The 230,686-nt window shown below is 61.7% G+C and carries 216 protein-coding genes, 1 tRNA gene and 2 riboswitches (2 of these 219 only partly in view); of the genes, 90 read left to right on the top strand and 127 right to left on the bottom strand.

Annotated elements, in window-relative coordinates; all coding sequences use genetic code 11:
- Nucleotides 1-496 carry the beginning of an arginine decarboxylase gene (gene speA, locus KEM63_RS04715; RefSeq protein WP_223655046.1) on the bottom strand. The gene continues 1,433 nt to the left of window position 1, outside the view, so the window shows 496 of its 1,929 coding nt (coding positions 1-496); it begins with the start codon at nt 494-496; its stop codon lies beyond the left edge, outside the window.
- A 360-nt stretch (nt 497-856) separates the two neighbouring features.
- Here speA and ectA point away from each other — a divergent pair, with 360 nt between their 5' ends.
- The 6 genes from ectA to KEM63_RS04685 all read left to right on the top strand — a co-directional run bounded on the left by ectA (nt 857) and on the right by KEM63_RS04685 (nt 7,217).
- On the top strand, nt 857-1,381 hold the full coding sequence (gene ectA, locus KEM63_RS04710; protein ID WP_223655045.1) for a diaminobutyrate acetyltransferase: 525 nt from the start codon (nt 857-859) through the stop codon (nt 1,379-1,381).
- Complete coding sequence (gene ectB, locus KEM63_RS04705; RefSeq protein WP_223655044.1) at nt 1,378-2,664, top strand: diaminobutyrate--2-oxoglutarate transaminase; 1,287 nt, start codon at nt 1,378-1,380, stop codon at nt 2,662-2,664. Before ectA ends, ectB begins: the two co-directional genes overlap by 4 nt.
- A 10-nt stretch (nt 2,665-2,674) precedes the next feature.
- Entirely contained in the window at nt 2,675-3,070 is a 396-nt protein-coding gene (locus tag KEM63_RS04700; RefSeq protein WP_223655043.1) for an ectoine synthase, read from the top strand.
- A 22-nt stretch (nt 3,071-3,092) separates the two neighbouring features.
- Nucleotides 3,093-4,004 carry an ectoine hydroxylase gene (thpD, locus tag KEM63_RS04695; RefSeq protein WP_223655042.1) on the top strand — a complete coding sequence of 304 codons (912 nt, stop codon included), beginning with the start codon at nt 3,093-3,095 and terminating at the stop codon, nt 4,002-4,004.
- Between the two features lie 50 nt (nt 4,005-4,054).
- Complete coding sequence (locus KEM63_RS04690) at nt 4,055-5,485, top strand: aspartate kinase (protein WP_223655041.1); 1,431 nt, start codon at nt 4,055-4,057, stop codon at nt 5,483-5,485.
- Nucleotides 5,486-5,639: 154 nt separating this feature from the next.
- Nucleotides 5,640-7,217, top strand: coding sequence for a cation:proton antiporter domain-containing protein (locus tag KEM63_RS04685; protein ID WP_223655040.1), 1,578 nt, complete (start codon nt 5,640-5,642; stop codon nt 7,215-7,217).
- Here the strand turns inward: KEM63_RS04685 and KEM63_RS04680 are convergent.
- Nucleotides 7,174-8,049, bottom strand: a complete 876-nt coding sequence (locus KEM63_RS04680; protein WP_223655039.1) for an alpha/beta fold hydrolase — start codon at nt 8,047-8,049, stop codon at nt 7,174-7,176. The genes KEM63_RS04685 and KEM63_RS04680 overlap by 44 nt on opposite strands.
- A 96-nt stretch (nt 8,050-8,145) precedes the next feature.
- Here KEM63_RS04680 and KEM63_RS04675 point away from each other — a divergent pair, with 96 nt between their 5' ends.
- From KEM63_RS04675 to KEM63_RS04660, 4 genes are all read left to right on the top strand, one after another.
- Entirely contained in the window at nt 8,146-8,922 is a 777-nt protein-coding gene (locus tag KEM63_RS04675) for an alpha/beta fold hydrolase (protein WP_223655038.1), read from the top strand.
- 176 nt (nt 8,923-9,098) lie between these two features.
- Nucleotides 9,099-9,869: a flagellar motor protein PomA gene (gene pomA, locus KEM63_RS04670; RefSeq protein WP_223655037.1), complete on the top strand. Its 771-nt coding sequence runs from the start codon at nt 9,099-9,101 to the stop codon at nt 9,867-9,869.
- On the top strand, nt 9,869-10,813 hold the full coding sequence (locus KEM63_RS04665; protein ID WP_223655036.1) for a MotB family protein: 945 nt from the start codon (nt 9,869-9,871) through the stop codon (nt 10,811-10,813). The genes pomA and KEM63_RS04665 overlap by 1 nt, the downstream gene beginning before the upstream one ends.
- An 89-nt stretch (nt 10,814-10,902) precedes the next feature.
- Nucleotides 10,903-11,868 carry an NAD(P)H-dependent flavin oxidoreductase gene (locus tag KEM63_RS04660; protein WP_223655035.1) on the top strand — a complete coding sequence of 322 codons (966 nt, stop codon included), beginning with the start codon at nt 10,903-10,905 and terminating at the stop codon, nt 11,866-11,868.
- A gap of 41 nt (nt 11,869-11,909) precedes the next feature.
- On the opposite strand, the gene flhB is transcribed toward KEM63_RS04660, so the two are convergent.
- The 18 genes from flhB to fliE form a co-directional block, all read right to left on the bottom strand.
- Nucleotides 11,910-13,049 (bottom strand): flagellar biosynthesis protein FlhB, encoded by a 1,140-nt coding sequence (gene flhB / locus KEM63_RS04655; protein ID WP_223655034.1) that lies wholly within the window; start codon nt 13,047-13,049, stop codon nt 11,910-11,912.
- Complete coding sequence (gene fliR, locus KEM63_RS04650) at nt 13,049-13,825, bottom strand: flagellar biosynthetic protein FliR (RefSeq protein WP_223655033.1); 777 nt, start codon at nt 13,823-13,825, stop codon at nt 13,049-13,051. Before fliR ends, flhB begins: the two co-directional genes overlap by 1 nt.
- Complete coding sequence (gene fliQ / locus KEM63_RS04645; RefSeq protein WP_223655032.1) at nt 13,825-14,094, bottom strand: flagellar biosynthesis protein FliQ; 270 nt, start codon at nt 14,092-14,094, stop codon at nt 13,825-13,827. The genes fliR and fliQ overlap by 1 nt, the downstream gene beginning before the upstream one ends.
- Before the next feature lie 10 nt (nt 14,095-14,104).
- A complete protein-coding gene (gene fliP, locus KEM63_RS04640) occupies nt 14,105-14,854 on the bottom strand; it encodes a flagellar type III secretion system pore protein FliP (RefSeq protein ID WP_223655817.1) in 750 nt (249 codons plus the stop codon).
- Entirely contained in the window at nt 14,854-15,282 is a 429-nt protein-coding gene (fliO, locus tag KEM63_RS04635; RefSeq protein ID WP_223655031.1) for a flagellar biosynthetic protein FliO, read from the bottom strand. Before fliO ends, fliP begins: the two co-directional genes overlap by 1 nt.
- Nucleotides 15,283-15,750 (bottom strand): flagellar motor switch protein FliN, encoded by a 468-nt coding sequence (fliN, locus tag KEM63_RS04630; RefSeq protein WP_223655030.1) that lies wholly within the window; start codon nt 15,748-15,750, stop codon nt 15,283-15,285.
- Between the two features lie 56 nt (nt 15,751-15,806).
- The gene (gene fliM / locus KEM63_RS04625; protein ID WP_223655029.1) at nt 15,807-16,778 is read right to left on the bottom strand and encodes a flagellar motor switch protein FliM; all 972 of its coding nucleotides are present in this window, start codon (nt 16,776-16,778) and stop codon (nt 15,807-15,809) included.
- A 9-nt stretch (nt 16,779-16,787) separates the two neighbouring features.
- Nucleotides 16,788-17,303, bottom strand: coding sequence for a flagellar basal body-associated FliL family protein (locus KEM63_RS04620; protein WP_223655028.1), 516 nt, complete (start codon nt 17,301-17,303; stop codon nt 16,788-16,790).
- 187 nt (nt 17,304-17,490) lie between these two features.
- On the bottom strand, nt 17,491-18,834 hold the full coding sequence (locus KEM63_RS04615; RefSeq protein ID WP_223655027.1) for a flagellar hook-length control protein FliK: 1,344 nt from the start codon (nt 18,832-18,834) through the stop codon (nt 17,491-17,493).
- Between the two features lie 81 nt (nt 18,835-18,915).
- Nucleotides 18,916-19,266, bottom strand: coding sequence for an Hpt domain-containing protein (locus tag KEM63_RS04610; RefSeq protein ID WP_223655026.1), 351 nt, complete (start codon nt 19,264-19,266; stop codon nt 18,916-18,918).
- Between the two features lie 47 nt (nt 19,267-19,313).
- The gene (locus KEM63_RS04605) at nt 19,314-21,035 is read right to left on the bottom strand and encodes an ATP-binding SpoIIE family protein phosphatase (RefSeq protein ID WP_223655025.1); all 1,722 of its coding nucleotides are present in this window, start codon (nt 21,033-21,035) and stop codon (nt 19,314-19,316) included.
- 2 nt (nt 21,036-21,037) lie between these two features.
- Nucleotides 21,038-21,343: an STAS domain-containing protein gene (locus KEM63_RS04600; protein ID WP_223655024.1), complete on the bottom strand. Its 306-nt coding sequence runs from the start codon at nt 21,341-21,343 to the stop codon at nt 21,038-21,040.
- A 72-nt stretch (nt 21,344-21,415) separates the two neighbouring features.
- The gene (gene fliJ, locus KEM63_RS04595; protein ID WP_223655023.1) at nt 21,416-21,871 is read right to left on the bottom strand and encodes a flagellar export protein FliJ; all 456 of its coding nucleotides are present in this window, start codon (nt 21,869-21,871) and stop codon (nt 21,416-21,418) included.
- Nucleotides 21,864-23,216, bottom strand: coding sequence for a flagellar protein export ATPase FliI (fliI, locus tag KEM63_RS04590; protein ID WP_223655022.1), 1,353 nt, complete (start codon nt 23,214-23,216; stop codon nt 21,864-21,866). Before fliI ends, fliJ begins: the two co-directional genes overlap by 8 nt.
- Nucleotides 23,213-23,989, bottom strand: a complete 777-nt coding sequence (gene fliH / locus KEM63_RS04585; protein WP_223655021.1) for a flagellar assembly protein FliH — start codon at nt 23,987-23,989, stop codon at nt 23,213-23,215. The genes fliI and fliH overlap by 4 nt, the downstream gene beginning before the upstream one ends.
- Nucleotides 23,990-24,053: 64 nt before the next feature.
- A complete protein-coding gene (gene fliG / locus KEM63_RS04580; RefSeq protein ID WP_223655020.1) occupies nt 24,054-25,073 on the bottom strand; it encodes a flagellar motor switch protein FliG in 1,020 nt (339 codons plus the stop codon).
- Nucleotides 25,066-26,787 (bottom strand): flagellar basal-body MS-ring/collar protein FliF, encoded by a 1,722-nt coding sequence (fliF, locus tag KEM63_RS04575; RefSeq protein ID WP_223655019.1) that lies wholly within the window; start codon nt 26,785-26,787, stop codon nt 25,066-25,068. The genes fliG and fliF overlap by 8 nt, the downstream gene beginning before the upstream one ends.
- A gap of 53 nt (nt 26,788-26,840) precedes the next feature.
- Nucleotides 26,841-27,173 carry a flagellar hook-basal body complex protein FliE gene (gene fliE / locus KEM63_RS04570; RefSeq protein ID WP_223655018.1) on the bottom strand — a complete coding sequence of 111 codons (333 nt, stop codon included), beginning with the start codon at nt 27,171-27,173 and terminating at the stop codon, nt 26,841-26,843.
- Nucleotides 27,174-27,435: 262 nt separating this feature from the next.
- Between fliE and KEM63_RS04565 the strand changes: the two genes are divergently transcribed.
- Nucleotides 27,436-27,876, top strand: a complete 441-nt coding sequence (locus tag KEM63_RS04565) for an REP-associated tyrosine transposase (RefSeq protein WP_223655017.1) — start codon at nt 27,436-27,438, stop codon at nt 27,874-27,876.
- Between the two features lie 113 nt (nt 27,877-27,989).
- Here KEM63_RS04565 and KEM63_RS04560 read toward each other — a convergent pair whose 3' ends face one another.
- The 10 genes from KEM63_RS04560 to KEM63_RS04515 form a co-directional block, all read right to left on the bottom strand.
- Nucleotides 27,990-29,381: a sigma-54-dependent transcriptional regulator gene (locus KEM63_RS04560; protein WP_223655016.1), complete on the bottom strand. Its 1,392-nt coding sequence runs from the start codon at nt 29,379-29,381 to the stop codon at nt 27,990-27,992.
- The gene (locus KEM63_RS04555) at nt 29,378-30,595 is read right to left on the bottom strand and encodes a sensor histidine kinase (RefSeq protein ID WP_223655015.1); all 1,218 of its coding nucleotides are present in this window, start codon (nt 30,593-30,595) and stop codon (nt 29,378-29,380) included. Before KEM63_RS04555 ends, KEM63_RS04560 begins: the two co-directional genes overlap by 4 nt.
- A 118-nt stretch (nt 30,596-30,713) precedes the next feature.
- Nucleotides 30,714-32,183: a sigma-54 dependent transcriptional regulator gene (locus KEM63_RS04550; RefSeq protein ID WP_223655014.1), complete on the bottom strand. Its 1,470-nt coding sequence runs from the start codon at nt 32,181-32,183 to the stop codon at nt 30,714-30,716.
- A 150-nt stretch (nt 32,184-32,333) separates the two neighbouring features.
- Nucleotides 32,334-32,630: a flagellar protein FliT gene (locus KEM63_RS04545; protein WP_223655013.1), complete on the bottom strand. Its 297-nt coding sequence runs from the start codon at nt 32,628-32,630 to the stop codon at nt 32,334-32,336.
- A 10-nt stretch (nt 32,631-32,640) separates the two neighbouring features.
- Nucleotides 32,641-33,018: a flagellar export chaperone FliS gene (fliS, locus tag KEM63_RS04540; RefSeq protein ID WP_223655012.1), complete on the bottom strand. Its 378-nt coding sequence runs from the start codon at nt 33,016-33,018 to the stop codon at nt 32,641-32,643.
- Between the two features lie 242 nt (nt 33,019-33,260).
- Complete coding sequence (gene fliS / locus KEM63_RS04535; RefSeq protein ID WP_223655011.1) at nt 33,261-33,629, bottom strand: flagellar export chaperone FliS; 369 nt, start codon at nt 33,627-33,629, stop codon at nt 33,261-33,263.
- Complete coding sequence (fliD, locus tag KEM63_RS04530) at nt 33,630-35,093, bottom strand: flagellar filament capping protein FliD (protein WP_223655010.1); 1,464 nt, start codon at nt 35,091-35,093, stop codon at nt 33,630-33,632.
- A gap of 98 nt (nt 35,094-35,191) precedes the next feature.
- Nucleotides 35,192-35,596 (bottom strand): flagellar protein FlaG, encoded by a 405-nt coding sequence (locus KEM63_RS04525; protein WP_223655009.1) that lies wholly within the window; start codon nt 35,594-35,596, stop codon nt 35,192-35,194.
- A gap of 72 nt (nt 35,597-35,668) precedes the next feature.
- Nucleotides 35,669-37,147 carry a flagellin gene (locus KEM63_RS04520; protein ID WP_223655008.1) on the bottom strand — a complete coding sequence of 493 codons (1,479 nt, stop codon included), beginning with the start codon at nt 37,145-37,147 and terminating at the stop codon, nt 35,669-35,671.
- A gap of 513 nt (nt 37,148-37,660) precedes the next feature.
- Nucleotides 37,661-38,515 carry an SDR family NAD(P)-dependent oxidoreductase gene (locus KEM63_RS04515; RefSeq protein ID WP_223655007.1) on the bottom strand — a complete coding sequence of 285 codons (855 nt, stop codon included), beginning with the start codon at nt 38,513-38,515 and terminating at the stop codon, nt 37,661-37,663.
- 195 nt (nt 38,516-38,710) lie between these two features.
- On the opposite strand from KEM63_RS04515, the gene KEM63_RS04510 reads away from it, so the two are divergent.
- Nucleotides 38,711-39,139, top strand: coding sequence for a PA0061/PA0062 family lipoprotein (locus tag KEM63_RS04510; protein WP_223655006.1), 429 nt, complete (start codon nt 38,711-38,713; stop codon nt 39,137-39,139).
- Here KEM63_RS04510 and KEM63_RS04505 read toward each other — a convergent pair.
- Nucleotides 39,114-39,929, bottom strand: a complete 816-nt coding sequence (locus KEM63_RS04505) for a hydroxypyruvate isomerase family protein (protein ID WP_223655005.1) — start codon at nt 39,927-39,929, stop codon at nt 39,114-39,116. The genes KEM63_RS04510 and KEM63_RS04505 overlap by 26 nt on opposite strands.
- 311 nt (nt 39,930-40,240) lie before the next feature.
- Here KEM63_RS04505 and KEM63_RS04500 point away from each other — a divergent pair, with 311 nt between their 5' ends.
- Genes KEM63_RS04500 through phnE form a run of 4 tightly spaced genes read left to right on the top strand, consistent with a single transcriptional unit; the run spans nt 40,241 to nt 43,531 of the window.
- The gene (locus KEM63_RS04500) at nt 40,241-41,110 is read left to right on the top strand and encodes a putative selenate ABC transporter substrate-binding protein (protein WP_223655004.1); all 870 of its coding nucleotides are present in this window, start codon (nt 40,241-40,243) and stop codon (nt 41,108-41,110) included.
- Nucleotides 41,107-41,940: a phosphonate ABC transporter ATP-binding protein gene (locus KEM63_RS04495; protein ID WP_223655003.1), complete on the top strand. Its 834-nt coding sequence runs from the start codon at nt 41,107-41,109 to the stop codon at nt 41,938-41,940. The genes KEM63_RS04500 and KEM63_RS04495 overlap by 4 nt, the downstream gene beginning before the upstream one ends.
- Entirely contained in the window at nt 41,931-42,770 is an 840-nt protein-coding gene (locus KEM63_RS04490) for a PhnE/PtxC family ABC transporter permease (RefSeq protein WP_223655002.1), read from the top strand. The genes KEM63_RS04495 and KEM63_RS04490 overlap by 10 nt, the downstream gene beginning before the upstream one ends.
- Nucleotides 42,767-43,531, top strand: a complete 765-nt coding sequence (gene phnE / locus KEM63_RS04485) for a phosphonate ABC transporter, permease protein PhnE (protein WP_423747834.1) — start codon at nt 42,767-42,769, stop codon at nt 43,529-43,531. Before KEM63_RS04490 ends, phnE begins: the two co-directional genes overlap by 4 nt.
- Nucleotides 43,532-43,539: 8 nt before the next feature.
- Here the strand turns inward: phnE and KEM63_RS04480 are convergent, their stop codons facing one another.
- Entirely contained in the window at nt 43,540-43,845 is a 306-nt protein-coding gene (locus tag KEM63_RS04480; protein WP_223655001.1) for a DUF2288 domain-containing protein, read from the bottom strand.
- A 267-nt stretch (nt 43,846-44,112) separates the two neighbouring features.
- Between KEM63_RS04480 and KEM63_RS04475 the strand changes: the two genes are divergently transcribed.
- From KEM63_RS04475 to KEM63_RS04455, 5 genes are all read left to right on the top strand, one after another.
- Nucleotides 44,113-45,240, top strand: a complete 1,128-nt coding sequence (locus tag KEM63_RS04475; RefSeq protein ID WP_223655000.1) for a branched-chain amino acid ABC transporter substrate-binding protein — start codon at nt 44,113-44,115, stop codon at nt 45,238-45,240.
- 105 nt (nt 45,241-45,345) lie between these two features.
- Nucleotides 45,346-46,272: a high-affinity branched-chain amino acid ABC transporter permease LivH gene (livH, locus tag KEM63_RS04470; RefSeq protein WP_223654999.1), complete on the top strand. Its 927-nt coding sequence runs from the start codon at nt 45,346-45,348 to the stop codon at nt 46,270-46,272.
- Nucleotides 46,272-47,528, top strand: coding sequence for a high-affinity branched-chain amino acid ABC transporter permease LivM (locus KEM63_RS04465; protein ID WP_279346943.1), 1,257 nt, complete (start codon nt 46,272-46,274; stop codon nt 47,526-47,528). Before livH ends, KEM63_RS04465 begins: the two co-directional genes overlap by 1 nt.
- A complete protein-coding gene (gene livG / locus KEM63_RS04460) occupies nt 47,525-48,292 on the top strand; it encodes a high-affinity branched-chain amino acid ABC transporter ATP-binding protein LivG (RefSeq protein WP_223654997.1) in 768 nt (255 codons plus the stop codon). Before KEM63_RS04465 ends, livG begins: the two co-directional genes overlap by 4 nt.
- A 9-nt stretch (nt 48,293-48,301) precedes the next feature.
- Nucleotides 48,302-49,003, top strand: a complete 702-nt coding sequence (locus KEM63_RS04455) for an ABC transporter ATP-binding protein (RefSeq protein ID WP_223654996.1) — start codon at nt 48,302-48,304, stop codon at nt 49,001-49,003.
- A 28-nt stretch (nt 49,004-49,031) separates the two neighbouring features.
- On the opposite strand, the gene KEM63_RS04450 is transcribed toward KEM63_RS04455, so the two are convergent.
- A complete protein-coding gene (locus tag KEM63_RS04450) occupies nt 49,032-49,679 on the bottom strand; it encodes a hypothetical protein (protein ID WP_223654995.1) in 648 nt (215 codons plus the stop codon).
- A gap of 129 nt (nt 49,680-49,808) precedes the next feature.
- Here KEM63_RS04450 and KEM63_RS04445 point away from each other — a divergent pair, with 129 nt between their 5' ends.
- Nucleotides 49,809-50,360 (top strand): OmpA family protein, encoded by a 552-nt coding sequence (locus tag KEM63_RS04445; RefSeq protein WP_223654994.1) that lies wholly within the window; start codon nt 49,809-49,811, stop codon nt 50,358-50,360.
- A gap of 125 nt (nt 50,361-50,485) precedes the next feature.
- On the top strand, nt 50,486-51,823 hold the full coding sequence (locus KEM63_RS04440; RefSeq protein WP_223654993.1) for a Na+/H+ antiporter NhaC family protein: 1,338 nt from the start codon (nt 50,486-50,488) through the stop codon (nt 51,821-51,823).
- Nucleotides 51,824-51,862: 39 nt separating this feature from the next.
- On the opposite strand, the gene KEM63_RS04435 is transcribed toward KEM63_RS04440, so the two are convergent.
- The 7 genes from KEM63_RS04435 to KEM63_RS04405 form a co-directional block, all read right to left on the bottom strand.
- Complete coding sequence (locus KEM63_RS04435) at nt 51,863-52,195, bottom strand: Na+/H+ antiporter subunit G (protein WP_223655815.1); 333 nt, start codon at nt 52,193-52,195, stop codon at nt 51,863-51,865.
- Nucleotides 52,196-52,210: 15 nt separating this feature from the next.
- On the bottom strand, nt 52,211-52,480 hold the full coding sequence (locus KEM63_RS04430) for a K+/H+ antiporter subunit F (protein WP_223654992.1): 270 nt from the start codon (nt 52,478-52,480) through the stop codon (nt 52,211-52,213).
- Complete coding sequence (locus KEM63_RS04425) at nt 52,465-52,971, bottom strand: Na+/H+ antiporter subunit E (protein WP_223654991.1); 507 nt, start codon at nt 52,969-52,971, stop codon at nt 52,465-52,467. Before KEM63_RS04425 ends, KEM63_RS04430 begins: the two co-directional genes overlap by 16 nt.
- Nucleotides 52,968-54,491, bottom strand: a complete 1,524-nt coding sequence (locus KEM63_RS04420) for a monovalent cation/H+ antiporter subunit D (RefSeq protein ID WP_223654990.1) — start codon at nt 54,489-54,491, stop codon at nt 52,968-52,970. The genes KEM63_RS04425 and KEM63_RS04420 overlap by 4 nt, the downstream gene beginning before the upstream one ends.
- A complete protein-coding gene (locus KEM63_RS04415) occupies nt 54,488-54,817 on the bottom strand; it encodes a Na+/H+ antiporter subunit C (RefSeq protein ID WP_223654989.1) in 330 nt (109 codons plus the stop codon). The genes KEM63_RS04420 and KEM63_RS04415 overlap by 4 nt, the downstream gene beginning before the upstream one ends.
- A complete protein-coding gene (locus tag KEM63_RS04410; RefSeq protein ID WP_223654988.1) occupies nt 54,817-57,609 on the bottom strand; it encodes a monovalent cation/H+ antiporter subunit A in 2,793 nt (930 codons plus the stop codon). The genes KEM63_RS04415 and KEM63_RS04410 overlap by 1 nt, the downstream gene beginning before the upstream one ends.
- Nucleotides 57,610-57,800: 191 nt before the next feature.
- A complete protein-coding gene (locus tag KEM63_RS04405) occupies nt 57,801-58,262 on the bottom strand; it encodes an outer membrane lipoprotein (protein WP_223654987.1) in 462 nt (153 codons plus the stop codon).
- Between the two features lie 252 nt (nt 58,263-58,514).
- Here KEM63_RS04405 and KEM63_RS04400 point away from each other — a divergent pair, with 252 nt between their 5' ends.
- Nucleotides 58,515-58,793: a hypothetical protein gene (locus KEM63_RS04400; protein ID WP_223654986.1), complete on the top strand. Its 279-nt coding sequence runs from the start codon at nt 58,515-58,517 to the stop codon at nt 58,791-58,793.
- Here KEM63_RS04400 and KEM63_RS04395 read toward each other — a convergent pair.
- On the bottom strand, nt 58,767-59,939 hold the full coding sequence (locus tag KEM63_RS04395) for a 1-acyl-sn-glycerol-3-phosphate acyltransferase (RefSeq protein WP_223654985.1): 1,173 nt from the start codon (nt 59,937-59,939) through the stop codon (nt 58,767-58,769). The two genes, KEM63_RS04400 and KEM63_RS04395, sit on opposite strands and share 27 nt — an antisense overlap.
- A 142-nt stretch (nt 59,940-60,081) precedes the next feature.
- Between KEM63_RS04395 and KEM63_RS04390 the strand changes: the two genes are divergently transcribed.
- Together KEM63_RS04390 and KEM63_RS04385 are read left to right on the top strand one after the other, a co-directional pair.
- Nucleotides 60,082-60,276 (top strand): CPXCG motif-containing cysteine-rich protein, encoded by a 195-nt coding sequence (locus KEM63_RS04390; protein ID WP_223654984.1) that lies wholly within the window; start codon nt 60,082-60,084, stop codon nt 60,274-60,276.
- A 27-nt stretch (nt 60,277-60,303) separates the two neighbouring features.
- Nucleotides 60,304-60,963 carry an SOS response-associated peptidase gene (locus KEM63_RS04385; RefSeq protein WP_223654983.1) on the top strand — a complete coding sequence of 220 codons (660 nt, stop codon included), beginning with the start codon at nt 60,304-60,306 and terminating at the stop codon, nt 60,961-60,963.
- 5 nt (nt 60,964-60,968) lie between these two features.
- Here the strand turns inward: KEM63_RS04385 and KEM63_RS04380 are convergent, their stop codons facing one another.
- Nucleotides 60,969-63,104 carry a methyl-accepting chemotaxis protein gene (locus KEM63_RS04380; RefSeq protein ID WP_223654982.1) on the bottom strand — a complete coding sequence of 712 codons (2,136 nt, stop codon included), beginning with the start codon at nt 63,102-63,104 and terminating at the stop codon, nt 60,969-60,971.
- Nucleotides 63,105-63,258: 154 nt separating this feature from the next.
- On the opposite strand from KEM63_RS04380, the gene KEM63_RS04375 reads away from it, so the two are divergent.
- The gene (locus tag KEM63_RS04375; RefSeq protein ID WP_223654981.1) at nt 63,259-64,065 is read left to right on the top strand and encodes a M48 family metallopeptidase; all 807 of its coding nucleotides are present in this window, start codon (nt 63,259-63,261) and stop codon (nt 64,063-64,065) included.
- The gene (locus KEM63_RS04370; protein ID WP_223654980.1) at nt 64,049-65,365 is read left to right on the top strand and encodes an OprD family outer membrane porin; all 1,317 of its coding nucleotides are present in this window, start codon (nt 64,049-64,051) and stop codon (nt 65,363-65,365) included. The genes KEM63_RS04375 and KEM63_RS04370 overlap by 17 nt, the downstream gene beginning before the upstream one ends.
- Nucleotides 65,366-65,425: 60 nt before the next feature.
- Here KEM63_RS04370 and KEM63_RS04365 read toward each other — a convergent pair whose 3' ends face one another.
- The 3 genes from KEM63_RS04365 to hrpB all read right to left on the bottom strand — a co-directional run bounded on the left by KEM63_RS04365 (nt 65,426) and on the right by hrpB (nt 69,870).
- Nucleotides 65,426-65,998, bottom strand: coding sequence for a TMEM165/GDT1 family protein (locus KEM63_RS04365; protein WP_223654979.1), 573 nt, complete (start codon nt 65,996-65,998; stop codon nt 65,426-65,428).
- A gap of 15 nt (nt 65,999-66,013) precedes the next feature.
- A riboswitch (yybP-ykoY riboswitch) is annotated at nt 66,014-66,202 on the bottom strand.
- A 26-nt stretch (nt 66,203-66,228) separates the two neighbouring features.
- Nucleotides 66,229-67,248, bottom strand: coding sequence for a methyltransferase (locus tag KEM63_RS04360; RefSeq protein ID WP_223654978.1), 1,020 nt, complete (start codon nt 67,246-67,248; stop codon nt 66,229-66,231).
- An 81-nt stretch (nt 67,249-67,329) separates the two neighbouring features.
- Entirely contained in the window at nt 67,330-69,870 is a 2,541-nt protein-coding gene (gene hrpB / locus KEM63_RS04355; RefSeq protein WP_223654977.1) for an ATP-dependent helicase HrpB, read from the bottom strand.
- A 93-nt stretch (nt 69,871-69,963) separates the two neighbouring features.
- Between hrpB and KEM63_RS04350 the strand changes: the two genes are divergently transcribed.
- From KEM63_RS04350 to KEM63_RS04315, 8 genes are all read left to right on the top strand, one after another.
- On the top strand, nt 69,964-70,374 hold the full coding sequence (locus tag KEM63_RS04350) for a polyribonucleotide nucleotidyltransferase (protein ID WP_223654976.1): 411 nt from the start codon (nt 69,964-69,966) through the stop codon (nt 70,372-70,374).
- Entirely contained in the window at nt 70,374-71,258 is an 885-nt protein-coding gene (locus tag KEM63_RS04345; protein WP_223654975.1) for a cation diffusion facilitator family transporter, read from the top strand. Before KEM63_RS04350 ends, KEM63_RS04345 begins: the two co-directional genes overlap by 1 nt.
- Before the next feature lie 313 nt (nt 71,259-71,571).
- Nucleotides 71,572-72,060 carry an Lrp/AsnC family transcriptional regulator gene (locus KEM63_RS04340; protein WP_223654974.1) on the top strand — a complete coding sequence of 163 codons (489 nt, stop codon included), beginning with the start codon at nt 71,572-71,574 and terminating at the stop codon, nt 72,058-72,060.
- A 63-nt stretch (nt 72,061-72,123) separates the two neighbouring features.
- Nucleotides 72,124-72,321 carry a DUF2788 domain-containing protein gene (locus KEM63_RS04335; RefSeq protein WP_423747833.1) on the top strand — a complete coding sequence of 66 codons (198 nt, stop codon included), beginning with the start codon at nt 72,124-72,126 and terminating at the stop codon, nt 72,319-72,321.
- Nucleotides 72,322-72,439: 118 nt separating this feature from the next.
- On the top strand, nt 72,440-73,081 hold the full coding sequence (locus KEM63_RS04330; RefSeq protein WP_223654973.1) for a TetR/AcrR family transcriptional regulator: 642 nt from the start codon (nt 72,440-72,442) through the stop codon (nt 73,079-73,081).
- The gene (locus KEM63_RS04325) at nt 73,078-74,727 is read left to right on the top strand and encodes an acyl-CoA dehydrogenase family protein (RefSeq protein WP_223654972.1); all 1,650 of its coding nucleotides are present in this window, start codon (nt 73,078-73,080) and stop codon (nt 74,725-74,727) included. Before KEM63_RS04330 ends, KEM63_RS04325 begins: the two co-directional genes overlap by 4 nt.
- A 151-nt stretch (nt 74,728-74,878) precedes the next feature.
- Complete coding sequence (locus KEM63_RS04320; protein WP_223654971.1) at nt 74,879-75,322, top strand: PaaI family thioesterase; 444 nt, start codon at nt 74,879-74,881, stop codon at nt 75,320-75,322.
- A gap of 70 nt (nt 75,323-75,392) precedes the next feature.
- Nucleotides 75,393-76,019: a pseudouridine synthase gene (locus tag KEM63_RS04315; protein ID WP_223654970.1), complete on the top strand. Its 627-nt coding sequence runs from the start codon at nt 75,393-75,395 to the stop codon at nt 76,017-76,019.
- On the opposite strand, the gene KEM63_RS04310 is transcribed toward KEM63_RS04315, so the two are convergent.
- Entirely contained in the window at nt 76,020-76,442 is a 423-nt protein-coding gene (locus KEM63_RS04310; protein WP_223654969.1) for an Mpo1 family 2-hydroxy fatty acid dioxygenase, read from the bottom strand.
- Between the two features lie 127 nt (nt 76,443-76,569).
- Between KEM63_RS04310 and KEM63_RS04305 the strand changes: the two genes are divergently transcribed.
- The 5 genes from KEM63_RS04305 to KEM63_RS04285 are packed head-to-tail and all read left to right on the top strand — an operon-like array spanning nt 76,570 to nt 80,552.
- Entirely contained in the window at nt 76,570-77,370 is an 801-nt protein-coding gene (locus KEM63_RS04305) for a hydroxymethylpyrimidine/phosphomethylpyrimidine kinase (RefSeq protein ID WP_223654968.1), read from the top strand.
- Entirely contained in the window at nt 77,367-78,002 is a 636-nt protein-coding gene (gene thiE / locus KEM63_RS04300; RefSeq protein ID WP_423747832.1) for a thiamine phosphate synthase, read from the top strand. The genes KEM63_RS04305 and thiE overlap by 4 nt, the downstream gene beginning before the upstream one ends.
- Nucleotides 78,003-78,022: 20 nt before the next feature.
- On the top strand, nt 78,023-79,303 hold the full coding sequence (gene hemL / locus KEM63_RS04295; protein WP_223654967.1) for a glutamate-1-semialdehyde 2,1-aminomutase: 1,281 nt from the start codon (nt 78,023-78,025) through the stop codon (nt 79,301-79,303).
- Entirely contained in the window at nt 79,300-79,959 is a 660-nt protein-coding gene (locus tag KEM63_RS04290; RefSeq protein ID WP_223654966.1) for a hypothetical protein, read from the top strand. Before hemL ends, KEM63_RS04290 begins: the two co-directional genes overlap by 4 nt.
- Entirely contained in the window at nt 79,956-80,552 is a 597-nt protein-coding gene (locus KEM63_RS04285) for a tetratricopeptide repeat protein (protein WP_223654965.1), read from the top strand. The genes KEM63_RS04290 and KEM63_RS04285 overlap by 4 nt, the downstream gene beginning before the upstream one ends.
- Here the strand turns inward: KEM63_RS04285 and KEM63_RS04280 are convergent.
- On the bottom strand, nt 80,549-80,881 hold the full coding sequence (locus KEM63_RS04280; RefSeq protein ID WP_223654964.1) for a DUF1820 family protein: 333 nt from the start codon (nt 80,879-80,881) through the stop codon (nt 80,549-80,551). The genes KEM63_RS04285 and KEM63_RS04280 overlap by 4 nt on opposite strands.
- A gap of 152 nt (nt 80,882-81,033) precedes the next feature.
- Here KEM63_RS04280 and miaB point away from each other — a divergent pair, with 152 nt between their 5' ends.
- From miaB to lnt, 5 genes are all read left to right on the top strand, one after another.
- The gene (gene miaB, locus KEM63_RS04275; protein ID WP_223654963.1) at nt 81,034-82,377 is read left to right on the top strand and encodes a tRNA (N6-isopentenyl adenosine(37)-C2)-methylthiotransferase MiaB; all 1,344 of its coding nucleotides are present in this window, start codon (nt 81,034-81,036) and stop codon (nt 82,375-82,377) included.
- Nucleotides 82,378-82,477: 100 nt separating this feature from the next.
- Complete coding sequence (locus tag KEM63_RS04270) at nt 82,478-83,512, top strand: PhoH family protein (RefSeq protein WP_223654962.1); 1,035 nt, start codon at nt 82,478-82,480, stop codon at nt 83,510-83,512.
- On the top strand, nt 83,502-83,960 hold the full coding sequence (gene ybeY, locus KEM63_RS04265; RefSeq protein WP_223654961.1) for an rRNA maturation RNase YbeY: 459 nt from the start codon (nt 83,502-83,504) through the stop codon (nt 83,958-83,960). The genes KEM63_RS04270 and ybeY overlap by 11 nt, the downstream gene beginning before the upstream one ends.
- Before the next feature lie 6 nt (nt 83,961-83,966).
- Nucleotides 83,967-84,806, top strand: coding sequence for an HlyC/CorC family transporter (locus KEM63_RS04260; protein ID WP_223654960.1), 840 nt, complete (start codon nt 83,967-83,969; stop codon nt 84,804-84,806).
- 11 nt (nt 84,807-84,817) lie between these two features.
- Nucleotides 84,818-86,344 (top strand): apolipoprotein N-acyltransferase, encoded by a 1,527-nt coding sequence (lnt, locus tag KEM63_RS04255; protein WP_223654959.1) that lies wholly within the window; start codon nt 84,818-84,820, stop codon nt 86,342-86,344.
- Here lnt and KEM63_RS04250 read toward each other — a convergent pair.
- Complete coding sequence (locus KEM63_RS04250; RefSeq protein ID WP_223654958.1) at nt 86,306-86,563, bottom strand: hypothetical protein; 258 nt, start codon at nt 86,561-86,563, stop codon at nt 86,306-86,308. The genes lnt and KEM63_RS04250 overlap by 39 nt on opposite strands.
- A 182-nt stretch (nt 86,564-86,745) precedes the next feature.
- Between KEM63_RS04250 and leuS the strand changes: the two genes are divergently transcribed.
- The 5 genes from leuS (at nt 86,746) to KEM63_RS04225 (ending at nt 92,978) form a co-directional block, all read left to right on the top strand.
- Entirely contained in the window at nt 86,746-89,352 is a 2,607-nt protein-coding gene (leuS, locus tag KEM63_RS04245) for a leucine--tRNA ligase (protein WP_223654957.1), read from the top strand.
- A gap of 20 nt (nt 89,353-89,372) precedes the next feature.
- Nucleotides 89,373-89,915: an LPS-assembly lipoprotein LptE gene (locus KEM63_RS04240; RefSeq protein ID WP_223654956.1), complete on the top strand. Its 543-nt coding sequence runs from the start codon at nt 89,373-89,375 to the stop codon at nt 89,913-89,915.
- Nucleotides 89,916-89,921: 6 nt separating this feature from the next.
- Nucleotides 89,922-90,950, top strand: a complete 1,029-nt coding sequence (gene holA / locus KEM63_RS04235) for a DNA polymerase III subunit delta (protein ID WP_223654955.1) — start codon at nt 89,922-89,924, stop codon at nt 90,948-90,950.
- Nucleotides 90,951-91,106: 156 nt separating this feature from the next.
- Nucleotides 91,107-92,558, top strand: coding sequence for a GMC oxidoreductase (locus KEM63_RS04230; protein WP_223654954.1), 1,452 nt, complete (start codon nt 91,107-91,109; stop codon nt 92,556-92,558).
- Nucleotides 92,559-92,567: 9 nt separating this feature from the next.
- The gene (locus tag KEM63_RS04225) at nt 92,568-92,978 is read left to right on the top strand and encodes a twin-arginine translocation signal domain-containing protein (RefSeq protein WP_223654953.1); all 411 of its coding nucleotides are present in this window, start codon (nt 92,568-92,570) and stop codon (nt 92,976-92,978) included.
- Here the strand turns inward: KEM63_RS04225 and cfa are convergent.
- Entirely contained in the window at nt 92,971-94,053 is a 1,083-nt protein-coding gene (cfa, locus tag KEM63_RS04220) for a cyclopropane fatty acyl phospholipid synthase (RefSeq protein ID WP_423747851.1), read from the bottom strand. The two genes, KEM63_RS04225 and cfa, sit on opposite strands and share 8 nt — an antisense overlap.
- A gap of 362 nt (nt 94,054-94,415) precedes the next feature.
- Between cfa and KEM63_RS04215 the strand changes: the two genes are divergently transcribed.
- A complete protein-coding gene (locus tag KEM63_RS04215) occupies nt 94,416-95,621 on the top strand; it encodes an MFS transporter (protein WP_223654951.1) in 1,206 nt (401 codons plus the stop codon).
- Nucleotides 95,622-95,639: 18 nt separating this feature from the next.
- Here the strand turns inward: KEM63_RS04215 and KEM63_RS04210 are convergent, their stop codons facing one another.
- The 4 genes from KEM63_RS04210 to KEM63_RS04195 all read right to left on the bottom strand — a co-directional run bounded on the left by KEM63_RS04210 (nt 95,640) and on the right by KEM63_RS04195 (nt 100,214).
- Entirely contained in the window at nt 95,640-96,497 is an 858-nt protein-coding gene (locus KEM63_RS04210; protein ID WP_223654950.1) for a universal stress protein, read from the bottom strand.
- A gap of 11 nt (nt 96,498-96,508) precedes the next feature.
- Nucleotides 96,509-97,999 (bottom strand): SulP family inorganic anion transporter, encoded by a 1,491-nt coding sequence (locus KEM63_RS04205; protein WP_223654949.1) that lies wholly within the window; start codon nt 97,997-97,999, stop codon nt 96,509-96,511.
- Nucleotides 98,000-98,304: 305 nt separating this feature from the next.
- Nucleotides 98,305-98,898, bottom strand: a complete 594-nt coding sequence (locus KEM63_RS04200; protein ID WP_223654948.1) for a hypothetical protein — start codon at nt 98,896-98,898, stop codon at nt 98,305-98,307.
- Nucleotides 98,895-100,214 (bottom strand): sialidase family protein, encoded by a 1,320-nt coding sequence (locus KEM63_RS04195; RefSeq protein ID WP_223654947.1) that lies wholly within the window; start codon nt 100,212-100,214, stop codon nt 98,895-98,897. The genes KEM63_RS04200 and KEM63_RS04195 overlap by 4 nt, the downstream gene beginning before the upstream one ends.
- Before the next feature lie 307 nt (nt 100,215-100,521).
- Here KEM63_RS04195 and KEM63_RS04190 point away from each other — a divergent pair, with 307 nt between their 5' ends.
- Entirely contained in the window at nt 100,522-101,859 is a 1,338-nt protein-coding gene (locus tag KEM63_RS04190) for a lytic murein transglycosylase (protein WP_223654946.1), read from the top strand.
- 15 nt (nt 101,860-101,874) lie between these two features.
- Here the strand turns inward: KEM63_RS04190 and lipA are convergent, their stop codons facing one another.
- The 12 genes from lipA to KEM63_RS04130 all read right to left on the bottom strand — a co-directional run bounded on the left by lipA (nt 101,875) and on the right by KEM63_RS04130 (nt 112,784).
- Entirely contained in the window at nt 101,875-102,870 is a 996-nt protein-coding gene (gene lipA / locus KEM63_RS04185; RefSeq protein ID WP_223654945.1) for a lipoyl synthase, read from the bottom strand.
- Nucleotides 102,871-102,918: 48 nt separating this feature from the next.
- Nucleotides 102,919-103,548, bottom strand: a complete 630-nt coding sequence (gene lipB / locus KEM63_RS04180) for a lipoyl(octanoyl) transferase LipB (protein WP_223654944.1) — start codon at nt 103,546-103,548, stop codon at nt 102,919-102,921.
- The gene (locus KEM63_RS04175) at nt 103,548-103,820 is read right to left on the bottom strand and encodes an HP0495 family protein (protein ID WP_223654943.1); all 273 of its coding nucleotides are present in this window, start codon (nt 103,818-103,820) and stop codon (nt 103,548-103,550) included. Before KEM63_RS04175 ends, lipB begins: the two co-directional genes overlap by 1 nt.
- 11 nt (nt 103,821-103,831) lie before the next feature.
- Nucleotides 103,832-104,983 carry a D-alanyl-D-alanine carboxypeptidase family protein gene (locus tag KEM63_RS04170; protein WP_423747850.1) on the bottom strand — a complete coding sequence of 384 codons (1,152 nt, stop codon included), beginning with the start codon at nt 104,981-104,983 and terminating at the stop codon, nt 103,832-103,834.
- A gap of 77 nt (nt 104,984-105,060) precedes the next feature.
- Nucleotides 105,061-105,960 (bottom strand): septal ring lytic transglycosylase RlpA family protein, encoded by a 900-nt coding sequence (locus KEM63_RS04165; protein WP_223654942.1) that lies wholly within the window; start codon nt 105,958-105,960, stop codon nt 105,061-105,063.
- Nucleotides 105,957-106,988 (bottom strand): lytic murein transglycosylase B, encoded by a 1,032-nt coding sequence (mltB, locus tag KEM63_RS04160; protein ID WP_423747831.1) that lies wholly within the window; start codon nt 106,986-106,988, stop codon nt 105,957-105,959. Before mltB ends, KEM63_RS04165 begins: the two co-directional genes overlap by 4 nt.
- A gap of 5 nt (nt 106,989-106,993) precedes the next feature.
- Nucleotides 106,994-108,145, bottom strand: a complete 1,152-nt coding sequence (gene rodA, locus KEM63_RS04155) for a rod shape-determining protein RodA (protein ID WP_223654940.1) — start codon at nt 108,143-108,145, stop codon at nt 106,994-106,996.
- Nucleotides 108,142-110,010, bottom strand: a complete 1,869-nt coding sequence (gene mrdA / locus KEM63_RS04150) for a penicillin-binding protein 2 (protein WP_223654939.1) — start codon at nt 110,008-110,010, stop codon at nt 108,142-108,144. Before mrdA ends, rodA begins: the two co-directional genes overlap by 4 nt.
- A 3-nt stretch (nt 110,011-110,013) precedes the next feature.
- A complete protein-coding gene (rlmH, locus tag KEM63_RS04145) occupies nt 110,014-110,481 on the bottom strand; it encodes a 23S rRNA (pseudouridine(1915)-N(3))-methyltransferase RlmH (RefSeq protein ID WP_223654938.1) in 468 nt (155 codons plus the stop codon).
- A gap of 6 nt (nt 110,482-110,487) precedes the next feature.
- The gene (gene rsfS / locus KEM63_RS04140; protein WP_223654937.1) at nt 110,488-110,853 is read right to left on the bottom strand and encodes a ribosome silencing factor; all 366 of its coding nucleotides are present in this window, start codon (nt 110,851-110,853) and stop codon (nt 110,488-110,490) included.
- 19 nt (nt 110,854-110,872) lie between these two features.
- The gene (nadD, locus tag KEM63_RS04135) at nt 110,873-111,511 is read right to left on the bottom strand and encodes a nicotinate-nucleotide adenylyltransferase (protein WP_223654936.1); all 639 of its coding nucleotides are present in this window, start codon (nt 111,509-111,511) and stop codon (nt 110,873-110,875) included.
- 7 nt (nt 111,512-111,518) lie between these two features.
- Nucleotides 111,519-112,784 carry a glutamate-5-semialdehyde dehydrogenase gene (locus KEM63_RS04130; protein ID WP_223654935.1) on the bottom strand — a complete coding sequence of 422 codons (1,266 nt, stop codon included), beginning with the start codon at nt 112,782-112,784 and terminating at the stop codon, nt 111,519-111,521.
- Nucleotides 112,785-112,870: 86 nt separating this feature from the next.
- Here KEM63_RS04130 and KEM63_RS04125 point away from each other — a divergent pair, with 86 nt between their 5' ends.
- Nucleotides 112,871-113,584, top strand: coding sequence for a DNA-3-methyladenine glycosylase (locus tag KEM63_RS04125; RefSeq protein ID WP_223654934.1), 714 nt, complete (start codon nt 112,871-112,873; stop codon nt 113,582-113,584).
- Nucleotides 113,569-114,819, top strand: coding sequence for a DedA family protein (locus tag KEM63_RS04120; protein WP_223654933.1), 1,251 nt, complete (start codon nt 113,569-113,571; stop codon nt 114,817-114,819). Before KEM63_RS04125 ends, KEM63_RS04120 begins: the two co-directional genes overlap by 16 nt.
- Here the strand turns inward: KEM63_RS04120 and KEM63_RS04115 are convergent.
- Nucleotides 114,814-115,398, bottom strand: coding sequence for an LON peptidase substrate-binding domain-containing protein (locus tag KEM63_RS04115; protein WP_223654932.1), 585 nt, complete (start codon nt 115,396-115,398; stop codon nt 114,814-114,816). The genes KEM63_RS04120 and KEM63_RS04115 overlap by 6 nt on opposite strands.
- Nucleotides 115,399-115,598: 200 nt before the next feature.
- Between KEM63_RS04115 and KEM63_RS04110 the strand changes: the two genes are divergently transcribed.
- Complete coding sequence (locus KEM63_RS04110) at nt 115,599-116,054, top strand: MaoC family dehydratase (RefSeq protein ID WP_223654931.1); 456 nt, start codon at nt 115,599-115,601, stop codon at nt 116,052-116,054.
- A gap of 15 nt (nt 116,055-116,069) precedes the next feature.
- On the opposite strand, the gene KEM63_RS04105 is transcribed toward KEM63_RS04110, so the two are convergent.
- Together KEM63_RS04105 and mpl are read right to left on the bottom strand one after the other, a co-directional pair.
- On the bottom strand, nt 116,070-116,687 hold the full coding sequence (locus KEM63_RS04105; RefSeq protein ID WP_223654930.1) for a flavin prenyltransferase UbiX: 618 nt from the start codon (nt 116,685-116,687) through the stop codon (nt 116,070-116,072).
- Nucleotides 116,680-118,041 carry a UDP-N-acetylmuramate:L-alanyl-gamma-D-glutamyl-meso-diaminopimelate ligase gene (gene mpl / locus KEM63_RS04100; protein ID WP_223654929.1) on the bottom strand — a complete coding sequence of 454 codons (1,362 nt, stop codon included), beginning with the start codon at nt 118,039-118,041 and terminating at the stop codon, nt 116,680-116,682. Before mpl ends, KEM63_RS04105 begins: the two co-directional genes overlap by 8 nt.
- Nucleotides 118,042-118,270: 229 nt before the next feature.
- Here mpl and KEM63_RS04095 point away from each other — a divergent pair, with 229 nt between their 5' ends.
- The 3 genes from KEM63_RS04095 to KEM63_RS04085 all read left to right on the top strand — a co-directional run bounded on the left by KEM63_RS04095 (nt 118,271) and on the right by KEM63_RS04085 (nt 121,176).
- Nucleotides 118,271-119,530: a 6-phosphofructokinase gene (locus KEM63_RS04095; RefSeq protein WP_223654928.1), complete on the top strand. Its 1,260-nt coding sequence runs from the start codon at nt 118,271-118,273 to the stop codon at nt 119,528-119,530.
- Between the two features lie 235 nt (nt 119,531-119,765).
- The gene (ppa, locus tag KEM63_RS04090) at nt 119,766-120,293 is read left to right on the top strand and encodes an inorganic diphosphatase (RefSeq protein ID WP_223654927.1); all 528 of its coding nucleotides are present in this window, start codon (nt 119,766-119,768) and stop codon (nt 120,291-120,293) included.
- Between the two features lie 106 nt (nt 120,294-120,399).
- Nucleotides 120,400-121,176: a methyltransferase gene (locus KEM63_RS04085; RefSeq protein WP_223654926.1), complete on the top strand. Its 777-nt coding sequence runs from the start codon at nt 120,400-120,402 to the stop codon at nt 121,174-121,176.
- Here the strand turns inward: KEM63_RS04085 and KEM63_RS04080 are convergent.
- From KEM63_RS04080 to KEM63_RS04065, 4 genes are read right to left on the bottom strand one after another with little or no spacing between them, the layout of a single operon-like run.
- The gene (locus KEM63_RS04080; protein WP_223654925.1) at nt 121,140-122,525 is read right to left on the bottom strand and encodes an MATE family efflux transporter; all 1,386 of its coding nucleotides are present in this window, start codon (nt 122,523-122,525) and stop codon (nt 121,140-121,142) included. The two genes, KEM63_RS04085 and KEM63_RS04080, sit on opposite strands and share 37 nt — an antisense overlap.
- Before the next feature lie 5 nt (nt 122,526-122,530).
- Nucleotides 122,531-122,902, bottom strand: coding sequence for a translation initiation factor Sui1 (locus KEM63_RS04075; RefSeq protein ID WP_223654924.1), 372 nt, complete (start codon nt 122,900-122,902; stop codon nt 122,531-122,533).
- Nucleotides 122,895-123,443 carry an NUDIX hydrolase gene (locus tag KEM63_RS04070; protein WP_223654923.1) on the bottom strand — a complete coding sequence of 183 codons (549 nt, stop codon included), beginning with the start codon at nt 123,441-123,443 and terminating at the stop codon, nt 122,895-122,897. The genes KEM63_RS04075 and KEM63_RS04070 overlap by 8 nt, the downstream gene beginning before the upstream one ends.
- A gap of 2 nt (nt 123,444-123,445) precedes the next feature.
- On the bottom strand, nt 123,446-124,426 hold the full coding sequence (locus KEM63_RS04065; protein WP_423747830.1) for a DUF2333 family protein: 981 nt from the start codon (nt 124,424-124,426) through the stop codon (nt 123,446-123,448).
- A gap of 187 nt (nt 124,427-124,613) precedes the next feature.
- Between KEM63_RS04065 and dsbD the strand changes: the two genes are divergently transcribed.
- The 11 genes from dsbD (at nt 124,614) to KEM63_RS04010 (ending at nt 139,082) form a co-directional block, all read left to right on the top strand.
- The gene (dsbD, locus tag KEM63_RS04060; protein WP_223654921.1) at nt 124,614-126,401 is read left to right on the top strand and encodes a protein-disulfide reductase DsbD; all 1,788 of its coding nucleotides are present in this window, start codon (nt 124,614-124,616) and stop codon (nt 126,399-126,401) included.
- Nucleotides 126,402-126,529: 128 nt separating this feature from the next.
- Nucleotides 126,530-126,982 (top strand): type II 3-dehydroquinate dehydratase, encoded by a 453-nt coding sequence (aroQ, locus tag KEM63_RS04055; RefSeq protein ID WP_223654920.1) that lies wholly within the window; start codon nt 126,530-126,532, stop codon nt 126,980-126,982.
- 23 nt (nt 126,983-127,005) lie between these two features.
- On the top strand, nt 127,006-127,458 hold the full coding sequence (gene accB, locus KEM63_RS04050) for an acetyl-CoA carboxylase biotin carboxyl carrier protein (RefSeq protein WP_223654919.1): 453 nt from the start codon (nt 127,006-127,008) through the stop codon (nt 127,456-127,458).
- Nucleotides 127,459-127,477: 19 nt separating this feature from the next.
- Nucleotides 127,478-128,818, top strand: coding sequence for an acetyl-CoA carboxylase biotin carboxylase subunit (gene accC, locus KEM63_RS04045; protein ID WP_223654918.1), 1,341 nt, complete (start codon nt 127,478-127,480; stop codon nt 128,816-128,818).
- Nucleotides 128,819-128,926: 108 nt separating this feature from the next.
- Nucleotides 128,927-129,808, top strand: coding sequence for a 50S ribosomal protein L11 methyltransferase (prmA, locus tag KEM63_RS04040; protein WP_223654917.1), 882 nt, complete (start codon nt 128,927-128,929; stop codon nt 129,806-129,808).
- A gap of 79 nt (nt 129,809-129,887) precedes the next feature.
- Nucleotides 129,888-131,483, top strand: a complete 1,596-nt coding sequence (locus KEM63_RS04035; protein ID WP_223654916.1) for a DUF3426 domain-containing protein — start codon at nt 129,888-129,890, stop codon at nt 131,481-131,483.
- Nucleotides 131,484-131,637: 154 nt separating this feature from the next.
- A complete protein-coding gene (gene dusB, locus KEM63_RS04030; protein WP_267461153.1) occupies nt 131,638-132,636 on the top strand; it encodes a tRNA dihydrouridine synthase DusB in 999 nt (332 codons plus the stop codon).
- Between the two features lie 38 nt (nt 132,637-132,674).
- Nucleotides 132,675-132,959: a DNA-binding transcriptional regulator Fis gene (gene fis / locus KEM63_RS04025; RefSeq protein ID WP_223654915.1), complete on the top strand. Its 285-nt coding sequence runs from the start codon at nt 132,675-132,677 to the stop codon at nt 132,957-132,959.
- 179 nt (nt 132,960-133,138) lie between these two features.
- On the top strand, nt 133,139-134,746 hold the full coding sequence (gene purH / locus KEM63_RS04020) for a bifunctional phosphoribosylaminoimidazolecarboxamide formyltransferase/IMP cyclohydrolase (RefSeq protein WP_223654914.1): 1,608 nt from the start codon (nt 133,139-133,141) through the stop codon (nt 134,744-134,746).
- A gap of 164 nt (nt 134,747-134,910) precedes the next feature.
- Complete coding sequence (gene purD, locus KEM63_RS04015; protein WP_223654913.1) at nt 134,911-136,194, top strand: phosphoribosylamine--glycine ligase; 1,284 nt, start codon at nt 134,911-134,913, stop codon at nt 136,192-136,194.
- 146 nt (nt 136,195-136,340) lie between these two features.
- Nucleotides 136,341-139,082, top strand: coding sequence for a response regulator (locus KEM63_RS04010; protein ID WP_223654912.1), 2,742 nt, complete (start codon nt 136,341-136,343; stop codon nt 139,080-139,082).
- 182 nt (nt 139,083-139,264) lie between these two features.
- Here the strand turns inward: KEM63_RS04010 and KEM63_RS04005 are convergent, their stop codons facing one another.
- From KEM63_RS04005 to rnr, 8 genes are all read right to left on the bottom strand, one after another.
- Nucleotides 139,265-141,466, bottom strand: coding sequence for a YgiQ family radical SAM protein (locus tag KEM63_RS04005; protein ID WP_223655812.1), 2,202 nt, complete (start codon nt 141,464-141,466; stop codon nt 139,265-139,267).
- Nucleotides 141,467-141,480: 14 nt separating this feature from the next.
- Nucleotides 141,481-142,887, bottom strand: a complete 1,407-nt coding sequence (dnaB, locus tag KEM63_RS04000) for a replicative DNA helicase (protein WP_223654911.1) — start codon at nt 142,885-142,887, stop codon at nt 141,481-141,483.
- Between the two features lie 162 nt (nt 142,888-143,049).
- Nucleotides 143,050-143,496 (bottom strand): 50S ribosomal protein L9, encoded by a 447-nt coding sequence (gene rplI, locus KEM63_RS03995; RefSeq protein ID WP_223654910.1) that lies wholly within the window; start codon nt 143,494-143,496, stop codon nt 143,050-143,052.
- 20 nt (nt 143,497-143,516) lie between these two features.
- On the bottom strand, nt 143,517-144,389 hold the full coding sequence (locus KEM63_RS03990; RefSeq protein WP_223654909.1) for a YybS family protein: 873 nt from the start codon (nt 144,387-144,389) through the stop codon (nt 143,517-143,519).
- A gap of 59 nt (nt 144,390-144,448) precedes the next feature.
- Nucleotides 144,449-144,679 (bottom strand): 30S ribosomal protein S18, encoded by a 231-nt coding sequence (gene rpsR / locus KEM63_RS03985; RefSeq protein WP_093391571.1) that lies wholly within the window; start codon nt 144,677-144,679, stop codon nt 144,449-144,451.
- A 40-nt stretch (nt 144,680-144,719) separates the two neighbouring features.
- A complete protein-coding gene (rpsF, locus tag KEM63_RS03980) occupies nt 144,720-145,142 on the bottom strand; it encodes a 30S ribosomal protein S6 (protein WP_223654908.1) in 423 nt (140 codons plus the stop codon).
- A gap of 196 nt (nt 145,143-145,338) precedes the next feature.
- Complete coding sequence (rlmB, locus tag KEM63_RS03975) at nt 145,339-146,082, bottom strand: 23S rRNA (guanosine(2251)-2'-O)-methyltransferase RlmB (protein WP_223654907.1); 744 nt, start codon at nt 146,080-146,082, stop codon at nt 145,339-145,341.
- A 10-nt stretch (nt 146,083-146,092) separates the two neighbouring features.
- A complete protein-coding gene (gene rnr, locus KEM63_RS03970; RefSeq protein WP_223654906.1) occupies nt 146,093-148,681 on the bottom strand; it encodes a ribonuclease R in 2,589 nt (862 codons plus the stop codon).
- Nucleotides 148,682-148,858: 177 nt separating this feature from the next.
- Here rnr and KEM63_RS03965 point away from each other — a divergent pair.
- Nucleotides 148,859-148,945 (top strand) — tRNA-Leu (locus KEM63_RS03965).
- Nucleotides 148,946-149,096: 151 nt separating this feature from the next.
- Here the strand turns inward: KEM63_RS03965 and KEM63_RS03960 are convergent.
- The 12 genes from KEM63_RS03960 to KEM63_RS03905 all read right to left on the bottom strand — a co-directional run bounded on the left by KEM63_RS03960 (nt 149,097) and on the right by KEM63_RS03905 (nt 162,112).
- Nucleotides 149,097-150,386, bottom strand: coding sequence for an adenylosuccinate synthase (locus KEM63_RS03960; RefSeq protein ID WP_223654905.1), 1,290 nt, complete (start codon nt 150,384-150,386; stop codon nt 149,097-149,099).
- A gap of 45 nt (nt 150,387-150,431) precedes the next feature.
- Nucleotides 150,432-151,619: an ATP phosphoribosyltransferase regulatory subunit gene (locus KEM63_RS03955; RefSeq protein WP_223654904.1), complete on the bottom strand. Its 1,188-nt coding sequence runs from the start codon at nt 151,617-151,619 to the stop codon at nt 150,432-150,434.
- 32 nt (nt 151,620-151,651) lie between these two features.
- Nucleotides 151,652-151,837: a DUF2065 domain-containing protein gene (locus KEM63_RS03950; RefSeq protein ID WP_223654903.1), complete on the bottom strand. Its 186-nt coding sequence runs from the start codon at nt 151,835-151,837 to the stop codon at nt 151,652-151,654.
- 141 nt (nt 151,838-151,978) lie between these two features.
- The gene (hflC, locus tag KEM63_RS03945) at nt 151,979-152,854 is read right to left on the bottom strand and encodes a protease modulator HflC (protein ID WP_223654902.1); all 876 of its coding nucleotides are present in this window, start codon (nt 152,852-152,854) and stop codon (nt 151,979-151,981) included.
- Nucleotides 152,854-154,083 carry an FtsH protease activity modulator HflK gene (gene hflK, locus KEM63_RS03940; RefSeq protein WP_223654901.1) on the bottom strand — a complete coding sequence of 410 codons (1,230 nt, stop codon included), beginning with the start codon at nt 154,081-154,083 and terminating at the stop codon, nt 152,854-152,856. The genes hflC and hflK overlap by 1 nt, the downstream gene beginning before the upstream one ends.
- 114 nt (nt 154,084-154,197) lie before the next feature.
- Nucleotides 154,198-155,499: a ribosome rescue GTPase HflX gene (hflX, locus tag KEM63_RS03935; protein ID WP_223654900.1), complete on the bottom strand. Its 1,302-nt coding sequence runs from the start codon at nt 155,497-155,499 to the stop codon at nt 154,198-154,200.
- 22 nt (nt 155,500-155,521) lie between these two features.
- On the bottom strand, nt 155,522-155,776 hold the full coding sequence (hfq, locus tag KEM63_RS03930) for an RNA chaperone Hfq (RefSeq protein WP_223654899.1): 255 nt from the start codon (nt 155,774-155,776) through the stop codon (nt 155,522-155,524).
- A 122-nt stretch (nt 155,777-155,898) separates the two neighbouring features.
- A complete protein-coding gene (gene miaA, locus KEM63_RS03925; RefSeq protein ID WP_223654898.1) occupies nt 155,899-156,870 on the bottom strand; it encodes a tRNA (adenosine(37)-N6)-dimethylallyltransferase MiaA in 972 nt (323 codons plus the stop codon).
- Nucleotides 156,870-158,705 carry a DNA mismatch repair endonuclease MutL gene (gene mutL, locus KEM63_RS03920; RefSeq protein WP_223654897.1) on the bottom strand — a complete coding sequence of 612 codons (1,836 nt, stop codon included), beginning with the start codon at nt 158,703-158,705 and terminating at the stop codon, nt 156,870-156,872. The genes miaA and mutL overlap by 1 nt, the downstream gene beginning before the upstream one ends.
- 1 nt (nt 158,706) lies before the next feature.
- Nucleotides 158,707-160,125, bottom strand: coding sequence for an N-acetylmuramoyl-L-alanine amidase (locus KEM63_RS03915; protein WP_223654896.1), 1,419 nt, complete (start codon nt 160,123-160,125; stop codon nt 158,707-158,709).
- A 14-nt stretch (nt 160,126-160,139) separates the two neighbouring features.
- Nucleotides 160,140-160,613 carry a tRNA (adenosine(37)-N6)-threonylcarbamoyltransferase complex ATPase subunit type 1 TsaE gene (gene tsaE, locus KEM63_RS03910; protein ID WP_223654895.1) on the bottom strand — a complete coding sequence of 158 codons (474 nt, stop codon included), beginning with the start codon at nt 160,611-160,613 and terminating at the stop codon, nt 160,140-160,142.
- Nucleotides 160,610-162,112, bottom strand: coding sequence for an NAD(P)H-hydrate dehydratase (locus KEM63_RS03905; protein ID WP_223654894.1), 1,503 nt, complete (start codon nt 162,110-162,112; stop codon nt 160,610-160,612). Before KEM63_RS03905 ends, tsaE begins: the two co-directional genes overlap by 4 nt.
- Before the next feature lie 66 nt (nt 162,113-162,178).
- On the opposite strand from KEM63_RS03905, the gene queG reads away from it, so the two are divergent.
- Nucleotides 162,179-163,243 carry a tRNA epoxyqueuosine(34) reductase QueG gene (queG, locus tag KEM63_RS03900; protein ID WP_223654893.1) on the top strand — a complete coding sequence of 355 codons (1,065 nt, stop codon included), beginning with the start codon at nt 162,179-162,181 and terminating at the stop codon, nt 163,241-163,243.
- 45 nt (nt 163,244-163,288) lie between these two features.
- Here queG and orn read toward each other — a convergent pair whose 3' ends face one another.
- Nucleotides 163,289-163,831 carry an oligoribonuclease gene (orn, locus tag KEM63_RS03895; protein WP_223654892.1) on the bottom strand — a complete coding sequence of 181 codons (543 nt, stop codon included), beginning with the start codon at nt 163,829-163,831 and terminating at the stop codon, nt 163,289-163,291.
- A gap of 81 nt (nt 163,832-163,912) precedes the next feature.
- Between orn and rsgA the strand changes: the two genes are divergently transcribed.
- Complete coding sequence (gene rsgA, locus KEM63_RS03890; protein ID WP_223654891.1) at nt 163,913-164,938, top strand: small ribosomal subunit biogenesis GTPase RsgA; 1,026 nt, start codon at nt 163,913-163,915, stop codon at nt 164,936-164,938.
- Here the strand turns inward: rsgA and motB are convergent, their stop codons facing one another.
- Nucleotides 164,939-165,973, bottom strand: a complete 1,035-nt coding sequence (gene motB, locus KEM63_RS03885) for a flagellar motor protein MotB (RefSeq protein WP_223654890.1) — start codon at nt 165,971-165,973, stop codon at nt 164,939-164,941. It abuts the gene before it with no gap.
- Nucleotides 165,974-165,976: 3 nt separating this feature from the next.
- A complete protein-coding gene (gene motA / locus KEM63_RS03880) occupies nt 165,977-166,831 on the bottom strand; it encodes a flagellar motor stator protein MotA (RefSeq protein ID WP_223654889.1) in 855 nt (284 codons plus the stop codon).
- Nucleotides 166,832-166,947: 116 nt separating this feature from the next.
- Between motA and KEM63_RS03875 the strand changes: the two genes are divergently transcribed.
- The 3 genes from KEM63_RS03875 to asd are packed head-to-tail and all read left to right on the top strand — an operon-like array spanning nt 166,948 to nt 170,209.
- Nucleotides 166,948-168,516 carry a hypothetical protein gene (locus KEM63_RS03875; protein ID WP_223654888.1) on the top strand — a complete coding sequence of 523 codons (1,569 nt, stop codon included), beginning with the start codon at nt 166,948-166,950 and terminating at the stop codon, nt 168,514-168,516.
- Between the two features lie 22 nt (nt 168,517-168,538).
- Nucleotides 168,539-169,342, top strand: coding sequence for a rhodanese-like domain-containing protein (locus tag KEM63_RS03870; protein WP_223654887.1), 804 nt, complete (start codon nt 168,539-168,541; stop codon nt 169,340-169,342).
- 9 nt (nt 169,343-169,351) lie between these two features.
- Entirely contained in the window at nt 169,352-170,209 is an 858-nt protein-coding gene (asd, locus tag KEM63_RS03865) for an archaetidylserine decarboxylase (protein WP_223654886.1), read from the top strand.
- 13 nt (nt 170,210-170,222) lie between these two features.
- On the opposite strand, the gene epmA is transcribed toward asd, so the two are convergent.
- Nucleotides 170,223-171,182 (bottom strand): elongation factor P--(R)-beta-lysine ligase, encoded by a 960-nt coding sequence (epmA, locus tag KEM63_RS03860; protein ID WP_223654885.1) that lies wholly within the window; start codon nt 171,180-171,182, stop codon nt 170,223-170,225.
- 66 nt (nt 171,183-171,248) lie between these two features.
- Complete coding sequence (gene efp, locus KEM63_RS03855; RefSeq protein WP_223654884.1) at nt 171,249-171,815, bottom strand: elongation factor P; 567 nt, start codon at nt 171,813-171,815, stop codon at nt 171,249-171,251.
- A gap of 120 nt (nt 171,816-171,935) precedes the next feature.
- Between efp and epmB the strand changes: the two genes are divergently transcribed.
- From epmB to KEM63_RS03840, 3 genes are all read left to right on the top strand, one after another.
- Nucleotides 171,936-172,979 carry an EF-P beta-lysylation protein EpmB gene (epmB, locus tag KEM63_RS03850; protein ID WP_223654883.1) on the top strand — a complete coding sequence of 348 codons (1,044 nt, stop codon included), beginning with the start codon at nt 171,936-171,938 and terminating at the stop codon, nt 172,977-172,979.
- Between the two features lie 144 nt (nt 172,980-173,123).
- Nucleotides 173,124-174,914, top strand: coding sequence for a molecular chaperone (locus KEM63_RS03845; RefSeq protein ID WP_223654882.1), 1,791 nt, complete (start codon nt 173,124-173,126; stop codon nt 174,912-174,914).
- Between the two features lie 53 nt (nt 174,915-174,967).
- A complete protein-coding gene (locus KEM63_RS03840) occupies nt 174,968-177,034 on the top strand; it encodes an EAL domain-containing response regulator (protein WP_223654881.1) in 2,067 nt (688 codons plus the stop codon).
- Between the two features lie 16 nt (nt 177,035-177,050).
- On the opposite strand, the gene serB is transcribed toward KEM63_RS03840, so the two are convergent.
- On the bottom strand, nt 177,051-178,262 hold the full coding sequence (gene serB, locus KEM63_RS03835) for a phosphoserine phosphatase SerB (RefSeq protein ID WP_223654880.1): 1,212 nt from the start codon (nt 178,260-178,262) through the stop codon (nt 177,051-177,053).
- 164 nt (nt 178,263-178,426) lie between these two features.
- On the opposite strand from serB, the gene KEM63_RS03830 reads away from it, so the two are divergent.
- Nucleotides 178,427-179,980 carry an AhpA/YtjB family protein gene (locus tag KEM63_RS03830; RefSeq protein ID WP_223654879.1) on the top strand — a complete coding sequence of 518 codons (1,554 nt, stop codon included), beginning with the start codon at nt 178,427-178,429 and terminating at the stop codon, nt 179,978-179,980.
- A gap of 17 nt (nt 179,981-179,997) precedes the next feature.
- On the opposite strand, the gene parC is transcribed toward KEM63_RS03830, so the two are convergent.
- The 8 genes from parC to thiC form a co-directional block, all read right to left on the bottom strand.
- Complete coding sequence (parC, locus tag KEM63_RS03825; protein WP_223654878.1) at nt 179,998-182,250, bottom strand: DNA topoisomerase IV subunit A; 2,253 nt, start codon at nt 182,248-182,250, stop codon at nt 179,998-180,000.
- Complete coding sequence (locus tag KEM63_RS03820; protein WP_223654877.1) at nt 182,247-182,786, bottom strand: retropepsin-like aspartic protease family protein; 540 nt, start codon at nt 182,784-182,786, stop codon at nt 182,247-182,249. Before KEM63_RS03820 ends, parC begins: the two co-directional genes overlap by 4 nt.
- A complete protein-coding gene (locus tag KEM63_RS03815; RefSeq protein WP_223654876.1) occupies nt 182,779-183,816 on the bottom strand; it encodes an esterase-like activity of phytase family protein in 1,038 nt (345 codons plus the stop codon). The genes KEM63_RS03820 and KEM63_RS03815 overlap by 8 nt, the downstream gene beginning before the upstream one ends.
- The gene (parE, locus tag KEM63_RS03810) at nt 183,813-185,708 is read right to left on the bottom strand and encodes a DNA topoisomerase IV subunit B (RefSeq protein WP_223654875.1); all 1,896 of its coding nucleotides are present in this window, start codon (nt 185,706-185,708) and stop codon (nt 183,813-183,815) included. Before parE ends, KEM63_RS03815 begins: the two co-directional genes overlap by 4 nt.
- Before the next feature lie 75 nt (nt 185,709-185,783).
- Nucleotides 185,784-186,596, bottom strand: coding sequence for a 3',5'-cyclic-AMP phosphodiesterase (cpdA, locus tag KEM63_RS03805; protein ID WP_223654874.1), 813 nt, complete (start codon nt 186,594-186,596; stop codon nt 185,784-185,786).
- A 98-nt stretch (nt 186,597-186,694) separates the two neighbouring features.
- Entirely contained in the window at nt 186,695-187,150 is a 456-nt protein-coding gene (locus KEM63_RS03800) for a DUF1249 domain-containing protein (RefSeq protein WP_423747829.1), read from the bottom strand.
- On the bottom strand, nt 187,147-187,764 hold the full coding sequence (locus tag KEM63_RS03795; protein WP_423747828.1) for an NUDIX domain-containing protein: 618 nt from the start codon (nt 187,762-187,764) through the stop codon (nt 187,147-187,149). Before KEM63_RS03795 ends, KEM63_RS03800 begins: the two co-directional genes overlap by 4 nt.
- A gap of 126 nt (nt 187,765-187,890) precedes the next feature.
- Entirely contained in the window at nt 187,891-189,774 is a 1,884-nt protein-coding gene (gene thiC, locus KEM63_RS03790; protein ID WP_223654873.1) for a phosphomethylpyrimidine synthase ThiC, read from the bottom strand.
- A gap of 65 nt (nt 189,775-189,839) precedes the next feature.
- A riboswitch (TPP riboswitch) is annotated at nt 189,840-189,936 on the bottom strand.
- Between the two features lie 139 nt (nt 189,937-190,075).
- Here thiC and KEM63_RS03785 point away from each other — a divergent pair.
- On the top strand, nt 190,076-191,545 hold the full coding sequence (locus KEM63_RS03785) for a TolC family outer membrane protein (RefSeq protein ID WP_223654872.1): 1,470 nt from the start codon (nt 190,076-190,078) through the stop codon (nt 191,543-191,545).
- Nucleotides 191,546-191,593: 48 nt separating this feature from the next.
- Here the strand turns inward: KEM63_RS03785 and waaA are convergent, their stop codons facing one another.
- Nucleotides 191,594-192,853, bottom strand: a complete 1,260-nt coding sequence (waaA, locus tag KEM63_RS03780; RefSeq protein WP_223654871.1) for a lipid IV(A) 3-deoxy-D-manno-octulosonic acid transferase — start codon at nt 192,851-192,853, stop codon at nt 191,594-191,596.
- A gap of 122 nt (nt 192,854-192,975) precedes the next feature.
- Here waaA and KEM63_RS03775 point away from each other — a divergent pair, with 122 nt between their 5' ends.
- From KEM63_RS03775 to KEM63_RS03765, 3 genes are read left to right on the top strand one after another with little or no spacing between them, the layout of a single operon-like run.
- Nucleotides 192,976-194,148: an FAD-dependent oxidoreductase gene (locus KEM63_RS03775; protein ID WP_223654870.1), complete on the top strand. Its 1,173-nt coding sequence runs from the start codon at nt 192,976-192,978 to the stop codon at nt 194,146-194,148.
- Nucleotides 194,148-194,945: an aldo/keto reductase gene (locus KEM63_RS03770; protein WP_423747849.1), complete on the top strand. Its 798-nt coding sequence runs from the start codon at nt 194,148-194,150 to the stop codon at nt 194,943-194,945. The genes KEM63_RS03775 and KEM63_RS03770 overlap by 1 nt, the downstream gene beginning before the upstream one ends.
- 14 nt (nt 194,946-194,959) lie before the next feature.
- A complete protein-coding gene (locus KEM63_RS03765) occupies nt 194,960-195,832 on the top strand; it encodes a metal ABC transporter ATPase (protein WP_223654868.1) in 873 nt (290 codons plus the stop codon).
- A gap of 23 nt (nt 195,833-195,855) precedes the next feature.
- On the opposite strand, the gene hldE is transcribed toward KEM63_RS03765, so the two are convergent.
- Together hldE and msbA are read right to left on the bottom strand one after the other, a co-directional pair.
- On the bottom strand, nt 195,856-197,286 hold the full coding sequence (gene hldE / locus KEM63_RS03760) for a bifunctional D-glycero-beta-D-manno-heptose-7-phosphate kinase/D-glycero-beta-D-manno-heptose 1-phosphate adenylyltransferase HldE (protein ID WP_223654867.1): 1,431 nt from the start codon (nt 197,284-197,286) through the stop codon (nt 195,856-195,858).
- 40 nt (nt 197,287-197,326) lie between these two features.
- Complete coding sequence (gene msbA / locus KEM63_RS03755; RefSeq protein WP_223654866.1) at nt 197,327-199,129, bottom strand: lipid A export permease/ATP-binding protein MsbA; 1,803 nt, start codon at nt 199,127-199,129, stop codon at nt 197,327-197,329.
- A gap of 131 nt (nt 199,130-199,260) precedes the next feature.
- Here msbA and KEM63_RS03750 point away from each other — a divergent pair, with 131 nt between their 5' ends.
- Complete coding sequence (locus KEM63_RS03750) at nt 199,261-199,863, top strand: phosphotransferase (RefSeq protein ID WP_223654865.1); 603 nt, start codon at nt 199,261-199,263, stop codon at nt 199,861-199,863.
- On the opposite strand, the gene KEM63_RS03745 is transcribed toward KEM63_RS03750, so the two are convergent.
- The 15 genes from KEM63_RS03745 to glnE all read right to left on the bottom strand — a co-directional run bounded on the left by KEM63_RS03745 (nt 199,864) and on the right by glnE (nt 218,668).
- Entirely contained in the window at nt 199,864-200,985 is a 1,122-nt protein-coding gene (locus tag KEM63_RS03745; protein ID WP_223654864.1) for a glycosyltransferase, read from the bottom strand. It lies immediately after the preceding gene.
- A gap of 290 nt (nt 200,986-201,275) precedes the next feature.
- Complete coding sequence (locus tag KEM63_RS03740; RefSeq protein WP_223654863.1) at nt 201,276-202,463, bottom strand: O-antigen ligase family protein; 1,188 nt, start codon at nt 202,461-202,463, stop codon at nt 201,276-201,278.
- Complete coding sequence (locus tag KEM63_RS03735) at nt 202,456-203,631, bottom strand: glycosyltransferase (RefSeq protein WP_223654862.1); 1,176 nt, start codon at nt 203,629-203,631, stop codon at nt 202,456-202,458. Before KEM63_RS03735 ends, KEM63_RS03740 begins: the two co-directional genes overlap by 8 nt.
- Nucleotides 203,628-204,638, bottom strand: a complete 1,011-nt coding sequence (locus KEM63_RS03730) for a glycosyltransferase family 9 protein (protein ID WP_223654861.1) — start codon at nt 204,636-204,638, stop codon at nt 203,628-203,630. Before KEM63_RS03730 ends, KEM63_RS03735 begins: the two co-directional genes overlap by 4 nt.
- Nucleotides 204,639-204,653: 15 nt before the next feature.
- On the bottom strand, nt 204,654-205,796 hold the full coding sequence (locus tag KEM63_RS03725; protein WP_223654860.1) for a glycosyltransferase: 1,143 nt from the start codon (nt 205,794-205,796) through the stop codon (nt 204,654-204,656).
- Complete coding sequence (locus KEM63_RS03720) at nt 205,793-207,532, bottom strand: carbamoyltransferase family protein (protein ID WP_223654859.1); 1,740 nt, start codon at nt 207,530-207,532, stop codon at nt 205,793-205,795. The genes KEM63_RS03725 and KEM63_RS03720 overlap by 4 nt, the downstream gene beginning before the upstream one ends.
- A 115-nt stretch (nt 207,533-207,647) precedes the next feature.
- Entirely contained in the window at nt 207,648-209,069 is a 1,422-nt protein-coding gene (locus KEM63_RS03715; protein WP_223654858.1) for a lipopolysaccharide kinase InaA family protein, read from the bottom strand.
- Entirely contained in the window at nt 209,066-209,833 is a 768-nt protein-coding gene (locus KEM63_RS03710; protein ID WP_223654857.1) for a lipopolysaccharide kinase InaA family protein, read from the bottom strand. Before KEM63_RS03710 ends, KEM63_RS03715 begins: the two co-directional genes overlap by 4 nt.
- Complete coding sequence (locus KEM63_RS03705) at nt 209,830-210,576, bottom strand: lipopolysaccharide kinase InaA family protein (protein WP_223654856.1); 747 nt, start codon at nt 210,574-210,576, stop codon at nt 209,830-209,832. Before KEM63_RS03705 ends, KEM63_RS03710 begins: the two co-directional genes overlap by 4 nt.
- On the bottom strand, nt 210,573-211,388 hold the full coding sequence (gene rfaP / locus KEM63_RS03700) for a lipopolysaccharide core heptose(I) kinase RfaP (protein WP_223654855.1): 816 nt from the start codon (nt 211,386-211,388) through the stop codon (nt 210,573-210,575). The genes KEM63_RS03705 and rfaP overlap by 4 nt, the downstream gene beginning before the upstream one ends.
- Complete coding sequence (locus KEM63_RS03695) at nt 211,385-212,503, bottom strand: glycosyltransferase family 4 protein (RefSeq protein WP_223654854.1); 1,119 nt, start codon at nt 212,501-212,503, stop codon at nt 211,385-211,387. Before KEM63_RS03695 ends, rfaP begins: the two co-directional genes overlap by 4 nt.
- Nucleotides 212,503-213,567, bottom strand: a complete 1,065-nt coding sequence (waaC, locus tag KEM63_RS03690) for a lipopolysaccharide heptosyltransferase I (RefSeq protein WP_223654853.1) — start codon at nt 213,565-213,567, stop codon at nt 212,503-212,505. The genes KEM63_RS03695 and waaC overlap by 1 nt, the downstream gene beginning before the upstream one ends.
- A 2-nt stretch (nt 213,568-213,569) precedes the next feature.
- Complete coding sequence (waaF, locus tag KEM63_RS03685) at nt 213,570-214,613, bottom strand: lipopolysaccharide heptosyltransferase II (RefSeq protein WP_223654852.1); 1,044 nt, start codon at nt 214,611-214,613, stop codon at nt 213,570-213,572.
- A 103-nt stretch (nt 214,614-214,716) separates the two neighbouring features.
- Complete coding sequence (locus tag KEM63_RS03680) at nt 214,717-215,640, bottom strand: branched-chain amino acid transaminase (RefSeq protein WP_223654851.1); 924 nt, start codon at nt 215,638-215,640, stop codon at nt 214,717-214,719.
- Nucleotides 215,641-215,740: 100 nt separating this feature from the next.
- Nucleotides 215,741-218,668, bottom strand: a complete 2,928-nt coding sequence (glnE, locus tag KEM63_RS03675; RefSeq protein ID WP_223654850.1) for a bifunctional [glutamate--ammonia ligase]-adenylyl-L-tyrosine phosphorylase/[glutamate--ammonia-ligase] adenylyltransferase — start codon at nt 218,666-218,668, stop codon at nt 215,741-215,743.
- A gap of 236 nt (nt 218,669-218,904) precedes the next feature.
- On the opposite strand from glnE, the gene aceE reads away from it, so the two are divergent.
- Both aceE and aceF read left to right on the top strand, forming a co-directional pair.
- Nucleotides 218,905-221,562, top strand: coding sequence for a pyruvate dehydrogenase (acetyl-transferring), homodimeric type (gene aceE, locus KEM63_RS03670; RefSeq protein ID WP_223654849.1), 2,658 nt, complete (start codon nt 218,905-218,907; stop codon nt 221,560-221,562).
- A gap of 10 nt (nt 221,563-221,572) precedes the next feature.
- Nucleotides 221,573-223,279 carry a dihydrolipoyllysine-residue acetyltransferase gene (gene aceF, locus KEM63_RS03665; protein ID WP_223654848.1) on the top strand — a complete coding sequence of 569 codons (1,707 nt, stop codon included), beginning with the start codon at nt 221,573-221,575 and terminating at the stop codon, nt 223,277-223,279.
- 324 nt (nt 223,280-223,603) lie between these two features.
- On the opposite strand, the gene clpB is transcribed toward aceF, so the two are convergent.
- The 3 genes from clpB to rluD all read right to left on the bottom strand — a co-directional run bounded on the left by clpB (nt 223,604) and on the right by rluD (nt 227,991).
- Nucleotides 223,604-226,171 (bottom strand): ATP-dependent chaperone ClpB, encoded by a 2,568-nt coding sequence (gene clpB, locus KEM63_RS03660; protein ID WP_223654847.1) that lies wholly within the window; start codon nt 226,169-226,171, stop codon nt 223,604-223,606.
- Between the two features lie 132 nt (nt 226,172-226,303).
- Nucleotides 226,304-227,035, bottom strand: a complete 732-nt coding sequence (pgeF, locus tag KEM63_RS03655) for a peptidoglycan editing factor PgeF (RefSeq protein WP_223654846.1) — start codon at nt 227,033-227,035, stop codon at nt 226,304-226,306.
- A complete protein-coding gene (gene rluD, locus KEM63_RS03650) occupies nt 227,032-227,991 on the bottom strand; it encodes a 23S rRNA pseudouridine(1911/1915/1917) synthase RluD (RefSeq protein ID WP_223654845.1) in 960 nt (319 codons plus the stop codon). The genes pgeF and rluD overlap by 4 nt, the downstream gene beginning before the upstream one ends.
- 195 nt (nt 227,992-228,186) lie before the next feature.
- Here rluD and KEM63_RS03645 point away from each other — a divergent pair, with 195 nt between their 5' ends.
- The 3 genes from KEM63_RS03645 to KEM63_RS03635 form a co-directional block, all read left to right on the top strand.
- Nucleotides 228,187-229,182, top strand: coding sequence for an outer membrane protein assembly factor BamD (locus tag KEM63_RS03645; RefSeq protein ID WP_223654844.1), 996 nt, complete (start codon nt 228,187-228,189; stop codon nt 229,180-229,182).
- Between the two features lie 272 nt (nt 229,183-229,454).
- Complete coding sequence (locus KEM63_RS03640) at nt 229,455-229,691, top strand: PP0621 family protein (RefSeq protein ID WP_223654843.1); 237 nt, start codon at nt 229,455-229,457, stop codon at nt 229,689-229,691.
- A protein-coding gene (locus KEM63_RS03635; protein ID WP_223654842.1) for a sensor histidine kinase crosses the window boundary here: on the top strand, nt 229,684-230,686 show its 5' portion. The gene runs 587 nt beyond the window's last position; 1,003 of the gene's 1,590 nt are visible here — the first part of the coding sequence; it begins with the start codon at nt 229,684-229,686; the stop codon falls past the right edge of the window. Before KEM63_RS03640 ends, KEM63_RS03635 begins: the two co-directional genes overlap by 8 nt.

Below are 230,686 nucleotides of genomic sequence, written 5' to 3'. Positions count from 1 at the left end.
CGAGGTGAATGAATTCGCGATCCTTGTAACCGTTGCAGACGATGGTGCCGCCCTTGGGTGCCAGAGCGAGCACCGCCATAAGCTCCGGCTTGGAGCCTGCTTCCAGACCGATCGAGACGTTCTCGGTGGCGATGATGTTCTGCACCACCGCCTCCTGCTGATTGACCTTGATCGGGTAGAGCGCCGTGTAGCCACTCCGATAACCCATGTTGGCAATGTTTCGATCGAACGCCCCGGTCAGCTGCCGAACCCGGCTCTGGAGAATATCGGGAAAGCGCACCAGCAGCGGCAGATCCAGTCCGCTGTCGCGCAATTGCTGCACCAGATTCTGAAGGTCGATGCTGCCGCCGCTCGGCCCGTGAGGCATGACTTCGACGTGACCCTTGTCGTTCGCATTGAAATATCCGGCGCCCCAATGCCGGATGCCATAGACGCTGCGGCTGTCGGCCACGGTCCAGGCGGAAGCATCCTCTTTGCGCGAACGTCGCTGTGACACCATCGAACACCTCTTCTGCTGATCTGAGTTGGCTAAAGGATAAAGCAAAACCCTGTCGCCTGCCGGTCGCCGTAGCGGACCAGGAGGTCTGTGACCAATATCTTCAGCCGAGGCCCGTTACCGTTCGTCGGGGTATCGGATCGTCACATCGCAACCGCCCGGCCTCGCTGCGGTCTATCCCTACGGTGCCGCGGGCTGCAGCCAAGCGAAGCGGCCTCATGACAGTATTATTTAACAGGTATAAATATTACATGAGCAACGATACAACCCTGTAAGCGGCTACAAGCGCGGGTTGAGATAAGTTTTTGAATATGTTTTAGTAGTAAAAGAATTTATGAGTAAATATAAAGGTTCCACGTTTTGACACCCATTACGCTCCGCCGCCCTACCGATATGGACGGTTCTGCCCTGAACGAGCTGGTCGCACGTTGCCAACCGCTCGATACCAATTCGGTGTACTGCAACCTGCTGCAGTGCACGGACTTTGCGGATACGTCCATCGCCGCCGAACATGACGGCAAGCTGGTCGGCTTCATCTCCGGCTACCGTCCACCGGCACGCCCCGACACACTCTTCGTCTGGCAGGTGGCTGTCGACAGCAGCATGCGCGGCCAGGGGCTCGCGCTGAAAATGCTCATGGGCCTGATCCAGCGCACCGCCAGTGATGGCGTACGGTTTCTCGAAACCACCATTTCCCCCGGCAATGGCGCTTCCGAAGCGCTGTTCGCCAAGGCGTTCCGCCAGCTCGGCGTTGAACCCCAGACGCGGGTGATTTTCAGCCGCGCCCAACATTTCAATGGTCTGCATGATGACGAGGTGCTGTATCGCGCCGGCCCTTTTACACCTGCCACTGCCCAGAAAAATTTGAACCAGGAGACAGCATGAACACCTTCGAACAGTTCGAAAAACACGAGTCCGGTATTCGCAGCTATTGCCGTTCCTTCCCTGTGATCTTCAAGCAGGCGCGCGGTGCGGAACTGATCACTCGCGAAGGCAAGCATTACATCGACTTCCTCGCCGGTGCGGGCACTCTGAACTACGGGCACAACAACCCCGTGCTGAAGAAGGCGCTCATCGAGTATCTGGAGAACGACGGCCTGACCCACGGCCTGGACATGTACTCGGAAGCCAAGGAGCGCTTCCTGGAGACTTTCCATCGCGTCATCCTCGAGCCGCGCGCACTGGGTGACTACGTCGTCCAGTTCACCGGACCGACTGGCGCAAACTCCGTCGAGGCGGCGCTCAAGCTCGCTCGCAAGGTCACTGGTCGCAGCAACGTCATCAGCTTTACCAACGGTTTTCATGGTGTGACTGTCGGTGCGCTCGCCACTACCGGTAACGGCCACCACCGCGGCGCTGCCGGGGTACCGCTCACCGACGTCAGCCGGATGCCGTATGCCAACTACTTCGGCGACAAGGTCAACACCATTGCAATGATGGACAAGCTGTTGAGCGATCCGAGCAGCGGCATCGACAAGCCCGCAGCCGTGATCGTCGAAGTCGTTCAGGGCGAAGGTGGCCTGAATGCCGCGTCGGCCGACTGGATGCGCAAGCTCGAGAAGCTTTGCCGCAAGCATGAGATGTTGCTGATTGCCGACGATATTCAGGCTGGCTGCGGCCGTACAGGCACGTTTTTCAGCTTCGAGGAAATGGGCATCAAGCCGGACATCATCACGTTGTCCAAGTCGCTCAGCGGCTTCGGTCTGCCCTTCGCCATCGTGGTCATGCGCCGCGAACTGGACCAGTGGGAGCCGGGCGAGCACAACGGCACCTTCCGCGGAAACAACCACGCGTTCGTCACCGCCGCCGCCGCCATCGAGCACTTCTGGACGAATGACGAATTCGCCAAAAGCGTTCAGGCCAAGGGCAAGATCATCCGTGATCGCATGCAGAAGATCGTCCGCAAATATGGTCCTGATTCTCTGTTCGTAAAGGGCCGCGGCATGATGCTCGGCATCAGCTGCCCGGATGGTGATACCGCTGCGGCTATCTGCCGTGAAGCCTTCGAGATGGGCCTGGTCATCGAGACCAGCGGAAACCATAGCCAGGTCGTGAAGTGCCTCTGCCCGCTGATCATCAGCGAAGAGCAGATTGACCAGGCGATGTCCATCCTGGACAAGGCGTTCGGCAAGGTTATGGGCGACAGCGTCGCCAATCAGGCTTCTTGAGGACAGGTAGATGATCGTACGGACATTGAAGGACTGCGAGAACTCCGAACGCCGCGTCGTGTCGGAAACTGGGACATGGGAAAGCACCCGCATGCTGTTGAAAGACGACAAGATGGGGTTCTCTTTCCATATCACCACCATCTATGCGAACACCGAAACGCATATCTGGTACCAGAACCACCTCGAGTCCGTGTACTGCATGAGCGGCGAAGGTGAAATCGAAACACTGTCGGATGGCAAGGTCTACCCGATCGAACCGGGCACCCTGTACATCCTCGACAAGAATGACGAACACCTGCTGCGAGGGAAGACGGAGATGAAGATGGCCTGTGTCTTCAATCCGCCCCTCAGCGGCAAGGAAGTTCACGATGAGAACGGTGTCTATCCATTGGACGACACCGCCTGAGACTTAATTACCAGGAGGAATGATGATTGCCGATGTTTACCCATCACGAGAGGACGAGTTTCCTAACTGGCTTGATCGCCTTGACCCGGTAGTTTACCGGGACGATCCGCAGAACGCTCCGATCAGCGCCGAGCAGGTGGCTAGCTTCGAACGTGACGGTTACCTTGTACTGCCCGAAGTATTCAACAAGGAAGAAGTGTCGGTTTTCAAAAAAGAACTCCAGCGCATCAGCCAGTTGCCGGAGGTGCTCGAAGCACCCTCGGCAATCAGGGAACCCGACAGCGGCGCTTTGCGTTCGCTGTTCGCCATCCACCGAGACAACGAGCTGTTTTCACGCGTCGCTCGCGACGAGCGCATTGCCGGCATCGCCCGCTTCATTCTGGGCGGTGACGTCTATGTGCACCAGTCGCGACTCAACCTCAAGCCCGGCTTCAAAGGCAAGGAGTTCTACTGGCACTCCGACTTCGAGACCTGGCATATAGAGGATGGCGTTCCGCGCATGCGGATGGTCAGCTTCTCGATCCTGCTGACGGACAACTTTCCGCATAACGGGCCTCTGATGCTCATACCCGGCTCGCACAAGCAGTACATCAGCTGTGTGGGCAAGACGCCCGACAATCACTACCAGAACTCGCTGCGCAAGCAGGACTTCGGGGTGCCGGACGACGGCAGCCTGACCGAGATGGTCGAGCGTAACGGCATCGACCTGGCGACCGGTCCGGCGGGCTCGGTAGTGATCTTCGACTGCAACACGCTGCACGGCTCGAACAGCAACATCACCCCGAGCCCGCGCAGCAACCTGTTCTACGTCTACAACAGCGTGGAAAACAGGCCGGTCGAGCCGTTCGGGAAGATTGCACCCCGGCCGGAATTTGTAGCAGAACGCGGGCCGGTCGAGCCGTTGAAGATCGAGCCCCAGCGCTACACGGGGTAACGATCCCTGCACACCCCAGGGACGACATTCACCAAAAAAGAACCAGGATTATGCATACAGTAGAGAAAATCGGCGGCACTTCAATGAGCCGTTTTGATGAAGTACTGAAGACCATTTTCATTGGCCAGCGCGATAAAGCCGAGCTTTATCAGCGGGTATTTGTCGTCTCTGCCTATGGCGGCATGACCAACATGTTGTTGGAGCACAAGAAAACCGGCGAGCCGGGCGTCTATGAGCGTTTTGCCGACGCGCAGAACGAAGACGCGTGGCTTGACGCGCTCGACGCGGTGCTGGATCGGATGAAGGAAAAGAATGCCGAGCTCTTCTCTGCAGAGTATGAGCGTCAGGCCGCCGACCGCTTCATCGAAGGCCGCATCAGCGACGTGCGCGATTGCATGCTCAGCCTGCAGCAGCTATGTACCTACGGCCATTTCCAGCTGACCGAACACCTGATGAAGGTGCGCGAGATGCTGGCTTCACTGGGTGAGGCTCATAGCGCCTTCAATACCGTCCTGGCGCTGAAGAAGCACGGCGTCAATGCACGTCTGGTCGATCTGACCGGCTGGAACCAGAGCGAGCCGAAGAAGTTTCACGACATGATTCGTGACAGCTTTCAGGGCATTGACCTGGGACGCGAGCTGGTCGTGGCGACAGGCTACACGCATTGCAGCGAAGGCCTGATGAACACCTTTGACCGCGGCTACAGCGAAATCACCTTCGCCGAAATCGCCGCGAGCACCGGTGCACGCGAGGCCGTGATCCACAAGGAATACCATCTTTCCAGCGCGGACCCTGCGTTGGTGGGCGTTGACAACGTGGTAACCATCGGCCGTACCAATTATGACGTCGCCGATCAGTTGTCGAACCTCGGGATGGAGGCAATCCACCCCAAGGCCGCACGCACGCTGCGCCGTGCAGGCATCGAGCTGCGCATCAAGAATGCCTTCGAGCCCGAGCACAACGGTACTCTGATCAGTCAGGACTACTGCAGCGAGAAGCCCTGCGTCGAAATCATTGCCGGTCGCAAGGATGTCTTCGGACTCGAGGTATTCGACCAGGAGATGCTCGGTGACGTCGGCTACGACATCGAAATCACCAAGCTGCTCAAGCAGCTGCGCCTGTACGTGGTGAACAAGGACTCCGATGCCAACAGCATCACCTACTATGCGTCAGGCTCGCGCAAGATGATCAACCGGGCCTCCCGGCTGATCGAGGAGCGCTACCCGATGGCTGAGGTCCGGGTACACAACATCGCCATCGTCTCGGCGATTGGATCGGACCTCAAGGTCAAGGGCATTCTTGCCAAGACCGTCGCAGCGTTGGCGACTGCCGGCATCAGCATCCAGGCGATCCACCAGTCGATTCGCCAGGTCGAGATGCAGTGCGTAATCAATGAGGAAGATTACGACGCAGCCGTTGCCGCGCTGCACAAGGCGCTCATCGAACCGGAAAATCACGGCGACGTGATCGCCGCAGCCTGAAGCTGGTGTATAGAGGAGCTCCCTGATCGGTGCTCCTCTTTATACACGGCCCCGCCTTTTTCGTCCGACGTGCCCGCTCTCTGGCACAGTCCCTTGCTCCGCTCTCCCCCAGACTGCACAATTCCACGTCGCTTAGCCTCGCTGGAAACACGCCGTGATCGAAGCCGTCTGGATTGCTTTTGCCTTTGTGATGGGCCTGGTCATGCGCCAGGTCGGGTTGCCGCCACTGATAGGTTACCTCGGCGCAGGGTTTGCCCTGGCGGGGTTTGGCGATCTGTTCGGAGCCCAGCCTCAGGACAGCAAGGTGCTTTCGCATATCGCGCATCTCGGCGTATTGCTGCTGCTGTTTACCGTAGGGCTCAAGCTCAAGCTGAAGAACCTGATCCGGCCGGAAGTGATTGGCGGCAGCCTGATCCACTTCGGCCTGTCGGTCGCTGTTTACTTCCCGGGTTTGCTGTTGTTCCTCGACATCGGGTCGCGGGAAGCGCTGCTACTGGCGATAGCGCTGTCCTTTTCCAGTACCGTCCTGGCCGCCAAGGTGCTGGAGGGCAAGCGCGAGTTGAGGGCCTTCCACGGCCGCGTCGCGATTGGCGTGCTGATCATGCAGGACCTGATTGCGCTGGTGGTCATCAGCATCGCCAGCGGCAACTCGCCGTCGGCCTGGGCCCTGCTGGTATTCGCGGTGCCGTTGCTGCGTCCGCTGCTATACAAGCTGCTCGACATGAGCGGGCACGAGGAGCTGCTGGTGCTGTTGGGCCTGTTTCTGGCGCTGGTCATCGGCGGACTGGGGTTCGAGTCGGTCGGCCTGAGCTCCGAACTCGGCGCGCTGGCGTTCGGCGCCATGCTTGCCAACCACAAGCGCGCAGGAGAACTGTCGCAATCGTTGTGGAGCCTGAAGGAAGTGTTCCTGGTGGGGTTCTTCCTGCAGATCGGCATTGGCGGACTGCCGGACATGAACGCGCTGCTGTTTGCAGCCGTCATGGGCGTAGTGCTGCCGATCAAGGCCATTCTGTTTTTCTTCCTGTTTCTGCTGTTCAAGCTACGTGCGCGCAGCGCCTTCCTCAGCGGCATCAGCCTGACCAACTACAGTGAATTCGGCCTGATCGTCGCCAGCGTGGTCTTGCCCGAGTGGCTGATTCCGCTGGCGGTAACCGTGTCGGTGTCGTTCCTGGTTTCCGCCCCGCTCAACCGTATCGCTCACCCTTTGTACGAGCGACTCTCGAAGAAGCTGATCCCGCTGGAGCGCGACACCCGCCACCCCGACGAGCAACCTGTGACGCTCGGGGATGCCGAGATTCTGATCATGGGGCTGGGCCGCACCGGGCGGGCAGCCTATGACCGGCTGCATGAAAAGGGCTATCGGATAGTGGCGATGGACTCCGATCCGGTGGCCATCGAAACCAGTATCGCCGCAGGACGCAACGCCCGCTTTGCCGATGCCGAGGATCAGGTGCTATGGCAGAGCCTGGAGATGCCTCAAGTCCACTCCGTCATTCTCGCCATGAACGACGCTGAAGCGAAAACCATCGCGGTACGCAAGCTGCGCGAACGCGGTTTCAGGGGTCTCATCGTGGCGCACGCGATGTTCGATGACATCGCGCAGCGCATCATGGACGCCGGTGCCGACCAGACCTACCTGACCATGAGCGAGGCTGGAGCCGGCCTGGCCGAGCAGGTCGACCGTGAGCTCATTCGCCGAGCAGAAATGCTCGTGTCTGCTCAGCGGCCATAGCCGAATCCTCGAGCATGAAACAATGGCCACCCGGCACTACCCGCTCACTGAACGACGGGTTCCGGCGTGACAGCTTGCCCGCCGATTCGGCGACAAAGGGATAGCTTGCATCGCCGTGCAGGATCAACGTCGGCGCCTGCACCTGTCCCAGCCAATGCCAGGTGCGATTCGGGAATGACTCGAAGACTTCGGCCTCACGGCTGGGTCGGCACTTGAGCACTACGCCCTTCCCGTGCTGTTCATCCAGGGCATGGTCGATATGAGCCTGAAAAGCCAGCTCTTCCCAGCCACGAAACATGCCTCGACCGTGCAGAGCCTTGTACGCCGCCTCGCGGTCCGGCCAGGTATCACGCCGGCCACGGGCCTTGTTCGATACGGGATTGGCCCGCTTGCCAATCAGAGCCAACAGTGAGCGCATGGCCAGCAGCCGCGGCGGGAAGACGACCGGGTCGAGCAGGACGGCACGCTGGAATACATCCGGCCGCGTGCCCAATATCAGGCCGCTGAGCACACCACCGAAACTGTGGCCGCAGGCGTAGCGCGGGACGTCACCGTAGCGTCCGCGGCCGGCTTCGAACGCCTCGAGGGCGAGCTCCGCATTGCGGTTCCAGCCTAAAAACGTCCCGCCATGCTCACTGTCACCGTGACCCTGTAAATCGCACAGCCAGAGATCGAAGTGTTCAGCGAGCCGCTCGATGAATGGTTCATAGGTACGACCACAAAATCCGTTGCCATGCAGGAAATGCAGCAGCGGTTTGCCGGTTGGCGGGGAATACCAGCCGCTTAGGGCAAAGCCGGCAGAAGTCTTGTGCGACCAGGGGAGCAACATCATCGTCTCGATTCCACTACAGCGGTGCGTCGTGCGCGACCTGTCAGATTGTCCACGTTCGTTTTATGCTGTGCCGCCGCGCTTTACAAGGACATCAGCATGCTGAATACGACAATACACGGCAGTGGCCACCCGCTGATCTGGGGGCACGGCCTGCTCGGGAGCACAGCGCTGGAAACCGCCACCGGCTGGTTTCACCCCGACCAGAGCCAGGCGGTGCGCCGGATTCGCTACGATGCCCGCGGTCATGGCCAGTCGAGTCCCGGTCGGTCGGCAGCGGATCACCAGTGGGCCCGCCTCGGACAGGACATGCTGGACATCGCTCACCAGCATGCGGGCCAGCCTCGCTTCGCCCTCGGCGGCCAGTCGATGGGTTGCGCCAGCGCGCTGTATGCCGCCCTGCTGGAACCGGGCGCAGTCAGTCATCTGGTTCTGGCCCTCCCGCCCACTGCCTGGACCAGCCGTCCGGCCCAGGTCGAGCGGTACGGCAAGATGCTGGGGCTGATCCGCGCCAGGGGCGTGGCGTCGCTTGTCGCCCTCGCCAGGCAATTCCCGACGTTACCGCCTTGGCTGCACGAGGCGCATCCGGGCGACAATGCCAAGGCACTGCACACTATGGAGCAATTCGATCCGACTGTGTTGCAGCCAATTCTCGAAGGTGCCATGCAGTCCGATCTGCCGCCGCGGGAGGCGCTCACGCAGCTGACCATGCCCGCACTGATATTGGCTTGGGAAGGAGACGGTATCCACCCGGTAGCCACCGCAGAGATGCTTGCGCAGACGCTGCCGGCCGCTAACCTGCAGATCATCGATACCGCCGCGCAGTTGTCGTGCTGGCCGCGCCTGATCGACGATTTCCTGTCCAGCCAAACCTAGGACCAAGGTCGTCTTCGCCTTTCGTCGGCCGGCGGAATGAATGCTCATGAATTGCTTTCGCCGGCCGATTCCAAAGCACAACCGCTATGGATAGAATGCCGGCGCTTCCACAGTGCCTGCATGGCAGCCTGCCGCAATAGCCGTTTCCTCCGTACCTCGCTCATTCTGGAGTCAGCTTGGATATCGCAACCCTCGTCGGGCTCGTTGGCGCCCTGGCCATCATTCTTTCCTCGATCCTGCTGGGCGCCTCGCCGCTGACCTTTGTCAACGTGCCGTCGCTGCTCATCGTGATTGGCGGCAGTATTTTCGTGGTGCTGGCCAAGTTCAGCATCGGCCAGTTTCTGGGGGCGATGAAGGTGGCGGGCCGAGCCTTCTTCTTCAAGCTGCCTGATGTCGAGTCGACCATCGCTGAGCTGGTAGAGCTGGCCGCCATATCCCGCAAGCAGGGTCTGCTCGCGCTGGAAGACAAGGAGATATCCGCCCCCTTTCTCAAGACCGGCATCCAGCTGCTGATCGACGGCCACCCGCCGGAAACGGTGCGCGCCATTCTCGACAAGGAGCGGGTCCTGACGCTCGATCGCAACCGGTGGGGCGCGAAGATTTTCTCGGCGATGGGCGACGTCGGCCCGGCGATGGGCATGATCGGAACGCTGGTCGGCCTGGTGCAGATGCTCTCGAACATGGAGGACCCGAAGTCGATCGGCCCGGCCATGGCGGTCGCGCTGCTGACCACGCTCTACGGTGCGATGCTGGCGACGATGATCTGCCTGCCGATCGCCGACAAACTGACCCTGCGCATGACCGAAGAGGCGCGCATGCAGGCGTTGTGGATCGATGCCGTGCTGGCGATCCAGGAAGGCACCAACCCGCGCACCATCGAACAGCTGCTGGCGAGCTATCTCCCGCCGGACAAGCGCACCAAGGCGGCTGATGCGGAGGCGGCCTGATGGAGCTGCCCGAAGAAGAAGAGAAGGCCGGCATCCCTGCCTGGGTGGTCACCTTTGCCGACCTGATGTCGCTGCTGATGTGCTTCTTCGTACTGTTGCTGTCGTTCTCGGAAATCGATGCGGCGAAGTTCAAGCAGATTGCCGGAGAACTGTCCAAGGCGTTTGGCGTGCAACGCGACGTGCCGGCGACCGATACCCCCATGGGCACCAGCCCGATTTTCGACAAGTTCTCACCGGGCATCCCTGAGCCTACACCGGTAGACAACGTACGGCAGGACACCAGCCCGCAGGACCCACAGCTCGAAACGCTTCGGGCCGACCGCGAGAGCGCGATTACCCGGCAGGTCGAGCAGACCACTCGCGAGCAGATCGAGATCAGTCTCGACGCGTTGACCGAGGTGCTGCAGCAGGAGCTGACCGAGGGACGGCTGCAACTTGAGCATGACCGCAAGCGCGTGATCATTCGCGTCGAGGAAAAGGGCTCGTTTCCGTCCGGTTCAGCGGACATGACGCTGGGCTTCGAAGACGTACTGCTGCGCATCGCCGATGTGCTGGCCGAGCTGCCCGGCGAGATCACCATTGAAGGGCATACTGACAACGTACCGATCAGCACGCCGCGCTTTCGGTCGAACTGGGACCTGTCCGCCGCCCGCGCCTCGTCAGTCGCCAATGCCCTCCTCGCCAGCGAGGCCGTCGGACCGGAGCGGGTCCGCGTGCAGGGCTATGCCGATACGCGGCCCCGAGCCAGCAACGACTGGCCGGACACCCGCACACTCAACCGCCGCGTGGAGATCATTCTCGATCTGGCAGGCCCTATCAGCGCGTACGAAGAACGCCTGCGAATGCTCATGGATGTGCAGAGCGAAGGCATATCGGCCGGGCTGGCTACCGGCGATGAGGCTGCCGCCGAACCTGATTCAACCGGGGTTATGCCGCAACAATAGGACGGCTGATAGCAGCCCCGCCCGCTGGATGGGCCTGTCGTAAAGCGTTTACACTCAGGCCTCGCTCATCAATGAGGAAGGCACGTACGATGTCATTCGCCCAGGAACTCAAGGCTCAGCTCGATATACCGGTGATCGGATCGCCGCTGTTCATCATCTCCAATCCCCGGCTGGTTGCCGAGCAGTGCAAGAGCGGCATCGTCGGCTCGTTCCCCGCGCTCAACGCGCGCCCGGCAGAAGTTCTCGAGCAGTGGCTGGAGCAGCTCACCACCGAACTGGCCGAGTACAAGGCGGCCCATCCCGAGAAGAAGGTCGCCCCCTTTGCCGTCAACCAGATTGTGCATCAGTCGAACGATCGGCTGCAGCACGACCTCGAGATGTGTGCCAAGTACCGCGTACCCATCATGATCACCAGCCTGCGCGCTCCGCACGAGGCGGTCGAGGTTGCGCATGGTTACGGCGGCAAGGTGTTTCATGACGTCATCAGCGTTCGTCATGCCGAGAAGGCCATCGAGGCAGGGGTGGACGGTCTGATCCTGGTCTGCGCCGGTGCCGGCGGACATGCCGGTACGTTGAGCCCGTTCGCGCTGGTGTCGGAAGTACGCAAGTTCTATGACGGTCCGATCGCACTTTCCGGGTCGATCAGCCGCGGCGAACATATCCTGGCGGCCGAAGCCATGGGGGCAGATTTCGCCTACATGGGCACGCGTTTCATCGCCACTCCCGAGGCGAACGCTGACCAGGCGTACAAGGACATGATTGTCAGCAGCGCAGCCCAGGATGTGGTCTATTCGAACCTGTTCACCGGCGTGCACGGCAACTACCTGCGCGGCAGCATCGAAAACGCCGGCCTGGACCCGGCGAATCTGCCCGTCGCGGACAAGAGCGCGATGTCCTTTGGTTCGGGCGGAAGCAGCAAATCCAAAGCCTGGCGCGATATCTGGGGCGCGGGTCAGGGTGTCGGCAATATCGATGCGGTCAAGCCGACCGCCGAGGTCATCGCGCAGCTCAAGCAGGAATATCTGGCCGCACGCCAGCGACTGCTCGGCGCATGACCTGACTGACGACGAACAAAACCCGGAGCAATCCGGGTTTTTTATTCGTCGCGGCGCAGCTCGCTGGGGATCGGCACGTCCGGCATCTTGCCGGGACGCTTGCCCTGCCCTGCGCGGTACTGTCGAAGCTGGAACACGTAGGCCAGCACCTGCGCAACGGCCATGTACAGGCCAGCGGGAATCTGCTGATCGAGCTCGGTGCTGTAATACACCGCACGTGCCAGCGGGGGCGATTCGAGCACCACTACGTCATGCTCGGCGGCGACCTCACGAATCTTCTGCGCGATGAAATCCGCGCCCTTGGCCACCACCACCGGCGCTCCGGACTTCAACGGATCGTATTTCAGCGCCACCGAGTAATGGGTCGGGTTGGTAATCACCACGTCGGCCTGCGGAATATTGTTCATCATCCGGCGCTCGGCCATCTCCCGCTGCAACTGGCGGATACGCGACTTGACCTCCGGCTTGCCCTCGGAGTCCTTGTACTCGTCACGAATTTCCTGCTTGGTCATCTTCAGCTTGTTCTTGTTGCTCCACAGCTGGAATGGAACGTCGACTGCGGCGATGGCGATCAGGGAACAGGCCAGTAACACCAGCGACATGCCCAGAATCCAGGCGCTGTGCTCCAGCGCATCTGGAAGCGGTTCGCTGGCCAGCGCCAGCAGGTCATTCTTGCGCAGGCTCAGAACCACAAGGGCCATCGCCAGAACCACGAGAAACTTGGCGAAGGCCTTGAGCAGCTCAACCAGCGCCTGAACCGAGAACATGCGCTTGATGCCGGCCAACGGATTCATCCGTTCGAACTTCGGCGCCAGCAGTTTGCCGCTGAACAACCAGCCGCCGAGCAGCACCGGTGCCACGAGGGCAGCGATGAAGATCATCATGAACAGTGGACCGATGATATCCAGCCCGACCCCGACCGAGGACAGCAGGTGCAGCCCCATACTGTCGGTCGCGTAGAGGCTTTCACGATCGATACGGAAGTTGAAGACCATCAGGTCCATCATCTGGCGAACCATGGCTGGCCCGAGCATCAGCAATCCCACTGCGGTCACCATGACCACCGCAAGCGTACTCAACTCCTTGGAGCGCGGTATCTGACCCTTGTCACGCGACTCCTTGAGTCGCTTGGCCGTGGGCTCTTCTGTTTTTTCCTGTCCGCTGTCCGGTGATTCGGCCATCAGTTCGCTCTGACCATTTCACGCAGCCAAACAAGAGACTCGGCAGCCAATGCCTGGTATTCGGCACCCACGTTACCGAGCGTCACCCAGAGAATGAACAGACCGAACACCAGGGTGAGCGGAAAGCCGATGGAGAAGATGTTCAGCTGGGGCGCCGCGCGCATCATCACGCCGAAGGCCAGATTGACGATCAGCAGCGCAATGATCGCCGGCAGGCCAATCAGCAGGGCAGCAGCCAGCACCCAGGAGAATCTCAGGACCAGCGTGTAGAAATCCGCAGAGCCCAGCGTCTCGCCGATCGGTAGCGTGGTAAAGCTCTCCACCAGCACCTCGATAACCACCAGATGGCCGTTGAGCGTGAGAAACAGCAGCGTGACCAGCATGGTGAAGACCTGGCCCACGACAGCCACGGAGATGCCCATGCTCGGGTCGTTCATCGAGGCAAAACCCAGACCCATCTGCATGGCGATGATCTGGCCGGCCAGGACGTGAATCTGAAACAGCAGCTGCAGCATGAAGCCCATAGCAGCGCCGATCAGAATCTGCTCGGCGATGACCACCCAGGTGCCTAGAGAAAGCGGATCGAGCTCAGGCATCAGCGGGATCTGCGGAGCGACCAGCAGCGTGATCATCATTGCCAGAAACAGACGAACACGCGCCGGTAGCAGCTGCGTGCCGAATACCGGCATGGTCATGAAGACACTGGCCACGCGAAAGAGCACCCAGGTGTAGCCGCTGATGGTACGCGCGAGCTCGTCCAGCGAGTATTCGAACATCAGCCAATCAGGCCCGGGATTTCCCGGTAGAGCCGGTCGGTGAACTCGATGAACTGGTTGACCAGCCAGGGGCCCAGAACGATCAGGGTGACGAAGGTGCACAGCAGACGCGGCAGGAAGCTCAGCGTCTGCTCGTTGATCTGCGTTGCCGCCTGGAACACGGCGACCAGCAGGCCGACCAGCAGGCTCGGCATGACGATGATCGCCACCATCACCGTGGTGAGCCAGACCGCCTGGCGGAAGAGGTCAACGACAACTTCGGGGGTCATGAGCGCGCTCCTAACTGGTGGCGAAGCTGGCGGCCAGCGTGCCGATGATCAGCGCCCAGCCATCTACCAGCACGAAGAGCATGATCTTGAATGGCAGCGAGATGATCAACGGCGAGAGCATCATCATACCCATGGCCATCAGCACGCTGGCAACGACCAGATCGATGATCAGAAACGGGATGAAGATCATGAAGCCAATCTGGAAAGCCGTCTTCAGCTCGGAGGTGACGAACGCCGGTACAAGGATGTGGAACGGCACCGAGTCCACGCTGGTGATGTCGTCACGGCGCGCCAGGCGAACGAACAGCTCGAGATCGGTCTCGCGGGTCTGCGCCAGCATGAATTCGCGCAGCGGTATGCTCGCTGCATCGATGGCCTCTTGCGGCGCCAGCTCTTCGGCGAGATAAGGTTGCAGCGCCGTCTCGTTTATCCGCTCGAACACTGGTGCCATGATGAACAGCGTCAGGAACAGCGCCAGCCCGATGAGAATCTGGCTCGACGGCGTCTGCTGCAGACCCAGCGCCTGACGCAGGATCGAGAAGACAATGATGATCCGGGTGAAGCTGGTCATCATCATGACGAACGCAGGAATAAACGTCAGTGCGCTCATCAGCAGAAGGATCTGCAGACTTACCGAGTAGGTCTGTTCCCCGTCCCCATCGGCGCTGAGCGTCACTGCCGGGATACTCAGCGGATCAGCCGCAGTCTGCGCGAAGGCGGCCGGGGCGAGCAATACGGCCAGCAGCAGGATCCAGCGCATCACGGACGATTCTCCCGCTTGAGCAGGGCCTGCAGTTTCTGCGCGAAGTCACCTGTAGCGGCGCCCGGCGCAGGCACATCGGCAATTGGCTCGTCGAATACGTGCAGCGTACTGATACGACCCGGCGACGCGCCAAGCAATATCTGCTTGCCGGCAACGTCTACCAGCATCAGCCGGTCCCGCGGGCCAAGTGGCAGACTGCTGAGCACGCGGATATGCTGCCCGCCCTGCGCTGCCAGCGGACCGAGTCGACGCATCAGGTAGCCGAGCAGAAAGATCAGCCCGATGATGAACAGCAGTCCCAAAACCAACTGCGCGACCTGCCCGGCAACCGACTCCTGCGCATTGCTGGTTGCGGCCGGGGCAGCCATGGCGATGCTCGATAGCAACCAGCCAGCCGGAATGAAAGCGAAGGCAGTTCGTTTCATTCAGCGCAGCTTCTTGATGCGTTCGCTGGGACTGATGACGTCGGTCAGGCGAATGCCGAATTTCTCATTGACCACGACCACTTCGCCATGGGCGATCAGGGTGCCGTTGACCTTCACATCAAGCGGCTCGCCGGCAAGGCGGTCAAGCTCGACCACCGAGCCCTGGTTCAGCTGCAGCAGGTTGCGGATGGTGATCTCGGTGTTGCCCACCTCCATGGAAATGGTCACCGGGATATCCAGAATCACGTCCAGATTGGGGCTGTCGCCGTGCTCCGAATAATCCTCACCGGAGGTACGAGCGGGCGCGTTGAATTCTTCCATCTTCACCCGATTGGAACCGCCAGTACCTGCCAGCAGCGCGTCGATATCGTCCTGGTCGGCATTGCCGGCCTCGTCCAGGGCAGCTGCCCACTCGTCGGCCAACGCCTGTTCCTCGGGACTCATCTGTTCGGTCTTGTCATCTGCCATGCTGGCGTTCCTCCCCGGAAAAACGGTTGAAGCAAAAAGTTGGATTCATGACAGCGCTATCTCGGACGCGCAACCGGGCCGATGATCTGAAGCGCCAGGTTGCCCTTAACCGAGCCGAGCTTGGCCTTGAAGGTGGGCACGCCGTTGGCGCAGAGCACCATGTGATCGGGGAGCTCGACCGGAATGACATCGCCCGGCTGCATGCTCAGCAGATCCTTGAGTTTCAGCTCACGACGCACGACGGTAGCGCTCAGCGGTACCTTGGCCCCGGTGATCTCCTCACGCAACGCGCGCACCCAACGCTCATCCTGATCATCCACATCGGACTGGACGCCTGAATCGAGAATTTCGCGCAAGGGTTCGATCATCGAGTACGGCAGGGTCACATGCAGATCACCACCCCCGCCATCTAGTTCGATGTGAAAGGTCGAGACCACGACCACTTCGCTCGGGCTCACGATGTTGGCCAGCGCCGGATTGACCTCGGAATTGACATACTCGAACTGGACCGGGTGAATCGCCTGCCAGGCCTCCTTCATGTCGAGGAAGGCCTGATCGAGCACCATGCGCACCACGCGCAACTCGGTCGGCGTGAACTCGCGCCCCTCGATCTTGGCATGACGCCCGTCGCCGCCGAAGAAGTTGTCGACCAGCTTGAATACCAGCTTGGCGTCCAGAATGAACAGCGCAGTGCCGCGCAGCGGCTTCATCTTGACCAGGTTGAGGCTGGTAGGAACGTACAGCGAATGTACGTATTCGCCGAACTTCATCACCTGCACGCCGCCGACCGCCACGTCCGCGGAGCGGCGCAACAGGTTGAACATGCTGATGCGCGTATACCGCGCAAACCGCTCGTTGATCATCTCGAGCGTCGGCATGCGACCGCGGACGATTCGATCCTGGCTGGTCAGGTCATAGCTCTTGACCGAGCCGGGCTCGACATCGACGTCGGTATCGATTGCACCGTCGTCCACGCCGTGGAGCAGCGCGTCGATTTCGTCCTGTGACAGCAGGTCCTGAACGGCCATGGATGAGTCCTATTGCAAAACGATGTTGGTGAACAGTACCGACTCGATTACCGGATTGCCGATTTCCTTCTCGAGTAACGACTGGACCGCCAGAGTGGCGCGCTGACGCAAGGTTTCCTTGCCGTCCGGGGTAAACAGCGTATCGAATTCTTCACTGGTGAACAGCATTACCAGCTGGTTGCGTACCAGCGGCAGATGTTTGGTCAACGTCGCCATACCTGCGGCGTCGCGGCCCATCAATACCACATTGACCTGCATGTAGCGCTGTCGGCCGCCGTGGGTGTAGTTCACCACGAACGCCGGCTCCAGCGGCTGATAGAGCGCGGTAGGCTTGCCTGCGGGAACAGCCGCGGCCTCCTCGACCGGCTCTTCGCTATCACCGGAAAGCACGAAAAACAGAACCCCACCGATGGAAACCAGCAAGGCGAGCACGCCTGCACCGATGAGGATGAACAACTTCTTGCGACTCGCTGCCGGCTTGGCATCAGTCTCGGCTGCGGCCGCTTCGGCCTGTTTACGCGCCATGACAAATTTCCGTCACTATAGGAGGTGGAATCGTGATCTTGATAGGATCTTGCATCGAGCGTGCCAACACCGCAGCCGCCTGCTTGCGGCCACTAGGATAAAGGCACGAGGGAGAAAAGTCTTTGATCGGGACACGACCGGGCCGCATTGCGCCGCCCGATCACATGGCCGCCGGGTGTTCCGGGCGTCAGGCGTAGTAGTCGACCAACCGCTCCGACGACACCCGCGCCGCCGCTGCACTGGTCAGGATGGTGTCGCCGGCCTCGACGCTGCTGCCACCCCGTTCGTCGGCTCGTCCTGAACCGCCACGATTGCCGGCGGACTGTTCACGTGCCGACTGTTGACCGGCAGAGGAGTCACCCACCGACACATTCACCTGGTTCATGCCCTGTTGCGTGAACATTTCGCGAAGGCGATACATCTGGGATTCAAGTGCTTCGCGAACCGATGCGTTCTGGCTGACAAACTGGATCTGCTGTTCCTGGCCCCGTTGCTGGATGTGGATCTCCAGCGGGCCCAGCTCGGCGGGGTCCAGATGAATTTCGACGCTGCGCAGGTTTTGACTCGATGCCCACATCACCTTCTCGACCATGGCTTCGCCCCAGCCTTGCTGGCCGAACGGAACCCCCAGGGCCTGCGGCGGCGCGGCCACCGGTCTGGCGGTCAGGGCCGCTACGCTGGCAGCCTGGGCTCCAAGGCCCGTGCGAGACGAACCGTCCGTCGATTCGTTCTCCGAGGCGGACGCTTTCAAACCGGCATCGAGCTGCTCCGCCAATTTACCGGCGAAGGCGACTGACTCCACAGGCGCCGAAGCCACTGCGTTGTTGCGCTGATTCAGTTGCACAACGTCTGCCGCAAGTTTGGGACTGGATTTGCGCTGATCATCCACAGCAGATAACTGTTCAGCTGACTCGGCGGAGTCCGCCTGACCATCCGAGCCAACGGCAGTCACGGTACCAATGGTGCTTTGCAGGCCCGGGATGTCTGAATCGACGGAGGTAGGAGCGAGACCGTCAGCTTCGGTAGAAGGCTCGACCGAGCCGAGCGACACGGGCTCGAGGCCCAAGGCAGGATCTGTTTCCTCCTCGGTGACAGGCTCGCCAGGCGCGCGGTCCAGCTCGGCTTCTTCGACGGGAGCATCGACCAGGCTCAGCCGGGATTCACTGAGCCAGCGAAACCACTGCTCCGATTCGCCCTGCAGCGACTCTTCGACGGCCACAGTATCCACAAGCTGCTCTGTTGTCTGCTCGGACTCCAGCGAGGCAAGTTGCCCGAACCAGTCCTGGATCGATTCCGGCAATTGCTTGCCATCGGCGGCAAGTTCCAACCCGCCTTTGCCAGACTTGCCGGCGATCCCCAACTGATCGAGAACGGCCTGGATTCTGGCAGGATCCTGCCCGGCGAGCAGCGCGGCAAACTCGGCGGCAGGATCGGTAGCAGCCGCGTCCGCCGCGCCGGCAGGCAGGCCAGAGGTGGTTACGGCTGCATTAGGTGGAGTAAAAAGCGCCATCATGGGTTGGCTGACCGACATCGCATGCATCTCCGATAACGCGACGGTTGTACGTCTATAACCGGTGACGAAGCAAGGTCCGGGCCAAGTTAGCGCAGATACCTAGACATCCAGCCTTGCCTGCATCAACGGGACGACGCGGGCATGCAGCAACTCGAGCTCGGAGAGGGCGCGCTCGGCGGCAGGCGCGTTGCGCTCGAGCCCGGCGCGTTCCGCCACGCTGCACGCCTGTTCCAATGCCAGCGCGCCCATGTTGCCGCAGCTGCCGCGAAAACTGTGTGCGCTCTGTCGAAAGAGATCCCAGCTCTGGGTTGTCAGCGCCGCCCGCAGATCATCAAGCCGCCGCTGCGCATCGCCGAGAAAGGTTTCGACCAGCAGCCGATAGTCGTCGCGCATCAATTCCTTCAGCGCGTCCTGAACACTCGGGTCGAAATCCGGAAGATCTGTAGTCATCGCATCCCTGTCTGGCATGGAAATTTGGCTGCGTTGTCGCTCGCCGGTCAGTGAGTATGCCCAAGCTGCCAGGTGAACTCTACCGTGACGCGATTGCCCTGCTCGTTGAACTGAACCTTGTCCGCCAGCGCCGAGATGAGCGCCAGACCGCGCCCCGCATAGCCCTCCCCGATCGCGGCTGGTTGCACGCTAAAGCCACCACCGCTGTCTTCCATCTCGATGACCAGCCGCCCGCCGGTGGGGCCGGGGCAGTGGTCGATACTCACGTCGATCCAGCCATTGTCGAGTGCAGCGAGGCGCTGATTGCGTTCGGAGTAGTAATAGGTGAACCCCTCCGAATCACGCTTCCAGCCCGAGTCCAGCTTCAGCAGGCCATGCTCCAGCGCATTGCTGTACAACTCGCTGAGAACGGTGAACAACGTGCCGGCATGCGGGCGCAGCCCGGGCACCTCCATAAGCATCTCGAGCAGAAAGGGCAGCGGATTGTGCTGCCGTATCGACCCCGCCCGAAAGGTATAGGCCAGCCGCCAATCCTGAGCCGCCTGGTAATGACCGCGAGGCGCAGCAGGTACCGGTCGCTGCTGGCCCGGCTCGAGCATGACCATTTCCAGCAGGCTCAAGTCGTCCTCAGGACTGCCGTGGAAGTCCTCGACGGCTGCCAGCAGACCGTCGAAAGCCTGTTCCGGCGAGCCGACGAAGGACTGCAGCACCTCCAGTACCCGCTGCTCGCCGAATAGCTCACCGGCCTGGCTGCGGCTCTCGATGACGCCATCGGTCCAGCACATCAGCCGCTCGCCGGGCGCCATCGGCAACACCACAGGGCTTGCATCAAATCGATCGGCCCTGGCCACGCCAAGGGGCAGATGACTGGACTCCACCCGGTGCAGCAATTGCCCTTCACGCCCGAGGATCAGCACTTCCGGCAGCCCACCGTTCCAGATTTCCACCAGACCCTTGCCGGGATTGACCTCCACCAGCACGGCGCAGCAGAAGATGCCCACTGGCAGGATCTGCCCGAGCTTGTGGTTGAGTTCGGTGACGATGTCGCGTAGCACGAACCCCCGTGCGCTCATGGCGTAGAAGGCTTCGGCAAGCGGCATCGCACCGATGGCCGCGGACAGGCCATGCCCGGTGAAGTCGCCAAGGAGCAGGTGCATCCCACCAGACGGTTTGTACGCCGCCAGAAGAATGTCACCGTTGAACATGGCGTAGGCCGACTGCAGGTACCGCAGATTACCTGCCGACAGGCAGCCGGCGTGCGCGACCCGGTCGAAGATGATCTTGGCCATCTCCTGATCGCGAATCAGCCGCTGGTGTTGACTGGCGATCAGATCGCGCTGCGTCTGCAGCGTCTGATGCATCTCCTGCATCCGCTGAAACGCCTGAATCTTCGCCTGGAGGATGATCGGGTTATACGGCTTGGTGAGAAAGTCGTCGCCACCGGCGGCAAGGCAGCTGACCAGTGCGTCGGTTTCGGTCAGGCTGGTGAGGAAGATGATCGGAATCAGGTCTTCGCCGGCCGACCGCTTGATCTGCCGGGCCGCTTCAAAGCCGTCCATCACCGGCATCAGCGCATCCAGCAGGACCAGATCAGGGCGCTCCGCGATGAAACGGTCCACGGCCTGTTGCCCGTTCTCCGCCCGCAGCACGCGATGGCCCAGGCTCTCGACCAGACGGCCGAGGATCATTCGATCGGTCGGGTTATCATCGGCAACCAGAACCGTGAGGCCCGTTGTCGACTCGACAGGCCGCAGCGCCTGTTCGGACATGATTATTCGATTGCGAACAGTTGTTCGAAATTGGAGATCGCGAACACCTTGCGCACGTCCGGATTGCAATGAACGATCTGGATCATCGCCGAATCGCCCCCGGCATGATCGCGCAACAACAACAGCATGCCGAGCGCCGAGCTGTCGATGTAATCGGTATCCTGCAGGTCCACGACATAGCGCTGCGGAGTCAGGCCGCTGCGCTCGTACGCCTCACGAAAGTCCTGGTGGGCGCCGAAGTCGAAACGCCCGCTCACGCGGATGGTCAGCACCTGACCATCGTTTGACAGGTTGGCCTGAATCGGCATTTATGACTCCTGAACTGGCATCGGAAAAAGCGCGGGTTGTTCAATTGTTTGTAGCACAGGCTGGGCAGGCTGTCAGGGGTTGCTACGACGAGAGTCGAATGCGCGCTGCGAGAGTTCGTCGAGCAATTTCTGCTCCTGGCGGTCAGCTCTGGCCCGTGCTTCCTGCTGGTAACGCTCGATCAGCTTGCGCAGTGCTTCGACACGCTGATAGCGCTGACGCCACTGCTCGCGTACCTTGTCCAGGCTGGTTTCGTACCATTTCACGGTTTGCGTCTGCTGCTCGATGGCGGTCTGCATCTGCGCCATGAACCGCTGATAGTTGAGCAGCCAGTCACGACCGACGCCCTGACTGCCACGCTGGGTCCAGCCTTTTTCGTACTCGCTGCAGTAGAACTCCAGATCACGCAGTCGCACCCTGGCGTCGTCAACCTGCTTCTGGCTTTCACCCAGGCGGGCGGCAGCCTTGCGCTCTTCGTCGACGGCCATCTCCACGACCGGCGCGAGGCGGCGGATGCGGCTTTCACTCATTGCTCACCAGCTTTTCCAGCGCCGCCTGGCTTTCCGGCAAACGTACACTGGTGTTCAGACTCTGCCGCAGGAAGCCCTGCATCGCGGGCATCTTGTGAATGGCCCTGTCGGTCAGCGGATCTGAGCCGGCCGAATAGGCGCCAACGCTGATCAGGTCGCGACTCTGCTGGTAGCGTGCGTACATCTGCTTGAACAACTGGGCCTTCTGCAGATAGTCGTGACTGACGATCTGCGGCATGGCTCGGCTGATCGACGCTTCGATGTCGATCGCGGGGTAGTGCCCCTCCTCGGCCAGGCGGCGCGAGAGTACAACGTGACCGTCAAGAATCGCCCGGGAGGCATCGGCGATCGGGTCCTGCTGGTCATCGCCCTCGGAAAGCACGGTATAGAACGCGGTAATCGAGCCGCCGCCCTCCTCGGCATTGCCCGCCCGCTCGACCAGCGCCGGCAATTTGGCGAACACCGATGGCGGGTATCCCTTGGTCGCCGGCGGCTCACCAATCGCCAGGGCGATCTCGCGCTGGGCCTGCGCGAAGCGGGTCAGCGAGTCCATCAGCAGCAACACGTTCTTCCCTTGATCGCGGAAGTACTCCGCTATACGCGTGCAGTACATCGCCGCGCGCAGGCGCATCAACGGTGCATCATCGGCTGGCGACGCCACAACCACCGATCGGGCCATACCCTTCTCGCCGAGAATCTGCTCGATGAACTCCTTTACCTCGCGGCCACGCTCTCCGACCAGCCCGACGATGGTGATGTCGGCGTCGGTGAAACGGGTCATCATGCCAAGCAACATCGACTTGCCGACCCCGCTACCGGCAAACAGGCCCAGGCGCTGTCCGCGCCCGACGGTGAGCAGACTGTTGATGGCGCAGATACCGACGTCCAGGGTGTCCTCGATGGGATGGCGCTTGAGCGGGTTGATCACCGGGCCATTGAGGTCGACCCAATCGTCGGCCTTGAACATGCCTTTGCCATCCAGAGGCCGGCCGATTCCGTCCACCACCCGTCCAAGCATGCCGAAGCCCATCGGCAACTTGCCGCCGCCTGCGGATGGCACGACCCGCGCTCCGGGCTGCACGCCCTGCAGGCTGTCGACCGGCATGAGATAGATCTTGCTACCGGCAAAGCCCATCACCTCGGCTTCGATCTGGCTGTGGCCGGCCGCTGTTTCACTGATCACCAGACAGCGGCTGCCGACCGGCGCCTTGCAGCCTTCGGCTTCCAGGGTCAGCCCCACCATGCGGATCAGGCGGCCTTCCACCACCGGCTCATCAGCCAGCCTGAGCGCGGCGGGATAGCGGGCAAGCCGCCTGGCGAAGCTGATGCGCTCGGGGGTGCTCATGGCGCGTCCGGCGCAGGGGAAGCCGACAGCGTCATGTCCGGCTCAGGCGGGTGAGCGCGCTGTTCGCGGCGCTCCTCGAACAGTTGTTCGACGATCTGCGCCAGCCGCGTTTCCAGCGTGGCGTCGACCTGGCTGTGCTCGGTCTCGACACGGCAGCCGCCGGGCAGCAGCGCGTCGTCCTCGAGCAGGCGCCAACTCTCCTCGTGCCGCTCGCGCAACGCCTTGACTGCTTCGAAATCGGCCGGATTGAGATAGATACGGATATTTCCGGCCCCCATTGGCAAGGCTTTCAGCGCGCCACGCAGAACCTTGAGAATCTGGCTGGAGTCGGTCAGCAGTTCGCGGTGGATGACCTGCCGGACCATGGTCTCGACAAGCTTGAGCATCATGTCCTCGATCTGCTCGTCCTGATCATGCATCGGCTCCATCAGCTGCGCCATCAGCGCTTCGACCTCACCCATGCGCGCATCCAGGCGCACCTTGGCTTCCTGCTGACCCTTCAGCTGACCGGAATGAAAACCGTCACGCTCGCCGGCAGCGAAGCCCTCGTTGTAGGCCTCCTCACGGATCTGTTCAAGCTCTTCGACGGTGAAGGGCTTGGGCGCTTCCTCCACCTCTTCGGGTAGTTCGATAACGGTCTCGTCCTCGGCCTCCGGCTCCGACGATTCCAGAGGAACCTGAAGCGGTTCCGAATCGAAGCTCGGCAGATCCCACAGGGCGAACGCGGTCGGCTTGGCCCCGCGTATCAGGTCGCTGTCGGATTTTTCGGCCATCTGAAACCACCTCGAGAATCGGGACACGGTGGCTCCGTCCAGACGGAGCCGCATGATGAAAAGGTTAAATCATTTCCTCGCCGCCCTTGCCACCCAGCACGATTTCGCCAGCGTCGGCCATGCGGCGTGCGATGGTGAGAATTTCCTTCTGCGCCGCTTCCACTTCGCTGATGCGCACCGGCCCCTTGGCTTCGAGGTCGTCCTGCAGCAGCTCGGATGCGCGCTTGGACATGTTGCGGAAGATCTTGTCCTTGATCGCCTCGTCGGCGCCCTTGAGCGCGACGATCAGCACCTCCGAGGATACTTCGCGCAGCAGCGCCTGAATACCGCGGTCGTCGACGTCGGCCAGGTTGTCGAAGACGAACATCAGGTCTTCGATCTTGGTCGAAAGATCCTCGTCGATCTCGCGGATCGCCTCGATGATCTGCGACTCGGTAGTGGTTTCGAGGAAGTTCATGATGTCCGCCGTGCGCTTGACTCCGCCCATGTTGGCGCGAATGGTGTTCGAATTGCCGGCGAACTGTTTCTCGAGGATTTCGTTGAGTTCCTTCAGCGCCGACGGCTGCACGGTATTGAGCGACGCTACGCGGAGCAGCACGTCGAGGCGCACCTTGTGATCGAAATAGCCGATGACTTCGGCGGCCATGTCCGGATCAAGGTAGGCGACCACGATGGCCTGGATCTGCGGATGCTCGTAACGAATGACGTCGGCCACGGCGCGCGGCTCCATCCATTTAAGGCTGTCCAGGCCCGATGTGCTGCCGCCGAGCAGAATCCGATCGACCAGGCTGTTGGCCTTGTCCTCGCCCAGCGCCTGGGTAAGCATCTTGCGGATGTAGTTGTCGGCGCCAACGCCCAGACCGGTCTGCTCGCCAACCACCTCGATGAAATCGCCCATCACCTGCTGCACCTGCTCACGCTGGACGGTGCGCAACCCGGCCATGGCGCTGCCTACCCGCTGAACTTCCTTCGGGCCCATGTGCTTGAGGATCGCCGCGGCATCCGATTCACCCAGGCTCAGCAGGAAGATCGCCGCCTTGTCGAGCTTGGAGAGCTTCTGCGGGCGTTTGACTTCTTCATTCATCTTCGTTGATCCACTCTTTGACTACCTGGGCGACACGGCCGGGGTCTTCTGCAAGCAGGCCCTTGATCGCGTTCAACTGCTGTTCATAGCCTGCGCCAGGTGCTGGCAACATGACCGGACCACCTGAAGGGCCGGAGAGGCTGACACGGTCTTCTCGCAGGTCGTCACCAAGCCCCCCCATATCGTCCAGCTCCGCCGGATATCCGGCGCCCGCGGCAAGCGGCTTGCTGCTGGTGGTCAGGTTCTTGAGCACCGGGCGCAACACGCCGAACACCAGAATCAGGACGAAGAGTATACCGAGGAACTGCTTGGCCACATCCCAGAACCAGGGCTGCGACCAGAACGGAATTTCGGGCAGCTCTTCCGGGACACTCTGCGGCACGAAGGCGCTGTTGATGACGCTGACGCTGTCGCCGCGGCTGGCGTCATAACCTACAGCGTCCTGCACAAGCCGGGTCAGACGAGCGATCTCGGCCTCACTGAGGGGGACGCGTGTGGTTTCGCCGGTTTCCGCATTCACCTGGACCGGGTCGTCCACCACTACCGCGACGGAAAGCCGACGCAACCGCCCCTGCTGCTGGCGGGTATAGCTGATCTGGCGGTCGAGCTCGTAGTTGCGGGTGCTTTGCTCGCGGACGTCGCGCGGCGGGGCGGCAACAACAGGCTCGCCGGTTTCCGGATCGACCACCTGCTCCGGCACCTGCACGGCGCCGGGCGGCTGATTGGTCAATGCGCCCGGTACGCCCTGCGGCCCTTGGCCGGAAGCGCGCTGCTCGCTGAGGACCTGCTCGCTGCGCACGGCCGATTCCGGGCTGAAGGTCTCCGCGGTCGATTCGATGGCGCTGAAGTCGACGTCTGCAGACACTTCAGCCTTGTAACGGCCGGTGCCCAGGACTGGCTGAAGGATGTTGTGCACCCGGCGGGTATAGGTGTCTTCCAGACGGCGCGCGTGATCGAACTGGCGGCCGGCTATGGTCAGTTCACTGAGTTCGCTCTGGTCGGACAGCAGATTGCCGCTCTGATCGACAACCGTGACCTGATCCTTCGACAGCTCCGGAACACTGGTCGCTACGAGATTGACGATGGCCATGACCTGGGAAGGCTCGATGCTGCGACCGGCGTACATCTCCAATAGCACCGATGCGCTGGGCTTGCGGTCATCGCGCACGAAGACCGTGGTGCGCGGCATGGCGATATGTACCCGGGCGCCCTTGATGCCGTTCAGGCTGGAAATGGTCCGCGCCAGCTCGCCTTCCAGACCGCGACGGTAGCGGGTGGTTTCCATGAACTGGCTGGAGCCGAGGCCCTGCTCACGATCGAGAATCTCATAGCCCAGATTGGCGTCTCGCTGAGTCACGCCAGCACTCGCCAGGCGCAGCCGGGCGTCGGCCAGATGCTCGGTGCGAACCAGCAGCGCGCCGCTGTTCGGCTCGACCTTGTACTCGATCCGCGCCTGTTGAAGGATGTCGACTACCTGGGCGGCGTCGTAATTTTCCATGCTGCCGTAGAGCGGGCGGTAATCCGGCTGCTGTGACCACAACACCACGGCAAAACCGATTGCCACGCTGGCGGCCAGTCCGATCAGCAGACCGAATTGCCGCAGCAGTGGCAACTGCGACAGATTGTCGAGAAAGCTCAGGCCCAGCAGGGGCTTGCGCTCGGATTCGATATCCGGCGCGCCGCGGGTGGCTGGAGTGTTGGGAGTGGCTTCCATGATTATCCTCGATCAAACAGGGCGAGCAGCAAGGGTGCAGAGCGATTCAGCGTTCAGATCGGCATCTTCATGATGTCTTCATAGGCGGTGATGAGCTTGTTGCGCACCTGGGTGGCCGCCTGGAATGCCACGCTGGACTTCTGCGACGCGATCATCACTTCCGTGAGATCGATGCCCGGCTCGCCACGCTCGTAGCCGGCCTGCAGTCCACTGGTGGTTTTCTGCAGCTGATTGACGCGGTCGACTGCCTGCGAAAGCATATCGCCGAAAGCGGACTCGTTGACGTTCCTGTCGATCTGGGCAGGCGCCTGCGGCTTGCCCATGGCTTCCACTTGCATGGAACGCATTTGCAGCATCAGTCGATTGAATTCAACACCCTGAGTCATCGCTATCTCCGAGCCGTAGGAAAATTGACGGCAAATTCAGCTTTGCAATTACTAGAGCAAGATTGGTGCCACTTTTATACCTTCTGCGTCGCCGCGAGCCGCACTCCTGCATGCGCGCGGCAGTTAAGGTTGTGGGAGGCGCGACCCGCGGCGACAGCAAGCCTGAGCACCGCAAACACAGTCCCGGTCACACTTTCGCTATCGCGCTTCGCTCGGCCCGAGTTTGTCTGATTAGATATTCGCTTTAACCCGTCCAGATTCGATGAAACCAACACCTCATTCACGCGACCTACGCAACGGTCGACAATCCCAACCCGGCCACTTCTACCTGATAACCGCTACCACACGGAACCGTTTTCCACACTTTGCTGACATGCAAGCGGCAAGAGCACTGGTTGGCATCCTACGTGAAACATCCATCCGGAATCAGGCGCAGACGTGGGCGTACGTCGTTATGCCAGACCACTTCCATTGGCTTATGAAACTCGGTAACGAAAGCTTGTCCGTAACGGTCGGCCGAGTGAAGCGGTTGGCATCAGCGAAAGCTGGTAAGCCCCTCTGGCAAGACGGATTTCATGACCGCGCAGTGCGGGCCGAAGAAGACTTGAAGGCTATGGCGCGGTACGTCATCGCCAACCCGGTACGCGCTGGTCTGGTCGAGTCTGTCGGGGATTACCCCCACTGGGATGCTGCTTGGCTTTGAGCATTGCCGCTGATCGCCGCGAGTCGCGCCTCCCACAAAACCCGGGCCACACTCCGCACCAATCTGTCGTGGGAGGCGCGACCCGCGGCGAAGCACTGTGGGCGATGTGCCGTTCAGGCTCCTCCAGCCACGTCGAAGCCCGCATCGCGCATCTGCGCCAGCTTGTACCGCAGTGTGCGGGGGCTGATGCCCAACCGTTCCGCGGCTTCCTTGCGGCGGCCACCTTCAGCGCGCAGCACATCCATGATCAGCTGGAATTCGCGCTCCTTGACGCCTTCGCCCAGACTCGGCGATGGCGCATTCACGGGCCCATCGAACGCCGGAGCCGTCTGCGACTGAAACTCTGTCGGAAAAATGGCAGCGCCCGGCGCGGTATCCAGGCAGAGATCCTGAGGTCTGATCACCCCTCCCTGCTGCAGGATCAGCGCACGCTGTACGGCATTGTCCAGCTCGCGAACGTTTCCAGGCCAAGTGTGAGTCGTCATGGCCTGCGCTGCTTCGGATGAAAATCGCGGCCTGGGCTGGTTCATCTTGCGGCTGTGCTTGTCGAGCAGGCGTTCGGCGATCGGCAAGATATCGCCGGGGCGCGTGCGCAGCGCTTGCCATTGCAGCGGAAAGACGCCCAGGCGGTAGTAAAGATCTTCGCGAAATCGACCGGCAGCGACCTCGGCCAACAAATCGCGGTTGGTGGTGGCGACGACGCGTATATCCAGCTGTATGAGCTTGCGCCCACCTACCCGCTCGACTTCGCGCTCCTGCAGGACACGCAATAGCTTGGCCTGCAGCCCTAGGGGCATTTCGGATATCTCGTCGAGCAGGATAGTGCCGCCGTTGGCCTGTTCGAACTTGCCAGGCTGCGCAGCGACGGCACCAGTGAAGGCGCCCTTTTCGTGTCCAAACAACGTGGCCTCGAGCATGTTGTCCGGAATGGCCGCGCAGTTGATCGCGATGAACGGTTGCGCCGCACGCGGCGATTGCTGGTGGATATACCGCGCCAGCACCTCCTTGCCGGTACCCGACTCGCCCGAAATCAGCACCGTCGAATCGCTGGCGGCAACGCGTGCGGCAAGCTGCAGCAGCTGCTGACTGGCAGGCTCTACAGCCACCGGCCCTTCTGCTGCTGCCGAGACGGGCAAACGGCCCTGGCTGTGCTGCGCAACAAGATCCAACAGGGCCCGGGGTTCGAACGGCTTGACCAGGTAATCCACCGCCCCGTCGCGCATCGCCACCACCGCCTGCTGCACGGTTCCGTACGCTGTCATCAGGAGCACCGGCACCTGCGGATGGTGTTCGCGCACCTGACGCAGCAGCATATGCCCGTCCATGCCCGGCATGTTGACGTCACTCACCACAAGCGAAACCGCTTCGCGCTTGAGCAACCGCAACGCGGTTTCCGCATCAGGCGCTTCGATGTGCTCATAACCGCCCAGGGTCAGAGTATCGGACAGCGCTTCGCGCAGGTTGCGGTCATCTTCTACGAGGAGAATGCGGGGTCTGGCAGTCATGCGTGCTGTTCCTGCACCGGTAGCAGCAGTTCTGCACACGTGCCCCACCCGGCCTTGCTGCGAATATGGAACGCCCCACCGTGGGCGCGGGCCACGGCCTTGACCACCGACACGCCAAGACCGGTACCCTGTGCGCGGGTGGTATGGAACGGCTCGCCAATGCGGTTGAGTTCGGCCGGCGACATTCCGCGCCCACCGTCGACCACACTGATGGCGAGCTGCCCTGCAATCAACCGCAGGCAGACCTTCAGGCGCGCCGCATCGCTGCCAGCCTGGATGGCGTTGTCGATCAGGTTGGTCACTGCGCCGGTAAGCGTTTCCGTGTTGCAGCGCAGGATCAGACCGGGCGGGCAGCGGTTCTGCCACAAGCAGACCGCGCCGGCCTGCTCGATTGCAGGCTCGGCATATTGCCTGAGCAGCGCGAACCAGTCCTGCACACTAATGCGGTCATTGAGCGGCAGGTCGCCCTTGGCAAACAGCAGCATGTCGCGGACCTGATGCTCGATACTCTCCAGCCGGCCCTTGAGCCGCGCACTGAAGCGTGTCCGGTGCTCCTCTGCCAGCGCCGGATCGTTCAGGTGGCTGGCGTAGAGCATCGCAGTAGAAAGCGGCGTGCGGATCTGATGTGCAAGGGATGCGACCATCCGACCAAGCGCGGAAAGACGTTCATGCCGCGCCAGCTGCGTCTGTAGCGCCCGAGTTTCGGTCAGATCAGTCAGGAGAATCAGTTGACCGGGCTCGCCCACCAGCGAGCGCGTCGCCATCGACACCCGGCGGCCGCTGCGAAGTGAAATCTCGTGGTAATCATCCTCGCGCGGGGCAAAGCGATCACGGATCAGGTCACGCCAGAGCATGCCTTCCAGCGGTTCGCCCAGCAGATCACGCGCAGCGGGGTTGGCCTCGCGTACCACGCCTCGCCCATCGAGCACCACTACGCCACCCGGTAGCAAATCGAGCAGGTTCTGCAATCGACCAGCCAGGCGGGCCTTCTCGGCCAGCTCACGCGTGCGCTGCTCACTCACAGCAGCCAGCTGGGACTTAAGTGTGGAGACCTGCTGTTCAAGCAGCGCATATGAAGCAGACAGCTGCCCAGAGACCTTGCTGAACTGGGCATAGGCCTGCTCCAGGCGCGCACGCTCCTGTTCATCGACGGCTTCTCTGGCCTGCGCGAGTTCACTGGTTGCCTGCGGCAGGATATGAGCGGTGCCCGACATGAAAAATCCCCTGAAAAAACCTCTTCAGGGGATTCTTAGCAAGCGCTATGCCACGACAGGAGGATCTATATATTTCAATTACTTAGACAGATCCTGGCTTCCCAAAAGCGCATCTGCGTCATTCTTCTGACATTTCCACGCCGCGATTGATACCGTACTTGCGCATCTTCTCCACCAGAGTGGTCCGGCGAATGCGCAATCGTTCCGCGGCACGCGCCACCACGCCGGCCGACTCGTCCAGCGCCTGCTGGATCAGCGTCTGCTCCAGGCCTCCGAGGTATTCCTTCAAATCCAGCCCCTCGGGCGGCAGGAACGCAGGGCTGTTCAGCCCGACCAGACCGTTAAAGGCCTCACCACGCTCGTCATCGTCCTCGCGTTGAGAGCGCAGGTCCTCGTGGTCATCCTCGACATAGCGAAACTTGCGCGGCAGCTCGTTTACGCCGATCACGCCATGCGGATGCATGATCGCCATGCGCTCCACCAGGTTGGCCAGCTCACGTACGTTCCCCGGCCAGTCATGCTGACACAGCGACATGATTGCTGACGTACTGAAGCGAATGGAACCGCGCTTCTCCATCTCCAGCCGGGTAATCAGCTCGTTGAGCAGGATCGGAAGGTCTTCGATTCGCTCACGCAAGGCCGGCATTTCGATGGGGAACACATTGAGCCGATAGAACAGATCCTCGCGGAAGCCGCCGTTCTCGATCATGTCTTCAAGGTTCTTGTGCGTCGCAGCGATCACGCGTACATCCGCCGTCTGCACCTTGTTGCTGCCGACGCGCTCGAACGTACGCTCCTGAAGAACGCGCAGCAGCTTGACCTGCATCGGCAGCGGCATATCGCCGATCTCGTCGAGGAACAGCGTGCCACCCTGGGCGAGTTCGAAGCGACCCGCACGGGTAGTAATGGCTCCCGTGAAGGCACCCTTCTCGTGGCCGAACAGCTCACTTTCAAGCAGCTCGGCAGGAATCGCGCCGCAATTGACCGGAACGAAAGGGGCGTCCTTGCGGCGCGAATGGTAGTGCAGATTGCGGGCGACCACTTCCTTGCCCGTGCCCGACTCGCCAAGGATCAACACGGTGGCTTCGGTATCGGCTACCTGTTGCATCATCATGCGAACCGACTGCACGCTGCGACTGGTACCCACAAGGCTGCGAAAGAGGTTCGGCTCGCGCTGACTGCCGCGACGGGTGCGCTCGCTGTAGATCTCGCGGTATACCTGCGCCCGATGCAGCGCATCAATCAACTGGTTGTAGCTCAGCGGCGGCGGAAGGATGGCAAGCAGGCGCTGGCGAACATGATCCGGCCAGCCCGATGGGTCACCCGCATCGCAGGAAATCGCCGGCAGTGCGTCGTCCCACTTGTCGAGCTGGGTAAGCAATCCCGGCAGTCCATTGGTGTGATCACAGCGACCCAGTAGCACACATTTGATGGCTTCCGAACCCTCGACTTGCGCTTCGACAGCAGCAGTCCAGGAATCGGAGGTAGTGATGATGGTTTCTTCGCCGAGGAAATCCAGAATGACCTGGATGTTGCGCCGATTTTCCGGGCAATCTTCGATTAACAAGATGTGAGAGTTTGGCAGCATAAGCAGTGCGGCGTCCTGTTGACAGACGGGCAGGTCGAACGCGTGATAGCGCAACGCCATTGCCTTTTAATATTTTGTCAAAGGTAGCCAGATTCAGAGCGGGAGTCAAATAGTTGGCGCATGATTTACTGCCATCCATCCGAAACCGGATCAACTGAACATCTGGTAGACCTTGGCGCTTTCCTTGCTGCGCTGGATTCCGTGCAGTTCTTCAGCGAGCTTCCCCTGCACTGCCTGGCACAAGCCGATGACTTCGCGGTACGTTTCCGACAGCGATGTCAGCGCATTGGCCAGCGCCTGCTCGTCTCGCTCGGGCTGTTGCATCGCCCGCCCGACCAGCTCGCGGCACAACACATCGAGCTCGCTCACCTGCTCCCAGTCGCCAGCCTGAACAGCGGCGATCAGTGCGTGATGGGTCTGCTCCAATTGCTCGACAGCGTGTGCCATGTCGTTCTCCTCAGGCCGGGATGCTATCCCAGCCCTCCTTGATTTCACGCAACAGCCCGGCCACTTCGTCAATGATCGCCGGATCATTCTTCAGATTCGCCTGGCTCAGCCGTTGAATCATGTAAGCGTAGAGATTATCCAGGTTGGCCGACAGTTCGCCACCTTTCTGAAGATCGAGCCCATCGCGAAGGCCGCCGATGATGCCAATCGCCTTGCCCATCAGCTCACCCTTCAACGCCAGATTACCGTGATGCATCGCACCCTTGGCCTGCGCCAGGCGCTGCAAACCACCTTCGAACAGCATCTGGATAAGACGATGCGGGTTGGCTTCGCTGACCTGAGCATGAACGTTGACAGTCTGGTATTGCTTCATCGCGTAGGCATTCATGGCGCTGTGTCCCTGGGTGTGTTGCACATACCCCTTATATCGGCCGGCGCAGTAAAACTTGAGGGAAATTAAACGTTAATCGGAATGAACGGGGCCATCACTCGCCGAGCCCCACGTCCCTGTGGGAGCGCCGTCCCCGGCGCGATAGCGGGCTCTAGGTTCGTTGAATGTTCGAAGGGTACGAAAAAACCATCGCGGCGGGGATGCCGCTCCCACACCTACCTGCGCTTGCGTGATCTCGCTTACTTCGGCTCGATCGCGTCCCACGCTTCCTTGATCTCTTCCAACAGACCCTGCACTTCCTCCAGCGAACGCGGCGTATCGTCCAGCGCCACGCCAGCGAGCTTGCGCAGCATGTAGTCGTACAGCGCATCCAGGTTCTGAGAAATCTCGCCACCGAGCTCCATATCCAGCGAGCCCTGCAGCGCGCCGATGATGCTGATGGTGCTACCTACCGCTGCACCACGGCGCTCGGGGTTGCCCGTAGCCTGCGCGTGGCGAGCAAGCTTCAAGCGTTCGATCGCGCCGTTAAGCAGCAGCTGCACGGCGCGGTACTGGGAGACTTCCTGACTGATATTGACTTGCTTGTAGGTATCGATGGGGCTGGTCACTTATTTGTCCTTTTTGACGACGCCGGGAAGACTGTTAAGCACGCCGGCGAGGTAATCACTGGTGCCAGACATCTGGCCGATCAGCGTATCCATCTTGTTGAACTGCGCAAGCAGTCGGGTTTCGAGCTTGCCGATGCGACGATTCAGGACTTCGCGCTGATCGTCGACGCTATCGAGGGTGCTTTGCAGCCCCTTGGTCCGGCTTTCTATAATGCCGTCGGACTGAGTATACGGTTTGATGGTGTTTTCCAGCTTCGCCATCAAGCCAGCGTCGCCGGTAAGAAAGCTGCTCACCTGGTCAAAGTTGTCAGCAAGCACCTTGTCCAGCTTGGCATCATCGACCTTGAGTGTTCCGTCGCGTTGCGTGCTGATGCCGAGGTCTGACAGGATTTTTAGCTCACCTCCACCAGCGGGGTTGCCCATATCGCTACGCATGCCCGACATGAACGTACGCACCGATGCATCGCCGACCAGCCCCCCGGCCAGGGGCTGGCTGCTATCGCCGCCGACCGGCGTCACCTTTGTGAGTGAACCTATGGTGCTCATCAACTTGTTGTAGCCATCGACGAACTTCTTCAACGACGACTTCACACCAGCGCGGTCTTCACCAACCGTCAGGCTAATGGTACTGACGTTGGTGACGTCTTCCTTCGACTGCGCTGCCTTGAGGGTGATGGTGACACCATCAATGGCTTCGGACACCGAATTGGTCTTGCTGGCGAGGTTGATCCCATCGATAGCCAGGTTCGCGTCGCGGGCGAAACTGATCACCTTGGGCGCGCGCGGGTCGGTTACCGTAGGCGGAACGAAGTCGTCTCCCGGAGCAGGCGGGGTGAAGCTCAAATCGGCAAGCGTTGGGGTGCCCGTTGTGGTAGCTGTTGACGTTCCGGTGACGGAAATGTCGTTACCGGTTCCCGATTTGGTCGAACTGAGCACGAGCCGCGCCCCGCCGACACCGCTCGGATCGCTCACGATCGTTGCGCTCAGGCCCTTTTCCTTGCCTGCTGCGTTGATCGCATCACGAATGCCGGTCAGGTTGCTGGCTTCTTCGGTGATATCCAGCGCTATCGTTTCATCGCCGACCTTGATTTCAAGCTGCCCGGCACCCAGCTTGGCAGCAGGGTCATCCAGGCCCTTCAGGGCGATTTTGCTGGTCTGGGCCAGGTTGAATACCTGGACGTTGTAGCTACCCGCCACCGCCTTGGTATCGGCACTGACGGTAAAGATGTCGGCTTTGCCAGAGCTAGCCGTGCGCTTCTCGAACAACGAGGCGCTGTTCAGATCCTTGACGGTGGTCTGAAATTCGGAGAGGGCGCTGCGGAATTGCCCGAGCGCAGAGAATTTGGCCGTGGTCGCCTTTTCCAGGCGATTGAGCTGAGCAGTTTTCGGTGCTGCTTCGGCGTTGACCAGGGCGGCCACCATGCCCTTGATGTCGAGTCCCGAACCGATACCTGTAATAGCCATGTGTGTATCCTTCCGACCAAAAGTTGACGGATTACAAATCCGCGCAGCGCTTCCCGGTCATCAGGCAAGTTACGTGCCAGCTAAACCGGCGAAGAAGCTCAGGCTTCAGCTTTGAATAAAACGCTTCGAATCAATGACAAATTTTCGGCAAGGCGCAGTGCCTCCTCCGAGGGTATCTGCCTGATCACATCGCCACTGGACCGCTCGGTGACGTTGATCACCACGCGACCGCTGGAATCGTCGATATTGAAGTCGATGTTGCGACTGGCTGACTGCACAAAGTCCTGGATATCGGTAATCGCGCTATCCAGTGCGTTGCGATCCACCTCCGGGGATTGCCCGACCGCGTTTTGCGAGTCGGTAGATACCGGCGCAATCGCCGACTTGAGCTGTGCAACATCTGCCTGTCTGGCTGCCGGGCGATTGCTGAGGCCCGCCTCGACCGGCTCAGCGCTAAGGCTGCTACGGTTGAGTTGCAACGGTTTGAGTGTGCCCATATCCATGGTACTAACCTCGCATAGGAAAAAGCGGAGAGAAGGTCACCCTTCTCCCCGCATCATTACCGCCCCGCTACCTTAGCCCAGGAGGCTGAGGACAGCCTGCGGCAGCTGGTTCGCCTGGGACAGCATCGCAGTACCCGCCTGCTGCATGATCTGGTTTTTGGTCAGATTGGCAGATTCGGCAGCGTAGTCAGTGTCCTTGATTCGGCTGTTCGCCGCAGACACGTTTTCCGAAATGCTCTGCAAGTTGCTGATGGTAGACTCGAAGCGGTTCTGCACGGCACCAAGGCTTGCACGCTGGGAGTCGATGTTTGCGATAGCCTTGTCAATTACTGAAATTGCATTGTTGGAGCCGTCAACCGTCGAGATATCGACCTTAGCAACCGATGCCAAGCTGGAAACGTTTGAAGCTGCTGCGAAGATGCTTGCTGTGCCAGCTTCCGCCACGGTGAAACTCTTGTCCGATTCGAGCTTCAGCTTGCCGCCGACCACGATACTGTCAGTTGCAGTTGCGCCGTCAGTCTTCGTGACGTTCGCCCCACCGACTACCATGGCGGTTCCAGCAGCAGCTGCTCCGCTATTGTCAGCGTTCGAAATCTGAATATCGTAACCTTCTGAGTTTTTAAGCGTGATAGAGGCTTTATCGTCGCTCAACTTGGCAGAAACCCCAGTTTCGGCTGCGCGCTGGTTGATCGCCTCGGCCAAGTTAGAAAGGTCAGATGCAGTTACGCCTGCCGATATCGTAGCCGCGGTGGCGCCGCTATCACCCGACTTTAGGCTGAAAGAAATCGTGCCTGCTGTGCCGGTAGTCAGAGTCGTTTCGGTTGTGGCGGAGGCGGTGACGCCCGTCGTACCTGACTTGTCGTTGATAGCCTTAGCGATTGAGTTCGCTTGCTGGTTGGCTGCCACATCAATCGAAGCCGTGCCAGTCGGACCATTGATCGTCAGATCGTTTGTGGCTGCAACACCGTTACCGCCAGTAGTGTCTGCTGCTGCAGCCAAAGTGGCAGTGCCGATACGGGCGTTAGAGTTGGATTGGTACGCACCCAAGGAGCGAGCCGAGGTATTACCCAGCCCGACCGAAATAGTTTCGTTGGCATTGGAGCCTACTTGAAACTGACTTGTGCCGAAGGACCCATCCAACAACTTCCGGCCACCGAAAGTGGTGGTTTCAGAAATGCGATTTAGTTCCGATTGAAGTGCAGTGACTTCCTTCTGCAACGCTTTGCGGTCATCCGCTCCGTTTGAGCCGTTAGCAGATTGAAGAGCCAAGTCGCGCATGCGCTGAAGGATATTGGTCGATTCCTGCATCGCGCCTTCAGCGGTCTGAGCGATAGAGATACCGTCGTTGGCGTTCTTGACCGCAACACCAAGGCCACTAACCTGACTGGTCAAACGGTTGGAGATCTGCAGGCCAGCTGCGTCGTCTTTGGCGCTATTGATCTTGGAGCCGGAAGATAAACGCTGAAGCGAAGTTTCCAGGTTGCTGGAAGAAGCTCCCAGGTTACGCTGGGCGTTGATTGACGCTACGTTGGTGTTAACTGTAAGGGCCATGGTATTGCCTCCGAAGGACCTGAAATAATGTTTGCCTGAGCTTGCGACTCGCGGGCCGGCTTTGCCCAGGCACCCATTGAGTTCGCATTCGATTACTGTATCGGCGTGCCTTTCAGGACCTTTAGGAACTTTCGTAAAAAAGTTTCCCTGCTTCGCTTGACAACCCAATCAGGTGTCAAACAGGCCCTAGCCCACACGGTTGGCAACGGGTTGCGTTGCCCTTCCCTACCGATGTTTGGGTTATCGGCGCTAGGGCTGGGAACTTTAGGACGAGCACGTTCTATGCACGTCAAGCGTTGAAAAGCTTGGAGCGACGAGCGGTAGAACGGAGAGTCGCGGCCAGCTTGTGGGGGCGTCGCCCTCGGCGCGATGGGGTTGGCTGGTCAAGCCAGACCCGTCCGAGACGGACGGGTGCCCCGAGGTGAGCATCGCAGGAGCGCCGGCTGCCGCAGCACATTTGCCAGGCCGCTATCGCGCCGGGGACGGCGCTCCCACAAAGGATATGAGGCGGGATCAGGCTTCGGGATTTAGGGAATCAAACGCTTTCTTCTCATCCGCCGCAGCCTGCGCACGCATGGCGATCAACTGTTTGATCTTGCGATGCGGGAACACGTAGAACTGGTCCTCTTCCACGGCCTTGAGCGTCATCTCGGCGATGTCGGTTGCCTGGATCTTGCCTTTCTGTACCGCCTGCTTGGTCAGTTCGGCGCGCTTGAGGGCGGTTTCGCTGGGGGTGATGGTTTCGCCCTTGTCGGCGGGGCGGTTGCGGGCGGACTCGTGGATGGCGGTGGGGAAGAAGGCCGGGCACAGGCAGGTGACGCCAACGTTGGCATTGATGTCGCGCAGATCCAGCGCCAGAGTTTCCGACAGTGCTACCACCGAGTGCTTGGTGACGTTGTAAATTGCCATGTTCGGTCCGTTCAGCCAGCCCGCGGCCGAGGCCGTATTGACGATGTGGCCTTCGTTCTGCTCGATCAACATCGGGGTGAACACCTTGACGCCCCATACCACGCCGTACAGGTTAACGCCCATGACCCATTCCCAGTCGTGCGGGGTGTTTTCCCAGGCCGGGCCACCGACGCTCACGCCGGCGTTGTTGAAGATCACGTGGGCAGCGCCGAAGCGGCTCTTGGCGAGGTCGGCGAACGCCTGCATTTGCTCGAGCTTGGACACATCCAGGCGCATGGTGGCGGACTCGGTACCGGGGGACGCTTCTTCGACCAGGCGCAGGGTTTCCTGCATGCCCTTCTCGTCCACGTCGCCGAGTACCAGCTTCATGCCCCGCGCGGCGCAGCACAGCGCCAGCTCGCGCCCCAGCCCGCTACCGCCACCGGTGATTACCGCAACCTTGCCGTTCAATGCTTGCATCGATCTCTCCTCTGCGCTCCGGTGATTCGGAGCTCCCATGATCATAATTATGGTGAATAGAATGCCGAGGAACCGCCCGAGGTGCCAGCCCAATGCGTGGAGCTGATTGGCATGCAGTAACCCGACTTATGGTTCGCAGCAGATCTCGATGCTTTTCGCTACAGTGTGGCAAGGAACACAGGCGCTGGAGAGATCATGCGAAAGATTACGTTTGCAGTGTGTGCGTTGCTGATGGCCGGCTGCGCCCAGCAGCCCAGTGAGCCCGTGGCAGAAGGCAACGCGAGAATCGAATTCGATACCGCGCCCATGGACCAGCTGTCGGCGTATCGACTGGATGGGGAGCTGGTCGACGGCATCCGCTTCCCTGATCTCACCCCCGGTTCTCATGAATTGCAGGTGCGCTTTCGCTACGAGATGCCCGGCGGTGCCGGCGGCGGTGGGACCATGGGTGAGCCGCAGTACCGCACCTGCATCCTTGGCGTGGCCTATGACAACTTTGCAGCCGGCGAGACCTATGTATTCAGCGCTCAGCGGCTTGGCTGGCAGAGCGTCGGCTCACTGCGCGGCAGCTCCAGCGAGAAGCTGGCCAGCGCGCAGACTATTCGCTGTTCGCCGGGCTTCTGATCCAGCCTTTGTCGCGCCAGTCGCCGATCCAGGCGAGATCCGAAGCAGTTGACCCTGCCGGACGGTATTCTGCTGCCAGCCAGCCGTTGTAGTTCACCGCCGCCAACGCGCTAAACGCTTCGGCAAAATCCAAACCGCCGCTGCCCGGCGCGCCGCGCGCGGGTACATCAGCGAACTGAATGTGGCCGATCGACCCCGACAGCTCAGCGATGGCTTCTCTTATGGGAACACCCATTTTTGCCATGTGATAGAGATCAAGCTGCGCAGAGAGATTGGGGTGGCCAACCCGACTGATCACCTTCATCTGCTCCGCTGGCGTGGCAATCAGAAAGCCCGGCATGTCGAGCCGGTTGATCGCCTCGAAGGTAACGTCGATGCCCAGGGACTCGAAGGCCGGGCAGGCATGCTGGAGATTGGCGACCAGCGCATCAAGCGCAGCCTCAGGCTCGACACCTTCGATCAGCCGGCCCGGCAATATATTGACGCGCTGAGGCCGGGCACGCTCGGCGTAGCGCAAAGCTTGATCCAATGCCTGGCGAAACGCTTCGACTCGATCCGGAACGCCGGCGAGACCGGGCCCACCAGACATCAAGTCGCCTGCCGGCAGATTGATCAGTGCGAGGGGCATGGCGCTGCTGGCCAACTGCTTCGCCAGATCCGCGGCAGCCAGTTCGTAGGGAAACTGGATTTCGACTCCGTCGAATCCCGCCGATGCCGCCGCAGCAATGCGGTCGGGCAGAGAGTGTTCGGTGAACAGCAGGGACACATTGGCAGCCAGTGGCCAGGACATCTTCACCTCCTCAAATGAGCTGGAGGCAGATTAGCAAAAGCTCACCCATCTATCTGGGCTTTAAGGATGCTATCGCGGCGAGTCGCCGCTCCCACAATGACTAGGGCGATATCCGATAGGACCCATGGGAGGCGCGACCCGCGGCGACCGGCGCTCCGCCGGCTTTGCGGCGGGGGCACCGCTCCTACTCGCTACAGTTCCCATCTTCGGTGCGCCTTGCCTGACGCGCGGTTTTCAGTACACTTGCGCCACGCCCCGGCCGGCTTCGACACCCGGTTGGGAGTCTTCCGCTATTGAACCGGAGAAATGACATGTCGAAGCTGAAACGTCCGCTGGCCGTGCTGGCCGGCTTGTGCCTGTCTGTTGCCGCTGTTTTCCCTGCTGCTCACGCTGCCGACGAGTCGGTGTTGCGGGTGTCGGCGATTCCCGATGAAGCCCCTACCGAACTGCAGCGCAAGTTCGAGCCCCTGGGCAAATATCTTGAGAAAGAACTGGATATGGAAGTGCGCTTCCAGCCGGTATCGGATTACGCCGGGGTGGTCGAGGCACTCGACGCGGGTCGGCTGGATCTGGCCTGGCTCGGCGGTTTCACCTTCGTTCAGGCACGGTTGCGCACCGGTGATGCGGTTCCCCTGGTGCAGCGCGAGCAGGACGCAGCCTTCACCAGCACCTTCATCGCCTCTGACGCGTCGGTGGACGAGCACTCGGATCTGAAAGGCAAGAGCTTCGCCTTCGGCTCGGTATCGTCCACCTCCGGGCACCTGATGCCGCGCTACTTTCTGCAACAGGCCGACATTGATGTCGACGCGTTCTTCGGCCGCGTCGCGTTCTCCAATGCGCATGACGCGACAGTCGCCTGGGTTGCGTCCGGCCGCGTGGACGGCGGCGTGCTGAACTCCTCGGTGTGGAACAAACTGGTCGAGGAAGGCAAGGTCGACACCAGCAAGGTGCACGCCTACGCAACCACCCCCACCTATTACGACTACAACTGGACCGTACGCGGCGACCTGCAACCGGAACTGGCCGAGCGCATCAAGGCAGCCTTCCTCAAACTTGACCCGGCCAACCCGGAGCATAAGGAAATCCTCGATCTGCAGCGGGCCAGCCGGTTCATCGAGACCAGCCCGGAGAACTACGAGGGCATCGAGCAGGCCGCCAGGGCTGCTGGTCTGCTGCAGTGAGCATTCGCCTCGCCGGGGTGGGCGCTGCCCACCCCGGCGCCGGCCAGGTCCTGAAAGGTCTCGAACTGGGTATCGAGACCGGCGAGCGTGTGGCCGTGATCGGGCCGTCCGGCGCGGGCAAGACCAGCCTGCTCCGGCTGCTGGGTATGAGCCTGGTGCCTGCTTCCGGGAGCCTGCAAATATTGGGAAGCAATCCGGCAGAACTGTCCGCACGCGCTACCCGGCGCCTGCGCTCACGTATCGGCCTGATTCACCAGAGCCCTCCTCTGCCTGCGCGCCAGCGGGTGATCACGGCCGTATCCGCCGGCAGGCTCGGGCAGTGGTCTACGTTGCGCGCGCTGGCCTCGCTGTGCTATCCGCTGGATATCTCCGGCGTCCGCTCGATATTGAGCAGGCTTGACCTGGAGGACAAGTTGTTCGAACGTTGCGATCAGCTCTCTGGCGGCCAGCTTCAGCGCGTCGGCATTGCCCGCGTGCTGTATCAACAGGCGGAGCTGATTCTGGCCGACGAGCCCGTGTCGGCGATGGATCCACTGCTTGCCGACCATACGCTCGCCTTGCTCAATCGGCTGGCAGAGGAAGACGGGACCACGCTTGTGGCCAGCCTGCACGCCGTGGATCTGGCGCTGCGGCATTTCCCCCGGGTCATCGGGCTGCGCGATGGCGAGGTCCTGTTCGACCGCCCGGCATCCCAGGTCTCTGATGCAGACCTGCAGGCGCTGTATGCCAACGCCAGCCTTACCGCAGAGCCGCTGCCAAAAGCCGGGGTCGCGCCAGCCGTTCAGCCACCCAAGTTACCTATCAGGCCAATTGCGCCGCGATGTCTGTAACCAGTGTGCCATTTGCGGCCCGGCGCGACCCCGCAGCCCTGCCCCGACTGCTGCTGACCGCCCTGGCCGTCCTGCTGCTCTGGCCAGGACTGGTGATTACCGAGTTCGATCCCGCGACGCTCGTGGATGAGCGCAACCTGGCCACCCTCGGCGGCTTCCTTTCAGGCTTCTGGCCGCCAGAGCTCTCGAGCGAATTCATGCACCTGCTGTGGGTGGCGACGTTACAGACGCTGGCCATGGCTACCGCCGGATTGGCGCTGGCACTCGTTGCCGCTGTGCCGTTGAGCCTCGTCGCGACGCGGACGCTGTCCGTGTCGCGCATCACCTTCGGACGCCCCGCCTGGCTGGGCAGGGGTTTGCGCTACCCCGCCCGACTGTTGATGATTATTCTACGCAGCGTACCGGAGCTGGTGTGGGCGCTGCTGTTCGTTCGAGCGGTTGGGCTGGGGCCGACAGCCGGCGTGCTGGCCATTGCGATCACCTATAGCGGCATGCTCGGCAAGGTCTACGCGGAGATCTACGAATCGATCGACCAGCGTCCGGCCCAGGCGCTGCTGCAAGCCGGCAGCTCCAGGCTCGCGGCGTTCTTCTACGGCGTCCTGCCCGGCGCTGCGCAGGAGCTGACGTCCTATACGCTATATCGCTGGGAATGCGCGATCCGTGCATCCGTGGTCATGGGCTTCGTTGGCGCCGGCGGGCTGGGGCAGATGATTGATCTGTCGATCCGCATGTTTGCCGGTGGCGAGGTGGCAACCATATTGGCGACCTTCCTGATCCTTGTGCTGTTTGCGGACCAGCTCAGCTCGCTGCTGCGCAGGAGACTGGCGTGATCCGTCGCCTGGAGGGCCTGCTCTGGCTGGGGCTTATCGTAGCTGCCCTGCTCGCCTCGTTCAGCTATCTCGAGCTGGATCTCGCCGCGCTGTTCAGTGCGCAAAGCGCCGGCCAGATGGCGTCCTACGCGGCCGGCTTCTTTCCGCCGGATACGTCTCCCGCCTGGCTCGGCCAACTGGGTCAGGGCGCGCTGGAAACGCTGGGAATATCCGCGATCGGCACCCTGCTTGCGGCTTTTTCTGGCGCGATGCTCAGCCTGCTCGCCGCTGGCCGTCTCGGACGGATCGCCAAAGCATCCGCACGACTACTGCTCAATGCGCTGCGTTCAGTCCCCGAACTGGTGTGGGCTGCGCTGATGGTTTTAGCAGCAGGCCTGGGACCTTTCGCCGGCACCCTGGCGATTGCTCTGCATACCACCGGCGTCCTCGGCCGGCTGTTCGCCGAAGCGCTGGAGAATGCCCCGCAGGCGCCCGCCTCTGCCCTGCGCGAAGCGGGGGCAGGGCCGGTCGCGTGCTTCTTCTATGGCACGCTTCCCAACGTGATTCCCCAATGGCTGGCCTACAGCCTGTATCGATGGGAGAACAACATTCGCATGGCGGCGGTATTGGGCTTCGTGGGAGCGGGGGGCTTGGGGCAGATGCTGTATGTGACGCTGAGCCTGTTCCAGCAGCCCCGTGCGATGAGCGTCATTCTCGCCATGCTGCTCATGGTGATCGTCGTCGATGCAGCCAGCAGCTGGCTGCGTAGCGCTCTGCGCTGATCGCGCCTTCAGGTTTCGCTGCGTTCCTGCACGAGCACCCAGGGTCGAATCACCACCGCCCACAGCGAGTCAGGGTCACGCTCATGCCAGTCGGCGGCCTGTTCATCCCGCAGCTGGCCCAGAAGCCCGCGTTCCATCCAGCCGGCGACGGCGTCCCGGTCGTCGTTGATCAGAGCCTGAGCAGCGCCGACCAGATCGAGACGGGCGTCCACCCAGAGTATTTCACCGCGAGCGAAATGCGGCTCCAGCGCCTTCCATTCGATACGACCCGTGGCGCCCACGATTGCCGCGTAGGTATCGTCCTGACCGGTCATCCTGTTCCCCTGCGAATGTTCGAGCGCGCATGGTAACGTCCCGAGCGCAGACAGGCGAGTGGCCGCTGGCGTGACCAAAATGAAAATTCTGTCGCCAATCAGTAACAGTTTTGCGGTTTAAGGACATTTGCCGACAAATTGCTACCGTTTCGTTTCCACGGCACCGTGCCATTGCTAAACTGCTCCGGTACAGTTACCGGGGGAGGTGTGGCGCTTCGCCATCAGGCGCCCGCTTCGTCTTAACGGACCATCCAAGTGAGCAGAAAAATGAAAAAGGCACACAAGAAAGCGCTTTCTCAGATTATCGCAGCAGCAGCTCTGGCAGGCGTCAGCAGCTTCTCGCTGGCAGCCGACCCGATCAAGATCGCTTTGGCCGGCCCGGTAACCGGCCCGGTAGCACAGTATGGTGACATGCAGTTCATCGGTGCCAAGATGGCCATCGAGCAGATCAACAAGGCGGGCGGTGTGAATGGCAGCCAGCTCGAAGGTGTTGTGTTCGACGACGCCTGTGATCCCAAACAGGCAGTTGCCGTTGCCAACCGTATCGTCAACGAAGACATCCGTTACGTCGTCGGTCACCTCTGCTCCAGCTCTACCCAGCCGGCGTCCGACATTTATGAAGACGAAGGTATCCTGATGGTCACCGCGGCCTCGACCAGCCCGGAGATCACCGAGCGCGGCTATGAACTGGTGTTCCGCACCATCGGCCTCGACAGCCTGCAGGGCCCGACCGCCGGCAACTACATTGTCGAACAGGTCAAACCGAAGAAAGTCGCCGTGATCCACGACAAGCAGCAGTACGGCGAAGGCATCGCCACCGCGGTACGCGACGTACTCAAGGAAAACAACGTCGAAGTAGCCGTCTTCGAAGGTATCACCGCAGGGGACAAGGACTTCTCCTCACTGATCTCCAAGCTGCGCCAGGCGAACGTCGATTTTGTCTACTACGGTGGTTACCACCCTGAGCTGGGTCTGATCCTGCGCCAGTCTGCCGAGCAGGGCCTGAAGGTCAGCTTCATGGGTCCGGAAGGTGTCGGTAACAGTGACATTTCCGCTATTGCCGGCGAAGCCTCCGAGGGCCTGCTGGTGACCCTGCCGAAGGCGTTCGACCAGGATCCGAAGAACGCCGAACTGGTTGAAGCGTTCAAGGCCAAGAACGAAGACCCGAGCGGTCCCTTCGTGTTCCCGGCCTACGCTGCGGTCCAGGTTATTGCCGATGGCATCCGCATCGCGGGCAGCACCGACACCGAAGAGGTTGCCGAGGCACTGCGCAGCAACAGTTTCGAAACCCCCACCGGTACCCTGGCCTTTGACGAAAAGGGCGACCTGAAGGATTTCAACTTCGTTGTCTACAAGTGGCACGCTGACGCCAGCAAGACCGCAATGACCGAGTAAGCAGTAAACGTCTCAGGCCCGCCGGCACCCCCGGCGGGCCTGATTTTTTGATGCCGTCCTTCCCGACCTGCATTCGTTCCCCCTGAAATACCAGGTGTCCTGGCCATGCCCGAGTCACTGTATTACCTGATCCAGCAATTGCTGAACGGTCTCACCGTCGGCAGCACCTATGCCCTGATCGCCATTGGTTACACGATGGTGTACGGCATCATCGGCATGATCAACTTCGCCCATGGCGAGGTCTACATGATTGGCAGCTACATCGCGTTCATGGCCCTGGCGGCTCTGGCGTTGATGGGCATTGAATATCTGCCGGTGATGATCCTCGGCGCTTTCGTACTGAGCATGATCGTTACCAGCGCCTTCGGTTACAGCATCGAACGTGTGGCCTACCGGCCGCTTCGTGGTGGCAACCGCCTGATCCCGCTGATTTCCGCGATCGGCATGTCGATCTTTCTGCAGAACCTGGTTCGCCTGGCACAGGGCTCGCGCGACATCGCCATGCCCAGCATGGTGACTGGCGGCCTGACGATCGGCCCGGCTGACAGCTTCCACGCCACGCTCTCGTATATGCAGATCATCATTTTCGTCGTCACGCTGATCACCATGACGCTGCTGACGCTGTTCATCACGCGTTCGCGTATGGGCCGCGCCTGCCGCGCCTGTGCCGAAGACCTGAAAATGACCAACCTGCTGGGCATCAACACCAACGGGGTCATCGCTCTGACCTTCGTCATCGGTGCCGCTCTGGCTGCGGTCGCCGGCGTGCTGCTTGGTATGTACTACGGGGTGATCAACCCGTACATCGGCTTCATGGCCGGCCTCAAGGCGTTTACCGCTGCGGTGCTGGGCGGCATCGGCAGCATCCCCGGCGCGGTGCTGGGTGGACTGCTGCTGGGCGTGACCGAAGCGATCACCGCCGGCTACTTCAGTAGCGAGTACAAGGACGTCGTGGCCTTCAGCCTGCTGATCCTGATTCTGTTGTTCCGTCCAAGCGGTATTCTCGGCCGGCCGGAGGTTGAAAAGGTATGATCCGCGCCAATCTGAAACCGGCGATCATTTCCGCCGTCGTCGTCGTGGTACTGACCGGACTCTTGATGGGCGTGCGCCTGCAGCAGACCGGGACCGGCCTGTCAGTCACCGGTCTGGGTGCCGACGTGTGGTGGAAGATCGCAGCCGCCGCCACGTTCATGTTCTTCTTCAACCTGTTCCGCGACCAGTTGAGCGCATGGTGGAAAGCCGCCCCGGGCTTACCGAAGGCGCCGGAGACCCTGACCCGGGCCGCCGACAAGCCGGCGATGCGTCGGCTGTTCTGGTGCTTCCTGATTTCTGCAGCACTGGTATGGCCGTTTTTCGCCGGCCGCGGCGGCATCGATCTGGCCACGCTGGTGCTGATCTACATCATGCTCGGGCTTGGCCTGAACATCGTGGTGGGTCTCGCAGGGCTGCTGGATCTGGGCTACGTCGGCTTCTACGCCGTGGGTGCCTACACCTATGCCCTGCTGGCCATGTATACCGACGTTGGATTCTGGACCGGCCTGCTGGTCGCAGGGGGCATGGCGGCGCTGTTCGGCTTTCTGCTTGGCTTCCCGGTGCTGCGTCTGCGCGGCGACTACCTGGCCATCGTGACACTCGGCTTCGGCGAAATCATCCGCATCCTGTTGAACAACTGGACCGCCGTCACCAATGGCCCGAACGGCATCGGCAGCATTCCCAAGCCGACCCTGTTCGGCTTGGAGTTCAGCCGCCGCGCCAGTGAGGGGTCGCAGACGTTCCATGACTTCTTCGGCTTCGATTATGTATCCAGCCATCGGATCATCTTCCTCTACCTGCTCGCCCTGCTGCTGGTGCTGATCACGCTGTACGTGATCAACCGTCTGCTGCGCATGCCGATCGGCCGTGCCTGGGAGGCACTGCGGGAGGATGAGATCGCCTGCCGTTCGCTGGGGATGAACCCGACCGCGATCAAGCTGAGCGCATTCACCATTGGCGCCACCTTTGCCGGTTTCGCCGGGTGCTTCTTCGCCGCGCGTCAGGGCTTCATCAGCCCCGAGTCGTTCACCTTCATCGAGTCGGCGATCATTCTTGCCATCGTGGTTCTGGGCGGCATGGGGTCGCAGCTCGGCGTGATTCTCGCGGCGATCATCATGACCATCCTGCCGGAAATGGCTCGCGAGTTCGATGAGTACCGCATGCTGCTGTTCGGCCTGCTGATGGTACTGATGATGATATGGCGACCGCAGGGGTTGCTGCCGATGAACCGTCCGCATATGGAGCTGAGGACATGAGCCAGCCGATGCTGGAGGTAACCGGCCTGACCATGCGCTTTGGCGGGCTGCTCGCGGTCAACGGCGTGGCCCTGACCGTGCAGGAGAAACAGATCGTCTCGATGATCGGCCCTAATGGCGCTGGCAAGACGACCGTTTTCAACTGTCTGACCGGCTTCTACAAACCGAGCGACGGCAAGATCATCTTCCGTGGCGAGGAAATTCAGGGGCTGCCCGGGTTCAAGGTCGCTCGCAAGGGAATGATTCGCACGTTCCAGCATGTACGGTTGTTCAAGGAAATGACCGTGGTGGAAAACCTGCTGGTCGCCCAGCACCAGCACATGAACACCAACATGCTCTCCGGTCTGTTCAAGACACCGGGCTTTCGTCGCAGCGAGAGCGAGGCGCTGGACCGCGCGGCGTTCTGGCTGGAACGGGTCAATCTCAAGGAGTTCGCCAATCGCCCAGCCAATACGCTGGCATACGGTCAGCAGCGCCGCCTGGAAATCGCTCGCTGCATGGTCACCCAGCCGTCATTGCTGATGCTCGATGAACCGGCTGCGGGCCTGAACCCGAGGGAAACCGAGGACCTCAAGGGTCTGATCGGAGAACTGCGCAACGAGCACGGGTTGACGATTCTGCTGATCGAGCACGACATGAAGCTGGTAATGGGCATTTCAGACCACATCGTGGTGATCAACCAGGGCTGTCCGCTGGCCGCCGGCACCCCGGCAGAAGTGCGCCAGAACCCGGAAGTGATCAAGGCTTATCTGGGCGAGACCTGAGGGACACACATGCTGTATTTCAAGAACGTTTCGACCCATTACGGCAAGATACAGGCGCTGCACGATATCAATCTCGAAGTGCAGCGCGGCGAGATCGTGACGTTGATCGGTGCCAACGGGGCAGGCAAGACCACTCTGCTGATGACCCTGTGCGGCGATCCGAAAGCCACGACCGGCAGTATTCGCTATCAGGGCGAAGAACTCACGACCAGGACCACCGCGGAAATCATGCGCATGGATATCGCCATCGTGCCGGAAGGCCGCCGCGTGTTCTCGCGGCTGACGGTGGAAGAGAATCTGGCAATGGGCGGCTTCTTCACTGAAGGAGACGATTTCCAGCGCCAGCTCGATACCGCGCTGGGCCTGTTCCCCCGCCTCAAGGAGCGCTACCACCAGCGCGCAGGGACCATGTCTGGCGGAGAGCAGCAGATGCTTGCCATTGGCCGCGCGCTGATGAGCAAGCCGAAGCTGTTGCTACTCGACGAACCGTCCCTGGGACTGGCGCCGATCATCATCCAGCAGATCTTCGAAATCATCGAAGAGCTGCGGCGTCAGGGTGTAACCGTGTTCCTGGTCGAGCAGAACGCCAACCAGGCATTGAAGCTGGCTGACCGGGGCTACGTCATGGAGCATGGACATATCGTGCTGCAGGACACCGGCGAAGCCTTGCTGGCCGATCCGCAGGTGCGCGACGCCTACCTGGGCGCCTGACGCGGCATTGCCCGGCGGCGCGGGCGTATCAGCGAGCCGCCCGGGCCTCTCCTTCATAGGCACAGCCACTGAGCCGCTTGCCGTCGATCGTCAAGGTGGCGGTCAGGTGCGAGTAGTCACCAGCGTGGTTGAAGCAATCCTGCGGATACAACCACAGCTCGAGCCGATCATCGCGCTCGGTACGGAAGCTGCGCGAACCATCCGGCAGCTCTTCACTGATCACCGGAGAGGGACCGCTGTGCTCGCGATCGGCACTGTCGAACTCGATTCCTGCATCGCCGATTGTCAGGCGCCAGGAGGGGTGAGGACCGGCAGCCACCCAACGGGCCGACGGCTCGGCTTGCGCATCGCACCCGCGACCGGTCGACTGCATGCGAAGGAGCCTGGACGGGCGCAGGGTCTGGTCGGACAATTCCCCTTCCAGCTCGACGAAAATCCCGGTCTGACCCGGCTGGGCGACATTGCGAAAGAGCTGCTGGAGTTCTGCGGTGGGTAGCACGCGTATCGCTTCGCTGGCTCCACAGGGCGTCATCTCCCAGCTGTCACCGCCCGTTTCCAACAGCCCCGACAGCCGTTGCTGATCCCCGCCGCCCCCTGGCAGCAATGCGCAACCCGATAGAGTCATCGCCGATAGCAGGGCCCAACCTACCCGAATCGGGTGGCGGCTCTTTGTCATTGTGTGAACTCCTTGGCCAATTTCTGGTTAAAAATTGTGTTACTGCCCAGCCACAACCCCCAGGTGCAATGCTAATCTGTGCGCAGTCTAACCCATGCACCAGCGCCAGCATCGTCTCCCGGAAGCATCATGCAAATCATAAGAACGTTTGTCCTGTCATCTCTCGTTGTCGTTCTCTCTGCCTGCGCCTCGAAGGCTCCTGAAAAGGCACCCGAGCCGCCCCGCGCCTCCTGGGCTGATTCAAGGGTAGCCGACGTTACCACTGTTGCCGAGGCCCAGGGCTTCAAGGTCAAGCGTGAGGGTGAGGAGATTCGCGTGATCATCCCGGTAGATGGCAACTTCCACCCCAAGCGTACGCTGCTGCTGCCCAGGGGTCTGGTACCGATTGGCAAGGTGGGCGCCGCCCTGAAAGACGACGCCGAATGCCATTTCCGGGTCGTCGGCCATAGTGACAGCGACGGCGACGAAGCAACCAATAAAAAGCTCGCCCTCGAGCGCGCCCAGGCCGTCGCCAACATGCTGATGCTCAGCGGCGTCAGCCGCAAGCGCATGTCGCTCGAAGGGTTAGGCGAGATCGACCCCCGGGCCGACAACTCCACCCCGACCGGGCGCGAGCTCAATCGTCGTGTGGAAATCATTCTGACCCCTGCACTGGCAGACACGTCGCTGGCCAAGAAGTAATCGACCCGGCCGGCAGCCGATGCTGCCGGCCTGTTCCCACCGCTTTGCGCTATCTGACCTGCCCCCTGTTTTGACGTAACATACCCGTCCTTCAGCCAACCCAGGCCACACGAACGGGAGTTATCGTGACAGAGCGTCCACAGCCTCGGGCGACCGCCCTTCTTCCTCTACTGCTGTTTCTGCTGATCTTTCTAGGCAGTGGCATCTACTACACCCTGAGCGGAACCGACTTCGCGTTCTATCAGGTCAAGGCGCCCGTGGCGATCCTTCCGGCCATCGTGCTGGCTGTGCTGTTGGCTCGAGAAGGGCTCAACCGCAGTCTTGACACATTCGTCGCAGGCATCGGCGACAGCAACATCATTACCATGGTGCTGGTGTTCCTGCTGGCTGGTGCCTTCGCCACGGTCACCGACGCCATCGGCGGCGTCACGGCAACGGTGAACATGGGTCTGAGTTTCATCCCGCCGAGCTTCGTACTGCCGGGCCTGTTTCTGATCGCTGCGTTCATCTCCACCGCCATGGGCACGTCCATGGGCACCATTGGCGCGGTCGCGCCGGTGGCGCTGGGTTTTGCCGAAGCCACCGGTATCTCGGTGCCCGCTGCGATGGGCGCGGTGATAGGCGGCGCCATGGCCGGCGACAATCTGTCGATCATTTCCGACACCACGATTGCCTCCACCCGCACCCAATCGGTTGCCATGCGCGACAAGTTCAAACTGAACCTGCTGATCGCATTACCGGCCGCCGCGCTGACGCTGATTCTCCTGTTCGTTCTGGGTGACACCGCCACCGAACCTGCCGAGGCAGAGTACCGGGTGATACTGGTGCTCCCTTACATCGCCGTACTGGTGTTGGCACTCAGTGGCCTGAACGTGCTGGCAGTGCTGTTGACCGGCATCGTGCTGTCCGGTCTGACTGGCTTGCTAATGACTGACGACTACGCGGTGAGTACCTGGGGTACTGATATCTACCGGGGCTTCGAAGGCATGCTGGAAATCACCATCCTGTCGATGTTCATCGGCGGGCTCTCGGCCATCATGAAGCGCGAAGGCGGGCTGGCCTGGCTGCGCCAGACGATTCAGTCGATCACCACGCGTATCGGCCAGGCCGGCCGACGCAGCGGAGAAACAGCCATCTCAGCGCTGGTGAGCCTGGCGAACCTGTTCGTGGCGAACAACACGGTGGCGATCATCGTCAGCGGCAGTGTAGCCCGCGACCTGGCGGACCATTACCAGGTAGATCGCCGGCGCAGCGCCAGCTTGCTGGACATCTTCTCGTGCGTGGTTCAGGGATTGATTCCGTACGGAGCGCAGATCCTGCTGGCAGGATCGCTCGCTGGCGTATCGCCGCTGATTCTCGCCGGACAGGTACATTACTGCTGGATACTCGGCGCCGCTGCGGTGCTGGCGATCATTGCCGGGGTGCCGAAGCTGGCACCAGCCAGTGACAAGGACGTCATCTGATCATCGGTGGCAGCGGAGCAACGCCGCTACCACCGAGCATTACTGCTGCCAGGGCTCACCGCGAGTACGTTCGATACGCTTGAGGTGCTGGTGCATCGCTGCCTTGGCCAGCAGGTTGGCGCTTACCGGGGCAGTCATGAACAGAAATACGGTAATCAGTACTTCGTGAAGGCTGATGCCTTCTCGCTGAAAGCTGAAGAACAGCATCGAGCCGATCACCAGCGCGCCGACGCCAAGCGTCGTTGCCTTGGTCGGGCCATGCAGACGCATGAAGAAATCGGGCAGCTTCCACAGTCCGATCGAGCCGACCAGGGCGAACAGGCTGCCGATCAATACCAGCGCCGCGACTACCCATTCCAGCCATTGCGGTATGTCCATGCTCCCTCCTTATTCGATGATGTCGCCGCGCAGCAGGTGCTTGGCTACTGCAACCGTCCCGACGAAGCCCATTACTGCGATCAGCAACGCTGCCTCGAAGAACAGATCGGAGCGCAGGTAGAGCCCCATGAGCATGATCAGCGCAATCGCGTTGATATACAGGGTATCCAGCGCGAGCACCCGGTCTGGCAGATCCGGGCCCTTGATCAGCCGCGCCACGTTGAGTATTACCGCGACCGACATGATTGCCAGGCACAGCAGGATCACGTTTTCGAACATTCGAAGACCTCCAGCAGCGGCTTCTCGTAGCGCTGTTTGATGGTGCGGATCAGCTCATCCGCGTCATCGACGTTCAGCCCGTGTATCAGCAGCGTGCGCCGATCATCGCTCAGGTCGGCCGATACCGTGCCGGGCGTCAGGGATATGGTGCTGGCCAGCAGACTGATGGCGAAGTCATGGGTGAGCTGCAAGGGATACTCGACGAAAGCAGGCTGCAGTTGCCGGCTGGGTCCGATGATCAATCGCGCCACCTGAAGGTTGGCGGTCAGTATGTCGAACAGTACCCGCAGGGTGAAACCGACCAGAACCAGCGGCCGGTGCAGCGTGGGCGGGTTCGGCCAGAATACCTGCGTCAGCAACGGGATCACCCAGCCGAGGAACGCGCCCATCAACAACGTGCCGACCGATGTCGCGTTCATCAGCAACTGCCAGGTCAACAGCAGGACCAGGCTTAGCCAGGGATGAGGCAGCCATTTCCAGCGCGCTGTCATGCGTCACCTCCTGCCGTTACGGTCTGGACTGTCAGCACGGCATCGATATAGTCGCTGTGGTTCATGAGCTGGGCCACGGTGGCATCGAGGTAGTCCAGCAGCGGCCCGGCAAAAAGCACCATGGCCGGACTGCATATGAGCAGTGCCCCGGCCGCAAGCATACGCACCCTGTCCAGTGGCTCGCCCGCGGCTGGCGCACCGTCGTGCCGCCAGAACAGCGTACTGCCGGCCCGACTCATGGCCACCAACACCACCAGCCCGCTGACCAGAATCAGGGTATACAGCCACGCCGCCTGCACACCGGTGCCCGCCGAACCGAGAATCAGGACCTTACCGATAAACCCCGAGAGCGGCGGCATGCCGACGATGGAAATCGCGGACAGGAAAAACAGGCTGCCGAGTAGCGCTCCCCCCGGCAGTTGCGGGCCGGCGATCAGTCGTACCGAGAACCGCGGACCGCGTGTGCGCGCCAGAATGCCCGAGAGCAGGAACAGCGCACCGCTGATCCAGGTTGAGTGCACCAGATAATACAGGCTGCCGACCATCGCATCGTGCGAGCCGAGGGTGATGCTCGCCAGCAGTATGCCGACCGACAACACCACCAGGTACGCTACCAGACCGTTCAGCGTGCTGGCGGCAAGCGCACCAACGGCCCCGAGACCGATAGTCATCAGACCCACCGGCCATAGCCAGTCACTGGCCATGTGAGCGAGCGTGCCGGCGTCGTCTCCGAAAATCATCGGGTACACCCGCAGGATCGAGTAGAGCCCGACCTTGGTCATGATCGCAAACAGCGCGGCAACGGCTGGTGTCGCAGCTGAATAGGCGCGCGGCAGCCAGAAGTACAACGGAACCATTGCCGACTTGAGTCCGAACACGATGAGCAGCAACATGCCGGCCGCCCCGAGAATCGGCAGGTCGGCCGCAGGTGCCTGGGCCACTTTTACAGCCATGTCCGCCATGTTCAGCGTGCCGGTCAGGCCATACAGCGTGCCTACGGCAATCAGGAACAGGGCGGAGCCGAACAGGTTGAGCAGGACATAGTGCAGGCCAGCGCGTACCCGTCCGGAGCCGGCGCCGTGCAACAGTAGCGCGTAGGACGCGATCAGCAGGATCTCGAAGAATACAAAGAGGTTGAACAGGTCGCCGGTAAGGAAGGCTCCCGTGATCCCCATCAACTGGAACTGGAACAATGAGTGGAAGTTGCGCCCCAGGCTGTCGTCGCCACGAATCGCATAGATGACCGAGGCACTGGCGAGCACTGCAGTCACGAACAGCAGCAACGCGGCGAGGCGATCGACCACCAGCACGATGCCAAACGGCGGCGCCCAGTTGCCTGCAGCGTAGACCTGAATCCCCGCTTCGGCCTGCCCCATGAGCAGCAGGGCGATGGGAATCTGAGCCAGCGTCGCCGCCACCGACAGGCCGCGCTTGACCGACATGTCGGCGCGCGCCAGCAGCAACAACAGCGCACCGACAAACATCGGCAGGATGACCGGCAACACGGGGAGATGATTCATTTCTGATCTCCCTTGCCGTCAACATGGTCGCTATCGAGTTCGCCCAGCGCCCTGAGCGCGAGGATCAGTGCGAACGCAGTCATGGCGAAGCCGATGACGATAGCGGTCAGAACCAGCGCCTGCGGCAGCGGATCGGCATACGCCTCTGCCCTTCCCAGCACCGCGGGCATGCCGGTGCTCAGACGACCCATGGCGAACAGAAACAGGTTCACTGCGTAGCTGAGCAGCGTCAGCCCGACCACAACAGGGAAGGTTCTGGCACGAAGCAGCAGATACACGCCGCTCATGGTGAGTACGCCCAGCATCACCGAATACAGCAATTCCATCAGAGCATCTCCTTGACTGTCCGGCCACCCGACAGCTTGCCCAGGTTTGCCAGGATCAGCAGCGTCGCGCCTACCACAGCGAGATACACGCCAAGGTCGAACAGCATGGCCGTAGCCAGCTCCACCTCACCTACCAGCGGAATATCGAAGTAGCCGAACGAACTGGTCAGGAAGGGGTAACCCAGCACCAGGCTGCCGAGCCCGGTGAGCCCGGCGATCAGCACGCCGAGACCGGCGACATAGTGGTAATTCATTCCCCAACGCTGGGTGGTCCACTGCTCGCCGCTGGCCATGTACTGCAGGATCAACGCCACGGCCGTGATCAAGCCGGCAATGAAGCCGCCGCCCGGCAGGTTGTGGCCACGCAGGAAGATGTAGACCGACACCAGCAGTGCCAGCGGCAGGATCACCTGAGACAGGTTCACCAGCATCATCGGATGCGGATCCCGCGCCCAGTTGCGTCCCATGGAGTCGAACTCGGGAATGCGCAGGCGCAGCCCGTCAATCAGCGCATAGATACCCACCCCGGCGATGGCAAGAACGGTGATTTCTCCCAGCGTATCGAAACCACGGAAGTCGACCAGGATGACGTTCACCACGTTGGTCCCGCCACCGCCCTTGTAGCTGTTTTCGATGAAGAAGCCGGCGATGGTTTCATACGGGCGGGTGAGCACTGCGAACGACAGGCCGCCGACCAACAGACCGGCCAGCCCGGCCAGGGCCCAGTCGCGGGTACGCCGCAGGCGGGACGACTCGGCCGGCGTGCGATGCGGCAGGAAGAACAGGGTCAGCATCAGCAGTACGATGGTCACCACCTCCACTGACAGCTGGGTCAGCGCCAGATCCGGCGCTGAGAAGCGGGCAAAGGCCAGCGCCACCATCAGGCCGACGATGCTCAGCATGATCAGCGCAACGAGCCGCTGGCGATGCCAGAACGCAGTCGCCAGTGCCCCGATCATCAGCACCAGCATGCCCATCAGCGTGACCCCGTCCACCGGGGCCAGATCGACCTCGCCCTGCAGCGCCGGAACGCGCCAGAGCCAGTAACCGGTTACCACCAGCGCGGCCAGCAGCATCCAGGCCAGGTAACGCTGCAGCGAAGCATTTTCCAGCAGCAGCGTGAACTGCCCGGCACGGCGCACCGCACCCTGGACCGCCTGTTCGAAGATCAGCTTGCCATCCAGTGGCGGGAGCCGGCCATACCACTCGAACAGCCTGCGGCGCTTGGCATAGACAAATATCCCGACAATCAGCGCGATGACACTCATGATCAACGGCAGATTCAACCCGTGCCAGATCGACAGGCTGTAATACGGCAGCTCGCCAGCGACCACCGCACCGGCCGAAACCTCCAGCAGCCGCGCGACCGTATAGGCTGGAAACAGGCCGACCGCCAGACACAGCGCGACGAGGATTTCCACCGGCACCTTCATGTAGCGTGGCGGCTCGTGCGGTGGATACTTGGGCAGATTGACCGGCTTGCCGTTGAAGAACACGTCGTGGATGAAACGCAGCGAATAGGCCACCGAGAACACCCCGGCAAGCGTCGCGATCAACGGAATCACCCAGCTGAAGTTGCCGAACTGATGCTGTTGCAGGGTTTCGGTGAAGAACATCTCCTTGCTCAGGAAGCCGTTGAGCAGCGGCACCCCTGCCATGGCCGAGGCAGCGACCATCGCCAGCGTGGCGGTGTGCGGCATGAACCGCCACAGCCCGTTGATCCGCCGCATGTCGCGGGTACCGGTTTCATGATCGATGATGCCCGCGGCCATGAACAGCGAGGCCTTGAAAGTCGCGTGATTAATGATGTGGAACACTGCTGCGACCGCAGCCAGTTCAGTATCCAGACCGAACAGCAACGTGATGAGTCCCAGATGGCTGATCGTCGAGTACGCCAGCAGACCTTTCAGGTCGTGCTTGAACAGCGCAGTGAAGGCCCCGAGTAACAGCGTTGCCATGCCGGCGATGCTGACCAGAAAGAACCATAGGTCGGTATCCGACAACGCGGGGTACAGCCGCGCCAGCAGAAATACCCCGGCCTTGACCATCGTGGCCGAGTGCAGATAGGCCGAAACCGGCGTCGGCGCGGCCATCGCATGGGGCAGCCAGAAGTGGAACGGGAACTGCGCCGATTTGGTGAACACACCAAGCAGCACGAGGACCAGAACCACCGGATACAGCGCGTGGGCGCGAATCAGGTCGCCATTGGCAAGCACGTCGCTGAGCTCATAGCTGCCGACGATCTGCCCCAGCAGCAGCACGCCCCCGAGCAGCGCCAGCCCACCACCGCCGGTCACGGCCAGCGCCATGCGCGCACCCTTGCGGGCATCGGTGCTGTGCGACCAGTAGCTGATCAGAAGAAACGAGGACAGGCTCGTCAGCTCCCAGAAAAACATCATCAGCAGGAGGTTTTCCGAGAGGACGATCCCCAGCATTGCCGCCATGAAGAGCGAGAGGTAGGCAAAGAATCGCCCCATGGGGTCGCTCTTTGACAGGTAATAGCGCGCGTAGAGAATCACCAGCAGGCCGATGCCGAGGATCATCAGCGCGAACAAGAACGCCAGACCGTCCAGGCGGAAGCTCAGATGCAGGCCTATCCGCTCCAGCCATGGCAGCGACTGCACGAGCACTTCACCGGCGAACACGCCTTCGGCGTGACGCCACAGCAGAAACAGGCCGATGGCCGGGGCGAGCATGGTCGCCAAAGCACACAGCGACCGACCACGCCGGTCGGTCAGCAGCGGCAGCAGGCTGCCGAACAGAGGTAGCAATACAATCAGCGCCAGGGTCATTCCGGACTCACTCCTTCTGGCCTTTCAGGCTTCTTGGTATGGCGACTTCCCGCTGCGACTGTCCCATCGCAGCGACGCATTATCCATCTTAACGACCCCACTGTCCTGAATTAGCCGGAGCCGCCTGATAGATAATAGCTAACGAAGAAAGCGCAGGCAGCCTGCGCCCGCGCGCAGCTGCCGCCTTCACGTTATTTGGTGACGCGCGATTCGCCGTTTACCGTCAACACTCGGACCCGATCACCTTCAGCGAAGGGCAGATCCGGATCATGTGCCTGCACATACGAGCGAACCGACCCATCATCCTCGCGCACGGTCACCTCGATACCCTGCCGGCGCGTGATGCCCTCTTCGGCCGCTGCGCCTGCAAGGCCGCCAGCCACCGCACCGACCACGCTGGTGATCATGCTGCCGCGGCCGCCGCCAATGGAGCTGCCGGCTATACCACCGACCACGGTGCCGGCGGCGGGACCGACAACCGACTTGGTGCCTTCGATCTGCACATAGCGAACCGACTCGACCGTGCCCATTCGTACCGTTTGCGGCGTGCGCGCCTGCTCACGACTATAGGTATCGCCCTGCAGATTCGACGCGCAACCGCCGGCCATAAGCAGTGGAGACACCAGACAAACCAGCGCTAGTACTTTCTTCATCTATTACTCCAGTTATGGCAAGTGTCAGAAGAGTAGACGTTTTGCCGAGGTAAATGTTGCGACTAAATGGACGGTTACATAAATCAGTCCAGCCGACGAACGCCTCATGCATGAGAGGATTTTGCGCTAAAATGGCGGCCGACTTTTCGCCGGGATGCCTTTACGCTCCCTGAAACCCACTTCGTATCGTTGTATCCCATTACAAGAACAACAAGATCGTGAGGGTACCGAACACAGGTTTGGAGATTCCACATGCCCGTTTTTCAGGCGGTCTGGATGTACTGTCTCGATAACCCTGCCCGCGCACTCAACGCGCTGGCCCTGTTTTACGCGCTGGCCGGGGGCTGGCTTTGGGCAGCTACCCAGCTTCGCGTGGCACGCGCTTCCGGACGGCTGGCTACCACTGCCGATACCGAGATGACTTCCGAGGTATCCGAGGCCACCGCCCGCGTCAATAGAATGTTCTACAGCGTGGGTGGCGCCTGCCTGGCTCTGGCTTTGCTGCTAAGCCTGGTCAGCACCCGCTTCTGAGACGATACGCTGGCGAAACTGGCTGATGACGGGGTTGGCGTACTGCATCAGCCAGTACGGGCGTTGTTCCAGGGGGCATGACTGCAGGCGCTGAGCAAAGCGCGTCTGCTCGGTCGCCACGACCTCTGCCGGAAAGGCCGAGCGCCAGTCGCCCAGCGGCAGCTCCGGTGCGTCGTCCATCTGTTCGAATGCAAGATAGTTGCTGACGAACAACCGATACGAGGTAAGGATGCGGCGGTCGGCTTCCCGGGCCACGATGCGCGCGTCTGCGTACTCGTCCAGCATGGGCGAGCTGAACGCCACATGCACCCTTCCCTTGTAACCGGTCAGCCCCATGGCGATCGACCGATCATCCTCGCCTGGCTGCTTCGTGTAACTGCCGGTGCGCGCGCGCTGCTCCAGTTCGCGCGCCTTGAGCAGATCGCAGGGGTCCCATTCGTAGGCAATCGACACCGGCACGATATTCAGTGAGCGGATTACCTCGGAAAAGGGCTCGTTCTTGCGGCTCATGCAGAACATCTTGATGATCGCCGAATCGGTCTCGTCGCAGCCGTCCTTGGCCCGTCCTTCGGCCTGGGCGATCCACACGGAATGACCGGTCCGGATCGAGTGGCTGATATAGCCGGACAACCCCTGATACACCGCCAGCTTTTCACGCCGACCGCTTACCGAACGGTGCACGATGAAGCTCTTGTTCAGGCGCATGAGGTCACCGACAAACGGCCGCTGCAGCAGATTGTCGCCAATGGCGATGCGCGGCGTCGGGTGCCCTGCATGATAGAGCGCGTAATTGACGAACGCCGGATCCATGACGATGTCACGGTGGTTGGCTAGGAACAGGTGCGGCACATCCTTGCGCAGATGATCGAGACCGCTGTAGGTCACTTCCAGCGTGCTGCTTTCGATCAGCCGGCTCAGATACGGCTCGAGCCGATGCTGCAGCGCTTCGATGGAGTCGATACCGCGTGCCTCGCGGCGCAACCCCAAACGCACCAGTTGCTGCATGAGCCCCGGAGCCAGCCGCGCCGCCCGTGGAAAACGGTAACGCGCAAGCATAGCCATCAGCTCCCGATCGCCCAGCAGGCGCTGGAGGACCGTCGGCAGCTCGCTGTCATCGAATGGCCGGATAGCGTCGAATTCGCCCATATCGCTCTCATCGTTCGGATTGAGCCGCGCATTATGCTGCGCAAGCGCAGAGGGAACAATTCCTCCGGGCAGTTTCCTGCCCGCAGTGATACGACTACACTGCCAATCAGAGCTGTTACCCCCATAAGCGCGGAGGCGTGTCATGCAGGCAGTCGAGGAAGTCGTCGAACAATGCCCGCATTGTGGCGAACCGATCAGCCTGCTGCTGGACCTGTCCGGCGGCTCTCAGGCTTATACCGAAGACTGCCAGGTGTGCTGCCAGCCGATCCATGTCAGCATCTGGATCGACGCCGGCGAAGACGATTACCATCTGGACTTGCGCCGCGAGCAGGATTGATCTTGAACATTACCCGACCCGCCCACCGTGACCGGTAGGCTCGCTCAGTTTACGCCCCCGCAGCCTGCCCCGCCGGAAGGCTGGCGCCCCGCCTGGAATATCTCTCCTGGCAGACGTCTGCTGATCCTGCGCAAAACCTCGGGCAGTATGGAATGCGTCGACGTGCTGTGGAATCTCACCCCGGACTGGTTGCGCGATCTGAGCCGCGCCAGCTTCAGCGCCAACGCCGAACACCTTGCCGAGCGACCGATGTTTCGCCAGGCACTGGCCGAACGGCGCTGCCTGATTCCGGTGGACGGATTTTTTCTGTGGAAGCTGCAGGGACAACGCAAGCAACCCTGGTATCTGCGACGCCGCAACGGCCCCATGGCGATCGCCGCGCTGTGGGAGCGCTATCGTCTGGACGACGGCACCGAGTGGGACAGCTGCGCGCTGATCACAGCGCCGGCGAAGGGTCTCGCGGCACGCCTCGGCTCACGAATGCCGGTAACGCTCAACAGCGGCGAGCAGGCCGTGTGGCTGGCCTCGGCCACCGCCGTGAATGCGTTGCAACCCTTGCTGCTCAACGCCGAATCCCGCGTCGAGATGATGTATCCGGTGGCGACCTCGGTAGGCAATCCGAATGCCGAAGGGGCGCAATGTTGCGCCCCTTCGGGTCAGATCGTGCTTGCTTCCGAACCTGCCTGAACCGGTCAGACGCGGAACTGATTGATCAGCCGGCGCTGGTGCTCGGCCAGCTTGGTCAGCGCAGCACTGGCATCGGAGGCCTCACGGGCGCCTGAAGCGACCGACTTGGCCACCGAGTCGATCGTGGTGACGTTGCGATTGATATCTTCGGCCACGGCACTTTGCTGCTCCGCTGCACTGGCGATCTGCGTGTTCATGTCGGTGATGATCGATACGGCCTGAGTGATCGACGTCAACGCTGCATCCGCCTCCTCCGCCTGCTCCACGCTCTGCTCGGTGCGGGCGCGGCTCTGCTCCATCACCTTGACGGTCTCGCGCGTCCCGGCCTGCAGCTGCTCGATCATGTGCTGAATCTCGGCGGTCGAGTTCTGCGTCTTCTGTGCCAGGTTGCGCACCTCGTCGGCGACCACGGCAAAGCCACGTCCTTGCTCACCGGCACGGGCGGCCTCGATCGCCGCGTTCAGCGCCAGAAGGTTGGTCTGTTCGGCAATCCCGCGAATGGTGTCGAGGATGCCGGTGATATTTTCGCTGTCGCGAGCCAACGTCTGCACGCTGCTCACCGCACGCTGGATGTCGCCAGCCAGATTCTGAATGGTCTGCGCCGTAGCCTGGACCACCTCACGGCCGTGATTAGCGGAACCATCGGCGTTGTTCGCCGCTTCCGCAGCGAGTGAGGCGTTGCGCGCCACGTCCTGCGCAGTTGCTGTCATCTCGGTGACAGCCGTGGCCACGAGATCGATTTCGCTGAGCTGACGTTGCACGCCATCATTGGTGCGCATGGCAATGTCAGCGGTGTTCTCCGACGCATCGGTCACCTGCTGCACGGAACTGACCACCTCCCGGATCATGCCCTGAAGCTTGTCGAGAAACGCGTTGAACCCGGCAGCGATGGCACCGAGCTCGTCCGCGCGGTCGACCTTGAGACGGCGCGTCAGATCGCCCTCACCGCGTGCGATATCCTCGAGCATCGCGGTCAGGGCGCGGGCCGGACGGGCGAGGCTGAGGCCCACGACAGCCATGACCAGCAGACCCAGCACCGCCACGACCAGGCCGACGACCGCCATGCTCAGGGTCGAGGTCACCTGATGCTCGTCAATCGCCTGGTTCATTGCCTGAAGATCGGCCATGACCGCATCGAGCGGTAACGTCATGAGCAACACCCAGCGTGCCGACGTGCCGCTTATACGGATCGGCATCATCAGCTCGATATGCCCACCGGCTTCATCGAGCTCGTAGGTCATCTCGGTGCCCAGCTGTCCGAGCGACTCGATCTCGTTGGCGTCCAGCACGGTCGAAGCAGCGTCACCGGGCTTGGCGTCGTTCCCTGTGTAGCCCACCAGCCGTCCATTGGAACTGATCAGGGCCTGTTTGCCACGGCCTTCGTAGAGGTGTTCGTTGCTTTCGCGCAGCAGCGTCTGGATGAAGTCGAGAGACAGATCGGCGCCGACGGCACCCATGAATTCGCCCTCGACCAGAATGGGCGCTACAAAGGACGACAACAGAATGGTCTTGCCGCCCACTTCGTAAGGCGCCGGATCGATCACACAGGCCTTCTGCGTTTCACGGGCGCACAGGTAGTATTCGCCAGCGCGCACGCCGGTCTCGAGAATCGTCTCGTCTTCCAGATCCTCGAGCGCTTCCACTGCCAGCGAACCATCAGCGGCGCGATACCACCAAGGCATGAAGCGGCCCGTGCCGTCGTAGCCATCGGTGGTGACGCCCTGATAGTACTCATCCATCTCGTCCAGCGAGTTGGGTTCCCAGGCGACATACAGGCCAAGCAGGTCGGTGTTGTGCATGAGCATGCGTTGCGTGACGCGGCTCATTTCCTCGCGTGGCATCATCAGGCTCGGCGTACCATCACCTTCCAGCTCGCCAAGCATCTGGTTCAGCTGAGCCAGCTGACTGGCAACGGTGAGCGGATATTCGAGCCGACGCCGAATGCGCTCGGCTTCGCTGCTGGCGATCGAAGTCAGTCGATTCTCAATCAACTGCGTGACCAATTGCTCGCTGTGCTCCTGCACGAAGGTCTGGTTCCGTTCCGCCGATTGCAAGCCGAAAAGCGTCATGATCCCCACCGCGACGAACAGGCAGGCGCCCGCCAGCACGGTGATGGAAAGCTGGATGGATTTGAATTTCATGTTTACCCCTGAAGCGGAAGAACCCTGGAACCCTTATCGGCACGGCGGGACAAATCTTCAGGTCCGTTTATCAATGCATTGCACGTCCGGCAGCTTGCCGGCTGCGCTTTATCCTCCATAATCAGTGCATCGTCAGGTTGAAGGAACCATGTTCATGCGAAATCGTTTTCTCCTGTGTCTAGCAGTAACCGGCCTGGTTGGCTGCGAATCGGTACAGACCACGCAAGGCGGCGCCGTCGGCGTCGACCGTAATCAGTACATGTTCAGCTCACTGTCCAGCAGCCAGGTCGATGCCATGGCGGCCGAGTCCTACGAGAAGATTCTTGCCGAAGCCAAGGCGCAGAAGGTACTCAATACCAAGCCGGCGCTGGTCAAGCGGGTGCGCAAGATCGCCAACGATCTGATTCCGACCGTCGAGGCCTTCAGGCCGGATGCGCGGGACTGGAACTGGGAGGTGAACATCATCACCGATGATCAGCTGAACGCCAGCTGCATGCCCGGCGGCAAGATCCTGTTCTTCACCGGGATCATCGAGCGGCTCGAACTGACCGATGCCGAAATTGCCCAGATCATGGGTCACGAAATTGCCCATGCATTGCGCGAGCATGGTCGCGAGGCCATCTCCCGCGCGTACACCACGCAAATGGGCACCCAGGTGGTGGGCGCCCTGTTCGGATTGGGGCAGGCGTCGATGCAGGCTGCGGACATGGCCGTGCAGTACGGCCTGATGCTGCCAAACAGTCGCTCCAACGAATCAGAGGCCGACCTGATCGGGCTGGAGCTGGCCGCTCGCGCCGGCTACGATCCGAACGCTGCAGTCAGCCTGTGGCAGAAAATGGCGGCTGCCTCGCAGGGCAATCCGCCAGCTTTCCTGAGCACCCACCCTTCGCCCGGTGGGCGTATCGAGAATCTGAAACAGGCCATTCCCCGCGTACAGCCCTTGTATGAAGCTGCGCGGTAACCGCCTGGCGGCGGCGATCGCCGCCAGCGTGTGGTCTGCCGCTTCCGTAGCACTGGAAACACCGCCGGGGCTGGATTCCGCCGAACTGGAATTGCGCAATTACTACATAAATCAGGATCAACGCAGCGGCGATCCCGATTATTCGCGCGTAGAGGAATGGGGGCAGAGTTTCATCCTCAATCTCGATTCGGCGTACACCCCCGGCACGGTCGGCTTCGGCATGGACCTGCTGGGTCAGTACGCCGTGCGACTGGACTCGGGTGGCCGCATCGGCAAGGACGACCTGACGCGTCAGCCCGGGGACCTGTTTCCGCTTGATGATGGCCAGGCCGCAGACGATTTCGGCCGGCTCGACCTGACGCTCAAAGCTCGCGCTGCGGACACGACGCTTAAGCTCGGTGCCTTCGAGCCCGATATGCCGGTCCTGATTCGCAACGACAGCCGCCTGTTACCCCAGGTATTCCGAGGCGGCCATCTGGACTCGGAAGGCATCGACGGCCTGACGCTGCATCTGGGACGCTTCGACAAGGCCAGGCAGCGTAACTCCAGCGACTACGAAGGATTGCTGACCCGCGGCGGCGACCAGGCTTCGGATCATTTCAGCTTTGCCGGCGCGGAATACGAGCTGGGCGATTCGTTGATGTTGAACTACTTCGTCGGCGAGTTGCATGACTACTACCGGCAGCACTTTCTTGGCCTGAGACATGAGCTTGGTCTTGCCGCCGGCTCAGTGAGAACCGATCTGCGCCTGTTCGACAGCGGCAGTAGGGGCGCCAACGCTCGGGGGGAAGAAGGCTTCGGCAGCACCGGCGTCTTCCGTGACGGCAGCGACACAGGCGAGGTCGACAATTTCACCGCCAGCGCCCGGGCCACCTATGCGATCGGGGCCCATGAGTTGAGCCTCGGCTTTCAGCAAGTCAACGGCGATAGCGATTTCCCCTACGTAGATAACGGCGACGGCGCCTCGGTGTACCTGATCACCTATGCCCAGTTGGGAAAATTCCAGCGCTCCGGCGAGCGCACATGGCTGGCAGATTACCGGGTGGATTTTGCCGATATGGGCTTGCCGGATCTGACCTTCGCCGTGACCTATCTGCGAGGCACGGACATTCGAGCGCTGGAAGGTTCCGAGCGTAGCGAGTGGGAACGGGACCTGCGTCTGGAGTACGCCCCCTCGAAGGGGGCACTGAAGAACCTCAACATTTCCGTGAGACACGCGAGTCTTCGAAGCAGCGTCGAAGATCAACGGGACATCGACGAAGCCCGCCTGGTGTTGAGCTATACGGTCGAGCTGGACTGAAACGGCAGCTCGCTCCCCGCGCTGGGCAGCGAGAGGCTTCATGGCTGCGATGAAGCGACGCTAGCCGCCTGTTAACGCCATCCATCCCGCATAGATGCCCAGCAGCAGAAACGCCACTGCCGCCACCGTTCGAATCAGCTGCAGCGGCACACGCTCCGCTGCAGCATGGCCGAGAAACACCACCGGGACGTTGGCCAGCATCATGCCTACGGTCGTCCCTATGACAACCATCACGTACGCATCGAACTGCGCTGCCAGCACCACGGTGGCGATCTGTGTCTTGTCGCCCATTTCGGCCAGGAAAAACGCTACCAGCGTAGCCATGAAGGCACCGTATCGGCCGATGGAGGCGGTGTCGCCGTCGTCAAGCTTGTCAGGAATGAGCGTCCACGCGGCAACGATCAGAAAGGACACAGCGACCACAGCGTGCAGCCAGGTGTCATCGAGCAGGTTGCTGGCAAGTTCGCCCACCGCTCCGGCGAAGGCATGGTTGGCGATGGTCGCTACCAGTATGCCCCAGACGATCGGCCAGGGCCGGCGAAAACGCGCGGCGAGAACCAGCGCGAGGAGTTGGGTCTTGTCGCCGATCTCCGCCAGCGAAACAATGCCAGTTGATACCCAGAAGGCTTCCACGGATTTTCCAGAGAGGGCGGACCGATGAACCAATGACACGCGTGCAGCTCCGCCCCCGGCAGCCGCTCGCATGTCATAGGTCTCGTCAAACCCGAAGCCTTGAAGGCTGGAGGGTCGCAAGCGCCATGGTCTGCGGACCAATCATGTTGACGCTTGCCAGTGGAAGACTGGCTTCCGGAGAGACTACTCCCCTAAGACGGGCCGAACTTTAGCAGTCCAAAGCGAAGCGATCAACCCGGCGCCACGGCGGAATAAACCTTGAACCGGGTGTTCTCGCGCAGTACTTCACAGGGCCCGATATGGCTCTCGATCAACGGCGGATAACGCAGGAAGCCGTTGGCGACGATGCGCAGCTCGCCTTTGGGCAGCAGGTTGCGGGTTACCTGATTGAAGAAACCTTCGGCAATCGAGGTGTCGTGGCGGATGCCGGTATGAAACGGCGGGTTGCTGACCACTGCGGCGTATCGGCCATGTACTTCGCTCAATCCATCAGAAGCGTAGACGTCCGCATCGATGCTGTTGAGCCGCAGCGTTTCCTGCGCGCAATACAGGGCCAGCGCATCGACATCGACCAGCTCGAAGCGCGCGTCCGGGTTGCGGCGGGCCAGCGCGGTAGCCAGCACGCCAGCGCCGCAGCCAAAATCGAGCACCCTGCCGCGTGGCAGACTTGCCGTCTCTTCCAGCAACAGTTCGCTGCCCTCATCCAGCCGCCCATGGCTGAATACTCCGGGCAAGCTCACCAGCTCTACCGTCTGATCGGGCAACTCGATCACCACGTGACGCGTCCACTCGGCAAGATCGAACGCCGGAACCGGACGGTCGATCTGTACACGCCAGAGCTGGCAGTGCCGCGCGGAGTCGAGCTTTTCTGGCGCTGCACCGTACCGTTCGAGCAACCGCTCGGCCCGCGTAATACCACCCTTCTTCTCACCGACAAGAAACAGCGGCTTGCCTGCCGCAAGCAAGGGAGCCATCTGTGCCAGCGCATACTCGGCACGTTCGATGGCCTTGGGCATGACCAGGATCGCCGCGTCCAGCTCTTCGTATTCCGGACAGAGATGTGAAAAAGCCAACGCATCGGCTTCCAGTGATGTACTCAAACCTCTCCAGACGGCGAAGTCCCAGGTCCACAGACGCCATTTCGCCTGCAGCACATTGCACAACGAATCGAGCACCGGATTGACCAGAAGCACCCGCTGGCCAGCGAACGCCTCTGCGCTGCGCTCGAGAATCTGACTGGTGTTGTCCATTCACGGCTCCGAATTGAAAAGGGCTGGCATTGTACGAGCTCAGCTGCGGAGCCGATAGACCTGACAACCCACGGTGCCCTGCTACTTGCGGGGCTTGGCCCGGGCGGTCGGCTCTGCCTGCAATGGGTCATCCGGCCAGTAGTGTTTGGGATAGCGACCCTTCATGTCCTTTTTCACGTCGTGATAACTGCCCTGCCAGAAGCCTTCGAGATCCTGGGTCACCTGCAGCGGGCGCTGGGCCGGGGACAGCAGGTGCAGTTTGAGCGCAACCCGCCCTCCAGCAATGCGCGGCGATTGCCGGCTACCGAACATCTCCTGCAGCCGCACGGCAAGTACGGGCGGCGTTTCGCCGTAGTCGATACGGATTCGGGACCCGGTCGGTACGGTCCAGTGGGTCGGCGCCAGTTCGTCAAGCCTGGCCGGAAGCGGCCAGGGCAGCAGCGAGGCCAGAATGGCGTTCAGATCCAGCGCGGCGAAGTGCGCGAGTCTGGTCACCGGGACGAGGAACGGCGCGAGCCATTTCTCGAGCGTTGCGAGCAATTGCTGGTCGGACACGTCCGGCCATTCGCTGGTGTTTCCGCTCAACAGGTCCATCTCGCGCAACAGCATGATTCTGGCCTGCCACTGACGCAGTGCCGGCGTCCAGGGCAGCAGGGCAAGCCCCTGACGGCGCACGACTTCGCACAGGGCGATTGCGCGACGCTGCGGATCAATCTGCTGCAGCGGTTCCCGGCTGTAGATCACTTCACCGATCCGCCGCTGCCGCTCGGCGACAAGGCTCTCGCTGCGCGGGTCCCACTCCAGCGTATCGGTCTCACGGAAAACCTCTGGCAGATGGCGCTCGAGCAACGTGGCATCGAGCGCCGCCGCAATGTAGATGCTGGCGCTGCGCTGGTTGACATGCCCGCCCAGGGCGGCGATCGCCAGCCACGCCTCGCCCTGCAGATAGTCGGGTCTGGCAAAACCGGCCGACTTGCCATTGGCCAGACGGTAGTCCTGGCCATTGTCGCGTCGTTGCGCGATGCGATCGGGATAGGCCATCGCCAACAGAATGCCGGCCCAGGCGGTATCGCGTGGATTGGCTACGGCAGCCCCGGTCGGCCGCCCCTTCAATAGCCCGGACCATTGCTCAGCAAGCTGACGCACACGCGCCAGCGCCGCGCGGTCGACTGCGGCCTCCCCTCGCGGGTCGTCGAATGCATCCAGCCGCCGGCTGATGTCGGCCGAGTCGGCACGCAACACGTCGCGCTCGCCGAGTAGCGCGGCCAGGCGCGATGCTGTCCGCAACAGGCCCAGCTCGGCCCCACGCAAAAGCATGTGGGCAAGCCGCGGATGCATCGGTAGTGCGGCCATCTGCTCGCCATGTGCGGTCAGTCGCCAAGCGTCGCCCTCGCGCTGCAGCGCCCCCAGCCGCTCGAGCAGTTCGCGGCCCTGCTGCAACGCAGCCGCTGGAGGCGGATCGAGCCAGGCCAGTTCGGTTGCCTGTTGAATTCCCCACTGCGCCAGCTGCAGCGCCAGCGGCGCCAGGTCCGCCTGGAGTATTTCGGGCTGGGAGTGGCTCGCCAGCTGCTCGTGCTGACCGGCCGACCAGAGTCGATAGCAGACCCCCGGGGCGATGCGGCCGGCGCGACCCGCGCGCTGCTCGGCGGCGGTACGGGAAACGCGGCGCGTATGCAGACGTGTCATGCCTGAGACCGGATCGAAGGCCGCCTGGCGTGCCAGCCCCGCATCGATGACCACACGAATGCCTTCGATGGTAAGACTGGTCTCGGCAATACTGGTCGCCAACACCACCTTGCGCATGCCGGCTGCCGGCGGGGCGATGGCACGACGCTGTGCGGCAAGGTCCAGATCGCCGTACAGCGGAGCCACCACCACCCTCGCGAGCTCCTCCCGGCTCTGTTCCAGTGCTGCCTGAATCCGTCGGATCTCTGCTGTGCCCGGGAGAAACACCAGAATGTTGCCCTGCTCCCGGTCCAGCGCTTCATGGATCCCGCCCAGCACCTGCTGATCAGGTGAGGCGTTCGGGTGTGCCGGTGCGCCGTAGCGTACCTCCACCGGGTACTGCCGGCCTTCACTACTGACGATCGGCGCATGTCCAAGCAGCCGACTTATCGGTTCGGCATTGAGCGTCGCAGACATCACCAGCAACCTGAGCGGAGGCTCCTCACGCAGATACTGCTGGGTTTGCAGACACAGGGCCAGGCCCAGATCGGCATCCAGGCTGCGTTCATGAAATTCATCGAAAATGACCAGACCGACGCCAGGCAGCTCCGGATCCTGCTGAAGCAGACGATGGAGTATCCCTTCGGTCACCACTTCAATTCGCGTCCGGGGGCCGACTCTGGACTCAAGGCGTATGCGGTAGCCGACCGTTTCGCCCACTGCCTCACCGAGCAGCTGTGCCAGACGCTCCGCCGCCGCACGCGCCGCTAGCCGGCGCGGCTCGAGCATGATGATCTTCTGCTCGCCCAGCCATGCGCTATCGAGCAGCGCCAGCGGAACGAGGGTCGTCTTGCCGGCGCCGGGCGGCGCGACCAGTACCGCAGCGGGCCCTGCCCCGAGCAGCTGGTCAAGCTCGGGCAGCACCTCGGAGACCGGCAATGTCTGATCTAACCACACAACGGCGCTACCTCAGGGAAATCGTCAGCTATTCTAGCGGTCATAGTGGTCGGTATAGTAACGCCACTTTCCCGATCCAAGGAGTTTGCGCGAATGACCCTGAAACCTCTGGCCTGTGCCCTGCTTAGCGCCACATTGATCACCCAGCTGAGTGCATGCGGGACTATTTTCTATCCCGAACGTCGTGGCCAGCTATCTGGAGAGATCGATGCGGGCGTGGCCATCCTCAACGGCATCGGCCTGCTGTTCTACATCGTCCCGGGGCTGATCGCCTTCGGCGTGGATTTTGCCACGGGTGCGATCTACCTGCCGGACCGTCGCTACAGCGTCGCGCCCGAGCGCCTCGATCAGGCTGTAGACGAGCATGGCAATGTCGATCCATTGAAGCTTAAGGCGATCATCCGTGAAGAGCTGCAACTGGATCTGCCCCTGGAGCACGCCCGTCAGATCGACCGCCCCGCTGCCGAGCAGCTGGCTGCGCTGGGCCTGGCTGCGCGGGCCTGATGACTTCACCGGCGCCACTTGACCCGGCTGAACGCCAACGTCTGCTGACGCTTGCAACCTACGCCTCGGTCGGCGTGGCGCTGTTGCTGATCGTGATGAAGTCGTCGGTCTGGCTCATGTCCGGATCGGTGAGCGTGCTCGCCTCGCTGATCGACTCGCTGATGGATGCCGGCGCGTCGATCATCAATCTGCTCGCGGTCCGGGTCGCACTCAAGCCCGCCGACCGTGGGCACCGCTTCGGTCACGGCAAGGCCGAAGCACTGGCTGGACTGGCGCAAAGTGCCTTCATCACCGGATCAGCGGTACTGGTTCTGCTCCAGGGCATCAAGCGCCTGATGGAGCCGCAGCCTCTGGAAGCCGCCTGGCTGGGCGTGGCAGTAATGCTGTTTTCCATTGCCGCCACCGTCGGCATGCTGTTGCTGCAGAGACACGTCATCAAGCGCACTCACTCCACTGCAATACGCGCTGATGCGCTGCACTACCGCTCCGACCTTCTGATGAACACCAGCATCATTCTGGCGCTGATTCTCGCCTACTACGGTGTACCGTTGGCCGACGCACTCTTCGGTATCGGGATCGCGATCTATATCGGCTACGGTGCCGTGACCATCGGCCTGGCGGCGATGCAGACACTGATGGATCATGAGCTGCCGGACGAGATTCGCCGCGAGGCGCTGCGCCTGGCTCGCGAGGTGCCCGGCGTGCTGGGTGTGCATGATTTGCGTACGCGCGAATCCGGTCAGCACTGGTTCATGCAGGTGCATGTGGAGTTGCCTGGCGGGCTGACACTCAACGAGGCACATGAGCTGGGGGAAAATGTACGCAAGGCGATCCAGACGACCTACCCCCAGGCGGAAATACTGGTGCACAAGGATCCGGTCTGAACAGAGAAAAGGCGGACCGTCGTAACCGGCGGTCCGCCTTTTCCATGCTGTCCGTCTATCATCCTGTTGAGATGCTGCCTGTCCCTCGCCTTGTGAGCTGGGGGTGCCGGTTGACGAGCGGATCGGTGGATCCCTCTATCACCACTCCCTTGATGCAGGAGCGGGCTGGACGAGCCGGCCATGGCTGAAAACCTGAAACCAATGCTACGCTCGCCCGATCGCAATTTCTTGCCTAATATTGCGCTGGATATAGATGTATGAGCAATTATTAGCTACTTTATACAGACTATCAGCACAGAACGAGCGCCCATCCATGTCTGAGCACAATCTGGACCGTTATGACCTGAAGATTTTGGCCGAATTGCAGCGTGATGCGCGTATCAGCAATCAGGAGCTTGCTGAACGAATCGGATTGTCTCCCTCGCCCTGCTCGCGCCGCGTCAAGCAACTGGAAGACAGTGGGTACATCGCCCGGCAGGTAGCGCTCCTGGACCCGGCCAAACTGGGGCTGAAGCTGACAGCCTTCGTCCTCATCGGCATGGATCGTCATACGCCGGAGCGCTTCGCCGGTTTTGAACAGGTCATCCGCGATTGCCCCGAAGTGCTCGATTGCTGCCTGGTCACCGGAATGGACGCCGATTATCAGCTGCGCGTGGTCGTGCCGGACATGGAGCACTACCAGCAATTTCTCCTCGGCAAGCTGACCCGCATTGAGGGCGTGTCCAGCGTGCGCTCGAGCTTCATGCTCAATCAGGTAATCAGTTCGACCGAACTCCCGCTGCAACACATGGGTCTGCAGTAAGCCGCAGCCGCATCGCGAGCGGCGCGGTGTATCATTGCGCGGTTTGCTCAACGGAGGTTGGATTTGGATTATCAAGAATTCGAAGCCATCGCCATGCCAGTCATGCTGCTGGCGCTGGTGGCGTTCATGGGCTTCATCGTCTGGGATCTGGCAAAGAAGTCCCAGGCCGGACGCTGGGGTACCGCCGTCCTGTTCTTTGCCCTGGGACTGGGCGTCGCAGCATTCGTCATCAAGGAAATCGTCATCGCCGTGATTGGCTGAGCGAGCGGCCGGCCGCATTCTGCTGGCCGAATCCCCCTGCATTCTGATCACTATCCCACCTGCAAGCTCCCCTGAATCCTGATTCACTGATCTCATGATATGAACACGGATTCAGACAATGGCGTATCGAACCACGCAAGCACGAACGGAGCGCGACAGAGCGCTTCGCGAGCACATCCTTGAATGCGGCATGCAGCAGGTCGCAGAGGGCGGCTTCGCGGCGCTGAACATGAATGGTCTGGCGAGCTCGGCAGGCGTGGCCACCGGCAGTCTGTATCGATACTTCCCGGGCAAGGGGGCGCTCGCTGCGGAGATCTTCACTCGCGCAACGCGTATCGAGTTCGATGCCCTGGCTAGCCAGTTCGGCCAGCCGGGCAGTGCTGCGCAGCGTCTTGCAGGTGGTATCGGTCAGTTCGCCGCCCGAGCCTGGCATAGCCGGCAGCTGGCCTATGCGCTGATCGCCGAGCCGGTGGAGCCGGAGGTCGATGAACAGCGTCTGCGGTTTCGCGAGGCCTACGGCGAGCTCTACTGCACACTCATACGCGAGGGCAACCACGACGGCAGCTTTAGTGTCGAGCACGTATCGCTGACGGCTTCCTGTCTGGTGGGTGCCGTGGCCGAAGCACTCGTCGGGCCTCTGTCGCCACAGGCGCGCGCGGCACGGGCCAGCGGCCTGCCTAGCGACAGCCTGGAAAGCGTCACCAGGGCACTCATCCGTTTCAGTTTGCGCGCCCTGGGCGCGAAGGAGCACAGCGCATGAATTTTCACGCCTACGCCGAGACCCACGAGGTGACCAATCAGGTGCCTCCACTGGACGGCATCAACCTCTACCGTCAGGACGTTCCATTGCAGGAATGGGTTCGCCGTTATCACGGCGAGTGGGCCGACCAGGCCCTCGCCGACTACGGGGTGCTGGCCGGTGGCACCCTGATGCAGGCGGGCTTTCAGGCCAACGAAAACAAGCCGGTATTCAAAAGTCATGATCGGTACGGCCATCGCGTCGACATAGTGGACTTTCACCCCTCCTATCACGAGTTGATGGCTGCCGGCATCGCCGCCGGTATCACCTCGGCCCCCTGGACCGACCCCCGCGCCGGAGCTCAGGTGGCACGTGCGGCCACCATGTACCTGCATAACCAGGCCGAGTCCGGCACCAGCTGCCCGATGACCATGACTTTCGCCTGTGTCCCGGCGCTGCGTCTTCAATCTGACGTCGCCGACGCCTGGCTGCCTAAGGTGCTGTCACGCCAGTACGATCCGCGCAACCTGCCGATCGAACAGAAGACCGGTGCGACCATTGGCATGGCCATGACCGAAAAGCAGGGCGGCACCGATGTGCGCGCAAACACCACGCGTGCTTTTCCCGTTGGCATCGGCGGGCCGGGCCAGGGCTACGAGCTGGTGGGCCACAAATGGTTCTGCTCGGCGCCGATGTGCGATGCGTTTCTGACGCTGGCGTACACCGACAAGGGCCTGTGCTGCTTTCTGCTGCCCAGACATCGCCCGGACGGCACCCGTAACCAGTTCTATGTGCAGCGGCTGAAGAACAAGCTGGGTAATTGGGCCAATGCGTCCAGCGAGGTCGAATTCCGCGGCGCATTCGCCTGGATGATCGGCGAGGAAGGACGCGGTGTTCCCACCATCATCGAGATGGTCTCGCTCACCCGGTTCGATTGCATGATCGGCTCAAGCTCGCTGATGCGCCAGGCGCTGACCCAGGCGACCCATCACTGCGCCTACCGCACCGTGGGCGGACGGGTGTTGGCTGAGCAGCCGTTGATGCAGAACGTGCTGGCCGACCTGGCACTGGAAAGCGAAGCTGCCCTGGCACTGACCATGCGCATGGGCAAGGCGCTGGACCAATCGCATGACGAACAGGAAGACAAGTTCGCCCGGCTGGTGACCGCAGTCGGCAAGTACTGGATCTGCAAGCGCGCGCCGGCAATGATCAATGAAGCGCAGGAATGCCTGGGCGGCGCCGGGTATGTCGAGGAGACCATCCTCCCGCGGCTGTACCGCGAGGCGCCGGTCAATTCCATATGGGAGGGCTCAGGCAACGTGCAGTGCCTGGACGTCCTGCGTGCCTTGTCAAAGGAGCCGGGAGTACTTGAGGCGCTGTTTGCCGAGCTGGGCGACGGTCATGGCGACGCGCGCCTTCGCGCCCATATCGAACGGTTGAAGGCGGACTTTCGCGATACGGACGATATCCAGTACCGCGCGCGGCAGCTGACCGAGGACGTCGCCATCGCGCTGCAGGCCAGGCTGCTGCTCGAGGCCGGCAATGAGACGGTGTCCGATGCGTTCATCAGCAGCCGTCTCACTGGTCAAGGTCGTGCCTTCGGTACGCTGCCGCGGGGCATCGACGTGCAGAAGCTGGTCGCTCGCTCCACGCCGGCTCTCGGTTGATTCGGTCCTGCTCCGGATCACCGGAGCCGCTTCAGACCGATAACGATAGTCAGAGCTCGAGCAATGCACACAGGCGACCTGCTGGCGCTGAACGGCAGCATCTGAGCTGGTCAGCGCAGCGCACCAGGCATCTTCATCAAGGAATCGACACATGAGTGAACAGACGCTACCCAGCGAACGGCAGCGCGCTATCGTTGAAGCCGGCTTCGCCAGAGCCAATTTCGTCAGTGACGTCGGCATCCACATGACCGATTGCGGGTTGGGCTGGGTGGAAGCGGCGGTTGATATCCTGCCACGGCACGCCCAGCAGAACGGCTTTGTCCACGCCGGCGTCCAGACAACGCTGGCCGATCACACCGCCGGCGCTGCCGCCGGCATGCTCGCGCCCGAGGGCTTCACCGTACTCACGCTCGAGTTCAAGGTGAACCTGTTGCGCGCGGCGGTGTGCGAGCGGCTGCTATGCCGCGCCGAGGTGCTCAAGGCCGGCCGCCAGGTGAGTGTCGTCGAGTCCGAGGTGTTCGCCATGGTTGAAGGCGAGAAGCGGCTGTTCAGCAAGGCGACGGTAACCATGGCAGTGGTGCAGCTACCCGATTGAAGGGCCGCGGCTTGCCGCGGCCGGACTGGCCCTCTAGCATGAGCGGCCCGCACCTGATGCAGACAAACACATGCCCCGTCCGCCCCGTCGATCCGCTTATACAGGTACTGGCAAGTCGCGGCGCAAGGCCGCGCCACCGCCAGCCTCCCCTCGTCTGATTGCACTGAACAAGCCGTTCGACGTGCTTACCCAATTCACTGACGATCAGGGCCGCGCCACACTGAAGGACTTCGTTGACGAGCCGGGCCTGTATCCCGCGGGCCGGCTTGACCGGGACAGCGAAGGATTGTTGCTGTTGACCAACGACGGCCAGTTGCAGGCGCGTATTACCGACCCACGGCACAAGCTGAGCAAGACCTACTGGGTGCAGGTGGAGGGTGAAGCGACGCCGGAGCAGCTCGAGCAGCTGCGTGCAGGCCCGCATCTCAATGACGGGCCAACGCGACCAGCGGAGGTGCAGATGATCGCCGCTCCGGCGCTCTGGGACAGAGTCCCGCCCGTGCGTTTTCGCAAGAGCGTACCCACGAGCTGGCTGTCCATTACCATTCGCGAAGGCCGCAACCGGCAGGTCCGGCGCATGACCGCTGCGGTGGGTCTGCCGACGCTGCGACTGGTGCGGGTGAGCATCGGAGACTGGGAACTCGGTGAGCTGCATCCGGGCGAATGGCGAGAACTGCCGATCCGCCCGACGCGCTGATCAGTAGCGCAGGCCGATCGTACGGAACACGAACCCGAGCAGCCAGATCGGGCCGATCAGTAGAAACTGCAGGTCCTTGAAGAAGGATGGCTTCTTGCCTTCCACCTGATGTCCGATGAACTGGCCGATCCAGGCGAGCACGAAGATGATGACGCTGGGCCAGAACACGCTGGGCATTGCATCGAGAATCAGCAACATGATCGCGGCGAGCCCCAGCATCGCCGCAGCGATTCGCCAGGACAACATCGCGTAGAACATCAGCGACGTGCCAACGGCCAGGAACGCGACCCCGGGATGAATCGCCCACAGAATCCCCAGCACGCTGAAGGTGATCAGCGGCACGCACACCCAGTGCACCAGCTTGTTGAGTCTGTTCTGATGGCTTTCGCCGTATTCGTCGAACCACTGGTCGATCGGCTTCATCGTGTCATCCCTTGTTGTTGTTCTGCTGTTGCGCCCGATGCTGCGGCCAACGAGGTCACGGCGCCAATGGCCATGGCGGCCAGCCTGCTGGCTGCCGCAACCCTCGCTCAGATGATAAGCTTAGCGCATGAACAGACCCAGTCCTTCCCGCCCCGTTGTGCTCTGCCTCTCCGGTCACGATCCGAGTGGCGGCGCCGGCCTCCAGGCCGATATCGAAGCCCTGCTTGCGCAGGGGTGTCATGCTGCCCCGACCGTCACCGCGCTGACCGTCCAGGATACCGTTGATGTCAGCGATTTTCGTGTGCTCGATCGTGACTGGGTTCTGGCCCAGGCGAACAAGGTGATCACCGACATGCCGGTCGCCGCGGTCAAGCTTGGCATGCTCGGCTCGGTGGAGATGGTCGAGACGGTGCTTGAGCTCATGCAGCAGCTCCCGGGGGTCCCACTGGTGTGCGATCCCGTGCTGCGCGCCGGTGGCGGCGGCTCGCTGGGCAAGGATGACGTCGGCTACGCGATGCGCGAGCGCCTGTTTCCGGTCGCCGCCATCGCCACACCCAATCTGCCCGAGGCACGCATCCTCGCGGAACTGCCGGAGGGCACCGCTGACCAGTGCGCCGAGCGTCTGTTACCGCATATCCGGCACCTGTTGATCACCGGCGGACACGGTGACGAAGCGGACATTCATAACCGCCTCTACGGTCGCGATGGCAGTCGGCATGACTTCACCTGCCAGCGTCTGCCGGGTAGCTACCATGGTTCCGGGTGCACCCTAGCCAGCGCCCTGGCAGGCCGCCTCGCACAGGGGCAGGAACTGCGGAGCGCCGTGCAGACTGCCCTGGATTACACCTGGCGCACCTTGCGCGACGCCGAGCAGCCGGGGCTCGGTCAATACGTCCCGCGGCGCCTGCCTCTGGATTTCTGCTCGTGAGCGAGCGCCTACGCGGCCTCTATGCCATCACCGACAGCGACCTGCTGGGCGGCGAGCGCCTGCTCGGCTGGGTCGATGCGGCCCTAGCCGGAGGGGCCCGCCTGCTGCAGTATCGTGACAAGACCGATGACGCCGTCCGCCGCCGCGAGGAAGCAGAACAGCTGCTGCGCCTGTGCAACTACTACGGCGCCGGGCTGATCATCAACGACGATCTGGCGCTCGCCGCAGAGCTCGGCGTCGGCGTGCACCTGGGCCGCGAGGATGGGTCGCTGCGCGAGGCGCGCAGCGTCCTGGGCGAGCGCGCGATCATTGGCGCCACCTGTCACGCCAGTCTGGAATTCGCCGAACAGGCAGTCGAGGACGGCGCCAGCTACATCGCCTTCGGTCGTTTTTTTCAGTCGGTGACCAAGCCCGGCGCTCCCGCGGCAACGCCGGTACTACTCGAGCAGGCGCGCCGCACGTTCGATGTGCCGATCGTCGCCATTGGCGGCATCACCCTGCACAACGCCCCCCAGTTACGCATCGCCGGAGCCGATATGCTGGCCGTGATCAACGGCCTGTTCGGCGCCAACTCGCCGAGCGAGGTCGAGCGCCGCGCCCGCCTGTTCAGCGAGATGTTCCAGCCCATCTGAATTCATTTGTGAGGATGTTCATGTCCCGTTCCGAAGACCTGTTCGCCAATGCCCAGAAACACATCCCCGGCGGCGTGAATTCGCCGGTACGCGCGTTCAAGAGCGTCGGCGGTACGCCGCTGTTCTTCAAGCACGCCGAGGGCGCCTATGTCACCGACGAGGATGATCGCCGCTATGTCGATTATGTCGGCTCCTGGGGACCGATGATTCTCGGCCACAGCCATCCGGATGTACTCGACGCCGTACGCCGTCAGCTGGAGCACGGGCTGTCCTACGGCGCCCCTACGGCCATGGAAACGGACATGGCCGATCTGGTCTGCTCGCTGGTCCCCTCCATGGAAATGGTTCGCATGGTCAGCTCCGGCACTGAAGCGACCATGAGCGCGATCCGCCTCGCGCGGGGCTACACCGGACGCGACAGCATCATCAAGTTCGAGGGGTGCTACCACGGGCATTCCGACAGTCTCCTGGTCAAGGCCGGCTCCGGCGCGCTGACCCTGGGCGTACCCAGCTCGCCAGGCGTGCCGGCTTCGTTCGCCAGGCACACCGTGACCCTGCCGTTCAACGATATCGAATCGGTACGCGGGACCCTGGCAGAGATCGGCAACGAGATCGCCTGCATCATCGTCGAGCCGGTTGCCGGCAACATGAATTGCGTACCGCCTGCCCGCGGCTTTCTGGAAGGGCTGCGTGAGGCCTGCGACGAACACGGCGTGGTATTGATCTTCGACGAAGTCATGACCGGCTTCCGCGTCGCGCTCGGCGGCGCGCAGGCGCACTACAACGTCAAACCGGACCTGACGACCTTCGGCAAGATCATCGGTGGCGGCATGCCGGTCGGCTGCTTCGGCGGCAAGCGCGAAGTCATGGAATTCATTGCACCGCTCGGCCCGGTTTACCAGGCCGGCACGCTGTCGGGTAATCCTCTGGCGATGGCGGCCGGCCTGGCCACATTGAAGTTGATCAGTCGCCCGGGCTTTCACGACGAACTGACCGACTACACCGAACGCATGCTCGCCGGCATCCAGGAGCGCGCCGATGCTGCCAGTATTCCCTTCGTCACCACTCAGGCTGGGGGTATGTTCGGACTGTATTTCACCGGCGCGGACGACATCGTCACCTTCGAAGATGTCATGGCCAGCGATGTCGAGCGCTTCAAGCGGTTCTTCCATCTCATGCTGGACCACGGCGTGTATCTGGCGCCCAGCGCCTTCGAAGCCGGTTTCACCTCGATCGCCCACGGCGAGCCAGAACTCAAGCTGACGCTCGATGCCGCAGAGAAGGCGTTCGCCGCGCTATGACCATTGTCATCTACACCTTGCTCGGACTCAGCCTCGCAGGGGCGTCCGGCTGGTTGTTCAAACGCCGCAGCGGGCTCTCACACGCGGCTGGAGGAGCCGTGACGGCGAGCGTTGTCGTGCTGCTGATCGCCGCCGTCGCCGCGTTGCTGACCGCGCTGGTGCTCGGCATAGGCGGTGACGGGCTCAAGCACGCCCAGCGACTGTTCGGCCTGGCCGCGCGCCATCTGTCGATTCCAGTGCTCGGTCTTGCTGCCTGCTTCCTGATGAATGGCTGGCGCTGGAAGCCAATGGTCTGGGGGCAGGTGATTCTCGGTCTGATGGGCGCATTCGAACTGGCAAGGCTGCTGGACCTGTCGCTGCACTATGAGTGGCTGGTCAACGGGCTCGGGCTGGTGTTGCTCGCGTGGGCCTGTCTGGGCGTGGGGCGAGCGCGGGTGCTGATAATCCTGGCAATTGCCGCAGTCGGCTGCCTGCTGGCCGCTGCGCTGATCGCTGACACCACCCCGCTGACTGCCCTGTTCCGCCCGTTGCCGACTGCCAGCTGGCTGATCCCCGGTTTGTTGGCGACCGCGCTGGCAGTTGGCGTATTGGCCGATCAGGCGCACAATAAGGCGCACTCCTCGACCAACGAGCCGGACATTCCCCCACGTTCATGAAAGCCTCGCTTCTTCGCTTCGCCCTGCTTGCCTGCGTGGCCCTGCCGTTGACCGCCGGGGCACAGTCAGGCAATTCCCTGCTGATCAGCACCGAAGAGCGCTGCGCGCTCAACCGGGTAGACGATGAAAGCCTGCCCTTGGCGATGGAGAGCTGCAAGGAGATTGCCGAATCCGGGGACCAGAGCGCCCAGTACGAGCTGGGCGAGTTCTACTACCATGGCGAACGCACCGAGCGGGACATTGAAACCGCGCTGATCTGGTACGAGCAGGCGTCTCTTCAGGGTCACCCGGGTGCGCAGTATCGGCTCGGACTGATGCATTCCCAGGGCGAGGGCGTAGAGCGCAACCTCCCGCAGGCCTATGTCATCCTCAAGATGGCGGCGGTTAACGGAAAGGACGCGGCAATGGACGCCAGCGACACCATCGCTACGCAGATGAGTCAGGAAGAAATGGCGGCGGCGACGCAAGTGCTCAGCACCCTGTTCCGCAATTATCTTGCGCAGATTCGCGAGGAGCAGCTGACCCGGCCTTCATCCGAGGCGCCCGCTACCCTGCAGATGGCGCCGCCTGCGCCAGAGGCGGACCAACCCTAGCGGGACGGGGCCGGACCGGATGGCATCGGGAAGGCCATGACGTTGCCACCCTTGGCTTCGCTGATCTTGGCCTGACCCACGCGCTCGACCTCGTCGATGCGCACCACTGCCGGCATCGGGATGAAGCTGCGTGTTACGCCCTCGAACTGATTCTTGAGCTTTTCTTCGCTGGGATCGACCAGCATCTGCGACCGCTCGCCGAAGACCAGCTCCTCCACTTCAAGGAAGCCCCACAGCTCGCTCTGGAATATCTGCCGGGCGTAGAGTTCATAGACCTGTCCCTGGTTATGGAAAATCACCCGGAAAATCGGTTGTGTCTCTTTGCTCATGAATACACCTGAAGCGGACAAAGATAGGCAAGGACCGGCTGCCGGAACGCAACCTGTCGGAAAGGGCGCGGATCATACCACAGGCCGGGCATAACATAGGCACCGGCATACGTGTATAATCGCCGCTTTTCCTGACCCCCTCCGCGAAGTCCATGCCCAAGAAACTATTTATCCAGACCCACGGTTGCCAGATGAACGAGTATGACAGCTCGCGCATGGCCGACCTGCTCGGCGAACATCAGGCAATGGAGCTGACTGACAACCCGGATGATGCTGACGTCATTCTCCTGAACACCTGCTCGATTCGCGAGAAGGCGCAGGAGAAGGTATTTTCCGAACTCGGCCGATGGCGTCCGCTGAAGGAGCGCAATCCGGAGCTGGTAATCGGTGTCGGCGGCTGCGTGGCCAGTCAGGAAGGCACGGCGATTCGCGACCGTGCCCCGTACGTCGATGTAGTCTTCGGACCGCAGACGCTGCACCGCCTGCCGGAAATGATCGACGCTGCGCGCAGCACCCGTCAGCCTCAGGTGGATGTCTCCTTCCCCGAGATCGAGAAGTTCGATCGCCTGCCGGAGCCGCGCGTCGACGGTCCGACGGCCTTCGTGTCGATCATGGAAGGCTGCAGCAAATACTGCAGTTTCTGCGTCGTGCCCTACACCCGTGGCGAGGAAGTCAGCCGGCCCTTCGATGACGTCATCGCCGAAGTGATCCACCTGGCCGAGAACGGCGTGCGGGAAGTGACACTGCTGGGTCAGAACGTCAATGGCTACCGTGGCCAGACCCACGACGGCACGATTGCCGATCTGGCTGATCTGATTCGCGTCGTCGCGGCGATCGACGGTATCGACCGCATCCGCTACACCACCTCGCACCCGCTGGAGTTTTCCGACAGCCTGATCCAGGCCCATGCCGAGGTGCCGGAACTGGTCAAGTATCTGCACCTTCCCGTCCAGTCGGGCTCCGACCGCGTGCTGGCAGGCATGAAGCGCAACCACACGGCGCTCGAGTACAAGTCTCGCGTACGCAAGCTCAAGGCCGCGGTGCCGGATATCCTGCTCAGCTCGGACTTCATTGTCGGCTTTCCCGGCGAGACCGACCGGGACTTCGAACAGACCATGAAACTGGTGGAGGATGTGGGCTTCGACTTCTCCTACTCATTCGTCTACAGCGCCCGCCCCGGCACGCCGGCCTCGGACCTGCCGGACGAGACGCCGATGGAGGTGAAGAAGCAGCGCCTGAAGATCCTTCAGGATCGTATCAACCAGCAGGGCTTCGCCAACAGCAGGCGTATGGTCGGTACCCGTCAGCGCATTCTGGTCACTGACTATTCGAAGAAGGACCCGGGCATGCTGCAGGGCCGGACCGAGCACAACCGGATCGTCAATTTCCGGAGTGCCAATCCGCAACTGATCGGCCAGTTCGTTGACGTGCACATCGACGAAGCACTGCCGCACTCCCTGCGGGGAACTCTGCTGGACACCCAGACTCTCCACTGAATACGTCGCGCACGACCCGGCTTGTCTGCATGCACTTTGCAGTGGGGTTGTTGCGCGTTATTCTGTACCACCGTGAGCCACAGGCGACCTACTGACCACATTGAATACATCTTCGGACATCCACCGCTTTAGTATCGAACCCGTCGACTCCCGCCGCTTTGCCAACCTGTGCGGCCAGTTCGACGAGCACCTGCGTCTGATCGAACAGCGTCTTGGCATCGAGGTGCGCAATCGAGCCAACCAGTTCGAGCTGATCGGCGATCCGGAGATTACCCGCTCCGCCGAAGCCGTGCTGCGCCAGCTTTACCGCGAGACGCGCGGCAATGCCGACCTGACGCCCGATACCGTCCACCTGTTTCTGCAGGAGTCCGGACTGGAAAATCTCAGCGAAGCCCGGCACGACGGTCAGCCGCCGATGGTGCTGCGCACGAAGCGCGTGACCATCCAGCCGCGGGGCCCGAATCAGCAGAGCTATGTCCGCTCGATCCAGGAACACGACATCAATTTCGGCATAGGTCCGGCAGGCACCGGCAAGACGTACCTGGCCGTCGCCTGCGCCGTCGATGCGCTGGAGCGCGAGCAGATCCGCCGCATTCTGCTGGTGCGTCCGGCCGTCGAGGCCGGCGAGAAGCTCGGCTTCCTGCCCGGTGATCTTTCGCAGAAGATCGATCCCTACCTGCGTCCCCTGTACGACGCGCTGTACGAGATGCTGGGCTTCGAACAGGTCGCCAAGCTGATCGAGCGGCAGGTGATCGAGGTCGCCCCCCTGGCATACATGCGCGGCCGCACCCTGAACAACAGCTTCATCATTCTCGACGAAAGTCAGAACACCACGCTGGAGCAGATGAAGATGTTCCTGACGCGGATCGGCTTCGGCTCGACTGCGGTCATTACCGGTGACATCACCCAGGTCGACCTGCCACGCGGCACGCGTTCGGGTCTGACCCATGTGATCGAAGTTCTGAAGGACGTAAAGGGCATCGGCTTCACTCACTTCCGTTCCAAGGACGTGGTCCGCCACCCCCTGGTGCAGCGCATCGTCGAGGCCTACGATCGGTTCGACGACCAGCAGGAACAGCGCAAGGCCGATGAACGTCGCGAACGCGAAGCCCGCGAGCTGCGCAATGGCGATTGAAGTCGACATTCAGCGCGCCTCTGAAGCGGCCGACCAGCCTGACGACGAAAGCTTCATACGCTGGGCCGGGCTCGCCCTCAGGGACCGGCCCGGCCATGAGCTGACCATCCGTCTGGTTGACGAGGACGAGAGCCGGACCCTTAACCGCGAATACCGCGACCGGGATTATCCGACCAACGTTCTATCGTTCCCCGCTGATCTGCCCCCTGAACTGAACATACCCCTGCTGGGCGATCTGGTGGTATGTGTTCAGGTGGTTCAGCGCGAGGCGCTGGAGCAGCGGAAATCCGCCGAATCACATTGGGCTCACATGGTCATTCATGGATGCTTGCATCTACTGGGTCATGACCATATAGACGATGCACAAGCCGAGGAAATGGAAGAGATCGAGCGCCAGCTGATGGCCGAACTCGGCTTTCCCGACCCCTATATTGCCAATCATGAGTAAGGACCGATGAGCGAAGATCGATCGACCAATGGGCACAAGTCCTGGCTGGACAAACTGGTCCAGGCTTTTGTCCATGAACCCCAGAGTCGCCAGGAATTGCTGGAGCTGCTGCGCGAGGCGCACGCCAACGATGTCCTGGATATCGAGGCGCTGTCGATCATTGAAGGTGCCCTGCAGGTATCGGACATGCAGGTGCGCGACATCATGATCCCCCGGTCACAGATGACCACCATCAAGGCAACCCAGACGCCGCGCGAATTCCTGCCCGGCGTGATCGAAGCGGCGCACTCGCGTTACCCGGTGATCGGTGAAAGCGTCGACGACGTGCTCGGCATCCTGCTCGCCAAGGATCTCCTGCCACTGTTGCTGGAGGACAATACCGACCGTTTCAACATCAAGGATCTGTTGCGACCGGCCACCTGCGTGCCCGAGTCGAAGCGGCTGAACGTGCTGCTCAAGGAGTTCCGGTCGACCCGCAATCACATGGCGATTGTCATCGATGAATACGGCAGCGTATCGGGACTGGTCACCATCGAGGACGTCCTCGAGCAGATCGTTGGCGACATCGAGGACGAGCACGATGTCGACGAGGACAGCTACATCAAGCCGCTGCCCAGCGGCGACTTCCTGGTCAAGGGCCTCACCCCGATCGAAGACTTCAACGACAGCTTTGAAACCGAATTCCCCGACGAGGAATTCGATACGGTAGGCGGCCTGGTGATGAACGCATTCGGTCACCTGCCCAAGCGCAATGAGGTCGTCGAACTGGACGGCTTCCGCGTGCGCGTACTCAACGCCGACAGCCGCCGCGTGCATCTGCTGCGAGTGACCGTAGTCAACACCTGAGGCGCTCCGGCTTGCTGACCCCACTTCTCCATCGCCTGCAGGGCTCCGGCTGGCCAGGCCATCTGCTGGCCGTCATCGCCGGCGCGCTCACCACCCTGGCTTTGACACCCTTCGATGTCTGGCCGCTGGCTCTGACATCGACCGCACTGCTGTATTGGCTGCTCAAGCCACTATCGGCACGACAGGCCGCCGTACGCGGCTGGGCGTGGGGCGTGGGATTGTTCGCCAGCGGCATATCCTGGGTGTATGTCAGCATTCATGTACACGGCTACGCACCGGCCTGGCTGGCGGGGTTGTTGACGGCACTGTTCGTCGCTTCCCTGGCGCTATTGCCGGCTTTGATGGGCTGGCTCTGGGCGCGCTGGTTGCGTCCTTTCCACCCGGGTTGGTTATCAGCGTGCGGCTTCGCCGCCCTGGTCATCGGCCAGGAAATATTCCGCGGCTGGTTCCTTACCGGCTTTCCCTGGCTCTACCAGGGCTACGTCCATACCGATACCTGGCTGATCGGCTGGGCGCCGATTGGCGGGGTCTGGCTGACAGGGTATCTGGGAGTACTCACCGGCTGTCTGGTGATCGAGCGGTGGATCTGGACCGGCTTGCGCAGCGCCGGCGCGGCGGTGCTGGTCATTGCCACCGTCTGGCTTGGCGGCCTGGGCCTGGCACAGCTGGAATGGACGCGTCCTGTCGGCGACCCGCTGTCGGTAGCGCTGGTTCAAGCCGACATAGCCCAGGCCCGCAAGTGGGATCCGGCGCACATCGACCACACGCTGGCGCTTTATAGAGACCTCAGCTACGCGCAGAATCCGGTGGACATTCTGGTCTGGCCGGAGACGGCCATCCCATTGCTGGAAAGCACCGCCCGCGACTTCGTCCAGGGCGTGGCAGCGAACCTGGCCGAACGCGGGACCACACTGATCACCGGCATACCGGTCGACGAATACGCTGCAGACGGTTCATTGCGCATTTACAACGGCATCATGGTGGCCAGACCCGAACCGGACATCTACCTGAAGCACAAGCTGGTGCCGTTTGGCGAATACGTGCCGCTCGAGGACTGGCTGCGTGGGCTGATCGCCTTCTTCGACCTGCCCATGTCGAGCTTCTCGCGCGGGCCGGCGGATCAGGCGCCTCTTCGAGCCGCCGGTTATCGCCTGGCGCCGCTGATCTGCTACGAAACCGTGTATCCCGCCTTCACCGCAAAGCTCGCCGCGCAGAGCGAACTGCTGATATCGATCAGCAATGACAGCTGGTTCGGCCATTCCATCGGGCCGCTGCAGCACCTGCAGATGGCGCGCATGCGCTCGATCGAGAGTGGACGCTGGATGATGCGGGGCACCAACAACGGGGTCACTGCACTGATCGATGATAGGGGCGTGATCCGCGCGCGCATCCCGCAATTCCGCCAGGCAACACTGAGTGGCTGGGTGCAGCCGCGCGAGTCGTTGACGCCCTATCTGCGCGTGGGGAGCTGGCCACTCGGGCTGCTGCTGGTGGTGACGCTAGTGGTATGTATCGGGCAGCGCCGGCGGGCGCGGTAAGGCGCGGTCGACGTCGAGGGTGTTCAGGATCCGGCGCAGCAGGCGCGCGTCCTCCGGCGAGAGGCCGCTGAGTTCCAGCTCGGTCAGACCATTGGCCTGGCCGGTGAGCCATTGGCGGGTCCGCGCCATATCCAGCGCCTGATCAAGCCGCCTGAGCAGACGGCCGTAGGAGGAATCCCGGCTCCAGCACATCAAGGGCTCCGGTTCCGGTGTTTTCATTATAGGTCTCCTCTGCGGTTAACGACGCGGCGCCCTGCCGCCCCTAACCTTGAGCATAGACGCGCCGCGTCGGGGTACCGCAGCTGGCGACGAATGGCATACGACTACCTGAGGCCGGGCTCGTGGTGTATCCTGCGGCATTACTTTTCGTGACCCCCGACGAGCCCAGCTAAGCGCACACCATGCAAGAACAGTATTTTCCCCGCGAGATCGAATCCGCTGCTCAGACCGACTGGAATGCCAGCGACGCATTCAAGGTTAGTGAAACTCCCGGCCGGGACACTTACTACTGCCTGTCGATGTTCCCCTACCCCAGCGGCAAGCTGCACATGGGGCACGTGCGCAATTACACGATCGGTGATGTGATCGCCCGCTATCAGCGTATGCAGGGCAGGAACGTGCTGCAGCCGATGGGCTGGGATGCCTTCGGTATGCCGGCGGAAAATGCCGCGATGAACAACAAGGTCGCGCCCGCGAAGTGGACCTACGACAATATCGACTACATGCGTACCCAGCTGAAAAGCCTGGGACTCGCCATCGACTGGTCCAGAGAGTTCGCCACCTGCCGCCCGGAATACTACCGCTGGGAGCAGTGGCTGTTTACCCGGCTGTTCAAGAAGGGTGTGATCTATCGCAAGAACGGTACGGTCAACTGGGATCCGGTCGACCAGACCGTGCTCGCCAACGAGCAGGTCATCGACGGCAAGGGCTGGCGTTCCGGCGCCGAGATCGAAAAGCGCGAGATACCCATGTACTACTTCCGCATCACCGACTATGCGGAAGAGCTGCTCAGTTCACTGGATGACCTGCCTGGCTGGCCGGAACAGGTCAAGACCATGCAGCGCAACTGGATTGGCAAGTCGGTGGGCATGGACGTCGCCTTCCCGTATGACGCTGAGTCCATCGGCGATGACGGTCAGCTGAAGGTTTTCACTACCCGCCCTGACACGCTGATGGGAGCCACCTACGTGGCCGTCGCCGCAGAGCATTCGCTGGCAACACAGGCCGCTGCAGGCAACCCGCAGCTGCAGCTGTTCATTGACGAGTGCAAACGTGGCGGCGTGGCCGAGGCCGACATCGCCACCCAGGACAAGAAGGGCATGCCGACCGGTCTGTTCGTTCGCCACCCGCTTACCAATGAAAGGCTGCCTGTGTGGGTCGCCAACTACGTGCTGATGAGCTATGGCGAAGGCGCGGTGATGGCGGTTCCCGCTCATGATGAGCGTGATTTTGCGTTCGCCACGCAATACGACCTGCCGATCAAGCCGGTGGTGCGTACATCCACCGGCGACACCACGCCTGCACCCTGGCAGGACGCCTATGCCGAGAAAGGCCCGCTGATCAATTCCGAGGAGTTCGACGGGCTGGATTTCGCGAGCGCCTTCACCGCCATCGGCGACGTACTCAAACAGAAGGGACTGGGTGATACCCGCACGCAGTTCCGCCTGCGCGACTGGGGCATCAGTCGCCAGCGTTACTGGGGATGCCCCATCCCGATCATTCACTGCGACGCATGCGGCGACGTGCCGGTACCTGAAGACCAGCTGCCGGTCGTGCTGCCCGAAGACGTGGTTCCCGATGGTGCCGGCTCGCCGCTGGCGCGCATGCCCGAATTCTACGAGTGCACCTGCCCGCGCTGTGGCAGCGCGGCGCGGCGTGAGACCGATACCATGGACACCTTCGTGGAAAGCTCCTGGTACTTCGCCCGCTATGCTTCTCCGCATTACCAGGATGGCATGGTCGATCCCGCTGCGGCGGATCACTGGCTGCCGGTGGACCAGTACATTGGCGGGATCGAGCATGCCATCCTGCATTTGCTGTATGCGCGATTCTTCCACAAGCTCATGCGGGACGAAGGTCTGGTCGGCTCTGACGAGCCCTTCAAGAACCTGCTCACCCAGGGCATGGTCATTGCAGAAACCTACTATCGTCTGGCCGATAATGGCGGCAAGGTCTGGTTCAATCCCGCCGACGTGCAGGTCGAGCGCGATGCCAAGGGCAAGATCATTGCCGCACGGCTGGCCAGTGATGGCCAGCCCGTTGAGATCGGCGGCGTGGAGAAGATGTCCAAGTCCAAGAACAACGGCGTGGACCCGCAGTCGATGATCGATCAGTACGGCGCCGACACCTGCCGTCTGTTCATGATGTTCGCCTCGCCGCCCGACATGAGCCTGGAATGGTCCGACTCCGGCGTGGAGGGTGCCAGTCGGTTCCTGCGTCGAGTCTGGCGGCTGGCCCATCAACATGTCGAGCGTGGTTCGACCGCGCCGCTCGACCTTGCCGCGCTGAGCAATGCACACAAGGACGCACGCCGGGCGATCCACCTGGCAATCCGGCAGGCTTCGCAGGATATCGGTCATAATCACAAGTTCAACACCGCCATCGCCGCCGTGATGACGCTGATGAACGTGCTCGAAAAGCTTCCGCAGGACAGCAGCCAGGACCGGGCACTGCTGCAGGAGGGACTGGAAACCGTGGTACTGCTGCTGGCTCCGATCACGCCGCACATCAGCCATGCCTTGTGGCAGCAGCTCGGCCACGCCGACCTGGTGATCGATGCACCCTGGCCGAAACTCGACGAAGCCGCCCTGGTGCAGGACACGCTGCAACTGGTCATACAGGTCAACGGCAAACTGCGTGGGCATATGGACGTCGATGCCGATGCCGGCCGTGAAACGATCGAAGCCATGGCAAGGAGCAACGAGAACGTGCTGCGCTTTACCGAGGGCCTGACGATTCGCAAGGTGATCGTCGTTCCCGGCAAACTGGTCAACATTGTCGCCAACTAATTCTGCAACGGAGAGCCAAGATGGCTGCCAAGAGTCCCCGTTTTCTGCTCGGCTGCGTCCTCGGACTGACCCTGCTGACCGCCGGCTGCGGCTTTCAGCTGCGCGGCACCGGTGTCGACAGCGTTGATCTTGATCGGTTGCATCTGACCACGATGCGCCCCGACAGCGTCATCTATCGCGAAACTCGTCAGAGCCTCGAATCCGACGGCGTGACCATCACCGCTTCGGCGCCCTACCATCTGCAGCTGCTCGACGAGCGCACCGAGCGCGTCGCGGTCAGCTATACCGGTCGGGCGACCGCGGCAGAGATCGAACTTCGCAGCTCGCTGACTTTCATCATCAGTGATTCGCAAGGTCGCCCTCTGGTCGGTCCGGAAACGCTCGGCACCCAGCGCGTCTATGTCAATGACCGTAACAACGTCGTGGGCACCAATGAAGAAGAGGCGTTGCTGCAGGGAGAGATGCAGCGCGACCTGACTCGCCAGTTGCTGTTCCGTCTGTCTTCACTGACCGAATCGGAGCTGTCTGCGCGCGAACAGGCTCTCGACAGGCAGATGCCCTGAGGGCTCATGAAACTCAACGCCGCGCAGCTTGCCCGCCAGCTCGCCAATGAGCTGGCTCCGGTCTATGTCGTCAGCGGCGACGAGCCTCTGCTGACCGGCGAGCTCGCCGATCTGATTCGTCAGGCGTGCCGGGCGGCCGGCTGTGAAGAGCGCGAGGTATACCATGTTGAACGCGGTTTCGACTGGTCCCAGCTCTACGACGCCAGCCATAGCCTCTCGCTCTTTTCCAGCAAGCGTCTGATCGAGCTTCGCATCCCCGGCGGCAAACCCGGGGATGACGGCGCCAAAGCCCTTCTCGCCTGGCTGGACGATCTCCCCGAAGACATCACGCTACTGGTCTCCCTGCCCAAGCTTGACGGGAGTACGCAGCGCAGCAAGTGGGCCAAGGCGCTGGTCGACCATACCCACACCCGCTTCGTCCAGGTCTGGCCGATCGAGCCTGCACAATTGCCGAACTGGATGCGCGACCGTCTCGCCGCAGCGGGCATTCAGGCCCACCCGGATGCGCTGGAGCTGCTCAGCACGCGAGTCGAAGGCAACCTGCTGGCCGCTGCCCAGGAAGTGGAAAAGCTCAAGCTGTTCTGTCAGGGACAGGTGCTCGATGTCGAAACAGTCGGGCAGGTCGTCGCCGACAGTGCACGTTACGATGTCTTCGGCCTCGCCGATGCGATGCTGCAGGGCCAGCCGCAACATGCGCTGCGCATGCTGAACGGGCTACGCGGCGAAGGCGTCGAGGCACCGGTCATTCTATGGTCGCTGAGCCGTGAACTTCGTGCGCTATCGAGCATGGCTGACGACCTCGCCCGCGGCCTGCCGATCGACCGCATATTCGCCGCCCAGCGTCCGCCGGTCTGGGACAAGCGCAAGCCGCTGATCGCGCAGGCGCTCAAGCGTCATCCGCAACAAGCGTGGCCGCAGTGGCTGCGCATAGCTCAACACGTCGACGAACAGATCAAGGGCCAGCAGCCGGGCTCGGTCTGGGACGGCCTCACCCGTATCGTCGCCGAAGTGTCCGGCGCCCGCCTGATGCTCTAAGCGAGACCCGTTTCACACTTTCCTGCTGAACCATCCCCGAACCCGAGTGACTAAGCAACTGCATGTTTCGCGAGCCATTTCTGGCTGCCGTCGCACAGGACAAAAGGGACACGCTGCTCCGGTCGCGGACCGTTGGCAGTTCCCGGGAACAAATACATGGATATCAATCGCAAGACACCCGCCGATATCGATCAACAGCATTACGATATGGTGGTGATCGGGTCCGGATTCGGATCATCGTTCTTCCTTTCCGAAGCACTCAAGCACACCAAGGGCCGCGTCCTTATTGTCGAATGGGGCGATTATCATCCCTGGGCCTGGCAGATTGAAAAGCAGCTCAATACAGCGATACCGACGGCCGAGACCTACGCGAATCGCCATGACAAGCCCTGGAACACCACCATTGCGCTCGGCGGCGGAATGAACTGCTGGTTCTCGCAGACACCTCGGATGCATCCGAGCGATTTCGCCACGCAGTCGAAATACGGTATCGGGCACGACTGGCCGATCAGCTATGACGATCTTGAGCCCTTCTACTGCCAGGCCGAGGAGATCATGTCGATAGCCGGTGATGCGGATATGCACCGGGCGTTGCCACGAAGCAAGCCGTTTCCGCAGCCGCCACACAAGGGCTCGTCGATCGATGTGATCATGAAACAGGCGATGCCGGATCATCATTTCATCATGCCGACCGGTCGCGCGCGCGTAGCGACTGGCAACCGCAGCGCATGCTGCGCCAATGCCACCTGCAATCTGTGCCCCGTCAACGCGAAGTTCACCGCCGAGAACGGCTTCAGCGACCTGTACAGTCACCCGCAGGTGGATGTCTGCCTGAAAACCGAGGTGCGCACCCTGGAGAGCCAGGGCAATGCAATTCGCAGTGCTACCCTGGCGTCGGAGGGTCGCGAGTTCGTCGTCCATGGCGACCTGTTCGTGCTTGGCGCAAACGCCATCCAGAGCCCCGCGATTCTGCTGCGGTCGGGAATCGAGCATGGCGATACAGGGCGCGGGCTGCACGAGCAGGTCGGACTGGACGTCGAGGTGTACCTCGACGGGCTGGGGAACTTCGACGGCAGCACCATCACCACCGGGCTGAACTACTTCTTCTACGATGGCGACTTTCGGCGCGAGCGCTCGGCGTGCCTGGTCTACTTCGAGAATCGCTGGCCGCATGGCCTGCGTCTGGAGCCTGGCCGCTGGAACCAGACGCTACCGCTTATGCTGGTTAGCGAAGACCTGCCCAACCGCGACAGCCGGATCACCGTGGACCCATCCAGCGGCCAGGCGGTGATCGATTATGCAGGCGAGTCGGCGTACGCCGAGCGCGGCATCCAGCATGCATTCGATCATCTGAACGAGCTGCTGGCGCCCCTGCCGGTGGAGTCGATCGAGGCCCGGCGCAAGCGCCTGACCGAATCTCACGTGCAGGGCACCCTGCGTATGGGGCGCGACGGCGATGGCTCGGTGGTCGATTCCGGAATGGTTCACCACCGGATGCGCAACCTTGTGGTGGTCGGCACTTCCACCTATCCCAGCTGCTCGCCGGCCAATCCCAGCCTCACCGCCGCGGCGCTCTCGCTCCGTGCGGCAAACCTGCTGTTCAGCTGAGGAGTCCCCATGAATCGACGTCAGTTTCTCACCCTCTCCGCAGCCGGCGTGACCGTGGCGGCGCTGGGGTCGGCAGCATGGCTGTACGAAGACGAACAGGACTACGTGCTCGGGCTGGTCCGTCAGTACATCGGCGACTTCCGCATGGAACAGGCGCAGCGCAAGCGCTTCGTGGACGACGTCACCGCACGCTATGGTGATCTCAAGACGGCCATGCTGGTGGGGCTGCACAAGGTTCGCGATCACACCGGCGCGGGTATCGACTACACCGACGAACGGGTTGAGTGGTTCGAACGGCGCATCGTCACCGAGTTCATTACCTCCACCGATTACGTGCGCAAGCAGGGCGAAAACAACCCGACGCTCACCTATCTGGGCATTCACACGCCCTGCACCAACCCCTTCGCAAGATTCAGCTGATTCGCCGGTAACCGCTTGCGACGCCTTCGCGCGAGAGAACCCACTGCCACAGCTGGATGTCGCGCGCTCGGAATGCGCCGGCACACGAGAGCAGGTAATACCGCCACATCCGGTAGAACCGCTCTCCCAGCCTATCGGCGAAGCGCGGCCATGCCGCTTCGAAATTGGCGTGCCAGGCCATGAGCGTGCGGTCGTAATCGGCGCCGAAGTTATGCAGGTCCTCGACCACAAACAGCTCGTCCACCGCATCGCCGATCTGTCCGATCGAGGGTAGGTCGCCGTTGGGGAAGATGTACTTGTCGACCCACGGATCGGGCACGCTGTGACGCAGGTTCTTGCCGATGGTGTGCAGCAGAAACAGTCCGTTTTCCGCGAGGCACCGATGGGCGACTTCCATGAACACCCGGTGATTCTTGCGTCCGACATGCTCGAACATGCCGATGCTGACGATCCGTTCGAAGGTGCCCTCGACCTCACGATAGTCCTGAAACCGGAACTCGAGTGGCAGATGCGGGTAGCGTGCTCGCGCCCAGTCGGCCTGCTCCCGCGAGATGGTCACGCCGGTGCACCGCACCCCGTAATGCTCGGCCGCATAGCTCATGAAGCTGCCCCAACCGCAGCCGATGTCGAGCACTCGCATGCCGGGCTCCAGGCGGAGCTTGCGGCATATCAGATCAAGCTTTGCCCGCTGAGCCTCGTCCAGCGTCGAAGCGTCGGCCCAGTAGCCGCAGGTGTAGGTCATGCGCGGATCCAGCATGGCCGAGTAGAAGTCATTGCCGAGATCATAATGCTGCTCGCCGACCTGCCGCGCTCTGGTCAGCGTCTGCAGATTCAGCAACCGCGCACGCAGACCATGGATCACGAACCGAAGCGGATGCACCTCGCGGTGGATGCGCGCACTGAGCAACCGATTGAAGAACTCGTCCAGCGCCGGCACGCTCCAATCGCCGTCCATATACGACTCGCCAAGTCCCAGATTGCCCCTGGACAGAACGCGCTCGGGCACCCCCGGACTGTGGAACTGGATATCCCAGGGTCTGTCGCCGCCGATGCGGATATCCGCTCGGGCAAGCATCTCTTCAACGAGCCTATGAAAGCCCGAGTCCGGTTGCGACAAGACGCGCACCCGCGACACGCTGCCGGTCTGCTCTGGCATGACGCTCCTCCACACGGGGTCCTTGAATGGGGATGCCGCAGCCAGACGAAACGCCGGGGTGCTGCGGCTGGAACGTCCGGCTGCGACAGCGTCATGCAAATAACTCGAGGCAGCGACTTCAGACGCCAGGCGTGACCGGCCACCGGTGCGGACCCTGGACCGGGCCAGCCGATACTCAGCCTGTGATTCATGCAACTCGCTCAAAGTATTTTTAGCGCACTTTTGTCGAAGATGTTGTCGAACCGGCGAAATCGTCCGAAAAACCGTATCGGGACAATCCATTGAAGCGCCCACCACTCCCCGGCTTTCTGCGGGAAAACCCATCGCTCGGCCTGTTCGCGCTGCTTTGTACGGCGGGGTCCGGCTTCGGCCAGACCTTCCTGGTGGGCGTGTTTGGCGACGCGCTGCGTAGCAGCTTCGGCTTGAGCCATTCCCTGTACGGCCTGCTTTACAGTACGGCAACCCTGGGTGCCGCAGCCTTGCTGCTGCGCTTCGGTGGGCTGGTCGATCGCTGGACGCTGCGGCGCGTCGCCCTGCTGGCAGCCTTCGTACTCGCAGCGGGCTGTCTGATGCTGGGCGGCGCGCTGCACGCGGCGATGGTCTGGGCCGGTTTCTTCCTGGTCCGCTTCGGTGGACAGGCGATGCTCTCGCATATCGGCATGAGTACGGCGGGGCGTTACTTCACGCAACAGCGAGGCAAGGCCGTGGCCTTTGCAGCTGCCGGGTACCCGTTGTCCGAAGCGCTGCTGCCGATGCTGATCAGTCTGCTGATCGTACTGACCAGTTGGCGTTGGGCCTGGTTGGCCAGCGGTCTGATCGTGCTGCTCGCACTTCTTCCCGCCCTGCTCCACCTGAGTCGCCATGCCACCCATCCCCAGGCTGGCCAGACAGCCGACACGCAGGCCATGCCGGGCAAGACACGGGCAGAAGTGCTCGCTGATCCGTGCTTCTATCTGCTCCTTCCGGCCACTATCGCCGTCCCATTCATCGTCACCGCGCTGTTGTTCCACCAGGCAGCCATCGCCGGGCTGAAAGGTTGGCCGGCGGATGCCTTCGCCACGGCGTTCTTCGCCTACGGCGCCGGGCATATGATCAGCCTGTTGGTCGCCGGACCCGCAATAGACCGCATCACGGCCCAGCGCATGCTGCCGCTGGCGCTCCTGCCAATGCTCGCAGCGCTGATCACGCTGACGTTTGCCGGCGCGGGCTGGGTACCAGTGGTGTTTCTCGGCTTGTTGGGGCTGAGCCAGGGCTCGATCAATGCAACGCTCGGCGCGCTCTGGCCGGAGCGTTACGGAATTCGCCACATTGGCGCCATCCGTTCGGTCATGCAGGCGATCATGGTGCTCTCCACCGCCTTCGCGCCGATCCTGCTAGGGTTCATGCTCGACGCCGAGGCGCTTCCGGCGACGATCGTCGGCAGCCTCGCCGTTGCTACCGCCGGCGCGGCCTTGTTGGCGTACTCGGCGGTGCGGCGTTCCTGCTGACCGGGCGGGTGCCCTCGCTCAGCGAAGCAGCAGCAACGGCCGCCTGGTATGGGCAAGTATGTTGGTGGTCGTGCTGCCTACAAAGAAGCGGCGAATGCGGGAATGACCGTAGGCGCCCATGACGATCAGGTCGATGTCCTGTTCTTCCTCGTAGTCGAGCAGGACCTTCTCGACGTCGCCCGCGCGGATGGTGGCCTGCACCGAGAAACCTTCCCGCTCCAGCTGCTGCTGAGCCGAACGGACCGCTTCCCAGGCATCATTGGTATCGGCACCCACCATCACCAGATGAATAGGCAACCCCCGGAACAACGGGCTGCCTGCAATCATATCCACGCTCTTGCGAGTGCTCGGCCCGTTGTCGAAAGCAATCATCACGCTCCGGGGCGGACGAAAATTACCGGCCGTGACCAGCACGGGACGATGCATGGTACGGATCACGCTCTCCAGGTGGGTGCCGACGTGATCCCCGAGGGAATCACCCATTGCGCCCTGACGTCCGATGACAAGCAGCCGGATGCTGTCCTCCAGCTCGGCGAGCGTATCGACGAGAGCGCCGTGACGCTGCCGGCTGAACGGCTCACTGGCTCCGGCTTGCTGAACCCGTTCCATCGCCGCTTCGAGCAGAAGACTGCCCTGCTCTCGCATCAATCTGGCGCGCTTTTCATCCAGGTCGGCAAGTTCGTTAAGCAAGTGCTCGCGACTACCGAGCCCGATGTTGCCGGACAGGTTGCGCTGGGCCGGAGACGGCTCGTGATCGAGTACGTGCAGCAACATGAGCGGCGCCTGCAGCTGCCGGCTTGCCCAGGCCGAATAGTCACAGACTGCCGGGGTGGAGTTGGACCCGTCTATACAGGCCAGAACACAGGATGTGGTCATTGTTGTTCTCCTCAGTGACCCATCAACTGGTCGACGGCGTCCGGTTTGTCGTGAACGCCGAATCGGTCGACGATGGTGGCGCTGGCCTGGTTCATGCCAACGATGTCCACCGCGGCGCCCTCACGCCGGAACTTGATGACGACCTTGTCCAGCGCAGCGACAGCGGTGATATCCCAGAAATGCGCCCGGCTCAGATCGATAGTGACCTTTTCAAGGGCTTCCTTGAAATCAAAGGAGCCAATGAACTTGTCGGAAGAGCTGAAAAACACCTGGCCGACAACCTGGTAGACGCGTTCGGTACCGTTGGGATTGGCTTCACTGCCGACATACAGGAAGTGACCGATCTTGTTCGCGAAGAACATCGCAGCCAGCAACACCCCGACGAACACGCCGTACGCCAGATTGTGCGTTGCCACCACCACCGCGACGGTGGCAACCATGACGATGTTGGTCGATAGAGGATGCTTTCGCAGGTTGCGTAGCGAATCCCAACTGAAGGTGCCGATCGACACCATGATCATGACCGCGACCAGGGCAGCCATCGGGATCAGCGCCAGATAGTCGCCCAGAAACACCACCATCAACAGCAGGAACACCCCGGCAGACAGTGTCGAAAGACGCGTGCGGCCGCCCGATTTGATATTGATGATCGACTGACCAATCATCGCGCAGCCAGCCATGCCACCGAGCAGGCCAGCGCCAATGTTGGCGACGCCCTGCCCCTTGCACTCGCGGTTCTTGTCGCTGGGTGTATCGGTCAGATCATCGACGATCGTTGCCGTCATCATCGATTCCAGCAGACCCACCACGGCCAGCGCGGCGGAATACGGAAGGATGATCATCAGCGTCTCGATGTTCAATGGCACGTCCGGCCAGAGAAATATCGGCAGTGTGTCCGGCAGATCGCCCATGTCGCCCACGGAGCGTATATCCAGTCCGAGGTAGACGGCGATCGCGGTCAGCACGAGGATACAGACCAGCGGCGACGGGATGGTCCTGCCGATGACCGGCAGGTACGGGAAAAGATAGATGATGCCCAGGCCGGCGGCGGTCATGGCGTAGACGTGCCACGTCACATCGGTTAGCTCGGGCAGCTGCGCCATGAAAATCAGTATCGCCAGGGCATTGACGAAACCGGTGACTACCGAGCGCGATACGAAGCGCATCAGCGAGCCCAGTTTTAGATATCCGGCGATGATCTGCAGTACGCCGCACAGCAGCGTGGCGGCCAGGAGGTATTCGAGTCCGTGTTCACGGACCAGCGTGACCATCAGCAACGCCATCGCGCCGGTGGCCGCCGAAATCATACCCGGGCGTCCGCCGGTGAACGCGATGACCACGGCGATGCTGAAGGAGGCATAAAGGCCCACACGCGGGTCTACGCCGGCAATGATGGAAAACGCGATCGCTTCCGGGATCAACGCCAAGGCTACCACGAGTCCGGAGAGCAGATCCCCCCGAAGGTTGAAAAACCATTCTTGTCGCACAGTTTGCAGGTTCATACGATGTCCAGAATTACTCCGATCCAGGCGCATTGCTGAGAACGCGCAGACATGACGTAGCGCGGGGGCTCAGGTCAGGTGGCAGAATCGTATTGATCGAGTGTTGCGAATAGTCAGACACGTCTGACTACAGAGTGGCGCGTTCGCGGACAGGTGCCGCGCGGGGCGAGAGCTACGGTGGCGTAAGCCTGGGGATACCTTGCATGGTTCGTCTACACGTGTCGGTCATGGTCAGGGCGGGCACTTTAGCATGGACCAATAGATCATGACTATCGGTGCGCGCGCCGGCCCGCCCAGCGTGCCGTTCAAGCCGTTGCGTGCCGTCCGGTCAAGCGCAGCGCCATCCAGCGTGCGGTTGCGACGACGGCGAACAGCACAAGCAGCGGGTCCACGATGTAGTCCCAGTAGTTGGGTGAGGCCTTGAGTTGCAAGGCAAACGCAACTGTGGCCAACGAAAGGACCACAGCCAGCCGGCGGTTTTCCAGGCAGACCATTGCCAATGCGATCGCGCCGGTGACACCAATCAGGATCATCGGCGTGTAACCCCAGCGGTAGGGATCGAACATGCTCATTCCCAACGCAGCGGGATACAGCACCACCCCGGCTATGACGAACAGCAGGTATGTCTGCAGCTGATGCCACGATCGGGGACTTCCTAGCCACCCCAGGCGCTGCAGCGTCGCAGCGCCGAGCAGTGCCAGTGTCGTGATAGCCAGGTCGTCGGTCACTGCCCGGACATAACCCGCCAGGGGCATCCCGCCCGGGAGTGGCACCGCGCCTATCAACAGCGCAGCAAGGAGGATTCCCCACCTTGCGACGGGTGCGAGTCGCGCAGTCGGAATGATCAGGAACACGATGAATGCAAAGCTGAGGTAGGCGACCCAACTGGTGAAGATCATTGGTGGGCCTCCAGCCAGTCGGCGTTGAATGAAACATGTTTGATGAAGCTGTTGTTCCAGGAGTAGACCAGGTGAAAAGCGCCATCGGCTGCTGAAATCATGTAGGGATACTCGTATTCGAATACGCAACGGTCATCGCGGCACATACGCTTATCCAGCTCGGCGATGAACTCGTCCAGCAGCGGCCTGCGGCGCTCTCCGCTGGATGCGAGAAACTTAGCCGTGAGCAGGGGCTCGTAGACCGCACGCGGGAACGGGTCCCCTTCGCGATCGGGCGAGGCATCCAGCTCCGCAACCAGCGACCAGGCGCTCAGGCTCGGAGTGGACTCGTCAAGGCTCAGCCGGAAACGGCCATCGACCAGGTTGTTCTGAGCCACCAGCAGCGTGTTGCGATGCGAACGCACGGCGGCCAGCGAGCTATTGGGGTTGAAGGGAGTCACCGCTCGTTCCTCGCTCCAGGTTCGCCCGGCATCCTCGGTCACCGCAGCCAGCGCATGCCCGCGTCGCCCGGCATAGCGCAGCAGCGCAATGGCTCGATCGGCGGACAGCGGCACAATGGTAGGCTGCAGCGAGTTCGTGCCGTCCGCTATGCGGAATTTGTCCTGCACTCGACCATCGGCACTGAGATACAGGTACTCGGGAAACTTGCCGAGGAATTCGTGATAGACCGGCAGGCCGATCGAACCGTCGGCGTGGAACACCGGCGCGGAACGCACCAGAGTGCTGATGTTGGTGAACGGCGACGTTACCATCTGCCTGGGCTCGGACCAGGTCTGGCCGAAATCCTCGGACACCATGCTGTTGATCGAACTGCCGGCCCAGCCGCCGAGCGATACCGATACATAGAACAGCCACAGACGCTGATCGGGCGCCAGAGCGATGACCGGGTTGCCCAGTTTGCGAATGGGTTTGCCCACTGCCCGCCGCGTCATCTCACGGGTGACCAGCACCTGCTCGTCGGCCCAGCCGCTGCCGGGCTCGAAACGAGCTGACCGAATCTGCACGTCCGCAGCTCCTTCCCGCGAGCCGGCAAACCAGACCGCCATCAGACCCCCTTCGGGCAACGCTGTGATCGACGGCGCGTGCACGAACTCATCCAACTCGGAGGACGCGAACGCCTGCGTGTAGATCGGCTCTGAAACGTGTGCAGTCAGCTGCGCTGCATCAAGCTTGGAGGCCAGCGCTTCGGAGGTTCTGGCTGATGCCTCCGGGAAGGCGAAGCCGGACATCTGATAATCAGGGCTTTGGATCGCAGCAAACCCGAAAGCGAGTACCACACCGACAGCGAACGCCATCTTACCGGTCGGAAATTTCATCAATATTCCTGTTCTTGTTCCCACTTCCCTATGCCTGGACAGCACGCTTGCGCCGCAGCGAGCCTATGCGGCGCCGAATGGCCATCCAGCATAAGCATACCGCCAATGGCGTGGCCCGCATTGGTAATGGCGGGCTACGCCGCCACGTCATCGGGCGCATAGCATACCAAGCGAATGTCCAAAGCGGAGCCCTGTTCGTCAATCACTCGGTAAAAAAATATATCCGCCTGATGCAGACGCCGCCGCTTTACCCGGGCGCATACGCCCATGCTACAGTGGACGCACACCCTGCCGCTGGAAAAGATGCATGCTCAAGAAGGCGTATTTGAATTGTTCCATCAGCCAGGCCCTCGCGGCGTCCGCGCTAGGGCTGACCCTGCTGAGTGCCTGCGGCAGCAGTGCCGTGCAGACCGCGACCGAAGCAACCGCGCCTGCGCCGGCAGCTGTCCCGTTGCTGATGGACGAACCGATACGGCCGGAAAGCTTCGCCCAGTGGCGTACCGAGTTCCGCGGGTTCGCAATGGAGCAAGGGGTGCCCCCCGAGCTGTTCGAACGTATTTTCGCGGACATGGAACCGGATCCGGCGGTCATTCGCGCCGACCGTAGCCAGCCCGAATTCACCCGGCCGGTGTGGGAATACCTCGAGGGGGCATTGTCACCGCAGCGCCTGGGGACCGGACAACGATTACTGGTCCGCCACGCGCAGGCGCTCGAGGCGATCGAGCAACGTTATGGCGTGGATCGTCATGTGCTTGTGGCCATATGGGGACTCGAAAGCAATTTCGGCAACAATATCGGAGACCGCAACGTCATGCGGTCGCTGGCGACGCTGGCGTATGAAGGACGGCGACCGGATTTCGCTCGAACCGAGCTGCTGGCGGCCATCGACATCGTCCGCAACGGCGATATCGCTCCGGAGAACATGCTCGGCTCCTGGGCCGGTGCCATGGGTCAGACGCAGTTTATCCCCAGCACGTACAACCGCTACGCCGTGGACTTCGACGGCGACGGGCGGCGCGATGTGTGGCAGTCGAGTGCCGACGCGCTGGGTTCGGCTGCGCACTACCTGAGCGCGTCGAACTGGCAGCCGGGTCAGCCGTGGGGAATGGAAGTTGCCGTGCCTGGCGGTTTCGATTACAGCCTGGCAGACATGTCGGTGCGCAAGACGGTGTCTGAGTGGGCTCAGCTAGGCGTGGTGAAGGTGGATGGCGAGACACTCGACGCTGATCTGGCTGAACGCCATGCGAGCCTCCTGTTGCCGGCCGGACACCGCGGTCCGGCATTTCTGATCCTCAATAATTTCCGCAGCATCCTGCGTTACAACAATTCGACCAGCTATGCGCTGGCGATCGGCCTGCTCTCCGAGCGTCTGCAGGGCGAGGGACGGGTCAAGGCGAGCTGGCCCACCCAGGACCAGCCACTGTCACGCAGTGAGCGCTATGAGTTGCAGGAGCGGCTGCAGGCCGCGGGATTCGAACCGGGCGGCGTTGACGGCATTCTTGGCGCCAATACCCGTCAGGCCATACGGCGATTTCAGCAGACTCAGGGCTGGCCGGCTGACGGCTATGCGACCCAGGCGTTGCTGAAAGCGTTGCGTGCCCAGTCACCACAACAGCCTCAGCAACCTCTGACTCCGGACAGCTGAGTCCGGAGCAGCAAATCAACCGATCCGGGTGCCGTGGACCTGCTGATCCGCGTGGTAGGAGGAGCGCACCAGAGGCCCCGAAGCGACGTTGCGGAAACCCATTTTCGCACCCTCTTCGGCAAACCATGCGAAGGTGTCCGGGTGAACGAAACGCTGCACCGGCAAATGGTTGCGCGAGGGTTGCAGATATTGGCCGAGCGTAAGCATGTCGACCTCATGCTCGCGCAGCCGATGCATGACCTCGATCACTTCCTCGTCGGTCTCGCCGAGCCCGAGCATCAGGCCGGACTTGGTCGGCACGTGCGGAACCCGCTTCTTGAAATTCTCCAGCAAGTCCAGCGACCACTCGAAATCCGAACCGGGCCGCGCCGCACGATACAGTCTCGGCACGGTTTCGAGATTGTGGTTGAACACATCCGGCGGCTCCTGTTCGGTGATCGCCAGCGCCACGTCCATCCGACCACGGTAATCCGGAACCAGCGTTTCGAGCTGAACCCCTGGTGACAGCTTGCGGATCTCGCGAAGGCAGTCGACGAAATGCTGAGCACCTCCATCGCGCAGGTCATCCCTGTCCACTGAAGTGATCACCACGTACTTGAGCTTCAGGTCGGCGATGGCCACAGCAAGGTTGTGTGGCTCATCGGCATCCAACGGCTTGGGCCGCCCGTGGCCGACGTCACAGAACGGACAGCGGCGGGTGCAGATATCGCCCATGATCATGAACGTCGCCGTGCCGCCGGAGAAGCACTCGCCCAGATTCGGGCAGGACGCCTCTTCGCACACGCTGTGCAAGCGGTGCTTGCGCAACAGTTGCTTGATACGGTCGACCTCGGGGCTGATCGGCATGCGCACGCGGATCCAGTCCGGCTTGCGCGGCAATTCCTCGGTGGGAATGATCTTGACCGGTATCCGCGCAACCTTCTCGGCTCCGCGCAGTTTCACTCCGGCTTCGACTTTCTGCTTGCTGGTCGGCTGGGCCAGACCCACCGACGTATCGGACTGCTGTTCCATTGGAGGTGACCCACCTTGTGAGGGGTTCGACATGGGCGTTGTGCGCCTTCAGGGCCCCGCAGTATACCCGAGTTGTTGTCGCAATGCCTGCTCCAGCCTGCCGGCAGCGTGCTGGCATGAAGGTGCCGAATCGAGCAGATCGGCCATTTGCGTCATGGCCAGACCAGCGTAACCGCAGGGGTTGATCCGGCGAAACGGAGACATGTCCATATCCACGTTCAGCGCCAGGCCGTGAAAGGAGCAGCCGCGCCGAATCCGCAAGCCAAGCGAGGCGATCTTGGCCGGACCGACGTAGACACCCGGGGCATCCGCACGCGGCGACGCCTCAATGCCATAGCCGGCGAGCACGTCGACCAGGCTGCGCTCCATCGCGGTAACGAGATCGCGTACGCCGATGTCGAGCCTGCGCAGATCCATCAGCAGATAGGCCACCAGTTGCCCGGGACCGTGGTAGGTCACCTGACCGCCGCGCTCCACCTGGACAACCGGAATATCGCCCGGTGCAAGCAGATGTTCGGCCTTGCCCGCCTGTCCCTGGGTAAAGACCGGCGGATGCTCAAGCAACCAGAGCTCATCGGGGGTGTTTACGTCGCGTTCTGCGGTAAACCGACGCATTGCTTCAAGCGTCGGCTCGTAATCGACCAGACCCAACTCGCGAACGATCAGCGGCGGCGGCATCACAGAACCATATGCACCCGGCCAGTGGCCTTGAGCTCGGCATGCAGCGCCTGCAGCTGATCGGGGCCGGTAGCGGTCAGTTCCACCCGAACCGACAGGAACCTGCCATTCTTGCTGTCCCGTACATCGACCAGCCGGGTGTCGCCATCGGGGGCGTGACGCTCGACAATCGCGATGACCAGTTCGGAAAACCCGTCTCCCGCCTCACCGATGACCTTGATCGGGTAACGACAGGGAAATTCGATACGTGGCGGTTCGGCAGTCGTGTTCACGCTCGGCTCCGTCAGTTGAACAGGTTATAGAAGAACAGGCGGATGGTGTCCCACAGGCGACCGAAGATTCCCGCCTCCTCCACTGCCTGGAGAGCCACCAGCGGAGCCGTATGGACAATTTCATCACCGAGCTTGACCTCAACCTGGCCCAGCTCGTCACCGGCGGCGATCGGCGCCTTGATGGCGCTGTTGACCGATACGCCGGCTTCGAGCTTGTCCATCTGGCCGCGGGGCATGGTCAACACCAGGCCTTCGCTCAGACCCAGTTCGACCTGCTCCTGCGCGCCTGCCCAGACGCGCGCGGACGACACTACCTGGCCGGGCTGGTAGAAGGCGCGGGTCTCGAAGAAGCGGAAGCCCCAGGTCAGAAGCTTCTGAGTTTCCGCCGCGCGCGCTGCCTCGCTAGACGTGCCCATCACGACTGAAATCAGACGCATGCCGTCACGCTCGGCTGAAGACACCAGACAATAACCGGCTTCCTCGGTGTGACCGGTCTTGAGTCCGTCAACCGTGCTGTCGCGCCACAGCATCAGGTTTCGATTGGGCTGCTTGATACCGTGCCACAAAAACTCCTTCTCCTTGTAGATCTGGTAGTGCTCCGGATCGTCGCGGATGATTGCCTTGGCGAGTATTGCCAGATCCCGGGCGCTGGCCAGATGGCCATCTGCGGGCCAGCCAGTAGCGTTCTCGAAATGCGTATTGGTCATGCCCAGACGGCGCGCATGACTGTTCATCAGATCGGCGAAGGCCTCTTCACTGCCAGCGATATGCTCGGCCATGGCGATGCTGGCGTCGTTGCCCGATTGAATGATGATGCCGCGCAGCAGGTCGATCACGCGTACCTGGGTGCCGACCTCGATGAACATCTTCGAGCCGCCCATGCGCCATGCCTTTTCGCTGACCAGCACCATGTCTTCCTCGCCAATCTGACCCCGCTGTATCTCGAGGCTGGCAATGTAGCTGGTCATCATCTTGGTCAAGCTGGCCGGGGGCAGCGGCTCATCGGCGTTGTGCTCAACGAGGACCTTGCCGCTCTGGGCATCGATCAGCAGATAGCTGCTCGCGGCGAGCTGCGGCGCGGTAGGGACGATCGGCCCGGCGGCCTCGGGACCCGGCACCGGGGAGTTGAGAGTGGGGGTCTGCGCCGACACGGCGAGAGTCATGACGACAGAGCCGGAAACCAGCAGGGCTTGAATGAATTTCTTCAGCATGGTGCTCACTTGAGGTAAATAAAAACGAATCAGTTGGATGTGACCAGGGTGGCGCTGCCGACGTTGGCAGTGCGCAGCGTTTCGCTGACGCGCTGCGCCTCATCGCGGCTGCTTAGCGGCCCTACACGCACACGATGCAGCGTCTGACCATTGGTCTGCACCGGCGATACGAACGCATTGGCATTGACCAGCGTCTGCAGCCGTACCCGCAATTGTTCAGCCGCCTGCGCCGAGGAAAATGCGCCCAGCTGCAGGAAGTATCCGTTGCCGCCTGAGTCGACCACCGATCGTTGCATCTGTGGCTGTGGCGCCGGCTGCGTCTTGACCAGATAGCCTGGATTGTTTTTCTGTTGCCATGCCACGGGGTCGATGCCCTCGACCCGTACTCGCGCGGTGCCCTTGTCGGCGAAGCCCAGCTTGGCCGCGGCCGCGTAGGATAAATCAATGATGCGGTCGGAGTAGAACGGTCCCCGATCGTTGACCCGCACGATGACCTTGCGGTTGTTCTCGAGGTTGGTGACCTGCACGTACGTGGGTAGCGGCAGCGTCTTGTGCGCAGCGGTCATGCCATAGAGGTCATATTCTTCCCCGTTGGCGGTGTGGTAGCCATGAAACTTGCTGCCGTACCAGGACGCCGGACCTTCGGCGCGGTAATCGAAGCCGTTCTGAATCGGCGTGTAGCGTTTGCCAAGCACCTCATACGGCGTGGCCTTGTAGCGACCGGTATGGGGTGTGGGCACTGCATCGGGAATCGACGAGACATCCTTGAAATGTTCCGGCGGCCCGTCGTGCGCACGACTGTAGCCACCGGACTGCGGCGCCGGCGCATTGCCCGCCACGGGTGCGGGTGGTCGTGAAGAACAGGCTGTGAGCAGAGCCAGGCTGCCTATGGCTAGCAGCCGACAGGAAGCGGACAGGCGCAGGATCATTGTTGTTTTGCCTCTCGCAGAAGCTCGGCTAGCTGATGGACCACCATGGCATACATAACGCTGCGATTGTAGCGCGTTATGACGTAAAGGTTATCCAGCCCGACCCAGTATTGCATCTGCTCGCCGGCATCGAATTCGAACGCCATGAGCTTCGCTTCGTCAGACAGCGTATCCGGAAGCTGCCAGCCCCATTCGCGTAGTTGAGCGACACTGTGGCGGGCTTCGAGATCGGGGATGGTCAAGCCCTGCCGGAAATCGTCTCCCTGCACATTCGCCTGTATCGCTACCGGCGCACGGTGCTGCCAGCGATGTTCGTGGAAATAGTTTGCCGCGCTGCCAATGGCGTCCACCGGGTTGTTCCAGATGTCGGTCGTGCCATCCTCGTCGAAGTCCACGGCGAAGGCCTGATAGCTACTCGGAATGAACTGCGGATAGCCCATGGCGCCGGCATAGGATCCGGTCAGGCTCAGGGGATCAACGTTCTGCTCACGTGCCAGTACCAGATAGGCCTTGAGTTGACGACGGAAGAAATCGGCCCGCGGCGGGTAATCGAAACCCAGGGTGGTCAGCGCGTCGATGACCCGATGACTACCCTTGTTGCCGCCATAGAATGTTTCTACACCGATGATCGCCAGGATGATCTCCGGCTCCACGCCGTAGGTCTTTTCGGCGCGCTCGAGCGCCTCGCGATGCTCCTCCCAGAACGCCAGCCCCCGTTCGATCCGCTTGTCGGTAATGAAGATCGCCCGATACTCATGCCAGGGTCTGACCCGCTCTGCCGGGCGAGAGATCGCGTCGATGATCGACTGCTTGCGCTCGGCCTGAGCCAGCAGGCCGCGCACGTAATCGGCACTGAAGCCGTGCTCTGTCTGCATCTCGGCCACGAACGGTTCGACCGCCGGATGTTCACTATCGTAGTCGGCGGCGACGACCGCCGAGCTGCACAGGGCCGCCAGTGCGGCGATCAGGCCGCGCAGCCGATTCATTGGTATATGTCTCATTGGAGTCCAGGTGCGTTTTGTATGCATGCTCATCATCCCTGCGTCATCCACTTACGGTGGGTGTGAATCGACATAAGGATGCCAAAGCCAGACAGCAGGGTCACGAGTGCGGTGCCGCCGTAGCTGATCAGCGGCAGCGGGACGCCCACCACCGGCAGCAGGCCGCTGACCATTCCGATATTGACGAATACGTAGACGAAAAACGTCAGCGTGAGGCTGCCCGCCAGCAGCTTGGAAAAACTGTCCTGCGCCTGCACCGTAATGACCAGGCCGCGCGCGACAACCAACAGATAGATGACCAGCAGCAGGCAGACGCCGACCATACCGAACTCTTCGGCGAGCACTGCAATGATGAAATCGGTATGACCCTCGGGGAGAAAATCCAGGTGCGACTGGGTGCCCTGCAACCATCCCTTGCCGAAGACACCGCCCGAACCGATCGCAGCCTTGGACTGAATGATGTTCCAGCCGGTGCCCAGGGGGTCGCTTTCCGGATTAAGAAAGGTCAGCACCCGTTGTTTCTGGTACTGATGAAGCACGAAGAACCACATGAGCACCGCCGCCGGTACCAGCAGCACCAGGGCACCTATGATGTAGCGCCAGCGCAGGCCGGCCAGCAGCAGAACGAATATCCCGGCTGATGCAATCAACAGCGAGGTACCAAGATCGGGCTGCTTCAGAATCAGCACGACGGGTACGAAGATCAGCGCCAGGGTCACACACACGTACTTGAACCCCGGAGGCAGCGTGCGACGGCTCAGATACCAGGCAACGCTCATCGGCATGATGAGCTTCATCAGCTCGGACGGCTGGAATCGAATGACGCCGGGGATGGTCAGCCACCTTTGAGCGCCCTTCGCTTCGGTGCCGACCAGCAGTACGGCAAGCAGTAGCAGCACGCCTGCAATGTAGGCAACCGGCACCCACCGCTGCATGAAGCGCGGCTGGAACTGGGCGATGACCACCATAGCGGTCAGCCCTATGGCGTAATAGACCGCTTGCCGGTAGAGCATGGCAAAGCTCTTGCTGCTGGCCGAATACAGCACGAAGCCGCTTACTGCAGCGAGAACCAGGATCAGCAGCAGCAACCAGGGGTCGATGTGAATACGCTGCCAGAACGGCGTGCGCTTCTTCAGGCCGACCTTGCCCCCGGTTGCGGCTCGCGTCGCTGCCCAGCTCGTCATGGTTGCGTCTCCACCGTCAGTTCGGCTGGCTCGGGGTCGGGCAGAAGCCAGGCATCGAACAGCTCGCGGGCGACGGGTGCGGCGACGCGGCCACCCGACTCGCCATTTTCGACCATTACCGCCACCGCAATGCGCGGATCGTTCGCCGGTGCGAAGCCGACGAAGAGCGCGTGATCCCGATGACGCTCCTGTAGCGCCTTGGAATCGTACCGCTCGCCCTGGGCGATCGCCACCACCTGCGCGGTCCCGGTCTTGCCGGCCATTTCGTAGGGCGCACCGAGCGCAGCCGCCCGTGCCGTGCCGTTGGGCGCGTGCATGACGTCACGCATCGAATCGATGATGAATTGCCAGTCGTCGGGATTCTTCAGGACGATGTCCGGGGGCGTGCCACTTTCATCCGGCCCCTGCCCGTCGGCGTGCATGAGCAGGCGCGGACGCTTCCAGACACCACGATTGGCGATCAGCGAAACGGATTGGGCCAGCTGCAACGGTGAAGCGAGCATGTACCCCTGGCCGATACCGGTGATCAGTGTCTCGCCGGGATACCAGGGTTGCCGGCGCGCGCCGCGCTTCCAGTCCCGTGATGGCATGAGACCGGCCGCCTCCTCCCACATGTCTATCGATACTCTGCTGCCCAGCCCGAATCGGCTCAGGTAATCGTGCAGCCGATCAATGCCCAGCTTGTGTGCCAGGTCATAGAAATAGGTGTCGTTGGACCGCACGAGGGCCAGCCGCATGTCCACCCAGCCGTCACCACCACGGTTCCAGTTGCGATACTTGTGGCTGTGATTGGGCAATTGATAGAAGCCGGGATCGAAGACGCGGTTGCCGCGGCCGACAACGCCGGAATCCAGTCCGGCCAGCGCCACCATCTGCTTGACCGTGGAGCCCGGCGGGTACAGGCCGCGCAGCACCCTGTTGAAAAGCGGTTGGTCCAGCGAGTCGCGAAGCGCGCCGTAGTCCTTGAAACTGATGCCGGTAACGAACAGGTTGGGATCGAACCCCGGCTTGCTGACAAAGGCCAGCACGCCGCCGGTCGCCGGCTCAATCGCGATTACCGCGCCGCGCCGATCGCCCAGCGCCTGCTCGGCGACTGCCTGCAATCGGGAATCCAGATGCAGACTGAGATCCCGGCCGGACACCGGGTCGGTCCGATCAAGCACCCGCAGCACCCGCCCACGCGCGTTGGTCTCGACTTCCTCGTAGCCGACCGTGCCGTGAAGCAGCTCCTCGTAGTAGCGCTCGATGCCGGTCTTGCCGATATAGTGCGTGCCGGCGTAAGCCACCGGATCGATCCGCTTGAGCTCCTGCTCGTTGATACGACCCACGTAGCCGACCGCGTGGGCGAAATGATGGCTGTACGGATAATGCCGAACGAAGCTCGCCTGCACCTCAACACCCGGCAGACGGAACTGGTTGACTGCGATGCGGGCGATCTGGTCATCGGTCAGCTCGAACATCACCGGCACCGATTCAAACGGCCGCCGTGCCTGCATCAATCGTTTGCGGGAGCGCTCCAGGTCTTCGTCGGGCAGCGAGAGCAGCGTCTGCAGCAACTCGAAGGTGGCAGGGAGATCCGGCACGCGCTCGCGCGTGATGTTGAGACTGAAGCTTGGGCGGTTGTCTGCCAGCACCTTGCCGTTGCGATCGTAGATCCGACCGCGCGCCGGCGGAATGGGCTGGACGTGAACCCGGTTATTTTCCGACAGCGTAGTGTGATGTTCGTACTGGGTGACCTGCAGGTGATACAGGCGCGCGATGAGCGCGGCAAGCATGAGCAGCACCACTACTGCGGCGAGGATCACGCGCTGCTGGACGACCCGGGCATCGACGGAATGGTCCTTGAGATGAATCGGCTTGGCCATGTATCACTTGTGGTAGGGGTGTCGGTTCAGAATGGTCCAGGCACGATAGATCTGTTCGGCGAGCACGATACGTACCAATGGATGCGGTAGCGTCAACGGAGACAGCGACCAGCGCTGATCGCTCCGCGCGGCCACCTGATCGGCCAGACCCTCAGGGCCGCCCACCATCAGGTTGACGTTGCGCGCTTCCAGGCGCCAGCGTTCCAGCTCCTCCGCCAGCTGCTCGGTTGACCAGGGCTTGCCCGTCACTTCCAGCGTAACGATGCGATCACCCGGTTGCACCGCCGCGAGCATCTGCTCGCCTTCGCGCCGCATCAGCCTGGCAATATCGGCATTCTTGCCACGTGTTGCAAGCGGTATTTCGACCAGGTCCAGCGCGAGATCAGCAGGCAGCCGCTTGGCGTATTCCTGATAGCCTTCCTCGACCCAGCGGGGCATCCGCGATGCCACGCTGACCAGGCGTATGCGCAAACCGGCTTACTCGGCAGACTCGGACTGTTGCTGCTGCGCCCGCCGCGATTCGGCGCTTTGCCACAGCCGCTCGAGGTCGTAGAACTGGCGGGTGGCCGGTTGCATCACATGCACCACGATATCGCCCAGGTCGACCAGCACCCACTCGCCGGACTCCTTGCCTTCGACACCCAGCGGCTGTCGACCGGCCGCCTTGGCCTTTTCGACGACGTTGTCGCTGAGCGAGCCGACGTGGCGGTTGGACGTGCCGCTGGCGATGATCATGTAGTCGGTTACGCTGGTGAGCTCGTGCACGTCAATGCGGACCACGTCCTTGGCCTTCATTTCGTCCAGAGCGTCTTCCACAAGCTTGATAAGGTCATCAATCTGCATTCGGAATCAAATCCTCAAGTCAGGGCTGGTACAGCCCTTTGGTTTCAATATAGTCAAGCACTGCATCCGGCAACAGAAAGCGCGGTGAACGGCGCTCTGCCAGCAGTGAGCGAATATGGGTGGCGGAAATAGCCAGCGGCGTCTGCACCAGCGGGATGATCTCCCCGTGGGTTGCGCGGGCTTCGGCGGGATCGGTCACGCTGCGCGCGGCCATGAGATCCTTCAGTACCTCGGGCACTTCCAGGTCGTAGTCCGGACGCTGCAGCACGACCAGGCTGCACAGATCGAGGAGCTCCGGCCAGCGATGCCAGCTTGGCAGCGCGCAGAAGGCATCCCATCCCAGAACGAAAAACAGCGCGGCATCGGTGCCCGCTTCGGCACGTACCAGCTCAAGCGTTTCAACCGTATACGACGGACGCTCTCTGAGGAGCTCTCTGTCATCGACCTGCAGGCCCGTATCACCGCGCACCGCCAGTCGCACCATGTCCAGCCGCTGTTCGGCGTCCGCACCGGGTATCGCCCGGTGTGGCGGTCGGGCGCTTGGCACCAGACGCAGCTCATCCAGTCCAAGCCATTCGCGCACCTCCAGCGCACTGCGCAGGTGGCCGTTGTGCACCGGATCGAAGGTTCCTCCGAGCAGGCCGATGCGGCGGTTCATGGCGCTGTCACTGACGGATATGCCCGTCGCCGAACACGACGTATTTCTCGCTGGTGAGCCCTTCCAGGCCGACCGGACCCCGTGCGTGGATCTTGTCGGTAGAGATGCCGATTTCAGCACCCAGGCCGTACTCGAACCCGTCGGCGAAGCGGGTGGAGGCATTGATCATCACCGAACTGGAATCGACCTCGGCGAGAAACCGCCGCGCCCGGGTGAAGTCTTCGGACACCATCGCGTCGGTATGCTGCGAACTGTAGGTATTGATGTGCTCGATGGCAGCGTCCATGTCATCCACTACACGGATCGCCAGGATCGGTGCGAGATACTCCGTGGTCCAGTCTGCTTCGGTCGCGGCGATCGCTTCCGGCAGGATCGCCCGGGTCAGCGCGCAACCTCGCAGCTCGACCTGCTTCTCCGCGTAACGACGGGCGATGCGCGGCAAAAAGGCGTCAGCCACTGCGCGGTGAACCAGCAGCGTCTCCATGGCATTGCAGACGCCATAGCGGTGCGTCTTGGCGTTGAAGGCGATGGCTTCGGCCTTGTCCAGATCGGCACGGTCATCGACATACACATGACAGATGCCGTCGAGATGCTTGATCACCGGGACTCTGGCATCGCGGCTGATCCGTTCGATCAGGCCCTTGCCGCCACGCGGCACGATTACATCAACATAGTCGGGCATGGTGATCAGTTCGCCGACGGCCGCCCGATCGGTGGTTTCGACTACCTGTACCACAGCCTGCGGCAACCCGGCTGCATCCAGTCCCTGGCGCAAGCATGCAGCAATCGCCTGATTGGAATGAATCGACTCCGAGCCACCGCGCAGGATGCAGGCGTTGCCTGATTTCAGACACAGGCTGGCCGCCTCGACAGTGACGTTGGGCCTGGACTCGTAAATGATGCCGATCACCCCCAGCGGCACCCGCATGCGGCCAACCTGAATGCCGGACGGCAGAAACTTCATGTCTCGAATCGAGCCGATCGGATCCGGCAGTGCCGCCACCTGGCGCAAGCCTTCGACCATCGCATCGAGGCGGGCAGGCGTGAGTGCGAGACGGTCTAACATGGCCTCATCCAGCCCGTTGTCGCGCCCGGCCTTAAGATCCAGCGCATTGGCGCGAATCAGCTCGTCGCTGGCCAACACGATCGCTTCGGCGGTGGCGAGCAAGGCGCGATTCTTGGTCGCGGTGGTGGCGCGCGCAATAACCCGCGAAGCCTTCCGTGCCTGCTGGCCAAGGCCCGTCATGTACTGGGAGATCTGCTCTGTGTTCATCCTGTCTCGAGTGCCCGGCGAAGCAAAAGCGGCATTATACCGGTCGCCAGAGGGGCTGGACAGGGCGAACCTGCTATGATCTGCATATGTTGCAAAGACCTCTGCCCTGGCCCTCGGCCCGACCCTTGCCCGACTCCTTCTTCGACCGCGATGCACGGCAGGTAGCCATCGACCTGCTCGGCAAGGTGCTGCGCAGAAAACACGGCGATATGTGGCTGTCGGCGCGCATCATCGAAACCGAGGCGTATATGCTTGACGAGCGCGGCAGTCACGCTTCGCTCGGCTATACCCATAACCGCCGCGCGCTGTTCGCGGGCGGCGGGACGATCTACATGTACTACGCGCGTGGCGGCGATTCGCTCAACTTCAGCGCTGCCGGACCCGGCAATTCTGTGCTCATAAAAAGCGCGTTCCCCCATGTCGACGTGGTCAGCGGAGCAGACAGCGTCCGAACCATGCAGCAACTGAATCCCGCGCGCGACGGCGAACCGCGTCCGATCGAGAAGCTCTGCGCCGGACAAACCCTGCTCTGCAAGGCACTCGACCTGAAGGTGCCCCACTGGAACGCCCAGGGGTTCGACCCAGCCGTGTTTTTCGTGGACGATGCGGGCGAGTGCCCGTCTCAGATCATCCAGACCACCCGCCTGGGCATTCCGCCGGGGCGCGATGAGCATCTGCCCTATCGCTTCGTCGACGCTGCGCATGCCCGCCATTGCACCAAGTCGCCGCTGGGTCGGACGCGTCTGGAAGGCAACCACTATCACCTGCTCGGGGGTGGAGCGCCATGGAAGGAGGCCTGACCGGCGATGTAATTGCCTGGCTCTCCGGGCACACTCGCTGGCTCGGCCCAGCCATTTTCCTCATAGCACTGCTCGAATCGCTGGCAATCGCGGGCATTGTAGTGCCAGGCGTAGCGCTGCTGTTCGCGGCGGCGGCAATGGCTGGCAGCGCGCACCTCAGCCTGGCTGGGGTCCTTGCCTGGGCCTTCGCCGGCGCAGTGTGCGGCGACATGATCAGCTTCGCCCTCGGCCGGATATTCCATCAGGATATCCGCCGCCTCGGACTATTTCGCAAGCACCCGCAGTGGATCGACGGCGGCGAAGCGTTCTTTCGCCGTTATGGGGTGCTGAGTGTCCTGATCGGACGCTTCGTAGGACCCATCAGACCTGTCATTCCTCTCGTGGCGGGGATGTTCGACATGCCAACCTGGCGCTTCGTCGCGATCAATCTTTTTTCAGCAGCGCTCTGGGCTCCGGCGTACCTGCTGCCCGGTTATGTTACCGGCAGCGCCCTGAACTGGCCGGTTCCGGAATTCTTCTGGACGCAGACGCTGGCACTCGCGGGCGGCCTCATCGCATTCACCGCGCTGTCGCTGATGGCGCTGCGCAAGCAGGAGCGCTGGTCCACCCTCGCAGTGGCCGGACTCAGCCTGGCGGGGCTGATCGGCATCGCCATGGCCAGCCCATGGCTACATATCTTCAACGCAACGGTAGCGGGCTGGCTGGAGCAGCCGGGCAGCGGCCTGCCCGCGCTGGCAAGGCAGCTGCTGGCACCGCTGGACCAGCCGTTCTTTCTGATGCTGCTGGTATCCGGTATCGGCACGGTCCTGTTGCTAACGGCGCACTGGCGGCAGCTGGCCTATGTGGCGCTGACCATTTCTGGCTGCTTGGCCGCCAGCTGGATAGTGCGGGCATCGGAGCAGAGCCCGGTCATTGCGCTGACGCTGAGCCTGGTCATCGCCTGCGCGGTCCTGGGCAATCGCGAGCAGGGATTCTGGACACGCGTAAGCTGGGCACTGTATTGCACGCCGCTGATTGCCGGCATCGTCGCAGCCGGCCTGACACCGTTGACCATTGCCCCGCTCACCGCGGTGTCGGCAGTCGTGCAGGCGGCTTTTGCCGCAAGCCTCGCCTTGTGGCTGGTCGAGAGAGGGGCGCCGGTGCAGGCGCTGAATCGCTGGCCGGGTCTAATGATTGCTACGTGGCCACTGATCGCGGCGGCTCTGGCGCTGATCACCTCGCCCGGCTGGTCATGACTGCAACGCCTGCAGCCAGTCACCAATCTGCTCGAGACGCTGTTCGGCATCGTCGATCGCAAGCAGGGCTGATTTCTGTTCCAGTGAAAACGGCAGCAGGAACGCCAGCTGATAACCGAGGCGCTGCTGACTGTCATCCACCGGCGCCAGCCCAAGACTCGCAGCCATCGGATGCTGCATGAGGCTGTCCCGTAACGCCAGCAGGTCCGCCTGCGCCGGCCCCAGAGGTTTGTCGGTGAGCTCGTCGACCCAGTGCGGGTCTGCCTCTATAAGGCCGTCGCCAGCCACACTCACATCGCTGATGCGTGCACGACGCCGGCCTTGCACCCGGATACCCAGCAAGCCGTTGTCGCGCTGTTGCCAATCGATGATTCGCGCCTCGCAGCCCAGCGCGTTGAACCGAAGATTACCGGACCCTGCCTCCGGCCCGGATTCAAGCGGGACGACGATGAACCCTTCGTCCCGTTTGAAGCAGCGGCTGACCATATCCAGATAGCGAGCCTCGAAAATCTGCAGATCCAGCACGCATCCAGGAAACAGGATGCTCTTGAGCGGGAAAAGCGCAATCTTGTCTGTCATTAACTGTCGGAACGCCTTCTGAGCAGGTGATCAAGAATTCGGTCGTGTCATTCAGCAAACCTATCCAGGTCGAGCACGATTGACCCCACCGGACGGCCTTGCAACCATGCGACAACACCCGAAACCTGTGTTGAGGGTAGCATCCCCCATCGAGCCCGGCTCGCCATCGATCCGGGCTACAACAGAACATGGAGAAGAGCATGAGCGCCGTCCCCGTATCCGAACTCAAATCGTACATCGGCAAGAACCTTGGTCACTCGGAATGGCTGACCATCGATCAGGAGCGCGTTAACCAGTTCGCCGAATGCACTGGCGACCATCAGTTCATCCATATTGATGAGGAAAAGGCGAAGCAGACCCCGTTTGGCGGCACCATTGCCCACGGCTTCCTGTCGCTGTCGCTGATCCCGTCGTTGTCCGCCGGCCTGCTGATCCGGCCCGAAGGTCTGAAGATGGCGGTCAACTATGGACTGGACAGCCTCCGGTTCATCCAGCCGGTCCGCGTTGGCTCGCGGGTACGCCTGAACGTGCAGGTGCTCGATGTCACAGAAAAGAATCCGGGGCAGTGGCTGATCAAGGCAAAGAACACGCTGGAAATCGAGGGTGTGGACAAGCCGGCGTTCATCGCCGAAGGTCTGAGCCTGTACTTCGTCTGACCAGTTGGCCGGGCCTCAGCGCCCGGCCTGTTCACCCCAGGCAGGCAGCAGCTGCTGAGGCAATTCCAGCTGATTCAGGATACGCGCGACGACAAAGTCGATCATATCCTCGATACTCTGTGGCTTGTGGTAGAACCCGGGACTCGCGGGCAGTATCACCGCGCCCATCTGGCTCAACTTGAGCATGTTTTCCAGGTGTACCGTGGAGTACGGCGCTTCTCTAGGCACCAGGATCAGTTTGCGCCGCTCCTTCAAGGCCACATCCGCGGCGCGCTCGATCAGATTGTTGCTCGCACCTGTGGCGATCGCCGACAGGCTGCCGGTGGAGCACGGGCACACCACCATTGCACTCGGCGCACCGGAGCCGGAGGCCACTGGCGCCATCCAGTCCTGCTTGCCGTATACCCTTATCTGGCCAGGCTGCGCCTGATAACGCTCGGTCAGAAAGCCTTCCATCGCCTGTGGCTTGGCCGGCAGCTCGACGTCCGTTTCGGTCGCCATGACCAGTTGCGCAGCCTGAGAAATGAGGAAGGCGACCTGCACGTCGGCCCGCACGAGGCAATCCAGCAATCGCAGCGCATACTGGGACCCCGAGGCGCCGGTTACCGCCAGCGTGACACGACGCTCACCCATGCTTGCTCTCCAGAGCACGCACCAGCCGCTGGTGAATACCGGCGAACCCGCCATTGCTCATGATGACAATGTGCGTATTCGGCTCCGCACTCGCAGTGGCCTGCTCGATGATGCGTTCGATACTGCTTTCAACCCGCGCCGGCACCGGGCTGGCTTCGACCACGCCTTCAAGCGACCAGTCCAGCCCGTCGGGCTGGTACCAGATCACCTCGCTGGCCTGCGCAACACTGCCCGGCAGCGCCTGCATGTGGCTGCCGAGGCGCATGGTGTTGGAGCGGGGTTCTATGATCGCGATGAGCCTCGCGTCGCCTATCCGTGCACGCAGCCCCGCGAGCGTGGTAGCGATGGCCGTCGGATGATGGGCGAAATCGTCATACACGATAATGCCGTCTATCTCGGCCAGCTTCTCCATCCGTCGCTTGACGCTGCGAAACGATGCCAGCGCGGCGATGCCCTGCTGCGGCGTCACGCCGACATGACGGGCCGCCGCCAGGGCAACCAGGGCATTGGCCACGCTGTGCGCGCCAGTCTGGTCCCAGCACGCCTCGCCAACCGACTCACCATCTAGCACCACCTCGAAGCGTGATCCGTCAGCCTCGTTCAGCCTGGCCTGCCACTGCCCGCCCTCGCCGGTAGTCTGTCTAGGCGTCCAGCAGCCCATGCCGATGACCCGCTGCAAGGCTACGTCCTGCTGCGGATAAATGATCAGCCCGGATGCCGGCACTGTCCGGACAAGGTGATGAAACTGGCGCTCGATGGCGGCCAGATCCGGAAAGATGTCCGCGTGGTCGAATTCGAGATTGTTGAGGATCGCGGTGCGCGGGCGGTAGTGCACGAATTTCGAACGCTTGTCGAAGAAGGCGCTGTCGTACTCATCGGCCTCGACGACAAAGAAGGGCGTCTCGCCTAACCGCGCGGAAATACCGAAATTCTGCGGTACGCCACCGATCAGGAAGCCGGGGGCCATGCCGGCATGCTCGAGGATCCATGCCAGCAGACTGGATGTCGTTGTCTTGCCGTGCGTGCCCGCTACCGCGAGTACCCAGCGATCCTGCAGCACATGGCGCGCGAGCCACTCCGGGCCCGATACATAAGGCAGTCCCTTGTCCAGAACATATTCCACCGCCGGGTTGCCACGTGACAGCGCATTGCCGATCACCACCAGGTCCGGAGCTGGCTCCAGATGTTCAGCCCTGTAGCCCTCCATCAGGGAGATACCCTGAGCTTCGAGCTGGGTGCTCATCGGCGGGTAGACGTTGGCATCCGAGCCGCTGACGGTATGTCCGAGCTCTCGCGCCAGCAAAGCCAGTGAGCCCATGAAGGTGCCGCAGATACCGAGGATGTGCAGGTGCATGGTCGATCCAGAAAGGGTGTATTCGTTTCGCAATCAGCGTGTCGCGATACTATCACGCACGCCGGTGCAACATTAGCGCCCGGCGGTGGTCCATGCAAAGGATGCGGCATTGGGCTATGATGCCGCGATTTCGCCGAGCGCCACCCGCCTCACACGCAATGCTCACCGATACGGACGTTGCAGGGAACGGCTATCAGCACAGGCCAACAGCTTTACACATGGAGTCCGCATGACCGTCAAGAATGCCTTCTATGCCCAGTCCGGCGGCGTAACCGCCGTCATCAACGCGTCGGCTGCCGGCGTTATCGAAGCGGCTCGCCAGCATCCGGACAAGATCGGCAAGGTCTACGCCGGTCGCAACGGCATCATCGGCGCCCTGACTGAAGACCTGATCGATACCACCGAAGAATCCACTGCCGATATCGCGGCACTGCGCCACACGCCGTCCGGCGCGTTCGGCTCCTGCCGCTACAAGCTCAAGAGCCTGGAAGCCAACCGCGCGGAGTACGAGCGTCTGATCGAGGTATTCAAGGCGCACGACATCGGGTACTTCTTCTATAACGGTGGCGGCGACTCGGCAGATACATGCCTGAAGGTATCCCAGCTGGCCGAGACCATGGGCTACCCCATCCAGGCCATCCACGTACCCAAGACCGTGGACAACGACCTGCCGATCACCGACTGCTGCCCGGGTTTTGGCTCGGTGGCCAAGTACGTTGCCACCTCCATTCGCGAAGCGGGCTTCGATGTCGACTCGATGTCCGCCACCTCCACCAAGGTATTCATCCTTGAAGTGATGGGTCGCCACGCCGGCTGGATCACTGCCGCATGCGGTCTGGCCGCCGAAGGCGAAGGTCAGCCACCGCACATCCTGCTGTTTCCGGAAATCGATTTCGACCAGCCGGCATTCCTGGCACGGGTCAAGGAGTGCGTCGAGCAGTACGGCTACTGCGTGATCGGCGTCTCCGAGGGCATCAAGAACGCCGATGGCACGTTCCTGTCCGAGTCGGGCCTGACCGACGCTTTCGGTCACGCCCAGCTGGGTGGTGTTGCACCGACCATCGCCAAGCTGGTCAAGGACGAGCTGGGCTACAAATATCATTGGGCCGTGGCTGATTACCTGCAGCGCGCTGCACGTCACATCGCCTCGAAGGTTGACGTCGAGCAGGCGTACGCACTGGGTCAGGCTGCGGTACGTATTGCGTTGGAAGGCAAGAACGCAATCATGCCGGCCATCCGCCGTCTTGAAGACCAGCCCTATCGGTGGGACATCATCGAGGCTCCGCTGAAGGATGTCGCCAACGTTGAGAAGTTCATGCCGCGCGACTTCATCACCGACGACGGCTTTCACATTACTGATGCGTGCCGTCGGTACCTGTCGCCGCTGATTCAGGGCGAAGATGTGCCCCCGTTCAAGAATGGCATGCCCGACTACGTTCGTCTGAAGAAGATTTCGGTCGAGCGCAAGCTGCAGCCGTTCAAGGTCTGAGGTAGTTGAAAGGCCGCCCCGCGTGGCGGCCTTTGCCCGACGCGCCCGCCGGCCCACCTGCGTTATTACCGTTTCGCTTGTAAGACCATGGTTCTATTCCGAATCGCTTGGTATCCGCCCGGTTAGCCCCTATAATCTCGGCCAGTTTTCGAGGGCTTAGTGAAGAACTCCTGCGGCGGTCGCCGGTCAGACGGTTGTTCAGTAATCCCTTCCAAATGCCCGAATCAGGTAAAACATGAGCTACGACCAGATCCCCGCAGGCAAAGACGTACCCAACGACATCTACGTCGCCATCGAGATCCCGGCCAATCACGCGCCGATCAAGTACGAAATCGACAAGGACAGCAGCACCCTGTTCGTCGACCGGTTCATGGCTACGCCGATGTTCTATCCGGCCAACTACGGTTACATCCCCAACACGCTGGCCGACGATGGCGACCCGCTTGACGTGCTCGTCGTGACGCCGCACCCGGTTACGCCTGGCGCTGTGATCCGCGCCCGCCCGGTGGGTGTACTCCACATGACCGACGATGGCGGTGGCGATGCCAAGCTGATCGCCGTACCGCACGACAAGCTCAGCGTGCTGTACCGTGACATCAAGGAATACACCGATCTTCCCGAGCTGCTGATCCAGCAGATTCAGCACTTCTTCGAGAATTACAAGGATCTCGAAGCTGGCAAATGGGTGAAGATCGACCGCTGGGGCAGCGCTGAAGAAGCCCGTGCGGAAATTGTTAAGGCAGTAAACGCTTACCAAAAATAAGCGTTTCGCCCCGTTGAAAAGCCGGCCACAAGCTGGCTTTTTTTATGCCCGCCCGTTGGCTTTCGGTTACCCTTTCCCAGCCCCTCAGTCTTGGACGCACCATCCAATGGATCGCCACTTCGACCAGCTCGGCGCGCACTTCGCCCGCAAGATCTACGACAGCCCGAAGGGAGCCGTGCGCCTGGCCGTCCTGACCAGGGACCTGAGCGAGTGGCTGCCGTCCATCCAGTCCGGGGCGGACGCGCTGCGTGTCCTGGACGCAGGAGCCGGGCTCGGTCACATGAGCGAATGGCTGGCCCTGCAGGGCCACGCAGTCACCGTCACTGATCCGTCGCTGGAGATGCTCGAGCAGGCTCGCGCCCGGCTCGCCGGACATACCTTCGAACACTCACCGCGGTTTCAACAGAGTGCCTTGCAGGCATTGCCCGACGCCGGCGACACGTTCGATCTGGTGGTCTGTCATGCCGTACTGGAATGGCTCGCCGACCCGGCCGCAGCCATCCGCTGCCTGCGCTCGCTTCTCAGACCGGGGAGTGCGATTTCCCTCGCGTTCTACAACCGCGACGCGCTCATCTACAAAAATCTGATCAAGGGGCAGTTTCGCAAGATTGAACGCAACCAGCTGGCTGGCGAGGGACGACGCAGCCTGACGCCCCAGCAGCCGCTGGACCCTCGGGATGTAGCCCGGTGGGTAGCCGAAGCAGGACTGCAGTGCAGGGGCGAAACAGGCATACGGGTGTTCCATGACTACATGCACGAGCCGTTCAAGGCCCAGGCCGAATTGGAGGAGGTCATCGCCCGCGAACTGCACTTCAGCACTCACCCGGCTTACCGTCATCTCGGCCGCTATCTGCATTGGTGGCTGGTACCGGCGTCAGACTGATCGTCCGTAATCCACCGATCATGTTGCCAGAGCCAGACGAACCAGCTGCCCAGCGTCAGTCCTCGTGCCAGCATGAACACGTGAAAGCCGAACCATAGTGCATGGTTGCCGGCTCCCCAGAACAGCCATGCGGTGGGTACGTAGACCAGCCCCACCGAGATCAGCATGGCGTTGCGCATGGCCCGCGCCCGGGTCGCGCCAATAAACAAGCCGTCCAGTAGATAGCCCCAGACCGCCACCAGCGGTAGCCACGCCATCCAAGGAAGATAGTGTTGCGCAGTCGAGCGCACCGACTCGATATCCGTAAGGCCATTGACGATCTGCTCGCCGAACAGGGTGAATGCAAGAACGAATGCCAGACTCAGGATCAGCGACCAACCGGTCGCCACTACCAGCACGCGCCGCAACCGCTGGCGATCCCTCGCGCCTATCGCGCTCCCGCCGAGCCCTTCGACCGCATGGGCCAGACCATCAAGCCCGTGCGAGGTGACGAGCAGAAAGTTCAGCAGCACGGCGTTGGCCGCGATGACTGCGTCGCCGTATTCCGAACCCTGCGCAACCATGAGATAGAACACCGACTCCAGTGCCAGGGTCCGGATGAGAATGTCGCGATTGACCTGCATCAGTGGCATCGCGCCGCGCAGGCAGAGGGCAGCTCGCCAGTCCAGCCGACCGGGGACCTTGGCCAGCAGTGGCCGCAGCAGCCAGAAGCCGAGCAGCAACCCGCAGTAATCGCCGGCAACGGTGGCCCAGGCAGCCCCCGCCACGCCCCAGTCGAGACCGACGACCAGCACGATGTCGAGGACCAGGTTGGTCAGATTGACGGCGAGCAGAAGCATCATCGGTGCCCGGCCTACCCCGGCGCCGATGAACCAACCGATGAGCACGAAGTTGGCCAGCGCTGCCGGCAGGCTTAGCAGCCGAACGTCTACGTAGCGCCGTGCCTCGCCAATCAGCTCCGGGCTGGCATCGATGAAATGCAGCCCGGCGGCGAGCAGCGGTTCGCGCAGCAACCAGACGGCCAGCGCCAGCAGCACCGCCAGCCATAGCAACTGAGCCAGCAGCAGACGCAGCGCGTCGCCATCGCCACGCCCCCAGGCCTGGGCGACGAACCCGGTAGTGCCCATGCGCAGAAAGCCGGCAGCCCAGAGTACGAAGGTGATCAGCGTCGTACCCACCGCCACGCCGCCCAGATGATAGGCAGCATCCATATGCCCGATGACCGCGGTATCGACAAGCCCTACCAGCGGCACGCTGATATTGGAAAGGATCATCGGCACAGCCAGCGCCCACACCTGACGCTGGGTGATGGGCGATCGCCAGTCAGCCGCCAGATCAGTGAGCCGCAAAATGATCAGCCGCCGGATCGCTTGGCCTTGAAACCCCGCTCGCCCAGCCACTGGCACAGCAGCTCGACCTGATCGCCCTGGATCTCGATGACCCCGTCCTTGAGCGACCCGCCACAGCCGCAGCGGGCCTTCATCTGCTTCGCCAATGACTTGAGCTCATCGGCAGGAAGGATGAGACCGCTGATTGTGGTGACGGTCTTGCCGCCGCGGCCCTTGGTTTCGCGACGAACACGTGCAACGCCGTCGCCCTGCGGCAGGGCGACCTCCGCACAGCGGCACGCCGTCGACGGTTCCCGGCAGGCGGGGCACATGCGGCCGCTGTCGGTGGAAAACACCAGGCCGCCCAGCGAATCCAGACCCTTTTTAGGCTTATTCATCCCCCGGGATCTCCGCGCCAGCATTCAACAGCAGCTCAAGCGCATGCAGGGAGTCCGGCGAATAGTGTTCATCTTTGCGCCGCCAGTCGCCGCGGGGGTCGATCCAGCGGAGCTCCAGCACCTCTTCCGGCTGCATGATGATGGGGCCATCCCAGACGCAGCTGAACACCGCGCCCCAGAGACGGCTTTCCGGCGAGTCGTAGAAGAACCGAAAATGCTCCTCAAGCGGCACGCCGCTGACGCCAAGCTCCTCGGCCAGTTCCCGCCGCGCACCATCCGCATAGCTTTCACCTGCGCTAACCACACCGCCTGCCGCCACATCCCAGAACCCCGGATAGAGGCGCTTGTGCAACGTACGACGGTGCATGCACAGCTCGCCTTGCGAATTGAAGACGAACACGAACGTGCTGCGAGTGATCAGCTTGTCTCGCTGAATGGTCGCGCGACTCACCACACCCAGTGGCTCGTCGCGCTCATTGACGTGAAAGACGTCCTCTGCGGCAGAGCGCGCCAGATAGGCGCTTATCGAACGCTCATCCATGCCTAACCCTGCTCGAGCAGCCGACGCAGATCGATCATCGCCGCATTGGCGCGAGAGAGATAGTTGGCCATGACCAGCGAATGGTTGGCCAATACGCCCATTCCGCTCCCGTTGAGTATCACCGGGCTGCGCAATGGCCGCTGAGTCGCTTCAAGCTCGCGTATAATTTGTTGCAGGCTGGTCATGGCGTTCTTGCGCTCGAGTACATCCGCGTAGTCGTGCTCCACGGCACGCATCAGATGCAGAAGCGCCCAGGCCGAGCCGCGCGCCTCGAAGAACACGTCGTCGATTTCCAGCCAGGGGGTCTTGCGGTACTGACGGCCGTCCTCGGTTACTTCGGCGCGCCCGACGCTCGCCGACAGCCGCTGTGAAAGCGAGCCCAGACGAGTGCTCGAATCGCCGATCCAGCTCGCCAGGTTGTCTGCACGTGCGTAGAAGTTCGCTTCCCCGGCCTCGAGGCGGCGGATGTAGCGATTCAGCGCACGCAGACCGGATCGGTATTCGCTTTCGCTGCCCGGGAACATCCAACTGTTGTTGTCGAAATTGAAGCGTGGCTCGGCGAGCGCCAGATCCGGATCTTCCTGCGACTGCGACTGCGAACGGGCCATATCCCGTCGCATCGCCCGCGACATGTCGCGCACCTGCACCAGCACGCCGAATTCCCAGTTCGGCATGTTGTCCATCCACAAGCCGGGCGGCGCTATGTCATTACCGGTAAATCCACCCGGTTTCTGCAGCAACGTGTACATCAACCCGTGAACGGTTCGGGCAGTAGTCGACCCTACCACCAGAGTGGTATCCGGCCCGGGTGTGGGAGCAAGCGGCTCCAGATCCGGCTCGCGGCTCCAGTACCAGCCGAGTATCAGGCATATCAGCAGGTAGATTGCCAGCAGCACGACCAGCGCGATTCCTATCGAGCGGCCATGCGGACTCGAGCTTAGCGAACCACTGGTACCTGATACTCTGTTTCGACCGAATTTCATCATTCCGCTCCTTAGCAACTCCCGCCCAGCATACCACCCGGACACCACTAGGACACCGGCGCGCCTCAGGTAATTCAGAAGTCATGGCGGCGGGCGAACGCGCAGTCCGACCCTGCGACAGATTCGCCCTCGGCAAGCCAGCAGCGAAGCATTATGATGACCGCTTCTTCCTGTGCCCGGGTTCATCATGCTGTTCCACCGTTATCTGCTACTTCTGTGTCTGTTATGCGTGCCGCTTGCCCAGGCTCAGTTCAGTGGCGACGAGCCCGGCGGCAGCAGCCTGTTTGAAGGCAGCAGCGGGCAGGCCGACTTCCTTCCCGTGCACGAAGCCTTCCGACCCTCCGTAGAGCAGCGTGCCCCTGATCTTCTGCGCGTTCGCTTCGACATGCCTCCCGGCTACTACCTGTACCGGCATCGTCTGGGATTCGAAGTCCCGGGCGCTGCCGATGCGATCAAGGCGATCAGGCTGCCGGCCGGGCAACCGAAGACCGATGAGTATTTCGGCGAAGTGGAGGTGTATTACAACTCGCTGGATGTCGACCTCGAACTGGCGGCCGACGCCTCCGTGGAGACACTGCGACTGACTTTCCAGGGTTGCGCTGACGCAGGGCTCTGTTACCCGCCGGAAACGGTGACGATCGGCATTGGCGATGGAAGCACCTCGACCGCCGCGACAGCGCAGCCGTCAGAAACGTCCGGCGCCGCGGAAGGTACCGGTCTGGCACTTCTGCTGTTCTTCCTTGCCGGTCTGGGCCTGACCTTCACACCCTGCGTGCTCCCCATGCTGCCCATTCTCAGCAGTCTGGTCCTGGGGCGCCAGCATATCGATCGACCGCGGGCGCTGGTGCTGTCCACCAGTTACGTCCTGGGTATGGCGATCACCTTCGCCGCCGTCGGCGCACTGATCGGGGTCTTCGGGGCAGCGCTCAACATCCAGGCGCGCATGCAATCACCATGGCTACTCGGCGTGTTCGCCGTCCTGTTTGCGCTGTTCGCCCTGGCCATGTTCGGACTGTTCGACCTGCGCCTGCCGGCCGCCCTGCGCGAGCCGCTCGAGCGGCTCGGCAGCCGTACCCGCGGCGGCTCGATTCCCGGCGCTGCGCTGATGGGGGCGCTGTCGACACTGGTCGTATCGCCGTGCATCTCGGCACCATTGGCCGGCGCCCTGGTGTATATCAGCGCCACCGGCGACGCGCTCGGCGGTGCGCTGCGTCTGTTCAGTCTGGCGCTGGGCATGGGTATCCCGCTGTTGCTGGTCGCGGTGTTCGGCAACGCGCTGCTGCCCAGGTCCGGGCCGTGGCTGAACAGCGTCAAGCAGCTGTTCGGCTTCGGTCTGCTCGGCGTGGCCATCTGGTTACTGGAACGCATTCTGCCTGGCTCCCTGAGCCTGGCCCTATGGAGCGCGCTCTTCGCCGGGCTGGCAGTGCAACTGGGACTGTTCGAGCGGGCGCCGCGAAGCGGCTGGGGTCGTTTCAGTCAGGCGCTTGCCCTGCTCGCCGCCTTCTATAGTCTCGCCGCCCTGGCCGGTGCGCTCGCCGGCGGCCACGATCCGTTGCGCCCACTGCAGCCCTTCGCTGATGGCGGCACGCCCAGCGCCGCCGTCGGCAGCGAGTTCTTCACCACTGTCGAAAGTCGCAGTGAGCTGGAGCAGGAGCTCGCGCGTGCCGAGCAAGCTGGGCGACCTGCGGTATTGGAGCTGTATGCCGACTGGTGCATCAGCTGCAAGATCATCGAACGGCGCGTTCTGGGCGATCCGCAGGTGCAGGCACGTTTGCAGGACGTCGCCAGGATTCGTCTCGATCTCACGGACAACACGGCCGACCAACGCGCCTGGTTGACCGACAACCAATTGTTCGGGCCGCCCGTTTTCCTGTTCTATGCTGACGATGGCAGCGAGGTTCCAGCGCTACGTCTGCCAGGCGAAATAGATAGCGCCGACATGCTAAGCCGCCTGGACTCGCTATCGGGCCAGTAGATTTTTCGCCTTCCTGCTGCAATCATGCAGGCATCTGATGTTAATCTTCGGGTTATGGACAGCCCTTTTCGATTGCGGCACACTGCGGCCCTGATTTGACCGAACAGTCACGCACGCGTGGAATAACAATGGCGAGCATACTGGTCCTGCACGGACCCAATCTGAATCTTCTCGGCACCCGTGAACCGGGTCTTTACGGCGCGGTGACGCTGGCGCAGATCAATCAGCGCCTGACCGACCTGGCAAGCGCCATGGGTCACCAACTCGACTGGCTGCAAAGCAATGCAGAACATCAACTGGTCGAGCGAATTCACGCTGCGCGCGACGAAGCGATCGAGTTCATCCTGATCAACCCGGCTGCTTTCACCCATACCAGCGTCGCAATACGTGACGCGTTGCTGGCGGTGAGCATCCCATTCATCGAAGTTCATTTATCCAATGTGTACAAGCGCGAGCCGTTCCGCCATCACTCGTACTTCTCGGACGTTGCCGAAGGAGTGATCTGCGGCCTTGGCGCCCAGGGCTACGAGCTGGCCCTGCAAGCCGCTGTACACCGTATCGAACAAGCCAAACGCGATTAATCTGCTCTGGAGCGCACCTATCAATGGATATCCGCAAAGTAAAAAAACTGATCGAGCTTCTTGAAGAATCCGGCATCGACGAGCTGGAAATTCACGAAGGCGAAGAATCCGTCCGGATCAGCCGACACAGCAAGCAGGCTGCCGCCCCGCAACAATACTTCCAGGCTCCGCCACCTCCGGCCCCGGCAGCAGCGCCGAGCGTACCGGCTGCGCTGGTCGATACACCGCCGGCAGAGCCCTCCGGCCATGTGGTTCGCTCACCCATGGTCGGCACCTTCTACCGCTCGCCGTCGCCGACTGCCGCCTCCTTCGTCGAAGTGGGCCAGAGCGTCAAGGCCGGTGACGTACTGTGCATCGTCGAAGCCATGAAGATGATGAACCACATCGAGGCCGACAAGAGCGGCGTCATTCAGTCCATCCTGGCGGAAAACGGCCAGCCGGTGGAATTCGACCAACCGCTGTTCAGCATCGCCTGAGCCCGGCCTGGAGGCTGCGATGCAAAAAGTACTGATAGCCAACCGCGGTGAAATTGCCCTGCGCGTGATTCGTGCGTGCAAGGAACTGGGGTTGAAGACCGTTGCCGTGCATTCCACGGCAGACCGCGAATTGATGCACCTGGCGATGGCCGACGAGTCGGTCTGCATCGGCCCGGCGCCGGCCATTGATTCATATCTGAACATTCCGGCCATCATCAGCGCCGCTGAAGTCACCGGCGCCGATGGCATTCATCCGGGTTACGGCTTTCTCGCTGAAAATGCCGACTTTGCCGAACAGATCGAACGCTCGGGCTTTACCTTCATCGGCCCCAGTGCCGAGGTGATTCGCCTGATGGGCGACAAGGTTTCGGCGATCGCGGCGATGAAAAAGACTGGCGTCCCCACGGTACCCGGGTCTGACGGACCGCTGCCAGACGATGAGGAAGAGTGTCTGCGCATCGGTCAGCGCGTGGGATATCCGGTGATCATCAAGGCCGCCGGTGGCGGCGGCGGGCGTGGCATGCGCGTTGTGCATGACGAGGCTGACCTGATCAAGTCGATCGGCATGACCCGCAGCGAAGCCGGTGCCGCGTTCGGTAATCCTGTGGTGTATCTGGAAAAGTTTCTGACCAATCCGCGCCACATCGAAGTCCAGGTGTTGTCCGACGGTCAGGGCAATGCGGTGCATCTTGGCGACCGCGACTGCTCACTGCAGCGCCGCCATCAGAAGATCATCGAGGAGGCACCGGCACCGAATATCGACGAGAAGGCTCGCGCCGAAGTTCAGGCGCGGTGCGTCCAGGCGTGCATTGATCTGGGTTACCGCGGCGCCGGCACCTTCGAATTTCTGTACGAAAACGGACAGTTCTTCTTCATCGAGATGAATACCCGCGTACAGGTCGAGCACCCGGTGTCCGAGATGGTCACCGGTGTGGACATCGTCAAGGAACAGATCCTCGTCGCGGCCGGTAACAAGCTGAGCATCAGCCAGAAGGACGTGACCATTCGTGGCCACGCGCTGGAATGCCGGATCAATGCCGAAGATCCGCGGACGTTCATGCCCAGTCCGGGTACGGTTACATTCTTCCATGCTCCGGGTGGCAATGGTGTCCGGGTGGATTCGCACCTGTACAGCGGCTACAAGGTTCCGCCGAACTACGATTCGCTGGTCGGCAAGCTGATCACCTACGGCGCGACCCGCGACGAAGCGCTGGCACGAATGCGCAATGCGCTGGAAGAACTCGTAGTCGACGGGATCAAGACCAATACGCCGCTGCACAGAGAACTGGTTCGCGATCCGGAATTCTGCAAGGGGAGCGTGAACATCCACTACCTCGAGCACAAGCTGGGTATTCACTAGCGAACTGCCAGCCGCACGCGGGTTATTCCATTGGGGAGCGACCAGGTCGCTCCCTCTTTCTTTTGGCTTGAAGCTTTTCGCTTGAAGCTGTTCCGAAGGAACCTTTGCATGTCCTGGTTACAACTGCGCCTTGCCATTGCTCCAGACCAGGCCCAGCAGCTCGAAGACATGCTGCTCGGCCTCGGCGCCGTGTCGGTCACCTTCATGGACGCCGAAGATCAGCCGATTTTCGAACCCGATCTGGGGACCACTCCACTGTGGTCCAACACTCATCTCATGGCGCTGTTCGAAGGCGATACGGATGCCGACGCGCTCGTCAGTCATCTGCGCCTGCTGTGGCAGGGGGAGCTACCGAAGTATCAGCTCGAGCAGGTCGAAGACCAGGACTGGGAACGGAGCTGGATGGACAACTTTCAGCCGATGCGTTTCGGCCAGCGGCTGTGGATCGTTCCCAGCTGGCACGCCGCGCCCGAGCCGGCAGCCGTGAACCTCCTTCTGGATCCGGGTCTGGCCTTTGGCACAGGCACCCATCCAACCACTGCGCTGTGCCTCGAGTGGCTTGATGCGGAACCTCTCAGCGACAGGGACCTTATCGATTTCGGCTGCGGCTCCGGCATCCTCGCCATCGCAGCGCTGCTGCTGGGCGCTCGACATGCGCGCGGCACCGACATCGACATACAGGCGCTGGAGGCGTCGCGCGACAACGCCGGACGCAACGCAATTGCCGAGGACCGATTTGCTCTCTACCTGCCGGAGGCAATGCCGCAGCACCCGGCGGACGTGCTGGTGGCGAATATTCTCGCCGGTCCGCTGGTCGCACTGGCGGAACAACTGACCGCGCTGGTAAAGCCCGGCGGGCGGCTGGCCCTGTCGGGGATCCTCGCCGAACAGACCGACGAGATATTGAAAGCGTATCGAGGGGAATTCGAGCTCGATCCGGTGGCCGAACGAGATGGCTGGATACGAATAAGCGGCACCCGGCGACGGTGACAGCCGACCGTTTTCAAAGGCACAATACCCGGTCCCGGGCGTACGCTTGCATGCCGAACCAACAGGAACCACCGCCTTTATGAGCGAATCGCTGGTTACGCAATGTCCCTACTGTCAGACCCGTTTTCGGCTGTCACAGGAACAGCTGCAGGCTGCCGCGGGCAATGTTCGCTGCGGGGCCTGCCTGCGCGTCTTCAATGCCCGGGTCGATCCGGCGCCCGACTCTGGACCAACGAATACCGGTAGACCTGCGGCGCAAGCGACAGCCAGTGAGAACAGACAGCAATCACTGATGATCCATGACGACATGGATTACGACGAGATGGACCTCGGGGCACTGGGCCTCGACGAATCGATTCTGGACGAGATCAACCCACCCGAAGCCGGCACGCGCACGCCCGCCCGAGGATTGGCACACGACGACCGGATTGAGGAGCTGGACGAATCAGCGTTTGAATTTGATCTGGAGTCGGATCCTGAAGCGACAGCCGAGCCTGATCAGGCGCCAGAAGTGAGGCCAGCCGACCAGCAAGAGCCCGAGCCGGAGCGCGCGCCCGTGCCGCCCCCGGAGCCGGTATCGGAACCCGAACCGGCGCCCGAACCGATCGCCGAGCCAGAGCCAGAGCCAGAGCCTGAACCAGACCCAGAGCTGGAGCCGCTGGACCTTGCGAAGATCGATGAATGGCCGGTACTGCATACGGTCGAGGAAGAGGACGACGACGGATTCTGGGCCGCACTGGATGCAGAGTTGGCCAATAACGAAGACGGGCTACCCGAGCTCACCGATGATATCGAGCAGGCACCGCCCACGGTCGATGCAGCGGCGCTCAGGGACGAGGAGCCGTCTCTCGATCTGCATGAAGACTTCATTGCCAGCGCACCCGCTCGCGATTTTGGCCCGCAGGCTGAACCCGTGTTGCCCCTCGACGACGAGGCACGCCCAGCGGACGTCCATGTCGATCGCCAACGCCCCGACGAGCTGCATATCGGTCCGCTGCGCCCCCTGGCAGAAGATGATGACGACCACGGCGTGTTTTTGCGTGACAGTGCACGTACGCGGCAGCGCAGCCTGCCGCTGGACGCGAACGATGCCGGGCTGAGTCAGCGACGTGAACCCGGGCTGGGCACGCTCTATGCACTGCCCGATCTGCATGACGAACCCCTGTATCTCGACGCCGAAGACCGCAGACCCCCGAGGAAGAAAAGAACCGGACTGTGGCTGATGCTCTGTGTACTGGCAGCGATCGGCCTGGTCGCGCAATACGTCTACTACAACTTCGATGCCCTCTCGCGCGATCAGCAAACGCGGTCGTGGCTGGAATCGGCATGCCTCCTTGCCGGGTGCGATCTGCCGGCGCAGGTCGACGTCAGTCAACTTCGCAGCAGCAACCTGCTGGTAAGACCGCATCCTGAATTCCCCAACGCGCTGGCGATCGATGCCATGCTGTACAACCGCGCCGATTACTCACAACCCTTCCCCGTTCTGCTGATGCAGTTCACCGACTCCCAGGGCCGCGAAGTGGCCTCCCGACGCTTCCGTCCTGACGAATACCTGTCGGGCGAGCTGGCCGGCGCCGAACTGATGCCGCCCCAGGTGCCGATCCGCGTCGCCCTCAGCATGCTCGATCCGGGGCCGCAGGCAGTCAGCTACACACTGGAGTTCGAGGCCCGCTAGGGTTCGACGCAGCTCGGACGAGCTGCTCAAGATTCAGCCAGCCGAGTCTTTATACGGCAACACTTAGCGGGTATGATTACTGCCCTTTTTCACAAAAGCCCATCCCGACGCCCAGGCGTCGCGCGGGCGTGCATCAACGTTTGGACAGACAGGGATGGACCATGCAGTGATCCGTATCGGACCGTACCAGTTAACCAACCGCGTGATTCTCGCCCCCATGGCTGGCGTCACCGACCGACCGTTCCGGCAGCTTTGCCGGAGGCTGGGCGCAGGGCTGGTGGTATCCGAGATGGTCACCAGCGATACCCGCCTGTGGAATACTCGCAAGTCGCGCCAGCGCCTTGATCACGCCGGCGAAGGCGAACCCCGCTCGGTACAGATTGCTGGCGGCGATCCGCAGATGATGGCTGAGGCTGCGCGGTGCAACCAGGCACTCGGCGCACAGATCATCGATATCAACATGGGCTGCCCGGCCAAGAAGGTCTGCAACAAGGCCGCCGGCTCGGCGCTGATGCGCGATGAAGTGCTCGTCGGCGAGATCCTTGAAGCGGTAGTGTCGGCGGTCAGCATTCCTGTCACCTTGAAAATTCGTACCGGCTGGTGCAGCGAGCAACGCAACGGGCTGCAGATCGCCCGAATCGCCGAGCAGAGCGGCATTCAGGCGCTGGCGGTGCATGGCCGCACGCGCGATCAGCTCTACACCGGCCAGGCAGAATACGACACCATTGCCGCCATAAAGCAGGCTATCAGCATCCCGGTGTTCGCCAATGGCGATATCACGTCACCTGAAAAGGCCCGGATGGTGCTCGAGCATACCGGTGCGGACGCCGTGATGATTGGCCGTGCCGCACAGGGATGTCCGTGGATTTTTCGCGAGATCACCCATTATCTGGAAACCGGCTGCAGGCTCCCCGTACCAGAGCTAAGCTGGCAGCGCGACATTCTGCTGGAGCATCTTGATGCCCTGCATGCGTTTTACGGCCTGGAGCATGGGGCAAGAATTGCCCGCAAGCACGTGGGCTGGTATCTGGAGACGCTGCCTGATGCGGCAGCATTCCGGCGGAGCTTCAACAGGATCGACTGCGCCGCCCGACAGCGACAGAGCATCGAAGAACACTTCAACCGCTTGCTGGAAGGAGACCTGGCGGCATGAACTCAATGAACCCATTTGTGAACGACGGAACGCTTCCTGTGACCCAAAGCCCTGAGACAAGTCCGGCCGGCGTATCGGAAGACGCCCGCCGCCGGGAACAAACGCTCCGCGACTGCGTGGAGCAGGCGCTGCGAAACTACTTCGAGCATCTTGATGGGCAGGACGTCACCGACGTCTACGATATGGTCCTGGCGGAAGTTGAAGCGCCGCTACTCGAGAGCGTCATGCATTACGTCAAGGGCAACCAGACGCGAGCGTCGGAAGTGCTCGGTCTGAATCGCGGCACCTTGCGAAAGAAACTCAAGCAATACGGGTTGCTTTAGAACCCGGCGCCTGCGGCGCAGGGCTGAAAAGCTGAAGGCTTGAAAAGAACCGTTTTGCGGGTGTTCAGCGCCCCCGGAACAAATCTCCGCTTGCGGGCATGACCTCCCAGCCTCAAGCCCTCAGCTTAGAGCGAACTCACTAGCAATCACCACCACCTGAAACCAATCCTGGATCCAAGATGACCGACCAAACCACCCGCCTCCCGATACGCCGTGCGCTTGTCAGCGTCTCCGACAAGACCGGCATCGTAGAATTCGCCCGTGAACTGGCAGCTCTTGGCGTCGAGATTCTCTCGACCGGCGGCACCTTCAAGCTTCTGCGCGAGCAGGGCATCGAAGCCGTGGAAGTAGCGGACTACACCGGCTTCCCGGAGATGATGGACGGCCGGGTGAAGACGCTTCATCCGAAGATTCATGGCGGCATCCTCGGACGGCGCGACCGGGACGGCGCGGTAATGCAGGAGCACGGGATCCAGCCGATCGACATGGTCGTGGTCAATCTTTATCCGTTCGCCGCGACGGTGGCCAAGCCAGGGTGCACGCTGGCAGACGCCATCGAAAATATCGATATCGGCGGACCGACGATGGTTCGATCGGCGGCCAAGAATCACCGGGACGTCGCCATCGTGGTCAACGCAGGCGACTATCCGGCGGTCATCGATGGGCTCAAGGGCGGCGGTCTCACCTACGCCCAGCGCTTCGATCTGGCGCTGAAAGCGTTCGAGCATACCGCTGCCTACGACGGAATGATTGCCAACTACCTGGGCACCATCGAGCAGACGCGGGAAACACTCAGCACCGATGAGCGCACCAGCTTTCCGCGCACCTTCAACAGTCAGTTCATCAAGGCGCAGGACATGCGCTATGGCGAAAACCCGCATCAGTCCGCGGCGTTCTATCGTGAGGCACAGCCCGCCGAGGCGAGTATCGCGACAGCCGCTCAGCTGCAGGGGAAGGAGCTGTCCTACAACAACGTTGCCGATACCGATGCGGCGCTGGAATGCGTGAAGAGCTTCACCAAGCCAGCCTGCGTCATTGTCAAGCATGCCAATCCCTGCGGCGTCGCAGTGGTGCCAGAGGAAGACGGCGGCATTGCCAGGGCCTACGATCTGGCCTACGCCACGGACAGCGAATCGGCATTCGGCGGCATCATCGCCTTCAACCGCGAGCTGGATGGCGAGACCGCGCGAGCAATCGTCGAACGCCAGTTCGTCGAGGTGATCATCGCGCCGCGTATCTCTCAGGCAGCGCGTGACGCCGTCGCGGCCAAGACCAATGTTCGCCTGCTCGAATGCGGCGAATGGGCGGCGCAACGTTCCGCTGATTGGGATTTCAAGCGCGTCAACGGCGGTCTGCTGGTGCAGAGCCGCGATATCGGGATGATCACAGCAGACGACCTCAAGGTGGTCACCCGTCGCGCACCGACCGAGCAGGAGATCCATGACCTGATCTTCGCCTGGAAGGTCGCCAAGTTCGTCAAGTCCAACGCTATTGTCTACGCCAAGGCACGGCAGACCATTGGCGTCGGGGCCGGCCAGATGAGCCGAGTCAACTCGGCGCGCATCGCCGCAATCAAGGCCGAGCATGCGGGGCTGGAAGTGCGCGGCGCAGTCATGGCATCCGACGCCTTCTTTCCCTTCCGGGACGGCATCGACAACGCTGCCAAGGCGGGCATCAGCGCCGTGATTCAGCCGGGCGGCTCGATGCGCGATGCGGAGGTCATTGCTGCGGCCGACGAAGCGGGTATGGCGATGGTGTTTACCGGCATGCGCCACTTCAAACATTGAGTCGCGCTGCAGGCTTGGGCTTGGGCTTGGGCTGGAAGGCTGGAAGGCTGGAAGGCTGGAAGGCTGGAAGGCTGGAAGGCTGGAAGGCTGATTGAAGCGTAGCGCTCGACCACGTCAAGTCTGAAGCCTAAACACGGTTTCCTTAATCAAAGCAGGTTGCTTGCATGAACGTATTGATAATTGGCAGCGGTGGCCGCGAGCACGCCCTGGCCTGGAAGGTAGCGCAGGACGAGCGCGTCGAAACAGTGTTTGTCGCCCCCGGGAATGCCGGCACGGCTACGGAAGCGAAGTGCGAAAACGTCGCCATTGATGTGCTGGCGCTCGAGCAGCTGGCGGATTTCGCCGCAGCGAACGTGCAGCTGACGATCGTCGGCCCCGAAGCACCACTGGTAAAGGGGGTGGTGGACCTGTTCCGCACTCGCGATCTGCCCATCTTCGGCCCCTCGGCAGGAGCGGCACAGCTGGAAGGATCGAAGGCATTCACCAAGGATTTCCTCGCCCGCCACAGGATCCCTACCGCGGAATACTGCAACTTCACCGAGATCGATCCAGCCCTCGCCTATCTCCGCGAAAAAGGCGCGCCTATCGTGATAAAGGCCGATGGCCTGGCCGCCGGGAAGGGCGTCATCGTCGCGATGACGATCGAGGAAGCGGAAGCCGCCGTACGTGACATGCTCGCCGGCAATGCCTTCGGCGAGGCAGGGTCACGCGTGGTGATCGAGGAATTCCTGACCGGCGAGGAAGCCAGTTTCATCGTTATGGTGGATGGTGAGCATGTGCTGCCGATGGCCACCAGCCAGGATCACAAGCGCGTCGGGAACGGCGACAGCGGCCCGAATACCGGCGGCATGGGCGCCTATTCGCCCGCGCCGGTGGTGACCGATGACGTCCACGCCCGAGTGATGGACGAGGTAATCTGGCCAACTGTGCGCGGCATGACAGCCGAGGGGAACCGATACACCGGCTTCCTCTACGCCGGATTGATGATCGATGAGCATGGCGCACCCAAGGTCATCGAGTTCAACTGCCGATTCGGTGACCCAGAGACGCAACCGATCATGCTGCGTCTGCAGACCAGCCTGGTCGAACTGGTCGAAGCCGCGCTGGACGAGCGTCTTGATCAGGTGCAAGCCCAGTGGGACCCACGCTGCAGCGTGGGCGTGGTGTTGGCTGCAGGGGGGTATCCGGCTGACTACGCCAAGGGCGATGTCATTGACGGACTGCCGCGCGCAGCGGGGCTGGATGGGAAGGTATTTCATGCCGGTACCGGTCTGCGGGGAGACGACATCGTTACCAGTGGCGGCCGAGTGTTATGTGCGACAGCGCTCGGCGATAGCGTCCGCTCTGCACAGCAGCAGGCCTACCGACTCGCCGAATGCATCAGCTGGCCGGGTTCCTTCTACCGGACGGACATCGGCTACCGGGCCATTGCCCGGGAAGAGGCCTAGCCTGACCGTAGCCGGCCCAACCGGCTATCGCCCGGCGGGTCGGCGTTTATCGGCGACTGTACCTGGTTGGGGTATACTGATGCGCACCCGGCCGCAAGGTTGGCGTGCCCCATCGAATCGAGGCCAAGGACAGGACACCCCCGACAGTGAAGTACCTAGGCTGGCTTGTAATCAGTTCCCTGCTGAGCATCATCTCGCTGTCGCCGGTCACCGCATCCGCCGTTGAGCCCGTCGCCTACCGGACCTTTGTCGATACCAGCGGCGACCTGACGCTGGAGGACGTGCTCTCCAACCGCTACGCCAATCGCTTCACGCCATCGCCTGACAGCTTGCAGACGCTGCCGGAAAAACCTGCCGCACTCTGGGTGGAGCTTACTGCCGGCATCGAGGCTCCGGTACTGACGATCGACAATCCGCTGATTGACTCGGTGACTGTCCATCAGGTGGCTGCCGCTTCAACCGCTACCTATCGCGCCGGCGCCGCCGTCGAATCGGACACAGACAGGGCGCTCCCCTACCCCGGATTTGCATTTTCGCTCGCCACTGCAGACGTCGACCCCAGTGCTCAGACGGTTTACCTGCGTCTCGCGAGCGAATACCCCGTCCGCACCCGCGTAGCCCTTACCGATCCGCGCACCGCCACGCTTGAACACGGTTGGCACCAGGCCCTGCAGGGCATACTTGCCGGCTTGCTGCTGTCGCTGGTGCTCCATGGACTGCTGCAGGGTCTGCTCGGCCGCGAAAGGCTGCATCTGTATCTTGCCGCAGCCGCGGCGCTGGTTGCGCTGAATACCTTTGTACGGGTGGACTGGCTGGAGCAATTGCTTCCGCTGCATCCTGCCTCCCTGCAGGATTCACTGCGGCTCGCCGCGCTGGGCTGCATCGGCCTGCTGCTGGTACGCCTGTTCACCGAAGATCGACGAGTGCGGCGACAGACAGACGCGCTCATCGCCGTGCTGACCGCCGGCACCATCTTGACCGTCAATCTGTGGCCGGCTGCGGCGCAAGTCGTGGTCGACTGCGCGCGCGTGGGCGTGCCTGCCGTCGCCATGGGCGCGACCGCTTACTGCTGGTACAACCGGGCTCCGTTCAGCAGACCGCTGTTTGCCGGCCACCTGCTGTTGCTCGTCAGCTGGGCTTTCGAGCTGAGTGCGCTGCCGCGTAGCCTTGCCGAGCAGCTGTCGGATCTGGCGCTTTGGGCCGCGCTGATCGGCTACGCCTGGCGCCTGTTCGAACGGTTGCAGCAACGCGTCGCCCGCGATCATACCGAGCGGCACGCCGAGGCCATGCATCAGGCCGAGACGCGAGCGAAAAGCGAATTTCTTGCACGCATAAGTCACGAAATCCGTACGCCCATGAACGGAGTACTGGGCATGACCGAGCTATTGCTTGATACCGCGCTTTCCGCCAAGCAACGCGATTACGTCCAGACCATCCACAGCTCGGGCAATGACCTGCTCAGCCTGATCAACGAAGTGCTCGACATGTCCAGGCTGGAGTCAGGCCAACTGGTGCTCGACAGCGTCCAGTTCGATCTGCATGCATTGATCAACGACTGCCTCGATATTTTTCGCGGGCGCGCGGACAGCCAGACCATAGAACTGATCGGTTTCGTTCATCCCGGCGTTCCACGCACTGTAGTGGGCGATCCGACTCGCTTGCGGCAGGTGCTCCTCAACCTGCTCGCCAATGCCTTGCAGTCCACCGCACAGGGCGAAATCGTGCTTGTGGTCGGTCAGGAACGATCTCCGGCTGGTGAGCCTCTGCTGCGCTTCGCGGTGCAGGACACCGGCTCCGGTCTGTCTGCCGAGGCCCGGGCAAGCCTGACCGGACCTGCCGGCGATGCCGCCCGTCTGTTCGACCAGGCCAGCGCCACCGGCTGCCTGGGGTTGGTGATCGCTCGCCAGCTGGTAGGGATGATGGGCGGGCAGGTCGGCATCAAGTACGCCTCTGAACAGGGCACGACGGTCTGGCTGACCTTGCCGGACTCCTCGGTTGCGGGCGATACCGAGCCAGACACCGGCGGCCAGGGCCTGATCGATCGTCATGTGCTGATCGTCGATGACAACGCCACCTGCCGCAAGGTGTTGCAGCAGCAGCTGGGAGCCTGGGGCATGCAAGCGCAATGTGCGTCGGGAGGCAAGGAGGCACTCGCCATGCTTCGCACCCAGGCAAGCCTCAACGCACCGTTCGACGTATTGTTGGTGGATCAGTCGATGCCGGGCATGACCGGACTCGAGCTGGCCGGCCGCATCCATGACGATCCGGCGATTCGCGGCGACCTGCTGATCATCATGCTCACCGGGGTCAACCAGGTCCCCAGCCGCATCGTGGCGCGCAACGCCGGGATTCGCCGGATTCTCAGCAAGCCGGTCGCCGGATACACATTGCGCGCTACCCTCATCGATGAGTGGGCCAACCATCAGAAGCAATTGCAACAACCGACGGAGAGCGTCCTGGTCGCCTCGGACACAGCGGTCTCGGAAACAGGTTTTCGGGTTCTGGTTGCCGAGGATAATGCCATTTCCACCAAGGTGATCCGGGGGATGCTGCACAAGCTGAAGGTCGACTGTCACACGGTGTCGAATGGTCGCGAAGCCGTGCAGGCAGCGCGAAACGGCACATATGATCTCATACTGATGGACTGCGAAATGCCTGAAATGGACGGTTTCACCGCCGCCGGAGAGATCCGCCAATGGGAGCAGGCGAACGGCATGCACGCGGTGCCTATCATCGCGCTGACCGCGCATATCCTGCCGGAACATCGCGAACGCGCGCGGCGTATGGGCATGAACGGGCACATGGCAAAACCGGTTGAGCTGACGCAGCTACGCGAGCAGATCGGTTACTGGACGCAGCGCAAGACCAACGACGCGACCAGCTCCTGAGATTGAGTCACCAGCCGGTTTCCGCCTCGATCGAGCTGCCGGCCGATGCCGCGGCATACTCGGCGAACAGTCTTACCAGCAGATGTATAGGAATCATGACAGCCTCTCCCTGAGTGACAGGGAGAGACTAGTGTGCGCGGTAGCCCGTCGCCAGCAGCTTTACTCAATAGCCGTGATAGACATCAGCGTGCCGGGCGCGAACCCTTGCGTGGCTTCTTGCCTGCGCCGGTATCACGCGGTGGCAGCCCGGTGTGCTGGGTCAGTATTCTGCCGGCCTTGCGGCTGCCCGCAGGCGTAGAGTTCTTGCGCCGCGCACTGTGATAGGACTCCCCGGCAGGCTGATGGGTAGGGACCAGGTGCTGCTTGCTGTTGCCGATCAGATCGCCGCGGCCCATGCCTTGCAACGCCTCGCGCAGCAACGGCCAGTTCTTGGGGTCGTGGTAGCGCAGGAACGCCTTGTGCAGTCGACGCTGACGTTCACCCTTCACCACGTTCACGCCATCGCTCTTGTAGGTCACCTTGCGCAGCGGATTCTTGCCGGAATGGTACATGGCGGTGGCGGTAGCCATCGGCGACGGGTAGAACGCCTGGACCTGATCAGCACGGAAGCCGTTACGCTTGAGCCACAGCGCCAGATTCATCATGTCTTCGTCGCTGGTGCCCGGATGCGCGGCGATGAAATACGGGATCAGATACTGTTCCTTGCCCGCTTCCCTGGTGTACTTCTCGAACATCTGCTTGAAGCGATCGTAGGATCCGATCCCCGGCTTCATCATCCTGCTCAGCGGCCCTTCTTCGGTGTGTTCTGGAGCAATCTTCAGATACCCCCCGACATGGTGGGTGACCAGCTCCTTGACGTACTCAGGGGACTCCACTGCCAGGTCATAGCGCAAACCGGATGCAATGAGGATCTTCTTCACACCCGGCAACTCACGGGCCTTGCGGTACAGGCCGATCAGCGAGGAGTGGTCGGTGTTGAGGTTCTCGCATATTCCCGGGTAAACGCAGGACGGCTTGCGGCAGGCCGCCTCGATCTCCGGACTCTTGCAAGCAATGCGATACATGTTTGCAGTCGGACCGCCAAGATCGGAGATCACCCCGGTGAAACCCGGTACCTTGTCGCGGATCTCCTCGATCTCGCGGATGATCGAATCATGTGAGCGGTTCTGGATGATACGTCCCTCATGTTCGGTAATCGAACAGAAGGTGCACCCACCAAAGCACCCGCGCATGATGTTGACCGAGAAGCGAATCATCTCGTAAGCCGGAATCTTCTCGCCTTCATACGCCGGATGAGGCACTCGGGCGTACGGAAGGCCGAATACATAATCCATTTCCTCCGTCGTTAGCGGAATCGGCGGAGGGTTGAACCAGACATCCTTCTCGGCATGGCGCTGGACCAGTGCACGCGCGTTGCCCGGGTTGGTTTCCAGGTGCAGAACACGGTTGGCGTGGGCATAGAGCACTGGATCGTTGCGCACCTTCTCGAAGGACGGCAGGCGGATCACCGTTCTGTCACGCTCCAGTCGCGGATGCGGCAGCAACTGAACGACCTGCACCTCATCGACGGTCGCGACCGGCGCACTGTCACCCTTCCCCTGCTCGACCGCACAGGCACTGGTGTCCTGAGTATTGACGTAGGGATTGATGATCTTGTCTATCTTGCCCGGTCGGTCGATACGCGTCGAATCGAGCTCGAACCAGCCTTCAGGCGTGTCCTTGCGCACAAAAGCGGTACCACGCACATCCGTGATGCTCTGGACTGCTTCGCCACGGCTGATGCGCTGAGCAATCTCGACGATGGCGCGCTCGGCATTGCCATACAGCAGGATGTCCGCCTTGGCATCCAGCAACAGGGAATGCCGGACCTTGTCCTGCCAGTAATCGTAGTGCGCTATGCGGCGAAGCGACGCTTCGATACCGCCCAGCACCACCGGCACGTCCTTGTACGCCTCGCGGCAACGCTGGCTGTAGACGACACTGGCGCGATCCGGCCGCTTCCCTGCCAGGCCACCCGGCGTATACGCGTCGTCCGAGCGAATCTTGCGGTCAGCAGTATAGCGGTTGATCATCGAGTCCATGTTGCCCGCCGCGACCCCGTAGAACAGGTTCGGCTTGCCGAGCTTCATGAAATCGTCTTTGCTCTGCCAGTCCGGCTGACTGATGATCCCCACGCGGAAGCCCTGAGCTTCGAGCAGACGGCCGATGATAGCCATGCCGAACGAGGGGTGGTCGACATAGGCATCACCGGTGACGATGATGATGTCGCAGCTATCCCAGCCAAGCAGGTCCATTTCCTCGCGGGACATCGGCAGGAACGGGGCCGGTCCGAAGCACTCTGCCCAATACTTGGGGTAATCGAAAAGCGGCCGGGCGGCTGGCATGCTGACAGACATTGCTACTCCAGATCCCCGTAACCGGCATAGGAGCCTGGCGCGAGGTTCTCGAAACGGGTGTATTTGCCCAGAAAGGCCAGACGCGTGGTACCGATGGGCCCGTTACGCTGCTTGCCGATGATGATCTCGGCAATGCCCTTTTCCTGGGAGTCAGGATGATAGACCTCATCCCGGTAGACGAACATGATGATATCCGCGTCCTGCTCGATGGCGCCGGACTCACGGAGATCCGAGTTGATCGGACGCTTGTTCGGTCGCTGTTCGAGCGAGCGGTTGAGCTGTGAGAGCGCAACGACCGGCACGTTGAATTCCTTGGCCAACGCTTTCAGCGATCGGGAAATTTCCGAGATCTCGTTGGTGCGATTCTCTGCCCCGCCCCCGCCCACGCGCATCAGCTGGAGATAATCGATCATGATCAGGGCCAGATCGCCGTGCTCACGCACGATGCGTCGAGCCCGGGCGCGCATTTCCATGGGCGAAAGACCGGCGGTGTCATCGATGAACAACTTGCGGTCGTTGAGCAGATTCACGGCTGACGTCAGGCGCGGCCAGTCGTCGTCGTCCAGGCGACCGGAGCGGACCTTGGTCTGATCGATGCGGCCGAGCGAAGACAGCATACGCATGATCAACGATTCGCCCGGCATCTCGAGGGAAAACACCAGCACTGCTTTTTCGCTACGCAATACCGCGTTCTCGACCAGGTTCATGGCGAAGGTGGTCTTGCCCATCGACGGACGACCGGCAACGATAATCAGATCGGCCGGCTGCAGCCCCGATGTCATCTCGTCGAGATCATTGAAGCCGGTCGACAGCCCGGTGATTGCGCCATCACTGTTGAACAGCGTGTCGATACGGTCGATCGCCTTGGTCAACAGCGCGTTGACTGGCTCCGGGCCGCCGGTCTTCGGACGGCTTTCGGCGATGGAAAATATCTTGCGTTCGGCTTCATCGAGCACTTCCAGCGCCTGCATGCCCTTCGGATTGAACGCGGTATCGGCAATGTCCGAACTGACGCTGATCAACTGGCGCAGGGTCGCGCGCTCGCGGATGATTTGCGCGTAGGCGCCAATGTTGGCAGCAGACGGCGTATTCTTGGCCAACTGACCAAGATAGGCGAGGCCGCCTACCTGATCGATCAGTCCTTCACGATCGAGATCCTCTGCCAGGGTCACCACGTCGAACGGCTGGTTGCGGCCGGCAAGGCGCACCATGGCGCGGAAGATCAGACGATGATCATGACGATAGAAATCGGATTCACTGACCGCCTCCGCGACCCGCTCCCAGGCCGTGTTTTCCAGCATTACTCCGCCCAGCACTGCCTGCTCCGCCTCGATCGAATGAGGGGGAATCTTCAGCGACGTGGTCTGCAGGTCCAGCTCCGCAGTATTGGAATAAGCGGTTTCGTTCATCAGACGGGCTCGGGGAAACGGCGGACAGAAAAAACAACACGGCGCCTGTCAGAGACAAGCGCCGTGCTGGTAAGTCTAACTGCAAAGGCCGCGCAAATCATCAGCTGAGCGCCACTGGGGCGACCAGCCGACGAACGTGGCCAGGCAGCGGGAGGAACTCCCTTAGCCGGCTACAACGACCAGCTTGACGGTGGCTTCGACGTCAGTGTGCAGGTGCAACACGATGTCGTATTCGCCAACGTTGCGCAGCGGGCCTTCAGGCAGACGCACTTCGCTCTTCTCGACTTCCACGCCAGCAGCGGTGACCGCATCGGCGATGTCGCGAGTACCGATGGAACCGAACAGCTTGCCTTCTTCGCCAGCGTTGGCCGTGATGGTCACGGACAGCTCAGCCAGTTGGGCAGCACGAGCATCGGCTTCAGCCTTGCGCTCGGCAGCGTTCTTTTCCAGTTCGGCACGACGTGCTTCGAACGCTTCGACATTAGCTGCGGTGGCAGGTGTTGCCTTGCCGAACGGCAGCAGAAAATTGCGAGCGTAACCTGCTTTAACAGCGACTTTGTCGCCCAGGTTACCCAGATTCGCGATCTTTTCGAGCAGGATAACTTCCATTTGCGATGACCTCTTGAAATTCAACCTTGGCTGTTCGAATCGTCGTTCCCGGACGGCCCTGCCGGGCGCATCCTGGATCGGAAATCGAACAAGCTATCAACAAATGCCAAAAACATGATCAATGGATAAATCAATTGGGCGACAAAAGCGAACATGACGTACATCGCCACCAACCAGGCGGTACCAAGTCCACGCAATCCAACGACACCGTGAATCAACGCGATGCCCGCCAGCAGCAGCGGTACACTGGCGATCGGCGACACCATGGCCACTTCCGTCCAGCGCGGGCCGATCAGCGTCAGCGCGAGCAGAACAATGGCCACCAGCGGCGACAGGCGCAGCTGATGAAATTCCTGACGAAACCCACCCGGGTTATACAACCGGGCTTGCCAGGAACGTCCGATCATCAGGCTGATCAACGCCATCAGCGTATGTACAGCGCCCATCAATCCAGCCAGGAGCGGCACCAGTAGCGCTTCGAGCTGCGCGGTATCGGCTTCGTTCAGACCACCACTTACCCCCGACAACAGGTCGGGAAGCATGTCGCGGATCTGTTCGGCCAGCTGCTGCAGCGGCTCGTCCAGCATCAGCAGCAGCGCTACGGCGTATGCTACGCCCAGCGGCACCGCGACCGTGACCACCGCGGCCCAGTCGCTACGCTGACGAAGCAGGACTGCCATGGCGCCGGCACCGAGTATTACCAGCAGCGGCGTCAGATCACCTACCATCGCCCAGGCCAGCGCGGGCAGAATACCCCACACAAGCACCGGCATCGCTTCGCGCGGACCGCGGCGCAGGATGACCAGCGCCAGGGCCGCAGCGCTGAACCAGAACAGCAGAGGAATGGCTGCCGCTATCGCGACGACCAGCGTGGCCTCTTTACGACCACGCATGATGTATTCAGCCAGACCACGCATTCAGGTTCAGTATCCAGATCAGTTTCAGCTACCTATCAACGACCGTGACTGTCGGTGAAGGGCAGCAGGGCCAGATAACGCGCGCGCTTGATGGCAACAGCCAACTGGCGCTGATATTTGGCCTTGGTACCAGTGATACGGCTTGGGACGATCTTGCCGGTCTCGGTTACATAGGCCTTCAGAGTGTTGAGATCCTTGTAATCGATCTCTTTGACGCCTTCAGCGGTAAAACGGCAGAACTTTCTGCGACGGAAAAAACGTGCCATGGCAACGTCTCCTTAGATACTGGAATAGGAACCGGAAAACTTACTCGTCGTCACCGTCGTCGGTGTCGTTGCTGTTGTTGCTATCAGCATCGTTGTCGGAGTCGGTGCGCTCACGGCGTTCACGACGCTCACCACGGCCAGTGTCTTCAGGCTTGAGCATGTCGGACTGTTCAGTGATGGCTTCGTCACGACGGATGACCATGTTACGGATCACGGCGTCGTTGTAACGGAAGTTCTCGGTCAGCTCTTCCAGAGCCTTGGCGCTGCACTCCACATTGATCATGATGTAGTGCGCCTTGTGAATCTTGTCGATCGGGTAAGCCAGCTGGCGGCGGCCCCAATCTTCCAGGCGGTGGATCTTGCCGCCGTCTTCTTCGATGAGCTTGGTGTAACGCTCGACCATCGCGCTGACCTGCTCACTCTGGTCCGGATGAACCAGAAATACGATTTCGTAATGACGCATTGGTGCTCCTTACGGGTTATAGCCAGCCACCCAAATGGTCTGGCAAGGAGTAGAACTCGGTTTTGGGGCGGCCATTCTAGTGAACGTGCCGGGAACTAGCAAGAGAAGGTTGAAAGCGGGAGAACAAGCTACAAGCTACAAGCGGGAGTCGGGGTCTTAAGCTTGTAGCTTGTAGCTTGAAGCTTGAAGCTTGAAGCTAGTTTGTCGACCGCTGGCGCACCGCTTCGAACAGGCAGATGCCGGTCGCCACCGACACGTTGAGGCTGCTGACGCTGCCGGCCATCGGCAGCTTCGCAAGAAAATCGCAGTGCTCGCGGGTCAACCGGCGCATACCGGCCCCCTCGGCCCCCATCACGATGGCAATCGGACCGGCGAGATCGACCTGATAGATCAACTGATCGGCTTCACCGGCGGTCCCCACCGTCCAGATGCCACGCTGCTGCAACGCCTTGAGCGTCCTGGCCAGGTTGGTGACCGCCACCAGCGGCACAGTCTCGGCAGCGCCGCACGCCACCTTGCGAACGGTAGGCGTCAGGCTGACCGACTTGTCCCGCGGGATGATCACTGCCTGCGCACCTGCAGCATCGGCACTGCGCAGGCAGGCCCCCAGATTATGGGGATCGGTCACACCGTCGAGCACCACCAGCAACGGCGGCACTTCCAGCTTGTCGAGCAGGTGTGTGAGCATCTCCTCGGACCATACCTGGCTGGGCGTCACCTGGGCTACGACGCCCTGATGCACACCGTCTGCCAGTTGATCCAGCTCATCGGCTGCCATGCGCCGGACTTCGACGCCCTCGCGGGATGCCGAATCGACCAGCGCCTGGGTACGCGCATCCACTCTCCCCTGCTGCAGGAGCAGTCGCCTGACCCGGCGGGGAGCGCGATCAAGCATGGCCTGAACAGCATGCACACCAAATACGTATTCGAGATCACTCATTCAACCAGTCTCACCGCGCCTTGCGCTTGCGCGGAGGCCTGGACGGCGCGCCCGACTCCTGGCGGCCTGCCGGCCGTGCATCGTCCGGTCGTGCCTTGCGTGGCGCGGCATCACGAGCGCCCTTGCCGCCGGACGAGTCCTTGGCGCGTCCCGGTTTGGCGCTCTTGCCGTCGCGCCCCTTCCCGGTTTTCGAAGCCTGACGAGCGTCACCCATCAGCTTGGCGCGAGCGGCACGGCTGGCCTCGACATCGGGACGCTTGCCACCGGCTGGCTGATCCTTGGCCATCTCGAAATCGATCTTGCGATCATCCAGATCCACACGCGCGACCTGAACCCGAATCGAATCGCCCAGCTGGAAGACACGACCGGATCGCTCACCGATCAACCGGTGATGGACGGCGTCGAAGTTGTAGTAATCCGCCGGCAAGGCGGTGATGTGCACCAGCCCCTCCACATAGAATTCCGTCAGCTCGACGAACAGCCCGAAGCTGGTACAGGCGGTAACCAGACCGTTGAAGCTCTCACCCACCCGATCCTGCATGAACTCGCATTTGAGCCAGTTGACGACATCACGGCTGGCTTCATCCGCCCGCCGCTCGTTCTGCGAGCACTGCTGACCCAGGCGTTCCAGGTCCGGCAGTTCGTAGGGATAGATGCTCGCTTTCGGCATCACGCCAGCCGAAGAACGGCGAACCAGATCGGTTTTCTTGCGAGATCGGATCACGCTACGAATCGCGCGATGGGTCAGAAGATCAGGGTAACGCCGGATCGGCGAGGTGAAGTGCGTATACGCTTCGTAGTTGAGTCCGAAGTGGCCGGCGTTGTGCGGGCTGTACACGGCCTGACTGAGCGAGCGCAACATGACCGTCTGGATCAGTTGAGCGTCGGGGCGGCCCTGCACCTTCGCCAGCACCGCGCTGTAATCTTCGGGAGTCGGCTCACCCTTCTTGCGCGTCAGCGACAAGCCAAGCGCAGCGAGGAACTGCCGCAGCCGCTCGACCTTTTCTTCCTTCGGCGAGTCATGCACACGGTAGAGAGCCGGAATATCCAGATCCTGCATGAAGCGCGCGGTAGCGACGTTGGCGCAGAGCATGCACTCTTCGATGATCTTGTGGGCGTCGTTGCGCGTCGTCGGGCGAATTTCAGCGATCTTGCGATTCTCGCCAAAAATGATCCGCGTTTCAGTGGTCTCGAAATCGATCGCCCCGCGACCCTGGCGTGCTTTGGCCAGCGCCTTGTAGAGATCGTAAAGATTCTTCAGATGCGGCAGGACGTCGCCGTACTCGTCGGTGAGGGCCTTGCCTTCCTTGCTGCGTGGATGCTCGAGCATCGCCGAGACCTTGTTATAGGTCAGCCGCGCGTGTGAATGGATCACCGCCTCATAGAACTGGTAGTCCGTCAGCTCTCCGCTTTTGGACAGGGTCATTTCGCAGACCATGGCCAGCCGGTCAACCTTCGGCATCAGCGAGCACAACCCGTTGGATATCGCCTCGGGCAGCATCGGAACCACTTCGCTGGGAAAATAGACCGACGTGCCACGCAACTCGGCTTCCTGATCCAATGCAGAGCCTACCGTGACGTAATGTGATACGTCAGCGATGGCCACGTACAGTTTCCAGCCCCCGGAGAACAGCTTCCAGCCGCTGGCCTTGTACGGCTCGCAATAAACTGCATCGTCAAAATCGCGGGCATCTTCCCCGTCAATGGTGACCAACGGCAGATGACGCAGATCGATGCGCTTTTGCTTGTCCCGCTCCTCCACATGATCCTTGAGCTGGGCCGCCTCATCGAGCACGGACTGAGGCCAGACACTGGGTATATCGTAGCTTCGGAGCGCGACCTCGATTTCCACACCTGGCGCCATGTAGTCGCCGACTACCTCGACGATCTCGCCCTGGGCAGGCCGATGCAGCGTGGGCCACTGGATGATCCGGACTTCGACATACTGTCCCTGCTCGGCCCCACCCTCGGCACCCGGAGGGACAAGCACTTCATGATTGATCTTGGCGTTGTCGGCAACCACGAAACCGATACCGTTCTCCTGGTAGAACCGACCGACAAGAAATTCGTGGGCGCGCTCCAGCACTTCGACAATGGCGCCTTCACTGCGGCCGCGACGGTCGACACCGGTGATGCGACCCAGAACCCGATCGCCATCGAACACCAGACGCATCTGCGCCGGGGTCAGGAACAGATCCTCGCCGCCCTCTTCCGGCACCAGAAAACCGAAGCCGTCACGGTGGCCCTGCACGCGGCCCTTTATCAGATCGAGCTTGTCCACCGGCGCGTAGGCGCCGCGACGCGTGTAGATCAGCTGCCCATCACGCTCCATGGCACGAAGTCGGCGGCGCAAGGCCTCGATGGCATCTTCGTCCGAGAGGCCGAACTCGGTCTGGAGCTGCGCCCGGGTAGCCGGGGCACCCCGCTCTTCGAGCAGCTGAAGGATCAGCTCGCGACTGGGGATGGGATTGTCGTACTTCTCGGCTTCCCGTTCGGCGGCCGGATCATGATTGACCCAGTCGGTGGTAGCGGAAGATGAACGGAAGGCAGTATTGACCGGCTTTCCCGCCGGGTCATGGGGTTTGGTCTTTTTCGTCATAGGCGCCTATTGAACCGCGAAACAGGGCCGCTTGCACCTGTTTCGATAAAACTGAAATATTTTTGCGGGCAGGGGTTTACATACCCAATGCCGCTACGTATTATTCGCGCCGTCAACACAACAACGGTTGTCAACGACGGACCTCAGGTTCATCATAGCATCCGCTGTAATTGATACGCCCAGGTGGTGAAATTGGTAGACACGCCAGCTTCAGGTGCTGGTGGCCTTACGGCCGTGGAAGTTCGAGTCTTCTCCTGGGCACCATTTCTCTTTCAGCAGCTCTGCTGAATCCAGTTTGCACGGTATCCCCATAAAATCCTTGTTCTCTTTGTGCAGCGCTGCGCGCGCGTACGCCTGTTTCAATATCACTCGCTCGCGCCATGAAAAAAGGCGCCTCGCAGGGCGCCTTTTCTGGTTAGAACAGCTTTCGCAGGATCACTGTCTCGTGACGATCGGGTCCGGTCGAAATCATGTCGATCGGCGCACCCACTAACTCCTCGATCCGGGCGATATAGGCACGGGCAGTAGCCGGCAAGCCTTCGAGCGTCTTGACGCCCAGCGTCGACTCCTTCCAGCCAGGCACATCCTCGTATACCGGCTCAAGACCGATGTAGCTGTCGGCGTCGGTCGGCGCTTCGATCACTGCACCATCAGCATTGCGGTAGCCGACGCAGATACGAATCACGTCGAGTCCGTCGAGCACATCCAGTTTGGTCAGGCACAGTCCGCTGATGCTGTTGATTTCAATCGCACGACGCAGGATGACTGCATCGAACCAGCCACAGCGGCGGGCGCGCCCGGTGGTCGAGCCAAACTCATGGCCACGCTCTGCCAGCCTTGCGCCCACTTCATCAAAAAGCTCGGTGGGGAACGGGCCGGAACCAACGCGCGTGGTGTAGGCCTTGGTGATGCCCAGCACGTAATCGAGATACAGCGGACCGAAGCCCGAACCTGTCGCGGTACCACCTGCCGTGGTGTTGGAACTGGTCACGAACGGATAGGTACCATGATCAATGTCCAGCAGCGACCCCTGCGCGCCCTCGAACATGATGTTGGCACCCTCGCGGCGCAATTCATGCAACCGAGCGGTGACGTCGGTCATCAGGGGGCGAAGCCAGTCGGCATACTCCATGGCTTCGTCCAGCGTTTTCTGGAAGTCGACCGGCTCGACCTTGTAATAATGCTGCAGCGCGAAGTTGTGGTAGTCGAGCACCTCGCCAAGCTTGGCTGCGAAACGCTCGCGATGGAACAGGTCGGCCACCCGCAGCCCGCGGCGGGAAACCTTGTCCTCGTATGCCGGGCCGATGCCGCGTCCGGTCGTACCGATCTTGGCCTCGCCGCGGGCTTTCTCGCGCGCCTGATCCAGGGCAACGTGGTACGGCAGGATCAGCGGACAGGCCGGGCTGATGCGCAGCCGGTCGCGGACCGGTACACCCTTGGCCTCAAGGGCCTTCAATTCCTTCAGTAGCGCCTCGGGCGAGAGCACCACACCGTTGCCGATGTAGCACATCACATTGCTGCGTAGAATTCCTGAGGGAATCAGATGCAGCACGGTTTTCTCGCCATCGATGACCAGCGTGTGGCCGGCGTTGTGTCCGCCCTGATAACGCACCACGGCGGCGACCTGATCGGTCAGCAGATCGACGATCTTGCCCTTGCCTTCATCGCCCCATTGGGTACCCAGGATGACAACATTCTTACCCATGTCGTGCTCTTGCCTCGTTAGTCAGTATGGCCTGCGGCCATGCAATCAGAAATTCAGCGCAGTTACCTGCCAGGCGCCCTGGTGGTGTTGCAGGATACGGTCGCAGCCATAGTCGCCGGCAACGCTATCACCCTGCCCCGGCAACGCGACGATAACCCGTTCGCCAGTTGCCCGCAGCCTCATGACCTGCTCCTGCAACCCAGGCTCGCTGGCATAGGGCGCCCAGATACCATGCGAGGCTTGCGATTCGATCTGCCCGCGCTCGACCAGCATCCGCAGATCCGTGGAAAAGCCCGTCGCCGGACGGGCCCGACCGAAGTCACGACCGATATCATCGTAACGGCCACCCTGCGCGATGCTCTGCCCGACACCGGGCACGAAGGCAGCGAATGCCACCCCGGTATGGTAGTGGTATCCACGCAACTCACCGAGATCAAAATACAGCGGCAGACCGGGATACCGTTTCGACAGAGTCTGGGCTACTTCCGCCAGATCATCCAGCGCAGCCATCACCGACTCGGGCGCACCGTCGAGCAGCATATGCGCGCGGTCCAACACCTCAACGCCGCCCGACAGGTCGGCCAGACTGCGCAGCATCGTTGCGATGGCGCCATCCGGGAGCGCGGAGGTGAGTTTGTCAACCTCACCGACCGCCTTGCGCTGCAAAGCGTCGAACAGGGCTTGCTCGCGATCGGCGCCGAGCCCCGCAGCCTGTACCAGTCCACGGTAGATCCCCACATGACCGATATCCAGGTGAACACCTTCGACACGACACGCGGCGAGGGTCTCGAGCATCAGGGAGATGATTTCCACGTCGCTGGCACAGGACGCGTCACCGTACAGTTCCGCACCGAGCTGGATCAGGCTGCGGGCCGTCGACAGCGCACGCGGACGGGTATGCAGCACGCTGCCGCAATAACACAGGCGGGTAGGCCCCTCGGCCCCCAGGGTATGCGCATCGATGCGTGCAACCTGTGGGGTGATATCCGCTCGTAGCCCGAGCATCCGCCCGGAGAGCTGGTCGGTCATCTTGAACGTCTGCAGCTCCAGATCATGGCCGGCGCCGGTGAGCAGCGATTCGAGATACTCGATGTGCGGAGTGATGACCAGGTCATAACCCCAGCTGGAAAACAGGTCGAGCAGCTTTCGGCGAGCTGCCTCAATGCGCGCCGCCTCCTCAGGCAGCACCTCTTCGATCCCGTCAGGCAGGAGCCAGCGATCTACAGTAGGCATGTCAAAACCTTCTCACACGATGAGTGCCGATATCAGCGCAGCAGATACAGGCAGGCAGTGCCGGTAATCATACTCAGCAAGCCGATCAGGCGGGCCTGCCGGTCCGTCATGCTGCTGACGCTGCGCAGCATCTGCTTCCAGCGCGCCGGCGCAGCAAAGGGCAGTATGCCTTCGAGCACCAGCATCAGGCACAGGGCAACCAACAGACTGCTCAACATTGCGTGGTCTCCGCCAATACGCGCTGCGGCCTGACGGGCGTCGATACCGGTCACAAAAAAGCCGGGAGTTCCCCGGCTGCGCGATTGTAACACCGTTTACAGCGAGCCACACCCGCCGAACCCGGCGGATGTGGCAAGTGATCATCGACGCGACGACCCCTGCTGGAGGTAGCGGAAGAAATCGCTGTCCGGATCCAGCACCAGGACGTCGGACTGACCACCGAAGCTTTCGCGATAAGCCTGCAGGCTACGGTAGAACGAGTAGAACTCACGATCCTGATTGTAGGCCTGAGCATAGATTTGGGCAGCCTGCGCATCGCCCTGACCGCGAATCTCCTCGGCCTCTCGGAAAGCCTCCGCAAGAATCACGCGCTGCTGGCGATCAGCGTCTGCACGGATACCCTCTGCCAGCTCGCGACCCTTGGCGCGATGCTCGCGCGCTTCCCGCTCACGCTCGGTGCTCATACGCTCGAACACGCTACGGTTGACCTCGCGCGGCAGATCGATCGCCTTCACACGCACATCAACGATCTCGATCCCCAGTTCGCGACGAGCACTTTCGTTCAGCTCAAGCGTGATGTCAGCCATGAGCTGATCACGCTCACCCGACACGACTTCGTGCAGGGTACGGCGTGCCACCACGTTGCGCAGACCCGACTCCAGCTGGCGCGACACACGCTCCTCGGCGATGGTACGCAGGCCGGATGTTGCAGTGTAGAACCGCTGCACGTTGGCGATGCGCCACTTGGCATAGGAGTCGACCATCAGCGCCTTCTTCTCCAGCGTCAGATAACGCTGGGTGGGCGTGTCCAGAGTCAACAGGCGACCATCGAAGAGCCGTGCCTTTTGAACGAAAGGCAGTTTGAAATGCAGGCCCGGCGGCACGTCGTCCCGGACGACCTTACCGAACTGCAGAACCAGGCCGCGCTCGGTCTGACTGACAATGAAGAAGCTCTGCCAGCCGATCACGAGGACGACCAGCGCAGCGATCAAACCAAATATCGTCTTGTTACTCATCAGCGGGTCTCCCTCGAGCGCGGATCACGCTGCTGCAACTGGGTGGGAATACGGCTAGTCGAATCGGAGGCGCTGCCCGGATTGACGCCCGGCGTCGAGTTAGCCGGGATGCCCGGATTGCCGCCAGAACCACTGCCACCCTTCTCCATCAGCTTGTCGAGCGGAAGGTACAGGAGGTTGTTGTTGCCCTCGCCGCCGGACACCATGATCTTGCTGGTGGTGCTCAGCACATCCTGCATGGTGCCGATGTACATGCGCTCGCGCATCACCTCGGGAGCCTCGCGATACTGCTCGACCAGCAGATTGAAACGCTGCGCTTCACCCATCGCCCTTGCGACAACTTCGTCACGATAACCATTGGCCTCTTCAAGCAGGCGCTGCGCTCGACCACGGGCCTCTGGAATGACGCCGTTGGCATAGGTTTCAGCCTGGTTGCGCTCGCGGACCTCGTCTTCCCGGGCACGAATCACGTCGTCGAACGCATCCTGCACTTCTGCCGGCGCCTGAGCGCTCTCGATGTTCACCTGTACGACGGTGATACCGGTGTTGTAGTGATCCAGATAACGCTGCAGTCGCTCGGTAACCGCGACACCCATCGCCTCACGACCCTCGGTCAGCACTTCGTGCATCGAAGTGGAGCCCACGACGTGCCGCAGCGCGCTCTCGGTAGCATGGCGAAGACTGGTCTCCGGATCCTCGACGCGCAGCACGAAGTTCTCCAGATTGGAGATTCGATACTGGACCGCCAGCGGTACCTCGACGATATTTTCGTCCTCGGTCAGCATCTGCCCCTGCTGGCGGTAAGAGCGGACCTGGGTCACGTTGCGCTGAAACTTGCGCTCGATCGGCGGGAAGTAGAGATGCAGACCGGGCGCTTCGGTACGGTGATATTCACCGAAGCGCAAAACCAGCGCCTGCTCCTGCTCATCGACCATGTAGATCGCATTGAACAGCCAGACAACCAGCAAGATGAGAGCCGCCAGCACCCAGAAACCTTTGGGGATACCACCACCGGTGCCACGATTGCCGGAACCGGAACCGGGGCCCCGATCAGTGCCGCGCTTCTTGTTGCCGAACATGTTGTTCAGGCTGTCCTGCAGCTTGCGCAGCGCTTCATCAAGATCCGGAGGACCCTGCTTCCCACCGCGATTTCCGCCACGGTTGCCGCCGCTTCCCCAGGGATCCTGGTTGTTCGAATTGTTACCACCACCAGGCTCATTCCAGGCCATAGCGTTCTCCGTTTTTCGAAATCGATTCGCCGCGTCGTGCCTGGGGAGGCCGAACGCGGCGGGGCCTTATCCTATCGCAATTGCGGGAAGCCGCGTGAGCGACATGCCCGGGCATTATTGCAAAGTATGTTGCGAAAGAAAGATATCCGGCTGCCAGCCCTCACGGGTGACCAGCCGATTGAAGTCGCTGCGCGGCAAGCGCACCTCAAGCTGAGGGCGACCTTCGGTGTCCACGTCTTCACCGAGCACAGCGCCCGCAGCATAGAACTGCGCACGCAGACGGGCTTCGTCGTGACCGAGCACAATACGCTGCTGAATCACGTCCTCACCCACCAGCTCGGCGACAGCCTGAGCCAGCAGATCCAGTCCACGTCCGTCCTTTGCCGAGACCCACACCCGCAGCGGCCGGCCATCCTCCGCGCGCTGCACCTGCGGCTCGAAGTCATCCAGCAGATCGACCTTGTTGTAGACCTCGAGAATCGGCAGCTCCAGCGCGCCGATCTCGCCAAGCACCAGATGCACCTGCTCGATGTGCGAGGTCCGCTCATCATCCGCCGCATCGATGACGTGCAGCAGCAGGTCTGCCTGGCTTGACTCCTCGAGGGTAGCCCGGAAGGCCTCCACCAGGCCATGCGGCAGATGACGAATGAAACCCACCGTATCGGCAAGGATCACCGGCCCCACCTCTGCCAGTTCAATACGTCGCAGCGTCGGGTCCAGCGTGGCAAACAACTGGTTGGCCGCAAACACTTCCGAGTTCGCCATGCTGTTGAAGAGCGTGGACTTGCCAGCGTTGGTGTAGCCCACGAGCGATACCACCGGGATCTCGGCCCGACGACGGGAGCGCCTGGCCTGCTCACGCTGACTGCGCACCTTCTCCAGACGCTTGGTTATCTGCTTGATCCGATTGCGCAGCAGACGGCGGTCGGTTTCGAGCTGGGTTTCCCCTGGTCCGCGAAGACCGATACCGCCCTTCTGACGTTCAAGGTGCGTCCAGCCACGAACCAGCCGCGTGCTCAGATGCTGCAATTGAGCGAGCTCGACCTGCAGCTTGCCCTCATGCGTTCTGGCGCGCTGGGCGAAGATATCCAGAATCAGGCCGGTGCGATCGATGACACGACATTGCAGCTCGCGTTCGAGATTCCGCTCCTGACTGGGGGTAAGGGTGTGATTGAAGATGACCAGGTCACCCTCATTGCTCTGGACCAGATCGCGCAATTCGTCGACCCTGCCCGAGCCAACGAGAAACCGAGGACTTGGCTGATATCGGTTGATGGTCAGAAAATGAGCGATCTCCGCTCCAGCGGAGCGCACCAGTTCGACGAACTCGTGCGGATCTTCCCGACTCTGCTCATCCATGCTCTCGAGATGAACGAGAACCGCTCGTTCACCCCCTTCATGGCGTTCAAAGAACAATCAGGCCTCCCGGGCTTTCAGGTCAGACGGTCCCGGTTTCAGCCTCGTCTCCTGCGCCCTGCGCTGGCAGACGTACCGGACGACCCGGGACGACGGTGGAAATGGCGTGCTTGTAGACCATCTGGCTGACGGTATTCTTGAGCAGAATGACGAACTGATCGAACGACTCGATCTGCCCCTGCAACTTGATGCCGTTGACCAGATAGATGGATACCGGAACACGTTCCTTGCGTAGAACGTTCAGGTAAGGGTCTTGTAATGAATGCCCTTTTGACATTGCCTCACTCCTTATGGAAATCGTTTGGTTTTAAGCACTAATAAAGCGTTTCGGCCTGCCTGTCCATTATCCATGAGGCGACTAACGGGCGACCATGATAGAGATTAGCAGAACATTGCCGTCTATATGGTGGCGGCCCGGAGGCGTTTCAAGGCCTGGTCGAATCGATTCGGGTCGAGGCTGTCCAACCACGTGACGTCGGCTTGCCAGCTCCGCAGCCAGGTGAACTGCCGCTTCGCCAACTGGCGGGTGGCGATGACTCCGCGTTCGACCGCCTCGTCCAGAGAGAGTTTCCCTTCCAGATGGTCCCAGATCTGTCGATAACCCACCGCGCGTATCGAGGGCATCGAGGGATCCAGGTCACCACGCTGAAAAAGAGCTCTCACCTCCTCCACCAACCCTTCGTCGAGCATGCCCTGAAACCGCTGAGCAATTCGCTTGTGAAGGATGTGCCGCTGCGCTGGAGCCACAGCCAGATGATGCACAGTATAAGGCAAATCGGCCTGTGCAGAGCCGTCGTCGCCGGCTTTTTTAGTCTGCCGATCATGCCATTCGGTGAGCGAGGTCCCGGAAACGAGAAAAACCTCATACGCGCGCTGGATTCGCTGCGGATCGTTGGGATGGATCCGCGCAGCGGCGATCGGATCGACGTCACCGAGCCGCGCATGCACCGACTCCCATCCCCCTTCCAGGGCCATCGCCTCGATCCGTCGTCGGATTGTGGCATCGGCAGGCGGCATGTCGGCCAGCCCACCTTCCAGCGCCTTGAAGTAGAGCATGGTACCGCCTACCAGCAACGGAATACGCCCGCGAGAGGTGATATCCGCCATCAGCGCCAGCGCATCATCGCGAAACCGTGCCGCGGAATATGCCTGTGAAGGGTCGAGAATATCCACCAGATGGTGTGGGTGTTCGGCCAACGTGGCAGGACTCGGCTTGGCAGTACCGATGTTCATGCCGCGGTAGACCAGGGCCGAGTCGACGCTGATCAACTCACACGGCAGGCGGCTGGCAAGATGCAGCGCGAGTTCGGTCTTGCCGGAGGCGGTCGGCCCCATCAGACAGATGACCGGCGGGCGGGCTGAAGCCGTCATCACCGGCCCCGCAGGAACAGCTTGTCCAGTTCCGTCATGCTCATCTGGGTCCAGGTCGGACGGCCGTGATTGCACTGCCCACTGCGCTCGGTCTGCTCCATGTCGCGGAGCAGACCATTCATCTCAGCGAGTGTCAGCCGACGATTGGCGCGCACTGCGCCATGGCAAGCCATGGTCGCCAGCAGCTCGTTGATATGGGCCTGAATCCGGTCGCTGGTGCCGTACTCCATCAGATCGCTCAGCACGTCGCGGACCAACTGGACCGCATCGGCCTGACGCAACAACGAGGGCACCTCTCGAATCGCCAGACTTTCCGGGCCCATGCGTTGCAGCGAAAAACCCAGATGCGCGAACCACGAGGCGTGCTCATCGGCGCAGTCGGCTTCGCGCTGCGACAGGGCGAGGCTCTCCGGCACCAGCAACGGCTGACTGCGCAGCTCCTCCTGATCCATGGCGAGCTTGAGCCGCTCGTAGGTGATCCGTTCGTGTGCCGCATGCATATCCACCACGACCAGGCCTTGAGCGTTCTCGGAGAGAATGTACACCCCATGCAGCTGCGCTACGGCGTAACCGAGTGGCGGCACCTCAGCCGGCTGCTCCGCAGGCATTGAGGCGCCCCCGGCGGCGCCGGGCCCGTACAGTCCGGCGTAAGCCCGGGGCGCGCCTGCCAGGGCGGCCGGGGACGGACGAGACTGGTCGGGCGCTGCATGCCAGCTGCCCTGAGGCTCGGCAAGCGGCATGCTTGCCTGGCCGGAAAATACGCCGATGCTGGCCGGAGCGGGTTGTGACTGAAACGGTTCGGCGATCGAGCCTTCTGCGCCTTGCTCGCCAGGGCGCTGCTCGGCAAGGGCCCGGTGCAGCGTGCTGAAAAGGAAGTCGTGCACCATGCGACCATCACGGAAACGCACCTCGTGCTTGGTCGGGTGCACGTTGACGTCGACGACAGCCGGATCGACTTCCAGAAACAGCACGAATGTCGGGTGACGACCATTGAACAGGACGTCCCGGTAAGCCTGACGCACCGCATGGGCCACCAATTTGTCCTTGATCATCCGGCCGTTGACGAAAAAGTACTGCAGGTCTGCCTGGCTACGCGAGAACGTCGGCAAGCCTACCCAGCCCCACAATCGCAGACCGCTGCGTTCGCTATCGATGGTCAGGGACTGCTCGACGAACGCCGGCCCACACACAGACGCCACCCGACGACGGGCCTCCTGCTCGGTCTGCGCCGGACGCAGACCGAGAACAGGGCGGCCGTTGTGACGCAGATTGAAGGACACATCGAAGCGCGACAGGGCAAGCCGCTTGACGACCTCCTCCAGATGGCTGAACTCGGTCTTTTCGGTCCGCAGGAACTTGCGCCGCGCCGGCGTGTTGAAAAACAGGTCGCGCACCTCCACCGTGGTGCCACGCGGGTGTGCCGCCGGCTGGACGCGCGAGGCCATGTCACGGCCTTCCGTTTCCACCTGCCAGGCCTGGTCCTCACCTTCGGCGCATGAGGTCAGGGTCAGCCGCGAGACCGAACTGACCGAGGCCAGCGCCTCACCGCGAAAGCCGAGCGTAGCCACGCGCTCCAGGTCATCGAGGTCGCGTATCTTGCTGGTTGCATGCCGCGACAATGCCAGTGCCAGATCGTCACTGACGATGCCGCGACCATCATCGCGCACGCGCAGCAGCTTTACACCGCCCTGCTCGACATCGATGTCGATACGCGACGCTCCAGCGTCGAGGCTGTTTTCCAGCAGTTCCTTGATGACCGAGGCTGGCCGTTCGACGACCTCGCCGGCCGCGATCTGGTTTGCCAGCCGCGGGCTGAGGAGCTGTATACGGGACATGTCAGGGCTCGTTCTGGACCAGCATCGAGCTGGCCGGGACCTTCAGCACCTGCCCTGCGCGAATCTCGTCGTTACCCAGCCTGTTGGCCTGACGCAGACTGGAGAGACTGACATCGTAACGCGTGGCGATCATCGACAGCGTATCGCCAGGGCGTACCGTGTGCTCCCGGGGACCAAGCGCCTGCAGGCGGCCGCTGGCCTTGAGCGCGGCGATGCGCGTCCCGGGCGGCGGGCTGCGGTGGAAGTAATCCTTGATACCGCTGTGGATCGCCCTTGCTAGCGCCTGCTGGTGACTCTGGGTGACCAGCTTCTGGGCCTCGCCCGGATTGGAAATGAAGCCTGTCTCGACCAGAATCGACGGAATGTCCGGTGACTTCAGGACCATGAAGCCAGCCTGCTCAACCCGACGCTTGTGCAGCGGGTTCACCTGGCCAATGTTGGTCAGCACCTGCTGGCCCACATCCAGGCTGGCTGAAAGGGTCGCTGTCATGGACAGATCAAGCAGCACGCTGGCCAGCACCTGATCCTTGTTTTCGAGGCTAACGCCGCCGACCCCACCGATGAGATCGGAGCGGTTTTCCCGGTCGGCAAGAAGCCGGGCCGTTTCCGACGTTGCGCCGCGATCGGACAGGGCGAATACAGAGGCACCGAAGGCGCTGGCCCGGGTGAAGGCGTCAGCATGGATGGAGACGAACAGGTCGGCGTTATGCTTGCGCGCGATTTCCGTGCGCTTGCGCAGCGGGATGAAGTAATCGCCGGTGCGCACCAGTTCGGCCTTGAAGCCCGGCTGCGCATCGATCATCGCCTTGAGCTTCTTGGAAATGGACAGGACAACTTCCTTCTCGCGCGCTCCCCGGTGTCCTATCGCACCCGGATCTTCCCCGCCATGGCCGGCGTCGATAGCGATGATGATATCCCGCTCACCGGTCTGCGGCGCCGACCGTGCCGGCGCCTGCCCCAGCGGCGACGCTTTCGGCGTCGAGGCGGTCAGTCCTTCACGTTCATCCGGCCGCTGATCCTGGTCGAACAGATCCAGCACCAGGCGATGCCCGTACTGCTGGTTGGGTGGCAGGGTGAAACTCTTGGGGTTCACCGCCCGCGACAGATCCAGCACCACCCGCAGACCGGTCCCGTCGCGAGTAGCAGAGCGCAGCCCGGTCAGCGGCGTGTCGTCGAATGGCAGGGACTCGGTCGCAGCAGCAAAGCGTGCGTTGTCGATGTCGATGACAATCCGCTCGGGGCTGCTCAGCGTAAACAGCTTGTGGTCTGCAGGGCCGGACAGATCGAAAACCAGGCGAGTATTGTCCGGGGCACGCCAGATGCGCACATTCTTGATATCAGCCGCCTGCAATCCGGCGGACAAGGCCAGCCCGCCGCCGAACAGCAGCGCAGCGAGAACCAGACGAGCCTTCCCCCACATTCTTCCCTTCACGGCTAAGCTGTACCCCTGTTGTTATGCAGCCGCTGGCAAGCCGCCAGACCGTGCGCACTATAGCTTTCGAGGCAGAGTTTACGCCCCGTGCCTTCCGCTGCAATGGTAATCTTCAGGTCAGGACTTGGCAAAAGACCTTTACCCTTCTCGGGCCATTCGATCAGACACAGACTGTCCCCCTCGAAGTAGTCCCGGATTCCCAGAAACTCGAGCTCTTCAGGGTCGACCAGCCGATACAGGTCGAAGTGATAGATCGTGGCAGTGGACAGCTCGTACGGCTCTACCAGGGTGAAGGTGGGACTCTTGACCGCGCCCTGATGGCCGGCGCCACGCACCAGGCCTCGGCTCAGGGTGGTCTTTCCTGCGCCGAGATTGCCATCCAGATACACCACGCCGTGCCATAACAGCGCCGCGCCAATCTCGGCGCCAACACGCTGCATCGCCTCCTCCCCTTCGACCAGCCACTGCTCAATCATTGCTCCACCCTTGCGTTGAGAATCTGCTTGATAGGTGCGATCAGGTCGCTGGCCAGGACGCCCCACTCCCCGTCCCGTGCAGCCTCATCCCCAGCCATGGCATGCACCAGCACCGCGAGACGAGCCGCCTGTCCCGCGTCACCTCGCCGCGCAAGCAGCGAGGCGGCAAGCCCTGTCAGGACATCGCCCATACCCGCGGTCGCCATGCCCGGATTACCAGCGGCGCACAGCGATACCGGCATTGTGGACTCCGGCGGCCCGGCGACCAGACTGCCGACACCCTTGAGCACGACCACGCAACCGTAACGCAGCGCCAACCTCTTCGCCGCCTCGTAGCGGTCGGCCTGAACGTCACGCGTGCTGCATTCGAGCAATCTGCCGGCTTCAGCGGGATGGGGCGTGATAATGCAGTGCGCACCAAGATCGCGCCCCTGCGGATGGTCTGCGGCGATCTCGTTCAGCGCATCGGCGTCGATCACCAGTGGCTTGCCGGAGCCCAGCGCCTTGCGCAACATCGATCGTCCCCATTCCTGACGACCCAGGCCCGGACCTACCGCAACGACATCGGCCCGCTCCAGCAGGTCGTCCACATCGTCCGCCCTCTGGGAGGGCCACACCATGATTTCCGGACACCGTGAAAGCAGCGGTGCCATGTGCTCGCTGCGCGTGGCCACGCTGACGCGGCCAGCGCCGCTGCGCAAGGCAGCTTCAGCCGCGAGCATGATCGCGCCGCCCATTCCATGGTCACCGCCGATCAGCAGCACATGACCGAACATTCCCTTGTGTGCGCCTTTCGGCCGCTTCCCGAGCAAGCCGGACCACTGCGACCAATCGAGTCGCTCGGCCATCGCCGGGACCGCGTCCACCGGCACCTCGTCCAACGGTGCATAGAACAGCTCGCCCACCTGATCAGGCCCCTGTCCGGTAAACAGACCGAACTTGGCAGCAATGAAGGTGACCGTCAGGTCTGCGCGGATGGCCTCGCCTAATACCACGCCACGGTCGGCATCGAGACCACTGGGAATATCGACTGCGACCACCGGCAATCCGCTGGCATTCGCTGCGCGGATTGCCCCGCGAAACGGCTCGCGAACCTCGCCACGTAACCCGGTGCCCAGCATGGCGTCGACCACGACACCTGCAAGGGCGGCGTCGCGCCGCCACGGCAGTATCGCCACCCCAACTTCCTGAGCGGCATCACGCGCGCTTGCGGCATCCCCCGCCAGCTGCTCAGGGTCGACCAGCGTGAACACCTGTACCGGCCAACCGGCCTCGTGCGCGAAGCGGGCTACCAGGTAGCCGTCGCCGCCATTGTTGCCCCCGCCGCACAGCACCGTGACTCGGTGCATGTCCGGCCAGCGCTCGCGAATGGCCTCCCATACCGACCCCGCTGCACGGCGCATGAGCTCGAAGCCCGATACGCCTGCGGCAATGATACGGGTATCGAGGGCCCGCGTCTGGGCGGCACTATAGAGTTGTCGGGGTAACGTTGATCGCATGGACATGTCACCGAGTGGGATATCTGGCAAAATTATACCCCACCCTGCATTCGACCCCAGCCTTCCATGCCAGATACCCCGATCGATTACGCCGAGCTGGCCGAGCGTATCCGCGAATCCGCCACGGAACTCGGCTTTCAACAGACCGGCATCAGCGAGCCGGACATCACCGAGCATGAAGCCTGGCTCGACGCCTGGCTGCGCGCCGGGTTCCATGGCGAGATGCAGTGGATGGCCAGCCATGGCAGCAAGCGCACCCGGCCGGCCGAGCTGGTCCCCGGCACCCAGCGGGTCATCTCGGTGCGCATGGATTACCTACCGGCTAACAGCGATATGGTGCGGCGGCTGGCCCAGCCGGACACGGCTTATGTATCGCGATATGCCCTGGGCCGCGACTATCACAAGCTGATGCGCAAGCGCCTGCAGCAACTGGCCGAGCAGATCCAGGCCATGATCGGTCCGTTCGGATTCCGCGCCTTCGTCGACAGCGCCCCGGTGATGGAGCGCGCGCTGGGAGGCCGTGCCGGGCTTGGCTGGGTCGGCAAGAACACTATGCTGATCAACCGCAAGGCCGGCAGCTTTTTCTTTCTCGGAGAGCTCTATACCGACCTGCCGCTGCCGACTGATGCGCCGTATCTGCAGGAACACTGCGGCAGCTGCACTGCGTGTCTGGATAAATGTCCGACCGATGCCTTCGTCGGCGATCGCGTTCTCGATGCTCGACGCTGCATTTCCTATCTGACCATCGAGCTCAAGGGCGCCATACCCGAAGAGCTGCGCCCAAAGATGGGCAATCGCGTCTTCGGCTGCGACGACTGCCAGCTCGTATGCCCCTGGAATCGCTTCGCTCGCCCAACGGGCGAGGCGGACTTTTCTCCGCGTCACGACCTCGACCAGGCAGACCTGGTGTCGCTGTTTCGCTGGGATGAGGAGCACTTTCTGCGCAACACCGAGGGCTCGCCGATCAGGCGCATCGGCTACGAACGCTGGCTGCGCAATCTTGCCGTCGGGCTGGGTAACGCCAGCGCCAGCATTCCGGTAATCGAAGCACTGCGCAGCCGACGACATCATTCATCCGAGCTGGTGCGCGAGCACGTCGAATGGGCGCTGGCGCAACACGGCGCGGCATGACGATGCGCCCGTAGTCGCATCCCAGCGACATCTCTGGCGTGCGCCTCAATAGCGAATGAAATGTTCCCGGTAGTGCCGGAGCTCGTTGATGGAGTCGCGGATGTCGTCCATGGCCAGATGCGTACTCTGCTTGTGGAAGCCGTTCTTGACCTCCGGCGCCCAGCGCGCGGCCAGCTCCTTCAGCGTCGAAACATCCAGATTGCGGTAATGGAAATAGCGCTCCAGCTCGGGCATGCCGCGATACAGAAAGCGCCGATCCTGGCAGATACTGTTGCCGCACATCGGCGAGCGACCCGCGGGCACCCATTGACTCAGGAAGTCGATGGTCAGCCGCTCGGCTTCGGCAAGGCTGATGGTGCTGTCCTTGACGCGCTGCGTAAGGCCGGACTGCCCATGCTGGCGGGTATTCCACTCATCCATTCCGTCCAGCAGCGCGTCCGGCTGCTTGACCGCCATCGACGGACCCTCGGCGAGCACGTTGAGCTGCGAGTCGGTCACGATGGTGGCAATTTCGATGATCACATCGTTGTCTGGATCGAGGCCGGTCATTTCCAGGTCGATCCAGATCAGGTTGTCGGCGTTCTGCATAAATGTCCTGTGCGAAGTTGAGTGCCATCAGTATAAGCGCTGCATGCTAGACTGCGGCATATTCCAATGACCCCCCGAGCCATGGCCAAACGCAATCTGACCCGCCGCCAGAACTGGCGTATCCAGAAGATCCAGGACGAGCGCAGCGAGCGCGCCGGCCGCCGCGGCGAACTGGCCGCCGAAAAGCTCCTGGGCGGCGATCTTGGCCCCGAGGAAGAGGGGCTGGTCATTGCACATTTCGGGGTGCAGGTGGACGTCGAGGCCACCCAGGGGCCCTCGGCCGGCACCATCAGACGCTGCCATCGACGTGCCAACCTGCCTGCACTGGTCACCGGCGACCGGGTCGTATGGCGGCCGGACAACCAGGCAGGCGGCGTGATCGTTGCACACCTGCCTCGTCACAGCGAGCTGTACAGACCGGATCATCGCGGTCAGCTCAAGCCGGTGGCGGCCAACGTCGACCGTCTGGTTATCGTCTTCGCGCCGCTGCCGACCCCGCACACCAATCTGATCGACCGCTACCTTGTCGCCGCAGAGCAGTCCGGATTGGAACCGCTTCTGGTTCTGAACAAGGCCGACCTCCTGGACGGCGGCGACTTTGTGCACATTCGCGCCTGGCTGGACGATTACGCAGAGCTGGGTTACCAGACCGTGTGCCTGTCGGCCGGATCGGGCGAAGGGCTGGACGGCCTGAGGGAGGCATTGAAGGATCGAATCAGTGTTTTCGTTGGGCAATCGGGCGTGGGCAAGTCGTCGCTGATCAATGTGCTGCTACCCGGGGTGGATCTGCGTGTTGGCGCGCTGTCCGAGACCACCGCCAAGGGCACCCACACCACCACCACAGCGAAGCTGTTCCACTTCCCGGCAGGGGGCGATCTGATCGACTCGCCGGGCATCCGCGAATTCGGGCTCACGCACATAAGCCGCCAGGAACTGCTGGAAGGCTTCATCGAGTTCCGTCCGTTTCTCGGCCTGTGCCGCTTTCGCGACTGTCAGCATCTTCACGAGCCCGGCTGCGCCCTGCTTGGCGCAGTGGGGGACGGGAAGATCAGCCCGCTGCGAATGGAGAGTTACCGGCACATCCTGGCGACCCTCGCCAAGGACTGATCAAGGCTGGTCGAGCTCCTGCAGGCGACCGGCATCGTCGAACAGGTTGAGCGAGCGCGGGGCGGCTGCCGGCATGTCGGCAGGACCGGGTTCCTGACCGGCTGACTTCGCGGGCTCCGCCTCGGCGGAAGGCAAGGGTGGCTCAACAGACGTTTTGCTCTCCTCTGCCGATTCAGGTGCATCCGCTGGAGCCGACCCTCCGGCATCCAGCAGCTGGTCTTCGGCGCGCTTGTTCAAGACGATGATATCGATGCGCCGATTGACCGGGTTGAGCGGGTTGGCGCGGTCGAACAGCGCCGAGTCGGCATACCCCACCACCCGAGCGACCTGTTCTTCCGGGTAGCCCGCTACCAGCAATGTGCGCCTTGCGGCGTTGGCGCGCTCTGCCGACAGCTCCCAGTTACCGTAGCCAGCCCGGCCGCGGAACGGCTGCGCGTCGGTATGCCCGCCGATACTGATCTTCTTCGGCACCTTGGCGATGGTGTCACTGAGCGCGAGCAAGATTTCCTCGAAATACGGCTGCAACTGCGGACTGCCGCTGGCGAACATCGGGCGATTCTCCGCATCGACAATTTGAATACGCAGCCCGTCGGCAGTGATCTCCAGCAATATCTGGTCCTTGAACTTCTGCAGTACCGGCTCGGTATCGATGCGGTTCTGCAACTCCTGCAGCAGCAGATCGAGTTGCTTCTGCTCGGCCTGCTCGGCGAGTTGCTCCACCGTATCGGGACTGAGTGGCAACGGCGTGTCGTCGAATTCGGCATCGTTCAGCGTTTCCTGGGGCGATACCGTGGGCGTGCCGCCCAGATCGATCGCGAAGGGGCTGCCGCCTTCGGAAAAGCCGATGGGATCGTTGAAATAACCGGAGATCATCTTCAGCTGTTCCGGCGTCGCCGTGGACAGGAGCCACATCACCAGAAAGAAAGCCATCATCGCCACGGCGAAGTCGGCGAAGGCGATCTTCCAGGAGCCACCATGGTGGCCTGCGGCCTTGCGGCTGATGCGCTTGACGATGATCGGCTGGCTGTTGTCCACCGTTTAGCGCCCCTTCACCGACTCTTCCAGCTCCGTGAAGCTTGGCCGATGTTCCGGCAACAGCGCCTTGCGGCCGAACTCTACCGCAAGGGCCGGCGGCAGACCCTGGGCGCTGGCAACCAGGCACATCTTGATCGCTTCGTAGGTATTCGCCTCCTCGGTCGCCTCATGCTCCATCGCCGCCGCAAAAGGTCCGACGAAGCCGTAGGCGGCGAGAATACCCAGGAAGGTTCCGACGAGAGCAGTGGCGACCTTTTCACCGATCTGGGCGTTGTCTGCGTCGCCAAGGATGCCCATGGTGATCACGATACCCAACACTGCCGCGACGATACCGAAGCCCGGCAGCGCGTCGGAGACCCGTGTGACCGCATGGGAGGGGCCCTGCAGCTCTTCGGTAAGACTGGAGATTTCCACATCGAACAGGGCTTCCAGCTCGTGGGGCGCCATGTTGCCGCTGGACATGATCCGCAGGTAGTCGCAGATGAACTCGGTCATGTGCTTGTCTTTCAGGATCGCCGGATATTTGCTGAAGATGGGGCTTTCGGCCGGCGCCTCGATATCCGCCTCGATCGACATCATGCCCTCACGGCGGGACTTGTTGAGGATCTCGTACAGCACGCCGAGCACGTCCAGATAAAACGGCTTGCCAAAACGATGACCGAACAGAACCGCCGGCACCTTGGCGAATACCTTCTTTACCGTGGCCATGTTGTTGGCAACGAGGAACGCGCCGAATGCCGCGCCGCCAATGATCAGAATCTCGTTGGGATGCCACAGCGCCGCCAACTGACCTTTCGATAGTACAAAGCCACCCAGCACACAGCCGATGACAACAAGGAATCCGGCAATTTTCAGCATAGGCCGTTGTATCTCACGAAAGAAATCTGGAAGGGGCTTTCCGGTGGCAGCAAAGTTGCATCGTTCGCGTTATAGTCTGCGGAAAAAGCCCGTTCAGTATATAGGTTGCCGACAGCATGATCCCAGCCCAGACACCGCTCGGCATTGATGACGATATCGGCACCCTGCGCCAAAGCCTGAGTAAAATCGTGTTGCCGGCGGAAAAAAATCAGCTGGAACGCCTGATCGGTCTGCTTGAAAGCGATCTGCTCAGCATTACCGAGTTCACCCGCGAGATCATGCAGGCACCGGTGGTCGCCCTGCAGATATGCAGAGCCGCTGGCGAGTCGGCCCGCTCCCGGGATATCGACATTCTGACGCTCGAGCAGGCTTGCGGTCTGCTGGGCACCCAGCGTCTCGCGCTGGTTCTCAAATCCATCCCGACAATCGAACAAGACGAGCTGCCACTCGCCTACCGGCAGCTGCTGAGCATCAGCGAACACGCCCAGATGCAGGCTCATGGTCTGTTTGCCCACCGTATGGCCCGACTGTGGCATGAGATGTCTCTGGCTTGTCTGCTGTTCCTGGCCCCCTGCTGGGCAATGATCTACACGCGCCCGGACATGTTCGAGCAGTGGGACGCACGCCACCTGTTCCCCGATGCCTTTCGCTCGAAGGCCGATGCGGTCTTTCTCGACAGCTCCGACGTCCTGGCGCTGGCCCAGCAGATCGCCGAAGACTGGTGGCTGCCGCCCTGGATCCTGCAGGGCTATCGCTCCCTTGGCACCAGTCGCAAGACGATCGTCAAAGCGCTGCATATCGCCCGTGATACCGATCACCCCCATGAACAACAGCTCAAACTGGATGCCGACAAACAGCTCTACCGATGGCTCACCCAGCCAGCCAACAGTCTATTGATGACCAACGGCATCGCGCTCGCCAGCCATCACGACTGGGAAGCACGCCATACCCGGCGCTGGCAACAGCTCATCGCCCTGTACCTGGGCGCGGCGCTGCCCGCAGTGCAGCGCGACACGCATGAAAACGCGGTGGCCAGCGCACACCGGCAAAGCAGCAAGGCAGGGCTGTGGCACCCTGCCGAAGCATTGTTGTGGCCCCGGGCTACCCGCTGCAATACGCGCGCTTCTCACGCCACACCTCCGAACGATTCCTCGACGAGAGGCCAGCGCGCCGATCCGGCCGCATGGCGGCGCCATTGCGCTGACCTGCTGAACCGGCCTAGCCGGTTCGCCACCCTGGCAGACCTGATGTCCACCGCGCTCAATGCAATCATTGAGGGGTTGGGCGTGAGTGAATGCTGGATAGCACTGTATAATGGTCGCCAGCAGCAGTTGGTGATCAGTGTCAGCGCGGGCTATTCAGGCGACGATCGGCCCACCGGCACCGCATTGGGCCCGTGCCGTGGCAATGCATGGGGCGACTGGCTAGCCAGCTCGACGCGGCATGATATGGACCGGCAGGCGCAAACACGGCTGGCGTCGTTGCTGCCGGCTCCGCTGAAGACCATCAGCTCCGACCGCTCGTATCATCTGCTGCCGCTGATGCTGAACGGCGCCCTTCTCGGACTGGTCTACACCAGTAACGGGCCAGATCAGCCCCTGCTTGACGACAAGCGGGCGGCAGCGCTGATCAAAACGGTCGATTGCCTTCTCAGGGCGCTGGAAGCGTTCAAGACCAGAGCCTGACACTCACAGACGCGGAGCCCACATGTCTTCCCTTCCAATGCTCATCGAGCCAGAGCAGCTACCGCAGCCGCTCGAGGCCAGACAATTTCGACTCGTCGATCTGTGCAAATCCGATCAGTATCTTGCCGGCCACATCCCCGGCGCCGTGCATGTCGCCCCAGGCAGCATCACCTCGCCGGCGCCCGTCCCCGGACTGCTTCCCGAGGAGGACCAACTGGTACAGATTCTCGGCACCATAGGCCACCATCCGGATCTGCACTACATCCTGTACGATGACGAAGGTGGCGGCTGGGCCGGGCGCTTTGCCTGGCTGCTCGACTCGATCGGGCACCATGCGTACAGCTATCTCAATGGTGGAATTCACGCCTGGCAGGCCGAAGGTCTTCCGCTCGAGACCGAGCCCAACCAGGTCGAGCCTACGCAGCCGGTGCTGGAAGTGAATGCTGACTACACCGCTACCCTGGATGAGGTGAAGGCGCGGTTGGGAGAGGCCCACCGGGTTATCTGGGATGCACGGTCGCCGGAGGAATACAGCGCCCAGAAGGTGCTCGCCAAGAAGGGTGGCCACATACCAGGCGCGGTCAACTTCGAATGGACCGCCGGGATGGACCCACAGCGCGGGCTGCGCATCCGCGAGGACATTCAGCGACAGCTGGAGCAACTGGGTATCACGGCGGACAAGGACATCGTCACCCATTGCCAGACCCACCATCGATCCGGATTCACCTATCTCGTCGCCCGCATTCTCGGCTACCCCAGTGTCAAGGCCTATGCCGGCTCGTGGTCCGAGTGGGGCAATCATCCCGACACCCCTGTTGAACCCTGAGGAATCCGCATGCGCGATCGCTTGTTTATCATCCTTCAATATCTGCTTCCGCAGCACCTCATCTCGAGAGCTGCGGGCAGGATCGCCGATTGCAGGTGGCCCTGGCTGAAGAATGCCTTCATCACCTGGTTCGTCAAACGCTATCAGGTAGACATGAGCGAAGCGCTGGAGCATGACCCCACCACGCACGCCTCCTTCAATGATTTCTTCACCCGCGAGCTCAAACCGGGCGCGCGGGAGATCGAGGGCGACGAGCGCTGCGTTGTCAGCCCAGCCGACGGCGTGATCAGTCAGCTCGGGACCATTGAGCATGGTCGCATCTTCCAGGCCAAGGGCCACAGCTACAGCCTGCTGGAGCTGGTCGGCGGCAATCCCGAGCATGCCGCGCTGTTTCAAGGCGGTCAGTTCGCCACGGTCTACCTATCGCCCCGCGATTACCATCGGGTACACATGCCGTTCAGCGGCACCCTGCGCGAGATGATCTATGTGCCTGGCGATCTGTTTTCGGTGAACCGGGTGACCGCAGAAAACGTACCCCGGCTCTTCGCCCGCAACGAGCGCGCAGTGTGCCTGTTCGACACGCCCGCCGGCCCGATGGCGGTGATACTGGTCGGCGCGATGATCGTCGCGGCGATCGAGACCGTCTGGGCCGGACAGATTGCACCGACCCGCCGCCAACTGCACAGCCGGCGCTACAACGAAGTTGCACCTAGCCTTGCCCGCGGCGAGGAGATGGGCCGCTTCAAGCTCGGCTCGACGGTTGTCGTGCTGTTCCCTGCCGGCCGCACCAGCTGGGATGCCGGGCTGGGCGCAGGCGACTTCCTGCGCATGGGCCAATTGATCGGCAGGCAGGCTGGCGAGGCCTGAGCGCCTTAGCCGGTCAGGCGCGGTCCATGGCGAACGCCACTACCTGATCAATGCGCGTGGCCCCGAGCGCCAGCATAATCAGCCGGTCGACGCCCAGCGCCACACCAGCGCAGTCTGGCAAACCATGGCGCAACGCCGCGACCAGGTTGTCGTCGATCGGTAGTACCGGCCTGCCAAGCTGGCTGCGCCGGGCCTGATCGGCCTCGAAGCGCAACGCCTGCTCCGCCGCATCGGTCAGCTCGTAATACCCGTTTGCCAGCTCCATACCTTTGATGAACAACTCGAAGCGCGCTGCGCAGGGCACCGCGTCGTCTTCCTCGACGATCCGGGCAAGTGCCGCCTGCGAGGTCGGAAAGGCATAGACCATCGTCGGCTCGATCAGCGCAGGCTCGATGCAGTGCGAAAAAAGCAGGTTCAGCCAGCCGTCGCGATCCAGCTCGCCTTCAAACCCGCATTGCGCACGGCCTAGCCGGGCGAGTTCAGCGACAGCGCAATCATGTATATCAAGCCCAAGCTGACCGGCGAAAAGACTCGAGTAGGTCACCTTGTGAATCGGCGGGCAACCAATCACCGCTCTGACGAGTTCAGCCACTTCGTCCATCAATCGATGATGATCGAAGCCCGGACGGTACCACTCCAGCATGCTGAACTCGGGATTGTGCCGCGAACCCGTTTCACCATTACGAAACACCTTGCACAACTGCCAGATCGCACCACTACCGGCAGCCAGCAATCGCTTCATCGGGTACTCGGGCGAGGTATGCAGATACAGCAACGAATGTTCACCACCGCCCTCCGGCTCGAACGGCGTCACGAACGGAAAAAGGTGCGGGTCGCTCACCGCCGCCCGGGAGAGCGCCGGTGTTTCGACCTCAAGCACCTCGCGCTCGGCGAAGAACCGGCGGATCTGATCGACGATCGCTGCGCGCGCGCGCAGGTTGTCGAGCGAGGCACTAGGCTGCCATTCGGCCATAAGGGTCTCCTGCGGACATAAAAAACCGGGGCGAGGCCCCGGTTCATTGCAACACTGATGCAACGATCAGGCGCGGCCGACGTAGTCCCCGGTGCGGGTGTCGACCTTGAGCACATCACCAACGTTGATGAACAGCGGGCACTTGACCACCGCACCTGTCACCAGTTTGGCCGGCTTGTTGCCGCCGCCTGACGTATCGCCCCGCACGCCCGGGTCGGTCTCGACCACTTCCAGCTCGACGAAGTTTGGCGGCGTAACCGCAATCGGCGCACCGTTGAACAGGGTAACCTGATAAACGACCTGCTCTTTCAGCCAGTTGATGGTGTCCGAAACAGCCTTTTCATCAGCGCCAACCTGCTCGAAGGAGCCATCGGTAGCCATGAAATGCCAGAACTCGCCATCGCTGTAGAGGAACTCCATCTCGCGGTCCATGACGTCTGCGCCTTCCAGCGAGTCACCCGACTTGAACGTGCGCTCGTTCACGCGGCCGGTCTTCAGGTTGCGAACCTTGACGCGGTTGAACGCCTGGCCCTTGCCCGGCTTCACGTATTCGTTTTCCAGGATCGAGCAAGGATCGCCGTCGAGCATCACCTTAAGACCCGGCTTGAATTCGTTGGTAGAATAATTGGCCATACATTTCCCACTTACAGTTTGAACGGAACCATCCGAAACGCGCTGACCTTGGGGTTTCAGCCCGGCTTAGCTATGCAATGCCCGACGGATGTCCTGCCACCCATGCGCGGAAAAACGCCAATGATACATGTATCTTCAGCGCCTGTTGAGTCTGTCAGCTGGCAATCCCTGCTTGCCGGCAGCATTACCGAGCCGGCAGAGCTGCTGCGTCGGCTGGGTCTGAGTCAGGAGCTGCTGCCCGCGGCGCTTGCGGCTGCGAGGGACTTCGCGCTGAGAGTGCCCGAACCCTATCTGGCGCGTATGCGCCGTGGAGATCCGGACGACCCGCTTCTGCGCCAGGTGCTTCCCATCGGAGAAGAGCTCGTCGAACAGCCCGGCTACGTGCTCGACCCCCTCGGCGAGCAGCACGCCAATGCGCGGCCAGGGATCATTCACAAATACCACGGCAGGCTGCTGCTGGTGGTCAGCGCCGGCTGCGCGGTGAACTGCCGGTATTGCTTCCGCCGGCATTTTCCCTATGCGGAGAATGCATTGAGCACCAGCGAATGGCAGGACGCGCTGGATTACATCCGCAATGACCAGAGCATCGCCGAAGTCATCTACAGCGGCGGGGATCCACTCGCCGCCAACGACCGGAGACTCGCCTGGCTGACCCGGGAGATCGCTTCCATCGGCCATGTCCGCCGGTTACGGGTGCATACGCGCCTTCCGATCGTCATACCGCAGCGGGTTACGCCGGACATGTTGGAGGCGCTATGTGGCACGCGGCTGCCGGTTACCATGGTGCTGCACTGCAATCATGCCAACGAGCTGGATGGGGAGGTGGCCGAGGCGGTGCATCGGCTGCGCAGAGCCGGGGTCACGCTGCTCAACCAGGCCGTACTGCTGCGCGGAGTGAACGATACGCTGACCGAACAGATAGCGTTAAGCGAGAGCCTAGGCGATCATGGCATTTTGCCCTATTATTTGCACGTTCTCGATCAGGTGCGCGGCGCGCGGCATTTCCATGTACCCGATGATCAGGCGATCGCACTGGTAGGCCGCATGATGACCCGCCTGCCAGGCTTTCTGGTACCCCGGCTCGTACGCGAGGTAGCCGGCGAATCGGGGAAGGTTCCGCTCCCGGTTTCGCTGCTCGCAGACCAGCCCGTATCGCTTGATTGAACACCTTTCTCCAGGGTCTGCAGGGTAGGAAACTCTGCTTACCCAGCCAGGGACTTTGCTGCTAGAGTGACGGCATGGACTCCGGCCCGCTGGACCCCGTAACGCACGGGACGGCCTGAACCGCTTGCATCGGATACGACTGTTATGGATAGCACACAGCAAAGATTGACCCTGCGCATACCGCAACAAACGCTCACCGCTCTCAGCTTTGCCGAGTCCAGCGAGAAAGGCATAGCCCAATGGCTGTCCAACCTGCCGAAGGCAAACATTGGCGAGACCGCACGTCAGCTCTATCAGGGACTGATCGAGCTGAACCAGCTCAGCATCGCCCCGGACAAGCGCCTGGCGATGCTCGAGCGCATCCGTCCGGAAGTGCACTACGTATGCACCGCCCTCTCGCGATACTACCTCGGGCAGTCGATCGTCCTGGAGGACAAGCCGCGCAAGGTTGCCAATCTGTCGCAGGCACTGCAGAACCATCTGGCCAACGGCTACAAGATCGTGGTTCTTCAGGAGCGCAGCATTCGCTCGCGGGATCACGCCAGCCTCACGACGCTCGCCATCCAGCGCGCCATGCGTGGATTGTGCGGTCCGCTGCTGCGCGCCTACCAGCTCTACTGCCCGGTGGCCGACGGCATATGGCTAGAGCTGCATCATCTCTATCAACTGGCAGTCAACCGCAACCTGCACAAGCAGCCGGTGAGCGACAGTGAGAGTGCCGCCAACGGTCAGCTGACCATCGAACAATGTTACATCGTGGCCTTGCTGATGGGCGCCGCACGGCCCAACCAGATGCGTCAGAGCGCGATGGGCAAACTGTTCGCCACGCTCGAAGACTGGAGCAAGCTGGCCGAACTGGTCGACCCCGAGGATCAGCGTGCCCTGTTCATCATCAATCCGGACATGGATTGCCCGCCGCGGTATCGTTCGTTGATCCGCGACGAAGACCTGAGCCAGAGCATCGGCCTGGATACGCAGCGACTGGTCGACAGCATCAAGGAATTCATGCTCAACGGCACCGAAGCCCGGGGTGGCTTCCGAGTCCCTGACGGATTCGGCATTGAGCTGCTGCAGCATGTCAGTCAGTCCTGGGGTGATCTGGCCGAGCGCACGTTCAATCGTGTGCCCGGCCGGGGTCAGCTCAAGATCAGCATCGGCATGAGTGCAACGCACTTCCGCATCGCCCGGGTAAGCTTTGCCAGAATGATCGATGCCGATGAACACGAGCTCAATCCGTTTTCCGACGCAGCTCAGCGGGCGCGCCAGGATGCCTGGGGCAGCGCCTTCGATGGCGACAAGTCGCTCGACTGGTCGCCATCCGGTGTCGAGCAGATTGATTACAAGACGCTGCCCGGCGAGGCCGAGAGCGAAGAAGACGACGAAAACTACCCGATCCATGTGCTGCCGATCGTCAACCACAGCCCGGGCGGCTTCTGCCTGACCTGGCCGAAGGACGTGCCGAAACAGCTTCAGGCCGGCGAGCTGCTTGGCGTCCAGGAAGACAACGAACACGACTGGTCGCTGGCAGTGGTCCGCTGGATTCGTCAGGTACGCGGGGGCGGGACGCAAATGGGCATCGAGCTGATCGCACCGCACTGCACGCCCTGCGCCGTCAAACTGCTGCGCAAGACCGAACAGCCCAGCCAGTGGCTGCGGGCGCTCATGCTGCCGGAAGTGTCAGCCATCGATCGGCCGGCGACGCTGATCACGCCGCGACTGTCGTTCCAGGTCCATAGCAAGGTCATGCTGCTGCAGGCCGGAAAGGAAATGCGCGGCCAGCTGGTTGACCGGGTCGCCGCTACGGGGAGCTTCAGCCAGTTCGAATACCGCCTGCTTGAGCAGGTGCAGGACGAAAAACCGAAAAACGAAGACGGCACTATCTCCTATACCAAGAGCAGTGAAGATGACTTTGACTCACTGTGGAAGTCTCTGTAAATTCAGAGACCTGCATAGGATTCAGGGCATAGCCGCCCTCAGCGCGGAAGACAATGGGCACAGACAATAATGCTATCAGGCTGCTGATTCTCGACGACTCGCAGAACAATGCCGAGCGCCTGGTCAGCGTACTGCGAAACGCCGGCAAGGCCACTCGCGCCCATCGCATCACATCGGTCGAAGACCTGCATGAATCATTGCAGCAGACCTGGGATCTATGTCTGGCCGTGCCGGAAACCAGCGTGATGAGCGCGGCCGAAGCGGCGCACATCATTGGTCAGGAACGTGATATCCCTTTCATACTGCTGACGCCCCAGGCGGACACACAGACCCGTGTCGAAGCAATGCGCAACGGCATGCAGGACGCGATCCCCGCCGATTCCGATGCGGCTCTGGTACTGGTTGCCAAACGTGAACTGGCCAATCTCGAAGCGCGTCGTCAGCGGCGCATTGCCGAACAGACACTGCGCGAGACCGAAAAGCGCTGTCAGCTGTTGCTCGACAGCTCGGTGGATGCCATCGCCTACGTCCACGACGGCATGCACATCTATGCCAACCGCTCCTATATCCGGCTCTTCGGCTACGCTGATCCCGACGATCTTGCCGCCGAGCCCATGGTGGGCCTGATTGCCGCCAAGGATCAGGTCGCATTCAAGGACTTCCTCCGTCATTACATCGACCGCGGCGAGCAGAACGAAATGCGCTGCAGCGCGGTAGACGTCGAGGGCAAAGAATTTCCCATCATGCTGGCGTTCTCTCCCGCCAGCTACGATGGCGAGCCCTGCACGCAGGTCGTCATCCGCGCGGAGACGGCCAGCGCCGAGTTCGAGGAAAAACTCAAGGAAATGGCCAGGCAGGATCTGGTCACCGGCCTGTTCAACCGAGCCTATTTCCAGGAGCAGCTTGAGTCGGTCAGCGAGGCGGTCGTGCGCCAGGGCCAACCGAGCACGCTGGTGTATGTCAGCATCGATTCGTTCAACAGCCTCCAGGCGGAGATCGGTATCGGCGGCGCCGACATGATCCTGGCCGACATTGCCGACACGCTGAAACGCTACTTTGCCGAAGGCACGCTCATGGCGCGCTTTGGTGACGATGCCTGCACGGTATTGCTCGCCGGCAAGGAACCGGATGGCGTCGCCGACCTGCTGGAAACGCTACGCAAGCAGATCGAGGCCAATCTGTTCGAAGCCAATGGTCGCACCGTTCAGGTCACCGTCAGCATGGGCGTCTCCACGCTCAGCGAAACCAACCCTGATCCAAGTCTTGCACTTGACCGCAGTCATCGCCTGGCCGACCAGATCTCCCAGGCAGGCGGAAATGCCATCAAGGTGTTCAATCCGCTGGAGGAGCTGGCCCATCAGGCCAACCGCGGCAATCTGATCGCATTGATCAGCCACACGCTGGAAACCAACGCGTTCAAGCTGCAGTATCAGCCGGTGATCAGTCTGCGGGGCGACAACTCGGCGCAATATGAAGTCTATCTGCGTCTACTGAACAGTCAGGGCGAGGAAGTGCCGGCTGGCGATTACCTTCCGGCTGCCCTCGATGCGGGCATGGCAGGCGATCTGGACAAATGGCTCATCAGTACGACGGTCAAGCAGCTCGCTGCACACCGGGTGACCAACGCAGACACGCGACTGATCCTCAACCTGAACAGCGCGAGTCTGCAGGATCTGGATCTGATTCCCTGGATTTCGACAGTCCTCAAGGAAGCGCGCCTGCCCATGGACGCGCTGATCTTCCAGTTCAATGACGCCGACGTGAACACGTACCTCAAGCAGGCCAAGGCGTTCACCGAAGCGTTGCGCGCCATCCATTGCAAGGTGTCGCTCAGCCACTTCGGGTGCGCGCTCAACCCCTATGCATCGCTCAAGCATGTGCATGTGGACTATGTGAAGATCGACGGATCCTTCAGTCGCGATCTCTCCACTCCTGAGTCAGTGGAGACGCTCAAGGGAATGGTCACCACACTGCATGGCCAGGGAAAACTGACCATCGTGCCCTTCGTCGACAGCGCGACCATGATGCCTACGCTGTGGCAGGCCGGCGTCAATTACATTCAGGGCTATTACCTGCAGGCCCCCAGCGAGACCATGAACTACGACTTTTCCGCCGACTGAGCGGCGGAAAGGTTGCCTAGTGCCCGTCCCGGTCGCGGAATCCCAGTAGATAGAGAATGCCGTCAAGGCCCAGCGTGGAAATCGCCTGTTTGGCGGACTGCTTCACCAATGGCTTGGCGCGAAAGGCAACGCCCAATCCTGCGATGGCGAGCATCGGCAGGTCATTGGCGCCGTCGCCTACGGCGATCGTCTGCTCCAGACTGATGCCTTCCCGGGCAGCCAGCTCGCGCAACAGGTCAGCCTTGCGCTGACCGTCCACGATCGGCTCCTGCACCTCACCTGTCACCAGTCCATCCACTACCGGCAGGGCGTTGGCGAATACATAGTCGATACCCAGCCGCTGCTGCAGCTTTTCGGCGAAGTACACAAAACCGCCGGACAGGATCGCCGTCTTGTATCCAAGCCTGCGCAGTTGGGCAATCAGCGTCTCCGCGCCTTCGGTCAAACGTAGCGCAGCACCGATGTCCTCGAGCACATCCACCGGCAGCCCCTTGAGCAACGCCATCCGCTCGCGGAAGCTGGCCTTGAAGTCCAGTTCGCCCCGCATCGCGCGCTCGGTAATTTCCGCGACCTGGTCACCCACGCCGGCGGCCTTGGCGAGTTCGTCGATGACCTCGGCGTCGATCAGCGTCGAATCCATGTCGAACACCACCAGACGTCGATTGCGGCGGAATATGCTGTCCTGCTGAAAGGCGATGTCGACATTGAGTTCCTGGGCGATAGCCAGGAACTCGGCACGCAGGGCCGCCGGATCGGCAGGCTCGCCGCGCACGGAGAATTCGATACAACCCTTGCCCTGATCTGCGGGCAGACCTTCGGGTATCCGGCCGGAAAGCCGATCGATATGATCGATATTCAGACCGTAACGCGCGGTGATCTCGCTGACCCGGGCGATATGTTCGGCGGTTATCCGGCGCGCCAGCAGCGTGACGATGTGGCGCGGCTTGCCCTGACCGGTCACCCAGCGGCCATATTCCTCCGGGCTGACCGGAGTAAAACGTACCTGCTGATCGAGCTCGTAGCCGCGGAATAGCACATCCTTCAGTACGTCGGAGAGGCCGGTATCGCCTGCCATTTCCACGAGAATTCCGAACGACAGCGTGTCATGTATAACGGCCTGCCCGATATCCAGAATCCTCACATTGGCACGCGCAAGAATTCCGGTGATTGCTGCCGTAAGGCCGGGCCGGTCAGGACCGGTGATATTGATCAGGACGATTTCGTTCAAGACGAGGCTCCAGCAGCTAATCAGGTGCCGTATTCTACCTGCAAATAGCGCCGCGCTTACAGCGCCACGCCTTTTTACCCAATGGCGAAGGGGCTATACTGCAAGGCTTTCCGGCCGGCGCTTTTCCGGGCGCAGCCCACTACAGATCAACGCCGAGTCGCCCCTTGAATCGTTCATCACCCGCTTCCGACAATATCTTTCTCCGCTTCTACGCGTCGCTCAAAGGCAAGAGTGTACGGCTGACCGGCACGCTGGTACTGCTTGCCGTGCTGCCATTGATGGCGGTGTTCGCGCTGTCGCTGGGCCTCGGCTATGTAAAGCTCCAGCAGGACATGGCCACCCAGGCAGATGCCGTCGGTCGCGAGCTTGCCCGCCAGGTGGCGGCGTCGGTTTCCGATCCGATGGCGGACAACGACAATCTCAGTCTCAACATCATCCTGGCGCAATGGGACCAGAACCCGCTCATCGCCCATGCCGCCGTCTACACGCTGGACAATCGCGTGGTGGCGGAGGCCGGACAACGCACGTCCGGCGATCGCCTGGCCCCCGGCCAGGGCAGATTTATCGCTGCGATTCATTATCAGGACGCCGTGACCGGGCAACTGCATCTGAGTCTGGCTGCCGAGCCACTGGCCGGTCCGAGCCGCAACCTGCTGCGTCTGCTGCTCATCAGTATCGTCGCGATCGCGCTGCTGGCAGGCCTCGTCGCCTGGCGGCTGGCGCTGCGCATGCGCAGCGTACTGGTGGGTCTCGGCCGCTACCATGGCGACGCGGAGCAACCGGCGCCTGGCGCTAGCAGAAAGGATGAACTGGGCGATCTCGCCCGTCGGCTCGCTGAGCGGCGGATCATCGATATGCCCGAACCGCCGGCCCCTGAGCCAGCCGAATCGGAAGCCGAAGCCGAAGTCGTCGATACCTCTGACGTCCCGCTGATCACCGAGACCGTTCCGGCAGTCGCCATCGAAAGTGAACCGACCGCTGACGACGCTGCGGATCGCCCCGGCGGCAGCGCCATCGGCACCATAGACGAAACGGACGACGACGCCTCGCCGCAGTCGCTCGCTGCTGGCGGTGACCAGCTTGCCGAAAGCGCCGCACTTGCAGGAACCGCCGAGGCTGACGAGGCGCCGGAAGACAGCGCCCCGGCTGCTCTGCAAAGCATGCTTGCGGTCAGGCTGGGTAACCTCGAAGGACTACGGCGCCTGCCTCGACCCCGTCTGATGGCAGTACTCGAGCGCTACCGGCAACAAGTCCATCAGGCCAGTGAAATCTACGGCGGTGAACTGAGCGTGCTGGACGACGGCACGACGGTGCTGACCTTCCGCCCGGACGAAAACGACGCTTTCGAGGAGCTCACCCGCGCACTAAGCTGTGGCGAGCTGTTGCGGGTGCTGGGCCATGAGCTCCAGGTGAGCATCTCCGATACCGGCGTGAACCTGTTTCTGCAGCTTGCACTCGACCAGAGTCAGGAAACAGCCTCGGCTTCGGACGAGGACCATGTGGACGAGACAGCGCGAATGCTTGAGCTTTTGCAGTTCAGTCGCAACCTGCTGCTGCTGGACGCCGAGCTCGCCGGCCAACCCGCCACCCGCGACCGGGCGGTGATACGCAAGCTGGCGAGCCAGTCCGGCACCTACTGCGTGGAGCGGCTCAACGAGCCCTATCAGACCCTTGTCGAGCGCAATCTGAACCAGCTGTACAGTCAGCGCCCCGACTAGGCAGGGCGCCTGCCGGATCAACTGTCGACGCTGATGGCATCGACCTTTTGAAAGCCGCGCGGCAGCTTGTTGCCGCGGCGGCCCCGCTCGCCGCGGTAATGCTCCAGATCGGATGGCTTGAGCGTCAGGGTACGCTTTCCGGCACTCAGCACCAGGTTGGCGTTCTCGGGCAGTACAGTCAGCGCCAACACGAATTCCTCGCGACTACGCACGCGCGCAGAGGGTACCGAGAGAATCTTGTTGCCCTTGCCCTTGGACAACTGCGGCAGCTCGGCCACCGGGAAAACCAGTAGCCGTCCCTCGTTCGACAGTGCGACAACCTGATCACTTTCACGCTGACCTATCGGCAGCGGCGCCATGACGCGGCCGCCCTCCGGCACGTTCAGCAGCGTCTTGCCATTCTTGTTCTTCGCCAGCATGTCAGAACCCTGCACCACAAAGCCGTAGCCCGCGTCCGAAGCCAGCAGATAGAGCGCCTGCTCGTCGGGCACCAGCACACTTTCGAACTTCGCCCCGGGCGGCGGACTCAGGCGCCCGGTCAGAGGCTCGCCCTGCCCCCTGGCAGAGGGCAGCGAATGTGCCGGCAGGGAATAACTGCGACCGGTCGAATCGATGAATACCGCCTGCTGGTTTGTGCGCCCGGCCGATTGACCGAGGAAGCTGTCGCCAGCCTTGTACGACAGGCCCGGTCCATCCACGTCATGACCCTTGGCGCCGCGCACCCAGCCCTTCTCCGACAGCACCACGGTGATTGGTTCGCTCGGCACCAGCTCCGTCTCGGACAGTGCCCGGGCTTCGGCACGCTCCACTAACGGTGAACGGCGAGCGTCGCCATAGGCCTCGGCGTCGGCGATCAGTTCGTCCCGGACCTTGTTACGCAACAGCTTCTCGCTGCCGAGCACCTTCTGCAACTGGTCCCGCTCCGCGGCGAGCGCGTCCTGCTCGCCGCGGATCTTCATTTCCTCCAGGCGGGCCAATTGACGCAGACGCGTATCAAGGATGTAGTCGGCCTGCAGCTCGGTCAGGCCGAAGCGCGACATCAGCTCGGCACGCGGCTCTTCCTCGGTGCGGATGATGTGGATGACTTCATCGATATTCAGAAAGGCGATCAACAAACCTTCGAGCAGATGCAGCCGCGCCAGCACCTTGTCCAGCCGGTACTGCAGCCGGCGTCGTACCGTGCCGACCCTGAATCCGAGCCACTCGCCAAGCAGGCTGCGCAGATCCTTCACTGCAGGCCGCCCATCCGTCCCGATCACGTTGATGTTGACCCGGTAGCTGGTTTCCAGGTCGGTGGTGGCGAACAGGTGCTGCATCAGATCTTCGAGGTCGACCCGATTCGAGCGCGGGACGATGACGATCCGGGTGGGGTTTTCGTGGTCCGACTCGTCTCGCAGATCAGCGACCATCGGCAGTTTCTTGGCCTGCATCTGCGCAGCGATCTGCTCGAGGATGCGCGAGCCGGAGACCTGATGAGGTAACGCGGTAACGACGACCTCGCCTTCCTCCTTGATCCAGACGGCGCGGCAACGTACCGACCCTCGGCCGGTGGCGTACATCTTCAGCAGATCCTGCCGCGGAGTGATGATCTCCGCCTCGGTCGGAAAGTCCGGGCCCTGGATATGTTCGCAGAGCTCGTCCAGTCCGGCGCCAGGATCGTCCAGCAGCCTCACGCACGCCGCCGCGACTTCGCGCAGGTTATGCGGCGGGACGTCGGTGGCCATGCCGACGGCAATGCCGGTGGTGCCGTTGAGCAGTAGGTTGGGCAGCCGCGCCGGCAGGACCATCGGTTCGTCCATCGTGCCGTCGAAGTTCGGCTGCCAGTCGACCGTGCCCTGCCCAAGTTCGCTCAACAGCACCTCGCTGTAGCGGGCCAGTCGCGCTTCGGTGTAACGCATGGCGGCGAAGGATTTGGGATCGTCCGGGGCGCCCCAGTTGCCCTGCCCGTCCACCAGCGGATACCGGTAGGAGAAAGGCTGTGCCATCAACACCATTGCCTCATAGCACGCGGAGTCACCATGCGGGTGATACTTGCCCAGCACGTCGCCGACCGTGCGCGCCGATTTCTTGTGCTTGGACGTGGCCGACAGTCCCAGCTCGCTCATCGCGTAGATGATGCGGCGCTGCACCGGCTTGAGTCCGTCGCCGATGTGCGGCAGCGCACGGTCCATGATCACGTACATCGAATAATTGAGGTACGCTTCTTCGGTAAACGAAGATAACGAGCGGCGTTCAACGCCTTCCATGCTCAGGTCCAGGCTGTCACTCATCGGTTTGTCTCTGTCAATGTCTGTTTCAGCACCAGCTCACCGCCGCGCTGAGTAAAGTCGAGCTGGCGCAGTGCGGTCATGCCGAGCAGCACCTCGTCACCACCCATGCCCGGGACGATCGCCGCGTCGATGTCGCGCAGCTCGATATCGCCAATGCGCAGCGTGTCGATCCGCGTGCGGAAGCTCTCTGCCATGCCGTTGGCAGTGGACACCATGAACGATGCGCCACGATCAAGCCCAAGATCGCCAGCCAGTTGCGCTGGCACAGCGACCATGGTCGCGCCGGTATCCAGCAGCAGCGTCACCATGACGCCGTTGATTTCGCCGCTGAGCACGTAATGCCCGTTGCGATTATCCTCAAGGCGAACCTCAACGGTATCGCCAGTGATCCGCGAGTCGGGATTCTCGTTGGGGTTGCGTCGGCTCTGCCCGATCCCGGCAAACCACTGCGCGGCCAGCGCGAGACCAATCACCCACGCCAGCACGAGCATGATGGTGCCCACGCGACGCGTGCCCTTGGCCGGCGGCTCATTCATGCTGATACCCCGCTTCCCAGTCATCCGGCAGCGCGAAGCGGAACAGCCAGGGCGAGGCATCGCCATCGGCACGGGCGCGGTTGTTGTTATCCACGCCGATGGTCACGCCTGCGCCGTCTATATACAACGCTTCGGCGACGCCGAACGGCGCGTCCGGATAGATATGCGCGTGGCTGAGCAGCGTTTCGGCGAAGGACCAGCAGCGCTCACGCTGGCCGGACACCGGATGACGACGGCATATCTGATGCTCGTTGCGCTCAAGCGTCCAGATACGCTTGCGCCAGTGGATCAGATCGGCAAAATCCAGCGACAGAATGTGCGCGGAGAGCACGCCCGACCCGAAGGGTTCGGCGGGCATATAACGACGCTCCGCCAGCAGTACGCACCCGGCTACCGGACAGCGCCAGCGATCATCCTGCTTCTGCAATCGGACCAGGCCACGGGACAGTCGCTCTGCGGCAAGCCACAGGGTTTGCCCGTCGGCCGATAGCGCCAGCCCTTCGGCCGTTGCATTGACCTGCTGCCACAGGCCCGCTTCGACCCCTTGCTGATAGAACGTCTCGCCCAGATTCAACCAGCTAGCGGTGGCCGGCGACTCGGTCTGCCCGTGCGGCGGCAATTGCAACACACCAAGAAGACTCTCGCTCAACAGGTAGCGATTGCCGGCATCGTCACAGGTGATCGCTTCGAAATCCATCGCCTGGCCACTCAAGCTACGTATCCAGGCACCCGCCATCAGATGGAGGGGAAGAATCGAGGGTCGAGATTCCGGCAGATCGAAAGGTTCCTGCTCCGCCCGCCAGCGCTCCTCTTCGGGGTGAAGGACGAACAGCCGTGTATCCTCTCGATCGGATACCGCCAGCCAGCGCCCCTCGCACCGGGTGACGCCGGAAAGATTGCCACGCTCCATGCCGCTTATCGGCGCGGCCTGCTCCAGCATCAGCTCGGTCGCCCGCTCGAAAGCGGCCAGAGCCGGACTGACAGAGCTCAGCAAGGCAGCGATGAGCAAGCCGGAACCGGCTCGAATCACAACAGGACCTCGGCGAGGTTGCCCTTCTCCTCCAGCCACTGCTTGCGATCCGGTGAACGCTTCTTTGCCAGAAGCATGTCCATCAGCGCTTCGGTACCGACCGGATCTTCAATGGTCAACTGGACCAGCCGCCGGGTATCGGGTGCCATCGTGGTTTCACGCAGCTGCAAGGGGTTCATTTCGCCAAGACCCTTGAAGCGGGTGACCTGAACCTTGCCACGCTTGTTTTCTGCCTGGATCCGATCGATGACGCCCTGCTTCTCCGCATCATCCAGCGCATAGAAGGTTTCCTTGCCTACATCCAACCGATACAGCGGCGGCATGGCGACGAAGACGTGTCCGGCCTCGACGAGCCTGCGGAAATGCCGAACAAACAATGCACACAGCAGCGTGGCAATGTGCAGCCCGTCGGAGTCGGCATCAGCGAGGATGCAGATCTTGCCGTAGCGCAATTGGGACAGATCTTCCGAGCCGGGGTCGACGCCGATGGCCACGGCGATGTCGTGCACTTCCTGTGAGGCGAGAACCTGCCCGGACTCGACCTCCCAGGTGTTGAGAATCTTGCCGCGTAGCGGCATGACGGCCTGGAACTCCTTGTCCCGGGCCTGCTTGGCACTGCCGCCGGCGGAATCACCTTCGACGAGAAACAGCTCCGACCGACGACTGTCCTGCCCGGCGCAATCAGCCAGCTTGCCGGGCAACGCCGGGCCCTGGGTAATGCGCTTGCGCTCGATCTTCTTGCCGGCCTTGAGCCGGCGGCTGGCGTGATTGATGGCCATTTCGGCCAGCTGTTGGCCGATGTCAGCGTGCTGATTGAGCCACAGGCTGAATGCATCCTTCACCACGCCGGACACGAAGGCCGCGGACTCGCGTGAGGACAGCCTTTCCTTGGTCTGCCCGGAAAACTGTGCCTCGGCCATTTTCAGCGAAAGCACATAGCTGACCCGCTCCCAGACGTCTTCCGGCGCCAGCTTGACGCCTCGCGGCAACAGATTGCGAAACTCGCAGAACTCGCGGATTGCCTCGAGCAGACCGGAGCGCAGACCGTTGACGTGCGTACCGCCCTGCGCAGTGGGAATCAGATTGACGTAGCTTTCCTGCACCAACTCGCCGCCTTCGGGCAACCAGGAGACTGCCCAGTCAACCGCTTCCTTGCTTCCGGCCAGGCTGCCGGTGAAGGGCTCCTCCGGCAGGCGCGGCCATTGCGAGCAGGCATCGATCAGATAATCGCGCAGGCCGTCCTCATAGAACCAGCTGACCTGTTCGCCGTTTTGCCGGTCGTCAAAATCCACCCGCAGCCCGGGGCACAAGACCGCCTTGGCCTTGAGCAGATGCTTGAGGCGGCTGAGGCTGAAGCGAGGCGAATCGAAGTAGTCCGCATTCGGCCAGAACTTCACACTGGTGCCGGTGTTGCGCTTGCCAACCGTACCGATCACATCGAGTTCGCTGACTTTCTCGCCGTTTTCAAAGGCGATGCCATATTCCTGGCCGTCGCGCTTGACGCGTACTTCCACCCGCAGCGACAGCGCGTTCACCACTGAGATGCCCACCCCGTGCAGACCGCCGGAGAACTGATAGTTCTTGTTGGAGAACTTGCCGCCTGCGTGCAACCGGGTAAGGATCAGCTCGACACCGGAGACGCCTTCCTCCGGATGGATATCCACCGGCATCCCGCGACCGTCGTCACTCACCTCAAGGGCATTGTCGGCGTGCAGAATGACGCTGATGGTGCGAGCGTGACCAGCCAGCGCCTCATCAACACTGTTGTCGATCACTTCCTGAGCCAGGTGGTTCGGACGCGTTGTGTCGGTATACATGCCGGGACGACGGCGGACCGGATCCAGGCCGCTGAGTACTTCCAGCGCGTCGGCGTTATAGGTCGATTGGGACATAGATCGTCTGATTATCCTTGGATAGATCCTGCAGGCCGGGCCAGTCTGGCTGCAACAGCCAAAGGTCCGGAACGCTCAGTAGCCGCTGGCACCTTCTTCCGGAAGAAAGCTGCCGGCTGCGAGGCGGATCACGCCGGTCTCGATCCGCCCATCGTTGAACAGTTTCAGCCAACGGTAGCCCGGCGCGAGCGTATCGGTAGCGAAGTCCGTGCTGTGCTCGGCGAACTGTACACAGGTCGAGGGCGTGGCCAGCAGACGCAGATTTCCGCGGCGCTCGTCCAACTGCTGATGTATGTGCCCCCACAATACCACCTTCACCTGGTCAGCGCCGTCCAGACGTGCCAGGAGACGTTGCCCGTTGCGCAGCCCCAGTGGCTCCATCCAGTCACTGCCGATGGACACCGGATGATGGTGCAGGCAGACCATCACATGCCGATCACCAGCGCTGGAAAGCGCAGCGTCGAGACGCGCGAACTGCTGTTCTCCGAAATGCCCGGCTACCGAACCGGCCACACTCGAATCGAGCATGACGATCCGCCAGCTGCCTACATCGATCCAGTCTTGCCATAGCCCCGTCGGTCGTCCAAGTGTTTCCATGAGGACGGCGTCATCGTGGTTGCCGGGAATCCAGTGGCACGGTGCAGGCAGCCGCTCGACGGCTGCAATGAAGCGACGGTACCCGGACTCGCTGCCATCCTGGGTGATGTCTCCGGTGGCGAGCACCCTGTCGATGCGAGACTGGTTGGCGAGCACGTCGTCGATAACGGCCTGAAGGCTGGCGTGCGTGTCCAGTCCCAGCAGGCGCGCGGCGGGGTCGGCAAACAGATGACTGTCTGTAAGCTGGATCACGACTACGTGATCAGCTTCGGTGATTCCGGTCGGCGGCATCGACGGCCTGCTCCTTAGTCCCTTTCCTGCCCACTATGATGGCAGCGAGTGTCGGGCGAATCCAGTGACTGGTTCACACAGACCCCGCCGCCGCAGGCTCAGGGATTGAGTATGACCGGTTGATCGCTTTGCCCATAGCGCTGGCAGTAGCCAAGCCACTCGCCAAGGAAGCTGTTGAGCTGGTACTTCTCGTCCGGCTGCAGCATCTGCTCGTTGGGATAGGGATACACCCCGCGGAAACGACGCCGATTGTAGGCTGCCACCACTTCGGCCATATGGGCGTCATGGTACAGGCGCACCTCCATGCTCGGTGGCGCCAGCCAGTCATGACGGCGCTCGTGTATCAGCTGCAGCGTGGAGGTGTATCGACAGCGTTCAAGAATCCGAAGTGTCAGTTTCTGTGGAACGCCGTCACCACTGTCAACGCGAATGCACAGCTCATCCTGCACAGCCATGCCCGGCATCAGCCGCTGCAGTCTGAAGTAGTTGGTTTCGCAGATGGCCTGCAACGTCACCAGGTCGACGCGGTACCGCGGTTTGCGCGCGGCGATCATGGTCGGCCCCCTGCTTCGCTACGGATACGCTGGGCATGCAGGCCAAGCCACTGCAGCGCGATGATGGTCGCCGCATTGTCGATCAGCCCCTGCTCGACAGCTGCCAGCGCCTCTTCACGCGACCAGACGCTGACACGAATGTCCTCGCCTTCCTCGGCCAGACCATGGATACCACCGGCACCACGGCTGTCGACAATGCCGTAGTACAGGTAGACCAGTTCGTCGCTACCGCCCGGCGAAGGAAAGTAACGCGTGATCGGCGCGAGCGAAATCAGCTCCAGGCCGGCTTCTTCCGCTGCTTCACGGTGCGCTACGGTTTCGGGGGATTCATCCTTGTCGATCAGGCCGGCGACCAGCTCGATCATCCACGGCCGTTCGCTCTTCTCCAGCGCCCCGATCCGCACCTGTTCGATCAGCACAACGCTGTCTTCCCAGGGATCATAGGGCAGTACGCAGACCGCATCGTGCCGTACGAACAATTCTCTTTGCAGTTCGGGCCCCCACGAGCCGTCGAACAGGCGGTGACGCAACCTGAGAATGTCCAGCCGATAGAATCCGCTGAACCCGGACTCGCGGCTGACAATCTCGACATCGCTGCGGTTGAACGTCTTCAATATGAGCTGCCTCCGAATGGTCTGGCTCCGGCGCGACCTGCGTCGGAGTCATCCGCGACAGGCCGCTCATCCCGGAGCCGGTCTTTGACTCTAAACTCGCACACCTTCGGCACGCTCGGCAACCCGTCAGACCTTCTGGTAGAGCTGCGACCCTGCCGAACGGAACTCCTGCGACTTCGCTTTCATGCCCTCCTCGGCCGCCACGTCCAGCGTGTCAATCCGCTGGGTCGCGGCGTAGTCACGCACTTCCTGGGTGATTTTCATGGAGCAGAACTTGGGACCACACATGGAACAGAAATGTGCCACCTTGGCCGACTCCTTCGGCAAGGTTTCGTCGTGAAAGGCCCGCGCCGTGTCCGGATCGAGACCCAGGTTGAACTGGTCCTGCCAGCGGAACTCGAATCGGGCCTTCGACAGCGCATTGTCGCGAATCTGGGCACCCGGGTGCCCCTTGGCCAGATCGGCGGCGTGCGCAGCGATCTTGTACGTGATGATGCCGGTCTTGACGTCGTCACGGTTGGGCAGGCCAAGGTGCTCCTTGGGCGTGACGTAACACAGCATGGCGCAGCCGAACCAGCCGATCATGGCCGCACCGATGCCTGAAGTGATGTGATCGTAGCCTGGAGCAATGTCCGTGGTCAGCGGTCCGAGGGTATAGAACGGCGCTTCGTCGCAGCACTCGAGCTGCTTGTCCATGTTTTCCTTGATCAGCTGCATGGGCACATGACCCGGGCCCTCGATCATGACCTGAACGTCGTGTTTCCAGGCCAGCTTGGTCAGCTCGCCAAGGGTTTCCAGCTCGCCGAACTGCGCCTCGTCATTGGCATCGGCGATGGATCCCGGGCGCAGGCCGTCACCCAGCGAGAAGCTGACGTCATAGGCTTTCATGATTTCGCAGATGTCGTCGAAATGCGTATAGAGAAAGTTCTCCTTGTGGTGGGCCAGGCACCATTTGGCCATGATCGATCCGCCCCGCGAGACGATTCCGGTCACGCGCTTTGCGGTCATCGGCACGTAGCGCAGCAGCACGCCGGCATGGATGGTGAAATAGTCGACGCCCTGCTCGGCCTGTTCGATAAGCGTGTCGCGGAAAATCTCCCAGGTCAGGTCCTCGGCCACACCGTCGACCTTTTCCAGTGCCTGGTAGATCGGCACAGTACCGATCGGCACCGGCGAGTTGCGGATGATCCATTCCCGCGTTTCGTGAATGTTCTTGCCGGTGGACAGATCCATCACCGTATCAGAGCCCCAGCGGATGCCCCAGGTCATCTTCTCGACCTCCTCTTCGATCGAGGAGCCGAGCGCCGAGTTGCCGATGTTGCCGTTGATCTTCACCAGAAAGTTTCGGCCGATGATCATCGGCTCAAGCTCGGGGTGATTGATGTTCGCCGGGATGATGGCGCGGCCACGCGCGATTTCCTCGCGGACGAACTCGGGCGTGATCTGCCGGGGGATGCTTGCACCGAAGCTGTGGCCCGGGTGTTGCTGGTCAAGCAGCCCAGCTTCGCGGGCCCGCTCGAGCTTCATGTTCTCGCGGATGGCAACGAACTCCATCTCGGGCGTGATGATGCCCTTGCGCGCATAGTGCATCTGACTGACGTTGTGCCCGGCCTTGGCCCGACGCGGCGTGCGGACATGGGCGAAGCGCATGTGATCCAGACTCCCATCGGCCAGACGCGAGCGCCCGAACTCGGAACTCAGACCGGAGAGGATTTCCGTATCGCCTCGCTCGTCGATCCAGGCGCTGCGGATGTCGGCCAGCCCTGCTCGCAGGTCAATGGATGCAGCCGGGTCGGTGTAGGGGCCGGACGTGTCGTAGACCACGACCGGCGGGTTCGTTTCACCACCGAACTCGGTCGGCGTGTCGGCCAGGCTGATCTCGCGCATGGGTACGCGGATATCCGGCCGCGAGCCGGTAACGTAGATCTTCTTCGAATTGGGCAGAGGCTGGGTGGCGGCGCTATCGGCACCGGAGGTGGCGATGGCTGTATCAGGCAAACGGCTGTTCATTGTTGTGCTCCACTGCGTGGGTTGCGCAGGGAACCGAAACGGAGCTCGGGCGCCGGAAGGACGCGGAAGATGCTCATCTCGATTCCTACGCCGGTGCTAACCGGTTCAGGTTCAACGGGTATTATCTCAGCCCAGGAAAACCGGGCACCCCGTCAAGATGAACGCAGAGCTTAGCACCCCCCTGGAACGCCTACCAGTTGCCCCGGAACACTTTGTTCCGCCCACGCCCCACAGGTTGCTTGACCGCTGCGCACCGCCTCATTAGCCTTGGCGGATTATCTACCATGCGAAGGATACCTGCATGTTGCGCCCCCTCTATGTTGCAATCGTGCTCGCCGGGCTTTCTTCTGGCCATGCCATGGCCAAAACCGATCTGATGACCGTCTACCAGGAAGCCCTGGCCAACAGCGCGGATCTGGCGGCAGCGCAGGCGGAATCGCAGGCTTTGCAGGAAGCTTTACCGCAGGCGCGCTCCGCCCTGTTGCCGGAAATCGGCCTGGGTGCGGGCGCAGCCCGGGAGCGAATCGACATCGACGGCGTGGGCAGCGACACCTACTCCACCCACTACTATCAGGCCAGCCTGGTTCAGCCGCTGTTCGATGCATCGAGCTGGTTCAACTATCAGGCTGCCAAGGCAGTCAGCGAGCAGGCGCGACTGGAGTTCTCGGCGACCCAACAGGCGCTGATTCTCGAGGTAGCCCAGGCCTATTTCAACGTTCTGCTGGCGACCGACACCTTGGCCACGGCGCGCGCTGAGGAAGAAGCCTTCGAACGTCAACTCGAACAGGCACGCGAGCGCTTCGAAGTCGGCCTCTCGGCCCGGACCGACGTGCTCGAAGCGCTCGCCGGGTTCGATACGTCACGCGCTGCGCGTCTGACGGCGCAGACCAACCTGGCGGTCAGCTATCAGGCGCTCACCCGTCTGACCAACCGCGATTACGATGACCTCATGGGTATTCGCCATGAGCTGCCGGTCCTGCCGCCGACACCCGCGAGCCTGCAGGACTGGGTAGACACCGCCGCCGTGCAGAATCTGTCGCTACAGGCTGCTCGCCTGGCGATCGACAGCGCATCGGAAACCTTGCGCAGCAGCCGCGCCGGCTATGCACCCAGGGTCAACGCCGTACTCAATCATCAGGCCAGCTTCGGCGGGGCCAGCACCGGAGCGGGCGCCGGTGCTGCGGTGGGCGGAGTAGGCGGTGGTGGCGCAAGTGGCAATGATGTCGAGCGCACCAGCATTGGCGTGGAGCTGACGCTGCCGCTGTTCACCGGCGGCGCGACCACCTCGCGGGTCCGGGAATCGAGCTATCGCCTGTCCCAGGCCGAATTCGCGAGTGAGGCGCAGCTGCGCCGCGTAGTGGAGAGTACGCGTAATCTCTACCGCACTGTCACCTCCAGCGTTGAGGAAGTCGAAGCCCGCCGTCAGGCGATCATTTCCGCCAATGCAGCGCTGGATGCCACGCAGACCGGCTACGAAGTCGGGACGCGCAACGTGGTGGACGTGCTGGAGGCACAGCGCAATCTGTTTCGCACGGTTCGCGACTACAACAACACGCGCTACAACTACATCATCGACAATCTGAGTCTGAAGCAGTCCGCCGGCACCCTGAGCCCCGAGGACCTGAAGGACCTGTCTCGTTGGCTCAATCCGAACTACGACCCGGACCGCCACTTCATCCCGCCCTTCTCCGAAGACGAGGTGGATCAGATGTCGATGGATCGCGAGGAAGCGATTCCGGAACAGGACGGTCCCCTGCTCAATCGGTTCTGAGGGAACCGGCCTCCCGCGACGGATAGCGTCCGTCGCGGGGCGAGCGGGCTAGCGCAGCAGCGCTGCGATGCCGCCCAGCAATGCCTCCAACGCCCCCTGATTACGTTGCACTGCCGCCCGCCCGGCCTCCCCATCTTGCTGTGCTGCCTGCGGATCCGAAAAGTAGCGGACCACCTCGATTGCCAGCTGATTCGCGTCACGAACAACGCGCATCGCACCAGCCTTTCCAAGCAAATCGCTCACCTCGGCAAAATTGAACTGGTGCGGGCCGGACAGCACGGGCAAGCCCAGAGCGGCGGGCTCGAGATAATTGTGGCCGCCGGTGGGTACGAGCGATCCACCGACAAAGGCGACATCCGCACAGCCGAAGAACAGCATCATCTCGCCCATTGTGTCGCCAAGCAGCACCTGATCCGATGGCTGTACCGGCGCGCCGGACGTCCTGCGCACCGCCTGGAGTCCGTGTTCGGCCACCATTCTGGCGACCCCATCGAACCGCTCGGGGTGCCGCGGAACAAGTATCAGCAGCGCGTGCGGATAGCGCTGCAGCACGACCCGGTGAGCTTCGAGGACCGGTTGATCCTCCCCGGCATGGGTGCTTGCTGCGATCCACACTGGCCGGTCCCCCCAATTGGCCCGCCAGCTGTGCGCCTCCGCCTGCGTGGCCGCATCAGGTGTGATGTCGAACTTGATGCTGCCAGTCACCGTGAGCCGGACTTGCTGCAAGCCGAGCTCAAGAAAGCGCCCGGCCTCTGTCGAACTCTGCACCGCAGCCCAGTCGAGCGCGGCGAACATCGGTCGTACCAGCGCTCCGACCCGACGATAGCCGCGGGCCGAGCGCTCCGACAGTCGCCCATTGGCAAGCATGACAGGGACGGATGCGCGGCGACATTCAGCAATCAGGTTCGGCCAGAGTTCGGTCTCCATGATGATGCACAGGCGGGGCGACAGCCTGCGAATCATGCGTCGCTGCAGCCAGGGCAAGTCATAGGGCAGATACGCGTGCCCGACCGAGTCGCCGAACATCCTGCGAATCTGTTCGGAGCCGGTCGGCGTCATGCACGTCACGGTGATGGGCAGATTCGGGTGACGCACGTGCAGTTGACGAATCATTGGTGCGGCGGCTATCGCCTCGCCAACCGATACCGCATGTACCCAGATCCCGCCCGGACGCAGGTCACCGCCCATGGCGAAGCGCTCTCCCCAACGCCGCGCATAGGCCGGCGCGCGCCAGGCACGGTAAATCAGCCGCAGCAGTATCGCCGGCAGCAGCAGGGTGAAAATCAGCGTGTAGAGGAAACGGGGCATCGAGCGGCTTACCTGTAGCAGATGCGGACTGTGCAAGGGCGATAGAGTACCAGATGTGACCCGTACGGCCGGCAGTGGCTATACTAGGAGCCCTTTCACACAAGGTGGCGAATCCCGACCTCATGAGCAACTGCCTGGAAACCGACATCTGCATCCTCGGCGGCGGCATCGCCGGCCTCTGGCTCAACGCGCGCCTGCGCAGCGAAGGCTTCAGCACGCTTCTGATCGAGCGGGGAGCCCTGGGCGGAGGGCAGAGCAGCAAGTCCCAGGGCATCATTCACGGCGGCACCAAGTATGCGCTGCACGGCAAGCTGACCACCGCCGCCGAGGCCATTGCCGGCATGCCCCAGCGCTGGCGTGACTGCCTGCAGGGCAAGGGCGAGGTCGATCTCAGCGGCGTACGGTTGCTTTCCGAGCATCACTACCTGTGGTCACCGGGGAATCTCATCAGCAACCTCGCCGGCTTCTTCGCCAGCAAGGCGTTGCGCGGACGTGTGGATCAGGTGAAGGGCGCCGAGCTCCCTGCGGTATTCGCCAACCCGGCGTTCCGCGGCAAGGTGTATCGTCTTGCCGAACTGGTACTCGACGTACCCGACGTGATCCGCCGCCTGGCCGAACTGTCCGGCGAGAGCCTGGCGGTATCCAGCTCGGCGCAGGTTATGCGACACGGCGACGGCAGCGTCGCCGGCATCCGCATGGGTGATACCACCGTAGTCGCCAGGCGCTACGTACTTACTGCCGGCGAGGGCAATGAGGGTCTGTTGCAAAGCTGGGGCGTGGAGCAGCCGGCGATGCAAAGACGCCCGCTACAGATGGTTCTGGTCAAGGGTCGCGATCTGCCAGCATTGTACGCCCACTGCCTGGGCAGTAGTCCCAAGCCGCGCATCACGGTGACTACGCACCCGTGTGCCGATGGCCAATGGTGCTGGTACCTCGGAGGTGAACTCGCCGAACTGGGGGTCAACATGACCCCCGACGCGTTGATCGACCGGGCTCGTGCAGAGCTCAAGGAACTGCTGCCCTGGGTTCATCTGGATGAATGTCAATGGACGACGCTGCCGGTCAACCGCGCCGAGCCCGCCCAGAGCGGGCTGGTCCGCCCGGATACAGCGTACCTGCAGGCAGTCCACAATGTCCTTGTCAGCTGGCCGACCAAGCTGGCGCTGGCGCCGGATCTGGCCGATCAGACGCTTGGCGAATTGAGAAAGCAGGGAATCGCCCCGGAAATCGCACAGCCGGTCAGCGACCTGCCTACCCCGAAGCTGGCTGCTCCGGTATGGGACGTGGCCTTCTGATGGAGGGTCTGCATAATCACTACCGCTCGCTGGGCAGCACCGGCATGCAGGTGTCCCCGCTGGGCCTGGGAACAGTCAAGCTAGGGCGCAACCAGGGCGTGAAGTACCCCCAGGCGTTCCAGCTTCCCAGCGATCAGGACGCTCGCGAGCTCATCGCCCTTGCGCGCGAACTGGGGATCAACCTGATCGACACGGCTCCGGCGTACGGGACCAGCGAAAGTCGGCTTGGACCGCTGCTGGCCGGCCAGCGCCATCACTGGATACTCTGCAGCAAGGTCGGTGAAGAATTCGACGATGGTGCGTCGCGGTTCGACTTCTCGGCGGCCCACACACGGCTTTCCGTGGAACGCTCGTTGCGACGATTGCAGACCGACTACCTCGACCTGGTACTGCTCCATTCCGACGGAAATGATCTGGCCGCCCTGGATCAGGGCGCCTTCGACATGCTTGAGCAACTCAAGCGCGAGGGCCTGATCCGCGCGTTCGGATTGTCCGGCAAGACCGTCGAAGGTGGCATCGCCGCCCTTCAGCGCAGCGACTGCGCAATGGTCACTTACAACTTGCGCGAGCAGGCTGAGCGACCGGTGCTAGACTTCGCTCTCGCGCACCACAAAGGGATCCTGATCAAGAAGGCACTGGCCAGCGGCCACCTGTGCGAAGACGGCGCGGACCCGGTACAGGAGGGGCTCAGGCTCGTATTGGAACACCCTGCGGTTGCCAGCGCGATTGTCGGCACCATCAACCGTCAACATCTGACCAACAACGTAGCGGCCGTTCTGGCCGTATTGGGTACCTGATATCGGAGCAAGACATGCCACGGATCATCGCACGCAGCAATCCTGTCGTTTTCAAGACCCAGGCAATACGCGTGGAAGCCACACCGGAATGTCTTCGCTACACCCCCGTTGGAAGCCCGATGAATTTTTCCGACATGCTGGCGTTACGTAACCCTGTCAGCGTGGATGATCCCCAACGCTTCGCCATCACGGTCGCCAATCTCGGCGTGTCGGCCGATTTGTGCCTGACCTGGGACGACCGCGAATTTCATCTGATGGTCAGACAGGACAGGCCGGACCGCGATGATCGGGTACTGAAGTTGCTCTCAGGGTATGTGCCGGCGCATGAATTGCGCGTTCCGCTGCTCACCGCCATGACCGAGATAGCCGAAGAGTTGCTGATGGAGGAGCAGTACGGTTGGCTCCAGGGCCAGTACCAGAACACCTGGCTCCCCACCCCCTACGCCAACGAATTGCCGGTGGACAGCAATCGACATTTCACTCTGTCGCCGGCACGCGGTCACACCCGACCGGTGTACTGCGGGGATCTGCAGCTGCAGGAGCGGCCGCGGGCTTACGTCCACCTGCCGACCAACTCGCTGCAACTGGTTTACCACCTGCGGATCGAATTACCCGAATCGGTCAGGCAACTGACCGCGCTGCACGCCGACGAAAAGCTCGATGCCGACGGCCAGCTTACCGCCAGCATGGACTACGACGCCCCCGAGCTGTTTCTGGTCGAGCGACTCGAGCCGCTCGAGACCAGCCGGCTGTTCACACTGGAGAAGGGCCGGCTGGTGGAGCACGACCCGTCCGGCATGGCACTGAGCGAGGCGCTGGCACCGCAAGATGGCTGGATCATCGATTCCCAGCGGACCCATTGGCCGCACGGCCTGGCCACGTTCTAGCAGCCTCGATCGATGGCCTCCCGCTAGCGATCGGACTTTTCCCGAATGCGCTCGACGATCGCCGTGGTCGAGCAGCTTTCGACGAAGTTGAGCACCTTGACGGTCCCACCATAGCTCTGCACGATCGGCGCGCCGACCACCTGCTCTACCGTGTAGTCACCCCCCTTGACCAGCACGTCCGGCCGGATCAGCTCGAGCAATGCCTCAGGGGTGTCATCAGCGAAGGACACAACCCAGTCGACCGCTCCCAGCCCGGCGAGCACCGCCATGCGCCGGTCGACGCTGTTGATCGGGCGTCCCGGGCCCTTGAGCCGGCTCACCGATGCGTCGTCGTTGACCGCCACGATGAGCCGGTCGCCCTGACTGCGAGCCTCTTCCAGATATCCGACGTGACCGGCATGGATGATGTCGAAGCAGCCGTTGGTGAACACGATGCGCTCGCCATGCGCCCTGGCATCCTCGATAGCGACCAGCAATTGTTCGGCGCCCAGAACCCCTCGCTCGCTGCCCTGTTCACGCTGCACCGCCCGGCGAAGCTCCGGAGCACTGATGGCAGCCGTACCCAACTTCCCGATGACGATACCGGCCGCGAGATTCGACAGCCCCACCGCATTGGCCAGCGGCTCGTCCGCGGCCAGCGCGGCCGCCAGCGTCGAAATCACCGTGTCGCCGGCGCCGGTCACGTCAAACACTTCACGGGCTCGGGCGGGAAGATGCAGCGGTGTCTGGCCCCGGGCGAGCAGCGTCATGCCCTGTTCGCTGCGTGTGACCAGCAAGGCCTCGAGTTGGAGTTCCTCGATCAGCGCCATGCCCTTGTCGACCAGTTCCTGCTCGCTGGCGCACTCCCCGACGACCGCCTCGAACTCCGAGAGATTGGGCGTGATCAGCGTGGCGCCGCGATAGATGGAAAAATCCTTGCCCTTTGGATCAGCCAGTACCGGTACGTTCATTTCGCGAGCGGCAGCGATCAACGACTGATGATTGACCAGCGCGCCCTTGCCGTAGTCGGAAAGAACCATCACCTTGACCTTGTCGAGCAGCCCCCGGACCGATGCAAGAATGGCGTCGGCGTCCGTGTCGAAGCGTTCTTCGAAGTCGAGCCGGATCAGCTGCTGATGCCGGCTCATGACCCGCAATTTGGTGATGGTCGGACGGTCTGTGTGCGCCTGGAAATCGCAGAAAACGCCCGCCGCGTTCAGCCGCTGCTTGAGGCTCAGCGCCGCCTCGTCGTCACCCGTAACGCCTACCAGCCAGGCCGGCGCGCCCAGCGCGGAAATGTTCAGCGCGACGTTGCCGGCACCGCCGGGACGATCCTCGATCTGGTCCACCTTCACCACGGGGACCGGCGCTTCCGGCGAAATGCGATGGGTCGGGCCATGCCAGTAGCGATCGAGCATGACATCACCCACCACGAGAACCGGAGCGGAGTCGAAGCGGGGCATGGTCAATTTCATAATCAGTCTGTACCTGTGATGCGGTCCGTCGGGGACCGGTTCATGCTTGGGCGCCAGGCGCCTCGTCCTGAAATTGCATATTGTGCAAACGTGCGTAGTAACCGTTCTGTTCGAGCAACTGCGCGTGGGTGCCGCGCTCGACGATTCGACCTTCATCCATTACCAGAATCAGATCAGCCTTCTCGATGGTAGACAGCCTGTGCGCAATCACCAGCGTGGTGCGACCCTGCATCACCCGATCAAGGGCGGTCTGGATATGGCGCTCGGACTCGGTATCGAGCGCCGATGTCGCTTCATCCAGAATCAGAATCGGCGCATCCTTGAGCAAGGCACGGGCGATCGCCAGGCGTTGGCGCTGGCCACCGGAGAGCAGGACGCCGTTCTCGCCCACCATGGTATCGAAGCCTTCAGGGAGCGCTTCAATGAACTGTCTGGCGTTTGCGGCCTCGGCCGCGGCAACGATGTCCTCACGCGGAGCATCGGCGAGATCCCCGTAGGCGATGTTGGCCGCCACGCTATCGTTGAACAGCGTGACATGCTGGGTCACCAGCGCGATATGCCGGCGCAGGTTGCGCAAGCGGTAGTTGGCCACTTCGACACCATCCACGATGATCTGCCCCTCGGTGTGCTCGTAGAAGCGCGGCAGCAGGTTGGCGAGCGTGGATTTGCCACTACCGGATCGTCCAACCAGCGCGACCATCTGCCCGGGTTCGATGGTGACGTCGATCCCGTTCAACACGCGCTTGCTGGTCCCCGGGTAGGTGAACCCAAGGTTGCGCATCTCCACGCGCCCCTCGAGCCGCTCACGCTCGACGGTGCCGGTGTCGGTCTCCTGCTCCTCATCCAGCTGTTCGAAGATATTTTCTGCCGCGGCGATACCCTTCTGGATATTGGCACTCACCTCGGACAGCTGCCGAACAGGTTTGGGCAGCAGGCCAGCGGCGGTGATATAGGCCACCAGTTCGCCAGGTGTCGCATCACCGCGGAGCAGCAATACAAGAAACATCACCGCGGCCATGGCGCTGTAGGTCACAAGCTGCAAGCTGGGGGTGAAGATCGCACTGGTGCGCGTCATCTTCAGCCCGCGTTTGCGATTGGCTTCGCTGGCCGTATGGAAGCGCTCGGTTTCGTATTCCTCTCCGCCAAAACTGCGCACGACGCGGTAGCCGGTGATGGTCTCCGAGGTGACATGGGTTACGTCACCCATGGCCATCTGAATCTTCTTGCTCTGTTTGCGAAACTTCTTGCTGGCACTGGTTACCATCACACCAATGAACGGAAGGATGGCAATCAACACCAGGGTAAGCTTCCAGTTCATCCACAGCAGATAGGCGAACAGGAAGACGACCGTCAGCCCCTCACGGAAGATCACCTTGATAGCGTCGGTTGCCGCGCCAGTTACCATGGTGGTGTTGTAGGTGATCCGGGAAACGAGATGTCCCGAGTTGTGCTGATCGAAGTAGCGGTTGGGCAGGGTCAGCAGATTGTTGAACAGGCGCGTTCGCAGATCGTGAACAACACCCAGCGAAACCTCGGCGATGAAATAATTCCCGAGGTAGGAACCAATGCCCTGGTATACGGCGATCAGGATGATGAAGAGCGGAAAGCCCCAGATCAACGGTACTCCGAGAAACTGCGCACCACCGCCCTCGTTCAGACCGTCGACGAAATATTGCAGCATCCAGGCCAGTGCCGGCTGACTCGATGCGAAGATGAGAAAACCCAGGATGCTCAGCGCGAAGGCAAACCAGTACGGCTTTACGAAGCCCAGCAGGCGCAGATAGATGCGCGCGGATGAGCGGAGAAAGCTTTCATTTCCGGGATTCCTGGTCGAATCGGTCATGTAAACATCGCTTTGATCGTGGACAACGAAGTCTATCACAAGGGTATCCGCAGAAATTCGTAGCTTCGATGCCAACATCTGTCGCAGCGAAAACAAACTGTTAGACTTGCATCTTTTTCCGGATGAGTAAGATGAGGCTGCTGACCCAGGAAACCTTCGACGGCATGCGCCACGGCGCACAGGTCATCGAAGAGGATTACTACGGCGAGAAGGTACTTCTGCTGGAGGATGGGACCTATCTCAAGCTGTTCAGACGCAAATCCTGGCTTTCTAAAACCGCTTTCTTCCCGCCAGCCAAACGATTCGCGGCCAACGCCCGCGAACTGGCGAGGCGGAACATTCCGTGCCCGAAGGTCATCGCCGTCTACCGTTTGGAGTCCCCGTATCGATCGGTTGTGCATTATCGACCTTTGCTGGGATCAACTTTGCGCAACCTGCTCGACGCTGCAGAAGAAAACCAACAGCACGAACTACTGAGCGGCTTGGGCACGTTCATAGAGCAACTTCACCAAGGGGGCGTCTATTTCCGGTCACTTCACTTCGGAAATATCGTGATCACCCCGGAAGGACGCTTGGGGCTCATAGATATTTCTGATATGCGCTGCCTGAACCGCCCGCTTCCCGTGGGAATGCGTCGTCGCAACTACGAGCATTTGATGCGCTATTCAGAAGACCTGGAGAAACTCTCAGACGCCGTGCGTGTATCCGTGTGCCAGGACATCATCCGGAACTGATCACTCGACACCCAGCAAAGCCGGCAGCGACCAAAAACGGTTGCGCGCGGCGTCATCGGAGAATTGCTGCTGCAAGCGATTCTCCATTTCGCTGCGCAGCGCTTCGATCTGCGCATCAGAATATTCGGAAGCTGTTACCAGGCAAGCCGCAAGAGACAGCGCATCCTTGGCGGTGAACTGCTGCCCATGCTCGCCGACTACCTCCGGCGCTCCGCCACCGTCGCTGGAAATCAGAGGCACGCCGGCTGCCATCGCTTCGATCAGTACTGTTCCGAACGGCTCTCGACTCGAGCTCAATACGAATACGTCAAAAGCCTTGAACAAGCGTCGGGCATCGTGAATCTGTCCGGTAAATACGACCTGATCAGCAATTCCCAACTGGGCAGCGAGGCTTTTCAAATCATGCTCCAGACGGCCCGTACCGCAGATGACCAGCACGCTATTCAACGGAAGGTTCGGTTTGGCTGCAGCAAAGCCTCGGAGCAGTGTCGCCTGGTCCTTGTCGGGGTGCAGGCGCCCGACATGTCCAACGATCCATGCATCACCTGCGATACCGAGTCGCTCCCGGGCTTCCTCTCGCGGATAGAGTGACCGCTTGATTGCGGCGACGTCGATCCGATTGAAGAGCGTGTGCAACCGCTCTTTAGGCCAGGCCGGGAGGGATGTCTGGATATCCTCCTTCACGGAATTGGACACAGCGAGCAGATGCAGCCTGTGGCGGAAGGCGCGGGAGTAGACCTGCCTGCTGAGACGCCGGAAGTCGCCATAGGTATGATGTACGGAAAGGATCGGCAAGTCGGTAGCCATGCACGCGATGTAGCCTGGCTTGGTCCTGTGGGTGATGCACAGACGAAAATCGCGGGTCGCCGCGATCTTGCGAAAATCTCGAATCGCCTTTAGCTTGAAGCCGCGGACCGCGCGCCGGGAACACTCCATGAACAAAACTTCGTCGCAATGGCAGGCCGCCGCTACCGCAGCATTCGAGCGTCCGGTGAGAAACACCGTGGTGACTTTGTACGGCGTGCCTGCGAACAGACTCGCGTACTGGCGGGCCGAGTCCAGATACGGACCTTCGTAGCCGTAGCAGAACTGCAGGACCCTCAATTCGTTGGAGCTCGTCATGTCAGTACGCTTGTTGAATCGACACGCATGGAACATCTCTTGAAGATCATCGAAACCTCATAGGGTGCATGATCACTCGTTAGATGAAGCATGCTTCTATTACGAGTTCCCAGCGTTGAAAAAATTCCCTAATGACGGTGACAGCCGGCTATGTCATATGGATGTTGCTTGAGATCCTTCGCAACGCTTTCGCCTGGATTGCTAGGCGAGCCGGCGCCTTTTTAAAAAAGCTTCCTAGTCCAGGAAAATAGCTAAAGAGCAACCCATGCACCGGAGGGGTCAGCCGATTGCTATTCACTAATGTGCTGTTCTCTAGCGAGAATCATCATCGCTGGAAAGAATACCAATAACCAGATTTCGCTCGGATTATCTATGAGCTTGTTGCCATCGAACATCAGCATCAAAATAGCCACTCCAAGATAACCGCCCCATGGATTGCGCTGCAGCCATGCCTGCCGAAGCGTTTCAGACAACGCTCCAACGAACAGCAGCACAGCAGGAACTCCAGAATGAACAGCAATAGCGAGAAAAAGGTTGTGAGGGTGCTGAATTAGAACGCTCCCATTCTCGATCGTAACGGCAACGTCATTACCGTCACCGCAACCTAGCCATATTCCACACATGTAAAGCTGATTCAAATAGGCCAGCCATAGTTCAATTCGGCCAGCATCAGAGCGCTCTATCAAACCTGACGCGAAAGGAAGATGACTCGCCCCCAAAAACAGTACGACAACACAGATCAGTGCGCCAAATACCAAGAGCATTCTTGTCCAACCAGACGACTTCAGCAGCAACCACATAAACATTATGACAGCAGTCGCAAAAAAGCCTAGGAGCCCGGAGCGACTTTGAAGAATATACCCCACGCAGAATATGACAGCAAAGGCTCCGCTCACTATAAATGACCAACGGCGACCGATTAGCCGACCTGGAATAGCCAGGGCATACAGGCCAACCAAAATCATGCTCGTTAGAATAGGGCCTGAAAGATTACCAGGTAATACCACCAGCCTAGAACCAGGCAAAAACCTGTCTGTCGCCCAATAAAATACGGCGCTACCAACTATAAAGATGACGAGCGACCAGAACGCAGCGAACGCGAAGAGCTCTCCATCAAATTTATCAGGATCAACCCACAGAACAATAAGCGAACAAAACAAAAATATGTACAAGTGATGCTTAAAATAACCGAAGCTCGCATCTGCAATCGCCAAGACTGCCATGAAAGATAGACAACAAAGCCATAACAGCAAGGCGACCGTATACCTTCTTAGCAAACCCTTTCCGCACAACAGCAAACAAAAAGCGGGAAAGCCGAGAAACACATAGTAAAAGTTATTTACAGACTTAGCAGTTGGGAAAAATAAAAAAGCAGCCAAAAACAACAGCAATACTGACGTAAAATAATTTCTAACCGGGAAGAAAAACCGAAGACCCCACATACTAGAACACAATGCTCGGAGCCATCTATTATTCATCAATAGCGCTCTGATCAGCCATTTTTTCGATGAGATCACGGTAGGCTGCTCGATATTTTTCTACCGAGTGATTTCGATTTAGATAATTAAAAGCAGCCTCTCCCGCCCTTTCTCGCTCCGTCTCGTTTAAACGTAGATAGTCTTCCAATGCACTGATCAACGACTCTAGATTTCCGACCGCCACAGCTTTGCCTCCGGCGCCAATAAGTAACGGGTGCATAGCGGGCACTTGGCTCGCCACAAGGGGCAGTCTGGCGCTCATTGCTTCTAGCAAGGCAAGCCCCAACCCTTCGGATAACGAGGGCATGGCAAAAACATCAAACGCTTTAGCGTACCGCAGGGCGTCAGGGACAAAACCAGGCAAGTGTAGAGAGCGGGAAACCTGCAAATCGTCAGCCAAAGCTTCCAATGTATCTCTTTCTCGCCCTTCGCCTATAATTACTAAGTGCAACGCTGGATATCGCGGCTTGAGAGCCGCAAGAGCTTCGACAAGCAAAGTGTGGGCTTTTACTGGTACCAAGCGTCCAATTGCACCGATCAAAAGCACGTCATCGGGAAGGCCAAGCTCCTGACGGGCGGCGGCGCGAGATAACTGTAGCTTCGTAGCTGAAAGAGTATCGATCGCATTTGTGATGGTGATCGTATTGCTTTCCGTGAACCCTGACTTGTACCCCAACAAGTGTAAACGGACCGCTTCCGAAACCCCTACAAAACACCAGCTGGTACTACCCAGTCTACGGACTTGCCCAAGGCGATATTTTCGATCGAAATCACCAAAACCGTGGATTATTCCGATATACCCAGCTTTCGGCAGCCAACGGGACAGTATGAGCATCATACTTATAGGCTTGAATCTGTTGCAGACTATAACATCGAATTGTTCCGCACGGCAGAACTTGAACAGAGTCCACAGAGCTTTTAATCTAGCACCCTTAAGTTCTCGATCCGAAAATTCAAAATATACAGACCTAGACGCCCTGCTAACTGGATCACCCGCTTCGGGCTTCCCCCTCAAATACGCTGACACCACGGTAAACCGCCGCGGCTGAAGCCCAATTACGATTTGCTCTGCCAAATCGGCAAATGCGTGAGTCTTGACATTGAAATCTGGCTGCAGTTGGAGAACTTTGATCGGTTTTGTACGCACATCAGCGGGACCAGCTTTCATAGAGCAGAACCACGTGAAACGGGAAAACCGATTACTTTGAGAGCTTGCCACACCGGAACGAAGGGGCGCCATATGTAACGCCCCAGCACCTTGAATTTAATGTAAGGGTGTATGACCGTGTTGTTAACGTTAAAACCCGGCCTCCATACAAAGTCGTCGCTACGCCGAGTAATGGTTATGGTTGACTTATTCATTAACGAAGCCAAATGTCCGCCCCCCGAATCATTACTAATAACCCACTCAGCCGCACCAACGTACTCGATCAATTCTTTGAGGTTCGCAGAGGTTTTCACTGGAAAGCCAGGTAATGCAGTCCTCAGTCTTGCTTGCTCGCTCGACATGCATGCGAATTCGACTCTCCATCCTCGCCGAGATAAAGACCGAGCTATCATCCGGAAACCTAGAAGCCAAAAGTTTTTCCTTGGCTCGGGAGTCGTGGGGAATATCAAAACGAAGTTACCTCCCCTGGGACCTTCGGGCACGCCGCTCAATATGGGTTGGATAGGGAATTTATCAATCTTGAAAACTTCTTCAACATAATGGTCGACCCACTTGACCATGCTCAATCCGGCCTTCGTATTCTTACAGAATGCACAGGTTGCGCCCTCGAAAGAATTATCGTTGACAAGTAATTTACGCTCCAGCAACCCGGACGAGCGCGAGATTTTTTTTGCGGTAACAAGCGCTACGTTCTTTAGACCCTTACAGCCGTGAGACCAGTTCCCATGTAGGTAGAATCGTTCATAACTCGCTATCACCAAATCGTACTGCGCAGCAAGCTGGCTTATCGGTACATCAAGATGTGGAAGCACATTCAACCACGGAAAGTAGCCCCGCGCCGGGAAGAGCGCATCGCTCGAGATGGTCAATTGGGCACCGCTTGCAGACAGCCGCCAGGCAAGATGTAAGAAAATCGTGAGATCACCCAAAGCGACTAAAGGCAGCACCAAGATTCGCGAGCCATCCAACGGGTGCTGTTGCATCACTTCAATGTTTCTATCGAGCAATTTCCCGTCCTCACTTCAAGCCTTGCCCTGCTTCCCAGAGGTGACAACGCATAAGCCCGGCAGCTTCCAGAACCGATCCCGAGCCGCCTGGTCTGAGAAGAGCGTGATTAGATTAGATTGCATCTGCATCTGCAGCTCAATTCGCTTATGGTCATCTTGCCTGCTCACCTGAATCAGGAGGTCGCTCAAAGCAGCTGCGTCCGCATAAGGAAATGTTTCGCCGCATTCACCAACAACCTCCGGCGCGCCACCGCAATCCGTGCATATCAAAGCATTGCCAGCGGCCATCGCCTCTAGCAAAACCATCCCAAATGGCTCGTGATCGGAAGTCAGGGCGAAAACATCGAATGCACGGAAAAATTTTCGGGCCTCAGGAATCTGCCCTAGAAACTCAACTCGCTCGGCGATGCCAAGCGAGTCGGCCAACGCTGCCAGTTGCTCGTCAAGCTTGCCAGATCCTATGATCACCAAAGTTGCCTCGCTAGGTAGGGAGGACAGTGCCTTAGCGAAGCCTTTCAAGAGAGTAGCTTGGTCTTTGTCGGCGTGAAGGCGCCCGACATTAGCCACGACCCAGGCTTTCTCACGGAGGCCCAGGCGCTGTCTGGCGGCGGATCGGTCAACCTGGGAGTCCTGAACCTCTCGGACATCGATGCGATTCCAGAACGTGCGGAGTTTTTCTTCCGGCCAGCCTGGTAGTTTGCTTTTTATGTCCTTACGTACCGCGTCAGAAACTGCGAACAACATCAGACGCTCGCGAAAGAAGCGAGCAAAAAGTCGCCTGCCGATACGGTTGTACACACCAAACGCGTGATGGACGCCGATCACGGGAAGCCTCGTTGCGACGCACGCCACATAGATGGGCTTCGCGCGATGTGCGATGCATAAGGAATACCTTCCAGCTTCAACAATCTCGCGGACGCGCCTGATCGCTTGAAGCTTGAGGCCACGCACTTCGCGTGCAGACTGTTCTAAAAAAATGACCTCATCCGAAGCACAGCCGGTCACTACGGCCTGATCTGCCCGCCCGGTTAGAAATACGGTCGTCACATCATACTGGGTGTCGTTGAAAAGAGCGGCATATTGCCTAGCACAGTCTAGAAACGGTCCATAGTAGCTATGACATATCTGCAGAACGCGTTGGCGCGCGACACTATTCATTGACTACCACCTTTATGTACCAGCACATCTTCCATGATCAGATACTGCAAGTCTGATCCAAAGAACATGTTCAAGGCATCCGTCGGGGAGCACACCATCGGCTCGCCGCGTCGATTGAGCGACGTGTTCAGTACGACGCCGTTGCCAGTGATCCTCTCTAGCTCCTTCATCAGGTCGTAGTAACGCGGATTGTATTCACGCTTTAGCACCTGCGCGCGCGCTGTACCGTCTTCATGTACAACTTCAGGCACTCGCGCCTTCCATTCGTCGTTCACTTCGAACGTGAACGTCATGAACGGCGACGGGTGATCGACGCTGAGCATCTGGGGCGCGACGGTGTCGAGCATGGAGGGGCAGAACGGGCGCCAGCGCTCGCGGAACTTGATCTGCTCATTGATGCGATTGGCCACGCCAGATGAGCTCGGATTGCCGATGATCGAACGACCGCCGAGCGCGCGCGGCCCGAACTCCATGCGACCCTGGAACCAGGCAACCGGGTTGCCATCTGCCAGCATCTGCGCGATGTGACCGGGCACGTCAGACAACTGCTCCCACTGCGGCTTGCTCGGGTGGCGACCACAGGCTGCGATGACGTCTTCGTTCGAGTAGCTCGGCCCGAGATAGACGTGTTCCATCTTTTCCACCGGCACACCGTTCTGCTCGGAAATATATGCCGCGGCGCCGACCGCAGTACCGGCGTCGCCCGAGGCCGGTTGGACAAACAATTCCTTTACGTCAGGCCGGGCGATAATGCGCTGATTCAGCTTAACATTCAGCGCACAGCCTCCGGCGAAGGCGATCCGCCCGGTTTCGCGGAGGATATCGCCGAGATAGTAATCGATCATCTCCAGCGCCAGTTTCTCGAACAGCGCCTGAATGCTGGCGGCGTAGTGTATGTAGGGATCGTCGGCAATATCCCCTTCACGCTTCGGCCCGAGCCACTCGATGAGTTTCGGCGAGAAGTAGTAACCCTTGCCCTTTTCCTTGTAGCGGCGAAAGCCAATAACGTTGGCGTAGTCGGTGTTGATCACCAGCTCGCCATTTTCGAACTTGGCCAGCCGCGAGAAATCATATCTTGCGGCGTCGCCGTAAGGCGCCATGCCCATGACCTTGAACTCGCCGTCGAGCATCTCGAAGCCCAGGTATTCGGTGATTGCACCGTAGAGACCGCCGAGCGAATCAGGATCGTAGAACTCCTTGATCTTGTGGATCTTGCCGTTCTCGCCCCAGCCGAAGAAGGTGGTGGCATATTCCCCTTTTCCATCGATCCCGAGGATGGCGGTTTTTTCCTTGATACCCGAACAATGGTAAGCGCTCGATGCGTGTGCCAGATGGTGTTCCACCGGCTCGAGACGAACCTTCTTCGCATCGAAGCCGAGTTGCTCGAGACACCAGAGGATCTTTCGGCGATAACGATTGAAGCGACGGTTGCCAGCGAAGATCGCGTCAAGCGAACGGTCCGGCGCATACCAATAACGCTTTGCATAGTGCCAGCGAGCCTTGCCGAAAATACTGATAGGCGCGAACGGGATGGTGACGATATCGACATCGGCAGGCGTGATGCCGGCCTGTTCCAGGCAGAACTTCGCGGATTCATACGGCATACGGTTCTTCGCATGCTTGTCGCGCACGAAGCGCTCCTCTTCCACCGCAGCGATCAGCTTGCCGTCGATGTAAAGCGCCGCAGATGGGTCGTGACTCAAAGCGCCTGAAAGTCCGAGAATCGTTAATGCCACTGGATTGCCTCTTGTCCGTTCGGCGATGCGCTCGACACTGAAGCGCAAGCACGCCGTCAAAAGGCGAAGTATAACGTCTCATCCACGGCTTTCGTTAGCCCGGATTGCCTTCGCATCAAGCAGGCGGCAGTTGCTCATCAAGCCAGCGCGCTACCGGACTGGCTGCTGGCCAGTTGCGTATAAGCCGAGCTCGGTCGCGCTGCCAGGCCTTCACCCAGCTGCCCGTTCGGGAGTGCGCCTGAAGAGCATCCAGATCAATGAGCACGACTTCGTCGCCGTTCCAGATGAGATTGGTTGCCTTGAAATCACCATGACTGATTCGCTGGGCTACCAGCGCGCGGGTGGTCTGCAGCAATGCCTCTTGCAAAGCCGGATCGGGCAGCGTGTCTCCTGCTGGACCCAGCACCGCCAGCAGATCCTGGCCATCACAATGCTCGGTAATCAGCCAGGCCCGGCCGCGGAGGGGCCCGAAGCGTTGTTCCACCATGCCCAGCGGCCTGGGCGTCGCAATGCCGAGAAAGCGCAGACGGTGGGCGGCAAGCCAGGAATGCCAGGCGCGGCTGGGACGCCAGAAGCGTTTCAGCCAGTGCGTGAAGCCTTTTATGTTGTACCGCTTGACGACCACAAGATCCGGGCCCAGCTCGGTCCTCGCAACAGTGCTGCTGCCACCATCCTTGAGCAGGACCCCCGTGAATGCGCTATCGGGGTCGTCTAGAAGATTGGACATCCGTGATGCCTCATCGCGGGGGGCTGCCACGAAGCGGGTCCAGCTGCGTCGAACCGAGAACAGCGTACAGTCGCGAAGCGCCTTGCCCAGAAAGTCGGCGAGGCGCCGCTGTCGAACCTTGCGCACCTCAGACGCCAGCTGATCCGCTGCAAGCGAACGTGCGGGATGGACGTGCAGATAGGTGGCGAGCAAACGAGGCTGGCACGCGTCCCATTCCGGTGGAAGCTGACCCAGTAAAAGTGCCAGATTGTGCAGCGCCACCGGACCAGGCAAGCAAGTGTCGCCATGCGACTCGATGGCATCACCGTCGATGACCCAGAGCTGCTCGCCTTGCGCAAGAAAATTGCCCAGATGCATGTCGGTCTGAAGCAATCCATGTTGGTGCAACTCGGCGACCGCCTTCACCGCCCGGCAGATGATATCCAGAGCCGGTTCGGTACCTGGCAATGCAGGCTGCGCGGCTTCCCACTGGGCCTGCAGGGTCTGTGCATCATCGACAAAACGCGTGGCAAGAAAGCAGCCCCCACCAGCGAGGGCACCAGTGGCGAGTACTTCCGGGGTGGCAACACCGACCCTGGCGAGCGCTTCGATTCCGCGGAGCTCGCGTTCAAAGTGCCGGGGTCCAGGGGCGGCGATGAACAGCTTGACCAGCACCTTCTCGCCGTCGAGGCGACCTTCTCCGACCAGCCGTTTGCCCGGAAGCACGCGCAACCAGCCGATGACATGCAGTTTACGGCCGTCCTGTAACTGCAGATGCAGCGGCAATGGTGGCCGGCGCCCAGCCTTGCGAAGCATTTTCACTTGCTTCATCGACCGCTCCTCCTGCTGTAGCGGGTATCTATTTGACGGACGAGCTCACGGCCGTCGGCGTCGAGAGCAGGCAGTCCCAGATAGGCCAGCACAAAGCGCATCCGCTGCGTGCGACTGGTGGTAGTGCAGCGCAGCAACAAGGTGGTGAGTTCTCGTACGCGATCCCGCTCGCCCAGCCATGCAGCGCGGGTACGCTCAAGATCGATCAAGCGTGCGCCGGCGCCGTCACCGTCGAGCTTGAGAAAAATATGTCGGGGGTAGAGGTTGTTATGGACCTTCCCCGCGCTGTGCAGCGCTCGGATCAAGGCGGCGGTGGCGCGGATAAGGTCATTCCGTTCAGGCACTGCCAGCTCAGCCCAGCGCTCGAGCCAGACGGTCAGAGGCTCGTAGGCATCCAACGCACGCGTCATCAGGATGGCGCGATCATCCCCATCCCGGTGGGTCTGGTGAAAGAACGCTACTTCCAGAGCAGGAATGCCCGCATGCGCGTAGTTCTGGATCGACCGGAACTCACGGGCAAACGTCAGCTCTCCACGCGGGTGAGACAGGGAGCGATGTCGATGATTGGCCTGTCGCTTGAGGTAGAACGTTTGGCGTCGGCCGTTGATATCGTCGAGCTCGAGCCGATGGACACTGCTCCAACCTGAACCGCGCGGGGTGGGCGGTGCGTCACCGAGACGCAGCGTCCAGAGCGCATCGAAGCTGTCGAGCTGATGCCGGCGAAGGACCTCACGGGCGTTGACCGCGATGAATGGCGGTTTCATTCGCGACCCTCGAAAAAGCCCAGCACCGCCGCAATACGCTTACGGTCCGAGGCCTGTAGCGGACGTTCACCCGTATACCACCGGTAGAAGCGCAGCCGTTGGCTGCGGCTGAGTACCTGCTTGCCGAGCTTGTCCAGACAGGCCAGATCCTTGATGACGCGATATTCGAGCATCGGGCCCCACCAGAAGCTGCCGCCGGGACAATCGATCAGGTAGACATCCGGATACGCCTTGCCGTCGACGAGAATGTTGCGCCACTTCAGATCGTTATGCGCAAATCCCTGCTCGTGCATCATGCGGGTTGCATCGGCAATCTGCCTGGACACATGCGCCACCCACCGCCCATCTCGCAATCGCGGATCATGGCTGCGCGCGAGCCTGGCAAGATCATCGGTACCGTTCAACTCCTGCGTGATCAGCGCGCCGCGATGAAACCGGCCGTCCCGGCGCTCGAGCCCGAAACCGACGACCACCGCCGAAGGGATGCCCCAGGCATGGAAGTTGAGCAGGTTTTCCCATTCGGCGCGGATTCGCGGGCGCCCGATATACCGGCGCAGGTTCTTGCCCGCTTCGGTGTAACGCTTGACGTAATAAAAGCGGTCGCCCACCCACACCTTGTGAACCGTACTGAGCGGATCCTGGGTAATCGCCTCGCCCTGGAGCGCGAATACCGTATCGAGGTCGGCGAATGCCCGCCCGCTGTCACCGGTGGCGTATTCCGGGTTGAGTGTCCAACGCTTCATTCACCTCGCCCCGGTGCGTATTTGCGTTGGAAACGGGTCTGCAGCCGCGTCGCCTTACGTTCAAGCATGGCCAGCAACACGGCCTCCTCGGTCACGATCTGCCGAAGCGGTTTGCGAAAATAGGTCTTCAGGAAACGCAACTTGTCGCGATCGGTCAGGCCGATCCCAAGCGCGGAGAAGTACAACCCGGCGAGGTCCTTGTCCCGCCAGCGGCGCGGCACCGACGGGCGTACCTGGGCGCGATGCAGGTCAATCAGCGACAGCGGCAGATGATCTGGGCGCGGCGGCTCGGAAACATTCAAAAGGAAGTGACAGATGTAGAAGTCGCGGTGATTCACTCCACCGCGATGCATGCGCGCCGCCATGTCTGCAACAGCATGAATCAGGGCGTACTTCAACGCCGGCTCGGGTGGCTGACTCAGCCAGTGACTGGAGAAGTCCTCCAGGCTAACCGTCGGAGCAAGCTCTTCGGTAATAATGAAGGAATGCTGCGCGGCGGGGTTGCTGCCCTTCTCGCCATAGGCGACCGCAGTCATGGTCGGCACGCCAGCTGTGTTCAACGCATGAATGGCCTTCCACTCCTGACCGGCGCCGAGCACCGGAGCCTTGGCGGTCAGCCAGTTCTTGATGATTTCGGCCCAGCCCACTCCGCGGTGAATCTTGACGAAATAGCCACGGCCATCGACCTCAGTGCGCAGGGTCCGGCGTGCCTCGAGCTCGCGAAAGACCTCGCCTTCCAGCTCTTCCACCGCAGCAAACGCATCCCGTCCAGCCCACAGGCTGCGAAAGGGCTCTTCGAGGATCAGCTTCAAGGACGCTCCTCCAGGATCACGTCAGCAGCCTTCTCCGGCAAGCTGTACAGGTCCGCCTGGTCAGCGAACTCCAGCGCATTGTGATGCCAGCGGCTCCTGGCCCCTTCGTCGCTCAGCATCTTTTCGAGATACGCATCCAGACGCTGCTGATCGAACGGGCCCGGCAGCACCAGGCCGCAGTCCGCTTCCTCGATGTAATGGGCATAGCCGCATACGTCGGTGACCAGTACCGGAAGCCCCGCCACCAGCGCTTCGAGCAGAACGGTCCCGGTATTTTCATTGTAGGCAGGGTGGATCAGCAGATCCGCGCCAAGCAGGAACCGTGGCACGTCATCACGCCCGCTCAGAATCTGCACCTGCTCGCTCACACCCTGCGTCCGTGCGAGCAACTGAAACGGCTTCGGATCGTCCTGCCCGATGACCATCAGCCGCGTGCGCTTGCGCAGGGGTCTGGGAAGAGAAGCGAGGGCTCGTATCGATCGATCGAGCCCCTTGGTCTTGAAGCCCGAACCGATCTGAACCAGCAACAGGTCGGAGCCGAGACCGAATTCTCGGCGGAAATCGGCGCGCACCTCGCTGGCGTTGGCCGGTGCGCGGCGATCTGCGGCGATGCCCGGCGGCAGCATGTGAAAGCGCTCGACGGGTGTGCGGTAGTGCTTCATGAACAGCGGCTGCTGGATGTCCGAGATCATCAGAATCTCGGTTCCCGCCTCAGGCGAGAAGACGGCTCGCTCATATTCGGCGAAGTGGCGGTAACGCGGACCGAAGCGGTACAGCGGATTACGCAGTGTCTGTGCCTTGTCCTCGAAACAGGGGTCGGCGGCATAGTAGACATCCAGGCCCGGCATCTTGTTGAATCCGACGACTCGATCGGCAGGGCGCCTCGCCAGATCCGCCTGTACCCAGGCAGTAAATTTCTCGTTCCGCCGATGGTTGGACAGGGCACGCACCGGCGCGACGATGACGTCGAAACCTGCCGGCACGTCGCCTTCCCATATGAGCGTATACACGCGAATTGCGTGCCCGCGCTGCTGGCACACCTTGGCGATGCGCATGAAGTCGCGCTGCAACCCACCAAAGGGAAAGTACTTGTAGAGAATGAACGCCAACTGCATCAGGGGGCTCGCTTATCCAGCAACAGGGCTTCGAGCTCGGGGAATACCCTGTCGGGGTTGAGTCGGGTGAAGCATAGCGGCTGCTCCCGCTTGAGGTCGAAACGACGCGCCTCGTCCGGCGTCGGCTGATAGCTGCAGGTCTTCTGCAGGCACGGCGCGCATGACGGGTAATCGCTGGACAGATGCACCTGTGAAAACCCGTAAGCCCCGGTCAATGCCGGATCCGTCGGGCCGAACAGGGATACGGTCGGCACATCGAGGGCAGCCGCGAGGTGACCCAGGCCGGTGTCGACGGCGACGCAGGCCGATGCGCTGGCGAGAATGCGCGCCATCCCGGCGAGCGAGAGTCTGGGCAGGACCTCCACCCCATCCACACCGCCGGCGATACGTTCCGCGCGCGCCTTTTCACTCGCGTTGCCCCAGGGCAGCCGCACATCCAGTCCGTTCTGCGCCGCGCGCCCGGCGAGCTGCTTCCAGTACAGCTCGGGCCAGTGCTTGCTTGCCCAGGTAGTGCCGTGAAGAAACAACACGAACGGCCGCTGCGGCGGCGTGCCGGCCAGCAGTTGGCGGTCCAGTCCGTAATGGCCGATTCCAGGCGGCAGAGGGTATCCGAGCGCACGGGCGAACAGCAGCCGCACCCGCTCGACCGCGTGCTGCCCCCACGGCACATCGCATTGCACGTCGTAAAAACGGCTGGCTATCGGCTCCCGTGCCGAATCCCGGTCCAGTCCGACGACAGGGCCTTCGGCGTACCGGGTCAGCCAGGCGCTCTTGAGCAACCCCTGGGCATCAATGATTGCATCGTAGCGTGTCGCCCCCACCCGCTGCTTGAAACGCTTCCACTCTCCGCTCATGGCCGCCTTGAGCGGATGCTTGCGCCAGCGGCGGATAGCGACAGGGATAACTTCAGCCACCCCGGGGTGCCAGGCGGGTATCTCGGCAAACCCTTCCTCGACAACCCAGTCGAACTGGATACCGGGAATAGCCTGGCGTGCATCGGTTATCGCTGGCAGCGTGTGGATCACGTCGCCCATGGACGATGTCTTGATCAGCAGAACGCGCATGCTCAGAGTCCCTGCGGATCGGCGAGGGGTGTCCCGACGAGCCGATCCAGCGCATCGATGACCATCGGCGGACTCAAATCGCGCAAGCAGTTGTAATGACCGTAGCGGCAGGTTCGGTCGAAGCACGGACTGCATTCGATGCCGAGCCTGACGATCTCCACCTGCGATGCCAGTGGCGGGGTGAACCCTGGCGACGTGGAGCCGTAGACCGCCACCAGGGGGCGATCCAGCGCAGCGGCAACATGCATCAGCCCCGAGTCATTGCTCACTACCGCACTGGCGCAGCTGAGCAGATCAATGGCATCTGCCAACGTGGTTTCGCCGGCCAGATTGACCGACTCTTCACGCAGGCCCGGCACCAGCCGCTCGCGAATCTGCTCGCCAACGGGATGATCGTTCTTCGAGCCGAACAACCACACCTGCCAGCCGAGGCGAATCTTGTCATCGGCCACCTGCGCGTAATAGTCGGCAGGCCAGCGCTTGGACTCGCCAAACTCCGCACCGGGGCACAGCGCCAGCACCGGCCGATCCAGCTCGAGGCCGAACCGTGCAAGCGCTGCGTCGCGGCTGGCCGGGTCGATGGCCAGCGCGGGCTTTGGATAGGGCGTAGTAATGGAATGATCAGGCTCGAAGGCAAGCGCCATGAAGCGCTCGATCATCAGCGGATAGCGCTGTTTGTCGAGCACGCGGATATCGTTGAGCAGGCCGTAGCGCATCTCGCCACGCCAGCCGGTGCGCCTGGGCGTGCCGGCAAAGAACGGCACCAGCGCAGACTTGAGCGAATTGGGCAGCACGATCGCCTGATCGTAAAGCCCGGCCAGCCCTTTGCCGATACGCCGGCGCTCACCGATCTCCAGCGCCCCGTGTCCGAGGGGGAAGCTCAAGGCGCGATGAACCTCCGGCATACGCTCAAGTATCGGCCGACTCCATTCCGGCGCCAGCACATCGATGGTGCAGTCACCATGACGCGCTTTCAGGCAGGCGAACAGGGTCTGCGCCATGACCATGTCGCCTACCCAGCTGGGGCCGATAATCAGAATATTCATGAGCTGCAAGCGCCGAGCTGCAAGCTGCAAGCGGTCCGGGCCGAGCGGCGAGCGGCGAGCGCGTGCTCACAGCCTGCCGCTTGCCGCTGGCTGCTTGGCGCTCTCAGCGGACCAGCGTGCGCCATTCGGCGTGCGCCTGGGTTTGACCGCTGACCAGATCGAAGTAGGCCTTTTGCAGCTTCTCGGTGATCGGACCGCGGCGGCCAGCGCCGATCTTGCGCCCGTCGAGCTCCTGAATCGGGGTCACCTCGGCAGCGGTACCAGTAAAGAAGGCTTCGTCAGCGATATAGACTTCATCGCGGGTGATGCGCTTCTCGACCAGCTCCAGGCCATGTTCACGCGCCAGTGTCAGGATGGTGTTACGGGTGATGCCATTGAGGCAGGCGGTTACCTCAGGGGTGTAGATCACGCCATCCTTGATGATGAAGATGTTCTCACCCGAGCCCTCGGCAACATAACCTTCCGGGTCGAGCAGCAGCGCTTCGTCGGCACCGGCGCTCAGCGCTTCCTGCAGGGCCAGCATCGAATTGATGTAATGACCGTTGGCCTTGGCGCGGGTCATGGAGATGTTCACGTGGTGGCGCGTGAAGGAGCTGGTGCGGACCTTGATGCCGACTTCCAGTGCTTCCTGGCCCATGTAGGCGCCCCAGTCCCAGGCAGCGACGATAGTGTGCACCTTGAGGCCGGTCGCGCGCAGACCCATGCCCTCGGAACCGAAGAACACCATCGGCCGCAGGTAGGCGCTTTTCAGATTGTTCTCGCGGACGGCTGCGCGCTGAGCTTCGTTGAGCTCTTCCTTGGAGAACGGGATGGTCATGTTCATGATCTTCGCGGAGTCGAACAGACGATCGGTGTGCGCCTTGAGCCGGAAGATCGCCGTGCCATCCGGAGTGTTGTAAGCACGCACGCCTTCGAACACGCCCATGCCATAGTGCAGCGTGTGCGTCAGAACATGCACATTGGCCTCACGCCACGGCACCATTTCACCATCGAACCAGATAACACCATCACGATCAGCCATCGACATAGCAGCCCGCTCCATTAAACGTATCTTGTGATTGACCCCAGCTTTGTTGCCCGGCTTGAGCGTCCCGCTTGCCAATGGCGCCTGGTTCGGGCCATGGCGCTTACTGTTCCGGCAACCATTGCTGCCAGAGCGTGATGACTCCGCGACGGAAATCGTGGAACTGGTCGCCGCTTACCTTGCCCGGCTGCTTTTGCAATGCCAGGCGATGGGCTGCTGCGCGGTAGGCCTTGTAAGCCTCCTGCAATCGCTGAACGTCTTCACCGGCGATCAATCCGGCGTCACGCAGCCCATCGAGAATTCTGATGTTATCCGTATAGCGCAGTAATTCGGGGTACCGGCACGACCAAGCCAGAACCGCATATTGCACCATAAATTCGATATCGACGATACCTCCGGCGTCCTGCTTGAGGTCGAACAGCGAATCGGCTTCGAATGCCGACGCGGCGAAGCCGGCCTGGGTTGATTGCGTAGCGAGGTTGTCGCGCATTTTCTGACGCATGGCGGTCACTTCCTGCCGCAGCGTCGCCTCATCGCGCTCACGGCCGAGCACCTCTGCGCGCAGCTCGTTGAAGCGATGACCCAGCCGCTTGCAGCCGACCAGTACCCTCGCGCGCACCAGGGCCTGATGCTCCCAGGTCCAGGCGTCCTCGCGTTGATAACGAGCGAATGAGGTCAGGGAGCTGACCAGCAGGCCCGACTCACCGGACGGCCGAAGCCGCATATCGACGTCATAGAGCGCGCCGGAAGTGGTCTGGGTGTTGAGAATATGGATGATCCGCTGGCCGAGTCGGGTGTAGAACTTGCTCCCCTCGATGGGCCTCGCACCATCGGTCTCCGCATCCGGATCGCCGTCATGTATGAATACCAGATCCAGATCCGATCCGTGTCCCAGTTCGATCCCGCCCACCTTGCCGTAGCCCACGACGACGAAGTCGAGATCACATGTCGAGCCGTCCACCCGGCGCGGCAACCCGTGACGCTGCGTCATCTCCCGCCAGGCCAGTTGCAGCACCTGCTGCAAAATGGCCTCGGCCATCCAGGTCAGGTAGTCACTGACCTTCATCAAGGGCAGCGAGCCGGCAATTTCCGAGGCAGCGACACGCAGCACGTGAGCGCGCCGGAAATAGCGCAGCGCTTCCATCTGCTGCTCGAGATCATCCTCCGGAATGCGCATGAGCTGTTGGCGCAATTCATCCACCAGCTCGTCAGTCTCCGGCGGGCGATACAGCCGGCCGGCATTGAGCAACTCGTCGAGCACGACCGGATAACGGGTAATCTGCTCGGCGATCCAGGGACTGGCGCAGCACAGCGTCAGCAGCTCGCGCAGGGCACCGGGGTTTTCGTTAAGCAACAGCAGATAGGCCGAGCGCCGCGCGACGGCTTCCACCAGCGGCAGCACGCGGTCCAGCGCAAGATCCGGATCGGACTGTTCGCTGGCCAGCCCCAGCAGCCGCGGCATGAAGACATCCAGGCGCTCGCGACCCATCCGCTGCATCGCCTTGACCTGCGGTGAGGCGAGCAGCCCGCCCAGCTGCCGCCAGGCCTCGTCCGGCTGCGCAAAGCCCGCCTCGCGCAGCTGCTCGAGCGCCTGATCGGCATCGATGGTCCCCTCCCAGAGCGGCAGCCACTCATCGAACGGGACTGCGTCGTCGCCCTCCTCTTCATCCGGGTCGGCGATGACACCGGCGAAATGGCGGGCAACATGGCCGCGATGGGTCTCGAGCGTTTCGCGAAAGGCCTGCCAGCCCTCGAATCCGAGCACGTGCGCGACCCGCGTCCGGGTCTGCGCATCGGTCGGCAGCATCTGCGTCTGCCGGTCGTCGATGGCCTGCAGCGCATGCTCGGTATCACGCAGGAAGAGATACGCACCCTTGAGTTGATCGACTGCTTCGTCAGGCAGGTAACTGTGCGCCGCGAGCATGTCCAGCACCGGGAGGATCGGCCGCTGCTGCAGGCTGCGATCGCGCCCGCCATGGATCAGCTGAAAAGCCTGGCCGATGAATTCAATCTCGCGAATGCCACCCGAGCCAAGCTTGACGTTGTCCTGCAACCCCTTGCGCTGCACCTCGCGCTTGATCATCAGCTTGAGGCTGCGCAGCGCCTCGATGGCGGCGAAGTCCAGATAGCGGCGGTAAACGAACGGCTTGAGCATGGAAAGCAACTCGGCCCCGGCTTCCTGATCACCCGCTACCACCCGCGCCTTGATCATCGCATAGCGCTCCCAGTCTCGACCCTGGTCCTGGTAGTACTGCTCCAGCGCATCGAAGCTGAAAACCAGGGCGCCGCTGTCGCCGTAGGGGCGCAAGCGCATATCCACTCGAAACACGAAGCCGTCCACGGTTGGCGCGTCCAGCGCCTTGATCAGCTTCTGACCCACCCGGATGAAGAACTCCTGATTCGACAGGCTGCGCCGCCCGCCCTGGGTCTCACCACCTTCGGGGTAGGCGAAGATCAGATCGATGTCCGAGGAGAGATTCAACTCCTGGGCGCCGAGCTTGCCCATGCCCAGTACCACCATCTGCTGAGCCGCACCGCCATGACCGGTGGGCGTCCCCATGGACACGCAGCCCTGGCGATACAGCCAGCGGTAGGCCTGGTCGATACAGGCGTCGGCCATGTCCGACAGATCGCGCGTGGTCTGCATGGTCGACGCCTGGCGCAACAGGTCGCGCCAAATGATGCGCACCTGATGATACTGACGAAACTGGCGTAGCGCCCTGCCCAGCTCGTCCTCCGAGCTGATATCCGCCAGCGTTTCAGCAAGACGCAGCGCAAGCTCGCCGGGCTCAAACACCCGCTGCAGATCGCCACGTTCTCGCATCGCCTGCAACAGGCCCGGATTACGCCGCAACTGCTCAGCCACATAGTCGCTGCCAGCGAGCACCAGCCGCAGCTCCGCCATCAATCGGTCATCGCATTCGGACAGGCTGAGCTCAGAGCCTGCCTGCTCGGCAGCGGCTCGCCATTGAGCGACGTGATGATCGACCAGCGGAACGAGAGCGGTGGGCAGGGGCAGCTGAGTGGGCATGGTCTATCCTTTGGTTTACTTATCGGGGCAGCTTGCCACGCTCGCACCGGGCATAAAAGATCAACAAGCAATGTTCACGAACGAGTCTTGTAGTTTTACTACATAAAACACCTGTCAAGGGTGGCGATCAGGGAGCTTTGTGTAGTAGAACTACAGGATCATGCACACCTGCCGTGGCTGCGGCTGTATCGCGCCGAGCTGCGGTCAAGACCCACAAGGTCTGGAGACCTCAAACGATGAAGCAAGACGATCTGGATCCGCAGGAAACGCAGGAATGGCTGGACGCACTGGAATCGGTGCTCGACAACGAAGGCGAAGACCGCGCGCACTACCTGATGACCCGCCTGGGTGAACTGGCCAGCCGCAGCGGCACGCCGCTTCCCTATGCCATCAATACCCCCTACCGCAATACCATTCCGGTCACCGATGAGGCGCGCATGCCCGGTGACCTGTTCATGGAACGACGCATCCGCTCGCTGGTTCGCTGGAATGCGCTGGCGATGGTCATGCGGGCCAATCTGCAGGATCCGGACCTGGGCGGGCATATCTCGACGTTTGCATCGAGCGCCACCTTGTACGACATAGGCTTCAACTACTTCTTCAAGGCGCCAACCGAGGAACACGGCGGCGATCTGGTGTATTTCCAGGGCCATGCGTCACCTGGCGTATATGCGCGGGCCTTCATGGAGGGACGCATCAGCGAGGATCAGCTGGACAACTTCCGCCAGGAGGTCGACGGCGAGGGGTTGTCGTCCTACCCGCACCCCTGGTTGATGCCGGACTTCTGGCAGTTCCCCACCGTGTCGATGGGTCTCGGTCCGATTCAGGCGATCTACCAGGCGCGCTTCATGAAATATCTGGAGCACCGCGGCTTCATCGAGCCGGGCAAACAGAAGGTCTGGTGTTTCCTCGGCGACGGTGAAACGGATGAACCCGAATCACTTGGCGCCCTGTCGCTGGCGGGACGAGAAAAGCTCGACAATCTGATCTTCGTGGTCAACTGCAATCTGCAGCGCCTGGACGGCCCGGTACGCGGCAACGGCAAGATCATTCAGGAGCTGGAAGGCGGTTTCAAGGGCTCCGGCTGGAATGTCATCAAGGTGATCTGGGGCCGCCTGTGGGATCCGCTGTTCGCCAAGGACGACAACGGCCTGCTGCAGCAGCGGATGGAAGAGGTGGTCGACGGCGACTACCAGAACTACAAGGCCAACAGCGGCGCCTACGTGCGTGAACACTTCTTCGGCACGAGGCCCGAGCTGCAGGAGATGGTCGCCGACCTGTCGGACGATGAAATCTGGAAGCTCAACCGCGGCGGTCATGACCCGTACAAGGTCTACGCCGCGTACCATGAGGCGGTCAATCACACCGGTCAGCCTACCGTCATTCTGGCCAAGACCATCAAGGGATACGGCACCGGCGCAGGCGAAGCGCAGAACACCGCTCACAACACCAAGAAGGTCGATGTAGACAGCCTGAAGAAATTCCGCGACCGCTTCAACATCCCCATCAACGACGAGGATCTGGACAAACTGCCGTTCTACAAGCCTGAGGAAGGCAGCGCGGAATACAAGTACCTGCACTCGCGGCGCGAGGCGCTCGGCGGCTACATGCCGCAGCGGCGCAAGGACAGCTTCCGGGTGCCGGTGCCGCCGCTGGAGACGCTCAAGACCATCCTCGATGGCAGCGGTGACCGCGAGATATCCACCACCATGGCGTTCGTGCGGATTCTCTCGCAGTTGGTCAAGGACAAGGAGCTTGGCCCACGCGTGGTGCCTATCGTGCCTGACGAAGCCCGTACCTTCGGCATGGAGGGCATGTTCCGTCAGCTGGGCATCTATTCGTCGGTCGGCCAGCTCTACGAGCCGGTCGACAAGAATCAGGTCATGTTCTACCGGGAAGACAAGAAGGGCCAGATTCTCGAGGAAGGCATTACCGAGGCCGGCGCCATGTCCAGCTGGATCGCTGCTGGTACCTCCTACAGCACGCACAACCAGCCGATGCTGCCTTTCTACATCTTTTATTCAATGTTCGGCTTCCAGCGCATTGGTGACCTGGCCTGGGCTGCCGGCGACAGCCGCACCAAGGGTTTTCTGATCGGCGGCACCGCAGGGCGCACCACGCTCAACGGCGAAGGCCTGCAACATCAGGATGGCCACAGCCACATCCTCGCCTCGACCGTACCCAACTGCCGCAGCTACGACCCCGCCTATGCCTACGAGCTGGCCGTCATCATTCAGGAAGGCGCGCGGAGGATGATGGAAGAGCAGGAAAACGTCTTTTATTACCTGACGGTGATGAACGAGTCCTACCAGCAGCCTGCGATTCCCGCCGGAGAGAAAATTCGCGAGTGCATCATGCGGGGCATGTACATCCTGCGCGACTGCGACAAACCGGCCGAGCATCACGTGCAGCTGCTCGGTAGCGGCACCATCCTGCGCGAGGTCATCGAGGCGTCGAAAATGCTCGAGGAGCGCTTCGGCGTGACGGCCGACATCTGGAGCGTGACCAGCTTCAACGAGCTGCGCCGCGACGGCCTGGCAGTCGAGCGGCACAACCGGCTGCGTCCGGGCGCGCAGCCGAAGAAGACGTTTGTGCAGGAGTTGCTCGACGGCCGCACCGGCCCGGTGATCGCCGCTACCGACTACATGAAGCTCTACGCCGATCAGATTCGTCAGTGGGTCCCGGCGACCTACAAGGTGCTGGGCACCGACGGCTTCGGGCGAAGCGACAGTCGGCGCAAGCTACGCCACTTCTTCGAGGTGGATCGCTGCTGGATCGCCTATACCGCCCTGGCGGCGCTCGTGGAACAGGGTGAACTGGAAGCCACGGTACTGACCGAGGCAATCGAAGCGTTCGGTATCGATCCGGACAAGACCATCCCCACCGATTGCTGAGGAGTACGGTATGAGCGAACTGATCAAGGTACCGGACATCGGCGGTGAAGGTGAGGTCATCGAGATTCTGATCAAGGAAGGCGACACGGTCGAGCCGGAGCAGAGTCTGGTCGTTGTGGAGTCTGACAAGGCAAGCATGGAGATCCCCAGCCCGAAGGCCGGCGTAGTGAAGTCGATCAAGGTGAAGATCGGCGACACCCTGAAGGAAGGCGCGGAGCTGATCGAGCTGGAGTCGGCCGACAGTGCGCAGCAAGCGGAGGGCGAAGACGCTGCGAGCGGCGGCGACGACAAACCCGTCGACGAAGCGGAAGAAGCGGTGGCAGATGATGCCGAGAGCAAGCCGTCTCCCGCCGAGACTGTAACCGAAGCCGACTCGTCCGCCATCAGGGAGGTGAAGATTCCCGATATTGGCGAGAACGCAGCAAAGATTATCGAGATACTGGTCAAGCCGGGCGATAGCGTCGAGAAAGAGCAATCCTTGCTGGTACTGGAATCCGACAAGGCCAGCATGGAAATCCCCGCGCCGTTCGACGGCGTGGTCGAGTCGGTCGATGCCAAGCTCGAACAGGACGTGAAAACCGGCGATCTGATCATGCACCTGCGGACCGCCGATGGCGAATCGAAGCCGTCAGAGAACACATCCAAGCAAGGTGAAGGGGCTGGATCAAGCGGCTCGGCAGACAAGCCAGCGGTGGCGAAGCCCGACGACAAGCCCGCCGGCGCGGCCCCTGGCTATGCTGACAAGGGCAGCGAGGCCAGCACCGAGCGCCCCGAACCCCCACCGGTTGGCGGCCCCAGTCGCGACGGCAAGAAGGTTCATGCCGGCCCGGCGACACGTCAACTGGCGCGGGAGTTCGGCGTCGATCTCGCACAGGTACCGCCTAGCGGGCCGAAGGACCGCATCCTCAAGGAAGACGTGCAGAACTTCGTCAAGGAGACACTGAAAGGCAGTGGGCCGCAAGCTGCTGCGCCGGGAGGCGGCGGTATTCCGCCGGTTCCCGAGATCGACTTCAGCCGCTTTGGTGAGGTGGAGGTCCGTGACATGACGCGCCTGCAGCAGGCCGGCGCGGTGAACATCCATCGCAGCTGGCTGAACGTACCGCATGTGACGCAGTTCGATCTGGCCGACATCGGTGAATTGGAGGCGTTTCGCAAGGAACAGAAGGCCGCCGCCGAAAAGGCAGGCGTCAAGCTCACCGTGCTGCCGTTTCTGCTCAAGGCCTGCGCGCACCTGTTGCGCGAGCAGCCGCACTTCAATGTCTCACTGGCGGCCAATGGCAAGCAGCTGGTGCACAAGCAGTATGTGCATATCGGTTTTGCCGTCGACACACCGGACGGGTTGCTGGTACCGGTGATCCGCGATGTGGACAAGAAAAGCCTGCTGCAACTCGCTGGCGAGGCCGCGGAGTTGGCCGACAGGGCGCGCAACAAGAAGCTCGGTAGTGATGCGATGCAGGGCGCCTGCTTCACGATTTCCAGCCTCGGACATATCGGCGGGACCTACTTCACGCCCATCGTCAACGCACCGGAAGTGGCCATTCTCGGGGTCAGCCGGGCAAGCATGCAGCCGGTCTGGGATGGCAGCACATTCCAGCCTCGGCTGATGCTGCCTCTGTCGCTGTCCTACGATCACCGTGCAATCAATGGCGCGGCGGCGGCGCAGTTTACCAGGCGGCTCGGGGAGCTACTGGGGGATATACGGACGATGCTGTTGTAACAGGGCAGCGCGGTCCCTTGTGGGAGCGTTCGTGGGCGCGACGCGGCGATGTGCAACCTTCTTCGCGGCCGGGTCCGCTCCTACAGAACCCCGGCAACCGCGACCTCTCGTGCAGGAGCGCACCTGGGCGCGAGAAGGCGCTGTGCAACCTGCTTCGCGGCCGGGTCCGCTCCTACAAACAACCCTCGCAGACGCGAAGCTTTATGTAGGAGCGCACCTGGGCGCGAAAAGGGAGCTTGATCGGGGCAGTCCGTAAGCGACTTGGCACCTCCTTCAACCATAAAAAACCCCGCCGAAGCGGGGTTTGGTTTGCCATGACACGAATCAGTCGGTAAAGACCAGTTCGTCGCCGTCGACCTTTGCCTTGATCGTTGCACCAGGCGGGAAGTCGCCAGCCAGTATCCGCTGCGCTAGCGGGTTCTCGATCCAGCGCTGGATTGCCCGCTTGAGCGGTCGTGCGCCGTATACCGGGTCGTAGCCGACTTCGCTGAGCTTCTCCATCGCCTCGTCGGTAATTTCCAGTCCCAGTTCGCGCTCGGCCAGGCGTTGACGCAGACGGCTTAGCTGAATGCTGGCGATGCCTGAAATCTGGTCCTTGCCCAGCGGCTCGAACACCACGACCTCGTCGATCCGGTTGATGAATTCCGGGCGGAAGTGGTTGCTCACGGCGTCCATGACGGCTGCATGCTGCGCTTCGCGATCACCGACCAGTTCCTGAATCTGCGCCGAACCCAGGTTCGAGGTCATCACCACTACCGTGTTACGGAAGTCGACGGTCCGGCCCTGACTGTCGGTCAGGCGACCGTCCTCCAGCACCTGCAGCAACACGTTGAACACGTCCGGATGGGCCTTCTCTACCTCGTCCATCAGGATCACCGAATACGGCTTGCGACGTACCGCTTCGGTCAGGTAGCCGCCCTCCTCGTATCCCACATAGCCCGGCGGCGCACCGATCAGTCGCGCCACGCTGTGCTTCTCCATGAATTCGGACATGTCGATCCGCACCATCGCTTCTTCGGTATCGAAGAGGAATTCGGCCAGCGCCTTGCACAGCTCGGTCTTGCCCACCCCGGTGGGGCCGAGGAACATGAACGAGCCGCTCGGGCGATTAGGGTCGGCCAGCCCCGCGCGCGAGCGACGCACTGCATTGGAGACCGCCACCACCGCTTCGTGCTGACCGATCACGCGCTTGTGCAGTGCGTCTTCCATGCGCAGCAGCTTGTCGCGCTCGCCTTCTAGCATCTTGCTCACCGGAATGCCGGTCCACTTGGACACGACCTCGGCGATTTCCTCGTCGGTCACCTTGTTGCGCAGCAACTGGTTCTCGGTCTTGCCGTGCTGCTCGGCCATCTGCTGACTGCGCTCCAGATCCGGAATGATGCCGTACTGCAACTCGGCCATGCGGTTCAGATCGCCCTTGCGCCGTGCCGACTCCAGCTCCTGCTTGGCCTGCTCAATCTTCTCCTGAATCTGCGCACTACCCTGCACATCGGCTTTCTCGGCCTTCCAGACTTCTTCCAGATCGGCGTATTCGAGCTCGATCTTGGCGATCTCTTCCTTCAACTTCTCCAGGCGCTTTAGCGCGGCGTCGTCGTCTTCCTTCTTGAGCGCTTCGCGCTCGACCTTCAACTGGATCAGGCGTCGCTCGAGTTTGTCGAGTGCCTCGGGCTTGGAGTCGATCTCCATGCGAATGCGGCTGGCCGCCTCGTCGATAAGGTCGATCGCCTTGTCCGGCAGCTGACGGTCGGTGATGTAGCGGTGGCTGAGCTTGGCTGCCGCAATGATCGCGCCATCGGTGATGGTGATCTTGTGGTGCAGCTCGTAGCGCTCCTTCAGCCCGCGCAGGATGGCGATGGTGTCTTCCTCGCTCGGCTCATCGACCAGCACCTTCTGGAAGCGACGCTCCAGCGCCGCGTCCTTTTCCACGTACTTGCGGTATTCGTCGAGGGTGGTCGCGCCCACACAGTGCAGCTCACCGCGGGCCAGGGCCGGCTTGAGCATGTTGCCGGCGTCCATCGAACCTTCAGCCTTGCCCGCACCAACCATGGTGTGCAGCTCATCAATGAACAGAATTACCCGACCTTCCTGCTTGCCCAGTTCATTCAGTACGGCCTTGAGCCGCTCCTCGAACTCACCGCGGAACTTGGCACCGGCGATGAGCGAGCCCATGTCCAGCGACAGCAGGCGCTTGTCCCTCAGCCCGTCCGGCACCTCGCCGTTGACGATGCGCTGCGCCAGACCTTCGACGATAGCCGTCTTGCCGACGCCGGGTTCGCCGATCAGCACCGGATTGTTCTTCGTACGCCGCTGGAGTACTTGGACGGTTCGGCGAATTTCGTCGTCGCGGCCGATGACCGGGTCGAGTTTGCCGTCTTCGGCTTTCCTGGTCAGGTCGACGGTGTACTTGTCCAGCGCCTGCCGCGATTCCTCGGCGTTGGCGTCGTTGACCGATTCGCCACCGCGCAGGTTTTCGATTGCAGTCTCGAGCGCCTTTTTCGACACGCCTTGCCCCAGCAGAATCTTGCCCAGAGCATTTGAGTCGTCCATTGCAGCAAGCAGCACCAGCTCGCTGGAGATGAACTGATCCCCACGCTTTTGCGCCAGGCCATCGGCCTTATTGAGCAGACGAGCAAGGTCCTGCGACAGGTTCACATCGCCACTGGGATTGGAAATCGTTGGCAGTTTGTCGACGGCGTCGACCAACGCGGCACGCAGCGCATTGGTGTCGAACCCGACCTGGCGCAACAGCGGCTTGATTGACCCCTGCTGCTGATCAATCAGCGCCAGCATCAAGTGCAGGGGTTCGATTTGATTGTGATCGCGACCAACCGCCAACGATTGGGCGTCGGACAGGGCCACCTGGAGTTTGCTGGTTAAACGGTCAATGCGCATGGATCTTGTCCTGTCTTGAAGGCCGGGGTGCCCGGCAGGTTCAAACGAGTGATGGACTTTAGATAGGGACAATTATCGCCCTTTCAAGGTCCGGCACATTGACAGGAGTCAAAATTTTGTCGGATCAAAGGCTCAGGAGGCCAACCAGATCAGCGAGGCGAAGCGACCGGTCGTTCCGTCGCGTCGGTAGGAATAGAAGCGTTGCGCATCATTTACAGTGCACAGACCGCCGCCATGGACAGCGTTCACACCCGCCCGCTGCAATCTGAGCCGGGCGAGCTGGTAGATGTCGGCAAGATGATGACCCGGGCGGGTAGACGCTTCGAATGCCTGCTCCGCTGCCGGGTCGTGCTCGACAAAGACCTGGCGCACCTCAGCTCCCACCTCGAACGCAGTAGGACCGATAGCCGGGCCGAACCACACCAGCAGCTCATTCTCGGGCGTGCGCAACGCTTCGATGGTCTGCTCGAGAATGCCGCCGGCGAGCCCGCGCCAGCCCGCGTGCGCGGCAGCGACCCGGGTGCCGGCTCGATCGCAGAACAGCACGGGCAGGCAATCGGCAGTCATGATGGTGCATGCTATTCCCGGCTGGTCCGTCCAGCTGGCGTCGGCATCCATGACCTGCGTCGGATCGGCGGGTACCACTGTCGTGCCATGGGTCTGCTCCAGCCAGGCTGGTACGCACCCCAGCGAGTCGACCAGCACGGTGCGATTGGCCGCGACCGCGGCAGGATCATCTCCGACATGGCTTCCCAGATTGAGCCCGGCCCAGGGCGCGACGCTGCTGCCACCCTCACGGGTCGTGACGCAGGTGCGCACCTGCGGTGGAGCCGGCCAGTCGGCAGTCAGCCAGGCACTGCTCATTCGCCGATTTCACCGTCGTCGCGCAGCATCGCCAGCAATTGCCGCATGTCTTCCGGCAGGGGCGACTCCCAGCGCATCGCGCGCCCGTCGTCAGGGTGCTCCAACTCAAGGCGGCGCGCATGCAGCGCCTGGCGCGGAAATTCGCGCAGCATTCTGATCAGCGACTGGCTGGCTCCCGGGGGGATGCGCAGCCTGCCGCCGTAGGTCTGGTCGCCAACAAGGGGGAAATTTATATGGCTCATGTGCACGCGAATCTGGTGCGTGCGCCCGGTCTCGAGTTTGACCTTCACATGGGTGTGCGCGCGGAACCGGCTGATCACCCGGTAATGGCTGACCGCATCCTTGCCCCCGGCGACCACTGCCATCTTCTGCCGGTTGCTACCGTGGCGGGCAATGGGTTGATCGACCTTGCCACCGGCCGTCATCACCCCGACCACTACACATTCATATTCGCGGGTGACTGTTCTCGCCTGCAGCTGGTTGACCAGAGCGTTCTGCGCCTCCAGCGTCTTGGCTACGACCATCAGGCCGGTGGTGTCCTTGTCCAGTCGATGAACGATGCCCGCACGCGGTACCTTGGCCAGCTCCGGTGCGTGATGCAGCAGCGCATTGAGCAGGGTCCCGTCCTGGTGCCCGGCTGCCGGATGCACGACCAGCCCAGCGGGTTTGTTGATCACCAGCAGCGCATGGTCCTCGTAAACGATGTTCAGTTCGATCGCTTCCGGCTGCCAGTCGCCTTGCGTCTCGCGCTCGGCATCCAGCTCCAGCTGCTCGCCGCCGTAGACGGTATCCCGGGTGCGGACAGATTTGCCATCCACCTTCAGGCTGCCGTCCTTGATCCAGGTCTGCAGGCGCGAGCGCGAAAAATCGGGGAACAGCTGGGCGGCGACCTGGTCGAGGCGCTGGCCTCCGGACTCGGGGGCAACCTGGGCGGACAAGCGAATACGATCTGACATGGGAACTCACGTAAAGCGCGCGAAAGGCGCCAGATACACAGGCCGAATCCCGTTTTGGTTTTCGCCTCTGCGCTGTGGTTAAATACGGCTCTTCAAGGCACCTGCCGAGCAGGCGGCGTGCCAGGAAACGAGGTCCAACTATAACAGGACGCCCACCCAGGCAACAGCTTGCGGTCGTCCATCCGGATGTCACATATGTCGATGAAACACCTGTTGCTGGTCGGTTTGTTCGCCCTGTTGGCGGCCTGTTCTTCCAACACCAAGACGCTGGACGAGTCCCTTAGCGAATCCGAGCTGTACAGCATGGCGCAGGAGGATCTGGACGCCAGGAATTATGGGCCGGCCATCGAGAAGCTGCGTGCGCTGGAGTCCCGTTATCCGTTCGGTCGCTTCGCCGAGCAGGCCCAGCTCGAGCTGATCTACGCCTACCATCAGAACAACGAGCCGGAAGCGACACGCTCCTCGGCCGATCGCTTCATCCGACTGCATCCGCAGCACCCGAATGTCGATTACGCCTACTACATGCGCGGCATGTCCTCGTTCAACCGTGACCGCGGCATTTTCGAGCGTTTTCTGCCGCTGGACATGACCCGTCGCGACCCCGGCGCCGCCCGCGACTCCTTCAACGAGTTCGCCCAGCTGGTCAGCCGCTTCCCCGACAGCCGTTACGCACCCGATGCGCGCCTGCGCATGGTGTATCTGCGCAACCTGCTGGCCTCGTATGACGTCCACGTCGGCCATTACTACCTCAAGCGTGGCGCATTCGTGGCCGCCGCCAATCGCGGGCGCTATGTGGTGGAAAACTTCCAGCAGACCCCGGCCGTACCCGACGGCCTGGCGCTGATGGTCGAGGCCTACGATCGCCTGGCCATGGACGATCTGAAATCCGACGCACTGACGGTTCTGCAGGCAAACTATCCGGATCACCCCAGCCTGGAAGACGGCGAATTCCGTCACCATGTCGAGCCGGCACAGCGCGACGCCGGATGGGTCGAGTCGATGACGGTCGGCGCGCTTGACCGCCTGCTGACACCACCACGTCAGGGCGGCCGCACCGTGGCCGAGCGCGAGATGGAACGCCAGTACCAGGACGCCCTGGCTGCCATCCCCAGCGACATCCGCACGCCCGTGCAGGAGCAGGAACGCGATCGCTCCTGGTTCAGCCGCCTTACGTTCGGCCTGTTCGACTGATCGGCCTCCTGCGGCATGTGACGCCTCCGGCGCGCATGCCGCAGCTCTGCGCAACATTCAACGCGTAACCCCAACTTCAGCTCTGCCGCAGGGAACATCACCCCGGTGCTCTCAGCCTCCACAGTACTCACCTGATACAGGCCCTCGTACCGCCTGGGCGTCCTTCACGACGAGCCTCCGATCGCTCGCTCCCTGGCCGACGCGCGTGGCGCTATGGCCCTCGCCCCGGTTCGGCTACACTGGCGCCCTCCGATTTTTTCACAGGGATGACGATGGGTCTCATCAAGTTCATTCTGCTGTTGATCGTCCTGTTCGCAGCGTTCACATTCTGGCGCCAGTATCAGGCCTGGCAGGCGAGCAAACGTCGCCCGCCGCCTGCTGCAGACAAGCCGCCACTCATGGTGCGCTGCACACATTGCGGCGTGCATCTTCCAGAGGATCAGGCAGTACGCGAGGCGCAGAACTGGTACTGCAGTACCGAGCACCTCGAAGCGGACCGCAATGGCTAGGCAGGAAGACTCCCAGCGAGCGCGGATCGTCAGGATCTACAACCTTTACCGGGTAGTCCTGGCCTTCCTCCTCGCGCTGTTGAGCACCTCGCTGCGCGATGGTCTGCTCGATCTGGCCAACCCCGAACTGTACGAGGCGGCCAGCTGGATCTACCTGCTGGTCAACGTCGCCATCGCCCTGATGCTGCATCAGGGGCGCCGTGATCTTCATCTGTTCGTCACGGCGGTTCTGGACATCTTCCTGCTCAGCCTGCTGTTCTATGCAGCCGGTGGTGCCGGCAGCGGCTTCGGCAACCTGCTGCTGATTCCGGTCGCCACAGGCAATATCCTGCTGCACGGCCGTATCGGCCTGCTGCTAGCCGCGCTGGCCAGCCTGGCGCTGATGTATCTGACCTTCTTCCTCAGCCTGTCGATGCCGGCGTTACCGCAGAATTATCTGCAGGTGGGCGTGCTCGGCTGCATCTTCTTTGCCGTCGCGCTCTTTGTGCAGCGGCTCAGTCGCAAGGTGCAGCAATCGGAGACGCTTGCCCAGCAGCAGGCGGTGAGTCTGGCCTCGCTGGAGAAGCTCAACAAACTGATCATCCAGCGCATGCGCACCGGCATCGTGGTGGTGAACAAGCGGCACCAGGTGCTGCTGGCCAACGAAGCGTCTGCGCAGATGCTTGGCAAGCCGATCATGCGCGAGATGGAGCTGGAAGGTCTCTCCTCTGCGTTGGCCCAGCGACTGCAGCAGTGGCAGCAGTACCCCTCGATCCGCGCACTGCCGTTCCAGAACCACAGCGGCGGCGCAGAGCTGATGGCCAACTTCAAACCGTTGACCCAGGCTGGTGACGAGACGGTGTTGATCTTCCTCGATGACAACGCCCAGGTCGCTCAGCAGGCGCAGCAACTCAAGCTTGCGTCGCTAGGGCGACTTACCGCCAGCATCGCCCACGAGATTCGCAATCCGCTTGGCGCGATCAGCCATGCCGCGCAACTGCTCAGCGAATCGGCTC

It is taken from the genome of Halopseudomonas nanhaiensis (assembly GCF_020025155.1).
GTDB classification, from domain to species: Bacteria; Pseudomonadota; Gammaproteobacteria; order Pseudomonadales; family Pseudomonadaceae; genus Halopseudomonas; species Halopseudomonas nanhaiensis.
Note: the sequence above shows the minus strand (reverse complement) of the source record. Positions and strands in the feature narration are given on the sequence as shown.

Coding starts and splice junctions, on each gene's coding strand:
- fliD (WP_223655010.1), bottom strand. CDS start 35,093: ATGGCTATTACAGGTATCGGTTCGGGACTCGACATCAAGGGCATGGTG.
- hflK (WP_223654901.1), bottom strand. CDS start 154,083: ATGGCCTGGAATGAGCCTGGTGGTGGTAACAATTCGAACAACCAGGAT.
- KEM63_RS03875 (WP_223654888.1), top strand. CDS start 166,948: ATGATCCCAGCCCAGACACCGCTCGGCATTGATGACGATATCGGCACC.
- KEM63_RS04620 (WP_223655028.1), bottom strand. CDS start 17,303: ATGGCGCGTAAACAGGCCGAAGCGGCCGCAGCCGAGACTGATGCCAAG.
- KEM63_RS04345 (WP_223654975.1), top strand. CDS start 70,374: ATGACTTCACCGGCGCCACTTGACCCGGCTGAACGCCAACGTCTGCTG.
- KEM63_RS04480 (WP_223655001.1), bottom strand. CDS start 43,845: ATGACCGGTCAGGACGATACCTACGCGGCAATCGTGGGCGCCACGGGT.
- rlmB (WP_223654907.1), bottom strand. CDS start 146,082: ATGAGTGATCTCGAATACGTATTTGGTGTGCATGCTGTTCAGGCCATG.
- holA (WP_223654955.1), top strand. CDS start 89,922: ATGAAACTCAACGCCGCGCAGCTTGCCCGCCAGCTCGCCAATGAGCTG.
- KEM63_RS04075 (WP_223654924.1), bottom strand. CDS start 122,902: ATGAATAAGCCTAAAAAGGGTCTGGATTCGCTGGGCGGCCTGGTGTTT.
- KEM63_RS04115 (WP_223654932.1), bottom strand. CDS start 115,398: ATGACAGACAAGATTGCGCTTTTCCCGCTCAAGAGCATCCTGTTTCCT.
- KEM63_RS03705 (WP_223654856.1), bottom strand. CDS start 210,576: ATGAAGCGTTGGACACTCAACCCGGAATACGCCACCGGTGACAGCGGG.
- KEM63_RS03820 (WP_223654877.1), bottom strand. CDS start 182,786: ATGAATGAGCCGCCGGCCAAGGGCACGCGTCGCGTGGGCACCATCATG.
- aceF (WP_223654848.1), top strand. CDS start 221,573: ATGAGCGAACTGATCAAGGTACCGGACATCGGCGGTGAAGGTGAGGTC.
- KEM63_RS04130 (WP_223654935.1), bottom strand. CDS start 112,784: ATGAACACAGAGCAGATCTCCCAGTACATGACGGGCCTTGGCCAGCAG.
- waaA (WP_223654871.1), bottom strand. CDS start 192,853: ATGCCCCGTTTCCTCTACACGCTGATTTTCACCCTGCTGCTGCCGGCG.
- rsfS (WP_223654937.1), bottom strand. CDS start 110,853: ATGCAGATTGATGACCTTATCAAGCTTGTGGAAGACGCTCTGGACGAA.
- waaC (WP_223654853.1), bottom strand. CDS start 213,567: ATGCGCGTTCTGCTGATCAAGACATCGTCCATGGGCGACGTGATCCAC.
- KEM63_RS03735 (WP_223654862.1), bottom strand. CDS start 203,631: ATGAAAGCTGGTCCCGCTGATGTGCGTACAAAACCGATCAAAGTTCTC.
- KEM63_RS04370 (WP_223654980.1), top strand. CDS start 64,049: ATGAAGCTGCGCGGTAACCGCCTGGCGGCGGCGATCGCCGCCAGCGTG.
- KEM63_RS03680 (WP_223654851.1), bottom strand. CDS start 215,640: ATGTCGATGGCTGATCGTGATGGTGTTATCTGGTTCGATGGTGAAATG.
- KEM63_RS03765 (WP_223654868.1), top strand. CDS start 194,960: ATGCCACGGATCATCGCACGCAGCAATCCTGTCGTTTTCAAGACCCAG.
- KEM63_RS04490 (WP_223655002.1), top strand. CDS start 41,931: ATGTCTGTAACCAGTGTGCCATTTGCGGCCCGGCGCGACCCCGCAGCC.
- ectB (WP_223655044.1), top strand. CDS start 1,378: ATGAACACCTTCGAACAGTTCGAAAAACACGAGTCCGGTATTCGCAGC.
- leuS (WP_223654957.1), top strand. CDS start 86,746: ATGCAAGAACAGTATTTTCCCCGCGAGATCGAATCCGCTGCTCAGACC.
- purH (WP_223654914.1), top strand. CDS start 133,139: ATGACCGACCAAACCACCCGCCTCCCGATACGCCGTGCGCTTGTCAGC.
- msbA (WP_223654866.1), bottom strand. CDS start 199,129: ATGACCGATTCGACCAGGAATCCCGGAAATGAAAGCTTTCTCCGCTCA.
- KEM63_RS03725 (WP_223654860.1), bottom strand. CDS start 205,796: ATGAATAGTGTCGCGCGCCAACGCGTTCTGCAGATATGTCATAGCTAC.
- dsbD (WP_223654921.1), top strand. CDS start 124,614: ATGCTGTTCCACCGTTATCTGCTACTTCTGTGTCTGTTATGCGTGCCG.
- KEM63_RS03960 (WP_223654905.1), bottom strand. CDS start 150,386: ATGGGTAAGAATGTTGTCATCCTGGGTACCCAATGGGGCGATGAAGGC.
- KEM63_RS04035 (WP_223654916.1), top strand. CDS start 129,888: ATGAGCGAATCGCTGGTTACGCAATGTCCCTACTGTCAGACCCGTTTT.
- KEM63_RS03740 (WP_223654863.1), bottom strand. CDS start 202,463: ATGAATAATAGATGGCTCCGAGCATTGTGTTCTAGTATGTGGGGTCTT.
- KEM63_RS04660 (WP_223655035.1), top strand. CDS start 10,903: ATGTCATTCGCCCAGGAACTCAAGGCTCAGCTCGATATACCGGTGATC.
- aroQ (WP_223654920.1), top strand. CDS start 126,530: ATGGCGAGCATACTGGTCCTGCACGGACCCAATCTGAATCTTCTCGGC.
- dusB (WP_267461153.1), top strand. CDS start 131,638: ATGGACCATGCAGTGATCCGTATCGGACCGTACCAGTTAACCAACCGC.
- efp (WP_223654884.1), bottom strand. CDS start 171,815: ATGGCCAATTATTCTACCAACGAATTCAAGCCGGGTCTTAAGGTGATG.
- KEM63_RS04240 (WP_223654956.1), top strand. CDS start 89,373: ATGGCTGCCAAGAGTCCCCGTTTTCTGCTCGGCTGCGTCCTCGGACTG.
- KEM63_RS03775 (WP_223654870.1), top strand. CDS start 192,976: ATGAGCAACTGCCTGGAAACCGACATCTGCATCCTCGGCGGCGGCATC.
- KEM63_RS04095 (WP_223654928.1), top strand. CDS start 118,271: ATGACCGTCAAGAATGCCTTCTATGCCCAGTCCGGCGGCGTAACCGCC.
- KEM63_RS04340 (WP_223654974.1), top strand. CDS start 71,572: ATGTCTGAGCACAATCTGGACCGTTATGACCTGAAGATTTTGGCCGAA.
- KEM63_RS04395 (WP_223654985.1), bottom strand. CDS start 59,939: ATGGGCGAATTCGACGCTATCCGGCCATTCGATGACAGCGAGCTGCCG.
- KEM63_RS04545 (WP_223655013.1), bottom strand. CDS start 32,630: ATGGCACACGCTGTCGAGCAATTGGAGCAGACCCATCACGCACTGATC.
- KEM63_RS04410 (WP_223654988.1), bottom strand. CDS start 57,609: ATGACCCTGGCGCTGATTGTATTGCTACCTCTGTTCGGCAGCCTGCTG.
- KEM63_RS04610 (WP_223655026.1), bottom strand. CDS start 19,266: ATGACTACAGATCTTCCGGATTTCGACCCGAGTGTTCAGGACGCGCTG.
- KEM63_RS04675 (WP_223655038.1), top strand. CDS start 8,146: ATGCTGAATACGACAATACACGGCAGTGGCCACCCGCTGATCTGGGGG.
- mutL (WP_223654897.1), bottom strand. CDS start 158,705: ATGTCCCGTATACAGCTCCTCAGCCCGCGGCTGGCAAACCAGATCGCG.
- KEM63_RS04380 (WP_223654982.1), bottom strand. CDS start 63,104: ATGAAATTCAAATCCATCCAGCTTTCCATCACCGTGCTGGCGGGCGCC.
- KEM63_RS04170 (WP_423747850.1), bottom strand. CDS start 104,983: ATGACTCTCGCCGTGTCGGCGCAGACCCCCACTCTCAACTCCCCGGTG.
- KEM63_RS04555 (WP_223655015.1), bottom strand. CDS start 30,595: ATGTCGGGCACCGCTCATATCCTGCCGCAGGCAACCAGTGAACTCGCG.
- KEM63_RS04315 (WP_223654970.1), top strand. CDS start 75,393: ATGCCCCGTCCGCCCCGTCGATCCGCTTATACAGGTACTGGCAAGTCG.
- KEM63_RS04285 (WP_223654965.1), top strand. CDS start 79,956: ATGAAAGCCTCGCTTCTTCGCTTCGCCCTGCTTGCCTGCGTGGCCCTG.
- rsgA (WP_223654891.1), top strand. CDS start 163,913: ATGGCCAAACGCAATCTGACCCGCCGCCAGAACTGGCGTATCCAGAAG.
- KEM63_RS04665 (WP_223655036.1), top strand. CDS start 9,869: ATGGAGCTGCCCGAAGAAGAAGAGAAGGCCGGCATCCCTGCCTGGGTG.
- KEM63_RS03770 (WP_423747849.1), top strand. CDS start 194,148: ATGGAGGGTCTGCATAATCACTACCGCTCGCTGGGCAGCACCGGCATG.
- mpl (WP_223654929.1), bottom strand. CDS start 118,041: ATGCACCTGCACATCCTCGGTATCTGCGGCACCTTCATGGGCTCACTG.
- KEM63_RS04290 (WP_223654966.1), top strand. CDS start 79,300: ATGACCATTGTCATCTACACCTTGCTCGGACTCAGCCTCGCAGGGGCG.
- fliI (WP_223655022.1), bottom strand. CDS start 23,216: ATGAGCACCCCCGAGCGCATCAGCTTCGCCAGGCGGCTTGCCCGCTAT.
- fliN (WP_223655030.1), bottom strand. CDS start 15,750: ATGGCAGATGACAAGACCGAACAGATGAGTCCCGAGGAACAGGCGTTG.
- clpB (WP_223654847.1), bottom strand. CDS start 226,171: ATGCGCATTGACCGTTTAACCAGCAAACTCCAGGTGGCCCTGTCCGAC.
- KEM63_RS04510 (WP_223655006.1), top strand. CDS start 38,711: ATGCGAAAGATTACGTTTGCAGTGTGTGCGTTGCTGATGGCCGGCTGC.
- pgeF (WP_223654846.1), bottom strand. CDS start 227,035: ATGAGCAGTGCCTGGCTGACTGCCGACTGGCCGGCTCCACCGCAGGTG.
- motA (WP_223654889.1), bottom strand. CDS start 166,831: ATGCTGAAAATTGCCGGATTCCTTGTTGTCATCGGCTGTGTGCTGGGT.
- KEM63_RS04700 (WP_223655043.1), top strand. CDS start 2,675: ATGATCGTACGGACATTGAAGGACTGCGAGAACTCCGAACGCCGCGTC.
- KEM63_RS03950 (WP_223654903.1), bottom strand. CDS start 151,837: ATGTTGAGCAGTCTGTTGGTTGCCCTGTGCCTGATGCTGGTGCTCGAA.
- ybeY (WP_223654961.1), top strand. CDS start 83,502: ATGGCGATTGAAGTCGACATTCAGCGCGCCTCTGAAGCGGCCGACCAG.
- thiC (WP_223654873.1), bottom strand. CDS start 189,774: ATGAACAGCCGTTTGCCTGATACAGCCATCGCCACCTCCGGTGCCGAT.
- tsaE (WP_223654895.1), bottom strand. CDS start 160,613: ATGATTGAGCAGTGGCTGGTCGAAGGGGAGGAGGCGATGCAGCGTGTT.
- KEM63_RS03710 (WP_223654857.1), bottom strand. CDS start 209,833: ATGAAACCGCCATTCATCGCGGTCAACGCCCGTGAGGTCCTTCGCCGG.
- KEM63_RS04400 (WP_223654986.1), top strand. CDS start 58,515: ATGCCCGTTTTTCAGGCGGTCTGGATGTACTGTCTCGATAACCCTGCC.
- KEM63_RS04205 (WP_223654949.1), bottom strand. CDS start 97,999: ATGAACCTGCAAACTGTGCGACAAGAATGGTTTTTCAACCTTCGGGGG.
- epmB (WP_223654883.1), top strand. CDS start 171,936: ATGATACATGTATCTTCAGCGCCTGTTGAGTCTGTCAGCTGGCAATCC.
- nadD (WP_223654936.1), bottom strand. CDS start 111,511: ATGAACCGCCGCATCGGCCTGCTCGGAGGAACCTTCGATCCGGTGCAC.
- KEM63_RS04190 (WP_223654946.1), top strand. CDS start 100,522: ATGCTCAAGAAGGCGTATTTGAATTGTTCCATCAGCCAGGCCCTCGCG.
- KEM63_RS04375 (WP_223654981.1), top strand. CDS start 63,259: ATGCGAAATCGTTTTCTCCTGTGTCTAGCAGTAACCGGCCTGGTTGGC.
- KEM63_RS04420 (WP_223654990.1), bottom strand. CDS start 54,491: ATGAATCATCTCCCCGTGTTGCCGGTCATCCTGCCGATGTTTGTCGGT.
- KEM63_RS04125 (WP_223654934.1), top strand. CDS start 112,871: ATGTTGCAAAGACCTCTGCCCTGGCCCTCGGCCCGACCCTTGCCCGAC.
- KEM63_RS04450 (WP_223654995.1), bottom strand. CDS start 49,679: ATGACAAAGAGCCGCCACCCGATTCGGGTAGGTTGGGCCCTGCTATCG.
- cfa (WP_423747851.1), bottom strand. CDS start 94,053: ATGCTTGCCCGAGCGGATATCCGCATCGGCGGCGACAGACCCTGGGAT.
- parE (WP_223654875.1), bottom strand. CDS start 185,708: ATGTCCCAATCGACCTATAACGCCGACGCGCTGGAAGTACTCAGCGGC.
- KEM63_RS04350 (WP_223654976.1), top strand. CDS start 69,964: ATGACCCTGAAACCTCTGGCCTGTGCCCTGCTTAGCGCCACATTGATC.
- KEM63_RS04445 (WP_223654994.1), top strand. CDS start 49,809: ATGCAAATCATAAGAACGTTTGTCCTGTCATCTCTCGTTGTCGTTCTC.
- KEM63_RS04615 (WP_223655027.1), bottom strand. CDS start 18,834: ATGTCGGTCAGCCAACCCATGATGGCGCTTTTTACTCCACCTAATGCA.
- rplI (WP_223654910.1), bottom strand. CDS start 143,496: ATGGAAGTTATCCTGCTCGAAAAGATCGCGAATCTGGGTAACCTGGGC.
- fliF (WP_223655019.1), bottom strand. CDS start 26,787: ATGGAAGCCACTCCCAACACTCCAGCCACCCGCGGCGCGCCGGATATC.
- KEM63_RS04390 (WP_223654984.1), top strand. CDS start 60,082: ATGCAGGCAGTCGAGGAAGTCGTCGAACAATGCCCGCATTGTGGCGAA.
- mrdA (WP_223654939.1), bottom strand. CDS start 110,010: ATGGCCAAGCCGATTCATCTCAAGGACCATTCCGTCGATGCCCGGGTC.
- KEM63_RS04250 (WP_223654958.1), bottom strand. CDS start 86,563: ATGAAAACACCGGAACCGGAGCCCTTGATGTGCTGGAGCCGGGATTCC.
- mltB (WP_423747831.1), bottom strand. CDS start 106,988: ATGCATACAAAACGCACCTGGACTCCAATGAGACATATACCAATGAAT.
- KEM63_RS03640 (WP_223654843.1), top strand. CDS start 229,455: ATGGGTCTCATCAAGTTCATTCTGCTGTTGATCGTCCTGTTCGCAGCG.
- KEM63_RS03905 (WP_223654894.1), bottom strand. CDS start 162,112: ATGCGATCAACGTTACCCCGACAACTCTATAGTGCCGCCCAGACGCGG.
- glnE (WP_223654850.1), bottom strand. CDS start 218,668: ATGCCCACTCAGCTGCCCCTGCCCACCGCTCTCGTTCCGCTGGTCGAT.
- KEM63_RS04605 (WP_223655025.1), bottom strand. CDS start 21,035: ATGTCCGAACAGGCGCTGCGGCCTGTCGAGTCGACAACGGGCCTCACG.
- KEM63_RS04305 (WP_223654968.1), top strand. CDS start 76,570: ATGAACAGACCCAGTCCTTCCCGCCCCGTTGTGCTCTGCCTCTCCGGT.
- asd (WP_223654886.1), top strand. CDS start 169,352: ATGCGCGATCGCTTGTTTATCATCCTTCAATATCTGCTTCCGCAGCAC.
- rluD (WP_223654845.1), bottom strand. CDS start 227,991: ATGTCAGATCGTATTCGCTTGTCCGCCCAGGTTGCCCCCGAGTCCGGA.
- fliO (WP_223655031.1), bottom strand. CDS start 15,282: ATGAAACGAACTGCCTTCGCTTTCATTCCGGCTGGCTGGTTGCTATCG.
- KEM63_RS04560 (WP_223655016.1), bottom strand. CDS start 29,381: ATGACTGCCAGACCCCGCATTCTCCTCGTAGAAGATGACCGCAACCTG.
- lipB (WP_223654944.1), bottom strand. CDS start 103,548: ATGCCGCCGCCGCTGATCGTTCGCGAGTTGGGTCTGGTCGATTACGAG.
- fliJ (WP_223655023.1), bottom strand. CDS start 21,871: ATGAGTGAAAGCCGCATCCGCCGCCTCGCGCCGGTCGTGGAGATGGCC.
- hldE (WP_223654867.1), bottom strand. CDS start 197,286: ATGAAATTGACCATGCCCCGCTTCGACTCCGCTCCGGTTCTCGTGGTG.
- KEM63_RS04065 (WP_423747830.1), bottom strand. CDS start 124,426: ATGAAATTCGGTCGAAACAGAGTATCAGGTACCAGTGGTTCGCTAAGC.
- fliS (WP_223655012.1), bottom strand. CDS start 33,018: ATGAATGCCTACGCGATGAAGCAATACCAGACTGTCAACGTTCATGCT.
- KEM63_RS03870 (WP_223654887.1), top strand. CDS start 168,539: ATGTCTTCCCTTCCAATGCTCATCGAGCCAGAGCAGCTACCGCAGCCG.
- cpdA (WP_223654874.1), bottom strand. CDS start 186,596: ATGCCGCCGACCGGAATCACCGAAGCTGATCACGTAGTCGTGATCCAG.
- KEM63_RS04230 (WP_223654954.1), top strand. CDS start 91,107: ATGGATATCAATCGCAAGACACCCGCCGATATCGATCAACAGCATTAC.
- thpD (WP_223655042.1), top strand. CDS start 3,093: ATGATTGCCGATGTTTACCCATCACGAGAGGACGAGTTTCCTAACTGG.
- KEM63_RS04280 (WP_223654964.1), bottom strand. CDS start 80,881: ATGAGCAAAGAGACACAACCGATTTTCCGGGTGATTTTCCATAACCAG.
- KEM63_RS03715 (WP_223654858.1), bottom strand. CDS start 209,069: ATGAAGCAAGTGAAAATGCTTCGCAAGGCTGGGCGCCGGCCACCATTG.
- hflC (WP_223654902.1), bottom strand. CDS start 152,854: ATGAGTAACAAGACGATATTTGGTTTGATCGCTGCGCTGGTCGTCCTC.
- flhB (WP_223655034.1), bottom strand. CDS start 13,049: ATGGCCGAATCACCGGACAGCGGACAGGAAAAAACAGAAGAGCCCACG.
- KEM63_RS04325 (WP_223654972.1), top strand. CDS start 73,078: ATGAATTTTCACGCCTACGCCGAGACCCACGAGGTGACCAATCAGGTG.
- KEM63_RS04515 (WP_223655007.1), bottom strand. CDS start 38,515: ATGCAAGCATTGAACGGCAAGGTTGCGGTAATCACCGGTGGCGGTAGC.
- KEM63_RS04360 (WP_223654978.1), bottom strand. CDS start 67,248: ATGGACAACACCAGTCAGATTCTCGAGCGCAGCGCAGAGGCGTTCGCT.
- KEM63_RS04200 (WP_223654948.1), bottom strand. CDS start 98,898: ATGATCTTCACCAGTTGGGTCGCCTACCTCAGCTTTGCATTCATCGTG.
- KEM63_RS04225 (WP_223654953.1), top strand. CDS start 92,568: ATGAATCGACGTCAGTTTCTCACCCTCTCCGCAGCCGGCGTGACCGTG.
- KEM63_RS03955 (WP_223654904.1), bottom strand. CDS start 151,619: ATGCCTACTGTAGATCGCTGGCTCCTGCCTGACGGGATCGAAGAGGTG.
- ppa (WP_223654927.1), top strand. CDS start 119,766: ATGAGCTACGACCAGATCCCCGCAGGCAAAGACGTACCCAACGACATC.
- KEM63_RS04415 (WP_223654989.1), bottom strand. CDS start 54,817: ATGGAATTGCTGTATTCGGTGATGCTGGGCGTACTCACCATGAGCGGC.
- KEM63_RS04505 (WP_223655005.1), bottom strand. CDS start 39,929: ATGTCCTGGCCACTGGCTGCCAATGTGTCCCTGCTGTTCACCGAACAC.
- KEM63_RS03845 (WP_223654882.1), top strand. CDS start 173,124: ATGGATAGCACACAGCAAAGATTGACCCTGCGCATACCGCAACAAACG.
- KEM63_RS04070 (WP_223654923.1), bottom strand. CDS start 123,443: ATGGATGAGCGTTCGATAAGCGCCTATCTGGCGCGCTCTGCCGCAGAG.
- KEM63_RS04500 (WP_223655004.1), top strand. CDS start 40,241: ATGTCGAAGCTGAAACGTCCGCTGGCCGTGCTGGCCGGCTTGTGCCTG.
- KEM63_RS04260 (WP_223654960.1), top strand. CDS start 83,967: ATGAGCGAAGATCGATCGACCAATGGGCACAAGTCCTGGCTGGACAAA.
- KEM63_RS04600 (WP_223655024.1), bottom strand. CDS start 21,343: ATGCCGATTCAGGCCAACCTGTCAAACGATGGTCAGGTGCTGACCATC.
- KEM63_RS03645 (WP_223654844.1), top strand. CDS start 228,187: ATGTCGATGAAACACCTGTTGCTGGTCGGTTTGTTCGCCCTGTTGGCG.
- KEM63_RS03750 (WP_223654865.1), top strand. CDS start 199,261: ATGAGGCTGCTGACCCAGGAAACCTTCGACGGCATGCGCCACGGCGCA.
- KEM63_RS03990 (WP_223654909.1), bottom strand. CDS start 144,389: ATGCGTGGTCGTAAAGAGGCCACGCTGGTCGTCGCGATAGCGGCAGCC.
- KEM63_RS03745 (WP_223654864.1), bottom strand. CDS start 200,985: ATGACGAGCTCCAACGAATTGAGGGTCCTGCAGTTCTGCTACGGCTAC.
- KEM63_RS04320 (WP_223654971.1), top strand. CDS start 74,879: ATGAGTGAACAGACGCTACCCAGCGAACGGCAGCGCGCTATCGTTGAA.
- parC (WP_223654878.1), bottom strand. CDS start 182,250: ATGAGTGACAGCCTGGACCTGAGCATGGAAGGCGTTGAACGCCGCTCG.
- KEM63_RS04525 (WP_223655009.1), bottom strand. CDS start 35,596: ATGGATATGGGCACACTCAAACCGTTGCAACTCAACCGTAGCAGCCTT.
- livH (WP_223654999.1), top strand. CDS start 45,346: ATGCCCGAGTCACTGTATTACCTGATCCAGCAATTGCTGAACGGTCTC.
- accC (WP_223654918.1), top strand. CDS start 127,478: ATGCAAAAAGTACTGATAGCCAACCGCGGTGAAATTGCCCTGCGCGTG.
- miaA (WP_223654898.1), bottom strand. CDS start 156,870: ATGACGGCTTCAGCCCGCCCGCCGGTCATCTGTCTGATGGGGCCGACC.
- KEM63_RS04565 (WP_223655017.1), top strand. CDS start 27,436: ATGAAACCAACACCTCATTCACGCGACCTACGCAACGGTCGACAATCC.
- hfq (WP_223654899.1), bottom strand. CDS start 155,776: ATGTCAAAAGGGCATTCATTACAAGACCCTTACCTGAACGTTCTACGC.
- KEM63_RS04330 (WP_223654973.1), top strand. CDS start 72,440: ATGGCGTATCGAACCACGCAAGCACGAACGGAGCGCGACAGAGCGCTT.
- KEM63_RS04690 (WP_223655041.1), top strand. CDS start 4,055: ATGCATACAGTAGAGAAAATCGGCGGCACTTCAATGAGCCGTTTTGAT.
- fliE (WP_223655018.1), bottom strand. CDS start 27,173: ATGACTCAGGGTGTTGAATTCAATCGACTGATGCTGCAAATGCGTTCC.
- fliM (WP_223655029.1), bottom strand. CDS start 16,778: ATGGCCGTTCAGGACCTGCTGTCACAGGACGAAATCGACGCGCTGCTC.
- orn (WP_223654892.1), bottom strand. CDS start 163,831: ATGCAGAACGCCGACAACCTGATCTGGATCGACCTGGAAATGACCGGC.
- prmA (WP_223654917.1), top strand. CDS start 128,927: ATGTCCTGGTTACAACTGCGCCTTGCCATTGCTCCAGACCAGGCCCAG.
- accB (WP_223654919.1), top strand. CDS start 127,006: ATGGATATCCGCAAAGTAAAAAAACTGATCGAGCTTCTTGAAGAATCC.
- KEM63_RS04550 (WP_223655014.1), bottom strand. CDS start 32,183: ATGCTGCCAAACTCTCACATCTTGTTAATCGAAGATTGCCCGGAAAAT.
- KEM63_RS04475 (WP_223655000.1), top strand. CDS start 44,113: ATGAAAAAGGCACACAAGAAAGCGCTTTCTCAGATTATCGCAGCAGCA.
- rpsF (WP_223654908.1), bottom strand. CDS start 145,142: ATGCGTCATTACGAAATCGTATTTCTGGTTCATCCGGACCAGAGTGAG.
- KEM63_RS04430 (WP_223654992.1), bottom strand. CDS start 52,480: ATGTTCGAAAACGTGATCCTGCTGTGCCTGGCAATCATGTCGGTCGCG.
- aceE (WP_223654849.1), top strand. CDS start 218,905: ATGAAGCAAGACGATCTGGATCCGCAGGAAACGCAGGAATGGCTGGAC.
- KEM63_RS04405 (WP_223654987.1), bottom strand. CDS start 58,262: ATGAAGAAAGTACTAGCGCTGGTTTGTCTGGTGTCTCCACTGCTTATG.
- dnaB (WP_223654911.1), bottom strand. CDS start 142,887: ATGAACGAAACCGCTTATTCCAATACTGCGGAGCTGGACCTGCAGACC.
- KEM63_RS04105 (WP_223654930.1), bottom strand. CDS start 116,687: ATGGGTGAGCGTCGTGTCACGCTGGCGGTAACCGGCGCCTCGGGGTCC.
- rnr (WP_223654906.1), bottom strand. CDS start 148,681: ATGACGAAAAAGACCAAACCCCATGACCCGGCGGGAAAGCCGGTCAAT.
- KEM63_RS03840 (WP_223654881.1), top strand. CDS start 174,968: ATGGGCACAGACAATAATGCTATCAGGCTGCTGATTCTCGACGACTCG.
- KEM63_RS04310 (WP_223654969.1), bottom strand. CDS start 76,442: ATGAAGCCGATCGACCAGTGGTTCGACGAATACGGCGAAAGCCATCAG.
- KEM63_RS04210 (WP_223654950.1), bottom strand. CDS start 96,497: ATGACCACATCCTGTGTTCTGGCCTGTATAGACGGGTCCAACTCCACC.
- purD (WP_223654913.1), top strand. CDS start 134,911: ATGAACGTATTGATAATTGGCAGCGGTGGCCGCGAGCACGCCCTGGCC.
- livG (WP_223654997.1), top strand. CDS start 47,525: ATGAGCCAGCCGATGCTGGAGGTAACCGGCCTGACCATGCGCTTTGGC.
- KEM63_RS04520 (WP_223655008.1), bottom strand. CDS start 37,147: ATGGCCCTTACAGTTAACACCAACGTAGCGTCAATCAACGCCCAGCGT.
- KEM63_RS04085 (WP_223654926.1), top strand. CDS start 120,400: ATGGATCGCCACTTCGACCAGCTCGGCGCGCACTTCGCCCGCAAGATC.
- rpsR (WP_093391571.1), bottom strand. CDS start 144,679: ATGGCACGTTTTTTCCGTCGCAGAAAGTTCTGCCGTTTTACCGCTGAA.
- KEM63_RS04005 (WP_223655812.1), bottom strand. CDS start 141,466: ATGCCAGCCGCCCGGCCGCTTTTCGATTACCCCAAGTATTGGGCAGAG.
- KEM63_RS04165 (WP_223654942.1), bottom strand. CDS start 105,960: ATGATCCTGCGCCTGTCCGCTTCCTGTCGGCTGCTAGCCATAGGCAGC.
- KEM63_RS04455 (WP_223654996.1), top strand. CDS start 48,302: ATGCTGTATTTCAAGAACGTTTCGACCCATTACGGCAAGATACAGGCG.
- KEM63_RS04195 (WP_223654947.1), bottom strand. CDS start 100,214: ATGAAATTTCCGACCGGTAAGATGGCGTTCGCTGTCGGTGTGGTACTC.
- KEM63_RS03695 (WP_223654854.1), bottom strand. CDS start 212,503: ATGCAGTTGGCGTTCATTCTCTACAAGTACTTTCCCTTTGGTGGGTTG.
- waaF (WP_223654852.1), bottom strand. CDS start 214,613: ATGAATATTCTGATTATCGGCCCCAGCTGGGTAGGCGACATGGTCATG.
- queG (WP_223654893.1), top strand. CDS start 162,179: ATGCCAGATACCCCGATCGATTACGCCGAGCTGGCCGAGCGTATCCGC.
- KEM63_RS04110 (WP_223654931.1), top strand. CDS start 115,599: ATGAGCGCCGTCCCCGTATCCGAACTCAAATCGTACATCGGCAAGAAC.
- KEM63_RS04425 (WP_223654991.1), bottom strand. CDS start 52,971: ATGACAGCGCGCTGGAAATGGCTGCCTCATCCCTGGCTAAGCCTGGTC.
- fliQ (WP_223655032.1), bottom strand. CDS start 14,094: ATGACCCCCGAAGTTGTCGTTGACCTCTTCCGCCAGGCGGTCTGGCTC.
- lipA (WP_223654945.1), bottom strand. CDS start 102,870: ATGGAACAGCAGTCCGATACGTCGGTGGGTCTGGCCCAGCCGACCAGC.
- fliR (WP_223655033.1), bottom strand. CDS start 13,825: ATGTTCGAATACTCGCTGGACGAGCTCGCGCGTACCATCAGCGGCTAC.
- fliH (WP_223655021.1), bottom strand. CDS start 23,989: ATGGCCGAAAAATCCGACAGCGACCTGATACGCGGGGCCAAGCCGACC.
- KEM63_RS03785 (WP_223654872.1), top strand. CDS start 190,076: ATGTTGCGCCCCCTCTATGTTGCAATCGTGCTCGCCGGGCTTTCTTCT.
- KEM63_RS03800 (WP_423747829.1), bottom strand. CDS start 187,150: ATGATCGCCGCGCGCAAACCGCGGTACCGCGTCGACCTGGTGACGTTG.
- fliG (WP_223655020.1), bottom strand. CDS start 25,073: ATGAATGAAGAAGTCAAACGCCCGCAGAAGCTCTCCAAGCTCGACAAG.
- KEM63_RS04680 (WP_223655039.1), bottom strand. CDS start 8,049: ATGATGTTGCTCCCCTGGTCGCACAAGACTTCTGCCGGCTTTGCCCTA.
- KEM63_RS04120 (WP_223654933.1), top strand. CDS start 113,569: ATGGAAGGAGGCCTGACCGGCGATGTAATTGCCTGGCTCTCCGGGCAC.
- miaB (WP_223654963.1), top strand. CDS start 81,034: ATGCCCAAGAAACTATTTATCCAGACCCACGGTTGCCAGATGAACGAG.
- rodA (WP_223654940.1), bottom strand. CDS start 108,145: ATGACGAGCTGGGCAGCGACGCGAGCCGCAACCGGGGGCAAGGTCGGC.
- fliP (WP_223655817.1), bottom strand. CDS start 14,854: ATGCGCTGGATCCTGCTGCTGGCCGTATTGCTCGCCCCGGCCGCCTTC.
- epmA (WP_223654885.1), bottom strand. CDS start 171,182: ATGGCCGAATGGCAGCCTAGTGCCTCGCTCGACAACCTGCGCGCGCGC.
- KEM63_RS03915 (WP_223654896.1), bottom strand. CDS start 160,125: ATGTGGGGGAAGGCTCGTCTGGTTCTCGCTGCGCTGCTGTTCGGCGGC.
- hemL (WP_223654967.1), top strand. CDS start 78,023: ATGTCCCGTTCCGAAGACCTGTTCGCCAATGCCCAGAAACACATCCCC.